The sequence below is a fragment of the Olivibacter ginsenosidimutans genome (assembly GCF_039542865.1).
In the GTDB taxonomy this organism is placed as follows: Bacteria; Bacteroidota; Bacteroidia; order Sphingobacteriales; family Sphingobacteriaceae; genus Olivibacter; species Olivibacter ginsenosidimutans.
The window spans coordinates 57,672-288,357 of record NZ_BAABIQ010000043.1; the positions used below are offsets into that span (position 1 = coordinate 57,672).

Annotated in this window: 167 protein-coding genes, 1 tRNA gene and 1 pseudogene (2 of these 169 only partly in view); 71 read left to right on the forward strand and 98 right to left on the reverse strand. The window is 40.8% G+C overall.

The window, feature by feature from the left end; all coding sequences use genetic code 11:
- Window positions 1-543, forward strand: partial view of a DUF4832 domain-containing protein gene (locus tag ABD930_RS17840; RefSeq protein WP_345233757.1) — the 3' portion only. The gene continues 1,026 nt to the left of window position 1, outside the view; only the last 543 of its 1,569 coding nucleotides appear in the window; its start codon lies off the left edge, out of view; the stop codon is at window positions 541-543.
- A gap of 346 nt (window positions 544-889) precedes the next feature.
- Window positions 890-2,989 (forward strand): S9 family peptidase, encoded by a 2,100-nt coding sequence (locus ABD930_RS17845; RefSeq protein WP_345233759.1) that lies wholly within the window; start codon window positions 890-892, stop codon window positions 2,987-2,989.
- Here the strand turns inward: ABD930_RS17845 and ABD930_RS17850 are convergent.
- From ABD930_RS17850 to ABD930_RS17865, 4 genes are all read right to left on the reverse strand, one after another.
- The gene (locus ABD930_RS17850; RefSeq protein ID WP_345233762.1) at window positions 2,986-4,002 is read right to left on the reverse strand and encodes an asparaginase; all 1,017 of its coding nucleotides are present in this window, start codon (window positions 4,000-4,002) and stop codon (window positions 2,986-2,988) included. The genes ABD930_RS17845 and ABD930_RS17850 overlap by 4 nt on opposite strands.
- Window positions 4,003-4,043: 41 nt before the next feature.
- A complete protein-coding gene (locus tag ABD930_RS17855; RefSeq protein ID WP_345233764.1) occupies window positions 4,044-4,808 on the reverse strand; it encodes a TatD family hydrolase in 765 nt (254 codons plus the stop codon).
- Between the two features lie 108 nt (window positions 4,809-4,916).
- The gene (locus tag ABD930_RS17860; RefSeq protein ID WP_345233766.1) at window positions 4,917-5,879 is read right to left on the reverse strand and encodes an FKBP-type peptidyl-prolyl cis-trans isomerase; all 963 of its coding nucleotides are present in this window, start codon (window positions 5,877-5,879) and stop codon (window positions 4,917-4,919) included.
- A gap of 48 nt (window positions 5,880-5,927) precedes the next feature.
- The gene (locus ABD930_RS17865) at window positions 5,928-6,938 is read right to left on the reverse strand and encodes a DHH family phosphoesterase (RefSeq protein WP_345233768.1); all 1,011 of its coding nucleotides are present in this window, start codon (window positions 6,936-6,938) and stop codon (window positions 5,928-5,930) included.
- A gap of 120 nt (window positions 6,939-7,058) precedes the next feature.
- On the opposite strand from ABD930_RS17865, the gene ABD930_RS17870 reads away from it, so the two are divergent.
- On the forward strand, window positions 7,059-7,478 hold the full coding sequence (locus tag ABD930_RS17870) for a nucleoside-diphosphate kinase (RefSeq protein ID WP_345233770.1): 420 nt from the start codon (window positions 7,059-7,061) through the stop codon (window positions 7,476-7,478).
- Window positions 7,479-7,695: 217 nt separating this feature from the next.
- Here the strand turns inward: ABD930_RS17870 and ABD930_RS17875 are convergent, their stop codons facing one another.
- On the reverse strand, window positions 7,696-8,421 hold the full coding sequence (locus tag ABD930_RS17875) for a pyridoxine 5'-phosphate synthase (protein ID WP_345233772.1): 726 nt from the start codon (window positions 8,419-8,421) through the stop codon (window positions 7,696-7,698).
- A gap of 236 nt (window positions 8,422-8,657) precedes the next feature.
- Between ABD930_RS17875 and ABD930_RS17880 the strand changes: the two genes are divergently transcribed.
- Complete coding sequence (locus ABD930_RS17880; protein ID WP_345233774.1) at window positions 8,658-8,984, forward strand: DUF6686 family protein; 327 nt, start codon at window positions 8,658-8,660, stop codon at window positions 8,982-8,984.
- A gap of 61 nt (window positions 8,985-9,045) precedes the next feature.
- Here ABD930_RS17880 and ahcY read toward each other — a convergent pair whose 3' ends face one another.
- On the reverse strand, window positions 9,046-10,362 hold the full coding sequence (gene ahcY, locus ABD930_RS17885) for an adenosylhomocysteinase (RefSeq protein WP_345233776.1): 1,317 nt from the start codon (window positions 10,360-10,362) through the stop codon (window positions 9,046-9,048).
- 143 nt (window positions 10,363-10,505) lie between these two features.
- Here ahcY and ABD930_RS17890 point away from each other — a divergent pair.
- Window positions 10,506-10,579 (forward strand) — tRNA-Pro (locus tag ABD930_RS17890).
- Between the two features lie 78 nt (window positions 10,580-10,657).
- Here ABD930_RS17890 and ABD930_RS17895 read toward each other — a convergent pair.
- A complete protein-coding gene (locus ABD930_RS17895) occupies window positions 10,658-13,036 on the reverse strand; it encodes an ABC transporter permease (RefSeq protein WP_345233778.1) in 2,379 nt (792 codons plus the stop codon).
- Between the two features lie 389 nt (window positions 13,037-13,425).
- Here ABD930_RS17895 and ABD930_RS17900 point away from each other — a divergent pair, with 389 nt between their 5' ends.
- From ABD930_RS17900 to ABD930_RS17910, 3 genes are all read left to right on the forward strand, one after another.
- Window positions 13,426-13,803: a BlaI/MecI/CopY family transcriptional regulator gene (locus tag ABD930_RS17900; RefSeq protein WP_345233780.1), complete on the forward strand. Its 378-nt coding sequence runs from the start codon at window positions 13,426-13,428 to the stop codon at window positions 13,801-13,803.
- A 6-nt stretch (window positions 13,804-13,809) separates the two neighbouring features.
- A complete protein-coding gene (locus ABD930_RS17905; RefSeq protein WP_345233783.1) occupies window positions 13,810-15,624 on the forward strand; it encodes a M56 family metallopeptidase in 1,815 nt (604 codons plus the stop codon).
- Window positions 15,625-15,724: 100 nt separating this feature from the next.
- Window positions 15,725-16,135, forward strand: a complete 411-nt coding sequence (locus tag ABD930_RS17910; protein ID WP_345233785.1) for a BrxA/BrxB family bacilliredoxin — start codon at window positions 15,725-15,727, stop codon at window positions 16,133-16,135.
- A gap of 65 nt (window positions 16,136-16,200) precedes the next feature.
- On the opposite strand, the gene cdaA is transcribed toward ABD930_RS17910, so the two are convergent.
- From cdaA to ABD930_RS17935, 5 genes are all read right to left on the reverse strand, one after another.
- Window positions 16,201-16,992, reverse strand: a complete 792-nt coding sequence (gene cdaA / locus ABD930_RS17915) for a diadenylate cyclase CdaA (protein ID WP_345233787.1) — start codon at window positions 16,990-16,992, stop codon at window positions 16,201-16,203.
- 73 nt (window positions 16,993-17,065) lie between these two features.
- Window positions 17,066-18,391 (reverse strand): TolC family protein, encoded by a 1,326-nt coding sequence (locus ABD930_RS17920; RefSeq protein ID WP_345233789.1) that lies wholly within the window; start codon window positions 18,389-18,391, stop codon window positions 17,066-17,068.
- A 214-nt stretch (window positions 18,392-18,605) separates the two neighbouring features.
- Window positions 18,606-19,859 carry a dicarboxylate/amino acid:cation symporter gene (locus ABD930_RS17925; protein ID WP_345233791.1) on the reverse strand — a complete coding sequence of 418 codons (1,254 nt, stop codon included), beginning with the start codon at window positions 19,857-19,859 and terminating at the stop codon, window positions 18,606-18,608.
- An 87-nt stretch (window positions 19,860-19,946) separates the two neighbouring features.
- Window positions 19,947-20,612 carry an ABC transporter ATP-binding protein gene (locus ABD930_RS17930; RefSeq protein WP_345233793.1) on the reverse strand — a complete coding sequence of 222 codons (666 nt, stop codon included), beginning with the start codon at window positions 20,610-20,612 and terminating at the stop codon, window positions 19,947-19,949.
- Between the two features lie 176 nt (window positions 20,613-20,788).
- Window positions 20,789-23,176 carry an ABC transporter permease gene (locus ABD930_RS17935; RefSeq protein WP_345233795.1) on the reverse strand — a complete coding sequence of 796 codons (2,388 nt, stop codon included), beginning with the start codon at window positions 23,174-23,176 and terminating at the stop codon, window positions 20,789-20,791.
- Between the two features lie 404 nt (window positions 23,177-23,580).
- Between ABD930_RS17935 and ABD930_RS17940 the strand changes: the two genes are divergently transcribed.
- The 3 genes and pseudogenes from ABD930_RS17940 (at window position 23,581) to ABD930_RS17950 (ending at window position 26,364) form a co-directional block, all read left to right on the forward strand.
- Entirely contained in the window at window positions 23,581-25,677 is a 2,097-nt protein-coding gene (locus tag ABD930_RS17940) for a sulfatase-like hydrolase/transferase (RefSeq protein WP_345233797.1), read from the forward strand.
- 22 nt (window positions 25,678-25,699) lie between these two features.
- Window positions 25,700-26,107, forward strand: coding sequence for a GtrA family protein (locus ABD930_RS17945; RefSeq protein ID WP_345233800.1), 408 nt, complete (start codon window positions 25,700-25,702; stop codon window positions 26,105-26,107).
- Between the two features lie 135 nt (window positions 26,108-26,242).
- Window positions 26,243-26,364, forward strand: a pseudogene (locus tag ABD930_RS17950) (ORF6N domain-containing protein).
- 479 nt (window positions 26,365-26,843) lie between these two features.
- Here the strand turns inward: ABD930_RS17950 and ABD930_RS17955 are convergent.
- The 3 genes from ABD930_RS17955 to ABD930_RS17965 form a co-directional block, all read right to left on the reverse strand.
- Entirely contained in the window at window positions 26,844-29,276 is a 2,433-nt protein-coding gene (locus ABD930_RS17955; RefSeq protein WP_345233802.1) for an ABC transporter permease, read from the reverse strand.
- A 105-nt stretch (window positions 29,277-29,381) separates the two neighbouring features.
- A complete protein-coding gene (locus tag ABD930_RS17960; protein WP_345233804.1) occupies window positions 29,382-31,772 on the reverse strand; it encodes an ABC transporter permease in 2,391 nt (796 codons plus the stop codon).
- A 110-nt stretch (window positions 31,773-31,882) separates the two neighbouring features.
- The gene (locus tag ABD930_RS17965; protein WP_345233806.1) at window positions 31,883-34,243 is read right to left on the reverse strand and encodes an ABC transporter permease; all 2,361 of its coding nucleotides are present in this window, start codon (window positions 34,241-34,243) and stop codon (window positions 31,883-31,885) included.
- 366 nt (window positions 34,244-34,609) lie between these two features.
- Between ABD930_RS17965 and ABD930_RS17970 the strand changes: the two genes are divergently transcribed.
- Together ABD930_RS17970 and ABD930_RS17975 are read left to right on the forward strand one after the other, a co-directional pair.
- A complete protein-coding gene (locus ABD930_RS17970) occupies window positions 34,610-35,548 on the forward strand; it encodes an NAD(P)-dependent alcohol dehydrogenase (RefSeq protein ID WP_345233808.1) in 939 nt (312 codons plus the stop codon).
- A gap of 55 nt (window positions 35,549-35,603) precedes the next feature.
- A complete protein-coding gene (locus ABD930_RS17975) occupies window positions 35,604-36,383 on the forward strand; it encodes an outer membrane beta-barrel protein (protein WP_345233810.1) in 780 nt (259 codons plus the stop codon).
- 72 nt (window positions 36,384-36,455) lie between these two features.
- Here the strand turns inward: ABD930_RS17975 and ABD930_RS17980 are convergent, their stop codons facing one another.
- From ABD930_RS17980 to ABD930_RS18000, 5 genes are all read right to left on the reverse strand, one after another.
- Window positions 36,456-36,710, reverse strand: coding sequence for a hypothetical protein (locus tag ABD930_RS17980; RefSeq protein WP_345233812.1), 255 nt, complete (start codon window positions 36,708-36,710; stop codon window positions 36,456-36,458).
- 28 nt (window positions 36,711-36,738) lie between these two features.
- Window positions 36,739-37,383 (reverse strand): hypothetical protein, encoded by a 645-nt coding sequence (locus ABD930_RS17985; protein ID WP_345233814.1) that lies wholly within the window; start codon window positions 37,381-37,383, stop codon window positions 36,739-36,741.
- An 11-nt stretch (window positions 37,384-37,394) separates the two neighbouring features.
- A complete protein-coding gene (locus ABD930_RS17990) occupies window positions 37,395-39,632 on the reverse strand; it encodes a TonB-dependent receptor (protein ID WP_345233816.1) in 2,238 nt (745 codons plus the stop codon).
- Window positions 39,633-39,755: 123 nt separating this feature from the next.
- On the reverse strand, window positions 39,756-40,463 hold the full coding sequence (locus ABD930_RS17995; protein ID WP_345233818.1) for a LytR/AlgR family response regulator transcription factor: 708 nt from the start codon (window positions 40,461-40,463) through the stop codon (window positions 39,756-39,758).
- Entirely contained in the window at window positions 40,460-41,503 is a 1,044-nt protein-coding gene (locus tag ABD930_RS18000) for a sensor histidine kinase (protein ID WP_345233821.1), read from the reverse strand. The genes ABD930_RS17995 and ABD930_RS18000 overlap by 4 nt, the downstream gene beginning before the upstream one ends.
- A gap of 1,045 nt (window positions 41,504-42,548) precedes the next feature.
- On the opposite strand from ABD930_RS18000, the gene ABD930_RS18005 reads away from it, so the two are divergent.
- The 3 genes from ABD930_RS18005 (at window position 42,549) to ABD930_RS18015 (ending at window position 44,772) form a co-directional block, all read left to right on the forward strand.
- A complete protein-coding gene (locus ABD930_RS18005) occupies window positions 42,549-43,181 on the forward strand; it encodes a fibronectin type III domain-containing protein (protein ID WP_345233823.1) in 633 nt (210 codons plus the stop codon).
- A 171-nt stretch (window positions 43,182-43,352) separates the two neighbouring features.
- The gene (locus tag ABD930_RS18010) at window positions 43,353-43,517 is read left to right on the forward strand and encodes a hypothetical protein (RefSeq protein WP_345233826.1); all 165 of its coding nucleotides are present in this window, start codon (window positions 43,353-43,355) and stop codon (window positions 43,515-43,517) included.
- 67 nt (window positions 43,518-43,584) lie between these two features.
- On the forward strand, window positions 43,585-44,772 hold the full coding sequence (locus tag ABD930_RS18015; protein WP_345233829.1) for an ATP-binding protein: 1,188 nt from the start codon (window positions 43,585-43,587) through the stop codon (window positions 44,770-44,772).
- A gap of 289 nt (window positions 44,773-45,061) precedes the next feature.
- Here ABD930_RS18015 and ABD930_RS18020 read toward each other — a convergent pair whose 3' ends face one another.
- The 3 genes from ABD930_RS18020 to ABD930_RS18030 all read right to left on the reverse strand — a co-directional run bounded on the left by ABD930_RS18020 (window position 45,062) and on the right by ABD930_RS18030 (window position 49,878).
- Window positions 45,062-47,434: an ABC transporter permease gene (locus ABD930_RS18020; protein ID WP_345233831.1), complete on the reverse strand. Its 2,373-nt coding sequence runs from the start codon at window positions 47,432-47,434 to the stop codon at window positions 45,062-45,064.
- An 81-nt stretch (window positions 47,435-47,515) separates the two neighbouring features.
- On the reverse strand, window positions 47,516-48,220 hold the full coding sequence (locus ABD930_RS18025) for an ABC transporter permease (protein ID WP_345233833.1): 705 nt from the start codon (window positions 48,218-48,220) through the stop codon (window positions 47,516-47,518).
- A gap of 38 nt (window positions 48,221-48,258) precedes the next feature.
- Complete coding sequence (locus ABD930_RS18030; protein WP_345233836.1) at window positions 48,259-49,878, reverse strand: ABC transporter permease; 1,620 nt, start codon at window positions 49,876-49,878, stop codon at window positions 48,259-48,261.
- A 462-nt stretch (window positions 49,879-50,340) separates the two neighbouring features.
- Between ABD930_RS18030 and ABD930_RS18035 the strand changes: the two genes are divergently transcribed.
- The gene (locus ABD930_RS18035; RefSeq protein WP_345233838.1) at window positions 50,341-50,997 is read left to right on the forward strand and encodes a hypothetical protein; all 657 of its coding nucleotides are present in this window, start codon (window positions 50,341-50,343) and stop codon (window positions 50,995-50,997) included.
- 183 nt (window positions 50,998-51,180) lie between these two features.
- On the opposite strand, the gene ABD930_RS18040 is transcribed toward ABD930_RS18035, so the two are convergent.
- The 4 genes from ABD930_RS18040 to ABD930_RS18055 all read right to left on the reverse strand — a co-directional run bounded on the left by ABD930_RS18040 (window position 51,181) and on the right by ABD930_RS18055 (window position 60,379).
- Window positions 51,181-54,438, reverse strand: a complete 3,258-nt coding sequence (locus tag ABD930_RS18040) for a S41 family peptidase (protein ID WP_345233840.1) — start codon at window positions 54,436-54,438, stop codon at window positions 51,181-51,183.
- A gap of 169 nt (window positions 54,439-54,607) precedes the next feature.
- The gene (locus ABD930_RS18045) at window positions 54,608-57,028 is read right to left on the reverse strand and encodes an ABC transporter permease (protein WP_345233842.1); all 2,421 of its coding nucleotides are present in this window, start codon (window positions 57,026-57,028) and stop codon (window positions 54,608-54,610) included.
- A 118-nt stretch (window positions 57,029-57,146) separates the two neighbouring features.
- Window positions 57,147-59,561 carry an ABC transporter permease gene (locus ABD930_RS18050; protein ID WP_345233844.1) on the reverse strand — a complete coding sequence of 805 codons (2,415 nt, stop codon included), beginning with the start codon at window positions 59,559-59,561 and terminating at the stop codon, window positions 57,147-57,149.
- Window positions 59,562-59,869: 308 nt separating this feature from the next.
- Entirely contained in the window at window positions 59,870-60,379 is a 510-nt protein-coding gene (locus ABD930_RS18055; RefSeq protein WP_345233846.1) for a hypothetical protein, read from the reverse strand.
- Window positions 60,380-61,758: 1,379 nt separating this feature from the next.
- Here ABD930_RS18055 and ABD930_RS18060 point away from each other — a divergent pair.
- Window positions 61,759-62,328: a PhnA domain-containing protein gene (locus tag ABD930_RS18060; RefSeq protein WP_345233848.1), complete on the forward strand. Its 570-nt coding sequence runs from the start codon at window positions 61,759-61,761 to the stop codon at window positions 62,326-62,328.
- A 77-nt stretch (window positions 62,329-62,405) separates the two neighbouring features.
- Here ABD930_RS18060 and ABD930_RS18065 read toward each other — a convergent pair whose 3' ends face one another.
- On the reverse strand, window positions 62,406-64,190 hold the full coding sequence (locus ABD930_RS18065) for a HEPN domain-containing protein (RefSeq protein ID WP_345233850.1): 1,785 nt from the start codon (window positions 64,188-64,190) through the stop codon (window positions 62,406-62,408).
- Between the two features lie 172 nt (window positions 64,191-64,362).
- Here ABD930_RS18065 and ABD930_RS18070 point away from each other — a divergent pair, with 172 nt between their 5' ends.
- Together ABD930_RS18070 and ABD930_RS18075 are read left to right on the forward strand one after the other, a co-directional pair.
- Entirely contained in the window at window positions 64,363-64,581 is a 219-nt protein-coding gene (locus ABD930_RS18070; RefSeq protein WP_345233852.1) for a helix-turn-helix domain-containing protein, read from the forward strand.
- Window positions 64,582-64,619: 38 nt separating this feature from the next.
- Window positions 64,620-65,237 carry a GNAT family N-acetyltransferase gene (locus ABD930_RS18075; RefSeq protein WP_345233854.1) on the forward strand — a complete coding sequence of 206 codons (618 nt, stop codon included), beginning with the start codon at window positions 64,620-64,622 and terminating at the stop codon, window positions 65,235-65,237.
- Here the strand turns inward: ABD930_RS18075 and ABD930_RS18080 are convergent.
- From ABD930_RS18080 to ABD930_RS18100, 5 genes are all read right to left on the reverse strand, one after another.
- Entirely contained in the window at window positions 65,206-67,206 is a 2,001-nt protein-coding gene (locus ABD930_RS18080; protein ID WP_345233856.1) for an FtsX-like permease family protein, read from the reverse strand. The two genes, ABD930_RS18075 and ABD930_RS18080, sit on opposite strands and share 32 nt — an antisense overlap.
- Window positions 67,098-67,790 (reverse strand): ABC transporter permease, encoded by a 693-nt coding sequence (locus ABD930_RS18085; RefSeq protein WP_345233858.1) that lies wholly within the window; start codon window positions 67,788-67,790, stop codon window positions 67,098-67,100. Before ABD930_RS18085 ends, ABD930_RS18080 begins: the two co-directional genes overlap by 109 nt.
- A gap of 223 nt (window positions 67,791-68,013) precedes the next feature.
- Complete coding sequence (locus tag ABD930_RS18090) at window positions 68,014-68,667, reverse strand: hypothetical protein (protein WP_345233860.1); 654 nt, start codon at window positions 68,665-68,667, stop codon at window positions 68,014-68,016.
- An 83-nt stretch (window positions 68,668-68,750) separates the two neighbouring features.
- Window positions 68,751-68,960 (reverse strand): helix-turn-helix transcriptional regulator, encoded by a 210-nt coding sequence (locus tag ABD930_RS18095; RefSeq protein WP_345233862.1) that lies wholly within the window; start codon window positions 68,958-68,960, stop codon window positions 68,751-68,753.
- A 60-nt stretch (window positions 68,961-69,020) separates the two neighbouring features.
- A complete protein-coding gene (locus ABD930_RS18100; RefSeq protein WP_345233864.1) occupies window positions 69,021-70,304 on the reverse strand; it encodes a BamA/TamA family outer membrane protein in 1,284 nt (427 codons plus the stop codon).
- A 523-nt stretch (window positions 70,305-70,827) separates the two neighbouring features.
- Here ABD930_RS18100 and ABD930_RS18105 point away from each other — a divergent pair.
- Window positions 70,828-72,132 (forward strand): WG repeat-containing protein, encoded by a 1,305-nt coding sequence (locus ABD930_RS18105; RefSeq protein WP_345233866.1) that lies wholly within the window; start codon window positions 70,828-70,830, stop codon window positions 72,130-72,132.
- 32 nt (window positions 72,133-72,164) lie between these two features.
- Here ABD930_RS18105 and ABD930_RS18110 read toward each other — a convergent pair whose 3' ends face one another.
- Window positions 72,165-73,247 carry an aminotransferase class V-fold PLP-dependent enzyme gene (locus ABD930_RS18110; RefSeq protein WP_345233868.1) on the reverse strand — a complete coding sequence of 361 codons (1,083 nt, stop codon included), beginning with the start codon at window positions 73,245-73,247 and terminating at the stop codon, window positions 72,165-72,167.
- Between the two features lie 81 nt (window positions 73,248-73,328).
- Window positions 73,329-75,494, reverse strand: coding sequence for a S9 family peptidase (locus ABD930_RS18115; RefSeq protein ID WP_345233870.1), 2,166 nt, complete (start codon window positions 75,492-75,494; stop codon window positions 73,329-73,331).
- A gap of 130 nt (window positions 75,495-75,624) precedes the next feature.
- Between ABD930_RS18115 and ABD930_RS18120 the strand changes: the two genes are divergently transcribed.
- The 6 genes from ABD930_RS18120 (at window position 75,625) to ABD930_RS18145 (ending at window position 82,510) form a co-directional block, all read left to right on the forward strand.
- Window positions 75,625-76,845, forward strand: a complete 1,221-nt coding sequence (locus ABD930_RS18120; protein WP_345233872.1) for an MFS transporter — start codon at window positions 75,625-75,627, stop codon at window positions 76,843-76,845.
- 271 nt (window positions 76,846-77,116) lie between these two features.
- Complete coding sequence (locus tag ABD930_RS18125; protein WP_345233874.1) at window positions 77,117-77,998, forward strand: NAD(P)-dependent oxidoreductase; 882 nt, start codon at window positions 77,117-77,119, stop codon at window positions 77,996-77,998.
- On the forward strand, window positions 77,979-78,197 hold the full coding sequence (locus ABD930_RS18130) for a VF530 family protein (RefSeq protein ID WP_345233876.1): 219 nt from the start codon (window positions 77,979-77,981) through the stop codon (window positions 78,195-78,197). The genes ABD930_RS18125 and ABD930_RS18130 overlap by 20 nt, the downstream gene beginning before the upstream one ends.
- Window positions 78,198-78,334: 137 nt before the next feature.
- Window positions 78,335-79,378 (forward strand): Gfo/Idh/MocA family oxidoreductase, encoded by a 1,044-nt coding sequence (locus ABD930_RS18135; protein ID WP_345233878.1) that lies wholly within the window; start codon window positions 78,335-78,337, stop codon window positions 79,376-79,378.
- A gap of 279 nt (window positions 79,379-79,657) precedes the next feature.
- On the forward strand, window positions 79,658-80,755 hold the full coding sequence (locus ABD930_RS18140; protein ID WP_345233880.1) for a vWA domain-containing protein: 1,098 nt from the start codon (window positions 79,658-79,660) through the stop codon (window positions 80,753-80,755).
- A gap of 255 nt (window positions 80,756-81,010) precedes the next feature.
- Window positions 81,011-82,510, forward strand: a complete 1,500-nt coding sequence (locus tag ABD930_RS18145; protein WP_345233882.1) for a sigma 54-interacting transcriptional regulator — start codon at window positions 81,011-81,013, stop codon at window positions 82,508-82,510.
- Between the two features lie 161 nt (window positions 82,511-82,671).
- Here the strand turns inward: ABD930_RS18145 and ABD930_RS18150 are convergent, their stop codons facing one another.
- The 12 genes from ABD930_RS18150 to ABD930_RS18205 all read right to left on the reverse strand — a co-directional run bounded on the left by ABD930_RS18150 (window position 82,672) and on the right by ABD930_RS18205 (window position 106,307).
- Entirely contained in the window at window positions 82,672-83,688 is a 1,017-nt protein-coding gene (locus ABD930_RS18150; protein WP_345233884.1) for a cytochrome d ubiquinol oxidase subunit II, read from the reverse strand.
- Between the two features lie 79 nt (window positions 83,689-83,767).
- Window positions 83,768-85,090 (reverse strand): cytochrome ubiquinol oxidase subunit I, encoded by a 1,323-nt coding sequence (locus ABD930_RS18155; RefSeq protein WP_345233886.1) that lies wholly within the window; start codon window positions 85,088-85,090, stop codon window positions 83,768-83,770.
- Between the two features lie 130 nt (window positions 85,091-85,220).
- The gene (locus ABD930_RS18160; protein ID WP_345233888.1) at window positions 85,221-86,207 is read right to left on the reverse strand and encodes a DUF4097 family beta strand repeat-containing protein; all 987 of its coding nucleotides are present in this window, start codon (window positions 86,205-86,207) and stop codon (window positions 85,221-85,223) included.
- A gap of 162 nt (window positions 86,208-86,369) precedes the next feature.
- Window positions 86,370-88,796 carry an ABC transporter permease gene (locus ABD930_RS18165; protein WP_345233890.1) on the reverse strand — a complete coding sequence of 809 codons (2,427 nt, stop codon included), beginning with the start codon at window positions 88,794-88,796 and terminating at the stop codon, window positions 86,370-86,372.
- A gap of 225 nt (window positions 88,797-89,021) precedes the next feature.
- A complete protein-coding gene (locus ABD930_RS18170; RefSeq protein WP_345233893.1) occupies window positions 89,022-91,472 on the reverse strand; it encodes an ABC transporter permease in 2,451 nt (816 codons plus the stop codon).
- Window positions 91,473-91,617: 145 nt separating this feature from the next.
- On the reverse strand, window positions 91,618-93,996 hold the full coding sequence (locus ABD930_RS18175) for an ABC transporter permease (protein WP_345233895.1): 2,379 nt from the start codon (window positions 93,994-93,996) through the stop codon (window positions 91,618-91,620).
- A gap of 111 nt (window positions 93,997-94,107) precedes the next feature.
- Entirely contained in the window at window positions 94,108-96,474 is a 2,367-nt protein-coding gene (locus ABD930_RS18180) for an ABC transporter permease (protein ID WP_345233897.1), read from the reverse strand.
- A 110-nt stretch (window positions 96,475-96,584) separates the two neighbouring features.
- A complete protein-coding gene (locus ABD930_RS18185; RefSeq protein WP_345233899.1) occupies window positions 96,585-98,951 on the reverse strand; it encodes an ABC transporter permease in 2,367 nt (788 codons plus the stop codon).
- A gap of 190 nt (window positions 98,952-99,141) precedes the next feature.
- Window positions 99,142-101,511 (reverse strand): ABC transporter permease, encoded by a 2,370-nt coding sequence (locus tag ABD930_RS18190; protein ID WP_345233902.1) that lies wholly within the window; start codon window positions 101,509-101,511, stop codon window positions 99,142-99,144.
- 316 nt (window positions 101,512-101,827) lie between these two features.
- Window positions 101,828-104,200 (reverse strand): ABC transporter permease, encoded by a 2,373-nt coding sequence (locus ABD930_RS18195; RefSeq protein WP_345233904.1) that lies wholly within the window; start codon window positions 104,198-104,200, stop codon window positions 101,828-101,830.
- Between the two features lie 104 nt (window positions 104,201-104,304).
- Window positions 104,305-104,979 carry an ABC transporter ATP-binding protein gene (locus tag ABD930_RS18200; protein ID WP_345233907.1) on the reverse strand — a complete coding sequence of 225 codons (675 nt, stop codon included), beginning with the start codon at window positions 104,977-104,979 and terminating at the stop codon, window positions 104,305-104,307.
- Window positions 104,980-105,056: 77 nt separating this feature from the next.
- A complete protein-coding gene (locus tag ABD930_RS18205) occupies window positions 105,057-106,307 on the reverse strand; it encodes an efflux RND transporter periplasmic adaptor subunit (protein WP_345233909.1) in 1,251 nt (416 codons plus the stop codon).
- A 351-nt stretch (window positions 106,308-106,658) separates the two neighbouring features.
- Here ABD930_RS18205 and ABD930_RS18210 point away from each other — a divergent pair, with 351 nt between their 5' ends.
- The 3 genes from ABD930_RS18210 to ABD930_RS18220 all read left to right on the forward strand — a co-directional run bounded on the left by ABD930_RS18210 (window position 106,659) and on the right by ABD930_RS18220 (window position 110,140).
- A complete protein-coding gene (locus tag ABD930_RS18210) occupies window positions 106,659-108,005 on the forward strand; it encodes a sigma-54-dependent transcriptional regulator (protein ID WP_345233911.1) in 1,347 nt (448 codons plus the stop codon).
- 215 nt (window positions 108,006-108,220) lie between these two features.
- A complete protein-coding gene (locus tag ABD930_RS18215) occupies window positions 108,221-109,540 on the forward strand; it encodes a sensor histidine kinase (RefSeq protein WP_345233913.1) in 1,320 nt (439 codons plus the stop codon).
- Window positions 109,541-109,702: 162 nt separating this feature from the next.
- Window positions 109,703-110,140, forward strand: a complete 438-nt coding sequence (locus ABD930_RS18220; RefSeq protein ID WP_345233916.1) for a low molecular weight protein-tyrosine-phosphatase — start codon at window positions 109,703-109,705, stop codon at window positions 110,138-110,140.
- Window positions 110,141-110,239: 99 nt separating this feature from the next.
- On the opposite strand, the gene ABD930_RS18225 is transcribed toward ABD930_RS18220, so the two are convergent.
- The 3 genes from ABD930_RS18225 to ABD930_RS18235 form a co-directional block, all read right to left on the reverse strand.
- Window positions 110,240-110,947, reverse strand: a complete 708-nt coding sequence (locus tag ABD930_RS18225; protein ID WP_345233918.1) for a 2-phosphosulfolactate phosphatase — start codon at window positions 110,945-110,947, stop codon at window positions 110,240-110,242.
- 4 nt (window positions 110,948-110,951) lie between these two features.
- Complete coding sequence (gcvT, locus tag ABD930_RS18230) at window positions 110,952-112,031, reverse strand: glycine cleavage system aminomethyltransferase GcvT (RefSeq protein WP_345233921.1); 1,080 nt, start codon at window positions 112,029-112,031, stop codon at window positions 110,952-110,954.
- 96 nt (window positions 112,032-112,127) lie between these two features.
- Window positions 112,128-112,730, reverse strand: a complete 603-nt coding sequence (locus ABD930_RS18235; RefSeq protein WP_345233923.1) for a ribonuclease HII — start codon at window positions 112,728-112,730, stop codon at window positions 112,128-112,130.
- 308 nt (window positions 112,731-113,038) lie between these two features.
- Here ABD930_RS18235 and ABD930_RS18240 point away from each other — a divergent pair, with 308 nt between their 5' ends.
- The 4 genes from ABD930_RS18240 to def all read left to right on the forward strand — a co-directional run bounded on the left by ABD930_RS18240 (window position 113,039) and on the right by def (window position 118,763).
- The gene (locus tag ABD930_RS18240; RefSeq protein ID WP_345233925.1) at window positions 113,039-113,890 is read left to right on the forward strand and encodes a hypothetical protein; all 852 of its coding nucleotides are present in this window, start codon (window positions 113,039-113,041) and stop codon (window positions 113,888-113,890) included.
- A 72-nt stretch (window positions 113,891-113,962) separates the two neighbouring features.
- A complete protein-coding gene (locus tag ABD930_RS18245) occupies window positions 113,963-116,872 on the forward strand; it encodes an outer membrane beta-barrel protein (RefSeq protein WP_345233927.1) in 2,910 nt (969 codons plus the stop codon).
- A gap of 35 nt (window positions 116,873-116,907) precedes the next feature.
- Window positions 116,908-118,140, forward strand: coding sequence for a M16 family metallopeptidase (locus ABD930_RS18250; RefSeq protein ID WP_345233930.1), 1,233 nt, complete (start codon window positions 116,908-116,910; stop codon window positions 118,138-118,140).
- A gap of 53 nt (window positions 118,141-118,193) precedes the next feature.
- Window positions 118,194-118,763, forward strand: a complete 570-nt coding sequence (def, locus tag ABD930_RS18255; RefSeq protein WP_345233932.1) for a peptide deformylase — start codon at window positions 118,194-118,196, stop codon at window positions 118,761-118,763.
- Between the two features lie 4 nt (window positions 118,764-118,767).
- Here def and ABD930_RS18260 read toward each other — a convergent pair whose 3' ends face one another.
- From ABD930_RS18260 to pdhA, 13 genes are all read right to left on the reverse strand, one after another.
- Complete coding sequence (locus ABD930_RS18260; protein WP_345233935.1) at window positions 118,768-119,370, reverse strand: trimeric intracellular cation channel family protein; 603 nt, start codon at window positions 119,368-119,370, stop codon at window positions 118,768-118,770.
- Window positions 119,371-119,412: 42 nt separating this feature from the next.
- Window positions 119,413-120,054, reverse strand: coding sequence for a leucyl/phenylalanyl-tRNA--protein transferase (gene aat, locus ABD930_RS18265; protein WP_345233937.1), 642 nt, complete (start codon window positions 120,052-120,054; stop codon window positions 119,413-119,415).
- Window positions 120,055-120,062: 8 nt separating this feature from the next.
- Window positions 120,063-120,437: a 30S ribosome-binding factor RbfA gene (gene rbfA / locus ABD930_RS18270; RefSeq protein ID WP_345233939.1), complete on the reverse strand. Its 375-nt coding sequence runs from the start codon at window positions 120,435-120,437 to the stop codon at window positions 120,063-120,065.
- Between the two features lie 115 nt (window positions 120,438-120,552).
- Window positions 120,553-121,758 (reverse strand): GTPase HflX, encoded by a 1,206-nt coding sequence (gene hflX / locus ABD930_RS18275; RefSeq protein ID WP_345233941.1) that lies wholly within the window; start codon window positions 121,756-121,758, stop codon window positions 120,553-120,555.
- A 304-nt stretch (window positions 121,759-122,062) separates the two neighbouring features.
- Complete coding sequence (gene recG, locus ABD930_RS18280; RefSeq protein ID WP_345233943.1) at window positions 122,063-124,168, reverse strand: ATP-dependent DNA helicase RecG; 2,106 nt, start codon at window positions 124,166-124,168, stop codon at window positions 122,063-122,065.
- Window positions 124,169-124,195: 27 nt separating this feature from the next.
- Window positions 124,196-124,576: a RidA family protein gene (locus ABD930_RS18285; RefSeq protein WP_345233945.1), complete on the reverse strand. Its 381-nt coding sequence runs from the start codon at window positions 124,574-124,576 to the stop codon at window positions 124,196-124,198.
- Window positions 124,577-124,714: 138 nt separating this feature from the next.
- A complete protein-coding gene (locus ABD930_RS18290; protein ID WP_345233947.1) occupies window positions 124,715-124,861 on the reverse strand; it encodes a DUF6728 family protein in 147 nt (48 codons plus the stop codon).
- A gap of 100 nt (window positions 124,862-124,961) precedes the next feature.
- Window positions 124,962-126,317 (reverse strand): OmpA family protein, encoded by a 1,356-nt coding sequence (locus tag ABD930_RS18295; RefSeq protein WP_345233949.1) that lies wholly within the window; start codon window positions 126,315-126,317, stop codon window positions 124,962-124,964.
- Between the two features lie 327 nt (window positions 126,318-126,644).
- Window positions 126,645-126,839 (reverse strand): DUF6358 family protein, encoded by a 195-nt coding sequence (locus tag ABD930_RS21920; RefSeq protein WP_425571142.1) that lies wholly within the window; start codon window positions 126,837-126,839, stop codon window positions 126,645-126,647.
- Window positions 126,840-126,846: 7 nt separating this feature from the next.
- On the reverse strand, window positions 126,847-127,161 hold the full coding sequence (locus ABD930_RS18300) for a rhodanese-like domain-containing protein (protein ID WP_345233951.1): 315 nt from the start codon (window positions 127,159-127,161) through the stop codon (window positions 126,847-126,849).
- Window positions 127,162-127,366: 205 nt separating this feature from the next.
- Window positions 127,367-129,037: an alkaline phosphatase PafA gene (pafA, locus tag ABD930_RS18305; RefSeq protein WP_345233954.1), complete on the reverse strand. Its 1,671-nt coding sequence runs from the start codon at window positions 129,035-129,037 to the stop codon at window positions 127,367-127,369.
- Window positions 129,038-129,154: 117 nt separating this feature from the next.
- On the reverse strand, window positions 129,155-130,828 hold the full coding sequence (locus ABD930_RS18310) for a pyruvate dehydrogenase complex dihydrolipoamide acetyltransferase (protein ID WP_345233955.1): 1,674 nt from the start codon (window positions 130,826-130,828) through the stop codon (window positions 129,155-129,157).
- A 53-nt stretch (window positions 130,829-130,881) separates the two neighbouring features.
- Window positions 130,882-131,877 (reverse strand): pyruvate dehydrogenase (acetyl-transferring) E1 component subunit alpha, encoded by a 996-nt coding sequence (pdhA, locus tag ABD930_RS18315; RefSeq protein WP_345233957.1) that lies wholly within the window; start codon window positions 131,875-131,877, stop codon window positions 130,882-130,884.
- A 359-nt stretch (window positions 131,878-132,236) separates the two neighbouring features.
- Between pdhA and ABD930_RS18320 the strand changes: the two genes are divergently transcribed.
- Complete coding sequence (locus ABD930_RS18320) at window positions 132,237-132,812, forward strand: C40 family peptidase (RefSeq protein ID WP_345233959.1); 576 nt, start codon at window positions 132,237-132,239, stop codon at window positions 132,810-132,812.
- Window positions 132,813-133,098: 286 nt separating this feature from the next.
- Complete coding sequence (locus ABD930_RS18325; protein WP_345233961.1) at window positions 133,099-133,614, forward strand: phosphoribosyltransferase family protein; 516 nt, start codon at window positions 133,099-133,101, stop codon at window positions 133,612-133,614.
- 190 nt (window positions 133,615-133,804) lie between these two features.
- Here ABD930_RS18325 and ABD930_RS18330 read toward each other — a convergent pair whose 3' ends face one another.
- The 8 genes from ABD930_RS18330 to ABD930_RS18365 form a co-directional block, all read right to left on the reverse strand.
- Window positions 133,805-135,211, reverse strand: coding sequence for a lytic transglycosylase domain-containing protein (locus ABD930_RS18330; RefSeq protein ID WP_345233963.1), 1,407 nt, complete (start codon window positions 135,209-135,211; stop codon window positions 133,805-133,807).
- Between the two features lie 229 nt (window positions 135,212-135,440).
- Window positions 135,441-135,629, reverse strand: coding sequence for a twin-arginine translocase TatA/TatE family subunit (gene tatA / locus ABD930_RS18335; RefSeq protein WP_345233965.1), 189 nt, complete (start codon window positions 135,627-135,629; stop codon window positions 135,441-135,443).
- A 217-nt stretch (window positions 135,630-135,846) separates the two neighbouring features.
- Complete coding sequence (locus tag ABD930_RS18340; RefSeq protein WP_345233968.1) at window positions 135,847-137,139, reverse strand: murein hydrolase activator EnvC family protein; 1,293 nt, start codon at window positions 137,137-137,139, stop codon at window positions 135,847-135,849.
- 160 nt (window positions 137,140-137,299) lie between these two features.
- Complete coding sequence (gene lolB1 / locus ABD930_RS18345; protein ID WP_345233970.1) at window positions 137,300-138,130, reverse strand: lipoprotein insertase outer membrane protein LolB1; 831 nt, start codon at window positions 138,128-138,130, stop codon at window positions 137,300-137,302.
- Entirely contained in the window at window positions 138,130-139,851 is a 1,722-nt protein-coding gene (locus tag ABD930_RS18350) for a tetratricopeptide repeat protein (protein WP_345233972.1), read from the reverse strand. The genes lolB1 and ABD930_RS18350 overlap by 1 nt, the downstream gene beginning before the upstream one ends.
- A gap of 108 nt (window positions 139,852-139,959) precedes the next feature.
- Window positions 139,960-141,456 (reverse strand): lipopolysaccharide biosynthesis protein, encoded by a 1,497-nt coding sequence (locus tag ABD930_RS18355; protein WP_345233974.1) that lies wholly within the window; start codon window positions 141,454-141,456, stop codon window positions 139,960-139,962.
- 192 nt (window positions 141,457-141,648) lie between these two features.
- On the reverse strand, window positions 141,649-141,921 hold the full coding sequence (locus tag ABD930_RS18360) for an acylphosphatase (RefSeq protein ID WP_345233977.1): 273 nt from the start codon (window positions 141,919-141,921) through the stop codon (window positions 141,649-141,651).
- A gap of 28 nt (window positions 141,922-141,949) precedes the next feature.
- Entirely contained in the window at window positions 141,950-143,128 is a 1,179-nt protein-coding gene (locus ABD930_RS18365; RefSeq protein ID WP_345233979.1) for an amidohydrolase family protein, read from the reverse strand.
- A gap of 275 nt (window positions 143,129-143,403) precedes the next feature.
- Here ABD930_RS18365 and rlmN point away from each other — a divergent pair, with 275 nt between their 5' ends.
- Both rlmN and ABD930_RS18375 read left to right on the forward strand, forming a co-directional pair.
- Complete coding sequence (gene rlmN / locus ABD930_RS18370; protein ID WP_486348636.1) at window positions 143,404-144,444, forward strand: dual-specificity RNA methyltransferase RlmN; 1,041 nt, start codon at window positions 143,404-143,406, stop codon at window positions 144,442-144,444.
- Entirely contained in the window at window positions 144,414-145,142 is a 729-nt protein-coding gene (locus ABD930_RS18375; protein ID WP_345233985.1) for a ComF family protein, read from the forward strand. The genes rlmN and ABD930_RS18375 overlap by 31 nt, the downstream gene beginning before the upstream one ends.
- A 284-nt stretch (window positions 145,143-145,426) precedes the next feature.
- On the opposite strand, the gene ABD930_RS18380 is transcribed toward ABD930_RS18375, so the two are convergent.
- Both ABD930_RS18380 and ABD930_RS18385 read right to left on the reverse strand, forming a co-directional pair.
- Window positions 145,427-146,698 (reverse strand): serine hydroxymethyltransferase, encoded by a 1,272-nt coding sequence (locus tag ABD930_RS18380; protein WP_345233987.1) that lies wholly within the window; start codon window positions 146,696-146,698, stop codon window positions 145,427-145,429.
- A 53-nt stretch (window positions 146,699-146,751) separates the two neighbouring features.
- Window positions 146,752-147,498, reverse strand: coding sequence for a segregation and condensation protein A (locus ABD930_RS18385; protein WP_345233989.1), 747 nt, complete (start codon window positions 147,496-147,498; stop codon window positions 146,752-146,754).
- A 432-nt stretch (window positions 147,499-147,930) separates the two neighbouring features.
- Here ABD930_RS18385 and ABD930_RS18390 point away from each other — a divergent pair, with 432 nt between their 5' ends.
- From ABD930_RS18390 to aspS, 8 genes are all read left to right on the forward strand, one after another.
- A complete protein-coding gene (locus tag ABD930_RS18390; RefSeq protein WP_345233991.1) occupies window positions 147,931-148,539 on the forward strand; it encodes an RNA polymerase sigma-70 factor in 609 nt (202 codons plus the stop codon).
- Window positions 148,540-148,618: 79 nt separating this feature from the next.
- Entirely contained in the window at window positions 148,619-149,782 is a 1,164-nt protein-coding gene (locus ABD930_RS18395; RefSeq protein WP_345233993.1) for a FecR family protein, read from the forward strand.
- A gap of 202 nt (window positions 149,783-149,984) precedes the next feature.
- The gene (locus ABD930_RS18400) at window positions 149,985-153,368 is read left to right on the forward strand and encodes a SusC/RagA family TonB-linked outer membrane protein (RefSeq protein WP_345233997.1); all 3,384 of its coding nucleotides are present in this window, start codon (window positions 149,985-149,987) and stop codon (window positions 153,366-153,368) included.
- A gap of 84 nt (window positions 153,369-153,452) precedes the next feature.
- Window positions 153,453-154,922: a RagB/SusD family nutrient uptake outer membrane protein gene (locus ABD930_RS18405; RefSeq protein WP_345234001.1), complete on the forward strand. Its 1,470-nt coding sequence runs from the start codon at window positions 153,453-153,455 to the stop codon at window positions 154,920-154,922.
- Window positions 154,912-156,216, forward strand: a complete 1,305-nt coding sequence (locus tag ABD930_RS18410; RefSeq protein ID WP_345234003.1) for a TolB-like translocation protein — start codon at window positions 154,912-154,914, stop codon at window positions 156,214-156,216. Before ABD930_RS18405 ends, ABD930_RS18410 begins: the two co-directional genes overlap by 11 nt.
- Window positions 156,217-156,352: 136 nt before the next feature.
- On the forward strand, window positions 156,353-157,618 hold the full coding sequence (locus ABD930_RS18415) for a polysaccharide pyruvyl transferase family protein (protein WP_345234005.1): 1,266 nt from the start codon (window positions 156,353-156,355) through the stop codon (window positions 157,616-157,618).
- Between the two features lie 188 nt (window positions 157,619-157,806).
- The gene (dxs, locus tag ABD930_RS18420; RefSeq protein ID WP_345234007.1) at window positions 157,807-159,735 is read left to right on the forward strand and encodes a 1-deoxy-D-xylulose-5-phosphate synthase; all 1,929 of its coding nucleotides are present in this window, start codon (window positions 157,807-157,809) and stop codon (window positions 159,733-159,735) included.
- Window positions 159,736-159,888: 153 nt separating this feature from the next.
- Complete coding sequence (gene aspS, locus ABD930_RS18425; protein ID WP_345234010.1) at window positions 159,889-161,634, forward strand: aspartate--tRNA ligase; 1,746 nt, start codon at window positions 159,889-159,891, stop codon at window positions 161,632-161,634.
- Window positions 161,635-161,713: 79 nt separating this feature from the next.
- On the opposite strand, the gene ABD930_RS18430 is transcribed toward aspS, so the two are convergent.
- Entirely contained in the window at window positions 161,714-162,160 is a 447-nt protein-coding gene (locus ABD930_RS18430) for a single-stranded DNA-binding protein (protein WP_345234012.1), read from the reverse strand.
- 12 nt (window positions 162,161-162,172) lie between these two features.
- The gene (gene mutY, locus ABD930_RS18435; RefSeq protein WP_345234014.1) at window positions 162,173-163,225 is read right to left on the reverse strand and encodes an A/G-specific adenine glycosylase; all 1,053 of its coding nucleotides are present in this window, start codon (window positions 163,223-163,225) and stop codon (window positions 162,173-162,175) included.
- Window positions 163,226-163,503: 278 nt separating this feature from the next.
- On the opposite strand from mutY, the gene ABD930_RS18440 reads away from it, so the two are divergent.
- The 7 genes from ABD930_RS18440 (at window position 163,504) to ABD930_RS18475 (ending at window position 174,617) form a co-directional block, all read left to right on the forward strand.
- Complete coding sequence (locus ABD930_RS18440) at window positions 163,504-163,788, forward strand: HU family DNA-binding protein (protein ID WP_013664426.1); 285 nt, start codon at window positions 163,504-163,506, stop codon at window positions 163,786-163,788.
- 77 nt (window positions 163,789-163,865) lie between these two features.
- Complete coding sequence (locus ABD930_RS18445) at window positions 163,866-164,678, forward strand: tetratricopeptide repeat protein (protein WP_345234020.1); 813 nt, start codon at window positions 163,866-163,868, stop codon at window positions 164,676-164,678.
- Between the two features lie 551 nt (window positions 164,679-165,229).
- On the forward strand, window positions 165,230-166,783 hold the full coding sequence (locus tag ABD930_RS18455) for an Rne/Rng family ribonuclease (protein WP_345234023.1): 1,554 nt from the start codon (window positions 165,230-165,232) through the stop codon (window positions 166,781-166,783).
- A gap of 70 nt (window positions 166,784-166,853) precedes the next feature.
- A complete protein-coding gene (radA, locus tag ABD930_RS18460; RefSeq protein WP_345234025.1) occupies window positions 166,854-168,233 on the forward strand; it encodes a DNA repair protein RadA in 1,380 nt (459 codons plus the stop codon).
- Window positions 168,234-168,331: 98 nt separating this feature from the next.
- On the forward strand, window positions 168,332-168,730 hold the full coding sequence (locus ABD930_RS18465) for a hypothetical protein (RefSeq protein ID WP_345234028.1): 399 nt from the start codon (window positions 168,332-168,334) through the stop codon (window positions 168,728-168,730).
- Between the two features lie 150 nt (window positions 168,731-168,880).
- Window positions 168,881-170,026, forward strand: coding sequence for an efflux RND transporter periplasmic adaptor subunit (locus tag ABD930_RS18470; protein WP_345234030.1), 1,146 nt, complete (start codon window positions 168,881-168,883; stop codon window positions 170,024-170,026).
- Between the two features lie 28 nt (window positions 170,027-170,054).
- On the forward strand, window positions 170,055-174,617 hold the full coding sequence (locus ABD930_RS18475) for an efflux RND transporter permease subunit (protein ID WP_345234032.1): 4,563 nt from the start codon (window positions 170,055-170,057) through the stop codon (window positions 174,615-174,617).
- A gap of 115 nt (window positions 174,618-174,732) precedes the next feature.
- Here ABD930_RS18475 and carB read toward each other — a convergent pair whose 3' ends face one another.
- Window positions 174,733-177,549 (reverse strand): carbamoyl-phosphate synthase large subunit, encoded by a 2,817-nt coding sequence (carB, locus tag ABD930_RS18480; RefSeq protein ID WP_345234034.1) that lies wholly within the window; start codon window positions 177,547-177,549, stop codon window positions 174,733-174,735.
- A 255-nt stretch (window positions 177,550-177,804) separates the two neighbouring features.
- Here carB and ABD930_RS18485 point away from each other — a divergent pair, with 255 nt between their 5' ends.
- The 3 genes from ABD930_RS18485 (at window position 177,805) to ABD930_RS18495 (ending at window position 180,253) form a co-directional block, all read left to right on the forward strand.
- Window positions 177,805-178,980: a purple acid phosphatase family protein gene (locus ABD930_RS18485; protein ID WP_345234037.1), complete on the forward strand. Its 1,176-nt coding sequence runs from the start codon at window positions 177,805-177,807 to the stop codon at window positions 178,978-178,980.
- Between the two features lie 155 nt (window positions 178,981-179,135).
- On the forward strand, window positions 179,136-179,738 hold the full coding sequence (gene pnuC, locus ABD930_RS18490) for a nicotinamide riboside transporter PnuC (protein WP_345234040.1): 603 nt from the start codon (window positions 179,136-179,138) through the stop codon (window positions 179,736-179,738).
- Window positions 179,717-180,253, forward strand: a complete 537-nt coding sequence (locus ABD930_RS18495; RefSeq protein WP_345234042.1) for an AAA family ATPase — start codon at window positions 179,717-179,719, stop codon at window positions 180,251-180,253. Before pnuC ends, ABD930_RS18495 begins: the two co-directional genes overlap by 22 nt.
- Window positions 180,254-180,483: 230 nt before the next feature.
- Here ABD930_RS18495 and ABD930_RS18500 read toward each other — a convergent pair whose 3' ends face one another.
- The 11 genes from ABD930_RS18500 to ABD930_RS18550 all read right to left on the reverse strand — a co-directional run bounded on the left by ABD930_RS18500 (window position 180,484) and on the right by ABD930_RS18550 (window position 195,972).
- Window positions 180,484-181,527 carry a TerC family protein gene (locus ABD930_RS18500; RefSeq protein ID WP_345234044.1) on the reverse strand — a complete coding sequence of 348 codons (1,044 nt, stop codon included), beginning with the start codon at window positions 181,525-181,527 and terminating at the stop codon, window positions 180,484-180,486.
- A 4-nt stretch (window positions 181,528-181,531) separates the two neighbouring features.
- Complete coding sequence (locus ABD930_RS18505) at window positions 181,532-182,503, reverse strand: polyprenyl synthetase family protein (RefSeq protein WP_345234046.1); 972 nt, start codon at window positions 182,501-182,503, stop codon at window positions 181,532-181,534.
- 160 nt (window positions 182,504-182,663) lie between these two features.
- Entirely contained in the window at window positions 182,664-183,518 is an 855-nt protein-coding gene (locus ABD930_RS18510; protein WP_345234048.1) for a CheR family methyltransferase, read from the reverse strand.
- A gap of 3 nt (window positions 183,519-183,521) precedes the next feature.
- Window positions 183,522-183,914, reverse strand: coding sequence for a response regulator (locus tag ABD930_RS18515; protein ID WP_345234050.1), 393 nt, complete (start codon window positions 183,912-183,914; stop codon window positions 183,522-183,524).
- Window positions 183,899-187,990 carry a response regulator gene (locus tag ABD930_RS18520; RefSeq protein WP_345234052.1) on the reverse strand — a complete coding sequence of 1,364 codons (4,092 nt, stop codon included), beginning with the start codon at window positions 187,988-187,990 and terminating at the stop codon, window positions 183,899-183,901. Before ABD930_RS18520 ends, ABD930_RS18515 begins: the two co-directional genes overlap by 16 nt.
- A gap of 251 nt (window positions 187,991-188,241) precedes the next feature.
- Window positions 188,242-189,354: a hybrid sensor histidine kinase/response regulator gene (locus ABD930_RS18525; RefSeq protein WP_345234054.1), complete on the reverse strand. Its 1,113-nt coding sequence runs from the start codon at window positions 189,352-189,354 to the stop codon at window positions 188,242-188,244.
- 410 nt (window positions 189,355-189,764) lie between these two features.
- Window positions 189,765-190,091, reverse strand: coding sequence for a hypothetical protein (locus tag ABD930_RS18530; RefSeq protein ID WP_345234056.1), 327 nt, complete (start codon window positions 190,089-190,091; stop codon window positions 189,765-189,767).
- An 82-nt stretch (window positions 190,092-190,173) separates the two neighbouring features.
- Complete coding sequence (pdeM, locus tag ABD930_RS18535; RefSeq protein WP_345234058.1) at window positions 190,174-190,824, reverse strand: ligase-associated DNA damage response endonuclease PdeM; 651 nt, start codon at window positions 190,822-190,824, stop codon at window positions 190,174-190,176.
- Window positions 190,821-193,244: a ligase-associated DNA damage response DEXH box helicase gene (locus ABD930_RS18540; protein WP_345234060.1), complete on the reverse strand. Its 2,424-nt coding sequence runs from the start codon at window positions 193,242-193,244 to the stop codon at window positions 190,821-190,823. Before ABD930_RS18540 ends, pdeM begins: the two co-directional genes overlap by 4 nt.
- A 144-nt stretch (window positions 193,245-193,388) precedes the next feature.
- Window positions 193,389-194,972 (reverse strand): ATP-dependent DNA ligase, encoded by a 1,584-nt coding sequence (locus tag ABD930_RS18545; protein ID WP_345234062.1) that lies wholly within the window; start codon window positions 194,970-194,972, stop codon window positions 193,389-193,391.
- The gene (locus ABD930_RS18550) at window positions 194,956-195,972 is read right to left on the reverse strand and encodes a ligase-associated DNA damage response exonuclease (RefSeq protein WP_345234063.1); all 1,017 of its coding nucleotides are present in this window, start codon (window positions 195,970-195,972) and stop codon (window positions 194,956-194,958) included. The genes ABD930_RS18545 and ABD930_RS18550 overlap by 17 nt, the downstream gene beginning before the upstream one ends.
- 151 nt (window positions 195,973-196,123) lie before the next feature.
- On the opposite strand from ABD930_RS18550, the gene dapF reads away from it, so the two are divergent.
- The 5 genes from dapF (at window position 196,124) to ABD930_RS18570 (ending at window position 203,594) form a co-directional block, all read left to right on the forward strand.
- Window positions 196,124-196,909 carry a diaminopimelate epimerase gene (gene dapF / locus ABD930_RS18555; RefSeq protein WP_345234064.1) on the forward strand — a complete coding sequence of 262 codons (786 nt, stop codon included), beginning with the start codon at window positions 196,124-196,126 and terminating at the stop codon, window positions 196,907-196,909.
- Window positions 196,910-197,415: 506 nt separating this feature from the next.
- A complete protein-coding gene (locus tag ABD930_RS18560) occupies window positions 197,416-200,568 on the forward strand; it encodes a SusC/RagA family TonB-linked outer membrane protein (RefSeq protein ID WP_345234066.1) in 3,153 nt (1,050 codons plus the stop codon).
- Window positions 200,569-200,624: 56 nt separating this feature from the next.
- Window positions 200,625-202,028, forward strand: a complete 1,404-nt coding sequence (locus ABD930_RS18565) for a SusD/RagB family nutrient-binding outer membrane lipoprotein (protein ID WP_345234068.1) — start codon at window positions 200,625-200,627, stop codon at window positions 202,026-202,028.
- A gap of 203 nt (window positions 202,029-202,231) precedes the next feature.
- Window positions 202,232-202,696 carry a hypothetical protein gene (locus tag ABD930_RS21925; RefSeq protein ID WP_425571143.1) on the forward strand — a complete coding sequence of 155 codons (465 nt, stop codon included), beginning with the start codon at window positions 202,232-202,234 and terminating at the stop codon, window positions 202,694-202,696.
- 160 nt (window positions 202,697-202,856) lie between these two features.
- Window positions 202,857-203,594: a LytR/AlgR family response regulator transcription factor gene (locus ABD930_RS18570; protein WP_345234070.1), complete on the forward strand. Its 738-nt coding sequence runs from the start codon at window positions 202,857-202,859 to the stop codon at window positions 203,592-203,594.
- Window positions 203,595-203,623: 29 nt separating this feature from the next.
- Here ABD930_RS18570 and ABD930_RS18575 read toward each other — a convergent pair whose 3' ends face one another.
- Entirely contained in the window at window positions 203,624-203,773 is a 150-nt protein-coding gene (locus tag ABD930_RS18575) for a hypothetical protein (RefSeq protein ID WP_345234072.1), read from the reverse strand.
- 79 nt (window positions 203,774-203,852) lie between these two features.
- On the opposite strand from ABD930_RS18575, the gene ABD930_RS18580 reads away from it, so the two are divergent.
- A complete protein-coding gene (locus tag ABD930_RS18580; protein WP_345234074.1) occupies window positions 203,853-204,983 on the forward strand; it encodes a sensor histidine kinase in 1,131 nt (376 codons plus the stop codon).
- Here ABD930_RS18580 and ABD930_RS18585 read toward each other — a convergent pair.
- From ABD930_RS18585 to ABD930_RS18600, 4 genes are all read right to left on the reverse strand, one after another.
- Entirely contained in the window at window positions 204,919-207,729 is a 2,811-nt protein-coding gene (locus ABD930_RS18585; RefSeq protein WP_345234077.1) for a lantibiotic dehydratase, read from the reverse strand. The genes ABD930_RS18580 and ABD930_RS18585 overlap by 65 nt on opposite strands.
- A gap of 173 nt (window positions 207,730-207,902) precedes the next feature.
- Complete coding sequence (locus tag ABD930_RS18590; protein ID WP_345234079.1) at window positions 207,903-209,129, reverse strand: DUF4097 family beta strand repeat-containing protein; 1,227 nt, start codon at window positions 209,127-209,129, stop codon at window positions 207,903-207,905.
- Window positions 209,116-209,661 carry a hypothetical protein gene (locus ABD930_RS18595; protein WP_345234081.1) on the reverse strand — a complete coding sequence of 182 codons (546 nt, stop codon included), beginning with the start codon at window positions 209,659-209,661 and terminating at the stop codon, window positions 209,116-209,118. Before ABD930_RS18595 ends, ABD930_RS18590 begins: the two co-directional genes overlap by 14 nt.
- Window positions 209,662-209,700: 39 nt before the next feature.
- Window positions 209,701-210,249 (reverse strand): RNA polymerase sigma factor, encoded by a 549-nt coding sequence (locus tag ABD930_RS18600; protein WP_345234084.1) that lies wholly within the window; start codon window positions 210,247-210,249, stop codon window positions 209,701-209,703.
- A gap of 91 nt (window positions 210,250-210,340) precedes the next feature.
- Between ABD930_RS18600 and ABD930_RS18605 the strand changes: the two genes are divergently transcribed.
- Window positions 210,341-211,528: a class I SAM-dependent rRNA methyltransferase gene (locus ABD930_RS18605; protein WP_345234086.1), complete on the forward strand. Its 1,188-nt coding sequence runs from the start codon at window positions 210,341-210,343 to the stop codon at window positions 211,526-211,528.
- A 119-nt stretch (window positions 211,529-211,647) separates the two neighbouring features.
- On the opposite strand, the gene fcl is transcribed toward ABD930_RS18605, so the two are convergent.
- Window positions 211,648-212,577, reverse strand: coding sequence for a GDP-L-fucose synthase (fcl, locus tag ABD930_RS18610; protein ID WP_345234089.1), 930 nt, complete (start codon window positions 212,575-212,577; stop codon window positions 211,648-211,650).
- A 99-nt stretch (window positions 212,578-212,676) separates the two neighbouring features.
- Here fcl and trmB point away from each other — a divergent pair, with 99 nt between their 5' ends.
- Together trmB and ABD930_RS18620 are read left to right on the forward strand one after the other, a co-directional pair.
- A complete protein-coding gene (gene trmB / locus ABD930_RS18615; RefSeq protein ID WP_345234091.1) occupies window positions 212,677-213,327 on the forward strand; it encodes a tRNA (guanosine(46)-N7)-methyltransferase TrmB in 651 nt (216 codons plus the stop codon).
- Between the two features lie 126 nt (window positions 213,328-213,453).
- Complete coding sequence (locus ABD930_RS18620) at window positions 213,454-215,718, forward strand: glycoside hydrolase family 20 protein (RefSeq protein ID WP_345234093.1); 2,265 nt, start codon at window positions 213,454-213,456, stop codon at window positions 215,716-215,718.
- An 84-nt stretch (window positions 215,719-215,802) separates the two neighbouring features.
- Here ABD930_RS18620 and ABD930_RS18625 read toward each other — a convergent pair whose 3' ends face one another.
- The gene (locus ABD930_RS18625) at window positions 215,803-218,712 is read right to left on the reverse strand and encodes a DEAD/DEAH box helicase (protein ID WP_345234095.1); all 2,910 of its coding nucleotides are present in this window, start codon (window positions 218,710-218,712) and stop codon (window positions 215,803-215,805) included.
- A 249-nt stretch (window positions 218,713-218,961) separates the two neighbouring features.
- On the opposite strand from ABD930_RS18625, the gene ABD930_RS18630 reads away from it, so the two are divergent.
- Window positions 218,962-220,113, forward strand: coding sequence for a dipeptidase (locus ABD930_RS18630; protein WP_345234097.1), 1,152 nt, complete (start codon window positions 218,962-218,964; stop codon window positions 220,111-220,113).
- A 115-nt stretch (window positions 220,114-220,228) separates the two neighbouring features.
- Here the strand turns inward: ABD930_RS18630 and ABD930_RS18635 are convergent, their stop codons facing one another.
- The 4 genes from ABD930_RS18635 to ABD930_RS18650 all read right to left on the reverse strand — a co-directional run bounded on the left by ABD930_RS18635 (window position 220,229) and on the right by ABD930_RS18650 (window position 224,228).
- Entirely contained in the window at window positions 220,229-221,350 is a 1,122-nt protein-coding gene (locus ABD930_RS18635; RefSeq protein ID WP_345234099.1) for a hypothetical protein, read from the reverse strand.
- A 196-nt stretch (window positions 221,351-221,546) separates the two neighbouring features.
- Window positions 221,547-222,272, reverse strand: a complete 726-nt coding sequence (locus ABD930_RS18640; RefSeq protein WP_345234101.1) for a YebC/PmpR family DNA-binding transcriptional regulator — start codon at window positions 222,270-222,272, stop codon at window positions 221,547-221,549.
- A gap of 37 nt (window positions 222,273-222,309) precedes the next feature.
- Window positions 222,310-223,248, reverse strand: coding sequence for an NAD-dependent epimerase/dehydratase family protein (locus ABD930_RS18645; protein WP_345234103.1), 939 nt, complete (start codon window positions 223,246-223,248; stop codon window positions 222,310-222,312).
- A 53-nt stretch (window positions 223,249-223,301) separates the two neighbouring features.
- Window positions 223,302-224,228 carry a lamin tail domain-containing protein gene (locus ABD930_RS18650; RefSeq protein WP_345234105.1) on the reverse strand — a complete coding sequence of 309 codons (927 nt, stop codon included), beginning with the start codon at window positions 224,226-224,228 and terminating at the stop codon, window positions 223,302-223,304.
- Window positions 224,229-224,442: 214 nt separating this feature from the next.
- Here ABD930_RS18650 and ABD930_RS18655 point away from each other — a divergent pair, with 214 nt between their 5' ends.
- The 5 genes from ABD930_RS18655 to ABD930_RS18675 all read left to right on the forward strand — a co-directional run.
- Window positions 224,443-225,432, forward strand: a complete 990-nt coding sequence (locus ABD930_RS18655) for an aspartate-semialdehyde dehydrogenase (protein WP_345234108.1) — start codon at window positions 224,443-224,445, stop codon at window positions 225,430-225,432.
- 325 nt (window positions 225,433-225,757) lie between these two features.
- Entirely contained in the window at window positions 225,758-227,176 is a 1,419-nt protein-coding gene (dacB, locus tag ABD930_RS18660) for a D-alanyl-D-alanine carboxypeptidase/D-alanyl-D-alanine endopeptidase (protein WP_345234110.1), read from the forward strand.
- A 353-nt stretch (window positions 227,177-227,529) separates the two neighbouring features.
- A complete protein-coding gene (locus ABD930_RS18665) occupies window positions 227,530-228,378 on the forward strand; it encodes a 4-hydroxy-3-methylbut-2-enyl diphosphate reductase (RefSeq protein ID WP_345234112.1) in 849 nt (282 codons plus the stop codon).
- 218 nt (window positions 228,379-228,596) lie between these two features.
- Entirely contained in the window at window positions 228,597-229,670 is a 1,074-nt protein-coding gene (gene hemH / locus ABD930_RS18670; RefSeq protein WP_345234114.1) for a ferrochelatase, read from the forward strand.
- Between the two features lie 35 nt (window positions 229,671-229,705).
- Window positions 229,706-230,686, forward strand: the 5' portion of a protein-coding gene (locus tag ABD930_RS18675) for a metallophosphoesterase (protein ID WP_345234116.1). It continues 291 nt past the right edge of the window; only the first 981 of its 1,272 coding nucleotides appear in the window; the start codon lies at window positions 229,706-229,708; its stop codon lies off the right edge, out of view.

The following is a 230,686-nucleotide window of genomic DNA, read 5'->3' on the forward strand; positions in this document are numbered from 1 at the left end:
CATCCAGAGGATGTACGACAAGGAGAATTTGATGCATCTGCCGAGGCACACGTGAATATGATGGACTTCCGTGCAGGATCAGAGACGCTCTCCTGGTTTGAAAATAGCTTTCCACTGGTTCAACGTTTTGTTTCTGAAGGGGGCTATCGCTTATATCCTGATCAAATTTATTTACCCGAGGAGATAAAAAGGGGCACCGAAGTTACCTTATCCAGTCGTTGGCGTAATATGGGCTGGGGATACCTTCCAAATAATATTCCGCAATGGAATTATAAATATAAAGTTGCTTTTGCCTTGCTCGATGCCGCAGGCGAGGTAAAAAAAGTTTTGGTGGATAAAGATAGCGAACCGTCTAATTGGTTGAAAGATAAACCGGTTACCTATGATTTCAAAACAACAGTAGACGTACCCGCAGGAACCTATTCCTGGGCGATAGCTATCGTTGATACTTCAAAGGACAACCAACCGGGGATTACGCTCGCGGTAAATGAGACGATTACTAACGATGGGTGGATGAAGCTTTTGGATGTGCACGTGCAATAAAAAGATGATAGTTCACGTATGCTGATAAAGATGGGTCCAGGGTCAAATGAATTAATATAGTCAAATAAGCATCATTTGATGGCTATTGTCTACCGATCAGTAGACAATAGCCTATTTAAACAGCAGTCGCGGGCGTAAAATTCTTAACATCCCATAATGATGAAAATGAATGTATGTATTCCGACAATGTTAATCCTCTTAAGTGCTTTTTATCCCGCGTTGTTGCACAATCTACTATGGCAAACGTTTACGGGCGTCGGGTACAATCGTTGAACGGAAAAAGGGGTGCTACTGTTTCTTTCCGTTGAATTCATTATATTGGTCAAACCAAAGCGGATGTACAGATATGAAACAAAAACAATCTCAGCTACCTTACCAATGGCCTGCTATCGAAGCTCCTCTTGCTATTCGCAGGCCCCGAGAGCGCGTGCTTCATGAGGATCGCGTGGTAGATGATTATTATTGGTTGAACGACTATTTTAAAAATGGCCCAAATAGGGATGAGGTGATCGAATACTTAAAAGCAGAAAATGCCTATGTGGATGGCATGATGGCTGGAACGAAGGACTTTCAAGATCAATTGTTTCACGAGCTTAAGGCGCGAATTAAAGAACAAGATGAATCCGTTCCTTATCTTAAAAATGGATACTATTATTATATTAAAACCGAGGAAGGTAAACAGTATTTTAAATACTGTAGAAAAAAGGGAACGTTAGAAGCGCCAGAAGAGGTGCTATTGGATGTTGATCAAATGGCTGAAGGACATCCCTATTTTAGTGTGGTGGGATTTGATGTAAGTCCAGATACACATTTAATGGTCTTCGGTGTCGATACATTATCCCGAAGGGAGTATACTTTGTACATTAAAAATATCAGAACAGGCGAATTTTATCCAGAGTCCATTTCCGGAACAACAGGGGATGTTGCTTGGGCAAATGATAATGAAACGTTTTTCTATACCGCAAAAAATCCAGAAACCTTACTCACAGAGAAAATCTTAAAACACCGTTTGGGAAAAGATAGTAAAACCGATGAGGTTGTGTATGAAGAACAGGATAAAAGCAATTATATTGGTGTAGAGCGGGCGAAATCGGGTAGGTTCATTTATATTAATTCTAGTGCAACGACAAGTTCGGAAACCTATTTTATATTAGCGGACCAACCAGAAAGTGCCTTTAAATGCTTCCAGAAGCGAATGAAGGATGTATTATATGAAGTAACTGCCTTAGAAGATCGCTTTTTGATCTTGACTAATAAAGATGCACTGAATTTTAAATTAATGGAATGTCCCTTAGATAGGACGAATATAGCGCATTGGAAAGAAGTAATCGGTCACAGGGAAGACGTACTTTTGGAGGGCGTGGATGAGTTTAAGGATTTCTTGGTTGTTACTGAACGGAGGAATGGACTTGCCCAATTCCAAATTCGCCATTTAGGCAGTGGAGAAAATTATTACCTTGACTTTGGGGAGGCTGCATATACGGCAACTACGGGAGCAAATATGGAATATCACACAGACGTATTGCGCTATAACTATACTTCCTTGACAACACCTTCTTCGGTTTATGATTACCGTATGTCGACAAGGGAAAAGGTATTAAAGAAACAACAAGAAGTTTTAGGAGGATATGATCCGACAGCCTATATATCCGAACGGATATATGCAACGGCGGATGATGGTGTTAAAATTCCGATTTCTTTAGTTTACCAAAAGGCCGTGCCGAGGGATAGTAATGCTCCTTTATTGCTTTATGGTTATGGTTCGTACGGGGCTTCCATGGATCCTAGCTTTAGCAGTACACGACTAAGTTTGCTTGAGAGGGGTTTCATCTTCGCTATTGCCCATATCCGAGGTGGCCAGGAAATGGGTAGGCAATGGTATGAAGATGGGAAGTTAATGAAGAAGAAAAATACGTTTTTAGATTTTATTGCCTGTGCGCGGCACCTCATCGCGCAGGGATATACATCCCGTGAACATTTATATGCACAAGGTGGTAGCGCCGGTGGCTTATTAATCGGTGTGGTTATGAATGAGGCTCCAGAGCTATGGAATGGCCTGATTGCACAGGTACCTTTCGTTGATGTGGTCAATACCATGTTAGATGAAAATATTCCGCTTACAACCAATGAATATGACGAATGGGGTAACCCAAATGAACCGGAAGCGTATTGGTATATGAAAAGTTATGCCCCTTACGAGAATATTGAGGCGAAAGATTATCCCCATTTATTAGTAACCACAGGCTTGCACGACAGTCAGGTGCAGTATTTTGAACCCGCAAAATGGGTAGCCAAGCTCCGCGCTATAAAAACAGGCCCTCAGGTTTTATTATTAAAAACAGAAATGGATTACGGGCATGGCGGTGCATCCGGCCGATTTGATTATTTAAAAGATGTTGCGCTTAATTATGCTTTTTTGCTCACTTTGGAGGGGATTTTCAACTAATCCGTGAGTTCCCCTCTAATATTAACTTCTACCCATCGAGCCACTTCGCTTTGGCTTTCAAATTCGCCTTGAAGGTACATAAGCTTCGTTACTGCGGCTTCAAAGGTCATGTCAAAGCCACTGAGGACTCCCATGTCTTTTAACCAATGGCTGGTTTCATAACGGCCGAGTTCTACGGACCCAACCTTGCATTGCGAAATATTGACTATATTTTTGCCATTTTTAATCGCTTGACGTAGCATATCGAGAAACCAGGATGCGGTAGTTGTATTCCCTGAGCCGAACGTCTCCATGATAACAGAACGGGCATTAGATTCCAGTACCGCTTTTACGACTTCTTTGCTTATCCCGGGATATAATTTGAGGACGGAAATAGAATTATCGATCTTTGTATGCAATACAAACTCTTTTCCGCTATTGTTCATTAAAGCGGGACGGTTGTATTTGAGGTGTACGCCCGCTTCGGCAAGGACCGGATAATTTGGAGAACGGAAAGCCTCAAATTTGGCGGAGTTATACTTAAAAGAGCGATTGCCCCTGAACAATTTGCTATCGAAATAGATGCATACTTCTTGCACGCGAGCGCGGCCATTCTTTTTAGCAGAGGCAATTTCAAGTGCTGTAATTAAATTTTCGCGTGCGTCAGTACGTATTGCGCCAATAGGGAGTTGAGAGCCAGAGAAAATAACCGGTTTTTGCAAACCTTCAAGCATAAAGCTTAAAGCTGAAGCCGAAAAGGCCATTGTATCCGACCCATGTAAGATAACGAAGCCGTCATATTGCTCATAATTATCTTTAATTAATTCGGCCATTTGAATCCAGATTGCCGGTTGCATGTTGGATGAATCGATAATCGGATCAAATGAGTGAATCGATAGATGGTAATTCAAACGGCTAAGTTCCGGTACGTTTTTACGGATAAGATCAAAATCAAATGGAACAAAACTTCCCGATGTCTCATCGGTAACCATTCCAATAGTACCCCCCGTATATAAAATAAGTACATTATTCATGTATAATACAGCAATAAAAGGTCAAGGCAAACATAAAGGTATTAAATTCCGAAGACAATTTCAGCATTACGCGTTGTAATGTTCGCAACTTCTTCTATAGATTTTTGGTGAAGGTCAGCAACTTTTTGTGCGATATGGATCAAATAACTACTCTCATTGGGCTTTCCCCGGAAAGGTGCCGGAGCTAAATAGGGAGCGTCAGTTTCTAACACGATATGGGATAAATCGATCTGTTTGACCACGGTATCCAATCCTGCATTTTTGAACGTAACGACACCGCCAATGCCAAGGAAAAAACCAAGATTTATAGCCCTTTTAGCTTGTTCCAAAGTACCGGTAAAGCAATGGAAAATACCAAAGAGCTTATCGTCGGCTAATGCTTCCAATAAAGCAAAGAGTTCGTCAAAGGCTTCCCTACAATGAATAACGATAGGAAGATTGCGTGCCTTAGCCCAGGCCACTTGGATGCGAAAAGCCTCTTGTTGTTCTTTTAAAGTCGTTTTATCCCAATAAAGGTCTAAACCGATTTCTCCTATAGCGTATATTTTTTGTTGATCTAATGCGGCTTCTATAGCGGCCAGTTCTTCCTTAAAATTAGCCTTTACACTGCAAGGGTGTAAGCCGAGCATAGGAAAGCAGTGTTGGGGATAGGATTTTACGGTATTAAATACCTTCTCTACAGAATCGCGATCTACATTAGGAAGAAATAAACGGGAAATCTGATTGGCAAGGCAACGTTGGATCTGTTCTGCTAAAGCTGCACCATCATGATAATAAATATGGGTATGCGTATCGGTAAGTAGCATGTAAACAAACCTATAGAAAATATACCAGAATATCGTTACGTAAATGTAAATAAGTACGCGCGAAAGATCTTACCGACCTTCGCGCGCGCACGCTTTTTACTTTTTCTTTTACTTTTTCGCCGTAGCGTTAGTATCCGCTGCTGCTGGAGCAGCCTTTGGAGCTACAATATCAATTAGTTCTATATCGAATGCGAGTGGGGTATAGGGCTGAATACCCATGCTTCCTTGTTCGCCATAGCCGAGTTTAGAAGGTAAGATGAAGGTTGCTTTTGAACCTTTTGATAAGAGTTGGATTCCTTCATCCCAGCCAGGAACAACGGCCCCAACACCGATAGGGATACGGATTGGATCATAAGGTTCGCGCATTTGATTATAAACGTTTCCTTTTTTCGCATCTTCCTTTACACTACTATCAAATATTTTCCCGCCTAAGAAACGACCGGTGTAGTGCACAACAACCGTATCTCCAGCATGCGGCTTTTGTCCGCTTCCTTCTTTTTCAATTTTATATTTTAAGCCAGAGCTAGTTGTTTGTACATCTAGGTTGTTCTTTTTAATGTAATTTTCAATTTTTCCCCCTTCCGCATTTTTAGCTTTTTCGCGATCCTGGGTAATGTATTTTTCCACTTCGGCATTGAATACACTATCGGTAAGTGTTCCTTTAGGGATAACCTTATTGATTTTAAACGTATGGTTAATGTAATGTCCACCAAATGGAGGTTTGGGTTGGCCTGATTTTGCGACCATAGTATCGATATTCAATTGAAATATAGCGCTATCGCCTTCGCCAAGCATGGATAAGGCACTAAAAATATCGCCTTTATACATCGATTTTTGTGCGGCCAAATAAAATGGTTGTTCCATTTCATAACTACTATTTAAAACCGAATCATTTTCTGTTGTAATAACGGCACCTAAAGAGACGAAATCCCCTTCTTTGATCTTGGGTTTTCCTTCGTCTTTTACAATTTTGTATTTCATGCCTCCTTCGCCGTCTTTGAAATTTTGGCATGACGTTGCTCCTAATCCTGTTAAAGCCGCCAAGCCTAAAATAAGGGATGTTTTTTTCATTTTTCTCTTTACTTGTTAAATTTTTCTTTTATACGATTATACGTTCTTTTATAGTGTTAACTGTTCTTGATAACTGGGCAAAATGGATTTGAATTTATCAACCACTTGTGCTAAAGGTAAATCATCGTGTCCTCCAGCAGCATTTCGGTGCCCTCCGCCATTAAAATAAGTAGCGCAAACCTCATTTACCGGAAATGTTCCGGTTGAGCGCAAAGAAAGTTTGATTTGATTTGTTCTATCGATAATCAGTGCTGCTAGCCGGATTCCGCTGATTGATAAGGCATAATTTACTAAACCTTCCGTATCGCCTGTAGTAATATTAAAACGGAGTAAATCTTCTTTTGTTATGGCAAAGTAGGCCGTGTTAAATTGGGGAAGCACCTGTAGACGGTTTAATAAGCAGAAACCCAGAAACCGTAATCGATTTTCAGAAGAGCTGTTATAAACAAGATCGTGAATTTCTGCATTCTTTGCTCCAAGTAAGATAAGATCCGCTACGGTTAAATGTACTGCTGCCGTTGTGGATTGGAATCGAAAGGATCCGGTGTCGGTCATAATGCCTGTGTAGATGCAGGAAGCGATTTCTGGTGTGATAGAAGCGCGATCGTCCATGAGGTTAACGATAAAGTCGTATACCAATAGGGCAGTCGCCGCCGCGTCTGTATCCCAGAGCCTAAAATCATCGAAATCTTCAGGAACCAAGTGATGGTCGAGCATCACTTTGATCGCTTGGCTTTCTCGCAAAATGCCTTGCATATCGTGCGTGCGGCCTAGACCGTTAAAATCTAAGCAGAAAATCAGATCAGCTTGCTTAATCAATTGGTCGGCTTGTGCTTGATGATCGGTATAGATGAGCGCTTCCTCCTGATGTGGCATCCAATGCAAAAAAGAGGGATAATCGGATGGAACAATCAATTGCACCTGATGACCGCGTGCTTTTAACCATAAAAGCATTGCTAAAGAAGAACCTAAGGCATCGCCATCTGGCTTATAGTGCGTGGTAATAACGATCGTTTTTGGTTCGGCTAATATTTCCTTCAGCGTGGTTATTGTTAACATGCAGCGATTTAAAGATTGCAAAGCTATTAAAATTTTTATGCACTTGCATATATAGGTACAATATTTTAAAATGAGAAATATTATCCCATAAAACTGTATTTTTGCAACAAAATATAAGAAATGACTACAAATAGAACGTTTACGATGATTAAACCTGATGCGGTTGGCAATGGACACATTGGGTCGATTTTAAATGACATCCTTGCCGCAGGTTTTCGCATAGTTGCTCTGAAATATACCCGTTTGACAAAAGAAACAGCTGGTGCGTTTTATGCCGTACATAAAGAACGACCATTTTATAAAGATTTAGTAGATTTCATGAGTTCTGGACCAATTGTGGCCGCTATTCTAGAAAAGGAAAACGCAGTGGAGGACTTTCGGAAGTTAATTGGCGCTACAGATCCTGCTAAAGCAGAACCAGGTACTATTCGGAATAAGTATGCCCAATCTATAGAAGCAAATGCCGTTCATGGATCGGATTCCAATGAGAATGCAGCCATCGAAGGGAGCTTTTTCTTCTCCGCTTTAGAACAGCATTAAGAAGGGTTTAAGATGCAAAGAAGGTTTAAGGTGTGAGGAGGAAGGCGTATGGGTGGGTGGTTCGATCAATTCCGTCCGTGGTCGGACAGGCCCAATAACAAATAACGATTAACTATTAGGGCTATTTTCTTCGTGTAATTAAAGCTTATCCCTATCACGCTATACCGTATAGCCTTAAACCCTTATCCCTTACACTATACGCCTTTTACCTTTTTCCTCATCCCTTTCCCCTTAATTGGGCCCGATACCGTTTGATTGTTTCTTCTAGACCTAAGTATAGTGCATCTGAAATCAATGCATGACCAATACTAACTTCCAATAAATCGGGTATGTGTTGGTAAAAGTAATGCAGGTTGTGCAGATCGAGATCGTGCCCAGCATTTAAACCTAAGCCCAAGGATTTAGCTATTGTTGCGGCTTCAACATAAGGCTTGATCGCGTTTGCAGGGTCGCGGTGAAAATGGGCTGCGTAACCTTCTGTGTACAATTCGATACGATCGGTTCCTGTTTGTGCGGCAGCCTCCACCATTTTCGGATTAGGATCAACAAAAATAGAAACTCGAATTCCTTCCGCTTTAAACAATGCGGTCATATCCTGTAAATAAACCTGGTGCTTAATCGTGTCCCAACCATGGTTAGAAGTAATTTGGCCAAGTTCGTCAGGCACTAGGGTTACCTGTGCGGGTTTATTGGCTAAAACAAGGTCTACAAATTTCTTTTCTCTACAATTACCTTCAATATTGAATTCAGTATGTATCGCCGTTTGGAGATCAAAAACATCTTGGTAGCGGATGTGACGTTCATCAGGGCGAGGATGTACCGTTATTCCCTGAGCTCCAAATTTTTCGCAATCCAAAGCCACTTGTAATAGGTCGGGATTATTTCCCCCGCGGCTATTTCTTAGTGTAGCCACTTTGTTAATATTTACAGAAAGTTTAGTCATCTCAGTTGACAAACATAGCCAATGTTAGGGGGATATACAATTTTGATAATAGGAATAAGGGAACAATTGTAACAAAAATGTAAATAGCAATCCGTTATTTAGAATGATTAAAAATAATATTATATTTGCAGTGTTCAATTCGGAAAAGAAACGTTTGAATTGGTTGTTTAAAAAAGACCTGTTTACCCACACGATAAAGGTGAGCGTGTGGGTAAGACAGGCGCAAACGCATCTTTATGTGCAATACGAGAATTTTGTGCCAGACGGCCAAGGTAACTGTAAGTCAGTGTACATCGTGCGGAATGTATTTTATTTGGCATAATAATATACTATTACATTTTCTAAACCAAGAGTTTTATCTTTTTTTAACCCACATTAAAACCTATGTTTTTGAACAGCGGGCATTTTGTTTTCCAGATGGTGAAAAACGGTTAGTCATGCACTCTTCGGCGAATGAAATCAGTTTAGCTTTTACGGAAGAAGAATGGGAAGATTTGAAGGAAGTGCTTACAGAGGCCGCTTATTTGGGTAATGTTTATGATATTTTAAAAGGGTGTAAATAAAAGATATTTAAATGTCGAACGCTTGTTTCAAAAAGCTCGACATTTAAATATCCTTCCGAAATTAATATCGGTAATGATCAGGCTTATAGGGTCCATCCACGGTTACACCGATATACGCCGCTTGCTCAGAAGACAGTTCATCCAATTCTACGCCAATTTTGGCTAAATGTAAGCGGGCCACTTTTTCATCCAAATGTTTCGGTAGGGTATAAACCTTGTTTTCATAGTTTCCCGAATTCGTCCACAGCTCAATCTGCGCCAAGGTTTGGTTGGTAAACGAGTTACTCATGACGAAGGAAGGATGGCCCGTTGCACAACCTAAATTAACCAAGCGGCCTTCTGCCAATAGAATAATATCTTTTCCGTCGATCGTATATTTATCAACCTGCGGTTTGATCTCTATTTTGGTATGGCCATAATTTTTATTGAGCCAAGCGACATCTATTTCGTTATCAAAGTGGCCGATATTACAAACGACCGCTTTATCTTTCATTGTTTTAAAGTGTTCTGCTCGAACAATGTCTTTATTCCCCGTCGTGGTAACCACAATATCTGCCTCTTTTACGGCATTGGCAAACTTCTTCACTTCATATCCTTCCATAGCTGCTTGTAAAGCACATATGGGGTCAATTTCGGTAACGATAACCCGTACACCTGCGCTGCTTAATGATTCGGCTGATCCTTTACCTACATCACCGTAACCGGCAACAACGGCGACTTTACCCGCAAGCATTAAGTCGGTAGCGCGGCGGATGGCATCTACTAGGGATTCGCGACAACCGTATTTGTTGTCGAATTTCGATTTGGTAACCGAATCGTTGACATTGATGGCTGGTAAATGCAATGTACCATTTTTCATCCGCTCATAAAGGCGGTGTACACCTGTTGTTGTTTCCTCGGATAGTCCATTAATACCCTTGATGAGCTCTGGATATTTATCGAATACCATGTTTGTTAAGTCTCCGCCATCATCCAAAATCATATTTAGCGGTTTTCTATCTTCTCCAAAAAACAAGGTTTGTTCGATACACCAATCAAACTCTTCGGCAGTGAGGCCTTTCCATGCATATACGGAAATACCTGCGGCTGCAATGGCGGCGGCGGCGTGATCCTGTGTGGAGAAAATATTGCAGGAAGACCAACTCACCTCAGCACCTAAGGCAATGAGGGTTTCTATTAAAACGGCAGTTTGTATGGTCATATGCAAACAACCGGCAATGCGTGCTCCAGCTAGCGGTTTTGAAGCCCCATATTCTTCACGAAGTGCCATAAGACCGGGCATTTCGGCTTCTGCTAATTCAATTTCTTTACGGCCCCATTCGGCTAAATTAATGTCCTTTACTTTATAAGGTACATATTTCGTCTCTACTGATGACATCGTTTATTGCTATAAATTGTTAATAATCAAGATGAGCGAACAAAGTTACTAACTATTTAGCAGGAATTATGTTTTAAAGAGGTAATAATTAACGGGTCTTTTCTTTTTGTTTTGTAATTTCACACCATGTATTTTTGGTTTTTCGGGATGTAGCGCAGGCCGGTAGCGCGCTTCGTTCGGGACGAAGAGGTCGCAGGTTCGAATCCTGTCATCCCGACTAAAATGTAAAAGTCAAGACGCAATACACCCCATCTATTGAAGCAATAGGAAATACCAAGCAGGTAGTTTTGTTTAACTATTCTTCTTGCAGCGACTTTACCGGATTAACTACTGCCGCTCGTGCAGCCTGCCAACCAACGGTGAGCATCGCGACGGATATAGCCGATAGGCCAGCCAAAGCAAAGATCCACCACTGAATGGTAATGCGGTAGGCAAAATCATCCAGCCATTTATTCATGATCCACCAGGCAATAGGAGACGCAATGAAGATCGCTATCATAACTAATTTTATATAGTCCTTAGAAAGCATTAATACAATACCTGTTACCGAAGCACCCAGCACTTTGCGAATGCCAATTTCTTTGATGCGCTGCTGGGCAAATAACATCGATAATCCTAACAAACCCATACAAGCAATCAGTAGAATTAGTAAAGCAACATAGTTAGTCACTTTCAATATCCCATCCAATAACGCATATTGATTTTCGACCCGTTCGTCTATCATTTGGTAACGAAATGATTTTTTAGAAGGGATTTGCTTGAAAGAAGTTTCCAATTTCGCCACGATTTGTTTTTGATGATGTGGATCGATTCGGATACTGATGTGGGTGTTGAGGCCAAGATTGGACTCACCAGCGTACCAGTGTATTAGCGGTGCTATTGGACGGTCTAGGCTTTTATAGTGAAAGTCCTTCATGACACCAATAACCGTTACAAGTTGATCTGATCCCTTTTGCCGGAGTCTTTTCCCGACAGGGTCAGACCAACCAAATGCTTTTACAGCAGCTTCATTGATGAGCACCTTATCGCTTTCTGTCGCTTTGAGCTGGTCATCAAAATTGCGGCCGGCTATGATAGGGATCTGGTACGTGTCGACAAAACCGGCGTCAACTTCTACATACTGTATGTGCACTTCCTTCTCGCTTTCTACGTCGACAAAACCATTAGAATTATTCCCGTAAGCAGTAGGGATATCCTGTGAGGTTGAAACCGCCTTAACATAAGGATCTGCTTTCAATGACTGAAGGATAACCTTAAAATGGCTATCTGCTTTTTGGATGTCGTTAAAACCAAGGTCGAGCGAACCGACCACCACCTCTTCGGTATTGAAACCCAATGCTGCACTTTTCATGTAGCGAATTTGCATATGGAGAATAAATGCCATACACAAAAAGGTAATGCCCAATACAAATTGCGTCGTTATAAAGGTATTTCGGATACCTCCGTTTTCGGCTTTTTTGTTCACCTTTCCCTTAATGGCATCGGCCAATTTTTGGCTGTTAAGCCATATATTGGGTAAGCTAGCAGCAAGAAGCACGACGACGATCGCAATTCCCACAATCAGCATAACGACAGTATTTCCATGGCTCAGATCTAATTCTCCCAAACGTTCACCTGCGATGCCATTTACCATTGTTAACAAAATCAGTCGGAATACCACGAAACCCAGGGCTAGTGATATTGCCATAATCAAGCTATTTTCTACGCAAAACTGCGTGGTAATGTGTTGTTTTGAAGAGCCAATCACTCGTCGTACGGCCACCTCTTTAGTCCGGTTGAATGTGGTGGCCATATTGAGATTGACTAAATTAACCACTACAATCAACAGGACAAATACGGCCGCTGCCATTGCTCCAATAATAATCTTATGTACGGTTTCGCCTGTCTCTGTCTTTAATTGTGTGAAAGGAACCACTTTTACCACACTATGCTTATTTGGTGAAGCATAATGTTGCTGGACAATCGTAGCTATTTTTTTATTCAATAGGTCTAGGTTAGTTCCCGCGCGAAGCATAAGGTAACCTTGCGCAAAGACATTGTACCAGTTGGCAATTTCTTTGAAGCCATCGGTATAATAATCCCGTAAAAACTGTACCGGTAAAAGCACATCTGCGTGTAAAGATGTATTCGTAGGCATATCGACTACCGCTGTTACGACACGGGGGATGCTATCGGCTAACATTACCGTTTCACCTAATGCCGGTTGATCACCAAATAATTGGGTCTTCATCCGCTTGGAGATAACCAATGACTGCTTTTCTTGCAGAGCACTTGTTGGTTCCCCTTCCACCAATTTGAATGAAAACATTCGCAGAAAGTCTGGATCGACATAAATGGTATTTCCCTGAATCTCATTTTTACCAACTGATAGCCATAGGTTTTCCCAGCCTTGCCAATGGCTAATGGCCTCTACTTCAGGACAAGTGGCTTCAATTTCATATAATAAGGGAAAAGTTGTCTGCTGGTGGCTATTTCCATCTGAAGAGAACGTTTTTAGGTAATATAGCTGATCTTTATGCTCGTGAAACTCGTCACGGGTGATATATTGGTTAACCAGCAACGCTAAGGACAGCATGCTTGCCATCCCTAAAGATAAGCCGATAATGTTGATCAGACTGAAAGCCTTATTACGCCAAAGGTTTCGCCATGCAATTTTGAAATAGCTTTTAACCATGGTTGTTTACTTTTGCTATTTTACATTCGCAAGTAGTGCTCCTGTGAATCATCTTTAGATTTTCAAACTAGCTTTATAAAAAGGAGATATTTGCTCGGAAAATACCATCAAGAAAGTTGCCACAAAAATCAATCATTTTATAATCAATAGTTTATGATTATTGCTGTCTTCACGAGTGTTCGTTTTCGAACACCGATTTGTTCATACTTGGACAGCCGCTAACTGAAGGTGAAGATATTATATCAAACCATGAGTTGATTGATGCGCTATTTATCGCAAAATGGTGCCGTCTTCAGAAAAATGAAAATTTATTTTGCATTTACGAAAACCTTCGTATATTTGAATACGAAAACCTTCGTACATGTGTTCGAGTGGTTAATTAACTGTCAATGAAAGCGATAAAACCAACAGAAAGTGAATTGGAGATTCTAAAAATCTTATGGGAGCAGGGCGAGTGTACGGTGCGGCAAGTTCATGAGATTTTTGCAGAAAATAAAGAAGTCGGCTATACCACGACCTTAAAACTGATGCAAATTATGCATAGCAAAGGTCTAGTAGAACGGGATGAACAACAGAAGACGCATATTTATCGTGCTTTGGTAAGTCGGGATAAAACAGAAAAACAAGTATTAGGTAAGCTCATTAAAGACATGTTTGACGGATCGGCCGTTCGTATGGTGATGCAGGCGCTTGGTAGTCATCAAGCAAGTGACCAGGAGCTTGAAAAAATAAAACAATTGTTAGCGGAACTTGAAAATAAAAAATAAATAACCATGAATCTGGCACCGTTTATTTACGCATTGGGATGGAGTTTATTACACTCTTTATGGCAAGGAGCGTTGTTGTGTGGTATGGCCTATATCTTGCTATCGATTTTTTACTTATCTTCCAAAGAGAAAGTTAATCTATTATCTAGTTTACTTGGCTTGCTTTTAGTTGCTTTTGTAGGCACTTTCATTGCCTATTGGCCACAAAAAAATATAGAGCAGTCAATAAATGAATTCATTGTTTTAACAACGCCAAAGACGGATAGCAGTCCAGTGGGGCATTCATCGCTTCAATTTCAGGTAGAGCGTTATTTTCCGCAAATAGCGGTGATTTATAGCATAGGCTTTCTTGTTCAATTAATCTTATTGATCGGTGGATATATCCGTATCAGGCAACTCCAGAAATCACCTCGTATAGCTGTCCCAACGCATTGGCAGACCACCTTTGAGCATCTCTCTAGACTAATGCATGTTCACCAAAAGGTTGGCTTTTATCTTTCGTCTTCCGTACATGCACCAACGGTTATTGGTTATTTTAAACCCATTATTCTGTTTCCGATAGCGGTGGTTTCAGTATTGGAGATCAAACAGGTGGAAGCTATTCTTATACATGAATTAACCCATATTCGTAGATATGATTATCTCTGGAATATTGTAAAATGTATCGTGGAAACGATGCTCTTTTTTAATCCTTTTGCTTGGGTATTAGGGCGGATGTTAACACAGGAAAGGGAGCATGTTTGCGATGATGAGGTGCTGAAATTAACCGATAATGCGGTGGGTTATGCACAGGCGTTGCTTGTTTTGGAGAGCATGCGTTCAAAAAAGGCACCAGCATTGGCATTAGGAGCTTTTAGTAAACGCGAATATTTATTAGAACGAATCAAACGAATAACGATTATGAAAACAGGAACATTAAACGTAAAACATAAGTTGGCGGCGATGATCTTTATGCTGGCAGGGTTTATCGGTTTAGCATGGATTAATCCGTCGGCAGATACCCTGAAAGGAAAGGATCCAATTGCAAAAGCGATGGCGACAAAGATAAGGGTATCAACAGGATCCCAAGAGAAGGTGAATGTACCACCTTTACCACTACCAATGGCAAAGGCCGTTCCATCCGTTCCCCCGGCACCTCCAGCGCCAGTAAAAGAACCGGCGCCTATAAAGCCAATCCCTGCAAAATCAATAAAAAAGCAGGATACACTAAGGAATCAGCAGACATTTAATGCGATAGACGATAGCTTGGAAAAAGTTTTTTCGTCAAAGAAATGGAAGGATTACGAACGCGAACTACAGCAGAATAGTCAGAAGATTGCCAAAGAGGCACAAAAGATTCAAGATCATTTTAATTCGTCGGAATGGAAGTCTTTCCAGCAAGAGCTGGCACAGCAAGCCGAAGAAATGGCCGCCAATGGAAAGCGGATGAACGATTTTTTTGCTTCTCCGACATGGAAAAACCACATGAAAGCAGTGGAGGAGCAAGCAAAGCAAATGGGGCTTTTGGCTATAAGACATGATTCCACCTACTTTCATTCCGACGAATGGAAAGAAAAGGAGAAAGCTATAGCTGCCAATAGCAAGCAGTTGGCACAAATGGTTAAAAGCCTTGAGGCGCAGATGAACACATCGGAAATGAAGCAAAAGCGCGAGGAACTTTTAAGAAAGACGGATTCCTTTAAAGAGCAGGCGGAAACTTTTCGTAAACTGCTAACATCACCGGCATTTAAAGCAAAGCAACAAGAGCTTCAAGAGAAGATGAGAGAATTGAATAAGAAGGCGATAACAATTGATCAAAAAAAGAATCCGGAAGCGCAGTAATCACTTAAGAATCTGACACTGTGTTGAAATAGCTGGCTTGCCTATCCGAGTTGGATAATTTATCTTTGTATCCATTTAATTCATGTAAACAACAAACGATATGTATCCAGAATATTTAGTTGAGCCTATGCGTAAAGAATTGACTACCGTAGGTTTTGAGGAACTGAAAACACCGGAGGAAGTTGACCAAGCAATTAACAGTGAAGGAACTGTTTTCGTTGTGGTAAATTCGGTATGTGGCTGCGCTGCTGCCAATGCTCGTCCTGCGGCTAAAGCAGCTATTCAAAATGAGAAAAAGCCAGCTAAAATTGTTACCGTATTTGCTGGTATGGAAAAAGAGGCGGTAGATAAAGCTAGAAATTACATGTTACCCTACCCGCCATCATCTCCATCAATGGCTTTGTTTAAAGACGGTAAGTTAGTCCATATGATTGAGCGGCATCATATTGAGGGCAGACCGGCACAAATGATTGCCGATAACTTAATTGCCGCGTTTAATGAGTATTGCTAGTATTTTAGTTTTATATTTTATTTGTGTTGGCCGTCGGAAAAAATCTCCGTCGGCTTTTTTATGGCCTAGACATCTTCATTTAGTAGTCGTTCCAACTCTTCGTGAGAGATATTCATATTGACATTTCCCTGTTTAGCATATGATATTTCTCCCGTTTCTTCCGAAACGATGACCGCAACAGCATCGCTCATTTCCGTAACACCGATACCGGCGCGATGCCGTAGACCAAATTGTAAAGGCAAGTCTTCACTATCCGACAAGGGGAGGATGCAGCTAGCGGTTTTTATTCTAAAATCTACAATAACAAGGGCTCCGTCATGTAAGGGGCTGTTTTTCTGAAATATACTTTCTAAAAGCCGTTTCGAGATTTCAGCATCAATGAATTCACCACTATTTTGATAATATTCTTCATCGAAGAACTTAGAAAAGACAATCAAGGCTCCGGTGTGGGATTTAGCCATGCTTCGGCAGGCATCGATAATAGGCTTTAAGCGGGCAGTATTGTCTTTTTCGATTTCCTTCTTGCCTAGAAAAAGGGACCAAAGCTTTTTGTTTTTCCGAAAGGAGATATTCTTTCCGATGTGGATGAGAAAGCGCCTGATTTCTTGCTGGAATACTACAATTAAGGCGATAGAACCCACACTAATAAATCCACCAAAGATTTCGGTAAGCAGACGCATGTGCGACTGTTTAACGACCCAATAGGCCAAGTAAATGATAACCAAACCAATCAGGATGTTCACGGCAATAGTGCCCCTAATTAAGTTATAAATGTAATAGATGATAATAGCAACTAGAAAGATGTCAATCACATCCAGTAAGCGAACGCTCAAAAAACTAAAATCCATATTGCCCATAACCTACGCAAGTTAATAATTTTTGCGTGGTGTTAAAGGGTCGAATAGGATTTTATCTTTGATTTAATGTTCTTTAACGATCGCCATTATAATAATTGGCAATCCGTTGACGTAATTGCCATTCGTACTGGGTAACCGTTAGGCCAATATTTGCTTGATCGTATTTATTTTTTTGCTGGAGATACTCTACGGAATTGATTGCTCCAGCTTCAAATTGAACTTCGGCAATGCGAAAAGACTCTTTGTAAGCTTCAACCTGCTTTTGTTGTTCCTGGTATTTTTCTTTTGCTGTTTGTAAATTAAAAAGAACCTGTGCCGATTGTTGTTGTAAATTATTTTTCGCGTTCTCCAAATCAATTTCGGCGTTGTGCAGGTAAATTTTCGCTCTAGCAACATCCATTCGGCGTTGAAGCCCTCCTAAGATAGGAATGCTAAGTGTCAAGCTTGCCCCCTTACCCAAATTATCTTGTACCTGATCCCAATAGGTTCCTCGCCCAGTTGTGCTGTTGGAATAGCGGCTATCCAAACCAGCGCCTAAAGAAAGGGTAGGGAAATAGAGTGATCGCGTGGCTTTCAAGCCATAAATAGCACTTTTTTTAGATAATTCGGCGGCTTTTAAAATACCAAGGCTTGTTGCAGCGTGTTGATACAGCGTTTCACTATCCATCATGTCGGTCGACGCAGAGGGGATTTGATCAATGGCTTCAAAGGATAATTCATCAGCATAAGGAATGTTTAACAGTTGGGTCAAAATTACGATATTACTCTTCAGGGTGTTCGCTGCGGTTAGCACGGCAAGCTGATCACCAGAATATTGCCCCTGCATATCGTAAAATTCTCCGGGGTCGGCAGCGCCATCATTGTTCAAAGTGGTCAATCGTTCCACCTGTTTTTGGGTAACATCACGTTGTTGTTTTGTCTGTTCTAAGATATCGCGAGCGGTAATTACTTGTAAATAGGCCAGAATTACGTCCATCGTTAAGTTATCCTTTACCCGTTGCTCATCATTTTGATAAGCTTCATAAGCATAGGCCTGTTGACGGATGGTGCGTAAGCGATTTAAGCCATTAAAAAGGGTAAGCGATGCACTAAGTTGCTGGCTACCGGAGCTAATATTTTGTGAGATATTGGTGTTCGTAATGGGATCGGTTACCAAGCCAGTATTGATACCGTGACTTAAATAACCATCTATAGTAGGTAACAAACGCGCTTTTGCTTGGTTTAAGTCGACCTTAGCCAAACTTGTACTGGATGCACTTTTTTGCGCATCGGCATTATTTTTTAATGCCAAAGCGATACATTCTTCTAAGGTGTAATGTGTCTTGGTGGAATCTTGACCGTGAACGAATAACGGAATAATATAAATAAAAGTAAGAAAAAATTTCTTTAGCGTATCCATGTAATAAGTTGTTGTGCCAAAGAGATACATAGGCTAAGCCAAAAACTTATCTGTTTTATTTACAGGGTGTTATTGAAAAAATGGATCCATACTTCGTTCGGAAACGGGCAACAAGTGTACGAAAACGAACAGTATTAGGCTTAAAAGGTATTAAGGTGTAAGATATACGATAGAAAACCTTAAGCTTATACCTAAAACCTCATAGCTTAAGTACTTAAAACGTACAAAGTAGCGGGGCGGCGTGTTTTACATCCAATTCCTTTTCCCATTTGGCAATAACTACTGTTGCAGCAGTATTACCAATGATATTGGTTAGTGCGCGCGCTTCACTCATAAAGCGGTCAATACCAAAGATCAAAGCAACTGACTCGACCGGAACATGCCCCACCATCGGTAACGTAGCCGCTAGGATGATGAATCCGCTTCCCGTAACGCCGGCCGCTCCTTTAGATGTTAATAGCAAGACCAGTAGCAGGGTTAGTTGTTGGCTAAAATTCATATGCATATTCAACGCCTGTGCGATAAAGATAGCGGCCATGGTGAGGTAGATAGAGGTACCATCCAGGTTGAAGGAGTAGCCAGTAGGAATAACTAAACCAACCACAGATTTGGAACAGCCCGCATCTTCTAACTTTTGCATAATGCCCGGTAAGGCTGATTCGGAAGAGGATGTTCCCAGTACAATCAATAATTCTTCCTTAATATAACCCAAGAGTTTCCAAATGCTAAAACCATTGAAATAGAGTACTGCGCCGATAATTAAAAAAATAAATAACAGGCAAGTAATGTAGAAGCACAGCATTAATAAGCCAAGCTTAGTTAACGAGCCAAGCCCATATTTACCAATGGTAAAAGCCATTGCTCCTAATGCGCCGATGGGGGCTGCACGCATAATCATCTTGATAACAGCGAAAATGCCCTTGAGAAAAGACTGCGTAACCGACATAACGGGATCTGCCGCTTTTCCGATTTTAGAAAGGCCAAAACCCAATAGAATGGCAAAGAACAAGACTTGCAATAAATCACCTTGTGCCAACGCTCCGATAACATTGTCGGGAATGATGTGTAATAAAAAATCGGAAAGACTATCTTGTTGTTTACTTTGCGTGATATAGTTGGTTACACTGGAGGTATCGAGTGATTTTGGATCGATGTTCATGCCCGTACCGGGTTGCATTAGGTTTACAATGAGCATACCTAGTAATAGGGCAATGGTAGACATTACTTCAAAATAGATAATAGCCGTTAAACCGACCTTTCCCACTTTTTTGGTGTTTTGCATACCGGCGATACCTAATACTACGGTGCAAAAAATAAGCGGCGCAATGATCATTTTTACTAATTTGATAAATCCATCACCAAGGGGTTTGAGTGACTCGCCAAAAGAAGGATAAAAATGACCCAGTAGGATACCAATTATAATGGCAATGACTACTTGAAAATAAAGGCTTTTGATTAGTCTTGACATGTAACGAAGGTAAAAAAAATCAGACAATAAAAAAGGAATGCTCTTTTTTGAAGAGATTCCTTATTATAGTTGTAGGCTAAAAACGATTTATTTTACAATTTGCCCGTCAAGCAACTCGATAATTCTGCTGCCGTATTCTGCATTTTTTTCAGAGTGCGTTACCTGTATAATGGTTACGCCATCTTCTTCGTTCAGTTGTTTGAAAAGCTCCATAATTTCTTCGCCCTGCTTCGAATTGAGGTTGCCTGTCGGCTCATCGGCTAATAGCAATTTTGGTTTTGTCGCTAGCGCTCGAGCGATACCAACCAGCTGCTGCTGTCCGCCAGAAAGCTGATTGGGGAAAAGATCTTTTTTCCCTACAATGCCAAAGCGATCGATTAAATCGGCCACGATGGCTTTCCGTTCAGCTCCTTTTAGATTTTTGTAAATGAGCGGTGTCTCAATGTTTTCATATACAGTCAACTCATCGATCAGGTGGTAAGCTTGAAACACAAAGCCGATATGTTCTTTATATAAAGTTGAACGTTGTTTTTCTTTCAAATGGAGTACCTCTTGTCCTTGAAATAAGTAGCTTCCTTCTTCGGGTTCATCCAATAGGCCGAGAATGTGCAATAAAGTAGATTTACCAGAACCAGAGGGTCCCATAATAGAAACGAACTCCCCCTCGTTAATGGTGAGGTTAATATCCTTCAAAACAAAGTTTCGGACACCACCTACATTATACCATTTAAAAATATTGCTCAATTGAATCATGGTCTTTTTTATTATTTTACGAGTATAGTAAATTTTTTTGTATCAAGTATCAAGTTATTCCTAAATGCTCTTGGCTTTATGCTGTTCGGGTTTATTCTTTTTGAGCTAAAGTGCTGGATACATATGTCTTTCTCTTTACGTTTTTCTTTTTAAGCTTTAGAGCTTTCCGCATAAATTCATTCATTTCTCAATGTTTCTACTGGGTTTATGATCGAAGCCTTCAAGGCTTGGTAACTTACGGTTATAAACGCTAAAACCAATGTCGATATCGCACCAGCCATAAAAATCCACCAAGAAGGTTCAATGCGATAAGCAAATGTAGCTAACCACTTATTCGCTCCCCACCAAGCAATTGGCGAAGCAATAAGAATAGCTATGAACACCAGCTGTAGGAAAGGCTTGTTTAGTAACAATAGGATTTGATGGGCGCTGGCCCCTAATACTTTCCGTATGCCGACCTCCTTTTCGCGGAGGTTAATAGCATAGGCAGACATACTGAATAATCCTATTAGCGCTACCAGAATGATCAACGCGGTAAAGGATACAAAAGCTTTTTGCAATTGTTCTTGTTGTGCATATAGTGCTGCATATCGTTGGTCAAGAAAATCATACGTGAAGAATTTCCCGTCCAATTTATTAATACTTGGCCATTGTTTTTCCAAGGTACTCAATGTTGAGCGAATATGATTTCCGTTCAGCTTAACTAAAATATCCGCTTTAAAGGGATGATTGGGATAAGTGCATTTTGTTTGCAGGGTATACGCCGTAGGCTTTACCAATTGTTCAAAACCTTGCATTTTGCTGTCCTTCACGATGCCTACTATTTGATAGTTTTGATCGCAAATGCGTATGGTTTCGCCCAGCGGATGTGGGGCCCCTAAGCTTTTCGCTGCACGTTCATTAAGCACGATCGCTTGGGTACTATCCGCCTGAAATTCTTCTGAAAATAAGCGTCCTTCAACCAAATCCATACCTAAGGTCTCGAAATACTCAAAGTCTACGCCTAAATGATCTAGCGCATAGGATTTGTTCCTAAAAGAAAATTCTTCCTCATTTGGTGGTACGCTTCCAGGAAAGTTGGTGGCAACAGTTACAGATTGTACCCCGGGGATAGCTTTCATTTGATTTCTGATTGCCGTGAACTGAGAAGGTTTATTAAACGTTGCCATATTTTTGATATGGACAACGTGGTCAGCGTTGAAGCCGCGGTCACTTTCTTTGATAAACTGCATCTGTTGATTAATGATCAACATGGTACTGATAAAGATAAAAGCCAAAATAAATTGGAAGGCCAAAAGCGCATTTCGTAGACTTAGTGATTGCCGCCCGGTATGTAGACGGCCTTTGATAATGGCAATAGGATGATATCCCGATAGGATAATGGCCGGATATAAGCCCGATAGGATGGTTGTTGATAATACCGCAGCAAGCAGCTGGAAGATTACCGTTTGGTTGAAATCAAAAGAAGATAAATCATAGTTGAAAAACCGTGTCATCGTATTCCAACAAATGATAACCAAAAAACAGGCGATGAAAGCCGACAGCAAACATTGTGCTAAAACTTCAATTAAGAATTGATACGTAAGGCGTTTTCTACTAACACCAAAAACTTTTTTGATGCCGATCTCTTTCGATCGTTTTTGTGCCTGAACCAACATGAGGTTGGCAAAATTGATGCACGCTAATAAAAGAATGATGGAAGAAAGGATACCCAATGCAAGGGTTATTTTATATCCGGTATCGGAACCGTTTTTGGGACGTAAATGAAGATTTTTTAGGGGGTCTAGGTAAATTGAGGATACCGCTCGGGAAGAGTTGATCGTCTCTTTTTCCTTAGAAACATGTTGTTGATATAGCGCGTTGATTTTGCTGCACAATCTATTTATGTCGGTACCGGGCTTAACCACAATATAGGTTTGAAAAACATTCATGCCCCCGTCATTTGCCTTGCCGAGATCATCGACGAAACCAATATAATCAAAATCGAGATTGGAGAGCGGCCTGGTGCGACTGATGCCAGAAATATTTTCATATACACCGCTAGTTTCGTTGACCAAGGCCAGTTGCTTTGGTTCAGTGAAAGCCTGTTGTTCTTCCTTTGGGAAGAGCTTTTTACCAACTTCAGGAGAGAGGATACCTAGTTTCTCTTCTTTAGCGTTAGCAATCGATAAGCCATCTACCTTGATCGCAAAAATATCGGCAATACTGCGGTCGGCACCCAACCAATTTTTAACAAAGAACACGTTGCTGTCTGCTATAAAGGGAACCTCAAAAGGCGCTCTCCCAATACGGCCGACCGCTTCGACTTCGGGTATCGACGCGTTGATAGCAGGCGCAAGTGCCGTCGGTGTAAGATCGGTCATTTTTTCCTGCGTTTCCAGGCCTAAGAGATAAATACGATCATACTTTGGATTCCAAGCATCATAACTGTTTTCTCGGTTGATATACGCATAAGCAAGTATAAAACCGGCAAATCCAATTGCCAAGCCTAAAATATTAAGCAGGGTAAACAGCTTGGATTTCCAAGCTGCCCGCCACGCTATCTTTAGGTTATTGGTGTTCATTTTTTAGTATTTACTTCTCTGTACAACGTATTTACATGTATTTTTTAATATTAAGTATTCCGATTTTTAGTTATAAGTTATATTTCCCATTGAGACACTTTCACTATATATTTTCTGCTTATAAAAAAAGCAAAGAGCAGGTAGTACTCCCTACTCTAAGCTATCTATAACTAATCGTACCAAATAAGGCATAAATAAAACCAAAAAACATAAAGTGCTGTAAATAAAATAATTATATTTTTGTGTGATGGGTTAGCTGTACGATAGTGCACAGTAAGTGTTCGGAAACGGACAATGGATGCAACTTCACACGTTAGCATGTGCTGGTAAAAGAAAGTATGCTGTGACTTGCATATCAAGGACAGGTTAGCTAAGTTTGAGAGGTACATCCAATGATTAATTACATGATGAATAAAAAGAGCTTCTGGCTTATTGTCCTTTTCGCTTTATTGATGAGCAATAGACAATATGCCAACGCGCGGCAATCCAATACGCCAAAGAAACCTAATATTATTTTTATCCTGACCGATGATTTGGGTTATGGCGATCTAGGTGTCTTTTATCAGCAGCGACGGGCAAAAGCTAATAATAAAAGTGAACCTTGGATGTTCACTCCCAATCTTGATCGTTTAGCGGCAGAAGGAGCGCAATTTACCCATCAGTACAGCGCGGCCCCTGTCTGTGCACCTTCCAGAGCGTCGTTGATGTTAGGACAGAGTCAGGGACATGCTAATGTGCGCGACAACCAATTTGATAAAGCCTTGGAAGATAATTACACCATGGCATGCGTGTTGCGGCAGGCAGGCTACGCTACAGCCATTGTAGGTAAATGGGGCTTGCAAGGAGCGAAGAAGTGGGAAAAGGATGGAGACTCTTGGCCTGCACACCCACTCAACCGCGGTTTCGACTATTTTTTTGGTTATATGCGGCACAGCGATGGACATGAACATTATCCTAAAGAAGGGCTGTATCGGGAGTCAAAGGAAGTGTGGGATGGTCGAAAAAATATCACCGATCAATTGGATAAATGTTATACGGCTGATTTATGGACCGCGGCAGCTAAAAAGTGGATTATCGAACATGAGCGGCATGCAGGTGATCAACCGTTTTTTCTGTATTTGGCCTATGATACGCCGCATGCGGTATTGGAATTACCTACGCAAGCCTATCCAAAAGGAGGAGGGTTAAACGGCGGATTGCAATGGATTGGTGAACCCGGCCATATGATCAATACGGCCTCAGGTACACCCGATTCCTGGACTCATCCTGACTATGCACAGGCCGTTTACGATGATGATCATGATCCAGCAACACCGGGAGTGGCCTGGCCAAGGGTTTATCAACGTTATGCAACGGCTGTCCGACGAGTTGATAGCGGGGTAGGTGATATTATGACCCTGTTAAAAGATTTACAGCTAGATTCCAATACATTAATTGTGTTCACTTCGGATAATGGCCCTTCTATAGAATCCTACCTGCCGAAGAATTATGCGCCAAATCACCCCACATTCTTTAACAGCTTCGGCCCGTTTGATGGCATCAAGCGAGACAGTTGGGAAGGCGGTGTACGGATGCCTAGCATTATTCGCTGGCCGGAGCAGATTGCTCAAGGCAAGGTGGTTACTATGCCGAGTACACTTTATGATTGGCTTCCTACCTTTACTGAAGCAGCAGGTTTACCCGCCCCCGCGCGGGTGGATGGGGTTTCGTTATTACCGGTATTGACGGGAAAGGGAAAACAACAAGAAAGTCTTGTTTATTCAGAATATTACGAAGGAGGGACAACACCCAGTTTCAAGGAATTTGATCCGCAACACCGTAATCGAAGGCGGAATCAGATGCAATTGATCCGTATGGGCAATTATGTAGGGGTACGGTACGATATCCAATCTGCCGATGATGATTTTGAGCTATATGATGTCGTTAACGATCCGCAGCAAACCAAAAACTTGGCGGTTGGCGGGCATATGGCCGATTTACAAGGGCAAATGAAAGAAAAAGTATTACAGGTAAGGCGTCCGGATACTGCTGCGCGTAGACCATACGATGATGCGTTGGTCCCTGCGATCGATAAACAACAAGCTGCTCCTGGGCTTGCTTGGAAAGCCTACACCAATACTGCCCCTTGGATTTCTCAAGTATCCAACCTGTTCGTTACAGCAAAAGGAGAAGCAGCAAACCTCGACGCCGGTTTGACTGCTGGAAAAGAACTTATCGTGTTGGAAGGTTATTTGAAAATCCCAACGGATGGTACCTATCATTTTTATTTGGATAGTCCAGGTAAATCGATATTACGCTTGCATCAAGCATTATTAATTGACGAAGATTACGGCTATAAAAGTGGTGACGTGCGGCAGGCTTCTGTTAGGTTGAAGGCGGGCTTACATCCCTTCACCTATTATTATCAGCCAACGGCAGGAACAGGTACCGGTATACATTGGCAATGGGAGGGGCCGCATATCGCCAAACAAGATATTCCAGCAGAGGTGTTTTATCATTAATCAACATAGAAGAACGGATATCATGAGGGTTTTAAGGCAATTCCATTCCTTCATCCGTTCTTTTATTTTACAGGTGATCGATAGCGTGCACAGCCTATTTTTCCGTTTTATTCCAATCAAGCAATTCCGATATGCTGCATGTGGTCCACATATAGCTGCTTTTCTTATCGCCTTTGCCATCACCTTTCCTATAGGATTTTACTTGAATTTATATGTGGTTTTCGAAGGGTCTTACTTGAAAAGACGAATTCAGTTATTTCGGTATTTTACCGTGGCGATGCTTTGTATTTTGTTGAACTATCTCTTTCTTAAATTGTTTGTTGAACAGTTCGGCTGGTATCCAACACCTTCTGCCATGACCGCAACCGTTATAGTTACTTTATGTAGCTATTTATTACAGCAACATTATTCGTTTCGGCGAGGAAAGTAGCTTTTTAATATTCTAATATTTTTAGTATTTTTGTTATACAACAATTATTAACAGTCAATATACTGCTATTGCATTTTTGATAAACCCGATGAAGCGGTGATTAGTAAAATATATCTTATTAGAGAACAGAAAGTGATGCTGGATAGTGATTTAGCGGAGCTTTATGGCGTACCAACATTTAGGCTCAACGAACAATTAAGCGTAATAAGAATAGATTTCCTGAAGACTTTATGTTCCAATTAACGGATGAAGAATAGCAATCTTTGACATCGCAAATTGCGATATCAAAAAAGGGTCGAGGAGGTAGGTAGAAGGACTTTGCCAAATGTCTTTCTGAACATGGCGTTTTGATGCTTTCTAGTGGATTAAACAGTGAGCCAGCCATTCAGGTTAATATTCAGATCATGTGTATATATATACCAAAATCGAGAACTGTTAGTTGCCCATAAAGAGGTATTTTTGAGGGTAGAACGGGTTGAAAAGCAGATGATCAAACAAGACCAAAAGATTGAGGTACTTTTCAGTTATCTGAGTAAGTTTATTGAAAAAGAAGGAGGACCCAGAAAAAAAGTAGGATATGAGATCGGAAAGAATAATAAATAGCTTAATTGTATACGCATAGCAACTGCGCTGGAGACCAAGCTTAAATTATTTACCTATAACCAAAAAGATTTCAAATTTATCAAAGGACTGAAGTTATATTAGAAACGAAAGGCAACTCGCAACCCAAATCCATCTATTCATTTCGTAAACTATCTACCGGATTGGCCCTTGCAGCCCTTATTGCCTGAACACTCATCGTCAGTAGTGCAATGCCTACAGCAAGCATAGCGGCCAATGCAAAAACCCACCATTGTATTTCAATCTTATAAGCAAAATTATCTAACCATTTGTGCATAGCCCACCAGGCAAGGGGAGAGGCAATTAGTATGGCCAACAGCACTAATTTAATGAAATCCTTAGATAAGAGTTTTACGATTCCGGCAACAGAAGCTCCCAACACTTTTCGAATACCAATTTCTTTAGTGCGCTGAAAGGCGGTGAGCGTGACCAAGCCCAGTAAACCAAGGCAGCTGATCAGGATCGCTACCGTAGTAGAGAGATTGATAATTTTAGCCATCTGATGTTCTTGCTGATATAGACTTTCGATTTGCTGATCGTAAAATTTGTATTCAAAAGCCTCTTCCGGATAGAATTTCCTCCACAATCCTTCCACGTCCTTTAGCGTAGCTTGCCATTGTTGTCGCTGTCTGGAATTAAGTTTAATATTAAAGGTGGATAAATTTTGAGGCTTGCTGTATAATACTATCGGATCTATCGAGCTGTAGAAATTGGCATTATGAAAATCTTTCACCACGCCGACAATCGGGAGGCTTTGCTTGAAACCTTGCTCATCCTGTTCGCTAATAAATTTGCCTAGGGCTTCCTGTGGCGTTTTAAAGCCTAAGGCATATGCAGCCGTTTCATTAATAAGGTACTCGCGTACCGTATCCGCTGGTAATAAATTTCGCCCTGCTACCAAATCCATATGATAGAGCGGGAGATAATGCGTATCGATATTCTTGATGTTAAGCTGCAACTCTTTGTTCAATGTGGTATTCTGTGCGCGATAGTCGTAGTTCGTGCTATTAAAATTGCCACTTAATGGAGCGTCACCTAGGGCAATTTCCTGAACACCGCTTAACGATTTCAACTCATTAAATAAGGCAAACTTGCTTTCTTCATGTACTTTTTTCCAAGGGACGTTCAGAAGGAGTACCGCGTCTTTATCAAAACCTAAGTCTTTGGTTAACGTATAGTGCAGCTGCTGGCCGACGATAAGTGCACCGATAATAAAGAGTAAGGCAACTGTAAACTGGAAAACAATTAAGGTTTTTCGTAGAGATAGGCGGAAACTGTTGATAACCACCGCAGTTCGATTGCGGAGGGTTTGTATAGGATTTACACGTGTAATGAGCCATGCCGGATATAAGCCGGCGAATAAGGAGGTACTAAACAAAAAAAGCAGTAAGAGACCACCAAGTTTATAATAGTTAATATAGTGCAAGAGCTCTTCCGGAAGAATTTCTTTAAAGGAAAGGGTAAAAATGTACGTTAATATAATAGAAATTATTGCCGCAAGTGAACAGATAATAAACGTTTCTCCCAAAAATTGGAGTATTAGTTGTCTGCGAGAACTACCCATTGTTTTCCGTACACCGATTTCGTTGGCCCGTTGTGGAAGTTGTGCCGTACTGAGGTTGATAAAATTAATAATAGCGAGCAACAATAAGAAAATAGCTACGCCAATTAAACCTAACAAAACAGGCTTATTTGCTTTATGTACATTGTTTTCGCTGTAGCGTGCATCAAAATGCATATCCGCGATATTGATAAGCTTATGCTCTCGCGTAAAGCGCCAAGCCTTAAAAAGTTCAGCGGAGTTTTGAGCGGAGAGCTGACTAATATTTTTTTGTATTTGAGCAGCCGAGGTACCTTCGGCAACTTCGACATATAGCTTATCGTTCGAATTCGTCGCACCCCAATTCGTTTGCGTGGAATAATTGCTTTCGAGCGGGAAAAATTCTTTTGCAAAGAAAGACGTAGCAAAATCTAAATCATTGACAATACCACTAACCCGTGTCGTAATGGTATCGTTATAGATAAGCGTTTTACCGATGATATCTTTAAATGGGATATTTGGAAAATACTGCTCGGCTCGACTTCTAGCTAAAACCACTTTATCAGGGGCATCTAAGGCCCGCACGGGGCTTCCGGCTAACCATTTATATGGAAGCATAGCAAAATAGTTGCTTTGCGTTCTTACCTGTAATGCTGGGGCTTTAAAAATGGCCCCCTCTTCATCTCCTTTTGCGGCAGGAACGTTCACCTGATCTTTATAATCCAATACCACGGGCACCACGTGCTTAATACCCGTAACTTGTTCTTTAATCGCTTGGGCGAGTGGTTTGGGTACGCCTACATTTTGTCCTTCTTGTCCATCGAAATGCATAGTGCTTACGACACTATAAATATGATGATACTGAGGAATTGCTTTTTCATAAGCAAATTCATAGCTTACTAATTGATAAATGATAAAACAAGCACTGATACCAATACTCAAGCCGATGATATTTAGCGCCGTAAACAAGTGATTATGCCAAAGGTGGCGGAAGATTGTTTTTAACATGGTATTTAGTATTTATTTTGATATCAAGTATCAACCATTTAAGTAATCAGTGATCAGTACATGCAGAACTTATTTCACTCATAACTCGCAGCATACAACTGAAAATTACTCATTCCGTAAACTATCCACCGGATTGGTATAAACTGTTTTCAAACATTGCCAGATTACGGTAAATATAGCGATAACCAACGTCAATAATATCGATAGTAAAAAGGCCCACCAGGGAATAGCAATTTTATAAGCGAAATATTCTAGCCATTTTTGAATGAAAAACCAGGCCGTTGGCCATGCAAGGAGATTTCCGGCGATGACGAGTAAAATGGTGTCTTTGGAAAGTAAAGCGAGTAGTTGCTGTATACTGGCACCAATGATTTTACGAATGCCGATTTCCTTGGTACGCATCTCTGTAGAATATCCGATCAGGCCTAATAAACCTAAGCATGAAATAACGATACCGAGTACCGTAAATACGAGAACAATCGAGGACATATTATGCTCTTTTTTATAAAGAGTATTAATTTTTTCGTCTAAAAATGTATATGAAAACAACGTGTTAGGAGATACCTCTTGGACTTTCTTTTTCAGGAAGGAAAGCGTTTTTTCTATACTGCCGCCCCTTATTTTAATGAGTAGCGAACCGGTATTTTTGGGGGCATATTCCAGAACAAGTGGTTCAATCTTATGGTGCAGCGATTCGAAATTAAAATCTTTAATAACGCCAACAATGTTACCTTGACGTTCGATGGTATGATTTGTTAGTGACTGATGAATGGGATCTTTGAGTTCTAACCTAGCTACCGCCTGTTCGTTAAGGATGAAGGCATTTGAATCATTTCGTGCATTTGAGAAATTGCGCCCTTGTTTTAATGGAATATTTAATGCGTTAAGGAAATTTTCATCTACTCGGATTACTTTTAACGTTCCAAAATCTTTGTTCTCCGGATTGTTTGATGGCGCAATAAATTCGACACTTAGAGGGTCTCCTATAATATTTGATGTTCTGGCTACCGAAAGGACATTTGGATTAGAAAGAAATTCCTGTTGTAAAATAGTGGGATCTGTTTCTACGTTTTTCTTGAAATCACCGTATAATGTTGCCACAACAATTTGATTTTTATCGAACCCTAATTTTTTGTGCTGAAAATATTGCATCTGTTGATAAATCAGTAATGTCGAGGTGATTAATAATCCGGCGATCATAAATTGAAAAATGACGAGTGCTTTTCTAATATATACCGCGATCGTGTTCGGTGTTTTAATAGCTTTTAATGCTTTTACTGGTAAGAACGAAGAAGCAAATAAAGAAGGGAAGAGCCCTGAAACCAATGTTACGATAAAAATAATGGCGAATAGTACGATTAAATTTTCCTTATCGAAAATGGCCATGACACTATAATTGCCATCTGTTAGCCGATTATAGAAAGGGAGTAACAATTTATAAAATGCTAGTGCGAATAAACTGGCGATGAGGGTAAGTAGAAAAGCTTCCATCAGAAACTGGAAAATAAGTTGACTTCGTTTGGCTCCTATAATTTTTCGGACGCCAACTTCCTTCAGGCGTCGTAACGTTTGGGTGGTAAATAAGTTAATAAAATTGATACAGGCCATGATTAGTATAAGTGCTTCTACGGCCATAAATACATAAATGTAAGTCATACTTCCATTGGCGCTCATCTCTTGTATCAAATCCGATTTGAGATGGATGTCTGTTAGTGGTTGCGTGCGCGCTGTTGCTGCAAATTCCTTGATTTGTTCATCGCTGGCTTCGCCTTTTAAGTAAGTCGTATAAAATGGTATCAGTTCACGATTTATTCTATTGATAGACGCTTTTCGGTTTAGTTGGATATACGTCCAACCAAACATCCAGCCCTTGCTTTGGGTCCAACCGGAATACGCCTTTTCGACAATCGTATAAAAGGTTGGCATGGAAGCAAGGAAATCGAATTGTAGGTGTGTATTTTGGGGTAAATCGTCGATTACGGCTCTAACCCACATTGTCTCTTCATCTTGAAAAACAAGCTTTTCTCCCAGTGGGTTTTTGTTGCCAAAAAGCTTTTTGGCTGTAGATTTTGTTAGCACAACAGCAGATGGCTCTTTTAGCGCTTCAAAAGCGTTGCCAGCAATGCTTTTGAGATCAAACATTTTTGTGGTGGAACTATCGGTATAGAAACCGCTCATTTCCATTTGCGCATTATTTGTTGTACGCACCACATTGGTTCCCGCTTGAGCAAAACGGGTGGTGGCTTCTATCTCTGGAAAATAGTGCTGTAGTGCATCTGCTAACGGAGGAGCCGTTTTTGACCATTCTGTATAAACCATACGGTAAATACGGTCATGTTTAGAAAAGGATTTATCATAACTCAGCTCGTTTGTAATATACAACGTTAAAAATAGCGTACAGACGATGCCTAGAGATAGACCCAATACGTTGAATGCGGTGTTCGATTTATATCGAAGGATATTCCGCCAAGCGATTTTGATGTAATTCCGTATCATTTCGTTGTTCGTTAATCATTGTTTTTGTTAGATCCGATGCTTATTGCTGTTTCTCGATTCTTCGTTAGCCGGCATACGAACAACGAGCAACCAACAACGAATAACCAATATTACTCATTCCGTAAACTATCCACCGGATTGGCCAAAGCCGCACGGATAGCCTGTATACTTACGGTAATTAAAGCGATACTAATGGAAATAATCGTAGCCAGCACAAACAAGCCCCAGCTTAAATCTATTTTATATTCAAAACCATCTAACCATGTATTTACGACCATAAAGGCTAGCGGTAAGGCGATAACCAGTGCAACAATAACTAGTTTCAAAAAATCTCTTGAGAGCAGGCTAACGATATGGAGTACCGTGGCCCCGACAACTTTGCGAATGCTGATTTCTTTAGTTCGTTGTTCCGCAGCAAAAGAAACCAATGCGAATAGCCCCATACAGGAAATGACGATAGCCAGGATACCGAAGTAATGGGCGAGTAAATTTACTTGCTGCTCACTACGGTACATCTGCTCGTAAGTCTCGTCGACAAAATGATATTCAAAAGGGTAGTTTGGATTAATTTCCTTAACCAGTCCATCGAGCTCAGCAAGTGCTTTCTTTATCATTCCGGGCTTCGTACGAACCATCATGTAACTGCTGTTTTCCGGACTAAAACATAAAATAAGGGGTTTGATAGGTGCATGGAGTGACTCCATATGAAAATCTTTCATCACACCGATAATGGGTTGTTTACCATTCCAGAAACTTATTTCTTTACCTACCGGATCTTCCATTCCCATATACTTGGCTGCCGTTTCGTTGATCAGATAGCCAGCGCTGTCTGCTGGATGTTCAGGAGAAAAATCGCGACCTTTCAGTATATTAATATTCATCGTCTTAGTGAAGTTGTAGCCTACTTCAGAAACCGTTACTAGCGTCTCGAAATTCGGATCTTTTCCTTCCCAATCCAGATCACCTGATGCGCTCTGAATATCCATCGGCAACATCATAACGCTGGTAGCAGCCGTAACCGCAGGTAGCTTTTCCACTTCCTGTTGTACGGTTTCTATACGGCTATGGAGTTCACCGTCCAGCGGAATGTAGAGCATATTTTCTTTATCCAAACCCAAATTCTTTTGCTGAATATAGCTCATCTGTTGGCCAACAACCAGTAAGGCAACGATCAGTAAAATAGATAGGGTAAATTGGAAAATCACCAACGCTTTTCTAATGGAAAGCATACCTGAAAATATGGCGGATCGTTTAGCGAAAGAAATTCCTTTTAAAGCATTAATGGGTTTAAAGGAGGAAAGAAACAAGGCTGGGTAGCTACCCGCAAGAAAAGTTGTTGCGATGATTAGCAGTAGGATGGACAATAAAAAAAGCGGACTGTCGATGTTTAGAGAGAGCTCCTTTTCAAAAAGCGTATTAAAGGTGGGCAATGTCAAGCGCACCATGATCAATGAAAAGACGACGGCAATGGTTGTGGTAAGCAACGATTCTGCAAAGAATTGTGCAATCAAGATCTTTCGTGGGGCGCCAACCGTTTTTAGTACACCAACCTCTTTTGCCCGCTTGGCAGAACGGGCGGTGGCAAGGTTCGTAAAGTTTATACACGCAATGAATAAAATGAATACCGCAAGGATAGCGAAAATCCGTACATAGTCTATGCGGCCACCATCTGGGTGGCCGTTTTTAAAACGGTTGTATAGGTAAACATCTTTTATGGATTGCAAAACCGGCGTAAACTTGAGGTCGGGTGCATAACGAGGAAAGATGTCACGCATGGATGCCGCTGCTTGCACTTCAGAAATACCGGGTTTTAACTTGACGAAGGTTAAAAAAGAATTATTCCCCCACCGTTGCATCCAATCTTGTTCATTAATTTTGAAGTTCAGCAGCCAGTCGAATTGTACGGTGGAATTATGGGGAATGTTTTCCAATACTGCGCCGATGGTGTATACCTTCTTGTTATCCACTTCGATAGTTTTACCGATGATATCTACGCGGTTAAAATATTTAAGTGCGACGTTTTTGGTGATCACTAATTGATCGATAGTGGCAAGTGCACGGTTAGGGTCTCCACTTAAAACCTTGAAGCCAAAAACCTTGAAAAAATCGGATGACACATAGAAGCCATTTTCTTTAGTCGATTTATTTCTGGTACGAAATAGGAGGGAAGGAGAATAGCCTAGTTTGGTAACGGCTTCTATTTCAGCGATGTCAGAACGTATGGCACCTTCAAGAGGAGCAGAAGTCATGTCACCTGTGTGGATTTCACCGTTTCGCAACGCATTATTCTTAATCGTATAAATCCGATTTGCCTCTGGTAGGAACCGGTTGTAACTCCATTCATCCTTTATCCACAAACCAATCAATATGACGCAAGATAAGCCTAAAGCCAATCCGAAAATGTTGATAAACGAGTAACCTCTTCCTTTTATTAAACTCCGCCAGGCAATTTTGAGATAGTTTTTCAGCATAATTATTTGTCTTTCAATGGTTTTTCAGCTATTCGCCGCTTGGCTCATGGTTTCAGCATCTTCATTTAAGTAATCAGTACGTGCACGACTTATTTTCACTCATAATCCACAATACTTGACGCACAACTGGCAACGCGCAACCCATAACTGAACGGTGTCCAAAAACAAAACCAAGTTGTTAAATTGCTGTGCAGTAGTGTTTTGTGTGCCTATGGGATAAGGGTAGTGTTCGATATCGGACACCGTTTTGTTCGGAAGCGAACGCTTTTACACAGGGTAAACAAATCAGGAAGCAAAATGAGATATAGACTACAATCGCCAGCCTACAAATGATTATTTTGCTTGTTGTTAGCAAAAATAGAACATATGAAAGCTGCGGTACTAGAACGAGTGGGTCATAAGCCATGGTTTAAAGTAAAAGATATGCCGAGACCATCCCTGAGAAAGGGGCAGGTATTGGTTCAGAATTTTGCCTCTTCCACCAATCCTGTGGACGTTCTTATGCGTCAGGGGAAGGCGTGGCTAGCGACAGCAGGGGTTTCCAATCAGGTGATCGGTTGCGATTTTTGCGGGGTAGTTACCATTTCCAAAAGCCCGTTATTTAAAGTGGGTGATGATGTATTCGGTATGTGCTCTATTGTCAAAGGCGGGGCATATGCCGAAGAAGTTGTCGTTGATGCCAACCAAGTGGCGCTTAAACCGGCAAATTTAACATATATCGAGGCAGGAGTCATCCCATTAGTTGGGTTAACAGCCTATCAGGCGTTGTTTGGTATTGGTAAACTGCAAGAGCGGGAAAACGTGTTGATTACGGGGTGTACGGGAGGAGTAGGTTCTGCGGCGGTGCAGCTGGCCAGAAGCTTGAATTGCCATATTAGCGGCCTGTGTAGCGAAAAGCACAGAAGCGATGCGCATAACTTAGGTTGTGATGTGGTAATTGATTATAAAAACCAAAAAATCCCTTCAGGAGCGCGGTTTAACCTGATATTTGATGCTGCTGGAAAATATACCTACAGCGATTTGAAGCATCACCTTATAGAGAACGGCATATTTATTACCACCCGGGGAGAAACCCACACGATAAAAGGTATGGTACGTACGGCGGTGGATGTTGTGTTAGAGCCGCAGATGAAAATGGTCTTTGTCAAAGCCTCGGCAATTGACCTGAACAAAATAAAAGAAATTATTGAACAAAACGTATTTAAAATTCCTGTTGCTTCGGTGTTTTCCCTAGAACAAATAAAGGAAGCACACCAATTGATGGAAAAAGGGGGATTCGTAGGAAAAATCGGTATAAAAATTTAGACATAATAACGGTACTATAGGAGCAACATATATTCCATATTGCCGTTTAAATAATATGATAAAGCCGTTCCTTATTGTTTTAGCCGTGTTGTGTTTTTCAGGGTTGACTTACAGCCAAACGATTTCTTTAGGTCTTAAAGGGGGAATAACTATTCCACATCTGCCTGCTCCCGGAGCAAAAAACAATGTGTTTAATGGCGGGTATCGCTCGCGGTTAGAACCGGATGTCAGTATCTTCGTCGATGTGCGATTTTCAGACTGGTTATCCTTGCAACCTACTATGGAGTATGCTGTGCAGGGAGGCGACAAAAATGGTTTTCAAGCTATTCCTTTTCCAGAAGAGTTAATCCCAGAATTGCATGGCCAAACACCTCCGGAATATTTATATGCCGATATCCAAAGTACGGCGACGTTTAACTATTTGCTCTTTCCTGTTTTGGTAAAATTAGGATTGAATTTGGGAAGTAGCCCATTTAGAGTTTACGGAGGTATTGGCCCCTTTGTTGGTATCTTGTTAAATGCCAGGCAAAAGACCAGTGGCCATAGTACAGTATATTTAGACGAAGATAAGCAAACGCTCGTGCCCGATCCAGCGCATCCAAAATCACCGCTGGTTTACACATTTGATGCTAATATCGATAGCAAGGATGAGTTAAATACAACCAATGTTGGCCTCGAAGGCATACTGGGGATAGCCTATAAACTGAATCGAAGCAGCATATTTATTGAAGGGGGTGGTAATTATGGCTTCTTAGATATCCAAAAGGAGAAAACTAACGGACAGAATCATACAGGTGCTGTCGTAGTTTCACTGGGATATGCATACACCTTATAGGAGGGTGCCTCCTACATTTGCTTGGAACAAACATAGGAGACACTTCCTTCAATGTAAGCCGGTAGCGAAATCTTATTTGCTCTGCTCAACCTTGGTAGTGTCCGGATGGAACCAACAACGATCGTTTGCGCCATGGCCGTGCATACGACTAAACGCAAAACGCGTGAGAAAGATGTTGGTTGAAATAAACAATACGATAGCGAGTATAGCGGCTATTTTACTGATAACGCTTAATGTGGGGCTTTTAGCAAAACCACCAAAAATGTAACCAATAACGAATACCATACAAATGGCGAACAGTATTCTGAAAAAAATGAGGAGTCCCATAATAATTAAAATTTAATAGTGAAAAAATTTATTCGTTTAATAGTACTTCGTTTTCCTGCTTCCCCCAATGTGGCTGTATACCGCTGTTGGGTTCTTTCGCTAATAAAGCAAGGCTTTTATTCGCTAACTCGCGCGCTCTGCTTTTGTCGCCGCCCCAGGTTTTGGGTGTGTAGTACTTCAACCAGGCGGCCACGTAAACTGCCCGTGGATTATTAGGATCTAATGCAATCGCTTGTTGTAAACTTTTGTCTGAGAGCGGACCAAATTTAGGTCCATAAGTCATGGGGTTAATATATACATTGATGCGATACACTAAACTCTGCACTACCAAGGCTTCGGCATAATCCTTCTTACTGTTGATCGTATCAAGCAATGCAATGGCTTGATCGATCTGCTCTTTCCCCCGTTTACTGTAGGGTTCAATCCGATCTCCTTCATCCTGATAAAGAAAACCTATTTTTACATAGCAGAGGGCCGCATAGTAATGGGCGAGCCAATTTTCTTGTTTAGCAGTAAGTTGCTCAAAGGTACTCGCCAGGCTTTCGTAGACGGCTACCGACTGTGCCTGATCTAACTGGGATACAGTTTGTTCTAAAGATGCATCCTCTTGTGCTAGCACTAGCTGGGCACTGCACAGACTTGTCAATAGCGTCATGATGATGAACGTTTTCATACAATATGGTTTTATAAATTATCCAAAAAATTATCGGTACGGTTAATACCGAAACTCATAAATACACCTAAGTAAATCATTCGGGAAGCCGGAAGCGTAATAGGTACCTTTCGCTGTCCGTCAAAGCTGTAGTTGTAGCCAAATACCTGGGTTGTTCCCAGAACATTGTTCACGCCTAGCGCAATTCCGGAAAAATCTTTCCTTTTCCACTTTTTGAAGAAAGACGTGAGGTAAGCAATATGCATATTTAGTGTATTATAGGCTTTTGTTGTTCCCTGGTCGTAAATAGCAGTGTAATTCCCTGTTTCGACAGGTCGGATATGGTAATAAGGACGGCCAGCTGCCAGACTATAGGAAAGATTCACATTAGTAGATAACGCAGAAAAGAATTTTTTTACCGCAATCGTACCGGTATGGGGTGCGGCAAATGCAGACTGGATTAAGTAAGGGTAATCCATAAAATCCCTTTTGGTATTTAGGAAGGTATAGGTAATCCAGTAATCAAGTTCCTTGAACGTCCGCTTATCGCGAAAGAACAGTTCAATGCCACGGGCGTAGCCTCGTCCATCGCTGGTTAATTGTGGTCGTTGCTTAACCAGTGCCTGATACCGTTTATAATACGCCTCAATCCGTAATAGTCGATTGTTAGCCGATTTGGTGTAATTCAGGATATAGTGACTGGCCTTGGCAAAATCAAGAGATGCATCGGTATATAAAAACCCGGGTAAAGGTTCCTGATAGAAGATACCATAAGCAGCGTTAAGTTGTCCGCCATCTTTTAGGCGATAAGCTAGGCTAATCCTTGGGGCAGCAACCGTTTCATTTAAACGAGAAGAATGCTCCAGTCGGCCCCCCATTTTCATTGCCAGATTTTTGGTTAAGGCTACATCAAATTCAGCAAAAGCAGCTGTTAGATTGTTTTTCCAAACAACCGCAGTATCTTGGATATACCCTTCGTCATGGGTATAAAAATGTTCTGCGCCAAAGCTCAGTGTTATTGGGGCACGGAATTGATGTTTCAAGACCAACCTCGGTTGAAAGAAATTCGAGCGTATCCTTTGGTGATGTGTTTTATCGGAAAAGGGTTCCTGATCAATGTAAACAGGTTTTTCTGTCGCATCTACCAAGAGGTTTCCGCGATAGATATCGCTATAGTTGTAAGATGCACCTATAGCTAATTTCCAACCGCTGGAAAGGTAGCTTTGAAAGCTCAGGTTATTATACCAATTATATCCCCTAACCTCATTCCCCATACGTAGCGATACACTATCGATGTCCGGGCGATATAATCCTACATTGCTTTTATTCCGGTTGGTATAGAACTTAAGCATTCCTGTTTTTCCCGTTTTTATACGAAAATTGGCATCGCCGAGCATATATCGGGGGCCACTGAAGTAATCAGGATCTTGGGGAATAACTTGATTATACCACTTCAAATTGCTATAATCCAATGAAAAACCAAAGCTACTGCGCTTATTTTTAAGCAGCTGTTGGAGGCCTACGCCGATACTGGAAGGAAATACATGCAGGCTTGCCGACGACTCGTCCGGTAAATCTACACTCTCCAATATCAGGGCGCTACTCATCGCTTGTCCATATAGCGCGGAGTAGCCACCCGAACTGAACAATATTCCTTTAAATAAAAAAGGGTTAATACGGGCATACTGGGTAATTCCAGGTACCGAAGGGTAATTTGGATTGCTGTTTAGCGTACCGTCAATAAATTGCTTGGTTTCATCTCCCGTACCTCCACGAACAAACAGTCCCTCCTGCTCGCCAATCTGCTGGGCGCCAGGTAGCGAACGAAGCGCCTGACTGATGTCGCCGTAGCTACCTGCTACGGTAACCGCATCCATGGGCGATAGCGAGGCCCCTTTGGCATCGTCTGTAGCAGTAAATGTACCGGCACTGACGGTAACTTCATTTAATGTTTTTACATTTGGTTTGAGCATGAATTGAAGAAAATGCGTTGTATCGGTTAGCGTTACCGTTTGGGTTAATGTGGTATAGTTAATGGAGGAGACGACGAACGTAAGGTCGTTTTTAGCAACAGATGGTAAGACAAAATGACCAGCGCTATCGGTCTGTGCACGTACCTTAGCACCTTTGATACGCACGGTAGCGAAAGGAATGGGTGTACCGTTGGTGCTTTTTACTGATCCTTCCCATATCGTCTGAGCAAGGCTTGCTGAGCTAAGATAAAGCAAGAGAATCGCTGTGAACAGATGGTGTATTATCGTGCTTTTCATGATCTATCCGTTTTGTTTTAATTCAAAACTAATAGCTTCCTTGCCTTTATTTTTGGAGAGTAGACCAATCCGCGAAGTGTGCAGACGAAACGTAAAGTTGTGTCGATGGTCTCTTTTTGAAAATTACGAAGAGGGGTGAATGAGATGCATAACCTGTTCTTTATATAAGGGGCTTACCGGAATTTCTTTTTCACCGATACAAATGAAATCACGTTTTACGGCAGTAACTTTCTGCGCCGATATCAAAAAAGATTTATGGGTACGGATGAAGTTATTCGGTGGTAACTTTGCTTCCATTGCCTTTATCGACATTCGGGTAAGAACAGGTCGGTCTTGTGTAGCGAGGTAAATCTTGATATAATCCTTTAGACCTTCAATATATAGAATGTCGGTAATGCTGATCTTTACCAAGGTATATTCTACATTAACGAAAAAATCGGGATAAGCTGCCTCTGTTGATGATTGCTGTTGCTTTAGTTGAAACAATTCATTCGCTTTACTACAAGCTTTCATGAAGCGCTCCAGACTGAACGGTTTGAGCAGGTAATCGACTACCTGTAAATCAAAGGCTTCCAAAGCATATTCCCGATAAGCTGTTACGAGGATAACTAAGGGCGGATTGCTGAGCGATGAAAGAAATTGCAAGCCGCTCATGCGTGGCATTTGTACATCCAAAAAGATCAAATCTATCGATTCCTTTTGTAGGATATCCCAAGCCTCTAGCGCATTTTTGCAGCTCTTAACAAAGGTTAGAAAGGATAGCTGACGGATATTGTCTTCCAACAAGTCGCGGACCAATTGTTCATCATCTATAACTAAACAGCGCATCATGTTAATTTTAATACTAGATTTACGGTAAAAAGATTATCCTTTTCAATAATTTTGAGCTGGTATTGACTTTTATAGAGTAAATCTAAGCGGGTTTGAACATTGGTTAAACCGATACCCGAATGCTTGTCTTTATTGGTGTCTAACGATCGATCGTATTTATTGGAAACGTTGAAACGAAGCATTTCGTCTTGTACCGTTAAATGGATGCGTATCGTAGGTTCGTTAATCCAGCCAGTACCATGTTTGAAGGCATTCTCTACAAAGGGAACGAGGAGCATGGGGTCGATGCGTAGATTTTTTGTTTCGTTTACCTGTGGCAGCGCAATGTCCATTCGTACATCATCACCAAAACGTAATTGTTGTAAGGCAATATAGCTGTTTAGATAGTCGACTTCCTGGGTTAATAGCACTTTGTCCTGTTGCGATTCATACAACATATAGTGCATGAGGTCAGAAAGCCGTAAGATAGAGGGTTCCAGCTTGTTAGATTTCTTTCTGGCCAGAGCAATTAAATTGGTCAGCACATTGAATAAAAAATGCGGATTGATCTGCGAACGCAACAGTTTTAATTCAGAATCTAGTTGTATTGCACGTTGTTCTTTACGTATTTTTTCCCGATGTATTCGGTCAATTATTTTCCGATAAATCAAACTAGCTACAAAAATACCAATAGATGGCGGGTAGATAAATTTATTGGTTGTGAAATCCGGATTAACTTCCGGAAACCACTGTATGAGTAAAGCATGCTTTAATTGAAAAGAACCTACCAAAAGGAACAATACGCTGATAAGATATAATCCCCAGTAGCGGCGATTGAAGAGTTTCGGGTAAAGTAAATACGCATTGCCATAAAAAATAAGCGCATGAATGAGACCAGCAAGTGTGAAAAATAAGCCCGGCAAAGGACCGATCTTGTAATCGGGTGGACTACCAATGGCGTAGGGTAGTGTTAGTATAGCTGTCCACACCATCATGTGGACGGTTATGAAGACCAGATTCAAACTTAGCCACGGATATTTATATGTGCTTTGTGTTGCCATACGCATGGAAACTATAAAGCTATTAAATTCTAGGCGCTTATTTCTGGATGTGTAGACGAAAGCTTAAATTCTAGCGACGACCTAAGGAATAGTTAGCGGTTGAAGGTGCTGGATTTTGTTATTGTTTCACGTGAAATGGAATTATAAAGTGTTGTAAATGATATAACTTTTGTGGAATTTAAAGGCGTCTTATGAGAGTAACTGCCTTATTTCGCTAACGAAGTCTGTGATTTTGTTCGCAAGATGGCTCACTTCGCTAACAGTTTCGTGCATTTCGCTCTCGAAGTAGGTCACTTTACTATCGAAGTGATTCATCCTATTATCGAAGTCTGTCACTTCGATAACAAAGTCCATCACTTTGCTCACGAAGTCCATTACTTCCATATACAGGTGCTTTATTTCGTTCGCAAGATGGCTCACTTCACTAACAGTTCCATGCAGTTCGTTATCGAAGTAGGTCACTTTACTATCGAAATGATTCATCTTATTATCGAAGTCCGTCACTTCGCTAACGAAGTCGACTTTTCTCTTCGTAAAATAGAGCAATTTGATGATTCAAATCTTCAAAAATAGCGTAAAATTACCGATTTCATGTGTGTTTGGTTGACACTAAGTCGGACAAAAGCGCCATTTTCGGACAAAAGCGCCAAAAGCGCCAAAATCGGACACGCCCTATTTTTTTCTTTCGGAACTTTGTTTTGTACTTCAGGGGAAGGAGTATAGCTTTAGTTGCGCGTTATCAGTTGCGAGTTGCCGGTTTGTCCACCCGTAGTGGAGGAATCTCCCGGTGTTTTAACGGGATACGTTACGGACAGGCAACTGATTGCCGAAAGCTGAAAAAAATGATTATTGAAAAACAGATTGAAAAATGATGGTAAAAAATGATTATCAGGGCTTGCCGCCATAACGTATGGACGCAGCCGACCGACAAATGTTCGGAAAATAGCAGGGATTAATGATAGATTTTTTAATCTCCTCCCGCATAAAAGGGAAAAATAGCGAGAGGAGGAACAGTTTTTAACTGTCTAATTTTAATTAAGTAAAGATGAGAACTTTAAAAGTAAATACTGGTTTTAAAATAAAAAAAGATGCAGAAATTTTACAATATGCTTTAACTGTCATGGCGGCGATGACAGACAATGTGAATTTTCCAACGCCGGCACCGGCCTTAGGAGAAGTGCAAACGGCGGTAGACGACTATCAGGAAAAACTGGCCAAAGCTAGTCAGAAGGGAAGTCCTTTGGACATCAGTATAAAAAATGAAAGCAAGCAAGCCTTAGCCAAGATATTGAAGAACCTTGCTCTTTATGTCAACTCGGTTGGCGAGGATAACCTGTCCGTTCTGCTGAGTTCAGGCTTTCCGTTGTCAGCACAGCCGATAAAAGGGCTTGCTCCGGAAATTCCTACACAGCTACGGATGAAAGATGGCCCTTTAAGTGGGCAGATCCGTTTCGACTTTGGCAGCGTAGACCGGGCAATGCTGTACGAGTATTGCTATGCTTCCGAGCGGGATGCCAATGGCGATCTGGACTGGAGTGATCGTTTAACAACATCCTCATCAGTCAATAACATCTTAAGTCCGGTAAAGCCTAGCCTAACATATTATATAAAGGTACGGGCGGTGAATCGGAATGGTGTAGGCGATTGGTGTGAACCGGTATCGTTGATTGCACGATAAATAGTTTTGCATGATAACAATGTCCCCGCTGGCTTTGAGGCTGGCGGGGATTTTTATAACGCAAATCAAAGCATACTGATATATTTATAGATTGTTTTTGTTTATTTTTTATAATATTATTATGTTTATTAATGATATTATATATGTTTGTGTTATGAAAAATCTTAAATTATGGTACCTGAATCCGTACAGACCTATGGGGGTATGCTTACCCAGGAAGAGTTCACACAGCGATACCGTTATATCCACGCTCGGATTAAATTTGGCTACACAGCAGAAGAAGTTTCCTTTTTAATGGGCAGACGCTCAAATGTGAAACTATTTGATGGAAAATAAATCATAAAGTACAACTATTTGATTGGTTTTTTATCAAATAGTTGTATTAAAGCCTTATATTTGTCTTATGTATCAACGAGATATATATCCAAATTTGGCGCAACATCTGATGAAGAAACAGGTGACTGTGATTACAGGAATGAGACGTGTTGGTAAAAGCACTGCAGTAAAGTACTTATTAGCACAAGTTTCGCACAAGAACGTACTTTATCTGGATTGTGAGCGGATAGAAATAAGGGTGCTTTTTAGTCATCCCAATTATGAGGAGATTAAGATCGAACTGGAAATTATGGGCTTTGATTTTACCAAGCCAGGGCTTATCGCAATTGATGAAATTCAATTGTCAGAGAACTTACCGAGCATTATAAAATATTTTTACGATACCTATGAGGTGAAATTTGTAGTAACAGGCTCAAGTTCTTATTACATGAAGCATAGATTCTCGGAAAGTCTTGCTGGTCGAAAAAGGATTTTTGAAATGTATCCACTGAGCTTTAAAGAATTTCTGGTTTTTAAAAGAGTTTGGAAAAATTCCTTTCAAAAGTTTGCAATGAAGTCGTTTGAACGACCATGGTTCAATCGGATGAAAGATTTGTATCAGGAGTTTATATCGTTTGGAGGTTTTCCTGAGGTTGTCTTGGAGGAAAAAGAAGAAGACAAAAAGGAGCTTCTATTAGATATCGTCAATTCTTATATCGAGCTGGACGTCAAATTGCTTGAGGATTATTCTGTAAGCGAGGATTTATACAAACTGATAAAACTGCTGGCAGCTAGAACAGGCAATAAGGTGGACTATTCAAAGTTAAGCAGTGTGTTAGGAATGAACCGTCAAAAGATCGCTTCTTACATCCAATTATTGGAATCTACTTATCTTATTTATCAGATAACTCCTTTCACAAAAAATATAGACAGAGAAATTGCTAATCAAAAAAAACTATATTTTGCCGATACTGGAATATTAAATACGCTAGCAGGAAATGCGGTTTCATCTGGACAAGTCTTTGAGAATATCGTTGCCGTTCAGCTGCTAGGTCTAAGAGAAATACAGTTCTATCAACGCAGAAATGGACAGGAAATAGACTTTATTTTAGACGGAAGTACAGCAATCGAAGTTAAAGAAACACCCGTTCTACAAGATAAGAACACCTTGATTCAACGAGCATCAACCATCGATATCCAACAATATTGGGTTGCTGGACGTTACCCTCCTTCTAGTAATTTCGAGGATTTTATTTGGGGTGGAGCTATTTTTTGACTCATTTCCCCGATTAATGAATAATACGCCTTTAATAGATTAAGTCACCAAAGTATCAAAACCTTTTAGTGGCAGTGGGCAAGTAGCACTTCCTGTTTTTCGACTGCATCTGTCCGCGCAAATCATTAGCTTTTTGCTAAAACGGTCTTATAACTCACTACTTGTGTCTTATCCCATATTTAAGCTTTTTGCTTTTCACTAATAAAACGTATTACTTACAACCTATAACTCCACTCATTCATTCCTTAAACTATCCACGCCGAGCAATCGAGATCCCGTCTTTACGTCACTATTCGTTATGTAAAGACTTCACCGGATTGGCTAATGCGGCCCTAATAGATTCATAGCTCACGGTAAGTAACGCTATACTCAATAGGGTTAAAGCAGACCCGGCAAATACGAACCAGCCAACAGATATATGGTACGCAAAATTATTCAACCAACTATTTACGCCATACCAAGCAATGGGTAAAGCAATTAAAATAGCCAAGCAAATCAACCGGATGAAGCGTTTAGATAAGAGAGATACAATACCGGTAGTTGTAGCACCCAAAACTTTGCGTATGCCAATTTCCTTGAAGCGCTGTTCGGTCATAAAGGCAGAGAGGCCGTAGAGTCCGAGGCAGGAAATAAAGATAGCCAATATAGCAAAAAGGTTAAATAGGTTGCCCATGCGTTGTTCCGCCTGATAATGGTTATTCAAATCTTGATCTAAAAAACCAAAAGAGAAGGGGGAATTGGGATCTATGGTCTCATTTATCCTTTTCAGGGCTTTAATTGTGGCCTCGGTTTTCCCGGGCTGCGTACGGACAATCACGTTACCACCATAGTCATTTGGCTTGATGACTAGAGGTTCTATCGTTTGCTGAATAGGTTTAAAGTTGAAATCTTTCACCACACCTACAATTTGGCCTAGCCTGCTACCGAAGGTTAGCGACTTTCCAATTGCAGCGGATGGGTCATATCCCATAAGATGGGCCATTTTTTCATTGATGATGAAGTTACTGGAATCCGCTTGGGAGTTTGGTAAGAACGTTCTGCCTGCCACCATTTTCATCTGGAACACATCAAAAAAACGACTACTTACGCTCATGTCTGGAATGATGGGTTGTCTGTTTGGGTCTTTCCCTTCCCATTGTACATGTACTGAACCGGTCATTACATTGGTGGGTAGGATATTGGTAATTGCAAACTGGGCAGTTAGCGTATTTTGTGCAAGTTCGTGTTGATAGGCATCAAATTTATCATATAAACTACCGCGCATTGGCACATACAACAAATTGGAGCGGTTAAAGCCTAAATTCATTTTTTTGATGTAAGCAAGTTGTTGATAGATAGCTACGGTACCGGTAAGCAATAACATGGCGAGCACAAATTGGAGAACCACCAAGGTATTACGAAAAGTTAATGAATCGTTTTTACCAAACAGCGTTCGTCCTTTCAATACATTAACTGGCCGGAAACCCGATAAATACAGGGCTGGATAACTACCCGATACTAACCCGGTAATGAGTGCAATAGCTAATAACCGGGTAATGGTTTTTCCATGCAATAAGGCGAGGGTCAAGTCTTGTGCTGTTAATTCATTCAATAGCGGGAGTGTTAATTTAACAAGTCCGACAGCAAGTATTAAGGATAGCAAGCTCATGCATACGGATTCTGTTAGAAATTGGCTAACCAGCTGTTTCCTTAAAGAGCCCATTACTTTACGTAGGCCCACCTCTTTGGCGCGATTAATTGACCGCGCGGTAGTCAGGTTCATAAAATTGATACAAGCTAAGCCAAGGATAAAGAAAGCTACAAGCGATAATATTTGCACATATTGGAGGTTTCCATTATCGTCTAGCTCGATTTGTAAATGGGAGTGCAGATGAATATCCGTCAATGGTTGGAGATGGAAATTGACTTTCATCTGTTGCTCGTGCGCTTTATATAGGGCATTCATTTGCCGTTCAAAGGCCTCGATATGTGCCTTGCTGCCATCAAAATGTTTGTTGAACAGTAAGTAAGCATAAAAATTAAAATTACGCCACGTTCCAGTCACGATATCTTTATCGGTTTTAGCGATGGCCGAGATAGGCATGAGGTAATTAAACTGGAAATGGGAATTGCGGGGAAGGTCGGCCAATACACCTGTTACGGTGACCAACTGTTCATTATTCATTTTTAACGTTTGACCTAAGGGAGAGCGATTTCCAAAAAACTTTTTTGCCAGACTTTTGGTTAACAGAATCGCATCAGGACGTAAAAGGGCAGTAGTGGCGTTCCCTTCGAGCAGCGGAAAAGAAAAGAAATCAAAAAACGTTGAATCTACAAAAAATCCTCTTTCTTCTTCATAAATGGCATCACCATAGGTCAATATATTTTTAGAAGGGTGGCTGATCCGCAAGACTTTTTGAATAGCAGGTGCCGTTGCTTGTAAAGCGAGCGGCATGGTAGCATTGTTAATGGCAGCATGAAAATCTTCAGAAGCTTCAGCGGTGACTCGATAAATATGATCTGCGTGCTTATGGAAATGATCGTAGCTCTGTTCATGCTGTACCCATAATAAAATAAAAATACTGGCAGCCATACCAATAGTTAATCCGATAATATTAAGTGCAGAAAAGGATTTCTGACGAACGAGATTTCTATAAGCAATTTTGAAGTAGTTCTTTAACATTTTTTTTAGTTATGCGTTACGCGTTGTGAGTTGCGCGTACGACCAAAACTGACAACGGGCAACTCGCAACGGGCAACTGTATTATTCATTCCGCAAACGATCTACCGGATTGGCTAATGCGGCTTTGATGGATTGGAAACTGACGGTACATAAGGTGATCAGCGTCGCTAGTGCTCCGGTAAGAACAAAAACTTGCCATCCTATTTGAATGCGGTAGTTAAAATCCTCCAACCAACTATTCATCATATAGTATGCAATAGGGCAGGAAATGATAAAGGCAATGCCTATTAACTTTATAAAATCTTTAGAAAGCAATTGAACAATACTACTTACCGTTGCCCCTAATACTTTTCTGACTCCAATTTCCTTGCTACGCCGTTCTGCTGTGTAGGTAGCAAGTCCAAATAAACCTAAACAAGAGATAAAGAGGGTAAGACCCGCAAATAAAAATGATAATTTGGCCGTGCGCTGTTCATCTGCGAATTTATGTGCATATTCCTCATCAATGAAATGATATTCAAAAGGTGCACGCTTATCAAATTCACGAAGAGTTTTACCTAAGTTGGCTAGTGCATCGGAGGTAGATAATTTGTCTGCCAGTTTAATATGCATCGTATTCATTTGTGAGAATGGCCCCATTATGAATAGCGGCTGAATTTGCTGAAAGGGAGATTCCAGTACAAAGTCCTGAACCAATCCGACGATATGCCACTTTTTTCCATCGCGTTCAACCCACTTTCCAAGGGGATACGACATATTCATTGCTTTCGCTGCCGTTTCGTTCACTAATAGCGCACTTGAATCCGACGGGAATTGTGTAATATCTAGATCGCGGCCATCCAATAACTGTATTCCGGTGGTTTTAGTAAGTCGGCCTCCGTTGCAAACGTAACAAAAAGCGTACTAGAGGTGCCCGTTCCGGAAAATCCCTCCCAGGTATAGCCGTTTCCAATCGCATTTGGGTCTGTTACAGGAGCGAATGTCTTACTTATGGAAGAAGCGATCCCGTCAGTTAAAAGCTTTTGTTTTATAGCGGGATAATTTCTTTGTTGTATTGCACTAAGTGACGTATATATCAATCGAGAGCGATCATAACCCGACTTTCTGTTTTGCGCATGATCAATTTGCTGGTAAATAACGGAGGTGCCGATGATCAATATAATAGCCCCTGTAAACTGGATGATACAAAGGATTTTACGGATGGATAATCCTGATTTCAGCGATAAAAATGATCCTTTCAAGGTTTGTACAGGTCGGAAAGAAGATAGGAGAAAAGCAGGATAACTACCTGCTAATAGACCTGTAAAGAGTACGAAAGTTACGTACGATAACCAGAACCAATATTCTTTCAGCGGTAAATAAATCTGTTGCCCAGTTAAATCATTGAAAAAAGGGTGTAGCAAAAAAATCAGTAGCAAAGCGAGTGTGCCGCTACAGGATGTCAGTATAATGGCTTCACTCAAGAATTGACTAATTAAGGATATGCGACTGGCGCCGGTAACTTTACGTATGCCCACTTCTATCGCCCGTTTTTCGCTTTTTGCCGTGCTTAGGTTCATAAAATTAATACAGGCGATGCTCAATAATAAGATAGCTACCAGGATAAAGCTGTTAACTAATACGATTTTTCCTCCACTACGTTTTCCATTCTCAAAATTAGCTTGCAAATGCCTTTTGGCTAAAGGTAAAGGATAAAGATCGATGGCCACATCCGTTTTGTACGGATGCATAAAGGAGCTAATTTTTTGCGTCCATATAGCGGTATGTGCATGCTCACGTGTAAGGATAAATGTTTCGGCTTCAAAGCTATCCCATTGATCACTAACATGTCCTAAACGCTTTCCTAGATTCCAGGGGAGCAGTATCTTAAAATTAAATTCCGTATTGCTAGGTAGGTCTTTGAGAATGGCAGATACGTTCAAGAGTTGCCGATCCGTTAATTCAATCGTCTTGCCAATGATATCGGTCGTTCCAAAAATCATAATGGCTGCGCTTTCTGTTAGTATGGCAGTCGTAGGATTTTGAAAGAAAGAGGTTGGATCACCTTGGGCAAAATCGAAATCAAACACCTTAAAAAAAGAAGAATCGACGATAGCAGTGGCAAGATTGAGTTTCTTATCACGATATGCATACGAAACAGCGGGAATAGGGACGTAGCTGGTTGCTGTTTCTATTTCGGGTATATTTTTTTGTAGGGAAGAGGCAAGCACTTCAGGTGAATATTCGAAGCTAAAAATTTTATCATCTACAGGCAATTGCGACCATAACTGGTAAATACGATCCGAATTAGAAAAAAAACGGTCATAGCTCTTCTCATGAAGGGCCCAAAGCAAAATAAATGTAGCCCCAGCTATTCCCAGCGCAAGTCCGCTTATATTAATAAAAGAGTATCCCTTTTCTCTTACTAAGTTTCGCCAAGCAATTTTGAAGTAGTTCTTTAACATGTTAGCACAGTATTTAGTACTTATTACTCTTTACTCTGTATTTAGATATATTTTTTAAAAGTATCAAGTATCAAGTATCAAGTATCAAGTATCAAGTATCAAGTATCAAGTATCAAGATATTCTTAAATACCTTCTTCCTTAAGTCTTTTTTGTGCTTTACGTTTTATTATGCTTAACTAAAATGTGGTCTTGTGTCTTGATACTTATGTCTTATGTCCTTCCTCTTTTGCTTCCGCTTTCAACTACTCAAAAAAGCAACCAAAAATATAAGATGCTGATATGTAGTTGCTTATAATCTCCTACGTGGGTTTACCGTTCGTTTTCGGACACTTTTTGTGCGGAAGTGAACAAGAATTTTGTTATTGCTTTATTAACAAAACAGCCATTTCCAATTTTTTAGGATTTTAATATGCTTTTTAATGGTATTTTTATATCTTTGAATAATCTAACTGTATTAAGCCATGATAAAACCAAAACCCATAAAAACCTATGCAGGTATGCTGACCCAAGATGAGTTTGTACAATATTACGCTTATTTAAGTGCACGGCTAAAAGCTGGATATTCGCCGGAAGAAGTTTCCTTTATGATAGGGCGCGCTCCCTATTATTTTGTAGATTATGAACGGATGGAAAGAGGGGCACGTTTAAATCAGTATGATCGAAAAATACTTGACGAAATATTCAAAAACAAGCTATACGAACAGCTTTTGTTAGCGAAAGATGAGTTTCACGGGTATCAGGAAAAACGCTTCATACGGGTTAATCTGGATGAGTGCGGAAACGAGCGTCAGTATTGCATCCATCATCCTTGGCTAATAAAGGAAAAAACAAAAAAAAGTAATAAAGCGATTCAATTAGTGGAAACCATACGAGTTATAGCACCCAAAGATAACTGTAAAATAAGGAGTGAAATTGCTTATGTGTTGCAACGGTTAAAAAACAGGGCATTTTTTCAGATACCCCAATTGCCGTATGCTATTCATTTTGAAGTAACGAAATTAGTAAGCCGAAATATCTATCCTTTCCCAAGTGAATTAAAAGCTGTTTTATACCAATTATTGCATGAAGGTAAACTGCTGTTAAAAACGATAGAAGGGCGAATGCATTATTTTGGTTAAAGATCGCCTTCGTCTAAAAACATTACCCCTCATATGGAGTGAACCTATTCGTCATGTAGCATAGCCGAACCGACCGTAGGGAAACATCCTTAAAACGGATACTAGTGAATAGACATCTGTTAAGGATGAGATTCCTCCACTACGGTCGGATGACGATTTTCAATGCACGCTGTTCGTAATTTGTTACTTCGATTTATCCGGAAAAGCTGGAATGGGTGGTACACGGGTTTGTTTTGCGTCCTTTAATAGTTTTTGTACTTCTTCAATAGCCCGTTCTAGCTGAATGTCTTTGCCCGTATATTCAATATGCGGATCATTTACCACTTCGATGTCCGGATCTACACCATGGCCTTCGATGACAAAGGAAGATCCATCTGCGGCGAAGTGGGCAAACTCTGGTTTACGCATATCACCGCCATCGATAAAGGGTAGCGAACCACTAATCCCAACAACGCCTCCCCAGCTTCGCTGGCCGATAACAGGACCAATGTTGAAGTATTTAAATTGATAAGGGAAGAGGTCGCCATCAGATGCCGAATACTGATCGATGAGCAATACTTTCGGACCAATGTGCGCATCGGGCTTCACGGAAGACGATTTGTTGTTCCGGCGTAAAGTGCCTAGACTCGGCCGGCGTAATAAACGCTCGATGATCATGGGCGAGACATTGCCTCCGCCATTACCACGATCGTCGATAATTAAGGCTTTTTTATCCAGTTGCGGATAAAAATAGCGAGCAAACTGATTGAGCCCTTCTACACCCATATCCGGAATATGCACATAACCGATGGCTCCATCACTGGCATCACTAACCACCTTAATGTTATGCTGCACCCAATCGTGGTAATAAAGGCTGGCCTCGCTCGCTACCGGTTTGACAATATATTTTCGCACACCACTTTCAGAAGCTTTATCATTCACTTCTAACTCTACCAGTTGATCTGCCTGACCAATAAGACCCTGATACAGATTGTCCATATCTTTTACGGATTTTCCATTAATGGCAATAATGAACTCACCTTCTTTTACCTGTACGCCAGGCGCATATAAGGGAGCATAGAGGTCTTTGTCCCAGCCTTCTCCGGTCAGGATTTTGTCAATGCGATAATAGCCACTTTTATCCCTGGAAAAACGCGCCCCAAGCAATCCCATAGGAATGCGCTCTATGTCTGGGCGGTCTCCACTATTAACATAGGCATGACCGATATTCAATTCGCCGATCAGCTCACCAATGATATAGGTTAAATCATTGCGATGGTTTACATACGGTAATAATGCTGCATATTTATCGTGCATGGCTTTCCAGTTCACGCCATGCATATTAGGATCATAAAAATAATCACGCATTTGCCGCCAACTTTCGTCATAGACTTGCTTCCATTCGGCATGTAAATCAACGATGAGCTTCATACCGTCTAATGGAACCTTGTTACTCGGATTGAGCGGACCTTGACTAAGGGTCTCGATAAAAAAATCAGATCCACTGCGGATAAGGATTTTCTTTCTATCAGGACTTACTTGATAATTGCCAAAAGAACCAATGACGTTTTCCTTTTTATCCTTTAATGCATAAAATTTTAGTCCGCCGCCATGCATAGAATGGCTCATGTAATAAAGCCCTTCATTGCTGGCTACCAGATTGGCATAATTTCCCGGAATTACCGGTAAACTTTCAATACGATCAGCCAATCCTTCTTCATCGATGCGCACGACATGTTCTTCATCTTTCGGGGAGGCTTCTTTTTTCTTATCCATCTTTTTATCCGATACCGTATCCGTCTCTATTTTTACCTCATCGTTTTCTGCCTCAAAAGGCGAAACGACATCTTTAGCGAGCCGTACGAAATAGGGACGAGTCATGTTATTATATACATGGTTCCACTCCGTGCTGCTATATGTTGGGTTAAAATCGCGCGAGGACGTAAAGTAAAGGTATTTTCCATCGGGACTAAATGTGGGATCTCCACTTTCGTACCATTGATCGGTAACCGCTACCTGTTTTTTATCGGCTAAGCGATATAAATAAATTAGGGCAAATTCACGTGCTTTACCGGGGAGGGTAAAAGCGATCCATTTACTGTCGGGGCTAAAGGTATAATCATTTACCGTACCATTATCTGAATGCAAGATCAACGTTTTTTTGCCTGAAGCAATGTCGTAATAATATAAATCCTGATTACGGTCTGAAAGCAACACAAGCTTACTGTCGGGACTCCATACGGGATTGAATTTATAGGATCCTCCTCCAGAGCTGATTTGCTTGGGAGCTTGTCTCCCGTCTTGTGCCTGGATATAGAGTTCATCTTCTCCACTCCGGTCGGATATGTAGCACAGCCATTTACCATCTGGGCTCCATTCCACATTGCGATCGTGTGCGTTGCTGCTTTGGGTCAGGTTTCGGGTAACGCCGCTTTTTGCAGGAAGTGTAAAAATGTCTCCACGGGCGCCAAAGGCTACGCGCTTACCGTCCGGAGACAGCGAAGCACTGGTGATATATTTGGACGCATCTACCTGTTTGTTGCGGCCAGAAGATAAATCCTCCGCTAGTGTAACCGGTATTTTTTTCTGTTGATTAGTGGTAATGTTGTATTGGTAAAGATAACCCCCATTTTCAAAAACGATGATATGGCCATCTATGGAAGGAAATTTGCAATCAAATTCCGTAAAATGCGTGAGTTGTTGGGTTTGTTTGGTTTTAGTATCGACGACAAAAAGATTCATCGTGCGCTGACGGTCACTGAAAAAGAACACTTTGTCTTCATAATACATCGGGAAAATATCCTGTGCTGGATTATTGGTTAGGTTTTCAGTCGTTTCGTTTTTATTGTCGTAAAGCCAAATATCGTCAGCCTGTCCACCTCGGTAATACTTCCAAGTGCGAAACTCTCGAAACACACGGTTCATGGCTATTTTACTTCCATCGGGACTGTACGAAATCCAAGAGGCGGCGGCGAAGGGCAGCTCTTGACCCATATCGCCATTCAACGGCGCTAAGCGGATGTTTCCTTTAAAATCGTTAAAAGTAGTAGCACGTGTACGGTAAATGACATGCTGGTCATCGGATGTCCAGCCCATAACGACATTGTTCGGACCCATACGGTCGGCTACATCATCTCTACCCAATGTAGCCGTATACGTGATCCGTTTTGGAATGCCGCCATTCGAAGGCATGACAAAAACTTCAGTATTACCATCGTATTGCGCGGTAAAGGCGATTTGTTGACCATCATGACTAAATTTAGCAAACATTTCATAGCCGGGATGACTGGTAATGCGTCTAGCTAAGCCTCCATCCAAAGGGACGAGGTATAGATCGCCGGCATACGTAAACACCACTTGATTGCCGTGTACAGCTGGAAAACGTAGTAATCGGGCTTCTTGCCCTTTGGCCGTATGGAGAAAAAAGAAAGCAAGGAAAAGATAGGAAAAAAGTTTATTCATGTAGTGAAATTATTATGTGTAGCCAAATATAATGAAGTTAGGTTGCAATAACCGGTTTGGTTTTGTCAAATGATTGATATATTGATATGCTTTTTTAGACCTGCCTTCTATGCTTCCTGTATTTAAACTTTTTTGCGCACAACTGGTAACTGGCAACTCGCAACTAATTTTATTCATTCCTCAAACTCTCTACCGGGTTGGCTAATGCCGCTTTGATAGCTTGAAAACTGATGGTGAAAAAAGCGATGAGCAAGGCAAGAATAGCTGCCATAATAAATACCCACCACTCTAAATTCACGCGATAGGCAAAATCGTTTAACCAGCGGCTCATCACATACCACGTAATCGGAAATGAAACAAGAGCAGATATACCCACAAGGAACAAGAAATTGGTCGACAACAATTGGATAATACTCTTCGTGCTGGCTCCCAAGACTTTTCGTATACCAATTTCTTTTATGCGTTGTGTTATGGTAAAGGAGGATAGCCCAAATAATCCCAGACACGCAATGATAATAGCAATACAAGAAAAAACAGAGAATATAATTTGCTGTTGATGTTCTGCTTTATAGAGGTCGTCGAACCTATCGTCTAAAAAGGTATATTCAAAAGGTTTTTCAGGTAAATATTCTTCCCATGTTGTTTGAATATGCTGCAAGGCTTGCTGTATATTTCCTTTTATTTTGATGGATATCCGGCCGTAATCATTCTGCTCGAGAGCGTTAAATAAAACTAAGGGAATGATCCGTTGATGCAGCGATTCAAAATTGAAATCGTTCATCACTCCCGCAATTCGACCGGAACGGCCGCCATAGTTGAACGGCTTGCCTATTGCCTCTTCATTCGATTTCAAGCCTAATACGTTAACGGCGGTTTCATTGATGATGAACGATAAACTGTCTGTTCCATCGCTACGATTGAAGTTCCTACCCGCTTTAATAGGAATGGAATATGCGGGAATAAACCCTTCATCTGCTCGCACATATTTGATGTCAGCTTTGGTAGGGGCTAAGCCGTTGCCTATATCCATTTGAGCGGCTTGCGCATCGAGGAGTCTTCCTGAAGGAATGCGACTCGATCTACCAATTTCTTTGATTGTGGGATTAGTCAATAACGTCATTTTAAAAGAGGGAAAGCTGTTTTTCAATGCTTCATCATTTTCTAATATAACAATCTGTTCTTTATTAAACCCAAGACTTTTGTTTTGCATATAGTTTAACTGGCGAAATACGATAATCGTTCCGATAATAAGTGCGATAGATGTCGCAAATTGAAAGACTACCAATACTTTCCTTAAAGAGAGGGTTTTCTCTCCATTCTTTATAATTCCCTTAAGTACTTTAATAGGCTTAAATCCTGATAAAAATAATGCTGGGTATAAGCCCGACAATATCCCGGTAAGCACTGATAGTAAGGTTATTAGCGTTAGTACTTTTGGTTGGATCAATTGATAAAAGTCGATTTGTTTTCCTGATAGACTATTCAGTCCGGCTAAGGCTAATCCAGTTATTAGAAGGGAAATTAACGTGGCTAGTAAGCTGAGTAAAATACTTTCGCTTAAAAATTGATAAATAAGTTCGCGTTTTTCGGCGCCTACTACTTTGCGGATTCCAATCTCTTTCGCCCGGAGAGCAGACCGTGCTGTAGAGAGGTTCATATAGTTAATACAAGCAATCAGCAAGATAAAAGAACCAATGACCGTAAAGATATAGATACGCTTAATATCTCCATTTTCTTCCAGTTCCGAATCCTTATGGGAATGAAGATGAATATCATTTAAGTTTCGTAAAGAAAGAGCGCTCCACTGATGAGCTTTGATACTGTTTTCTTCAGCGATATGCCGGTCAAGGAAGGCAGGAAACTGTCTTTCCAGTTGTTTAGCGTCATAGTTCTTGGGTAATAAAATATAATCGTAAAAGGCATTGTTTCCCCAGTTGGTTCGTAGTGCTTCCTCTCCATAGATCGATTTATCCCTTAAGGTAGCGAAAGAAAGCATAACTTGAGGATGCCAATGGGATTGGTTAGGCAATGCCTTATATACACCGGTTACCGTGAAAACAAATTGATTATTCAGCTTGATAAGTTTATTTAGCGGATTTTCAGCACCAAAGTATTTACGGGCCATTTCTTCTGTTACTAACATCGAAAATGGCTCCGTTAAGGCATTGGCAGGGTTACCTTCGGTTAATTGAAAATCAAACACGTTAAATAGATTTTCATCGGCAAAATAGATTTCCGCTTCATTTAATCGCTTATCCTGGTATTGAAAAGTGGCGTTTCCTACTGGATATAGGCTGGTAATAACTTGTATTTCCTTAAAATCATTTTTCAATAAAGGAGCAATGGGCGGCGCTACTGAGCTCAGGGCTAAAGAGACGCTTTTGTCTTCTGGATTCAAAAACGTACGTTCAACCCTATAAATGCGTTCCGCATGCCTATTATAGCGGTCATAACTTAACTCATCAGAAACGTATAGCGCAATGAGCAGACAGCAGGTAATGCCTATACTTAAGCCGAATAAGTTGATAAAGGATATAAATTTATATCTTAACAAGTTGCGCCAGGCGATTTTGATATAATTCTTTAGCATTTTCGTTGTTTGTTAATCGTTATTAGTTGTTAGATCCGTTCGTTTGACACCATGCTTTTAACCAATTCTTGATAGGCAGGTCTACGAATAACCAGGAACTAATAACCAATAACTAAATTTATTCATTCCTTAAACTCTCTATTGGATTGGCTAATGCCGCCTTGATAGCTTGGAACCCTACGGTTAGTAAAGCAATAAACAATGCCATTGTTCCGGCAAGGGCAAACATCCACCATTGTATAGAAATCCGATATGCAAAATCTTCCAACCAGTGGCTCATACTCCACCAGGCGATAGGTGAGGCTACGAGGATGGAGATCGCTACCAAACGGATGAAATCGACCGAAATCATCTGGACAACTGAGGTTATTGAAGCGCCCAGCACCTTTCGAATTCCAATTTCTTTGGTTCGCTGTTGGCAACTGTAGCTGATTAAGCCGAATAATCCTAAACAGGCAATAAAGATGGCAAAAATAGCCGCTGCCATAAATAATTTGCCCGCCCGTTGCTCGGCCTGATATAGCTGGTTAAAATTATCATTTAAGAAAGAATAACTGAACGGCTGTCCGGCCATACCATCTATATCATGATATTGTTTTTCTATTTGATTTAGTAATGGAGTTAAATGGCTTGTTTTAACGCGGATGGCAAGATAGCTGGCTATATCGGTAAGCTTGAAAACCAGTGGGGGAATGGTGTTGTGTAAGGAACCCGTATTAAAATCTTTTACCACACCGATAATCTCGTATTTTCCCCCGCCTTCATAGAGCGACTTACGAATAGGGTTTCCAAAGGCCAGCAAGCGTGCCGCACTTTCGTTGATGAGCAGGGCTGCGGAATCGGCTACGTCGTTCGACAGGAAATTCCTGCCTTTTACAATTTCCATGCCCAATGTAGGGAGGTAATCGTGATCAATATCGAATTGGGCAATGCCCCTTACTCCTCCACTGCTTTTTGCTGCGTCCTTCGAAAAAATATGCGTATTTCGATTGAGATCAGTTGGTAGCGAAGAGGTGATACTAGCCGATTGCACGCCAGGAAGATTTTTTACCTGCTCTTTAAAAAGCGGAAGTTGCTTGTATAAAGAGCGGGCATTTTTGATGATTAAAACCTGATCTTTCTCATAGCCCAAACGCTTGTTTTGAATGTAATGCAACTGTGCTAAAATAACAGCGGTGCTAATCAGCAAAATGATAGCCGCCGCGAATTGAAAAACAACTAAAGCATTCCGAAGACCACTATTTTTTAGCCCTTGGGCTATCTTACCCTTTAACGTTTTCACCGGTTCAAAAGCAGAGAGAAAGAAAGCAGGGTAGATGCCAGACAAAAGGCCGATTAACAACGAAAAGCACAGCATCGTTGTTGGTAGCCACCAATTTTCAAGCGACAGGAAAATGATGTTTTTTCCGCTGATCTGGTTTAATGTCGGCAACAATAAACTCACCAGTATCGTAGCAATAATTGTCGCAATTAACGTCGTCAGAATCGATTCCGTTAAAAATTGGAGCATTAAATTTAGTCGGGATGAGCCAATCACTTTTCGTACTCCCACTTCTTTCGCCCTTCTGCTCGCACGGGCAGTGGCTAGATTTGTGAAATTAGCACAGGCAATTAAGATAATCAGAGTAGCAATGACTATAAATAAATTGACCGTCTGGCGATTTCCTGAGGGTTCTGCTTCATCCAATAGCGTCGAATTTAAATGGATATCCCGAATAGGCATGCTATTATAGCGGAAGTGTTCTTGTTTTGCCTCCAGTTCGGCAATACTGCTGCCGGTCATGGTTTTTAATGGGCCATCCATGTACTTCAGTGTTGCCTGCCTCAAATAAGTGTCTAGTTTTTTTTGAGATAAGCTCGGCTTTGTAAGGAGGTAGGTCACAAAGTTATCACTCATCCAGTTAGCATCGTGGCTTTCGGGATTTCCAGCCATCGCTTGTATGAAGTTAAAGCGTATATGTGATTGGGGAGGCATATCATCAATCACACCTACCACCTCATAATCGACTGTATTGTCCAAGTGAAGCACTTTGCCTACAACCTCAGTACTGTGAAAGTATTTGAGGGCCATCGATTTGGATAATACTACTGTATTGGGCTTTTGTAAACTGATCCGAGGATTTCCAGCTAATACCTTGAATGTAAAGATGTCAAAAAGTGCAGCATCTGCAAATACTTCATTTTCTTCAGTAAACGTGTCCAGAGTGCCCGGTTTCCTCACTAAAGCCTTTCTCGGCCCTTGCACACGAGCGTAATTTTCAATAGCTGGATACTCTTTTACTAATACCGAACCGAATTGTGCCGGTACTGTTCGCTCATGAAAGGTATTGCCGTTAACCATAAAATCGGCTTCGAGCCGGTAAATCCGGTCTGCTTTTTCATGATAACGGTCATAGCTCAGCTCGTCGATGATATATAGTGCAATGAGCATGCTCGCCGCTAAACCTAGTGCCAAGCCCACGGTATTGATAATCGTGTAAGTCCTATCTTTTAGCAAGTTGCGCCAGGCGATTTTGAGGTAATTCTTTAACATTTTTGTTGTTCGTTAATCGTTCTTGGATCCTTCGCTCTTCGCCGTAGCCAGATTTATAGTATCAAGTAGCAAGACATAAGTATCAAGACTTTCGTGTCATCCCAGTCGATGAATCTTAATCGGTTAGCCACACGCAATTACACGGCCAAATCAGAATTGAGCTTATTTGATGCAAAAATTGAGTCTTGCTTGGAATGTGCTGTACGGAAACGGACATATTTTTGTCCGTTTCCGTACAGCAGGAATAAACCAACAATGCGATTGTGGTGGGTTTGGGTTCTTAAAGTGTATGTTAAGGGTTATTGTCTTTAAACACGTAAGGCTTTATTCGAAGACTTTATAGCGGTAATGCCATAATTATCAACTTGTTTTTGAGGGGCAGGTAGCATCTTTCGTAGCCGGACTACGGGCAATACTTTTGGTTCTGTCCGGTTCTCTATCGCTTGGAGTTGTGTAATCCCGCAACCATATTTTACGAGATCTTTTAATTGATCAAAGGCATCTAAAAGAATGGATTTTTGCCGATAACCAGACAACAGCGTACCGCCTAGAAAATATTCAGGGTGATGTTGATGGTTACTGTAAACCATGCACGCTCCAATAATTTTGGATGGTTCTGCCTGAAGCCGGATGGTGTAGGCACATTTGGTAAGCCATAATAACCGTTGAGTAAAAAGCTGTGGACCTTCTCCGGCAACGAACATTTTTTTGAAATAGTCACCATACATCGTAGGATACGTGTGCAGCGAAAGGAGTTCATCGGCATCCTTTATGGTTAATTTTTTTAAAAAAGTACGCAGGGTGTTTGCCGTTTTCATGATTTTGAATTTTTATGTCCGATAATTTGCTCTAGAAGCCGAGGCCCTCTATTATACTCAGCAATTGGTGATTACCTATTTTTTGCTGATGATGTAAAGTTACGCTGGTTTTTTGTTGGAGATGGTGATAAGGGGCAGACCTAAAAGTGATATCGGGCACATTGAGGTATTTCTCTTAAATTATTTTACCTCATATGTCAGAAACGTGTCTGGAGAGCTTGTTAAAAAATTATAAATACTATTTATAAGCATTTTAATATGCTTTTTAGCAACGTATTTGTATGTTTGTAATATCGATTCAACTAAACCAAATAGATGATATATGAAAAGAAAAGTATTCCTAAAACTATCTGATGATGTTATTTTGACCAGTGAGCTGCTAAACATCTCGTTAAAAAAACACTGGAAACAATTATTAAAAGCGTCAAAATTTATGACTTCATAAGCCAAAATGTGAATGCTAAAAGATATCGGAGGAAAGAAATCTTCAAACGTTTTTTGTATACCAAAGGTGTTAATGGCGAACGTATAATACGGAAGATGAGTCATTACAATGATTATATACCTTGTATCCAGGCACTGGTTAGAATTGAGTCAGGAGTTAAGTGTTTAGAATATAAAGCAACGGTGAAGGCTTGGTTTCAGGAAGGTACACGGCAGATTTCAGAAGTTAGTAGAAGCTGTTCATTTAATTCATATTCGTGATGTTTAGTGTATCCTGATGGTAGTTTTGGTAAATTGCCCTCAACCAAATTTTAAAATTATGGCGAAGAATAAAAAGATTAATGTACAAGGAATGGAAATTTCTGTTTTATCTATTGGGAACAAGGAATATATATCACTAACGGACATGTTGATTTGGGTATTTGGGAATCAGCGAATAATGTCACTTTTAAATATGGAGAATTCTCCATATTTAAAAGTGCTGTCGGCCTGAATAATTATAAAATCAGTGTTAAGGAATGGGTTGAAAAAACAAATGCAATTGGACTTAAAGCTACCGCAGGCCGATGCGGAGGAACATATGCTCTTCCTGATATAGCATTTGAGTTGGTATGTGGATAGCCCCGCATTCAAAATCTATCCCATTAAAGAATTTCAACGCTACTCAAATTTTATAACTGTCAAAATACATCTTGATTACTTTCTTGGTTTTTTACAATCTCGGAATCGTATTCCGAGATTGTAAAAAATGGTTATATTATGGAAAGCATCAACGCTTTGTTGATACAACAAAGGACTATCTTCAAAAGAACGTTTATTGCAGTTAAATAAGGTTGCTATTACACAAATGAAATCATTGTTGGCTAATAATGTTCAACGGAAATTGTAGTTCGGTGTAAAACCTTATCTTTGCGTCATTTAAGAAAAAGATACGCATGAATGATAAACTAGCAGCTAGAAGTGGCGGTAAATGTGAATTAAGTGGTGATAACGGCGAACTGGTCGTTTATTCAGTAGGACCTGAAAACTATGGCGCTAAAGAAATCAACATCGCAAAAAAGCTGGCAGACCAGTTAAGTGGTGTAGAACCATTCGCAGCAGATGATTGGCGCTTTCTGCCAGAAGCCATGTGGAGTGAAGTACCGGCGGTACAAGTATTGTCTTGGCGCTTGCTCAATCATTTGAAAAATGAAAGCTGGGCAGCGGATGCTTTGGATATTATTTACCTTGATGATGAACGCTTAGCATGGGCAAAGGCTGCACCGTTGGAATTAGGAACTAACGAAACCTTAGAACAGCATAAAGATGCCAATGGTAATATCCTTCAACATGGCGATTCAGTAGTGCTCACGAAAACATTAGATGTGAAAGGGAGTTCCATTTCAGCTAAACTAGGAACGGTTGTTCGGAACATTCGTTTAGTAGAAGGTAACCCAGAGCAAATTGAAGGACGAGTGGAAGGCCAGCTTATTGTGATTCTTACGAAATACTTACGGAAGCAATAATAGAAAGGGATACGGCAGCGTAAAAACCGGCGCATATCCCTCAAAATAGGATGTGTGCATAATACGGTAGCCGTGGTCTATACTGCTACAGAATTGCTTGGAATAACCGCAGAGGTATCATCTGCTGTATAATCCGAATGTTCACTTGGTATAGGCTGACTTTGCAGTATCATGTTCTCGAGGGTTATCAAGTTGTTTTCACAGCACTCCTTGGCTATGGTCTGAAAGCGATCATAACAAGCCATGGCCGTCTTCAGTTCCGTATCACTCGGAGCAGCTTCTTTTTTATACCGAACCGCATGAAGGCTGTTGCTAATTGATTTTAGTATTGACGGCGAAACAGAAACACCATCTACTGTAAAGCAATCGGCCAATTTCGGAGATATAAGCTTGGTAACCTGAAGCAGGAAGGGAATGTTACACTGATCGGCATGATAGCCGAGGCATGCATAGATTAGGCCTATGCAAAGCTGTTCCATGCTTTGCGAAATTAAAAACAGCGTGATGTGCGTGTCCTTCCTTTGCTCTAGGGAAAGTTGGGCACAGTTAAGAAACGTTTCGGCTTTGTATTTTCTGTAGTTCCACGCTGCACGGGCCTTATCCAGGGTTTGTACCCAATCTGCCGAAGGAATTCCCAGCTTATCGGTTTTGGAGTCGCGGTATAAAGTCGAACCATTCGTTAAGGTCTGTATAAAAAAGCGATTTTTCTTTTCTAAAGCTCTGCTAGCATGGGTTACACTTGTTAAGATAACAGTAACCCGAAGCTGAGGATGATCAATGCTGTGGCTTTTTGCTACGCCATTCTGCATGCTGATGCCCAAAACAAAGCAGTGTACATTTTTTGTTTGCGGCGCGGATGTCTCCGGCAGGTAGGTGAGCAGCTTATTGGTATTATTCGCTTCTAGCCCAATTAATAACAGCTGCTGTAAAGACTCCCTTTTGATCAGGTTCGTGCAAATGGTAGTGAATGCCTGTGTCTGCTCCGCATGGAGATGGGAGAGTAACTTTTTCGGTAATGAAACTTGAATGGACTTAATTGCATTTGCAGGTGCGTAAACTTCAGTTAGGGCTTCATCCTCAGCATGCCGGATCATTTCATCCAGCTCGGCCATACAATCTTGCACATATTGCGTACACCAAGTCAAGATCGGTAGCAGCTTGGATGTCAGTTGTTCCAGTTCTTCTGGGTCGACTTCAAAATTTCGCTGATAGCGAACTGCTGTGTAGGATTGATCGATAAGTTTAAGAAGCCGGTAGAAGTAAGGTTCCTCCTTATCAAACAACTTGCTACATTCAGGAAGGTATTGACTAGTTAGCTTTAAATGGTCTTGCAAACTATGAGACGGGCGATCCCGTTTAAAAACAGCATTTTCCATACCTCGGAAAGTAAGTTCAGCGGCCTGATGTAACATGAAAAGCGCTTGTGAAAAATTACCTTTGCTCCGGTAAAACTCCATACCTTCCAAAAAATCCTCTTGTTTGGCTTTTGCCTTTTCATAATGCTCTTGCGCCTTAGTCCGAATGCTTTCCAGCTCTTTTCGTGTTGGGCTTGGTAATGGTTTCTTGCCTATAATGAGCTTTTGATGAGGTTGGCGGCAAGCTAATACATAATACAAGGCGCCATGCTGAATGGCGGTCTTCAGTTCTCCGTAAGGAATCAGGCGAAAACGATGCTTCGGCGTTTCAGCAAGACACAGTTCAGCCATAGGTTCTAGTGTTTTTGCAGATACTTGGCATTTCGAATCAATCACGACGAGTAATCGTGACTGTGCGATGCCCTGAAAGCGATAGGAAAATTCATATACACTGTCTAAGGGCATCTTTTCGGCCAGTTTTTCTAAAATAGATTGAAGTATTTCCATATAGATAAAAATTTAGTGCTCCTATTGAATAGAAAATCGTATTTTATTCCTTTCTTTTTGTAAAGAATATCTTTACAATTTTAAAGAATTATTTTCAATATTCAAAAACAATGTACAGAATTTCTGTATATTTTGAATATTTGCCTGAACGTATTCTTAAAGAAAAATTCCTATGACCCCTCTTGGTGAGTATTTAGCTAAAAAATCGGTTAACAAATCAATGGTAGCACGGCGGACCGGATTAAGTAAACCGCGAATTAGTGAATTATCCTTAAATCCTACAGCCAAACTACGGGCGGATGAATTAGTATTGATTGCTAAAGCTATTGATGTAGACCCTTGTGCAATGTTGCTAACCTTGTTCGGAGATTTGGAGTTAAAAGAGGATTAGTACATAGTTTTTCAATGTAAACGTTTAATTGGAGGCTTATGGTGATCCCTGCTACTACTGAAGATAAGGCCCTCGTGATAAAAATTTTGGCTGATGCTTTCCAAGAAAATAAAAGTGTTAATTATTTGGTAAAGCAAGATCGGAAGAGACAACAGCGACTGGAATACCTGATGGATTATTCTTTTGATCTCTGTTGGCGATTTGGGAAAGTTTTTTTAAACAAAGATAAAACAGCGGTGGCACTTCTTTTATATCCTGATCAAAAGCGTGTGGACTTGAAAACCCTATTGCTGGATTTAAAACTCGTCCTACGTACTATAGGATTACGGAAGGTGAAAAAGGCACTTCATAGAGAAGCACGAATTAAAGCTCAATATCCATCAAAAGAAATTTGTTACCTATGGTTTATAGGCGTTGAAAGTAAAGCGCGACAAAAAGGGAAAGGATCGGAAATGCTTCGTTTGGTCATAGAAGAAGCTAAAAAACAAGATAAATCCATATATTTAGAAACTTCCACACGTAAGAATATCCTTTGGTATGAACGGCATGGATTCCACATTTTTAAAACGCTCGATTTCGGATACTCCTTATACCTATTAAAACACGAATCGACAATACCGGGAACTATTCGTTCCTCAATGATTTCACCGGATTAGCCAATGCCGCCCGAATGGCATGAAAACTAACCGTGATACCGGCAATGCTGATAGCCGTTATACCCGCCGAAACGAAAATCCAGCTATTTAATTCCATGCGGTAAGCAAAATCAGTTAACCAATCATTACCCAGCCACCAAGCTAAGGGGCAGGCAATTAAGAAAGCAACAGCCACAAGGACTAAAAATTGCTTGGAAATAAGGACGACAATATCCGGTATATTGGCTCCTAAGACTTTTCGTATGCCAATCTCCTTGGTTCGCTGAATGGTGGTAAAAGCGGCTAATGCAAACAAACCTAGACAGGCTAAAGTAATGGCAATTCCTGAAAAAATGGAAAATAAGCCCGCAATGCGTTCTTCCGTTTTGTAGAGTGATTGGAAGTCGTCATCCATAAAATGATAATCAAATGTCCGGTGTCCAACGCGGGCCTTCCACGCTTTTTCCAAAGAGGCGAGTGTTGCAGCTAAGTTGTCGCTTTTTACTTTAACAAAAAGCTGTTTAACCATTGAAGTATCTGGAAAAATCAGGAGTGGACCGATGGGGGTATGCAGTGACGAAAAATGAAAGTCTTTAACTACGCCGACTACAGGACCTGGGGTGTTCTTTGCAATAATTTGTCCAAGAGCTTTTTCGGGTGTCCATCCCAAGTCGCTTACCGCTTTTTCATTTAATATATACGACATTTGATAGGAAGAACCCTGGGCAGCCGTATCTTCTGTCATGAAATCGGCGGATGTAAAATCTCTGCCTGCCACCAAAGTCATACCCATGGTTTTGAGGTAATCAACATCTACGGGAGTGGCATTTAGCGAAAGATTTTTAGGCCCGGTACCATCATCAGCTTGAATACCATCACCCCAACCGATATCGGTAGGGTCTTCGTAAGCACCGGTAACACTTAATACATGCGGATCCGCTTTAAATGCCTGTTTCAATTGCTCATATACCCCATGTGTCTTACGATCGATAGGCAACACGAGTATATGGGAACGATCGTAACCTAAATGCTTATTTTGGATATAATGAATTTGCTTTAATACAATCAGGGTTGTTGCTAATAGAAAAATAGCAATGGTAAATTGCAGAACGATTAAGCCCTTACGCATTAATCCTCCCGAATGCGTTAGCTGTAAGCCAGATTTGAGTTTGGTAACCAAACGCTTGCTGCTCAAAATAACAGCTGGATAAGCCCCGGCAAGTAAGCTAATAGCTAAACTGAGTAAGATCGTAGCCAGCAAAAACCATGGGCGGAACAACAGCCCATAAGAAAAGGTTTTCCCTGTTATGTTATTGAATAAAGGTAACAAAGCCGCACAGATCATAAAACCTAAAACTAAAGCAAGCGAGGTAACCAAAACAGATTCGCTCAAAAACTGCCTAAGCAATTGTTGTTTACCGGCGCCCATCACTTGACGAATGCCGATTTCGGTCCCTCGGTTGGCTGATTGGGCGACGCTTAAATTCGTGTAATTGACGCAAGCAATCAGTAGGATTAGGAAGGCAACGATGCTTAGTACATAGATATAGGTCATATTGCCATTAGACTCTAGTCCTGCCAAATTAGAATGCAAATGCACGGATTTAAGAGGCTCTAAGCGCATGGTCCAATAATCGTCTGCAGAAAGCCCCAACTCTTCACGGGTTACTGTTGGTATAACAGATGAGATGGAGCGGGATAGCGGAGCAATTTGATTGGCGTTTTGCAGGAGGAGGTAAGTAATGTAATTTGCTGTGTGCCATACCTCTGTTTTGGAGGCTTCCAAACTGCTAAACGAGATAATTAAGTCGTATTGAATCTGTGAATTGAGTGGTGCATCTTCGGCAACTCCCGTTACTTCATAGCGCTCCGTTCCACCGTTCAGCCTGAAGGGTTGGTGCCCTTTTTGAGTAATACGTAGGAGGTTAGAAATCGGTCTTCCCAACTTGTTGTCATCTGGCGAAAATAGGGCGTGTTTGCGTATAACCATTGCATGGGCATTAATGCGGTAAATTGTAGGGAAGATGCCCCCGGAAGGGGTTTCAATATACCCCCTACTTTTAAGCGTAAAGAGTCATTCCACGCAATTTCTTTTCCAACGGGATTGATATTTCCAAAAATACGTAAAGCTAATTCAGCAGAAAGTACGATGCTATTTTGGTCGGCTAAAGCGGTATTTATGTTTCCGTAACGCAAGGGAAAAGAGAACATGGACAGAAAGTCGGGATCGACAAAGTCAGGTGTAACAGACCATGTTCCTTGTCCGTAGCCCAAAAGGTAAGTATCCCAAGTTAAGGTACGGGTATAAGCTTCGATTTCCGGAAAATCGGCTTTGAGTCTCTCTACTACAGGATATACCGTACCTGGCGATAAGGGATTTTTATGATCACCTTGTTCCAGGCCAAATAAACGATCCCCTTTTTGATGAAAGTTGTCGAACGTTACCAGCTTATTAACCAATAATAGCATACCGATGACGCTCGTGAGGCACAGCGTGAGCGAAAGAATGTTGATAGTGGTGAAAAGCCTATGTTTCCATAAAGATCGGGCGAGCGTTTTAAATGGTCTTAACATGTCGTTCTTGGTGTTAAATCCGGTATTTTAGGTTTTATACGAGTATCATCACACGAATCACGCCAAAGCCAAGACGTTTGTTTGCTGACTGTTTTGGAGGGTGCTCAATCAATTAGTGTTCGATACCGAACAGTTTTTTGTTCGGAAATGAACAGTTTGTAGGAGTTGGAATCGAGATAAGGTAAGAACTTAAAACAGTTAATTTATCACTTGAAAATGAAGCTTACCTTTTTTGTGGTCGATGGCTGATAAAGTTCGCTTTCAGCTTTTCGATATCCAGTTGTTCTATTTCGTCTAAACGCAGGAGCCAAGCTCTTTCACCGAGTAAAGGAACATGTTTTTTGGGTTCTGCTAAATCAAAGGCTTTGATCTTTTTAGTTAGCGTTAAAGGAGCTTTGGCTACAGCTAGCTGTGGTGTATGGAACAGGAACTGAAAAGTAAACAAAGGCCAGTTCCCTACTTCGCCAATATGTTCATGGTGGATTGGCTGAGTACTGTTGGGGTGGATAATACCAGCATATAGACCACTCGTCTTTCCGGCTTTTTCGATGCCCATACTGGTTAGTAGACTAAAGGATGTTTCATTCACTAAGTGAAAGGTACCTCGAGGTTGCTTCTGATCGCCCGTAATGGCCAAAAAAATACCCTCGGTTATAAAAGGGCTGCTTGCTACCGCAAGTACTTTAACTTCTTCATCAAAATCAACATCCCGTCGATTTTGCTGGCCATACACCTTCGTTATTTTGGATAGTTGCACAGGGATTTCAAACCCGTCTTCTCCAGTTACACCGACTAATTCATCATTGATTATTTTTGTAATATGTCCTTCGAAGTCTTCTTCAACGAAACGGACAAAATCACCTAACCGATAAGCCATTTTTTATTTTACTGTTTTAATACCTATGAGATATACCTTATTTTTAATACTCCCCTGCGTTTGTCAACTAGGCTTAGCAAGAATTAGGGTTTCGTTGAAATCAACAAGCTGCGAACATCTACTTCTAATGCTTCTGCGATTTCAAATAACGATTCTACCGTGGGTTGCATTTTGTTGGTGCTCCATTTTGAAACCGTATTAATATTACGATCTAGTGTTTCGGCCAACCATTTATTGGTTTTCCCCTGTTCGGCTAAGACAGCCTTAATACGATTGTAAACTTTTTTATCCATATACGTTGTCAAAGCAGATTAATGGGACAATATAGGCAAAAGAAAGTGAAAAGCAAAAAGCTAAAAAACCTCATCTAGACCGATCTGGAATCCTGAAAAATCTTTGCTTCTACCGTAGTCGATGGCGATGTTCGTGCCAGAGCCCTTATTGAATTTGATACGTAAGCCGCCCCCATAAGCCTGATTCCAATCTTTGAACAACTGACTTTTAGGTCCAGATACGGTATTGGTATTGGTAAATAACACAAAACCCAATAAGCCATTTTGTGTAATATCGCGGCGATATTCGGCTTCCAGATAAAAAAGATGCCTGCCGCGAAAACGATTTTGGTCGAAACCCCGCCCAGATCGATTATAGACGTCCCAACCAATGCTAGGTAAGTCGAGATAAGGTATTTTTCGATTTAAGACAGACCAATAATAGCCCCATATGCCTAACATATTTTGCCGATTCGGATCTTTGGTGAAACGTAGGTATCGCCTTACATCTAGATATACCGAACTCCAGGAATGGTCATTTCCCATAAAATGGGGGTTTAAACGGTATTGAAAATACATATAATAACCGTCTATTGGGTTAATGGAATTGGAGCGAGTGTCAAACAGCACATTCATGCTTAATCCGGATGATAGGCTACGACCAAAATCATCAGTACCGTACGGATATTGGGTATAGTCGCGTAGTAAAATCCCATCTTTATCTGCGTCAATGTTTACCCGATAATCGAGGTTATAACCAATTCCCGCAAATAAGGCATCGTTTATCTTACGGAGTGCATGTTGATAAAAACGAAAATAAGTGTAATCGACTAGCAGTTTGTCGTCATCGTCGTGCTGCCGGCCTAGTCCCCAAGTGTACTGGGGATACTTCATTAAACGGGTATCGCCAATGATGACCCATTCATTGTTTTTTAACCATATATACGAACGGACAGGAAGACCGAAGCGACCTTTAAAGTTGGTGTAGGGGGTAAAAGTTACCCTAGACATGTGGGTTGTTTTCCGATTTCCAGTATAAAATCCAGCAGTGGTGGATGTAATAAGGGCTTGTCCACCTCCTGGTACGGTGGTTGAAAAAGGAAGAAAGGAAAAATAAATAGATTTACCGCTACTGTCTGGGCCCTTTGGAGGTTCAATATTTAAGATGTCCTTAGCAATGTCAATTAAATCCCGTTGCTTGGTTGTATCAGCCTTAGATCGCGAAGGTTCAAGCTCATAACCAGGGCGTTGAGCTCGTATAATACCGGTGCTGATGAGAAAAATAAATACGAATGAAATAAATTTAGCATAGGGTATTCTCTTGCCGAAGCATAAAAAGCGGTTTCTTGTGTGAGCCTTTCCCATCTATTAATCATTAAAAAGCGGTGGTTCTTTCTCAAACATAAATTATTTTATGTAGATAATAAAGTCATTTAACAGTTTTTGTACAAGCTATCTCGAAGTAGCTGCCGGTTCTAAATAAGTAAAAGCCAGCTGTTACAACAACAAGAAGAGGTATGTTTAGGTTTTAGTTGTAGTTGTCAAACCTGTTTTTTAGTACAATATATTGATTTATAATTAAATACGCCAAATAACAGGATGTAAATTTAAGATTTTATTTTGCATGTGATCTCACATCTTCTTCGGTATTGTTCTAGATGCTAACATAGCATTAACTTACTTGCTCCTAGTAAGATTGAAATTAGGTGAATGATCATCGGAAAGTACTGCGGTTGAGATGGCTGGTGTTTAAGTCCCTTTGGGTAATTTACCGATCGTCGTAAAAATCGTCGTAAAAATTTAAATGAAATTTTAGGAGAATCCCTGATTTCCGTTATGGTGAATATGGTTTGAACCGTGTATTTTTGGCCGCTAAAAGAACGCTATAATGAAGGTATATATACGAAAATCGATAATGATTATTACTTGTTCGTGGATAGTATTTGCTGGTTGCCTTGGGGCACAAGCTCAGCAGATCAACAAGGTTAAAGCGTGGAAGGTTCATTATGAAATGACCTTTGATTTACCTCAGAAAAATGTTAATGAACTATCAGAAGAAGACAAACGTATGATGGCCCTGATGGAGCTGGGCAAGGCCATGAGTGGAGCGGATGAAGAAAAACCCTTATTGGAAGCCTACATAAGCGATAAACATATACGTGTGGAGCAAGGCGGAATATTTAGCACCATACAGGTGAGCAATTTGAACGATAGTACCTCTTATCGCTTGGACACCGCGTCTAAAGTCGCTTATCGTATCCCTTTGGCAAGTCCGAAGATTAGCAGTGAAATGGTTGGTGATAGTTTAGTTGTAACGTCTACGGCAGATAGAAAAATCCATTTAACAGAGGATACCATGACCATTGCGGGTTATGTTTGCAAAAAAGCAATTATGGAAGTTGCAGTCGGAGAGGAGGCACCACAGATAACCATCTGGTATGCAGAAAACCTACCTAAACTATTTTGGGGCGAATATGATTATTTAGAGGATATTCCAGGATTGACCATGAAGGTCTCTACTAAAGCAAACGGTATGGATGTCGGAATTAAGGTGGGATCGGTAAAAGAAACGCTAGTAGACAACCAGATTTTTGAGATTCCCAGCGATTATACGGTAGAAGAGGATGCGTTTGCTATGGAGGATATGGTGGCCGATTCGGTTTCGACAACAGGAACGGCCGAAGAGGCAGATGAAGAAGACTTTGAGTTGGATACTGGGTTTCATTGGACAGACGATGGTGAGCTATGGGGAGTGGAAGATGATGCAGGAAATGTCTTGATAGAACCCCGTTACCACGATCGTTATACCTATCATTATGGTTTAGCAGCGGTATCACGTGATAGCTTGTATGGTATCATTGATAAAAAAGGGCGGGAGTTAATTCCTGTGCAATATGAACATCTTGCTGCGGCTTCAGAAGATCGGATTTGGGCAATGAAGGGGAATCTATATGGCCTAATCGATACCACGAACCGTATCTTGGCGCCACCAAGGTATCAATCGGCTTCTGTGTTTGCTGAAGGGCTTGCCGCCGTAGAGAAAGACGGTAAATATGGATTTGTTAATGAAGCAGGAGAGGAGGTCATCCCATGCGCATACGATACGGTAGGCGATTTTGTGTATGGAACAGCCTGGGTACAGCAAGGAGCCGATTCTTTCTATATTGATAAAAAAGGAAGTAAGGTTCAGTAAGTGTTCGTTTAGGCCCCTCTTCCGGGGTCTTTTTAATAATTGATTGCCGTATCAATCACCTGCAAAAGGGTTGCTAAGTCTGCTTCCGTATTAAAGAAATGAAAGCCTACACGTACCCCACTGCCTCTGCGAACACAGATGATCTGTTGTTCTTGTAGTTGTTGATAACACGTTTCACTAAGGTCAAGATTAAATATGGTTGCATGTTGTTTGCGTTTTACCACTGCTTCTGTGAGCAACCCCCGTTCGGTAAAAGCGATCTTCGCGGCTATTGATAAACGATGGTTGATGTCTGTTATCGTTTGTATACCAGTTTTTTGTAAGAGAAGAATAGCCTGTTTTAACGTACCAAATACCAAAGTATCCTGATGCCCTGGTTCGAAATATAAGGAAAACGGATCTTTTTCTCGTAGGAACGAAGCGGATGGAGTGTTAGTGGAATGGACATGATGCAGCCTTGCCTTTGCTTGCTCCTGCAGCAATAAAAATCCGCTTCCATAGCCCGCCATCATCCATTTGTAGCCGCTAGATGCTAAAAGATCTAAGCCAGAAGCTTTGAAGTCGAAGACTTCTGTTCCGCAATATTGTGTACCATCGGCAAGCAAGAGCATATCCGGATATTTTTCTTTAAGATGCTTAAGAAATTTAAAATCGATCTTGATACCACTGATATATTGCACTAAGCTGAAAGCAAAAACCGTCGGTTTAAAAGTTTCTATTTTCCGGAGGATGTCATCTTCCATAGATGCGCTTACAGATACATAAGCATAGGGAAACGCCAATCGTTCTATGGGATAGTTAACGGAAGGATAATCTTCCTGAAGTAATAAGATCCGCTCAGCAGAAGCTAAACCTTGTAAAAAGGTATTGAAGCCAAAAGAGAAATTAGGTAATAAAAAGGTGTTTTGGGCATCGGCATGAAAAAAATTGGCAACAGTACGTTTGACGTCTACTAGAAATTCCTCAAAATGACCCCTAAACGCGTATCCTTGCTGCAAAAACGCCTCATCATGTTGTCTACGCCAATGGAGAATATCTTTGGCCAGTAAACAGGATGTGGCGGTATTTAAGTAAGTGCTGTTTTTTAACGCGGGAAATTGATCTTGAATCTGCATAGGTTCAAAGCTATTTTTTTCTATGCAGATTCAAGATCATGCAAAAGTCATTAATTAAAGTCAGGCATCCTAAGACAATCATTAATCCTCCGGCTTTAAGTAGTGATCAAAATAATCACTGATTTTCTGCATGAGATGTACCCTATCGTAGCCGCGCACATTGTGTTCATAGCCGGGGTAAACAAAATAATCTACTTGTGTTTTTGTTTTGATGGCTTGTTTTAGGAATTTAATCGAATGTTGCCATACAACAGTACTATCAGAGGTGCCATGGATCAGCAAAAGGTTGCCTTTTAGGTTTCCCGTTTTGGTTAACAGATTGGCATCTTCGTATCCTATAGGATTTTCTTGAGGGGTGTCCATGTAACGTTCCGTATACATTACCTCGTACATTTTCCAGTCCATCACCGGCCCTCCAGCGACACCCACCTTAAATACAGCTGGTTTGCGGAGCATAAACGATGTAGTCATAAATCCGCCGAAACTCCAACCGTGTATACCCATACGGCTGGCATCCACAAAAGGTAGCGATTTAAGGTAATTTACGCCCTGCATTTGGTCGTTCATTTCAACGGTACCCAGTTGTCTGAAGGTTGCCTGTTCGAATTTTAAACCCCGGTTACTGCTTCCCCGACCATCCATTGTGAAGACGATATAACCCCTTTGGGCCATATATTCATACCATAGATTTCCACTGGATGGAAAACTGTTGGCTAGCAACTGCACATTCGGACCATTGTAGAGGTAAACAATGACGGGATATTTTTTGGACGCATCGAAAGCTGTAGGATAGATCAACTTTCCATAAAGCGGTGTCCCATCATCTGCATGCAAGGTGACATTTTCAATTTTTGGTCGCTGATATGTCGCTAATGGATTCTTAGAGGTTAGCAGGCGCTTTTTCCATGATTTTTTTGTGTTGAAGACATCTATAGAACGCGGTGTCGAGTCATTACTCCACGTGTCTAGCATAAAGTCGCCCGCTGTATTGACAGCAACCTGATGGGTGCCAGGATCCTGATCCAACCGTTCCAGTTTGCCTGTTTCCCATTGAACGGTATAAGAATGCTTTTCCATAGGCGATTCCTTGGAAGAGGTGATATAAAGTAATTTCTTCGATGCATTTTCTCCTACCAATTCGTTCACAAGCCAGTCGCCTTTGGTTACTTGATTCAGTAATTTACCCGCTGTATTGTAGCGGTATAGGTGCATAAAGCCATCCCGTTGGCTCCACCAAATAAACTCGTCATTTTTGCCGGGTAAAAAATGCAGTTCGTGTAAGGGCTGTACATATTTAGGGTCGGTTTCCTCAAAGAGCGTTTTTATAAAGCGACCGCTTGACGCATCATATTGGTTAAGCCAAAGGTGGTTTTGTTCCCGATTTAACAGGGCGATGTAGATAGACTTTTCATCCGGGCTCCACGTAACACAGGTGAGGTAATGATCCTTCGGTTCTCCTGTTTGTAAAAAGACCGTTTGTGTAGTTTTTGGATTATATACCCCAAGGCTTACCTCATGGGAGGCTCGGCCTGCGAAGGGATATTTGGTAAAATGTACGGTGGCTGGCGTCTCGTCCCAGTTGATCAGTGGATAATCTTCCACCATGCGTTGATCCATTCGGTAAAAAGCCAGGTAATTGCCTTTGGGCGAGAAAAATATACCCCGATCGATACCGAATTCCTGACGATGTACCGATTGCCCGTTTACGATAGCAGCATCGCTGTCATGGGTAATTTGTTGTTCCTTTCCCTCAGCGTTAATTAAAAAAAGATTGTTGCCTACAGTATAGGCGAACTGCCCTGTGCTTGGTTCTACGGTAGCATTTGTCGCTTGTTCGGGTAAGATCTGCCAAGGGGTGGCCTCCCAGTGATGATCGGCTTGTTTGGAAAGCTTGAAATAATGGTTTTCCAAGGCAAAATAGAGCTGATCGGCATTGATCCACTGGAGTTCGGGAAAGCTACGAAGGGCAGAGCGATTAAATAAAGATTGATTAATCGCCGATAGCTTAATCAGGGTATCGGTAGTTAAGGAAGGCATCGCTTGTGTGATAAGCGCTTCGTCGACTCCTGTTTTAACGGTGTAAAAAAGGGAACTTTGATTGGGTATCCAGTTTAGCTGGCTCAGCTGATCTTGTGCCAGATTAGTGGAAAGGCCTATAGTTGCCTCTTCTATCGTAAATTGTTGCTGTTGAGCATAAAGGGAGGAAGCGCCCAATGCCATAGCTAGCATCAGGAAGGTGGTTCTCATGTGTATTTACGTTTAATTGTTTGTTTTGTGTAAATAAGCAACAAACATAGGTATTTATTTTAAAAAGCTACAAAATTGATCGCCAGAATGCACTAACTTTGCATAGTGTATAATAAACACTAAGTTGCTCATGAACAAAAGTTTACTACCATTAACCTTAGGTGGTTTGGGAATTGGGATTACCGAATTTGTGATGATGGGCTTATTGCCTGACATCGCGAAGGATTTACACGTATCTATTCCGGAAGCGGGTCATCTTATTTCCGCTTATGCATTGGGTGTAGTGATTGGTGCTCCGGTTTTGGTGGCCATCGCCGGTAAATATCCACCAAAGCATATCTTGATTGCCTTAATGGCGATGTTTACCGTATTTAACGCTTGTTCTGCTTTTGCACCCAATTTTACTGTATTATTTATGACGAGGCTTTTGTCTGGTTTACCACATGGAGCGTTCTTTGGAGTGGGCTCAGTCGTTGCGAGCAAGATTGCAGTAAAAGGGAAAGAAGCACAAGCGGTTTCGCTCATGTTTTTAGGATTGACTATTGCTAATATTGCAGGTGTACCGCTGGGTACCTATATCGGGCACCATTTCTCGTGGCGCTTTTCTTTTGCTATTGTGGTGGCAGTTGGACTGATTACCCTGTTCAGTTTAAAGGCCTTTCTACCTGCATTGGCCGCTAATGCGGAACGAAATTTAAAAGGCGAGTTAAGCTTTTTCAAAAAAACGGAAGCTTGGTTAATCATCTTCATGATCTCGATCGGCACCGGTGGATTGTTCTGTTGGTATAGCTACATCGCGCCATTGATGACCAATGTAGCGGGATTTTCGGAAGATGCGGTGACTTATGTCTTAATCCTGGCGGGCGTTGGTATGATGGTGGGAAATTTATTGGGTGGATTTTTAGCCGATCGTTTTTCGGCAGGTAAAGCATCTGCAGCATTGTTAATAGCTATGGCGGCGACATTAGTTGTGGTCCATTTTCTTTCGTTTAATCCTATAACAGCCCTTGTCATGACTTTTATTACGGGCGCAGTAGCCTTTGCTTTGGCTGCGCCGATCCAAATGTTGATGATCAATACGGCTAAAGGAGCTGAAATGATCGCAGCATCCGTAAGTCAAGCGAGTTTTAACATTGGTAATGCCTTGGGTGCTTTCTTGGGTGGTTTACCCTTAGTCTATCATTTTGATTATACTTGGCCAGCTATCGTTGGCGCTGCTATGGCTTTTGCTGGGGCATTGTTCGCCTTTGCCTTCAATAGCAGGAAAAAAGATGTTATTGAAATAACTGAAATAAAGCAAAGCAAAGAGGCACCATTGCTTAACGAAAACGTAAGCTGCGATTGCATTTAGGTTTTTCTTTCTTTCACCGCGAAAGAAAGAAACAAAGAAAGCTCATCGCTTGGAACTTTGCTACAGTGGTAGTGCATCCTTCTGCAAACCGTAAATTTTCTAGGCGATGTGTTAAGTGGAATGGAGAGCTTGTGCAAGCAACCAGCCGGAAAAAACGGTTAGGGTAACACGCCCGGTTAAAAGCAAAATGTAAGCGGTGATTGTATTTAGCGCTCATTTTCTTTAAGTTTGCTTAGGGCGATACAATCGCTTCATTTAATGAGCAGTTAAGATGGCAGAAACAATTGGATGGGTTGGTTTGGGAAATATGGGCTTTCCCATGGCCCGAAATTTATTAAAAGGCGGATATACCGTTAATGTCTATAATCGAACAGCTTCCAAAGCAGATGTTTTAGTACAGGAAGGAGCTAACTTCATGGATACTATATCGAGCCTCTGCTTAGAAAGCGATATCGTGGTGACAATGCTTGCTGACGATCAGGCCGTAAAAAGTGTTTACCTCGGAGAAGGGGGGCTTCTAAATGCTTCGGTTTCAGGTAAGCTATTCATCAACATGAGTACCGTTTCGCCAAAAACTTCCCGTGAACTGGAAGAAATGAGCAAAGCAGTGGGAGCTAGGTTTTTGGAGGCACCTGTTTCGGGAAGTGTAAAACCGGCAGAAGATGGTACCTTACTGATCTTAGCTGGCGGGACGGCGGATAACTTCCGTGCTGCACAACCGTTGCTGGAGAAACTTGGGAAAGCAAGCCTGTGGCTTGGCTCGGTAGGAGCCGCATCCTACGCCAAATTAGCTATTAATTACTTTTTGGCATTAACGCTCCAAGGCTTAGCGGAAACAGTCCTTTTTGCAGAAAAAAACGGAGTATCGGCCAAGGATATGCTACATATTGTCAATGAAAGCGCTTGTGGTAGTGCGCTTACTAAAATTAAATCTCCTTTGATTCTTGAAGATACCTATCCACCTGCTTTTGCGTTGAAGCATATGGCGAAAGATTTGCGCTTGGCACGTGAACAGGAGATTGATTTCCCCTTGTCAACCCCACTTTCAGAGACCTATACCGCTGCGTTGCAAGACGGTTTTGGAGAAGCAGATGTGATGGCCATCATAAAATACTTAGCAAAAGGATTGTCGAATGCAGCAACAACCAAATAATCCATTACATGGGATAACATTGGAAATGATAGTTACCCAGTTATATGAATACTATGGATGGAAAGAGCTTGCACGGATTGTCCGGATTAACTGTTTTGCAACTAATCCAACGATCAAGTCGAGTTTAAATTTTCTTCGGCGTACCCCCTGGGCTCGTGAGAAGGTAGAAGCGTTGTATGTAGAAACGTTTTGTTCGTGACATTCATCGCATCATCTTTGTCAGAAACGGAGTGATGTAGCAATCTGTCAAACGATAAGGTGGTGCATCCTTTTTTAGGAAAATTAGGTACAGTAGAAAAAATAGGTTAGGTTTGAAGCGTAATCAAAACAAAATTCATGCGTACTATTAAAACAGCTTTATTATCTTATGGCATGTCGGGAAGCGTTTTCCATGCCCCTTTTATTGATTTACATGCAGGGTTTGAACTCGCAGGTTCTTGGGAAAGAAGTAAAAAGCTTATCCAGCAAGATTACCCAACTGTAACCAGTTATCCTTCACTAGAGGCTATTTTAGCGGATGATACCCTAGAATTGGTGATCGTTAATACGCCAACAGGAACGCATTATGATTTTACCAAGAAAGCATTGCTAGCGGGTAAACATGCAGTGGTAGAAAAGGCCTTTACTATTACCGCTGCCGAAGCGGAAGAACTAAGTCATCTTGCGAAGGAGAAAGGACTTAAATTAGCTGTCTTTCAAAATAGACGATGGGATAGCGATTTTAAAACGGTAAAAAAGGTGATTGAAACAGCATGTTTGGGTGAACTTGTTGAAATTACCTTTTCCTATGAGGCCTATTTACCGCAATTAAACACTAAGGCACATTTAGAAGAACCTTCTCCTGCCGCAGGGTTAATTCGAGATCGTGGTCCACATATGATCGATCAGGCGCTTTGCCTTTTTGGTTATCCTCAGGCCGTATTTGCTGACTTGGCCATTATGCGAACGGATTCCCGGGTAAACGACTATTTTGAGGTTATCCTTTATTATAACGATAAACGAGTACGTTTAAAAGGGGGCTTCCTTGCGCGGGAAATGGCTCCTTCATATATCGTTCATGGAAAGAAAGGGTCTTTTTTGAAAAGCCGCGCCGACCAGCAGGAAGATCGCTTACTGCGCGGTGAAAAACCAAATGCAAGTGATTGGTGTGCAGAACCCGAAAGCGAATGGGGGCTCTTAAAAACAGAGAAAGATGGAACGCTTATAAAAACGTTCATTCCTTCAGAAAAGGGCAATTATTTGGATTTTTATGAGGGTGTCTATCAAGCCATTGTACATGATCAACCGGAGCCTGTTACAGCGGATGAAGGCGCACAAACCATGAAAATTATTGAGGCTGCGATAGAGAGCGCAAAGGAAGGGAAGGTGATCACCTTATAACCAACCGTGTTGATTTTCCATTTGAATATGAATAGGAAGAACCCACTCCAATTATCGTCGTGTTAACCCAGTAATCACGACAAATACAGTACTGTTCGTTCATATCATCATTTCAATCATAAATTATAAGAGGCTTAAAAATTAGCCTCTTTGTTTCCTTTTATAGCAAAAATGCGGATAGCCGTTTTCAGGATATTATGACAAACGGCTTAGAAAAACTTTTCAAAGAAACTATTATCTTCGAAGAGACGTTAGGGTATATTAGTACGGAGGTAAAAGATGAGAGGTTTTCGTTTTACAGACTTTAAGGCTGACGAGCTACCCAAAGGTGGATTCGACAACCTGTTTAAAATTTTTCAACAGCTATTGAATTACACTGCCGGTGATGCCGAAGAGGCCCTAGCTTGGATGAACGAGCTGGACAAGCAATATAACCTCACAGATGATAATTATGGGATGGGCGACTTTATTGAGGATCTTAAAAATAAAGGTTATTTGCAGGAAAATCCTATTGATGGCTCTTTTAAGATTACTGCCAAAACAGAAAAAACCATCCGGCAATCGGCATTGGAGGAAATTTTTGGGAAACTCAAGAAATCGGGAAAAGGAAATCATAACAGCAATAAAAGCGGCATGGGCGAGGAGAAGAATGCAGATAGGAGGGAATATCAATATGGAGACAGCTTAGATCAGATTGATATGACAGCCTCCATTCATAATGCACAAGTGAACCATGGACTGCATAACTTTACGCTGACAGAGCGCGATTTGGAGGTAGAAGAACGCGATTATAAGACACTTACTTCTACGGTTTTGATGATTGATATCTCGCATAGCATGATTCTTTACGGAGAAGATCGCATCACGCCTGCAAAGAAAGTAGCCATGGCCCTTGCCGAATTGATTCGTACACGTTATCCTAAGGATACCTTGGATATCGTTGTTTTTGGTAATGATGCCTGGCCAATAACATTAAAAGACTTGCCTTATTTGCAAGTAGGGCCGTATCACACCAATACTTATGCCGGCTTAGAATTAGCAACAGACCTGCTTCGAAGAAGAAAGACGCATAATAAACAAATCTTTATGATAACTGACGGTAAACCTACCTGCTTAAAAGAAAATGGACGTTATTATAAAAATAGTATGGGTCTAGATAGAAAGGTAATTAATAAAACGCTGACGATGGCGGCACAATGCAAAAGGCTTAACATCCCAATAACGACCTTTATGATCGCTCGTGATCCGTACCTACAACAATTTGTACGGCAGTTTACGCAGGTCAATGGAGGGAAAGCATTTTATAGCTCCTTGAATGGTTTAGGTGAATACATTTTTGAAGATTATATTCGAAATAGACGAAGAACAGTAAGGTAGTTTTTGAGTTATACGTAGTAAGTAATAGGTTTTAAGGCATAAGGCCGAAGGTAAAAGGTGTAGGGTGGAAAGGACATAAGACACAAGAAGCGAGACATAAGACCTCTTTTTAGCGAAAAGTATTAAAGCGAAAAGCATAAAGCCAAGGGCGTCTAGGAATATCTTGCTACTTGATACTTATGTCTTGCTACTTGATACCAATAACGAATAACCAACAACTCAGCTTTTTACGTTTGAATTTTTACTTGAAATAATATGACAATAACAACATTAGGTGAGCTTAAGGCTTCTGGATATAAAAGTAAATCGGTTAAAGAAGAACTACGGGAGAATTTGATCAAACAGCTAAGAAATAAGGAAGAAGGTTTTGAAGGCGTGTTGGGATATAACGAAACCGTCATACCGGAATTGCAAACCGCTATCCTTTCTCGGCATAATGTGCTCTTATTAGGTTTACGTGGACAAGCAAAAACCCGTATCGCTCGCCTGATGGTTAACCTCTTAGATGAATATATCCCTTATGTAGCAGGAAGTGAAATATTCGATGATCCACTACATCCAATTTCCTGGTTTGCCCAAAACGAAATCAAATTAAAAGGAGACGATACACCAATTGCATGGTTACATCGGAATGAACGCTATACAGAAAAGCTGGCTACACCGGATGTTACTGTTGCCGATTTAGTTGGCGACGTTGATCCCATTAAGGCGGCCACACTTAAATTAACCTATAATGATGAGCGGGTGATTCATTTTGGATTAATCCCACGAGCACATCGAGGCATATTTGTGATTAATGAGCTTCCAGATTTACAAGCGAGGATTCAGGTGGCTCTTTTTAATATGCTGCAAGAAAAGGATATCCAGATCCGTGGCTTCAAATTACGTTTGCCATTGGATATCCAGTTTGTATTTACTGCAAATCCAGAAGATTATACTAACCGCGGCTCTATTGTCACCCCTCTGAAAGATCGGATTGAAAGTCAGATTCTAACGCACTATCCTAAAACAATTGATATTTCCCGAGCCATAACCTTTCAGGAAGCCAGATTGACAGAAGACCAAAAAAACGGTATTGAGGTAGACAGCTTATTGAAGAATTTGATTGAACAAGTCGCTTTTGAGGCGCGTAAAAGTGAATTCATCGATCAAAAATCAGGTGTATCAGCACGCCTGACCATTGCCGCTTATGAGAACTTGGTGAGTACTGCTGAACGGCGAATGTTGTTGAATCAGGAGGACCATACGTTTGCCCGAATTGCCGACTTCGTTGGTATTGTTCCTGCGATCACAGGGAAAATAGAACTGGTTTATGAAGGAGAGCTGGAAGGTCCGGTCCATGTGGCGCATAAATTGATGGAAAGTGCCATCAAGACCTTGTTTGCCCAATACTTCCCTGACCCCGAAAAGGCTAAAAAAGCAAAAACGGGTAACCCCTATCAGGAAATTATCGATTGGTTCACTACAGGCAACAAAATAGATATCACCGACAATCTTGATAATGCAAGCTATAAGAAAATCTTGAACCATGTGCCTGGGTTGAAAGATATCGTTAAGGCTTTTCATAAAGGGCTTTCCGAAAATCAATTGCTTTTACTAATGGAGTTCGTATTGCATGGTTTAGCAGCCTACTCACAGCTCAATAAAAATACCTTGGAAGGAGGCTTTGCTTTTTCGGATATGTTTGGAAGTTTGTTCAACGCTTCTTTTGATCAAGACGATGATGATGAATTGAATGACAACGACTTTAGATAAACGATAAATTTTCCTTTTATAGGATAATAAAATAAATAACCCTTATTTAATAAGTCTAAAAACGATTGGTATATTTTAAACATATTGTACGTTTGTGCCCGTTTGTTAAATGGACTACCAAAAGGTAGATGGTGGGATCTTTTAAGTGTATCCTATACCTTTTAATGGTCAACATTCGCTTTCCTTTTTTCAAAACTGTAAAGCAAATAAAATAAGGCTGGCAAAATAAATAAACTACCAATCAATAAGGCCAAAGCAAGCGATTCCATCGTTTTTTCTGTACCAGCGTCGCTTAGTAAAGAAAGTGCTGATCCGCCTTTCAACAGTACAATTTTTGGAAAGTGGATATAAGTGGCAGCAAACAAAATCATACTGACCTGGAAACCAGCTAATAAACGAATCCGAATAGTATGACCCCGGCCTAAGCTGCGCCATAAGACAATTAAAGAAATACTGGCGGCAACAATAGCCACACTTCCTATCCAATGACCAAAAATCCAATCTAATAAAGGGATGTGCTCATAATGTGCGGCAAGGAAAACTAATGCCCCACTAATAAAAGCCGCAATAACCATTCGCTTTGCCAATCGAATGAAACGTTGCTTTTCTGCTTCTTCACTAATCTCGCCAATGATATAGATCGCTGCCAGAAATCCACAGATACATACCGTGAAAAGGCCAACAGCAATGCCGAAGGCATTTAACCAGCTGTAAACGTACGCCGACATAAAATCATTGGCTGATGGGTCGATATTGCTGCTAACAGTACTAGCCGCTATAATGCCTAAAAAGAAAGGTGTTATGGCACTAGAGTAAATAAAAATTCGGTTATAAACCTCTTGCATATGATCTTCCACTGCGTCGTAATGACGGAAAACAAAAGCAGTCCCGCGCGCAATGATGCCTAATAACATTGCCACCAAAGGGATATGTACGAAAATGGACATTGTGGTATAGATACGGGGAAATCCTACAAATAAAATAACAATGGCAATAATAAGCCACATATGGTTAGCTTCCCATACTGGCCCAATAGTCCGATATAGGGTATGCCTAGCCGTATGCCGATCTTCCCGCTTACTAACCAATTCAAGAATACCTGCTCCAAAATCGGCTCCACCTAATAGCAAGTATAGCCAAATAGATGTCCATAAAAAGCCAATAACGATATACAACATTTTTTTATTAAGTATGTAGTACTAAGTACTTCGTATTTAGATATAATTTTATATAGCAGTGCATTGGCTAATCATCCCATTAGCTAATTTCACCGCTTTGGTCATACAATTTACCTACCATTTTAATCTGCCGATACAATAGGAAAATAACAATAACCGTCAGCGATAAATAAACAGCAGTAAACAAATAGAATGAATAAGCTATACCCGGCATGGGGGTCACCGCATCGGCTGTGCGCATCACTCCGTATATAATCCAAGGCTGTCTACCTATTTCGGTAACCATCCAACCGGCTTCTATGGCCAAAAAACCTAATGGAATAGCCCATACAAATAATCTATATAACCAGGTACGATTAAGCCACGTCCTTTTTTTCCACAGCGCGACAAAATAAACAAGTGCCAAAGCCAAAAGCATCATTCCCAAACCTACCATGACTTGAAATGCATAATGCGTTATGGCCACTGGTGGGTGATTCTCTTTTGGAATTTGATCAAGGCCAGTTACAGAGGCTTGAAAATCACCATGCGCCATCCAGCTCAATAAACCTGGAATTTTTAAAGCGTACTGGACGGTTTCTTTTTTTTCATGAACAAGACCTCCTACGATCAACGACGCTTGTTTTTCGGTATGAAAATGAGCCTCCATTGCCGCTAACTTGGCAGGTTGCCGTTTACCAACATCTTTTGCCGAAATATCGCCACTTAAAGGTTGAAGTACAGCGGCTATACACGCAAAAATGGCGGCTATACGAAAGGCCTTTTGATGGAAAAGCACATTTTTGCCTCTTAAAATCATAAAAGCATGTACACCAGCTACGGCGAAACCGGTTGCTACAAAGGCTGCCAGTGACATGTGTAAGGCTTGCGAGAACCAGGCATCATTGAACATAGCTTGAATAGGATCGATGTCTAGATATTTTCCATCGATGTATTGGAATCCAGTAGGACTATTCATCCAAGCATTGGCCGCAACGACCAAGATTCCTGATACCAAGCCGCTAATGCCTACGACTACGCCCGTAAACCAATGAAACCAAGGATTAAATTTACCCCAACCATATAAGAAAAAACCAAGCGCAATGGCTTCGATAAAAAAGGCAGTTCCCTCTAGTGAAAAGGGCATGCCAAAAATTGGGCCGGCATGTTCCATGAAAGTTGGCCAAAGCAAACCCAGCTCAAAGGATAATACCGTTCCCGAAACGGCTCCAGTAGCAAAGAAAATGGCGACACCCTTGCTCCAAGCTTTGGTTACATTTTTATAGACAGCTAAACCACTTTTTAACCATTTATAATGGGCTACGGCCATAAAAAAAGGCATAACCATGCCAATACACGCAAAAACGATATGAAAACCCAAAGAAAGGGCCATTTGGGAACGGGCGGCTAGGAAATCGTCCATAACGACAGCTGCTTTATATAAATACCAAAGGTGCCACGTTTATACGTGGCTACCCTTTCAAAGATAAAGTATCTGTCTTTAATAAAAGGATTTAAGCAAAAAGAAATGTAATCTTGAATGTTTCTAAATTTTAATTGGAATGTATAGTTAAGCTTCCTACACTAACCGCCACATTAACTGCTGCACCGCCGCCATTTAGTTTGCCTACTACACTGTCTTTATCCAACGCTCCGGAGAAGTTACTTAATGAGGGAATATTTACTTTACGTGCCTGTAAATTTAAATCTAACCCCTTTTGCAAGGGCAATTGTAAATCAACACTTCCGGCCGAAACATCAATGGTTAAGTACTTATCAATTTGTAGCATATTGACTGATGTACTACCCGCGCTGGTACCTAGGTCGGCACTGCCAGACATCCGGTCAACTTTAATGCTCCCACCAGAAGTCTTGGCAATCAACTCACCCGTTACGTCTGTTGCCTTGATACTACCACCACTGGTTTTGGCCTCAATATTTCCCTTTAAATTGGCTAGTTGAATGGAACCTCCCGAGGTAATTAAGGAAAGATTGCCAGCGACATTTTCTGCTTGTATACTACCGCCACTGGTTCTTAGATTTACTTGATTATTATGTACATTAGCAATTTTAATACTTCCTCCCGATGTTTTTCCTTCCACCATTCCGTTAATACCATCAATGGATAAACTTCCGCCACTTGTTTTTAATTGAGCAGAAGCAGCTTGGGGTACATAGGCTTTAAAGGAAATGGATAATGACTTTTTCCAATCCCGAATATTTCCTTTGTTCTTGGCGATCGCGATTAATTTGCCTTGATCACTGCTAATCTGCAAATCGTAATTTGCGTTAAGCCGCGCCTCAATTTCTGCTTTGCTGAGCTCCTGACCATTATTTCCCCGAACATATACCTCTAACCGGGCCTCCGATTCATTTGCCCCAATAACCGTAAGGCTCCCCCCGGATGTCTGTAAATCTACCGCCCGAATATTGGATTGGTTAAGCGGTTTATTCAGGTAGGGTGTGTTCTTGTCTTGTGCGCTAGTGGTCAAATAACTTCCAGCTACCACTATAAAAAAAAATAGAAATACCTTATTCATAATTGTACTTTTTTAATAGACGCGAGTAAAATACAAATGTTGCATCGTTCTATTTCGTTATTGAGATGGCGGACTTGCCACTGCTACCGCCACTGCTGTTCATTAGCCTTCCGTTTTTCGTCATAAAGCTCGCAATTGGCAACTCACAACTGGCAATTCTTGTTACTCATCCCGTAAACTATCTACCGGATTTGCCCGTGCTGCTTTGAAAGTTTGTATCGCTAGAACGGCCAAGGCTACACCCACCATACCGATTATACCAATTAAAAATAACCACCAGTTGATGGAAGTTTTGTAGGCGAAGTCTTTTAACCATTCATGGCCTGCCCACCAACCGATAGGTGCAGCGATGGAAAAAGCAATGATAATTAATCGAATAAAATCTTTAGATAGGAGTAAAACAAGATTACTTATAGAAGCCCCTAGGATTTTTCGAATACCCAATTCTTTCGTTCGGCTATTGGTAGTAAAGATAACAAGCCCTAGTAATCCCAAACAGCTGATAAATATGGATAAGCCGGTAGCCCAGTTCAATAATTGTGTTGTGGCCCTTTCTTTTTCGTAGAACTTGGCGATCTGTTGATTCACAAAAGTATAATCAAAAGAAGCCTCCGGATATATCTTTTTAAAGGATTTCCGGATGGCGGAAATCGTTTGCTGCCAATCTTCGGCGGCATTGGTTTGTTCTGCCAATCGTACATGAAAGGTTTGACCCGGTTCGACACCAAAAATAAGGGGAGATATCGGTGCGTGAAGATTTTGGGTATGAAAATCTTGCATGATGCCCACAATAGGAACAAGGGATTTATCTCTTCCATAGTGCACAAGTTTGCCTAACACATCCGTTGGATTTTTATAGCCTAGTTCGTGCATAAAAGCCTTGTTAATCATGAGCTCGCGAACAGAATCGCTGGCCGAAGCCTTTCTCCCCGCAATCAGCTGCAGCTGATAAACATCAAAATAATCCTCATCGCCTGTCCTAACCTGGGGAGTAAACTTAAGTGCCTCCTTACCATTATTAAAGATGATGTCTGAAAAAGCTGCTCCAATATAAGCGGGTGCAACAAAGCCCGTACTTACTTTAGCTACGCCGGGTAGTGCTCGTATGCTTTGTTTAAGCGCAGCGCGATGGCTTTTGTTTGGAATGCTGAAACTGATAATGGCTTCTTGCTGAAATCCCATATTGGTATGCAGTACGTAATATACTTGCTTGCTGATAATAAGAGTAAGGATAATGAAAAATTGGGCAATAGTAAATTGGGCAATGGTGAGACCCTTTCGAAGCACTAGCTGTCGCGATTGTCCGAGTAGTAATCGCGACTGATCCTTCAGTGCATGTACCGGGTTAAAGCCGGAAAGCACGATAGCGGGATAGCATCCAGCAAAAAAGGTGACGCTGATGACAAGCAAGGACAAATAACCTATCGTCTGTCCTTTCCAAAGAAAGTCTAAGGTTAATCCAGGAGGTAGAAAAGAGCTAAACAATTTGAGTAGGAAAGGACATAAGAGGAGAGAAAAGATCGTTGCAAGTAAGGTCACGATAAAAGTTTCTCCGAGAAATTGTATAATCAATTGCTGTCGACTGCTCCCATTTGTTTTACGTATACCGACTTCCTTCGCTCTTTTAGAGGCTTGAGCTGTGGTGAGATTAATGTAGTTGAGACTTCCAAGCAATAGAAGAAAAGAGGCAATGGCCAATAGGGCATAGAGCGAAGATTTATCGGCAATATGAATGCCGGGGGTTTCATAGCGGCTATCGAAATGTACCTCATGTAGTGGTTGAAGGTGAAGTGAAATTTTTCGGGGGTCGTTTGATGATTGGTGTTCCGTAAAAATGTTGTTCAGCAAATGTTCTATTTGCTGTGGAGCTGTACCAGGTGCAAGCTGAAGATATAAGGACAAAGACCAATCATCCCAGGAATTCAAGGTGGCCTGATCAGCTGCTCCAAGCTTATTTAAAGTCTGCAGGGAGATGAATTCTTTGGCTTCGAGATCACTAGGGTCTGTCAGGTCTGCAACAACGCCACTTACTGTGAGCATTAAACCATTGTAGGTGATATGTTGCCCAACTACGCTAGATAAAGGTTGCCGTGGAAAATATTTCTCCGCTGAACGTTGACTTAATACCACCTGAAAAGGATTTTTAAGCACTTGGCTAATGTTTCCTCCAAACAACCATTTGTATGGTATAAGTTGGAAGTAGTTGGCGTCTGTGAAAATAACCTGATCCGCCGATAATGTTTTGATTGCACCATTGGCTTGATCAATTTGTACAGACATCGTACCCATGTCCATACGGAGCATGGGTACAATCCGATCGATACCCGTAAGCTCTTGTGCCGCTTGCGACAAAGCGCCAGGAACAGTTGCATTATGCCCCTGCACCGAGCCCATCTGGATATCGGTCACCACCCGGAATATGCGTTCTGGATGAGCTTGAAAACGATCAAAACCAAATTCATAGCTTACCAGCATCGTAATCACTAATGCGGCACTAATACCCACAGCAAGTCCCATCGTGTTGATGAAGAAGAAGATTTTATGTCGCCATAAACTTCGAAAAGCCGTATTGAAGTAGTTCTTTAACATGTCAGTATCAAGATTTATAGTATCAAGTAGCAAGACATAAGTATCAAGATGGTTTAGTTGTAAGTATTAAGTTCTACGTTTTAAGTACACTCAAGTCCTTTACACGCTTAAACGTATCAGTCTTATGTCTCGCTTCTTGTGTCTTATGTCCTTTCCACCCTGCACCATTTACCTTCGGCCTTATGCCTTAAAACATATTACGTACAACTTATAACTTAACTCCACCTACTCATCTCGTAAACTATCTACTGGATTTGCCCGTGCTGCTTTGAAAGTCTGCACACTAAGTAAGGTTGCTGCTAAAATGAGCATCCCTATACCACTTAGCGCAAATATCCACCAACTGATACTTGTTTTATAGGCAAAATTATCCAACCATACATGCACTGCCCACCAAGCAATGGGAGACGCAATAAGAAAAGCCAGGATAATTAAACGAACAAAATCCTTTGATAGAAGGTGTATAATCTGAGAAACGCTTGCTCCAAGTACTTTGCGAATACCTACTTCTCTTATACGACTGTTCGTTGTATACAGTACTAAGCCTAGTAAACCAAGAAAGCTAATGAACATTGTTAAACCTGTGGCCCAACGTAAAAGTAATGCCGTACGTTGTTCTTCTGCATAAAATTTAGCAATACTGTCGTCTACAAAATGATATGCAAAATCTTCTTCCGGGAAATTATCCCTAAAAATCGTTTCAATCTGTGCAATAGTTTTTTGCCATAGGTTAGTGCCTGCTGGTTGCGGTAGAAGTTTTATATGAAAGGTGCTACCCGGTTGGTTAACAAAAACGATTGGACTGATTTCCGCGTGTAAATTTTGCGCATGGAAGTTTTTCATGACTCCTACAATGGGTATCATTTTACCATTATAAGTAATAAATTGTCCTATGGCTTCACGAGCATGTTTAAATCCCAATTCTTCGCAGAAACGTTCATTAGCCACCAATTCTGTAACTGAATCGCTGGTAGTAGCTATACGGCCGGTAATTAAAGGGATCTCATATAATTTAAAATAGTTTTGGTCGCCCCAACGAATTTGCGCTTGAGGTTTTATTTCTTCTTTTCCGTTATGGTAAGACAGATCGGCAAATGCGCCTCCCGACATGGCGGGAGAGGCAAAACCATTGCTAACAAGTGCGATGCCTGGGATTGCTTGAATACGTTGTACCAGTTGCGCTCGTAATGTCTGAACGGAATCCCTGGGAATATCGAAGGTGAATATGGCTTCTTTCTGAAAACCCATATCAGCATGTAGCACGAAATAGAGTTGTTTGCTGATCATGAGTGTAGATATAATAAAGAATTGAGCAATAATGAACTGAAATACGGTGAGTGTTTTCCGAACAATAGCCTGCCTGGATTGTCCGAAAGTAATCGACGTTTCGTTTTTGATTACTTGTGTTGGTTTATAGCGCGATAAAACGAAAGCTGGATAAAGACCTGCGGCGGTAGTTAATAATAGGCTTAACACCAACAGATATAAGCCCAACCTTGGTTGAAAAAGAAAGGAACTATGCAAACCTTCTGGGATAAAAGCCGAGAACAATTGCAGAAGCATCGGAATAAGAATGATGGATAATAATATGGATAAGAAAGTCAAAAAGAATGTCTCACCCAAAAACTGTAAAATAAGCTGTTTTTGAGAGCTGCCAATGGTTTTTCGGATTCCAACTTCTTTCGCCCGCTTCGAAGCTTGTGCAGTGGTGAGATTTATATAATTGATACAACCTAAGAGTAGGAGAAAAGTCGCAATAGCTATGAGGCCATATAACGTAGATTTATTAACTATTCTAGAATCAACGCTTTGGGTACGGAAGTCAAAATGCATATCTGCTAAGGGCACCAAAAAGAATTCTATCGACGAGAAATAGCCTTCGTTCTTGCGGTGTTTGCTGTATAAACGATTTATTTCCTTGCCAACCTGTTCTGGATTGGCATTTGCTGCCAACGTAACGAATAGCTTGGAATAGGCCATCCAGTCATTCCAATTATCCATCATTAATTCTTCTTTTAATGAAGCGGTATTGGCGGTTTGGATTGAAAGAAACGCTTTACCTTGAAAATCTGTAGGTTTATCGAGATCTTGAATGATGCCGGTTACGGTAACGTCCATATCGTCGTACCGAAGTTTACGGCCAATAATTTCCGCGGACTTTTGATGGGGAAAGTACATGGTTGCCATGCTTCGGGTTAGCACCACACGGAAGGGCTGTTCAAGGGCAGAGGTTGGATCTCCAGCTAGCCATTGGTAATCGAGTAAATGGGTATAGTTGCGATCGACAAAATAAACGTTCTCCTGTTTTTTGAATAAGATATCTTTTCTTCCCTTGGGATCGACAACGGATACATCTATCTGACCATTGCCGGGAAAGCTAAAGATTGAAATAGCTTGCTCCACGCCAGGTATTTCATCACGAATGGCGTTACCTAAAGGAGAAGGGACAGCTCCACTATAACCTTCAAATCCACCATTGCTTTTTGTCTTTATAACAATTCGATAGGTATTGTCTTTTTTGGGTTCAAACTGATCATAACTGAATTCGTAATAAACAATCATGAAGAGTATCAGTGATGCACTAACACCAACAGCTAGTCCGAGTATATTAACGAAGGAAAAAAATTTATGGCGCCATAAATTCCGGCAAGTGGCTACGAAAAAGTTTCTTATCATGTTCCTTAGTATTTAGTACATAGTACAAAGTATCTAGACAATTTTTATTAGAGGTATCAAGTATTAACCATTCCGTAATCAATAATCACTACTTATATTGTTTGTTTTTCACGCACAACACAGAACTGGCAGCTCGTAACTCTTGTCACTCGTCCCGCAGCGATTTGATCGGGTTAGCCAAGGCTGCTTTAACTGCTTGGAAACTGATGGTTAAAAGCGCAATGGCTATTGCCATAAGTGCTACCCATACAAACATCCACCACTTTATCTCGATGCGAAAGACAAAATCATCCAGCCAATTGTTCATAGCCCACCAAGCTATAGGTGAGGCGATTAGGATGGCGAGGATGATTAGTTTTACAAAATCTTGAGATAGCATTTGTAAGATATGCATAACCGTTGCCCCTAAAACTTTGCGTACACCAATCTCTTTTGTCCGGACCTGGGCTGTGTATGTCGCTAATCCGAATAGCCCTAGGCAAGAAATAAATAGAACGATAGCAGAGAATAAATTAAATAAAGTACCCGTACGCTGATCAGATGCATATAAAGCCTCAAACTGCTTGTCGACAAAATAATAACTATACGGCGTATTTCCGCCATATCTTTTGTGTTGTTCGGCTACCGCGGTAATGGCTTTTTGCGCGTCCTTTCCGGTAGTACGGACATGCAGTATATTGCGATTAGACCAGGTATAAAAGATAAGTGGAGTAATTGCTGTTTTTAAAGACTGAAAATTAAAATCTTTCACTACACCGATAATGGTTCCCTTTTGCTCATGAAGACTAATTTCTTGTCCTACATAGGGTGGTTTTAGACCCATTTCATGTACCGCTTTCTCATTTAAAATATAATAACCGCTATCTGCTGGTGTTCCCGAAAAATTTTGGCCTTCCAAAAACTGCATTTTCATGGTCGGAATAAAGTTTTCATCGATGGAGGCTCCTGTAATCATTAGGGTAGAATTTGCAGGTTTACCCATCCATTCCAGATCACTCGTCGTATTATTAATCGAAGAGATATTGTAAATATCACTAGATGCTACCTGTAATATTCCCTGTTGTTTGCTTAAATCAGCCTTAATGGCATCGAGGTGATCGGCTACTTCTTGTACTAGGGGTACGGAGAAAACATAGCTTTTATCATATCCTAAGTTTTTATTTCGTATAAAAGCCATTTGATTACTAATTACAAAGGTCGAGATCATCAAGATAACAGAGACCGTAAATTGGAAAACTACCAAGGTTTTTCTGAATATGGTGATGCCCATGTTACTGGTAACCTTTCCTTTTATTGCCGCAATTGGCTTAAAGGAGGTTAATAATAAGGCCGGGTAAATACTGGAAAGGAGTAATGTACCCACAGTTGCACCACCAATAACCTTCCAAACACTTGCACTAAATAAGGCAAAGCGGAGGGTTTTTCCAGAAAGTTCATTATAAAGAGGCATGAACAAATAGATCAATCCAAAGGCAATGATTGTTGCGATACAAAATAACAGGGTCGTTTCACTGATAAATTGAAAGAAGAGTTGCCCTTTATTTGCACCGATAATTTTCCGCACACTTACTTCTTTCGCACGGAATAAAGATCGCGCTGTAGAGAGGTTGATGTAATTGATACTCGCGATAAGTAATAATGCAATGGCCACGAGCATAAAAATTTGCACCATCTGTAATGCAGAAGCATTGCCATCTGCGCCAATTAAGTGAATATCTGCCAGATTTTGCAACTGAAATTGCGTTTTTGAATCTCCCTTACGGGCCGTCTTGTAGACCGAAGAAAACGCCTGCGCCACCTGTTGAGGATCTGCATTGGGGGCTAATAGCACAAAAGTATTAAATGCATAACTTCCTAAATCGCTATCAATGGTTTTCCAGGAATAATTACCGCCGCTTGCTGTAAACTGCTGGGCATAAAAATCCATTGGGAAGAGCGCATCAAATTGAAGTGTTGAGGTTTCGGGAAAATCGGCTAAAACACCGGTAACGGTAAAACGCATCGGGCCCTTGAAACCGATCACTTGGCCCACAGGATTTGATTTGCCGAAAAGTTTCTGGGCAGTTGTCTGTGTAATAAAAACCGAATTACTGTTCTGGAAAAGATCAGATGGACTTCCTGCCAGAAGTTGAAAATCAAATAAGGTGAAGAAACTGGTATCTACATAAGCGATATGATTACCATCCATTGCTTTACTGTGATCGTTGGTAGATAGATTCTGATCCCATTCTTCAGTAATCCGTGTAATGGATTTAACTGCCGGAATGGACTTAGCCATAATGGATAGGGGCCCGGGAACTTTGGTCCAGGTCATATCACTTCCGTTAGCCGTAAGATGTGCGCTGAATTGATAGATATTCGAATATTGCTGGTGCATCTTGTCATAACTTCTCTCGTGCTGCACCCATAATAAGAGCATAATGCCCGTTGCAAGTCCTACTGCTAGACCACTAATATTAACAAGGCTGTAAAATTTAGCCCCTTTTAAGTTTCTCCATGCAGTTTTAAAATAACTCTTTAACATTTCGTTGTTCGTTAATTGTTGTTCGTTGTTAGATCCGACGCTCATTGCTGTTTCCCGACTCTTCGTTAGCAGGCATACGAACAACGAGCAACCAGCAGCGAATAACCAATATTACTCACTCCGCAACGATTTTATCGGATTAACCTGCGCTGCCTTTAATGCTTTACTGCAAACGGTAATTGTGGCAATAATAAAGGCTGCGAGCCCTGCGACGACGAAAATCCACCAGGAAAGATCGGTTCGATAGACATAATTATCCAACCATTTGCTCATCATCCACCAAGCTAAAGGAAAAGCAACAATGAGAGCGATGATCACTAACATTAAAAAGTCTTTCGAAATCAATACTATAATATGTTGAACGCTTGCTCCTAGTGTTTTGCGGATGCCGATTTCCTTGACTTTGGTTTCGGCTGTATAAGTGACCAGGCCAAAAAGGCCGAGACAAGAAAGTAGGATGGCAACACCCGAAAAGAGGTTGAAAAGTTTTCCACTACGGATATCTGCCTTATAAAGTTTGTCAAAGGCATCGTCCAAAAATTCGTATTCAAAATTATAATCGGGATTATATTGTTTCCATAACCGTTGAACGGCAGCAAGGGCTTTGTCGGTATCCTTTCCGGTGGTTTTAACGTATAGACCTCCCCAGCCTGATGCGTCCATATATAATATACAGGGTGCTATTGCGGTCTTCATATCTTTGAAATAAAAGTCTTTAACAACCCCTGCAATAGTCATATTCGGTATATTGTGAAAGGTGATTTTCTGACCAATAGGGTGCGTTAAATGCATGGCTTTTACCGCCGTTTCGTTTAGGAAAACATAGCCACTGTCCGCTGGTGTCCCGGTAAATCCCTTTCCTTGTATGAGCTTTAATCCAAGTACATCAAGGAAATTTCGGTCGATCGACATTTGATTGATCATGAAATTGGCCATTGAAGCAGGCTTCCCTTCCCATTCGATGTCTCCTGTGCCACTACCTACGTTTGTGATATTTGAGCTTGAGGCCGTTACACCATGTATGCCCGCTTGTCGCTGTAGTTCATCGCGGATCATTTCATAGTGTGGCTTGAAATTACGTTGATTTAAAATAAAAACGTTTTCTTTGTCATAGCCGAGGTTTTTATGCCGGATATAGGTTAATTGTCTGCTAATAACTACTGTGCAGATAATTAGTACGACTGAACAGGTAAACTGGACGATAACCAATACTTGTCGAAATGTGCTTTTCTTTCCCAAGCCAGGCAATACACCCTTTAACGCCAGTGCAGGTTTAAAAGTGGATAAAACCAACGCAGGATAAATTCCCGCCATGAGTATGACCAGTAAAAAGGTACCTACAAACAGTTGCCAGACCTTCGCGTCCAGCAGGTTAAAGGCTAGTTCTTTTCCAGATAATTGGTTATATAAAGGAACGACTAAATAAATCAAACCAATGGCGGCGACTAAGGAAAGCACAAAAACTAACGTAGACTCGCTAATAAATTGCCAAAAAAGATGCATTCGATTGGCACCGACAATTTTACGTACGCTAACTTCTCTACTGCGTCTCGATGATCGTGCGGTAACTAGGTTGACATAATTGATACATGCAATGAGCAGGATAACAAAACCTACCAGGATAAAAATCTTAACCTGCTGCATACCTTGTTCATTGCCTTTGAAGTCATAAAGATGCACCTTGGGAAGCGGTTGAAGAATGTACTGTAAATGTTCAAAGATATCAGCGGGTTGGTTCTTGCGGTGAAGATTGGCAAGTTGTTCACCCGTTACTTTTGGGTCTGCTCCTTTTTTTAAAAAAAGCAGGGTAGTATAGGAAAAGGCTCCCCACTGGGTGTTCAAATCGTCACCTCCTTTGTTTTTAGGGTTTAACGCTTCGAATGGAAAGAAAAGCGCTCCCTCAAAGGAAGAATTTTTGGGAATATCATGGATAATACCTGATACGGTGTAGTTTTCCTTTTCTGGTCCTATTTGGATAATTTGACCTATGGCATTATCCTTGCCGAAATATTTTTTCGCTAAGGTTTCACCCAGTATGACGGAATGGTTATCCGGAAAGGGTTGTTTCGTATTTCCCGTAATTAACGGAAAATCCAACATGGAGAAAAAGCTTGGATCAACATAGGAAGGGGCCTCATTAAACTTTTTAGCATGGTATTCTACAAGCAGCGAGCCATCTACATTGTGATTTACGCGGCAAGCATCTGCTATAGTTGGTATTTCTGCTTTACCAAATAAGGCTATCGGCGGCGGAGCTACCGGCCATATGGTATTTAGGTCTGCATCGAAAGAGCTGCCGACCATATAAATTCGATCGCCATTACGGTGCATACGATCAAAACTTAGCTCATCCCATACCCAAAGCATAAGTAATAGCGCGGCAGCAAGGCTTACGGATAAACCAATTATATTAATGGCTGAATAGGACTTGTTCTTTAGCAAGCTGCGCAGGGCCGTTTTGAAATAATTTTTTAGCATAATTTGGAGCAATTTTTCAGCATAGTATTTAGACTTTTTTATTTATACGTTGCTCGTTATTTGTTGTAAGCGGGTTCTCGCAATGCACAACTGACAACGTATAATTCTTGTCATTCATCCCGCAGCGACTTGGTCGGATTCATCAAAGCGGTTTTAATGGCTTGGGAGCTTACGGTTAATAAAGCAATAACCAAAGCACATAATCCTGCAAGCATAAAAACCCACCAATGCATGCTTATTCGGTATTGATAATTTTTTAACCAATCAGCCATAAACCAATAGGCCAATGGAAAAGCAATAAGACATGATAGTAAAACCAAAGCAACAAACTCCTTATTGAGTAGATTCGCTAACGACATGACCGTTGCTCCCAACACTTTACGGATGCCGATTTCTTTCTTTCTGCGCTCGGCCATAAAAGCCGCCAAACCAAAAAGGCCAAGACAAGAGATACCAATAGACAACACCGCAAATACATTGGCCAGGTGTTGCGTCATCGTTGCCCCTTTAAATTTCTGTTTAAAATCTTCATCCAAAAAGTGATACTCAAAAGGATAGCCTGGATTACTAGCCTTCATTATAGCACTAATTTTTTCGATGGCCTTGGAAATCGGTATTTGGTTCTTTGTTTTGATGTACAAAACACCTTCTTGAGGGTTCGATGGGATAAAAATGAGTGGATCGGCAGCGCTATACATATTGTTGTAAATATAATCACCAAGTACGCCAACTATAGTGGCAGGCTCATCGTTGCCGGAAAAAATTCTTTCGCCAACGACAGAGCCCTTTTTCTTGATCAATCGAGCAAAAGCTTGGTTTACAATTACACTGGCGCTGTCACCTGTTAATTGCGGGTGAAAATTCCGTCCTTCCACCATATGCATACCCAAGGTCGGAATCAGATCGGCATCGACCGTATTAAACCCGATAAGGGTGTTGTTATTAGGATCTTTTCCTTCCCATTGGATACCTCCGGTATTGGAATGGATGTTAAGCACATGCAGTTGGCTGCCTCCTACACGTTCAACCACGCCGGATGATTGAAGCTGTTCTTTAAAGGTGGATAGATGCGTTCTGATTTTGCCTTGAATGGCAGTTGAAATGACCTGACTACGATCAAATCCCAAATCCCGGTTTTTGGCGTGCTGAATTTGCTGGAAAATAAGCGTTGTACAGATGATGAGCGTAATGGATGCCGCAAATTGTACGACGACTAGGCCACGACGAATCGCATGAGCATTTCCTGATGGGAGTTTAGTGCCTTTTAATACCTGAACGGCATTGAAAGAAGAAAGATAGAAGGCTGGGTAACTGCCAGAAAATAGTCCGCATACCAAGGCGGTGACCACCAGAAACAGCAAATGGGTGGGTTGAAAAAGATGTATAGCAAGTTCCTTTTCTACTAAGGTATTAAAAGGGTTGATGAACAAATAGGTCAATAGCACAGACAGTAAAGTAGCCAAGATAGCCAAAAGGAGGGATTCTCCTAAAAATTGGGAAATTAACGACGTTCTTTCAGCACCTACAACTTTTCGCACACCGACTTCACGTGTTCTTTTTTCCGATCTAGCCGTTGCTAAATTCATGAAATTGATACAGGCAATGATCAGGATAACCCAAGCAATGATACTGAACAGGCGAACGTTTTTTATAGCACCTTCTTGTTCAAAGCCATCTTTGAAGGAATTGTATAAATGGAGCCGATTTAATGGATAAAGGAAATTACTTGAATTAGCATTTTCCGCACCAGTTTTATGAGCTATAAAATCGCGTAACTTATCATTGGCTGCATTTAAGCTAGCGTTCGGTTTTAACAATACATAAGTAGCGGTTGAATTATTGCCCCAAACTTGCAGACTTTCGTTTGTCTGCTCGTAGTTTTTAAAGGGAATGAGCCAATCAAATTGAACGGAACTGTTGCTGGGCAGGTCCTCTATGACACCCGCTATAGTGTATGGATCTCCGTTATCTACTTTAACGAGTTTGCCTAAAGCGCTTTCCTTTCCAAATAAACGTTTAGCCATGGACGAACTAATGACCAAAGAATTGATATCCTGTAAAGCTGTTCGGCTATCACCTGCCAAAAAGTGTAGCGAGAAAATAGAAAGAAAAGAGGGGTCTGCATAGGCTCCCGTCTGATAAATGGCTTGCTGGCCATCACCGAATAATTTAGAGACACCATAGAAAAAACGCGTAGCATCGGCTATTTCAGGAATCTCCTCTTTAATGGCCGCAGCTAGTTTGCCGGGAGTTGCGCTAAAGACAAAGGTGTTTTCTCCGTAGGTCTGTTTAGACTTGACGTCATAGATATTGTCCTTGTGCGCAAAATAACTGTCATAGGTAAGTTCATGCTCTACCCAAAGGAAAATGAGGGAGGCACACGTAATGCCTATCGCTAGTCCTACAATGTTCAGAAAACTGTATGTTTTGGTTTTCCATAAGTTTCTGAACGCAATTTTAAAGTAGTTTCTTAACATGGTATTCAGTATTTAGTACTTAGTACAAAGTATTTGACAATTTTTATTAGGAGTATCAAGTGTCAAGGCTTTATTAGTAGCAGTAGCACCTCCTGTTTTTCGACTGCAAAGCCCGTGCAACTCTACTCACACCTTTTACCTTATGCCTCATGCCTTAAACGTATACGTAGAACTTATAACTTAACCCCACCTACTCACTCCGCAACGATTTTACCGGATTAACCTGCGCTGCTTTTAATGCCTTACTGCAGACGGTAAGGAAGGCAATGGTAAAGGCAACGAATCCGGCTAAGGCAAATATCCACCAAGCTATTGTTGTGCGGTACACATAATTATCTAACCATTTGCTCATCATCCACCAAGCTACAGGAAAGGCCACGATAAAGGACATGCCTACTAAACCTAAAAAATCTTTGGATAGCAAGAGTATAATATGGCTAATGTTGGCGCCCAATGTTTTACGGATGCCAATTTCTCTCACTTTGGTTTCAGCAGTATACGTAACCAGGCCAAACAAACCTAAACAGGAGAGGAGGATGGCCATGCCGGCAAAGATATTGAACAATTTCCCCGACCGAATTTCGGTCTTATATAAATTATCAAAAGACTGGTCAATAAATTGGTAATCGAAGGCATAATCCGGATTATATTGTTTCCATAACCTTTCTACGGCCGCTAATGCCTGATGGGCTTGGTGGCCAGTGGTTTTGATATACATATTCCACCACTTGCTTGGTTCCACCGATTGAATGACCAAAGGCTCGATAGCCGTTTTCATGCTTTTAAAATGAAAATCTTTTACTACCCCAATAATTATCCCTGAAGTTCCATTTAACGTGAATGTCTTGCCTATAGGATTCACGATTTGCATTTGCTTAATTGCCGTTTCATTTAAAATGTAATGAGAGCTGTCGGCTGCCGTACCAGAGAAAGCTTTACCCGCTTGCAGTTTAATATTCATCACGTTGAAGAAATCCGGATCGGCATACAGTATTTTAACCCCAAAATTTGATAAATTGGCAGGTTGGCCTTCCCATTTTGCCGGACTGATCGTGTAGCTGATGTTATTAATATCGCTATTGCAGGCGGTTACGCCTTGTATACCGGTTTGCGATTGCAGCGCTTGTTTTATGGCTTCATATCGTTTGTTAAAATTACGTTGATTGATGGAAAAGACATTTTCTTTATCGTAACCAAGGTTTTTATGGCGTACGTAACTTAGTTGTTTGCTGATAATCAGTGTAGCGATAATTAATATAACAGCACATACAAATTGTACAACGACCAGTAGCTTGCGAAAATTTCCGCTATTTCCCAGCACCGCATAAATCCCTTTGAGTGCTAAGGCGGGTTTGAACGAAGATAAGGTGATAGCAGGATAGATCCCTGCTAATATCATCGTAGCCGCTAATGTTGATCCGAAGAGCACCCAAACATGAGTGTCGGAGAGACTAAAAACCATTTCTTTACCAGAAAGTTGATTATAAAAGGGCATGGCAAGTGCAACGAAGGCGATAGCGAGTAAGGCAGCGATAGCAAATACCAAAAATGATTCATGGAGGAATTGCCAGAAGAGCTGTTGTTTGCTGGCGCCTACAATTTTGCGCATACTAACTTCTTTTCCCCGTCGAGATGCGCGTGCGGTAACCAGATTGGTGTAGTTAATGCATGAAATAAGTAAGATGATAAAGGCGACTAGCATAAAAATTTTGACTTCCTTCATACCGTTTTCACTACCACCGGGGTGATAGAGGTGCACGTGTCGTAATGGCTGCAAAAGAAAGGAAGCGTTCTTTGCCCAATCGTCTTTGATATATTTTTTGAGCGTTGCTGTTAATTTTTGCTCGGTATCAGCGATGTTTGTCTTGGCGTTTAGCAGAAAATAGGTGACATAACTAGCATTACCCCAATCGGTATTGAGACTGCCCCAGCCACCTGTATTCTTATAATTCTTTACCAAGATATCGAAAGGCAAGAGCAAAGTATATTGCATGGACGAGTTTTTGGGCATGTCGGCCATCACCCCCGAAACCTTATAGGTTTTTTGATCTTTGTCAATGAGCGTTTTTCCTATCGGATCAGCTGTGCCAAAATACTTCTTTGCCAGGCTTTGGGATAAAATAATGGATTGGTTATCCGGAAAAGGGCTTGCCGGATTGCCCTGAATGAGCTTGAAATCAAACATGTTGAAATAGCTGGCGTCCACATAGGTAGCGGTTTCATTAAATTTCTTATCCCCATATTGCAGAAGCATATCGCCACCCCATTCGTTAATACGGCAGGCCTCTTCTATAGTTGGAATTTCGGCTTTACCGAATACTGCGACGGGAGCAGAGGTTGCAGACCAAGCGTCTTCTTTATTATCACCGAATAATGTGGCGGTCTTATAAATTCGGTTTCCCTTACTATGCATCTGGTCGAAACTCAATTCATCCCACACCCATAAGGAAATAAGCATGGTCGTACTAAGACTAATGGATAGCCCAACAATGGCAATTACGGAATAAGATTTATTCTTTTTCAGCGTCCGGAATGCGGTTTTAAAATAGTTCTTTAACATAGTATTTAGTACTTAGTACAATGTATTTAGACATTTTTAGTATCAGGTATCAAGAAACAAGTATCAAGATTGTTTTGTTGTAAGTATTAAGTTCTACGTTTTAAGTACATTCAAGCCTATACCATTAGTTTTTTGGTTTCACCTAGTATTTCACCATTTAACTATTCAACTACTATCACGACTTAACAATTTAACAACTCATCTACTTCACAACTATCACTACTTTATGATGTATTGACCATTCCGTAATCAGTAATAACTACTTATATTGTTTATTTTTCACGCACAACACACAACTGGCAACGCGTAACTCATATCATTCATCCCTAAGCGAATCAATCGGATTGGCCACTGCCGCTCGTATGGCCTGCCAACTTACGGTCACTAAAGCAATCACTACTGCAACCAACCCAGCCGTGACAAACATCCACCACTGCATTTCAATGCGGTAGGCAAAATCGTTGAGCCACTTGTTCATTGCCCACCATGCGATGGGAGTGCCTATTATGATCGAGAAAAGTACTGGCCAAAGTGATCCGCTCGACAATAACCCTACGATGCTGCCAACGCTCGCGCCCAATACTTTGCGGATACCAATTTCTTTTACACGCTGGCGCACGGTATGGGTGGATAAGCCTAACAGACCAAGGCAGGAAATAAAGATGGCAATACCTGCAAAAACATTAAAAAGAAGGCCCGCGTGCTGATCCGAGCGATATTTGGCCTCAAACTGCTTGTCGACAAAGTTATACCTGAACGGAGCGGGGGTATCACCCGCGTATTTTTTATATTGTTCTTCAACAGCCTTGATAGCATTTGAAGCCTCCGCTGCCGTGGTACGTACATATAGCATATTGCCATCCCACCAATGGTAAAAGAGCAAGGGACCAATTTTTTCCTTGAGCGACTTGAAATTGAAGTCCTTGACCACACCGGCAATGGTTCCCGGCCGATCGTGGAAGCTGATGGGTGTCCCAACATAGGGAGGCTTGAGCCCCATTTCCCTTACGGTGGTTTCATTAACCACATATAAGTTACTGTCGGCTGCTGTGCCTGTTAAATTTCGCCCTTCTAACAATTGGATGTCCATAGTAGGGATAAAATCCTTGTCGATTGACGATTGGCTAATGATGAGGCTGCTGTTGGCGGGTTTGCCGGGCCACTCTAGGTCGCCAGTTGCATTGCTAATAGCAGTAACATCATATATGTCTGAGAGGGCCACATTGACGATACCCAGATGGTTTCGGAGTTCATTTTTCACGGCATCAATGTGCTTCACTGCATTATCAGGTAGCGACACACTGAATACGTAATCTTTATCATAGCCAAGATCGAGTTTCCGCATGTAGACCATCTGACGGCTGATGACGAATGTAGCGAGGATCAGTACTATGGAGATGGAGAATTGGAAAACCACGAGAATCTTGCGCAGTAAAACAGCGCCTGTGCCAGAGGTCATTTTTCCTTTCATGACCTGTAGTGGTTGGAAGCCCGATAGCAGGAGTGCAGGATAAACGGATGCTGCCAGTAACGTGCCCAAAGCCGAATATCCGATAACTTTCCAAAGTTCTCCGTTGGATAGCGAAAAATGAAGTTCTTTGCCAGAGATAGTGTTATACAAGGGCAGGAGTAAAAAGATCAGCCCCAGGGCCAATAGTAGCGCGATGCAGAAGAGCAAGGCCGTTTCTATAATAAATTGTAAGAATAACTGCACTTTGTTGGCACCAATAACTTTCCGGATGCCGACCTCACGGGCTCTCACCAAAGCACGGGCGGTGGATAGGTTGATATAGTTAATTGCTGCAATGGCCAGTACCATGATGGCGATGAGCAAAAAAATCTGTACCATTCTAGCAGATGCATTGTTGCCATCTGCGCTAATTAAGTGCATATCGGCAAGTGGTTGTAACCCAAACTGAATGGTGCTGCTCTTGTTTTGGGCATCGGTATATAACTGGGTAAATTTTTTGCCGACTACCTCTGGGTTTGTATCGTCACGTAATTTGACAAAGGTGCTAAATGCGTAACTTCCCATGTCAACATCGATAGTTTTCCAATCACCGTTCCCTCCGTTTGCAGTAAATCGCTGTGCATATAGCGTCATGGGCAATAAAGCGTCGAAAGTCATGGACGAATTGTCCGGAAAGTCGCGCATCAGTCCAGTAACGGTAACGTTATCTCCCCTGAATTGAAGTACCTTACCGATGGGATTGTCATTTCCGAAGAATTGTTTTGCTGTTGATTCGGTCAGAACGATGCTATGCGGATCGCGGAATAGCTGTATAGGCTTTCCTTCGAGTAGCTCAAAGTTGAACAGCGAGAGGAAAGAGCTGTCTACATAGGCGGTAGTGAAACCATCAAGTACCGTGCTTCGGTCTTCAGTCGCTAATACCTGGCCATTATTTTCGTTGATGCGGACAACGGCTTCAATTTCGGGTAATGATTTGGAAAATATAGCCAATGGGCCGGGGACCTCTTCCCAAACGGTGTTGGCATCTAAACAAGCAAAGAAGCGATAAATGCGTGAATAATCCTTGTGAAAGCGATCGTAGCTTCGCTCGTGTTGCACCCAAAGGAGCAACAAAATGGCCGTAGTCAAGCCAAGTGCCAACCCGCTAATGTTAACAAAGGTATGGAACTTATGTTCTTTTAGATTGCGCCAGGCCGTTTTAACGTAGTTCTTCAGCATATTCGTTGTTCGTTAATCGTTGTTTGTTGTTGGTTGGAATCGTAACTCAGATACGTGTTTTGATCAGACCACGGATAACTAACAACCAAGAACTAACAACTACTTTACCCCACCGTGCTCATCACAACTTGTCCATCCAACATGCGGATAATCCGATCACTATAGCGCGCATCGTGTTCACTGTGGGTAACCATCACAATGGTAGTACCCTGTTCATTCAGTTCGGTAAGCAATTGCATGACTTCATTACCGTTATTGGAGTCCAGATTACCCGTAGGCTCATCGGCCAAAATAAGTTTTGGGTGATTGACTACGGCGCGCGCTACGGCTACCCGTTGTTGCTGACCTCCCGATAACTGTTGCGGGAAGTGATTCCTACGATGCATAATCTGTACCTTTTCGAGAACTTCTTCTACACGTTTTTTTCGTTCGGCCGCGGGAACTTTAGTATAAATGAGCGGTAATTCAACATTTTCAAATACCGTAAGCTCATCGATCAAATTAAAACTTTGAAAGACGAAACCAATATTATGCTTACGCAAATCCGAACGTTTCCGCTCATTGAAATGGGCTACTTCGATGTCATTAAATTTATAACTGCCTTCGTCTAGATCATCCAATAAACCAATAATATTCAGCAAAGTGGATTTTCCACATCCTGAAGGCCCCATAACGGCGACAAACTCGCCTTTCTGCACCTCGATACTTAAGTTGTTGAGGGCTACCGTTTCGACTTCTTCTGTACGGTAAAATTTTTGAAGATCAGCTATCTTAATCATTTGCTATTATTTTAACTTGGCCTTATCTATGTGTGTGTAAGCTTATGTATCGCTCCATTCTTGCATTGACCTGAATTTTACTTGATATTTAATTCTTGTACCTTATCATAGGTTTCGTAGCTTGACGTAACGACCTTTTCACCTGGTTTTAAACCTTGGATTACTTCATAATAATCGGGGTTTTGCCTGCCCAACTGTACATCAACACGATAAGCTACCTTGCCATCCGGAGCTAATTTAAACACCCAATTCCCTCCGGTTTGTTGATAAAAGCCTCCTTTAGGTAATAATACGGCTTTTGTTTCATCACTCAATGCCAAGCGGATATTTAAGGTTTGCCCACGACGGATTCCTTTTGGTACATCACCGTTAAACTCCATATCTACCTGAAACTTTCCGTTAGAAACCTGGGTATAAACTTTTTTGACACGTAATTTGTAGGGTTTATCTGATAAAGAAAATTCTCCTTCCAAATCTGGATATATCCTAGAGATATAATGTTCGTCAATATCTGCTTTAACTTTGAATCCGCTGAGTACGTCTAGCTGACCGAAGCGATCCCCGGGGCTTTTCTTTTGTCCAATTTCAGCATCGAATGCTGTTAATTGTCCATCCACTGGTGCTCTTACAATGAGATCGCCTACCTTGCGCCGCATAAGTTCCAACGCGCTACGTGTCCGCTCATACGTTTCCCGACTTTCTTTAAGCGACTGCTGCGATCGTAGGGAATCGGTACGCAGGTTTTCCCGACTTAACTTGGCCCGTTCCACTTGGTAATTGTATTCGTTTACCGACTGCTCATATTCTTGTCGGCCAATAGCCTTTTTCTCGTATAAATGTTTATTTAATTCGTATACCCGTTTAGCTTCCTTTAAGCCATTTTCTACTTCGGCCATTTGGTTACGGGTAGCGATAGATGCCTGTTGGGCATTGGTTTGTGAAATCTGCGATTGCGTTAGTAAGTTAAGTACCTGTGTTTCCTGGTTAACTAAGCTCAATTCCAGATCCGTATTTGATAGGCGCATAATAGGATCGCCTTTTTTCATCATGGCTCCATCTTCTACGTACTTCTCTTCTACACGTCCACCTTCTGATGCATCAAGATAAATCGTCGTTAAGGGCATTACGGTACCATTTACAGGAATGAATTCTCTAAAGGGCCCTTCGGTAACAGCGGATATGGTGATTCTTTCGGCATCTACGTTTAGCTTAGCGTTGCCTGAGGTAAAATAATAACTCGAAAAAATTAATGCGCCTATAGCTACAATTCCTACGACGGTAGCGATTCGTTTACTGTTCCACTTTTTCTTTGGTAATGCTCTATCCATGTTCTTATACTTACAGGTTTCAGTTCTAGGTTTCAGCTTGTTTCACTCGTCATGATGCTCGTCTGTTTTCCTTTGCCTGTGCTTTATTTACTATACAAGCGTATGCCATAAAAATAGCTAATTAATAATCAATGCTTTAGCGCTTTTATAAAATAGGCTACTGTCCGATATCGAACACTTAATGTGCGCTTACGTACAGGGAAATTAATCGTCTATTTTGTAGCTTTTCTGAGTATCAGCCTTTTAATAATTCGGGCATAGTTATATCTTTACAAGATAGAATGAGAATGATATTCGCTTTTTCAACAGGATTAAGCAAATAACAAAGCACTGTCAATTAATAAAACAAGCATGAAACACTCCCGAATACTTATAATCGATGATGATCCCGACGTGCTAACAGCTGTTAAGTTGTTATTAAAAAGGGAGGTTAGTGAGGTAGTTGCCGATAAAAACCCAGAAAATATTCCGTCCATTCTTTCCAGACAGCCGATAGATCTCGTATTGCTGGATATGAATTTTAAGAGTGCCATCAATACCGGGAATGAGGGGATTTATTGGTTAAACCGTATTCGGGCGATGAAGCCAGATATTCCGGTCATCATGATTACTGCCTACGGTGCAATCGACTTAGCCGTGACATCTTTGAAGCAAGGAGCAACTGATTTTATTGTTAAACCGTGGCAAAATGAACACCTGTTAAAGGTCGTCCGCGATATACTAGATAAAAAACAGGGAAAGAAAAGTAGCATTGCTTCGGGGCCAAAAGTTAATCCCGATATTATTGGCGAATCGGAAGTGATGAAAACACTGATGCACAAAATCAGCAAGATTGCTCCAACAGATGCCAATATCTTAATTTTAGGTGAAAATGGTACGGGAAAAGATGTCATTGCCGATATGATTCACCATGAATCTAGAAGGGCATTAATGCCTTATATTAAAGTAGATGTCGGAGCATTAACAGATACGTTGTTTGAAAGTGAGTTGTTCGGTCATAAAAAGGGTGCTTTTACCGATGCGAGGGAAGATCGTGTCGGGCGGTTTGAAGCTGCCGATAAGGGAACAATATTTTTAGATGAAATAGGGAACATTTCTTTGCAGCAACAGGCAAAACTGCTGAGTGTACTCCAAAACAGAAAAGTTGTTCCGCTGGGAAGTAACACGCCAATACCGATAGACATCCGCTTATTATGCGCAACCAATGTTCCATTGACCGCATTAGCTAATGAAGATCGTTTTAGAAAGGATTTAATCTATCGTATTAACACGGTGGAAGTGCAGGTTCCTCCGCTTCGGGAAAGAGGGCATGATATTTTGTTATTGGCGAAACATTTTATGCAAAAATATGCAGCGAAATATGCAAAACAAGTACCTGAGCTGGATCGGCGAACGGAGGAAAAATTGCTGCTCTATCATTACCCCGGCAATGTAAGAGAATTGCAGTATAGCATTGAGCGTGCAATTATTATGTCGGAAGGAAATACTCTTGCTCCTGAGGATGTCATTTTTTCACCCATAGAACAAGCCAATATGCGTGTAAATCCTAAACAAGAGGCCTATAACCTAAGTGAACTGGAAAAAAATGCTATTATGAAGGTTATTGAGAAACATAATGGTAACATCAGCAAGGCCGCTCAGGAATTGGGGTTAACCCGTACGGCACTTTATAGACGATTAAGCAAGTATAATATCTGAGAGACGGTTGCGCATCTACTTAATCATTTTTTATGTTTTTTTTTGGCTGTACCTTCGCTACATTTTTCAGAATAGGTTTCCCTGCAAAACCAATCCGCCAGCCGGCGGAGAGCTCATGAACACCGATGAAAGTAAATGTTATGTGAATCCTGTGCCTTGGTCTGCTCAAAAACTATCTGTAAAAAATTTATTCACACAAATTTAAACAGTCTCTAATGAATCGTTTGCGGTTGCTTATAACATTCAGGGCATTCTTACTGTTTTTGGTTATTGCTCTCTTTTGCTGGCTTCTTCTTAAGGCCTATTACTTGTATGCTTTACTCCTTTTCCCCATTACCTTGTGGGTTCTTGGATTAAATTTTCGATCCCAATTAAGGGCGTATAGAGAGCTGGAGGAATTTGCAGAAGCGGCGCGCTATCGTGATTTTACCCGTTTTTTCCCTTTGCAGCACGCTGGTCCGGAAATTAGGCCATTGCGTGGAGCTTTTAACGAAATCAATGGTGTTTTTAAACGAATAAGTAGTGAACGTGAAACGCAATATCAGTACTTGCAGAAAATATTGGAGGTCGTCAATACGGCGATCCTTTCCTATGACGAACAAACAGGCAAAATCGTTTGGATAAATGAAGCATTTAAGGAGTTATTTAATATACCTTATATCTCTTACCTCGAAGGCCTACACAAACGAAATCCCGATCTCTACCAACAAGTGAAAGATATCCCTTCTGGAAAAGGGGATGTCCTCTCCATTATTACGCCTAAGGGAACCTTAAAATTGCAGTTTTCTTCCAGCAGTTTTCAAACACCTGATGGGCACTATCGGTTATTGGCTTTTCAGAACATCAATGAAGCCTTGGATGCAACAGAATCAAAAGCTTGGCAAAAGTTACTAAGTGTTTTAACCCATGAAATTATGAATTCTATCGCGCCGATATCTTCATTGGCCGATACGCTCAAAAATCGATTAGATGGTTTACCCAATAGTGACGAATTGGATGATATCCGTTTAGGGACAGAGACGATTAAGCGTAGAAGTGAGGGCTTGCTAAAATTTGCGGGAACCTATCGAAGCCTCAATAAAATTACACAACCCGAACTAACGACCGTATTAGCGGCAGAACTTTTTGAAAACCTATATCAATTAATGGAGCCCTCATTGCTTCAAAAACAGATTGAATTGGATATTATTTTGAAAGATCCTTATTTGCAGATCATGTTAGACATTAATTTAATTGAACAAGTACTAATTAATTTGCTGTTAAATGCCATAGAAGCTGTAAAGGATCTCGAAAAACCCTATATCAGTTTATCCGCATTGGCAAATAATGGTAATCCGCAAATCAAGGTTGCCGATAATGGTAAAGGAATCCCTAAGGATTTGCTCGAAAACATTTTTATTCCGTTCTTTACGACTCGGAAAAACGGTAGTGGGGTTGGTTTAACCTTGAGTAAACAAATTATGCTAATGCATAAAGGGAATATTTCCGTACACTCGGAGGAAGGGAAAGGCAGCGTATTTACGTTGCAGTTTTAAGCAGCTAGGTGGCGCTCGGTATGATGAGTAAGTACTGCTTTTAGGTAAAAAATTTGATCCTTACATTAATTTAAAAGAATGAAACCTGCATAAATTACCATAAACAAAAGGATATGAATAATTTTGCAAGCTTCATTGCCTTTAAAAAAACAATTTATTCGAATGAAAATCTTAATGGTTTGTTTAGGTAATATTTGTAGATCGCCATTAGCCCATGGCATATTAGAACATTTAGCAGAAGCACATCATTTAGATTGGGAAATCGATTCGGCAGGTACAGGCGATTGGCATGTTGGACAACGTCCGGATTCCAGATCGATTGCTATCGCTCGGAAATATGGTGTAGATATTAGCAAACAACGGGCGCGGCAATTTTCAAAAGACGATCTCGACTATTATGATCATATTTTAGTGATGGATCGCACTAATCTTTCCGATGTGTTGGCATTGGCTAGCTCTTCAGAACAGCGGGCTAAGGTAAGCCTGTTTTTAGTAAATGATGTTGTACCTGATCCCTACTTTGACGAACACCTATTCGATCCCGTATATCAAATGATTGCCGAACGCTGTGAAGCATTAATTACCGGATTGAAGGATTAATCCTGCATTACGCTTTAAGCAATAAGCATTTGCCGATTTTATAGTCTTGTAGGTTCTGCAAATCGCTTAAAGCATATGGCCTGTTGCCTATTGCTAGATTTAATACTCCAGCGCTACAAGTCTGTCTCCTTTTAAAATAGGAATACTTTGAAGGATATCGATTTGTAGACAGAAATCGATATCTTTTTGGACACCTAAATGTTTTAAACGAGCGCTATGTGCACTTTGTTCCAAGTATTGATGCAGGTTGTCTGCCGCCGTCAAATATAAGCTCTCCGCAGCAATAGCAGCATCATCCTTTGTGTGTTGTGCTTCTAAACGATGAATCACCGCCCCAGCAAAAACGGTATCTTCTAAATTAAAATTGTCTTTCCAACCGGCACAAACTAAAATAATGTCATCCTGCTGCCGGTTTAACCAAGAACATAGGGCGGTTAAATTTAAGAACGAGCCTACAACAACACATTTAGCTTCTTTTGATAAATGAATGGCCTTAGTTCCATTGGTTGTGGTTAATACAATGGTTTTTCCTTTCACTTTTTCTTCTACATAGGAAAAGGGGGAATTGCCAAAATCGAAACCATCTACCACTTCTCCGTTTCTTTCGGCGGCCAGTAGGTAGCCGTGGTCTTTATAAATAGCGCAGGTAGAAACCTCTGCTACCGGAATAATGCCCACTGCTCCATTGGCTATGCCATAGCACATGGATGTACTGGCTCTAAAAATATCAATTACAACTACAATACTGTTTTTAATGTCATGTAAATGAATGAGTGCCGGACTCAGGCAAACACTTATTTTTCCCATTGCATTATTTTATAAATGGTGGCTTGCTAACCACCGCTTTTACCTTTTTATCCCTTATTTTAACCCATATTTCGCTGCCTTCTTTACTATATGCTGTTTTTACATAGCCCAAACCAAGTGATTTTTGTAGACTAGGCGACTGTGTGCCCGAGGTTACTACGCCAATGACGTCATCCGTTTCATTAATCAATTCATAGCCGTGGCGGGGAATTCCACGTTCTAGCATCTCAAAACCCACCAGCTTTTGGTTAACCCCTTCTTCTTTTTGCTTTTTTAGATAATCGGCATTTACAAAATCTTTGGTAAATTTAGTTACCCAACCTAATCCCGCTTCTAGTGGAGAAGTCGTATCATCAATATCATTGCCATATAAACAAAAGCCCATTTCCAGCCGCAGGGTATCCCGTGCTCCTAAACCTATCGGTTTAATGCCAAAAGGTGCGCCGGCTTCAAAGATTGCATCCCATATTTGCTTGGCATGTGCATTATCTACATAAATTTCAAATCCTCCAGCGCCAGTATAGCCCGTGGCAGAAACTAATACGTTTTCTACACCCGCAAACGTACCCTTTTTAAAGGTATAATATTCCATCTCACCTAAATTTATTGCAGTAAGGGCTTGAAGTGCATCTGTTGCTTTAGGCCCCTGAACGGCAAAGAGTGAGGTTTTGTCGGAAATATTTTTCATCTCCACACCATAGGTATTATACTGCACAATCCAGTCCCAATCTTTTTGAATATTAGCGGCATTAACAACCAAAAAATACGTTTGAGCATCTATCCGGTAAACCAAAAAGTCGTCCACAATGCCTCCTGTTTCATTAGGAATACACGCGTACTGTATCTTACCATCATAGAGCTTTGAAGCATCGTTTGAACTGATTTTCTGAACGAGGTCCAGTGCTTTTTCTCCTTTAAGGATAAACTCGCCCATGTGGCTCACGTCAAATACGCCGACGTTTTTACGGACAGTTTCATGTTCATCATTGATGCCGGTATATTGTACGGGCATTTGATAACCCGCAAAGGGTACCATTTTGGCTCCTAATGCGATATGCACTTCGGTTAGAGCAGTTGTTTTCATATAATATTGGTCATGTGTGAATGCAAAATAAATAAAGGAACGCTAACGAGTTACCGCCGGCTATATTTGCCGCCGCAAACTTAGATAAAATAACCGTTAGATAAAAGAAAGACTTAACTGAGGATCAGTAATCCGGAATGTTTTTCGATGATGTGGTGATAAGCCATGTTTCAATACCGCCTCACGGTGTTTTTTGGTAGGATATCCTTTGTTTTGTAACCAGTCATATTCGGGGTGCTGGTGCGCGAGGGAGTCCATGTAGTCATCCCGATACGTTTTTGCTAAAATAGAGGCAGCAGCAATGGAAAGGTATTTACTGTCTCCCTTAACAATACACTGATGCGGTATACTTTTGTATTTTTTGAATCGATTACCGTCAACTAAAATATATTCAGCTAAAATTTTTAACGAATCGAGGGCACGGTGCATAGCTAAAAAGGAAGCATTTAATATATTGATCTGGTCAATCTCTTCAGCACTGGCGCTGGCAACCGCAAAAGCGAGCGCCTCTGTTTCAATAATCTCCCGTAAATTGTAGCGCTGGGCAGCGGAAAGCATTTTTGAATCATTCAGGATTTCATGTTGAAAGGTACACGGAAAGATTACGGCTGCAGCAAAAACAGGTCCGGCTAAGCAACCCCTTCCTGCTTCGTCACATCCCGCCTCCAAATATTCATGCTGAAAAGTTGATAATAACATGCTTCATTATTGACTTTACACAAACAAAATTAAAAATAGTGTTTAAAGAAATGGTTCTTTTGACACCAACAATCAACCGCATATTAAATGCGGTTGCCCTAGATTGCTTCGGGTTAACAAAGTTTAACAAAGTTAAAAATTATTGTGGACTCTTTGCTGTCGGAAAGCAACCGTATCTTTACACCATGAAATTTACGACGTAAAATGACATGTCGTAAAATTACCTGTAAATGAGAACAAAAGTGAATACTGGAAGTATAACCTCAGGTTCGGACCAAAGCGTAATACGGGAAAATTAACTAACTTTTATGTTACAATTAAACCCCTTAATAGTTATGAAGTCAAATGGCTGTTTGTATTGGAAACAAATGAGACAGGGTATTCAACGTATGGTGATGTATTGGCTGATTTTTAGTGCGTTAACCGCCCATGCACAACATATAGATAAGCGGAAATCGGTCGAACCTACAAAAATCGATTTTAAATCAACCATTCAAATCGATGGTAAATTGTCGGATTGGGGAGACAGTCTGCCGTACTATTTTGATAAACAGGAATTGAAATATGCCTTAGCTAACGACGAAGGACACATTTACGTAGCGATGCAGGTGCCTGATGGCGCATGGCAAATGCAGGCTTTGCATCAAGGATTCAGTTTTACTGTAAATACTGATGGTAAGAAGAAAGAAGGAGCGAGTGTGTATTTCCCGCTGCCTGATAGGGAATCTTTAAGGGCTTTGGCTACAAAAGATAAAGAGGAGAAACCCGCTGATATTCGCAAAAGTATCCTAGGTGCGGTTAGGGGTATATATGTGAAAGGCTTGACAGATGTGGTGGATGGTTTTATTTCTTTGGAAAATAACTATGGAATAAGAGCAATCGCGGCTATAGATAGTAACAATACGTTATGTTATGAGGCCGTGATTCCTTTTGAAAGGCTGGGAATATATACGATAGAAGCAAAAGACATGGCCTTTAATATAAAAATAAATGGGATTGTTATGCGAACAGTGGGAGGGGGAAGAGCAATGAATAGATACGGATATGGGGGTTATGGGTATGGCTATCCATATGGCGCTTATGGGATGCAACCCACAAGAAAAGAAGCTCAGCAGGAACCAGGAGTATGGCTTGTACTACCGCTTGCTAAACCAAAATGATAAATAAGTCAGCTGCTCACAATGGATGTCAGAACAAATTTGTTGTGCATGATACTAAAACAAACAAACTAAATGATTTTAACTAAAACCAAAACCAGTGTTTTTCTTGCAGCATTAGTTGCTTTGATACTTTTTATAGGAGGTACCACTACGGCGATCGCCCAAACCGGTAAAACAGTTAGTGGTATATTACAAGACAGTACGGGTTTAAGTGTAATTGCCGCATCGGTAAAGTTGACCTCTCCCTTAGATACGCTTCAAGCAAGTAGTGATACCGAAGGACATTTCTATTTTAAAAATGTTAAAGCGAATGAGTTTAAGTTATTGATTACTAGTCTGGGTTTTCAGCCACTGAGCAAAAATTTATCTTTTGAGGGCAAAGACCAATTGGAAATACCACCTTTAACGATGCGTTTTGAATCACAGGTATTAGATGTGGTTAATGTGACTGGGGGTACGTTAATTACGATGAAGGAAGACACTGTTGAGTATAATGCAAAGGATTACAAAGTCAGGCCCAATGCCATGACAGAAGAATTGATTAAGAAACTGGACGGTGTAGAAGTAGATAAAGATGGGAACGTACAGGCACAAGGGGAAAGCGTAACACGGGTACGAATCAATGGTAAGGATTTTTTTGGTGGCGATGTTAAAACGGCAACTAAAAACCTTCCGGCGGATATCATCGAGAAAATCCAAATTGTAGACGACTACGGCGATCAGGCCAATTTAACCGGTAATAAGACAGGCGATCCGGAAAAAGTGTTAAACATTACTATTGATGAAAAAAATAATAATGGGAATTTTGGTCAGGTGGGTGCAGGAATGGGAACGAAACCTGAAGATGAAAATAATTACCGATACCAAATAGGTGGCATGTATAATTCATTCACCGGTTCAAGGCAGTTGTCCGTAATAGCCAATATGAATAACAATAATAACCAAGCCTTTGATTTTAATGCACGGGGGGGAGGGGCAAGAAGGATGCCAGGTGGAGGCACGCGCCGAATGGGTGGTGGCTTTGGCGGACCGGGAGGATTTGGTGGTGGAAGCAACGGACTAACGGATTCTTATTCGGCAGGGTTCAATTATCGGAAAGATTTCAATGATAAATGGACTATGTATGGCAACTATAGCTATAATCATAGTGATAATACCGTAGTTAGCAGTAGTCTTCAGCAGGATTTTTTTAGTGATAGTACAGCCCTAAGTAATATTAATTCATTGAGTAATGCGATCAGCAATAACCATCGGTTTGATTGGAATGTAGAATATAAACCGAATGATAAAATCTTTGTTAAGGTATCGCCAACATTAAGTATTGGAAATAATAATAGTTATTCAGATGAATTAACAGACCAGCGTCTCCAGTTTGAACAGACTGACAAACCGGAAATCGCAACAAACATCAGCAGTATCTATAAGAGTAAAACCAATACACCAAACTATGGGCTAAGTGGTCTCTTTAATTATAAATTGAACGATGAAGGACGGAACTTATTTGTTAACTTTTCCGCAAATTCCGGGAAAACAAAGCAAGATCAGGATCGGATAACCAATAGCTTTAATAACGAAGGAGGGAATGCCGACAGTACGTATTTGAGGCAATTAATAGATTTAGATAATAAGGGCGTAAATGGCGGAACTTCTGTATCCTATATCGAACCCTTGACGGATAAAAGTAATTTGGAGTTTAGCTATGATTTTAACTTTGCCAACTACGATAATGACCGCCTGACGTATAATGTGGACCAACTGGGTAACCAAAGCTACGATCCCCTGTCGAGTAATCAATACGATTATACCTTTACCACACATAAGGCTGGTGTAACCTATCGCTATCGGACAGATAAGATTGTCTATCAGCTGGGAGCCACCGTACTTCCAACACGTTTAAGCGGAAATACAGTATTGTCTGGAGAAAGCCTGTCTTTTAGTCGGAATGGTTTTTATTTCGTGCCCGTAGCACGGTTCGAATATAAGGCTTCACGTACTCGATCATTTAGTGCAGAGTATCGCGGCAATGCCAACGAACCGTCGTTTTCTCAGCTACAACCTATAACTGATATTTCGAATCCCAGATTTCCGGTTACTGGAAACCCAGATTTAGCGGCCGAATTTAATCACACCTTACGTATGCGTTATCGCAACTTCGATTTTCAGAGTGGTAATATATTCTTCGCCATGTTAAATGCAAATGTTACGCAAGATAAAATTACAACGAATAGAATAACAAGAGTCGATAGTTTGGGACTTGTGCAGGAAACACACTATCTGAATACGGATGGTAATTATAATGTGAATGGTTTTTATAACTATGGTAAGCCTTTCAATAATAGGAAATATGTGGTCACCTTGAGAGGGCGTGCCAGCTTTAATAATAACGTGGCTTATGTCAATGATGCGGAAAATGTCGCTAAAAACTGGGAGTTGAACCAAGGACTTAATGTACAAATTAACCCGGCCGACTGGCTAGAAGTTAGACCTGGGGTAGATTTTACCTATAATACCACAAAAAATAGCTTGCAGGGAACGAATAATCAAAATGTTTCTACTTGGGCGACTTCTTTATGGGGTAATATTTTCATTACGCCTACTTTATTATGGAATTTTGATGTGGCAAAGACCAGCAACAGCGGATATTCAAATAATGTCGGCGCTAATCCTCTTATTATTAATACATTCTTAGAAAAACAATTTTTTAAGAATAAAAATGGTATGCTGCGTCTACAGGCATTTGATTTACTAAATGAGCAGGTAAGCATTTCCCGTTCAGTGACAGAGAATAGGATTTCAGATAGCCGTACCAATAGGTTAGCTAGGTACTTTATGCTTTCATTTACCTATAAATTCCAAAAATTTGCAGGAAGAGCTGGAGGAGCTATGCCTGACGAAGGTAGAGAACGATGGAGAGGAGGAGATCGCCCAATGGGTGGTCCTCCGATGGGAGGACCAGGTGAGGGAAGATCCCAAGGATTTTAATAAACCGGCAAATTTAGCTAAATTTGCCGATTGTCATGGACCATCAACTCTTTCATCTATCCAACGGAATTCGAGTCTTATTTAAGCCGACAGATACGGTGATTTCTCATGCATGTATGCTGATTAATGCTGGTGCACGCGATGAAATTCCCAACCACTATGGCATAGCTCATTTTATTGAACATCTGCTTTTTAAAAAAACAGAACGGAGAAATACAAATCAGATACTTAACCGGTTGGAGCTTGTTGGAGCGGATTTAAATGCCTATACTACCAAGGAATATACCTGTGTTCATGCTTCCTTTCTAAAAGAACATTTGTTGCGGGTAATGGATCTTTTTGAAGACATTGTCTTTCATTCTGTTTTTCCAGAAACGGAAATGGAAAAGGAAAAGAGTGTTATACTCGATGAGATTGCTTCTTACCAAGATAGTCCCGAAGATGCTATTATGGATGATTTTGAAGATTTAGTGTTTAAAAACCATAGCCTTGGGCATAATATATTGGGCATAACGACATCGTTAATGTCAATTAACCGATCAGATGTGCTTTCCTTCCTTAAACAATATTATTGTACCAATGAAATGGTTATTGCGATAACTGGTAAATATAACTTAGGAAGACTAAAGCTGCTACTAGAGGGCTTATTTGACAAGATTGGTCCGACACAATCCTCTTGTGCACGAAAGGCACACGTACATTATTTGCCACAACAAATGACCATAACAAAGCCAATTGTACAAAACCATTCGAGCATCGGGAATGTTGCTTATCATTTATATGACAATAGGAAGATTGGAATGATGGTTTTGAATAACCTGCTCGGCGGAATGGGAATGAGCTCCAGACTGAATTTAGAAATCCGGGAGAAATATGGTATAGCATATACAATAGAATCGAACTATACCCCTTATACCGATAGCGGCGTCTTCTCGATCTATTATGGAACAGATGAGGATAAAGCGGAAAAAGCAGACAAATTGGTGCACAAGGAACTCAGAAAACTTCGGGAAAATAAACTGGGCGTTTTACAGCTCCACCAAGCTAAGCAGAAATTCATAGGTCAAATTGCGTTAGCAGAAGAGAATAGAATGGGAGTATTGATTACTATGGCGAAGAATATATTGGACTATGGCCGTGTTAATACCTTGGAAGAAATCGTTGAACAAGTTAATGTGCTTACAGCAGAGGATTTACTAGCGATTTCCAATGAGGTATTCGATGCAGCAAAACTTAGTTCATTGAACTTTCATCCGGCAGAAGGTTGATCTATTTTAATTTTAGCTTTTTACTTTTTACTTTTGAATTATACTTATTATATATGAAATTACCGATAGTAGCATACGGAGATCCGATTTTAAAACGTAAAGCAGTAGATATTAGCCGCGACTATCCGGAGTTGGATGTATTGATCGCCAATATGTTCGAAACGATGTATGCCGCTCATGGGGTTGGTATTGCTGCTCCGCAAATAGGATTATCTATCAGGCTTTTTGTGATCGATGCTTCTCCCTTTGAGGATGATGCACCAGAGTTGAAAGATTTCAAAAAAGTGTTTATAAATGCACAAGTGCTTAACGAAGAGGGGGAGAAATGGGATTTTAATGAAGGTTGCTTAAGCATTCCCGAAATAAGAGAAGACATCAGCCGGCATAAAACCATACATATCCGCTATATTGATGAAAATTGGGTCGAACATGAGGAGACTTATGAAGGCTTAGCTGCAAGGGTTATTCAACATGAATACGACCATATTGAAGGGAAACTATTTACCGACCGATTAAGCGTATTGCGAAAAGCTATGCTAAAGTCAAAATTGGATGCGATTACAAAAGGGCAGGTCAAAGTTGATTATAAGATGAAATTCCCTGCTTTAAAGAGGAAAAGATAATTCTTTATCCACCAACGATAGGCAAAGATAGTTTATAACGTACGGAAAAGATTCGTATGAGAAATATCAAGGAAGCACTAACAAAGGCATTCCATTCTTCACTTAGTCCTAAGCTTGATAATACTACAAATGCTACTGCTCCTGATAAACAGGCGGTAGCATAAATTTCCCTTCTAAAGATAAGCGGTGTTTCATTCATTAGTGTGTCTCGTGTAACGCCTCCCATTACAGCAGAAAACATACCCAATACAATGGCTGCAATTTCACTGCTTCCTGCATCTAAAGATTTTTGCAAGCCCACAATAGTGAAAAAGCTTATACCAACAGCGTCAAACATAAATAATGTTCGCCGAAGCTTTCCAATCAATTGATGTGTACTAATGGCGAGGATGACCCCAATCAGAATGGCTAATAAATAGTTCCCATCATCTACCCACACGGGTCGTGTATTTAAGAAAATATCCCGTAAGCTTCCCCCGCCAATTGCCGTAACAAAGCCAGTAAAGGCCGCGCCAAATATATCGATTTCCCGGTCGGCAGCAGCCATAGCACCAGAAATGGCAAAGACTAAGGTACCGGTTAAATCAATAATATAAAGCAGATCCATGTCGTTGTTTGGCTAACGTATGGCGAAGCTAAAGGTTTGTCTTTAAGTATGCAAAAGTTTAAGATAATTTTCGCTACTGATCAATCGTGCCCCCATAGACTGCAGGTGTTCGCTGGCGATTTGGCAATCGATAAGTTTAAAAGAGTGTTTATGGCAGAGATGGATAAGGGCTAACTTGCTGGCATTTGGTGAGACAGAGAACATGCTTTCCCCGCAAAAAACATGTTTTTTGTTACCGCAAATAACACCATAAAGTCCACCACAAAGCTGGCCATCAGCCCATACTTCTATGGAAGAGGCTATTCCGCGCTTATGTAAAGCTAGGTAAGCCCCTTGCATATCCTGGGTAATCCACGTGCCACGTTGCCCTTTACGGGGTTGTATTGCACAATTGCGGATCACCTCCGCAAAAGCTTGGTTCTCCGTAATGGTAAAAGATGATGAACGCATGAATTTCCGCATGCTTCTACTGATATGCACTTCTGTTGGAAAGAGTACAAAACGTTCTTTTGGAGCAAACCAGAGGATAGGCGTATCGTCGCTATACCAGGGGAAAATTCCATTGGCATAGGCCAACTTGAGTCTTTCCGTGCGAAGATCGCCGCCAATGGCAAGCAGTCCATCGTCATCCGCTAGTGAAGGATCCGGAAACCAAAGATCATGTTTATCTAAAGAGAAAAGCATACGATAGTTTACTCTTCTTGTCTTGGCTCCTTGCTTATTTTGTCAAACAATTGATCCATGCGCGCAACATATTCGTTGGTGTCATCTATGAAGAATTCGAGCTGCGGCACAACCCGAACCTGATTTTTGATTTTTGCACCTAACTTATAACGAATTTCGCCAGCATGGCTTTTAATAGTAGCAATGGCTTGTTGTGGATCCTTAGCGTTTAAGAAACTTAAATATATCCGGGCAATAGCTAAATCTGGTGTTGCTCTAACCTTTGTTACGGTAACTAACGTGTCTGGAGCCCATTGGGCACCGTCCCGTTGAAATATATCGGCTAAGTCTTGTTGTAATACACTGGCGAAACGTTGCTGCCTTTTACTTTCTGTTGAAGCCATAATAATTTGATGTGTTTTTATAGAGGATGTCTAAAAAGTACTTTTATTGATCAAATGCGTCCTTCTTTCTTCGGTTGCCATGACGACGATGTGCACTTTTTAGACTCGCTCATGATTAATATAATAGATTATTATAAGGATAACGGGCTTGATGGATTTGTACAACCGTGCTATATAATAACTCTTTAAGTTCCTCGATATTGTCTCGCGCTGTGGCGGAAATGAAAACCGCTGGGCTATTATGTTTAGCCATCCAGCTTTTCTTAAAGTCTTCAATGGTGATGCTTTTCTCTACACCTTCATATTGCTCCTCGTTGTGTTCAATGATTGCTGTAGGTTGATAGGCATCAATTTTATTAAACACGGTAATGACAGGCTTATCAACAGCTCCTAAATCCTTTAATGTTTCATTGACCGTAAAAATATGGTCTTCGAAATTAGGATGGGAGATGTCTACTACATGCATTAATATATCAGCTTCCCTTACCTCATCCAAGGTGGATTTGAAGCATTCTACTAAGTGATGTGGTAACTTACGAATAAAGCCAACGGTATCGGATAGTAGGAAAGGAAGATTGCCTATAACTACTTTGCGTACCGTCGTATCTAGTGTTGCAAAAAGTTTGTTTTCCGCAAAGACCTCAGATTTGGAGAGCATATTCATGATGGTGGATTTTCCTACGTTGGTATAACCAACTAAGGCCACACGAACCAGTTCACCTCTATTTTTGCGTTGTGTCTCATTTTGTTTGTCAATCTGTTTTAATTTTTCTTTCAACAATGCGATCTTATTGAGGATCATCCGACGGTCACTTTCGATTTGGGTTTCGCCAGGGCCTCGCATGCCAATCCCACCCTTTTGTCGCTCTAAGTGCGTCCACATTCGTGTTAAACGGGGTAATAGGTATTGCAGTTGGGCCAGCTCTACCTGTGTCTTTGCTTGGGCTGTTTTTGCGCGGTTAGCAAAGATATCTAGAATAAGATTATTCCGATCAAGCACTTTTACCTGAAGTTCATTTTCGATATTTCTTAACTGCGATGGACTAAGTTCGTCATCAAAGACGGCCATGTCTGCTTCTTCAGCAGCGATATAGGATTTGATTTCGTCAAGCTTACCGCTACCGACAAATGTAGCGCGATCTGCTCGTTGCATACGCTGTGTAAAAGTCTGTATGGTTTGTCCTCCAGCTGTTTCAACTAAGAAAGCCAACTCATCAAGGTATTCCTTTTCTTGTGCTTCTGTTTCGTTAGGAGTGATGATACCTATTAAAACTGCTTTTTCAGGTTTTATTGAGGTATCGTATATTTTTTGTATAGCCATAGGTATTCTTATGGAATTAAAATTACTAATAATAGTTCTATAAACGTACGTTTATGCGCCCAGAAAATGAAGTCAATTACAGTTAGGGATGGTTTATTAGCATACATATGAAAGTCCATACCTATCAATATACCGCATCTATGACCAGCATCCTTGGGCAGCGATAATGTTGACAAATATGGTATTACATAAAGCTAATTTAATGTTTGTGAAAATGATTTATAAGGCAAAGATAAGCTTTTTATAGGTAAATCCCTAGACTAAGCGCTTGTTTAAAATTTAACCATACAAATTTAAACAGTGGCTAAGAAATTTTATCCCAACTGATACCTGTATTTTGACGGGATAAATGCTTACGAAGCAATTCGTTTTTAGGTTGATCTAGGGTGGAATCATCTTTAAAAATACCTAAAACAAGATTTCGTGCCTCTTGCAATAATAGTTGGTCAGTGCTCAAATCGGCCAGCTTCAAATCTAAAATACCACTTTGTTGAGTACCGGCGATATCTCCTGGCCCCCTTAACTGAAGGTCGGTTTCTGCAATTTCAAAACCGTCGTTGGTTTTTACCATGGTTTGTAATCGCAGCTTGCCATCGTTGCTTAACTTATGAGATGACATGAGGATACAGTACGATTGTTCCCCTCCGCGGCCTACTCGCCCTCTTAACTGGTGTAATTGCGAAAGTCCAAAACGTTCTGCATTTTCAATAATCATTACGGTTGCATTCGGAACATTTACACCAACCTCGATAACTGTTGTTGCCACCATAATTTGCGTTTCTCCTTTGACAAAACGTTGCATTTCAAATTCTTTATCCTTGGCAGCCATTTTTCCATGAACAATACTGATCCTATATTGAGGTAGGGGAAACTCACGGGTTAAGTTTTCTATACCCGCCTCCAAATGCATAAGGTCTAATTTTTCACTTTCTTTGATCAAAGGATAAACCACATAGACTTGTCGGCCTTTGGCTATTTCTTCACGCATAAATCCGAACATCCGCAAACGACTACTTTCAAAAAGATGTAGTGTTTTGATGGGCTTCCTGCCTGCGGGTAGTTCGTCGATAACCGATATATCCAGATCTCCATATAGCGTCATCGCTAAGGTTCTTGGAATGGGGGTGGCGGTCATGACAAGCATGTGAGGGGGAATACTGTTTTTGCGCCAAAGCTTAGCGCGTTGCTCTACACCGAATCGGTGCTGCTCATCAATAACCACTAAACCAAGATTTAGAAATTGCACGGTATCTTCAATAAGGGCGTGGGTACCTACTAGAATGTCCAATGAACCATTCATTAAAGCTTCGTGAAGTTCTTTTCGCTCTTTTTTTGGCGTAGATCCACTTAATAATTTAATGCTTACGGGAAGATCACCAATTAAATGCAGGAGACTATGATAATGCTGTTGTGCGAGGATTTCGGTTGGTGCCATCATACAAGCTTGACAGCCATTGTCTATGGCCAATAGCATCGTCATTAAGGCAACTACTGTTTTCCCACTTCCTACATCTCCTTGTAGCAAACGATTCATTTGAGCTCCTGTGTGAGTATCTTGCCGTATTTCTTTTAATACTCTTTTCTGCGCTTGAGTAAGTGGAAAGGGAAGGTGCTTGGTGTAAAAAGTATTAAAAGTGGTTCCTACCTGATCAAATAGATGTCCCTTAAACTTATTGGTTTGCAAAAGTTTATTTTTTAATAGTTTAAGTTGTATGAAAAACAATTCCTCGAATTTTAACCGCCTTTCTGCAGCTTGAAGTTCTGCCATATTGGAAGGGAAATGAATATGTAGTATAGCCAGACCTTTTGGTATCAAGTGCTGCGATTTTAATATATAAGTAGGAAGTGTTTCTTCAATTTCCTTAGCTATCCAAGGAATGAGGGTTTCTTGTAAACGCTGTATACCCTTAGTATCCAAAAAGAACTGCTTTAATTTTTCGGTGCTGCTATAAACGGGTTGCAAACTCAGGTTGCCGATATTCTTTTTAGCGGGGTTATAAAGTTCCATTTCAGGATGAGTCATAGAAAATTGTCCATTGTACAGCGTCGGTTTGCCAAAAATAAGATAGACACTGCCAACTTTTAAACTTTTTTCCATCCACCGAATGCCTTGAAACCAGACGAGTTCCATGATTCCGGTATCATCGACAAATTGGGCAACCAATCGTTTACTCCGCTTTTGGCCTATTTGCCCCAGCGAAATGAGCCTACCTAAGACTTGAACCGCAGGCAAATCGGCTTGTAATTGATTGATCTTATAATAGCGCGTTCTGTCGATATATCGGAAGGGATAGTGCGTCACTAAGTCGTTAAAAGTAAATATATGGAGTTCTTTTTTTAACACATCTGCCTTTTGTGGGCCTACGCCTTTCAAATATTCAATAGGTGTATGTAATCCATATCCAGTCACCGATAGCTATCATTTAAACTTTTAACATTAAGCCTTCCATGCAATAAGAGAAATTTCCACCCGTACGCCTTTAGGTAAGCCCTTTACGGCAACGGTTTCCCGTGCCGGTGCATTTTCAGTAAAATATTCAGCATAGACTTCATTTACTTCAGCAAAATCAGCCATGTCGCTTAGAAAAATGCTAGTTTTAACTACATCTGCAAAAGAATATCCGGCAGTGGTTAATATGGCGTGTAAATTCTCCAATACTTGTCTGGTTTCATCTGCAATTGATCCGTTAATTAGCGCATTGGTTTCTGGTGATAAGGGGATCTGTCCGGAGATATAGAGGGTATTTCCAGCCTTAATTGCCTGATTGTATGGCCCTATGGGGGCAGGTGCTTGATTTGTATTGATGATTTCTTTCATATGTTTGTTGTGTTTTATTCTATACCGATTTTTTACCTAAAATATCCTATCCAATGGCGAACAAAGAAGTTGAAATGACGAAGGGAAAATCAGCCTAACATGTGTTTGTCATTTGGGTAAGTTTATGCGATAGTCATTTTAATTTTTAAAAAAAATCCACAGAATAAGTTTATACAGGACGCCTAATATAAATAGCGTAATTGCTATTTTATTAATAGTGTGCATTACCCGTAGGTTAAAACTTTTTTTAGGAGCACTCGGATCTTTTTTCTTGGAGAAATACATGATACGAAGTTAAGGTGGTTCGTGGAGATTTCAAAGAAAAAGAAAAACCCTCGGAGTAATTACTCCGAGGGTTTTTTAATAACCTGCTTAATAGACAGGATTATTTTTTGAATTGTACGTTACGGTTCAATTGACGACCTTCTTCTGTAGCGTTAGAAGCAACTGGTTTAGTTTCGCCATTGCTCACTACATTGATTTGATCTGCAGCAACACCAGAGTTAACTAAGTAATTTTTTACAGAGTTAGCACGGTCTAAGCCTAATTGATAGTTGTAATCTTCGGTACCTTCTTCAGAAGCATTTCCTTCCAAAGTAATTGTAGCACCGCTAGCACGTAAGTCTGAAGATACTTGATCTAATACAGGGTAAGAGCTAGTTTTTAATACAGAGCTATCAAATTCGAATTGAATGTTTGAATAAGAACCTGTAGACAAGTTAGCAGTATCTGGCTCAGGGAACTTAATAGGACATCCGGAACCATCAACTTGAGTACCAGCAGGAGTATTAGGACATTTGTCGAATTTATCGGCAACACCGTCTCCATCAGAGTCAGTACTTAATGCTTGAACAGTAGATTCAAGAGCGCTTACACGTTGTTTCAAGGCATCTACTTCATTTCTCAATTCAGGATCTTTTAACTCATCATAAAGTGTAGCAACAGGGTTATCCCAAGTTAAGTTTGGTTTATCTTTGCTACCCAATGAGAATTCTAAACCTGCGTAAGTGTAAGAATACTTGTCAGTCTTAGATGTTGGAACACCCGTACCGTAAAGGTTTTTACCACGGCTGTAGTTCATCGTGTGACCGATATCTAACGCTACGCGATCAGAAAGTTTAAACTTCACACCAGCGCCGATAGGTACATAGGTTTCATGGATATAATCCTTGTCACCATCTTCACCATAAGAACCTTTAACGTCCTTTTCGGTACCGTTTGCGCCAGTTTCAGTGTAGCTCTTAGGATTGTAAGCCTGTAAGCCGTAACCTAAGCTAGCGTAGAAGTTAACTGCATTTTCTCTTCTTAAGAAGTCAATAGTCCACAATTGGAAAACACCTGAAATGCTTGCTGCATATTGGATATCTGTTTCAACAGATTTGTAAACAGTACCATCAGCATTTAAAACGCCTGGTTGATCATCTGCTACAGTAGCTAAAACACGACCTCTGTTTACATTAGCTTGCAAGCTGAATAAGTGAGAAAATTGCTTTCTTAATGAAATACCGTAATATTCGCGAGGGGTGTAATCAAAAACATTTTTTTGCCCTGCGTTATAAGGAGTGCCACCTCCTGTAATAACCGCTGGCAAAGTAACACCGCCATTGATCCCTAAGGACCAAGTTCTGTATTGGCTTCTTCCGCCAAATACTTTAGCATCTTGTGCTTGAGCTGCCCCAGTAAACCCTAAGGCGGCAATCAAAGAGCAAGTAACTGCTTTTTTGATTGTAGAATAGTTCATACTTCGTTTTTTTTAAAGGTTAAACAGTTTTAATTGTATAATTTGTATACAAAAATAGTTATTAGTTTTATTCATGCAACATTAGCAAATACTATTCCAAAAAAAATATAGGCTTAAAAATAGCCCATACACCCTTTTTTTTGTCCGTATACCCTTCTTTAATACTTGTTAAATGCTTGTTTTTAAGAATGTTGTGTGTTGGTTTTGATAATGTAACAAACATAACTAACTGTTAAAAAGCTTTTAGAAATAATTAATTTCGGGTTAAAAAAACTGTCTATTATTGCTACAATATTGACTTAAATATAGTACAAAATGGTCAACAATCTATTTTTTTCTAATTTTTAGCATCTGCTTTACGTTCTTTGCTAGTCTAACTTTTAGATAGATTAAAGCCGCAACACCAATGCATGCGCCAGCTATAATGGCATATTGTTTTCCGTGATAAGCGGCTATAGCGCAATAAGCAAGTACGAGAATGCCGATATTTAACGCGATATTATATAGAAATTGTTTAACCATACCTAAATTAATAAACCGGCATTTCCGGATCAAAGGTATCTCTCCAAGCTAAAATGCCCCCTTGGAGGTTAGATAAGTTGGTATAACCTTCCCGCTCTAACAGTAAAATGGCTTGGGCACTTCTTTTACCGCTTCTGCAATGAATAACGACAGGTTTATCTTTGCTTATTTTGTCTTTTTCTAAAAGAACTTGGGCAAGTGGGATATTGAGGCCATTTAGGTTCGATGTTTCATATTCAAATTCTTCCCGAACATCGATGAGTTGAAAATCGTCTTTTTGATCGATCTTTTGCTTTAATTCTTCTACAGTTATTTCTTTCATTACGCTCATTTTAATATACACGTGTTGCCAAAGCTATGGATTTTATAGGCAAGTAACAACTTATAATAAAAGTATCAGGCAAAGCATTTAACATGTGCTTGATGGTTGTAGTTTATTTTTAAAAGCACTCATGAGAGCGCTCCGTTTAGTTCTTTGGTTACTTTCTTTTTCCCGAAAAAGAAAGTAACAGTTATAATACGAAAGTCTACGGTGCTACTTTGTTTAGAATTTCGGTAATGGGGCTGCCTATGCAACCATTAGGTTCTTGAATATGCAAGAGACCCGCAATGGTTGCTGCGATATCAGTCATATGGGTAACCCGATTAGTAGAGCCATGCGTAACGCCCCAACCCATCCAAACAAGTGGAATGTGAGCATCATAGGGATTCCAATTACCATGGGTTGTTCCCGTGCCATGCGGAGAGCCACCATACCATTGGGGTTCTAAGACTATTTGTATAACGCCACTATGTTTATAGTTATAACCGTTAATAATTCTTTCTTTTATTCTTTCCGGAATGGCTGCTTCTGATGTCTTGTCCATATCTGTCACAAAGGCTACCCCATCTAGCTTACGTAAATAGTTAACCGCTGCAGTGCGAATGGCTGCCTCATCCAGTTGCTGCGCTTTAATAAGTGCATTATTTAAATTAACCTGATAATTGGTTAAGCTAAGCACGAGGTTTTCTTGACCAAATTTATCCAATAATACATCATTCAATCCTTTTTTTGCTGCTCTAGCATTGAAGAAACCACCAGCTCCTTTTTGATCTATATAAAATTGGGGATTATGGGCAGCACCATGATCGGCTGTCAAAAATACCGTATATTCGCCTTTGCCAACGGTTTGATCTAAGTAATTAAAAAAGCTTTCCAGATCTTGATCTAGACGTAGGTAATTATCCTCCACTTCGATAGCATTTACGGAAAACTGATGACCTATTTTGTCTGGCGAAGAAATACTAATTGCTAAAAAGTCTGTACACCCTTCAGGATTGTTTCCTAATTTTTCATGATTTATAGCGGCCTTGGCAAGGTCAAGGGTATATGTGTTTCCGAAAGGTGTATTGGCAATGAATCCGGCACCTTGTGTTTTCATGAGTTCGGACGTCTTTACTGGAAAGACAGGCTTGTCAGTACCTTTGAATTTCCCTTCATATGGATTATCGTCTACTATGCTCTGTTTATAGGTGTCAATAGGATAGAGGGTATTCCAATCTGATTTTAGATATTTATCGGCTAGCTTTTGCTGGTTAAAGTCTTTCACCCATTGTGGAAGATCTTTCCTATAAAAAGAACTGCTAATCCAGTCGGCACTATGGTCAAAATCAAGCCAATAAGCTGCGTCTGCAAAATGTCCTGCAGGTAAAATAGCGCCTCTATCTTTAATGGCAATTCCAATTACTTTAGAGCGGAAATTGGTTGCTAATTTCAGCTCATCGGTAATGGTAGATGCAAGTAGATTTTTGGGGGACATTTTTCCGGCTTTATTATCCGCGGCGGTTCCTAAAGGCGTAACATCATCATCTTGGGCACAATACATGCTTTTCCCGGTCGCTTGTATAATGAAATCATTGCCTGCAATGCCATGGATAGCAGGTGTTGTTCCGGTATAAACAGAACTGTGTCCGACAGCGGTGTACGTGGGAATGTAATTAATATACGTGTTCTCGCAAGAAAAGCCTTCGTTCAATAAGCGTTTAAACCCGCCCTCGGTATATCGTTCATAGTAACGATATAGATAATCCCAACGCATTTGGTCTACCATGATGCCTATCACTAATTTAGGGCGGTCAACTGCGGCATGTTTAACTTGTGCATGAATGGCGATGCTGCTCATGCAGCACCATAAAATTAAAAGTCTTTTACGTATCATAAGGTAAAGCGGTTTGTTTTTGCTCCAAACTTAGCAAGTTAGTATTTAAATAAAAAATCCCCACCTCATTTAGATGGGGATATAGGCTTTGCGGTTTTTATATTATTAGGGATACATTTAGACTAAAAGTCTCACCGGTTCTTCCAATAGGGATTTAACGGTTTGTAAAAATGCAGCACCTGTTGCACCATCTACTACTCGGTGGTCGCAACTTAACGTAACTTTCATAATATTGCCTGGTACAACTGCGCCGTTTTTAACAACTGGTACTTGTTGTATACCTCCAATAGCCAATATACAAGAATCAGGAGGATTAATAATCGCTGTAAACTCGTCTACACCAAACATACCTAAATTAGATACAGTGAAGGTCGATCCCTCCCAATCTTTGGGTTGTAATTTTTTCGCCTTAGCGCGCTGTGCAAAATCCTTTACTTCCGCAGAAATGTGTGATAAGCTTTTACCGTCGGCAAAACGAACTACCGGAACAAGTAATCCTTCGTCAACCGCTATCGCTACACCAATATTTACGTGTTCATTATAGCGGATCTTGTCGCCCAACCAAGACGAATTAACGTTTGGATGTTGCTTTAAAGCCACCGCTACTGCTTTAATAACGAGGTCATTAAAGGAAACCTTTATCGGCGCAATATCGTTAATTTTCGCTCTTGCGGCGATGGCGGCATCCATATCGATTTTAACCGTTACATAAAAATGAGGTGCGGTAAATAAACTTTCGGAGAGGCGTTTTGCAATGGTCTTACGCATTTGCGTTACCGGTTTTTCCGTAAAGCTTTCTTCACCAACAAATTGCGGAATGGTTACCGTTTTCGTTTCGACAGCGCCTGCTGCTGAAGGTGCTGATGGTTGTGCTTTTGCTGTTGGTGTAAAAGACTCGACATCCTTTTTGATGATCCGTCCATTTTCTGCAGAGCCTTTTATCTCGTTAAGATCAATACCCTTTTCCTTAGCTATTTTTCTTGCCAAAGGAGAGGCCTTTACTCTTGATGAAGAATCATCGTCGGTATTTTCTTTGCTTACCGGAGTTGCAGGAGCGGCTTCGGTGCTTGATTTATCCTCTTCCTGTTTTGGAGCAGATGTTGGTTTTGAAGCAGGTTTGTTTTTCTGCTTAAGCAACGGAGTGACATCCGTCCCTTCTTTACCGACGATAGCAATAATATCGTTTACTTTGGCTGCTTGCCCTTTTTCTACACCGATATACAGTAAGGTTCCCTCTGCATAAGCGGTAACTTCCATGGTTGCCTTATCGGTTTCCACGTCGGCAATGACATCGTCACTTTTAATTTTGTCCCCTACTTTAAAATGCCAGTCGGCGATAACCCCTTCGGTCATGGTATCGCTTAATAAAGGCATGGTGATGACCGTAGCACCGAGAGATTCTGCTGTTACCTCTTCTCCATCGTTTTCGTCCTTTTCATCGCTTTCTTCGGTTTTGTTTTCTTCCGATTTTTCAGCCGATGAAGATGCTTCCTTTTGAGTCGTTTCTGGCGCTTTGTTTCCTTTATCTCCCAATAAAGATTTATAATCTTCTCCCTCTTCACCTAATACAGCAATCACTGCATCTACAGGAACCGCTTCGCCTTCTTTGGGGCCAATATATAATAGTGTACCTTCTTGGTAGGATTCGAAATCCATCGTGGCTTTATCGGTTTCCACTTCAGCAATTAAATCTCCTGAATTAACTTTATCGCCTACCTTTTTATGCCATTTTGCAATAACACCTTCGGTCATGGTGTCACTCATTTTAGGCATTCGAACTACTTCCGCCATAATATTATCTAGGGTTTTTTATCAATTTAAATTAAACGATGATGGTGTTTTGCTTAGTCTACCACATAGGGGTAGTCATTTTGCACATATACGTCTGTATACAGTTCTTCAGGATTTGGGTATTCAGATTCTTCGGCGAATTTTACCGCTTCATCTATCCTACGTTTCACTTCGGCATCTTCTTGGTCAAACCATTGATCGTCTGCATATTTATTGTCTAAAATTGCGTGCTTTACCGCTGCAATAGGATCCCGTTCTTTGTATTGTTCTAGTTCTTCTTTTGTACGGTATTTAGCTGGATCAGACATGGAGTGACCTTTGTAACGATAGGTGCGAATTTCCAGAAAAGTAGGTCCTTCACCGGTACGTGCACGCTGAACGGCTTCATCCATCGCATTATGTACAGCAACGACATCCATCCCGTCAACAGGAGCGCTAGGCATATCAAAACCTAAGCCCATTTTATAAATATCCACCATATTGGTGGTCCGCTTTACGGATGTTCCCATCGCATAACCGTTGTTTTCACAAACAAAGATTACAGGGAGTTTCCAAAGCATAGCCATGTTGAAGGTCTCATTTAAGGAACCTTGCCTAACGGCGCCATCTCCCATATAACAAACACAAACATTGTCTGTGCCATTATACTTTTCGGCAAAAGCTATACCGGCGCCCAAGGGAATTTGTCCGCCTACAATTCCGTGTCCACCTGCAAAATTATTTTCTTTATCAAAGAAGTGCATGGAACCACCTTTTCCTTTAGAACAGCCAGTTACTTTTCCAAATAATTCGGCCATCGCTGCATTTGGGCTCAAGCCCTTAGCAATCGCATGGGCATGATCGCGATAGGCAGTAATCATCGAGTCCTCTTTGCGTAAAACAGATAGGGCACCTGCAACTACAGCCTCTTGTCCGATATAAAGGTGACAAAACCCCCTTATTTTCTGTTGGCCATAAAGTTGTCCTGCTTTCTCTTCAAACTTACGCATAAGTAACATGGACTTATACCATTCTAAATATGTTTCTTTTGTTATTGGTGTTGAACTCATTGCTTTATGTGCGTGAATAAATTACTGGAAGGCAAATCTAATCAATTGTTACGATATTCACCGAATGTCTACCTCAGAAAGTGCATTATTATTTCTATTTTTTGTTCCCCAATGTACCTTATGTGTAGGGTTTACTATACAGATGTCAGAAAAATGTTAAAATAGTGTTTACTTTTTTTGACAAAATAAAACTTTTACTTTAGCTTTGCTGCTCAACCTTTTTAAACATCGGTGAATGAATAAACAGCTACGTTAAAAAATATTTTGTTAACCTTAATAGATTTAATCAACCTTCGCTTTAGGTATCGTAGATGCCGCAGATGCCAAGGTGTAATTGATCTAAAAATTAAAGAAAACGAATGAAAAAAACGCTTTTGGTAGTATGCATACTGCTAGGTGGTTTATCATTAAACCTACAAGGCCAAACAACAACGGAAAAAAATAATTCACCAGAAGATCCTGACAATCTAGCCAAAGAGTATTTTTCACAAATTATGGGAATTGCGGCCTCTGCAACGACCAATACCAAATTATATCAATTTGTTTACGACTGGATCGGGACACCCTATAGACTCGGCGGTAAAACCAAAAGAGGAATTGACTGCTCAAAATTTGCATATGAGTTATATGAAAAAGTCTTTAACACATCCATAGGCAATAATTCACGTAATATTTTCACCCAGGTTGATCCTATTAATAAAAGCGATTTGAAACCAGGCGATTTGGTGTTCTTTAAAATAAGAAGCAGAAGCATTACACATGTAGGTGTTTACTTGGGTGATCAAAAATTTGCCCACGCTTCTACCAGCCGGGGGGTCATGATCAGCGACTTAGACGAAGCTTATTGGAGACGTTATTACTATAAAGGTGGGCGAATGTTGAAAGCACAAAATGAGCATAAAGATGGTGAAGAAGATGTGCTGCATCTAAACTAAGTATTTTCTGTGAGGCTTCCCGATTAGGCCTCTATTTTTTTTAGCTTTTTCCTTTTAACCTTTCGAAATTACCTCAAACTTTATTGGGAGCCCAATAAATATTCTTATTTTTAGAGCCTGTTAGCCCGCATTACGCTTTTGGCTTTAAGCAATAAGCATTTGTCCATTGTAGGTCTTTACGGTGCAAATAGCTTAAAGCGTACGGCTTATTGCCTATTGCTAAATTTGGGTTAAATAAATGGGTATAGCGAATTTTAAACAGGCTCTTACAGGCAATCATTAACGTATGGCAGTAGAAAAAATATTGATTCTGGATAAAGATCAGATACAAAAAAAGATTACTAGAATAGCCTATCAGATTTTAGAAGATAATTTTGAAGAAAAGGAATTGGTATTAGCGGGAGTAGCAGAACGGGGCTATGTGCTCGCGGTACGATTGAAAGAAGAATTGGCAAAAATATCATCTGCTATAGCCGTCACCTTAATTAATATCTCATTGGATAAGGTTAGCTCTACGCTACAGGCCAAAACAGATATTTCGGTAGCGAATGCCGAAGATAAGGTAGTGATTCTTGTAGACGATGTCTTGAACAGTGGGCGCACATTAGCATATGGCCTAGGTGTTTTCTTAAATGTTCCGTTGAAAAAGATGCGTACGGCGGTGCTTATTGATAGGAGCCACCACAAATTTCCAGTCATAAGTGATTTTTCCGGATTAAAATTGTCTACAATACTCAATGAGCATGTCTCGGTTACCTTAAAAGGATTCGAAGCAGAAGAAGACGCGGCCTATTTGCATTAGCATATTTATTAGTTGTCGGTTGCTCGTTATTCGTTGTTAGATTTATAGGTATAAAAGATAAGACATAAGCATCACAAGACTTTTTTAGTTTTAAAGTAATCAAGTTCTACGTACGCGCTCACCCGTTATCCTTATTCCCTAACTCTTATAACTTTATACCTCTTAAAACATATAGCTGACAACTAGCTTATTATAGCCGATTTACTTTCAGGGTCATTCCGGGTTTAATGGTCTGCCCCTTTAAATTGTTCATCGCTTTTAGACTACTGACCGTAACGCCCTTATATTTTTGAGCTATTCTGGAAAGCGTGTCTCCTCGTTTAACCCGATACGTTGCATATTGTATGGTCGTCGTTTTCCGGCTGGCCTTGGTTGGCGCACTGGATACTTGTCCTTCTATCTTTAACCGCTGACCGGGAACAATCATATTACGTTTCAAGTTATTCCAAGCCTTCAAATCCTGTATTTCTACCCGATAACGACTAGCGACTGAACCCAAGCTTTCCCCTCTTTTAACCAAATGGTAGATCGGTTTTTCGCTTATTTTCGTAGAAGCTGTCATAACTTGTACCGGCGCTTCCGTATTGGTATTGAGCACCGCATATAAACTGGCATATGCCGTTTTATCGACTGCAGGCAAAATTAAACGCTTGGGAGATTCTGGGGTTCCATTGATAATATTTTTCTTATAAGCAGGATTTAAGGCACTTAACTGACTAATGTCTATATTTAATGCTTCTGCAACGCTAGCAAGGGACACAAATTTATCAATCAAGATAGCGTCTGTACCATTCTCACTAATAAATACGTGCTCAGCATTTGGCGTAAGACGTAGTGCTGCACTATTGCTTAGTACATAGGTCATAGCAATATAGGCAGGGACGTAGTTTCTGGTTTCTTGAGGGAGGTACTGGCGTACTGACCAAAAGTCGGGTTTAGCTAATCCCGAACGTTGAATGGCACGTTCTACATTTCCTTTTCCACAATTATAAGAAGCGATCGCCAATTGCCAGTCACCAAATTCATCATAAGCCTCCTTTAAATAAGCTGCTGCTGCGTAGGTTGCCGCATAGGGATCTTTCCGTTCGTCTACATAATTATCCATGTTTAAATTGAACGCCTTTGCTGTCGCAAACATAAATTGCCAAGGCCCTGTTGCGCCAACTCTTGACACTGCATGTGGATTTAATGCAGATTCGATAATAGATAGGTACTTAATTTCTTGAGGTAAGTTGGTCTCAGCAAAAACTTTTTCGTAAATAGGAAAATAATATTGCGCTAAGCCCAGCATTTTTGAAAGGTGATTCCTGTATCTAGGGGAAGCATAAGCTTCGATATAGGATTGAACATAGTTGTTGTAGGTGAGGGGAACAGCTTTCTGTAGTGTATCCAGTTGCTGTTTAATGTTGTGAGGAGCGAGGTACCAAGACAAATCTTTGATAGGTACTTCTTTTCTTATGCTGCTATCCTCCTTGGATAATGTGGCTTCCCCATCCTTTGCTAAAAGGTCATCAGTTCCTTCGTGTGTTACCGCTTGTGCTAATTGAGCACAAAACAATACACCAACGGCAAATGCCGAAAATCTTTTTAATCCCATATCCTATGTTATGTAGGTTGTTGATTTCAAATTAGTTTACTATTTATCCCTTTATTTTGGCTATAAAAAAGGAAAACATTTATTATTCTTATGCAATAAGCAACAGATTATCTAAACAACGTTAATTTTCAACATATTAGTATATGTGAAGGTAATTTTTTATTGCAACAAAGGCTACAGGGGTACTTACAACTAGCCCTGTAGCCTCTATTATGATATAAAGAGTGAATTATTTTTCCTCCTTAACGTCATCTTGCGCTGTTCCTGCCTGGCCTTCTTTAAACTCCCGCACGCCCTTACCTAATCCCCGCATAAGCTCAGGGATTTTCTTCCCTCCAAATAGTAATAGCAGCGCTAATACGATAACCGCTATTTCAGGCCCGCCAAGTCCAAACGCTAACAAAATGGTATTTAACATAACTCAATATTTAAAAAAATCTAAAAAATCTTACCCGTTTTCTTTTATTTGTATTGTTTGTTCTAGTTGCCAATACTGGCAATTTTACAAACTTATGGAAAATTGCTTAGATAAACAATTTATTTTCAGCTACACATTAAGTTGTCAGTTTCGAGTTGTCCGTCGCGTGTATGCTTTTCGCACAATCCACAACGTGTAACGCACAACTCAAATCAGGTTACTGTCCGGCTAACCAGCTAGTAGGATTAATCGGAGAAGTACCTTGCCAAAGCTCGAAATGTAAATCAGAGGTTCCCTCGGTTGCATCGACGGCTACAACTCCTATCGTTTGTTTAACCGTTACCTTTTGATTTCTGGAAACGCTCACACTCTTCAGGTTTTGATACACCGTAAAGTAATTTCCGTGCTTGATGATGATCGCGTATTGATTCTGCATCTGGATAACATTACTTACTATACCATCAAATACAGCACGTACCGCTGCACCAGCACTGGTGCGGATGGTTAAGCCATTACTGTTAACCTTTACTCCTTTGCCATAGGTATACTGTCCGTAGCCCTGTGTTACCGATCCGGAAGCTACAGGCCACGGGAGCCTTCCTCTGTTACCCGTGAAATCAGCGGCTAATTTTGCGGCCTCTGGTGTTGATAATAACGCTTCTTTATCCGTTTTCCGTGCGGGCGCGGCTGTTTCAGGCGCCTTTTCAGTAGGATTTTTCTTTGCAGCTTCTGCGGCGCGGCGCCTTTCTTCTTCCTCAGCCCTTCTTCGAGCCTCCTCTATTTCCCGTCTAATCGCTGTTTGAATAGCCCGGGCTAAACGTGCGTCCTCTTGCTGTTTTTTACTAAGTTCTTGCTTGTATTGCTTTTCTTTTTGTGTTAAATCATTAAGGGCCTTGGATTTTACCGATTTTTGGTTATCAAGTGTCTTCTTTTCTTTCTCCTGATCGGTTAATAAAGCCGCTTTTTCCTTTTTATTTGTAGCAAGCTCAGCAATTTTTTGTTCGATACTCTTTTGCGTTTCTTCAATTTCCTTTGCCTGCTTTTTTCGTGAATCACTAAACTGCTGCAAGTATTTTAAGCGTTTATAGGCCTGATTAAAATCATTAGAAGCAAAAATGAACATCAATTTATTATAGGCGCTATGGTTGCGAAAGGCAAATTGCACCATGGAAGCATACCCCTTTTTTAATTGCGCTAATTCTGCTTGGAGTGAGCGTATCGTCGTGGCATTTTTGCTAATTTGATTTTCAATTAGCTGCATTTCACTATTAATCGTGTTTATTTTCTTTACCCTAAGGTTAATCTGTGCGTTGAGCGCACTCACTTGCTTTAGTGATAAGGATTTATCTTTTGAAGTGGATTGGAGTGTCTTGTTCAATAACTCGATTTCGCGGGTTAACGCTTCTCGCTGTTTTTTCAATTGCGCACTTGATTGTGCGTGGCCTGATAAGGCAAGCAATACAAAAAATACAATGCAAATTATCGATTTTATCCGAATCATGCTCTTCATCAAATATAGTATGCGATGTCATACATACATCGCTATTTTAACAGATTTATTGTCAACGAAAGTAATAAAATATTATTTAACTCTTGAATCACTTCTTACTTTCGGGTGCACCACAAGGTTCCCGTTCCAACATTTGTCGTGATTGTCTTCCTCGTTTCGCTCATCGCAAACTTGTCCGACCGCTGGCGGATGACGTGTTACTTACTAATTCTTTATATTTTGTGGGAATCGTAAAAGGCATTTCCAATCCTTCGTTCAATGCGATGCGGTTATAGGTCAATTGTAAATCCAATGTTAAGGAAGTAGCCTTTGCCATCAACCGGATATCCCTTGCAATGGGGTGTTCGTTCACCTTTTCAAAATTCGTATATACGGTATTCACCTCCTGCTGTCGACTTAACGAACGGAGCTCACAGTTGGTAATCTTAAATTGTTCATTCGTTTGTACCGCGAAGTTTAAATCTTCGTGCGCCCCATTTAATCGATAACCTTGTGTATTTTTCTCCGCTGTTTGGGCATAGGCTAACGCTTGTTGAACCATGTTTCCAACCATCATTGCCTGTAAATTATCATAGGAAATTTCCGAAGAAGCAAATTGATGCAAAAAATGAAAAGGTTGATCTATATAAGTGCCATTTAGGCGGTTCATCAGTTTAAACCGACTAGGGGTAATCAATACTCTTGCCGCTTCAATGCCAAATAAGGTGGTGATGGAAATCCAAATAGCTTCTTTATCTTTTATTTTTATATTTAAGGTTGCGTCATAGACATCTTTATTGATAGCCACAGCAGATTTAGCCTTTGCGCTAAAGGTTTTGAACGTAAGTTCATGATCAAGGATGCCACTTAACAAAACCTTATCGTTGATAGCACTGATGGTCTCCGTTTTTTTATTCAAAATGGCCTTTTTGCTTTTACAGGAAAAAGCAGTTAATAGCAGCAGCGTGATGACCAAGGCATTGAAAAAGGTCTTGATTTTTGGTAAATACATTATTCTAAATACTTCTTAGCATCAATCTTTTTCGATAGAAGTTCTACATTCTCCCCAGTTGTTTGCGCGGAAGCTTTGGCTTCTTTCCATTTGCTTATTGCCTTTTCCGTATCGCCTAACTTGAATAGAATATCCCCATAATGTTCTAGCAACGCGAATGAAGCCTTTTCTGAGCTGGAAATAGCCTTTTCAATCCATACCAAAGCTTCTTTGTAATTGCCTTGTTGAAACAATACCCAAGCATAGGTGTCCTGAAAGGTAGGGTTATCAGGATCAAGTTCGTTCGATTTCTTTGACATTTTTGCAGCCTCATTTAAATTTGTCTTTCTTAAGGAGAGGTAATACGCATAATTATTTAGCGTGCCTACATTATTGCTATCTAATGTCAGCGCTTCTTCATAAGCTTGATCAGACTCAGCAAACATGTCCAATGCATGATAGGTATCACCCAAGCTACTGTATACTTGCGTCAACAAGAGGTTATTTTTTTCATCGGTATAATTAAGTGCTGCTTCGAAACAGCTTCTGGCATCCGTATACTTTTTCTCCATGAAAAACGCATGTCCACAAAAAAACTGAGTCAGTGGTTGCTCGGGAAATAAAGCAGATGCTTTATAAGCATGCGCTAATGCTTCTTTCTGCATGCCTAACGTCAGTTCTATTTGGAGCAATTGTTCCCAAATCGTGTTGACTCGGCTATTCAGATCAATAGCTTTGAGGTATTGCTCACGGGCCTCTTTCAGCTGTTTTTGTTGTGCGAGGATATCACCATACAAGGCAAAGGCACGTGCATCTGTGGGGTAATTGACGGTTAACGTATTGGCCAAGTCATTAATAATGGGTGTTATTTCTTTTGATTTGGGATCTGACATGAGGCTGATCAATAAACGCATCTTTCCTTCAAAGCCCATTTTATCGCTAGTAAAAGCTTGTTTTAGCTCTTTTTTTGATTTTTCTTCATCTTTTAAACTATGGTAAGCATCTGCTTTACTCAACGATATATACGGATCACCAGGGATATGTCTATGGCCCTCGTCTAACACCTTTAATGCATCTTTCGGCTTATCCAGCTTCAGGTAAAGATTAGCAAGCAAGATATATCCTTTGGTACTGTCTGGTTGTGCATCCTTAATAGCAGAAATTTCGGTAATAGCTTTTTTGGGATCATTCTGCTTAAGGTAAATTTCCTGTCTGGCAATGCTAATATTGTCGTCTTTACCAAATTTTTGTTCAATAGCGTTATATGCCGCAAGTGATTCGTTGAACTTATTGTTTAAAAAGAGGGCATATGCACGGTCGTAATAGTATTCTTTCTTTTCTGGTTTAAGCCGTACAAGTTCATCAAAAATAGCAGGCAATGATTTAAAATCTTCCATCTGCTTGTACACATCCGCCAGTAAGATCCAGTACCATTCATTATCGGGCTTTAATGTTGTTGCCTTTTTGGCGTGTATAGCTGCATCTCCTAAATTTTGTTGGGCTAATTCTATTCTTGCTAATTCAAATAAGGCAGCATCATTGTGCTCATCTAACTTCAATAGATTTTGCAAGGTTGTTTTAGCTTGATCAGGATTGCCCTTGGCTTTCTCATTGAGTGCTTGATAGTATAGATTTTTTATTTGGGTACTATCCTGTTTCTGCTGTGCCATCAGCTTGCTTCCACTGAATAACATCAATAGAAGAAAACAATAAAGATAGCAGTTGTTTATTCTGTTTATCATTTTATAATGCTTTAACGTGTCCTGTTCATCAGTAAATTTGTCATTTAAATTCTACCCATCAAAAGTGGGTATATGGACGCTATTTCCTCATACGGCAAAAGTCGGGCCTTATTGTTTCGCCCGAATCAACGCTCTAAGGGATTTCCATTCCACTATCCCCGCAACTCCCATAAAAAGTACAAATAATCCATTTCCTATAATAAGATTTCTTTTAAAAACGACGAAAGATAACCAAGAAATTACAATAGCACATCCAATATATAGTAAATTTTTCAAGGTATGGTAAGGTATCGCGTAATTTTTTTGTCCTAATATATAAGAAAGAACCATCATGCTAGCGTAGGTAATCATGGTAATCCAGGCAGAAGCGACGTAGCTGTACTGGGGAATGAAGATATAATTTAATACGATGGTAACTAGGGCTCCAATGCCGGAGATATACAATCCGTAACGTGTTTGATCCGACAATTTATACCAAATAGACAGGTTCATATAAACGCCCAGGAAAAGGTAGGCCATTAAAAGAACAGGAACGATTTTTAAACCCGACCAATATTGCAGTTGTTCCTTTAGATTTTCTCCCTTAATGAAATACTTTAATATTTCTATATTGCATACCAATCCGACAAAAATCAGGACCATCGTGATAATGAAATAATCCATAATGAGGGCATAAGTCTCTCTTGCATTTGGAGATTTGGAATGGCTAAAGAAAAAAGGTTCCGCTCCAAGCCGAAATGCATTAATAAAAATACTTAGAAATATGGCAATTTTGCTTACTGCGCCATAAATGCCAATGTCTGGCGTTTCCGGAGGAAGGAGCTTTTCAAGAAAAATCTTATCAAAATTTTCATTGATAATAAAAGAAAAGTTTGCAATGAGCACTGGAAAGCTATACGCAAGCATATTTAACAACAACCGCCCATCTATTTTAAGGCTAATTTTAAGTAATTCAGGAAGCAGCATAAGAAAGGTAAGTATGCTAGCAATAAGGTTAGCTAGAAATACATAGCCTATCCAACCTTGGCGGTACCAGGAAGCAAACCAATCTGAAAAAAGAAGATGGTGCTTCATGAGGAATGGGATGCCTAGAATGAAAAAGAGATTGAACGCGATCGCAATAAAGATATTGGCTAATTTGATAAGTCCGAATTTTAGTGGTTTTCCAGCTGCCCTGAGGCTGGCGAAAGGAATGACACACAAGGCATCTGCCACTAGGATAAAGGCGAAGTATTTGACATATAAGACCCGATCTGGATCATAAACCCCATTTTTCATCCATATGGCAATGTCTTTTGCGAATAATAATACGAATGTGATAAATACGGTTGAGGTTAATATAATGATAAATAGCGTATTACTGTAAACCTTGCTTTTCTCCTTTTCATGTTTCTGCAAATAGCGAAAGAAGGTTGTTTCCATACCAAAAGCCAGAAATGCATTGAACATCGCTGCCCAAGCATACATAGTCGTGAATATACCATAGGTCTTCGCCGGATATTGAGAAACATAGAGAGGAGTTAAAATAAAATAGAATAACCTCGCAATGATGGTGCTTAAACCATAAATCAGGGTCTGTCCTGCAAATTTTTTAAGTGTAGACAAGCTTTGTAAAGTAAAAATTCAAAACCCCGCCAGCTGGTGGGTTCATTGATGCCTTTAAAATAAATAATATATCAATAATTCAAAAGTAAAAAGTTCCCGGCTATAAGTAGCAATAGCAGTGACAAGTAGCACTTCTTGTTTTGTTTGCTAATAAACTGCAAAGTTCGTGCAACTCATAACTGGCTTTAGCCCTTACTTTTTAACGATTTCAAAATTACGATAGTTTTTAAATTCTCCTTCTATTTGCTCCACATTTTCTACAACGGCGTTTTCCGGCCCTTCTTGACACCAATCGATGAAATGGTCCAAGTCTACTGCTGTTCCTTCTGCTTCGATATACACAGTGCCGTCTGGTTGGTTTTTTACAAATCCTTTGATTTTTAACAGATTAGCTACTGATTGAGTAGCCATGCGGAAGGACACTCCTTGAACCTTTCCATGGATAATAAGGTTTAAATGTTTCATGTTAGCCTTGTCAATTGATATGCCTAAATTAGGATAACAAAGGTGTTACGGTAGCGGTTTTGGTTAACTTAAGATCTTGGGTATTTTGAATGAGGTTTAATCCTGGGCTTTTACCTTTTTCAATACTTCCAAACATTTGGTCGATGCCTAAATATTTTGCCCCATTATAAGTGGCCCATTTAATAGTATCTTCCAAGTTTAAATGGGAAAAATTTTCATGTAGCGTAATCAACTCGGAAAGGATACATAATTTATCATTAGACGCTAAACTATCCGTTCCTAGTACAAGGGGGTGATCTTGATGGAGGAATAAATCGATTTTAGGTAACCGATCTTCGATATATAAATTCGCATTGGGACATAAACACCATGTAACATCACCACCAAAACGATCGACAAAAAAGATATCTTTCATGTTGGTGTACGTGTTGTGCACAAACATCACCGGTTGTTTTTTAGGTAAAAGGGGAACAATAGATTGAATGGAGTCCCTCGCCTGTGCTTTGAAAAAATCAATGTTTCGGTTAAGCTTTTTATAAAAATCAACAAAACCACCACTCTTATAGCGGAAGAACTTATTCTCCTCCTCTGTTTCCTGATTATGAATACTCAAGAGGTTGTGCTCCGGATTGTGTATTTGTTTTAAAAACCGGAAAATCTCTTTGCATACGGAGTAAGGCGCATGCGGTGTAATAGAGGAAGGTAAGCCTTTAAACGTTTCACATAAGGCTAAGCCTTCTCTGAAGACGTCTTGTGCACGATCGGGCTCAAAACACAAAATTTCAATAAAAGTATGGTAATAAAGGGTGCTTTTAGCTTTAACGGCCCTTGATATGGATCGATTGGCAATATCGCCTACAGCGACAATACCGTTTTTTTTCATCGCTATATCTGCCTGAATCATCGCTTCGGTAATTTCTTCGTCGGTAGCTTGACGTCGACTAATAACGGATTCAATGAATGGTATTAGGCCTGTTTTCTTAGGAAACTTTCCTTTTAAGTGGGAAAGCTCTAAGTGGCAATGGGCGTTTATAAAGCCAGGAGTGATAATGCCTTGATATTTAGTGATGTTCTCTTGTTGGATTTCTTTAGAGCCGGGTGGATATATACCGGTTATTTTCCCATTTTCATCTACTCCGACTACACCTTCCTGAATGGGTTTATCAGAAACGGGAAGAATGTAATCTGCCGAGTAATAGTTAACCATAACGTTAAAAATTCGAAAATCTTTTAAAACGTATTAATGTCCTTTTTAATAATTAGGGGCAATGTTAGTAAAAAATATGTAACAAAAGAAATTTGCACAATGCTTTAACAGACTTGAGCACCAAAGGCTTAGCTATTTTGGGTTGGGTGGAAAACAATACGATACGTTGCAATCGGTCTTTTCGGGCTTAAATAGGGCAATACGCTAGACAGGAGAGCAGTTGGCATAAACTTGTATATAATCAAGGGTTTAGCTAATTTTGCAGCGTGGATTATATAGGAAAGAAAATCGACATCAGGTCGTTAAGCCTCGATCAGTTGAAAGAAAGATTACAGGCTTTGGGCGAACCAAATTTTCGAGCTAAACAGATTTACGAATGGTTATGGCAGAAGTCGTGTACCGATTTTGATGAGATGACCAATCTGGGTAAATCGCTACGTGATCAGTTGAAGGCTAACTATATCATTCACGCGGTAGTTGTTGATAAGTCTCAATACAGTTCGGATAAAACCATAAAAAGTACATTTAGACTTTACGATAAAAATATCATTGAAGGGGTGTTAATTCCTACACCTGATCGGATGACCGCTTGTGTCAGCTCGCAGGTAGGTTGTAGCTTGACCTGTAAATTTTGTGCTACGGGCTATATGGATCGTAAGCGAAATCTGAATGCTGACGAAATTTACGATCAGGTGGTACTGATCAATAAACAAGCCTTAGAAAATTATCAGTTACCTTTAAGTAATATTGTATATATGGGAATGGGCGAGCCGTTGCTGAATTATGCGCAAGTGCTTCGTTCGATAGACCGGATCACTTCTGTAGACGGTTTAAATATGGCGGCCAAACGTATAACGGTATCCACGGCAGGTATTGCTAAAATGATTAAAAAGCTGGGAGATGATGGGGTAAAGTTTAACTTGGCTTTATCATTACACGCTGCAAATGATAAGAAACGAAACGAAATCATGCCCATTAATGAGCAAAATTCGTTAAGGGCTTTGGCAGAAGCATTAAAGTATTACTTTGCTAAAACCAAAAATCCGGTCACATATGAGTATATTGTTTTTAACGGCTTTAACGATGAACTAACAGATGCGGCTGAGCTTGCCCTATTTTGCAAACACCTACCTTGCAAAGTAAATATTATTGAATATAATCCGATAACTTTTGCAGACTTTGAGCAGGCAGCAGAAGATAAGATAGACCGTTTTGCCGCTTTTTTAAGAAAGAAGGGGATTACTACTCATGTTAGGCGCAGTCGCGGAAAAGATATTGATGCCGCATGTGGACAGCTAGCGGTGAAAGAGGGGTGAAGTCTAAACCTATGCTGCGTTACCTCAAACATTTTTTCTCACTGCTCTATCCTGATCTTTGTTTGGGTTGTAAAAGACCCTTATATGAACATGAAGTGTTGATCTGTACCCATTGTTGGTATCATTTACCACTTACGAATTTTCATCTGGATAAAGCTAATGCTGCCGCTCGGCAGTTGTGGGGTCGTGTGCCATTGGAGCAAGTAACAGCATGTTTTTATTTTATCAAAGGTACCCAGGTTCAACAGATCCTCCATCACTTAAAATATCTTGGCAAGTCAGAAGTTGGAATCGTTTTGGGAAAGAAGTATGGTCTGTTACTAAAAGATACCGTTTTCCATACGGCAGATGTGATATTACCTGTCCCGCTCCATCCAAAAAAATTAAAGCGAAGAACGTATAATCAAAGTGAATATTTCGCAAAAGGGTTAAGTTATTCGTTAGATATTCCTATTGAACTTGGAAATTTAATCCGACATAGTCAGGATGCATCGCAAACCACCAAGAATCGTTTTGAACGTTATGAAAACATGCGTTCTGCTTTTCACATTCAAGACCCCGAAAAACTTGAAGGTAAGCACGTATTATTGGTGGATGATGTGTTCACCACGGGGGCTACCATTGAAGCTTGCGCAAACGTGCTTTTAGAAATACCCGAGGTAAAAGTTAGTGTTATTGCATTGGCCTATACCCATTAGTAATTTCTTTTAATCCTTTTATTATTCCATGCTATATTCAGGTTACCCGCTATTTAATGTCCATCTCTCTTTATTCTTAACGAAGGATTAACAGTGGGTTGACAGATACTTAACAGAGGGTTGACAGAGGTATTACCTCTGTCAACCTTCTGTCTAGCCATAGTATATTCTATATTAACATTCTCTTAATCAAAGAAAAGGGTAGGGAGAAACAGGTAAGATAAGGCAATAAAAAACGGGTAATCCATACGAATTACCCGTTTTGTTATGATGTACTTATCAAATTAGCTATATAAAGGAAATTTGGCCATCAGCTGAAGCACTTCTTCGTGTATGGCATCAAGCACCTGTTCATTTTCAGGATCGTTAATAACGCGGTCTATCAGTTCAACAATCTGCACCATTTCATCTTCTTTTAAGCCTCTTGTAGTAATAGCAGCCGTTCCCATACGGATACCTGAGGTAACAAAAGGTGATTTATCATCAAAAGGTACCATATTTTTATTGGTGGTAATCCCGGCTTCACCGAGCGCTGCCTCGGCCGCTTTCCCACTAATACCCTTATTGCGTAAATCGATCAACATCGAATGGTTGTCTGTACCGCCAGAAATGATTTGATATCCTTTGCCAACAAAGGCTTTGGCCATCGCTGCGGCATTTTGCTTAACCTGTAAAATATAGGTCATATAGTCATCACTTAGTGCTTCTCCGAAGGCGATGGCTTTTGCTGCGATAATGTGCTCCAATGGTCCCCCTTGTGTACCGGGAAAAACCGCCATATCCAATAGGGACGACATCATGCGGATTTCTCCTTTAGGCGTTTTTAGGCCCCAGGGATTTTCGAAGTCTTTACCCATCATAATCATACCACCACGTGGCCCTCTTAGGGTTTTATGGGTAGTTGTGGTGACAATGTGGCAATGAGGGAGTGGGTCGGTTAGTAGTCCGCGTGCAATGAGTCCGGCGGGATGGGAAATATCGGCTACGACCAACGCGCCGATTTTATCGGCAACTTGGCGGATAAAAGCATAATCCCAATCACGTGAATAAGCGGAAGCACCTATGATAATCGCTTTTGGCTTTTCCCGTAGTGCCGTTTCTTCCAACGCCTTATAATCAATTAAACCGGTTTCTTTATCAACACCATAGAAGTGGGGTTCATATAATTTTCCTGAAAAGTTTACTGGTGAGCCGTGGGTAAGGTGCCCACCATGGGAAAGGTCGAAACCAAGGATTTTATCACCGGGTTTTAAAATCGCTAGAAATACGGCAGCATTTGCTTGCGCTCCTGAGTGTGGTTGTACATTTACCCAAGCGGCATTAAAAAGTTGCTTTGCCCGATCAATAGCTATTTGTTCCACCTCATCGACTACTTCACAACCGCCATAATAACGTTTACCAGGTAAGCCTTCGGCATATTTATTGGTTAGTACTGAACCGGCTGCTTCCATAACCTGTTTGCTCACAAAATTTTCAGAAGCAATAAGCTCGATGCCTTCTTCCTGTCGTTGTAACTCCTCTTGAATGAGGTCAAATATGATGTTATCTCTTTCCATTAATTGTTGATAATAAGTGCCTGTTTTAGCTATTGCGCAAAGATAGGAATTTTTCAAGCCCTTTTCTCCTTTACCCAAAAGTTATTATAACCTATACCTAATTGAAGTTCCAGCAATTGTTGCTGTAGCAGTTCTAAAATAGCTAAGAAGTTATAGACAAAATGGACTTTGTTTTCGGAGAATTGCTGAATGGCTTTAAAGTCTAATTTTTTGTTAATGGTTAATAAAGAAGTGATAGCTTTTTTTTGTTGTTCAATGGTATATGGATATTGAACAACGGTATGTTTGACCTCCTGTGACTGATTAAGGTAATGATTCATTAATCGGTCATACACCTTCATCAATTTATAAAGATCAAAAGAGCTTAATTCTTCGCCCGGTTCAGCATCGTTGGCAATCAATTGTAAATTGAAAGCGATGTTTCCCCTTTTTTCGATCATAAAGCGCTGGTCTTCCAAAAGCTTCAAATCCGCGCATACGGTTTTGAATTTCTTATATTCGATGAGTTTTTGTACTAAATCTTTCTTTAAGTCGATTTCATTTCCTTCTTCATCGAATTCTGGTCTGGGAAGCAACATTTTAGCTTTGATGCGCATCAAGGTAGCCGCAACGAAAATAAACTCGCTGGCCAACTCCATGTTTAAAGCATTCATGTGATGGATATAATCCAGGAAATCATCCGTGATTTTGGAAATCTGGATATCATGTATATTGAGCTCATCTCGCTCGATAAAAAAAAGCAATAGATCAAAAGGACCTTCAAATTGGGGTAATTTTATTTCAAAACCTTCTGTTTGCATGGGAGCAAAGGTACTTTTTCTTTGGAAAATTAACAGATTAATATGACTGCTGTTCGGGGAACCTTCGAGGGTCGTTCGTGACAGCTTCGAGACATGTTCGAGACTGCTTCGACAATCCTTCGGATGACCTTCGATGGCGCTTCGGTTGGTGTTCGAATGTGCTCTTTGTATTGTTCGGCTCCTATTCGAGAATCGTTCGAGCTTCTTCGACATTCCTTCGATGGGCTTCGAACATCTTTGAATACATATCGAAGCTGGTCAAAGGAAATCCCGAGTTTGGGGATAATCAGGATGCTGCATGAGTAAAACGATAGGCAAACCTTGTTTAGCCCAGTATATGGTTTTAATTTAATACAGGGGTTGATTTGGAAATATCCTGTTTGCGCCTTGCATTTTTCAAAAAAAATGTATTTTTGAAATGGAAATCCAATTATGACCTCTTCTTCACCAAACATCAGTGTTAATTTACTGTGCAAATTGCGCGATGGGGACACCTTGGCATTTGAAGAGATCTACAGGGCGCTCGCACCCAAACTTTATCAACGTTTGCTGCGTCTATTTAAAGATACCGCCACGGTGGAGGAAATTGTGCAGGATACGTTTTTGAAACTTTGGGAAAAACGCCAACAGATTGATCCTGAGCAGGGATTTAAAACCTATCTATACCGTATTGCCGATCATTTAGCGATTGATCTGTTTCGTAAAATAAGCCGTGACAAAGCCTTGCAAGAAGAATTATGGGCCAGTGCGGTGAGCTTTTACCTTCAAACGGAGGAAACCACGATCGGAAAAGAACAATACCAGCTTGTTGTCCAAGCTATTCAACAGCTTTCCCCTAAGCGTCGGCAGGTCGTACTGATGTGTAAACTGGAAGGACGTAGTTATCAAGAAGTCGCGGATGCCATGGGCATTTCGGTGTCAACGGTGAGCAACCAACTGGTCAAAGCTATTAAAGAAATTAAGCGTTATGTACTGCGTTCCGCTCATGGTGAACAAATTGTATTGTTATACCTCCTCGGTTGGATGATCATTTTCCAATAAAAAATTATTTTTTCAGTAGTGTGTTTTTCTTGTTCAAGCGTATAGGGGGACAAACGGATTATAAACAGATTACTGATCATTGGAAAATCAAGCGTATATCAAGCAATTGTTGGCGGATTATCTGAATAAACAAATCAGCCGCGAAGAATTTAATCAACTCTTTTCCCAACTGGGAGATTTGGAGGACGAAGCATTCAAAGCTACCGTACTACAGGTACTGGAGAGCCAACCAGCGTTTGTTGATGCTAGGTTTATTGACGAGCGGGTGGCTGCACTGTATCCACAACTTCAGGCAAAGATAGAACGTCCCGTCAAGTGGCAAAGACGCTGGCACCTTGTTCGGCCGTATATTTCGGTGGCGGCAGTCGTTTTGGTGATCCTATTTACAGGTTGGTTCTTGCTTAGCGAACGTCAATACCCGAAAAAAAAAGATATAGTCACTACAGAGCAGGTCTTACCTGGAACCAATCGCGCCAAATTGACCTTGGCAGACGGCCTAACGGTGGATCTGAGTGAATATCAAAACGGGGTTATCATGGGCGATGAAATTAAGTATTCGGATGGATCCCGCGTTTTAGGTTCAACGGGCAAAGGAGCATCGCTTATGACGATTAGCACTCCAAAGGGAGGTACCTATCAAATCACCCTGTCCGATGGTACTCAGGTATGGCTGAATGCAGGAAGCTCACTCAGTTATCCAGCTCATTTCCCCGAGGGCGAACGGATGGTCGAGGTATCCGGTGAGGCTTATTTTGAGGTGGCAAAAGATGAAAAGAGGCCCTTTAAGGTGAGCAGCAGTGGACAGCAAATCGAGGTCTTGGGAACGGCTTTTAATATTGCGGCATATCCAGATGAAGCCGATACGAAAACAACCTTAGTACAGGGCAAAGTAAAAGTCTTTAATCTTATTGCGCATCACTCCAATCTGTTACGTCCTGGACAACAGGCTACCGTACATGGTGCACACATCGAAGTGGGCCAGGCTAACGTAGAGGCCTCCATTGCTTGGAAAGATGGCTTGTTCAACTTTCATGAGCTAACCATTGATCAAGCGATGAAGCAAATTGAACGTTGGTACGATGTGAACGTACGGTACGAAGGCAAAAAACCTAGCGGCTACCTTGGTGGAAAAATGAGTCGAGGAGTTAAACTGTCCACTTTTCTGAATTTTTTGGAACAAGATTTCCAAATTAAAGCTGAATGGAAATCAGACAGAACCCTGATATTAAAGCCAGCATCATAAATGCTAGTACAAATACCATAACGGTTAAAACGAAATGAATAGGATGGAAATAAAACAAGCGCCTACATAAGCGGCGGAACGGTAATTGGTCAAAAAAGCAGGGAAGTGTTGACTCCACTACCCCGCTGGATACTAAGATTACCTTCAACCACAATAAGATGAGATTATTTAACCAAAGTATAACCTTAGCAATGACAAAATTATGAATAAAAAGCGAGGCGAGAAAGGCTTTGCGATTTTACGGAAAGTCCTTATGGTCACTAAACTAACCGTAGCGTTGATGTGTATGGTGTGCATACAGCTACAGGCACGTAGTTATGCGCAATACATTACCCTAAAAACTACGAATAAACCCCTCGAACAGATCTTTCAGGCCATTGAACAGCAGACGGGTTTTGTGGTCTTGTATAATTATGAAGAGTTACAACGCGCCAAACCCGTTAGCCTTTCGGTACATAAAATGGAAATGACCAAATTGCTTGATAAAGTGTTTCTAGAACAGCCCTTCAGCTATACAATAGAAGATAAAACGATTCTGATCATTAAGAAGAAAAATGCTCAAGGGCTACACCAAGATAATGCTGTTATTCGTGTTGCCGAAGCACAGCAACGCGAATTGAATGGTACTGTAACTGATGAGCAAGGGCAACCCTTGGCGGGTGTAACGGTGACCATCAAGGGAACGTCTGTGGTGACAACAACCAACGCATCGGGTCGTTATCAGACGGCGATGCCTGCAAATGCCAAATCAGTGGTTTTCTCGATGATGGGCTATGGTGCCGTAGAACGGGAAATTGGAAGTAGCCAAACCATGGATGTTATCCTAAAAACCTCGATAAGTGATTTGGATGAAGTAGTTGTCGTGGGCTATGGAGCTGTAAAACGTGGAGATCTTACCGGATCTGTTGCTTCTGTGGGCTCGTCGGAGGTTCAATCCACACCCATTGTGGCGTTGGATCGAGCAATGCAAGGCCGAGTTTCGGGGGTTAATGTAATTACCAATTCTGCTCGGCCGGGTGGAAGCACCACGGTTCGTATTCGTGGTACCGGGTCGGTTAATGCTGGGAACGAACCACTGTACGTAATCGATGGGTTTCCTACTGGCAACCTCAACTCCATCAATACCAATGATATTGAATCCATAGAAGTGTTAAAGGATGCTTCGGCAACAGCCATTTATGGTTCCCGGGGTTCAAACGGAGTTATCTTGGTGACAACCAAACGGGGTAAAGCGGGAAAATCCATCGTGAGTTATGATGGTTACTATGGTCAGCAGTCGGTCAGGCATCAAATCCCCTTATTGAACGCAAAACAATTTGCTGAATTTGTGAACGAGGCCAATGTCAATAGTGGCGGAGCTCCTTATTTTGACGGTAGCGCTGCTGATCGCCCTCTCCCTGAAACATTGGGTGAAGGAACCGATTGGCAGGATGCGATCATGCGAGATGCGCCTATACAAGACCATCAATTGACGGCATTGGGTGGATCAGAAAAAAACCGATATGCGCTATCGCTCGGTTATTATGGCCAAAAGGGTATTATCTTGAGGAGCGATTTCAATCGTTACTCGTTTAGGGCTAACGTAGACAGCGATGTTTCCAGTCGACTAAAAGTGGGCCTTTCAACCCAGGCGGCATATACCAATGGCAACAGTGCAGAAACCGAAACAGCCGGGAATACCTCCTATGGCAATTTAATTCCCGCTGCGCTGAATTATTCGCCTACACTACCGATCCTCAATGAGGATGGATCTTACAATATCTACACCGGTCCGCTAAATGGTCTCGGCGCAGACAATCCGTATGCGATGGCCAAAGAGTATACCAACAAGAGCTCCATCATCCGGGTGCTCAGTAATGCCTATGCAGAATTGGAGATTATTGACGGACTGAAACTAAGGAGTACGATCGGGGCTGATCTTTTGTCCAATAAAGCCAGTTCCTATACGTCTAAGTTGGTCCTTGCCGGAGCTTCTTTGGGCGGTAAAGCATCCGTTGCTTCTGCACAAACTATCAATTGGCTTAATGAAAATACCCTTACGTATGATAAGCAGCTCGGCGAACAACACCATCTCAATGCCATGATCGGGTACACCTATCAGCAATCAAATTATGAAACGGCCACGGCAAATGCCAATAACTTCAATGACGATTTTGCACTGTACCATAACCTGGGCAGCGGGTCTACCTTAGTTGCCCCATCTTCCGGGGCAACAGATTGGCGTTTGATATCCTACATTGCCCGTGTAAACTATGGCTTCGACGACCGGTTTCTGTTCACCCTTACCGGACGGCGAGATGGATCTTCACGCTTTGGGCCCAATAACAAATTCGGCTTCTTTCCATCTGGGGCGGTGGCGTGGAAGTTGAAGAATGAATCGTGGTTGCGTGATATCCAAAAAATCAGCGATGCAAAGCTTCGGGTGAGCTACGGGTTATCAGGTAATCAGGAAATTGATAACTACCGTTATGTCGCGGGTATGTCTTCCTTGAATTATGTGTTGGGGGGTACGCTCTTTACCGGTAATGCACCGAATATCATTCCCAATCCCGACCTCCGGTGGGAGAAAAATGCGCAGTTGGATCTTGGTGTGGACCTCGGTTTCTTTGATAATCGTTTATCCTTCACCGGCGATTATTACCATAAAACCACCTCAAATCTGTTATTTGACGTAGGTGTGCCCACCAACTCCGGCTTTAGCACCATGTTGCAGAACATTGGCAAGGTAGAAAACCATGGTGTGGAATTGGCTATTAACGCAGCTATTATTGATAAGGCGGATCTAAAATGGACAACGGCATTCAACATCACCTTCAATAAAAATAAGGTGCTGGCGCTGGATAAGCGAAAGGAATTTCGGACAGGTGGGGATGCTGTTATCTCCAATACAGGGCTCAATCCTATTCTGCTCCGTGTTGGTGAACCGCTTAGCAATTTCTACGGCTATGAGATGGACGGTATTTTTCAAAGCGCTGAGGAAGTTGCTACATCAGCCCAGCCTACCGCCAAGCCGGGAGATATTCGTTACGTCGACCAGAATGGAGATCATGTGATTAACGATGACGATCGTGCCATTATTGGCAATGCCAACCCGAGTAGCTTCGGTGGATGGAACAACACATTCAGTTATAAGGGTTTTGATCTCAATGTATTCATACAAGGTGTATTTGGCAATGAAATCCTGAATTATGGCACTTTTGACCAGCTGAACATGACTGGTGGTAATAACCTTTCGAAACGTGCACTCGACCGATGGACTCCGGAAAATCCCAGCAATACCATTCCCCGGGCAAATGCCAGTGGAGGTTCCCGGATCCTCTCTTCTTTTCAGGTGGAAGACGGATCGTATATCCGATTCAAAACCATCACCTTGGGTTATACCTTGCCAGGCAACCTGTTGCGCGGATGGTCTGTTAGCCAATTGCGCATTTATGTGTCCGGACAAAATTTATTTACCCTGACAGACTATACAGGATATGATCCTGAAGTAAACCGTTTTGGCAATTCATCCATTAGCCAAGGTATTGACTATGGCGTCTATCCGTCGGCAAAGACGTTTTTGTTTGGGTTGAACCTTAAATTCTGATCATTATTAAATACTCATGTTTCCAAAACATACAAACACACGTGAGTATTCCATATGGCAATTAAAAAAACAAACCATATACATATGAAACGCTTAAACATAATATATTATTTCTTGTCAATAATGGTTGCGGGGCTCATCTCCTTATCCGCTTGTGAAAGTCGACTGGATATTGCGCCGGTTACGAACTTGACGGATGCAACGTTCTATCGTACAGAGGAAGATGCTAAATCGGCATTGGGCGCTTGCTATGCATCTATCTATAATCCGGATATTTTCCATGATCTGGTCACAACAGATGATGCCATCCCATTTTTAACCGGCGATGCTGCCCGCCCATTGGTTTGGCGGTACGATATTACGCCAGAAACGAATTATCTCCGCTTTTTTCCGGGGGCTTACCAAAGCATTAACCGCTCCAACATTGTCATCAAACGGCTGCCCGATATTCCGATGGATGAACAGCTTCGAAACCGTTACATTGCGGAAGCAAAATTTCTGCGTGCATTGGCTTACCTAACCTTGGTGAGGTTCTATGGAGGTGTACCGTTGGTAACCGAGCCAACCGAAGGTGCAGAAAACTTGGAGTTGGCGCGTGCTGCAGTAGCGGATGTCTATGCGTTGATTGAAGCCGACCTACAGGAAGCAGAGCAGGTATTGCCACCTAAATATACGGGGGCAGACGTGGGAAGGGCAACTAGCAATGCGGCTAAAGCACTAATGGCTCGTATGTACCTTTTCCGGGCAGGTACAGATGCCAATTCACCCTTCTGGCAGCAGGCAGCCCAAAAAACCAAAGAGGTCATCGATGAGGGGTCATTTGGTTTATATGATACCTTTGCTGATGCCTTCGCGCTGAGTGCAAGGGGCGGAAAGGAAAATATTTTTGAAATCCAATACCTTACTGATGTTTCGGGGCATGGTCTTGGCCGTGGTTATGGCGTAAGGGGTGCACCCATTTATCCCGGTGGAGGAGCAGGCATCGCCCGCCCGACAGCAAGTCTGTACCAGCTGTATACTGAGGCAGATCAACGGCGCGACGTAACCTTTATCACCTCCTATACCTATAATGGAAAAACTACCAACCTATCGATTACCGATCCCAATCCGGCTAATGCCATTTCATTTCAGAAATTATGGGATAAAACGGCCCAGACGAACGGGGGGGAAGGTACCAGTGTGCCGCTCATCCGTTTTTCTGATGTGTTATTAATGTATGCCGAAGCACAAAATGAGGTTAATCATGGTCCCGATGCCTTGGCCTATGAAGCGTTGAATAGGGTTAGAACCCGTGCCGGACTTAATTCGTATGCTGGGCTCGATTACCAAGCGTTTAAAGAAGCGGTCTGGCAGGAACGACGTCTTGAATTTGCGTTCGAGAATATGCGCTGGTTTGACCTTGTCCGTACCGGTAGACTTATCGATGCTGTTAAGGCAGAGAATAGTTTTGATCGCAACGCGCTGATCAAACCTTTCCATACCTTGTTGCCCATTCCGCAACAGGATATCGATAATAATCCCCTGCTGGAACAAAATCCGGGATATGAACAATAGTATGAGCAGATGGAATTTGATTATGATAGGTTGGACAATGGTATTGACTGTCTACCTACAAGAGCTTGCGGCACAGAGCCGGCATCCTCAGAAAATTACGGTACCTATCGAACGGGTAGCTACCGGCCGGATTATTCATCGCTTTCATGATACCTCACCCCTTAGTCCGTCGGGAAAGTATTTCGCGCTGTTCAGGATGCCGTTTGAAGATCATTATCCTGAGCCAGGAGATTGGGGTGAAGTTCTGCTCGTCGATCGTAAAACAGGAGATGCCACGATTGTAGGACGCTCTTTTGGCTGGGAAATGCAGGTAGGGGCCAATGTACAATGGGGTAAGGATGACAGTCAATTGTTCTATAACGATGTGGATACGAGCACCTGGGAAGCGGTTACAGTACTGTACAACCCGTTGACGAAGGAGTCGCGTAAGCTACATGGCACTATGTTTATGTGCGCTTCCGATGGTAGCCAGCTGGTGGGGCACAACCTTCGCAATTCGTTTTATGCCCAATCGGGTTACGGGGTTATCGTACCAGATGCTTACAGACAACACCATATTGGCCCTGTAGCAACCGACGGAATTTTCGTAACCGATGTGACTACGAATGAAACGCGTTGCGTTGCCACCATAGCAGACATTTACCAGAAAGCCACCCCTAGCGTAAAGATACCCAATCCGCAGGATTACGAATACTACTGCTTCAAAGCCATGTGGAACCCACAACATACCCGTATCATGACCTGCTTAGTGCTATGGCCACGTGATGGTGGCAAACGTCGTGTGGCCATTATTACACTGAAGCCGGATGGGACGGATATCCATACCGCCATTACGACGCAGCAATACGCCAAAGGCGGTCATCATATGGCTTGGATGCCCGATGGGGAGCATATTTCCATGAACCTCAATATCAATGACCAGAAACCTGCCTTGGAACTCGTTACTTTTAAGTATGATGGCACCGAATTGAAGGAAGTATTCTGGCCTGGATCAGGCCACCCTTCTTTTCATCCAAAAGGCCTTCCGTGGGTAGTTACCGATGCCTACCCCAGCGAAACCAGCGTGACCAGGGGAGATGGCGTTGTTCCTATCCGTTTGTTGAATGTTAAAACAGGAGCGGAATTGATCATCGACGAAGTGGAGACCGCTAAGGTGAAAGATAATGCTTTCCGGTTGGATGCCCACCCTACCTGGGACCGATCGGGTAGGTATATTATTTATAACAGTTTTGATGGTGGCGTCCGCGGCGTAAAGATGGCGGATGTACAACAGATCATTTATCCAATAAATTAATCTTATGAAATACCCATGATTACACAACACAAATAAAAATAATCTGGGTATTCCATATGGCCATTAAAAGAAAAATCGAGTGAAATGAGCTCATTTATGCCGCTGAAAATATATACTCATAAATAATTATTTACATATGAATCGTAGAACATCACTCAAACAATTAGCCCTTCTTGCTGGCGCATCAGCCATACCCACGCTTCGCCTATTGGCAGAAGAAAAACCAACAACTATCCTCTTAGTATCGGGATGGCAGTACTACAACATTGGAGATATTGCCCACACTCCCGGCCTTTTGGCCTTATTGAATATCTTTCTTCCCGACACAAAGGTCATCCTTTGGCCGAATCACGATGTACGGGCAATCGACCACATGTTACTTCGTAAGTTTCCAGATCTTCAGATCGTCAAAGGTACCGTAAAAGAAGGCAATGTAACGGAAGAGGCGGTTATTCGCGCTGCAGAAAGTGCTGATTTTATGTTACATGGATCGGGACCATCGGTGGTCGCACAGCCCAAATTGCAATGGTGGCGGAAACGCTTCAAAAAGCCCTATGGTATTTACGGGGTGACGGTAGAAGAGATTAATCCAGAACGTAAGGATTTGTTGGATCATGCCGCTTTCGTGTATCTACGGGATACCTTGTCGGTAAAAAACTTACGGGATAATGGTATAAAAGCGGGAGCAATTGGTTTTGCACCGGATGCTACCTTTGCGATGGATCTTCGCAATGATCATGATGCGGTGAATTTTATGAACGAACACCAGTTGCGCTATAAGAAGTTCCTCTGTGTGGTTACCCGCCTCCGCCGTACACCTTACTACCAATTAGATAGAAGTTGGACACCAGAGCAGATTCGCGAAGTAGATACCCTAAACGATCGTTACAAAGAAGAAGACAATGCAAAATTACGGGAGGCCATTGTTACCTGGGTAAGACAAACAGGCTTTCCAGTCGTAGTTTGTCCGGAGATGACTTACCAATTAGCCATCATGGACGAGTTGGTGGTTCAACCCCTGCCTCCAGACGTACGTAGCCACGTCATCAAAATGGACCGTTATTGGTTCTGCGACGAGGCGGCTTCCCTTTACGCCAGTGCAGTAGCAGTAGTCAGTATGGAATGCCATTCGCCCATTATTGCTTGTTTTAACAATACGCCCGCATTTTATTTAAGACAGCCCCAAGATACCATCAAAGGTCAAATGTGGTATGATATCGGATTGCAGGATTGGGTCTTCGAAATAGAAAAGTCTGCCGGTAGCGAAATCGCTGCACGGCTTATGGAAGTATATGATGATTACGAGGCGGCCCAACAGAAATTAGAGACGGCGATGGACAAGGTACGTAACATCTATCGCGAAACCATGCTCAATGTGCGGAGCCGTATTTTGAATGGCTAAGCGATAGATAGGCTTTATTTCATATACTTTCTTTTCCGTATCACCAAAATAAAAAATATTGTGTAAAACAAACCTTCTTGTTTTAATTCGGGTGTCCTGTTTGGCGTGAAACTTGTTAGGTAATCTTATGCATTTTATCTAAGTTTGTACCAATTTATTACAGCTAAGGTTAAATAACCCTTCACGATATGGATTTTGAACCAGGACCTTTGTTAAAAGGGATCAATAACCCTGACGATCTTAAGCGGTTGAAAGAAGCGGATCTGGAAGCGCTTTGTAAAGAACTGCGGCAATATATTATCGATGTGGTATCGGTTTATGGTGGGCATTTTGCCGCAAGTTTAGGGGTTATCGAGCTAACAGTAGCCTTACACTATGTGTTAAATACCCCATATGATCAATTGGTATGGGATGTAGGCCATCAAGCCTATGGCCATAAAATCTTAACCGGAAGAAAAGCCGTTTTTCATACCAATAGGGTTTATCAGGGAATTAGTGGCTTCCCGAAGCGGGCGGAGAGTATTTACGATACTTTTGGTGTGGGGCATTCCTCTACCTCCATATCCGCAGCGCTAGGAATGGCTGTTGCTTCTCATTATAAAGGAGAAAAAGACCGGCAGCATGTGGCCGTTATTGGTGATGGCGCTATGACTGCGGGGATGGCTTTTGAAGCATTGAATCATGCTGGAATCGAGAAATCCAACCTATTGGTTATCCTAAATGATAACTGTATGGCCATAGACCCTAATGTAGGGGCTTTAAAAGAGTATCTTACGGATATTACGGTTTCCAAGCCTTACAATCGCTTTAGGGATGATATTGCCAATGTACTAAGCAAAATATCACAAATTGGACCAGATGCATTGGGCCTGGTTAAAAAGATAGAAAAAAGTATCAAAGGGACGTTGCTGAAAAACAGCAATCTATTTGAGTCTTTAAAATTTAGGTATTTTGGGCCGGTAGATGGGCATGACGTGAAACGTTTGGTTAAGATTATCGATGAACTTCGGAATATTCCCGGCCCTAAACTGTTACATTGTATCACTGTAAAAGGAAAAGGCTTTGCTTTAGCAGAAAAAGATCAAACCAAATGGCATGCTCCCGGACTATTTGATAAAATTACGGGAGAGATAAAAAAATCGGCAAGCGATAAGCCTGTTGCACCGAAATATCAAGATGTTTTCGGGCATACCCTGGTAGAACTTGCTGAACAGAATGATAAAATTATGGGGATTACTCCGGCGATGCCTTCCGGTTCTTCCATGAATATCATGATGAAAGCAATGCCTAACCGTGCTTTCGATGTCGGTATTGCCGAACAACATGCGGTAACCTTTTCGGCAGGCTTAGCAACGCAAGGGATGATACCTTTTTGCAACATTTACTCGACTTTTATGCAACGAGCTTACGATCAGGTTATTCATGATGTAGCCTTGCAAAAATTAAATGTGGTTATGTGCTTAGACCGCGCAGGTATAGCCGGAGCAGATGGGCCTACACATCATGGTGCATTTGACCTTGCCTATATGCGTTGCATTCCAAATTTAACGGTGGCAGCACCTATGAATGAGGAAGAATTGCGCAACTTGATGTATACCGCACAGTTGGAGGATAAAGGGCCTTTTGTTATTCGCTACCCGAGAGGACAAGGTGTAATGCCCGATTGGCGTAGGCCTTTTAAGGAACTTGCAATCGGCCAAGGGCGAAAAATTTGTGAGGGAGAGGAGTTGGCTATCCTGAGTATTGGCCATGTCGGAAATGAAGTGGTTAAAGCTTGTATTTCCTTAAATTCGGATGGAATTTTCCCCGCACATTATGACTTGCGTTTTGTCAAGCCATTGGATGAGGAACTTTTACATGAAGTTTTTCGGAAATTTGACAAAGTAATTACGGTTGAAGATGGCTGTCTACAGGGAGGAATGGGAAGTGCTGTATTGGAATTTATGGCTGATCATGACTATCATGCAAAAGTAATTCGATTAGGCATTCCAGATCATTTCATTGAACATGGTGAACCGAACCAACTGTGGGCTGAATGTGGTTATGATGGGGCGCACATCGTGGCAACAGTGAAACAGATTACAGCAAGCAGAAAGACAAATACCATGGCTGGCTAGTTTTTCGAGTTTTAAGTTTATACGTTATAAGCGGGGAAAGCCTGTTTAGGGTTGAAGGTATGAGATTGAAGGTATAAGGCGTATGGGCGGCACGAACAACGAATAACAAACAAACAACAAAAAGATTTTTTGAATTTTGACTTATAGGAATACATGTATAGAACACATACTTGTGGAGAACTCACGCTAAATGATCTAGGGAAAGAGATTATGTTGTGCGGTTGGGTACAGAAATCACGTGATTTGGGAGGAATGACTTTTATTGACGTGCGCGACCGTTATGGATTAACACAATTAACGTTTAATGCGGAGGATGATGACGATTTACGGGGTAGGGCTAGGGATTTAGGAAGGGAATATGTTATTCGTGTAAAAGGTACCGTTATCGAACGCTCGAACAAAAACCTTAAAATTCCAACTGGAGAGATTGAAATAAAAGTTGCCGCCTTAGACGTTTTAAACCCCGCTAAACTCCCTCCTTTTTTAATAGAAGATGAAACAGATGGCGGTGAAGATTTGCGAATGAAATACCGGTACCTAGATTTACGGCGTAATCCTATTCGTAATAACTTGGTTTTACGACATCAAATGGCTCAGGCAACGCGCGCCTATTTAGACGAACAACAGTTTATCGAGGTGGAAACACCGGTATTGATTAAATCTACCCCAGAAGGGGCTAGAGACTTTGTTGTACCTAGCCGGATGAATCCCGGTGAGTTTTATGCTTTACCACAATCGCCACAAACCTTTAAGCAATTGCTCATGGTTTCCGGTTTTGACCGTTACTTTCAGATTGTAAAATGTTTTCGCGACGAAGACCTAAGAGCCGACCGACAACCCGAATTTACACAAATAGATTGTGAAATGGCTTTTGTCGAGCAAGAGGATATCTTACATATCTTTGAAGGACTCATCCATTATTTATTCAAAAAGGTAAAGAACATTGAGATCGGTAAACTGCCACGGATGACTTATTCGGAGGCGATGCGGTTATATGGATCAGATAAACCGGATACACGGTTTGGAATGCAGTTTGTCGAGTTAAACACCCTTTTAAAGGGAGCCGGTTTTCCGGTGTTTGACCAAGCAGAATTAATTGTTGGCATTAATGCCTCGGGTTGTGCTGCTTATACCCGAAAACAATTGGATGCATTAACCGATTTTGTGAAGCGTCCGCAAATCGGTGCGTCTGGTTTGGTTTACCTGCGGGTGAATGAGGATGGTTCACTAAAATCATCGGTAGATAAATTTTTCAATCAAGATCAATTGGCTGCTTGGGCGCAAGCTTTTGATGCGAAACCAGGCGACCTCATCTTGGTCATGGCCGGCCCGGCAGATAAAACAAGAAAGCAATTGAATGAATTGCGTCTGGAAATGGGGAACCAACTGGGATTGCGCGATAAGAACAAATTTTCAGCCCTTTGGGTGGTAGACTTTCCGTTATTGGAATGGGATGAAGAGACTGGCCGTTATCATGCCATGCACCATCCGTTTACATCCCCTAAAGTAGAGGATATATTACTGTTAGATACCGATCCGGGAAAAGTGAGAGCCAATGCTTACGATATGGTGATCAATGGAACGGAAGTTGGCGGTGGTTCCATCCGGATTCATGATAAGCAATTGCAGCAATTGATGTTAAGACACTTAGGTTTCAGCGAGGCGGAAGCACAAAAACAATTTGGATTTTTGATTGATGCATTTACCTATGGCGCACCTCCACACGGGGGGATAGCTTTTGGTTTTGATCGCTTGGTGTCTATATTCGCCGGTTTGGATTCTATTCGGGATGTTATTGCCTTCCCTAAAAATAATGCAGGGAGAGATGTGATGATTGATTCGCCTAGCACGATCTCGCAAGAACAATTGGATGAATTGAAAATAGGTGTAAAGGTTTAAGGTTGAAGGTAGCGAGGAGCGTAAAGCTGAGAGCATAAAGCTTTATGCTCTCAGCTTTACACTTTCCGCTCTTTTTACCTTAAAAAGGTAAATCATCATCCTTATTTTCGTTAAAATCTACAGCAGTAGAATTTGGATCAGCCGTGTTTTCTGCACCACTAGGCTTTGTGTCGCCATTGGCTGGCCCTTCGAAATCGCTTTTCCTGCCGAGCATCGTGAAATTCTCTGCCACAATTTCTGTCGTATATCTTTTTACGCCTTCACGATCTTCATAAGAACGCGTACGCAATTTTCCTTCAATATAAACCAGTTTCCCTTTTTGGAGATATTTAGCGGCAACGTCCGCAAGTCCTCTCCACATGACAATGTTATGCCATTCAGTCTGTTCAACTTTTCTTCCATCTTTATTGAAGGTTTCCGATGTGGCTAGGGGGAAACTCGCGACCGATACATTGCCTTCTAAGTGGCGAACCTCAGGATCCTTGCCTAAGTGTCCAACCAGGATAACTTTGTTAATTCCTGACATAGCTTATAAATGTTAGTTGTTGCAAATATGATACTCTCTTAAAAACGTGAAAATTAATTTAGGTTTAGCTAATGTATCTAAATCTTTTAATAAAACATAATTCCAGGTATTTTTTTTGTTACAACTTTTCATGCTTACTTCAATAAACGTAGCATAGATATGCTGATGGCTCAATATATGCTTTTTAGGTTTACTTACTAATCTAAGTTCAATGTCCTTTTCAAAGAGTTCCTTAAAGGATGGACTTTCCGTGAGCGCATCTAACGATACAGCCTCAGGCATTTCCAGCATGGGAAATTCATACATATTCGCCCAAATATCCTTTGATCCCCTTTTTTGCATCGCTATCCGTTCCCTATCGCGAATAATAAAATAGTAAAAATAACGCGCTTTGGACACCTTTGCTTTCATTTTAACAGGTAAAAAATCGACTTTGTTTTCTTTCCGCGCATAACAGCCTAAATGTATCGGACAGCGGCCACAATCGGGGCTTTTAGGTTTGCATTGTAAGGCTCCAAATTCCATGATGGCTTGGTTGTAAGTTGCCGGGTCTTGTTGATCAAGAAGCTCATCGGCAAGTTGGCCAAACAACTTCTTTCCTGAAGGACTATTAATGGGTTCAGCAATACCGAAGTAGCGCGCAAGTACCCGAAATACATTGCCGTCTACCACCGCTTTTGCTTCGTTTGCCGAAAAAGAGGCTATAGCTGCCGCTGTGTATGCACCTATTCCCTTTAGTTGTATTAGCGTGTCATATGCCGTGGGAAAAATACCTTGATGTTTTTCTACGATCATCCTAGCGGCCTTATGCATATTCCGTGCCCTGGAATAATAACCAAGTCCCTGCCATAAGCGTAATAGCTCATCTTCGTTGGCCTGCGCAAAGTCTTTAATCGTAGGATATTTGGCTAGAAAACGATTAAAATAGGGAAGCCCTTGTTCCACACGCGTTTGTTGTAGAATAATTTCAGAAAGCCAAATGACATAAGGATTAGTTGTGCTCCGCCAAGGTAGCTCCCGTTTATGTTGATGATACCAGTTGATGATGTCCTGTGCAAAAGCCATGAGGCAAAGGTAGGGAATAGTTGCTAGTTATGAGTTGTTCGTTATGAGTTGCGAGCATTTAGTAAACTGTACAGGTACACACAATGCACAACTAAAAAAGGCAACTTCCTAAAAATTAACGCAGTAGTTTAATTTTTTGCCTTAAAGTCTTGGATTGGAGATATTTTACATAAAAATTGATGTTTTATTTTTGTAAATCATTTAAAAGCAATACTTTTGCATCCCCAAATCAGATGATTAGTCGGGAAACAACGAACAAACAATTAGAAGAATATAACATGACTAAAGCAGAAATTATCGCAGAGATTTCTAACAAGACAGGTTTAGAAAAAGTAGATGTACAGGAAACTGTTGAAGCATTTTTCAAGGTAGTTAAAGGCGCCATGGTTGGTGGAGAAAATGTATATGTTAGAGGATTTGGTAGTTTTGTAGTAAAAAAACGAGCTAAAAAGACCGCACGTAACATTTCAAAAAATACGGCTATCATTATTCCGGAACATTTTGTACCAAGCTTTAAACCTGCAAAAGTTTTTGTAGAGAAAGTAAAAAACGGTAATAAATAAGCTGCTTTCGATTCCCAGAGAACTTTATGATGTATAAGACCAAACAAATAATCGTTGTTACACTAGTAATAGTGCTAATGGGGATATTGTTTGTGCAACCTATTAAGGGGTTGATTAAGCGTGATAAAGAAGAGGCTGGCCATACCGCTAATAGCAACACTACCGAATCACCTAATAGCACTACCGAGCAAGTAAATCTGGCAACCGTATCCGCGTTAGCAAAACAGGGGCTAAATCCTGATTTAGTTGGGCAGATTACGGATATTGAACAACGTTTGCCAAAAAGCGAGGGTAAAGACCGATTAGATCTTTTAAAGCAATTGGCTAAGCACTGGGATGATCTCGCTAAGCCCGCCCCCTTAGGATTTACGTATGAAGAACTAGCCTCCTTAGAGCCAAGCTACGATCATTGGTTAAAGGCCGGAGACGCCTTTACGTTGGCTTATGAAAATATGCAGGATACGCTTATGGCCCCTACATTTGTAAGTCATGCACAGCATGCGTATCAGCAAGCACTTGACCTCGATGCAAAAAGTTTGGATGCTAAGACCGGTTTAGGAGCAGCGATTGTTAATGGTGGTGGTGCTCCGATGCAGGGGATCGCGTTGTTGCTGGAAGTCGTTAAAGAAGATCCAAAAAATTTGAAAGCAAACATGAACCTGGGATTATTTTCCATGCGTTCCCGTCAATTTGACAAAGCTGTTGATCGGTTTAAGACCGTTATTGAAATTCAACCGAGTACAGAGGCTTGGTTTTACCTGGCCACAAGTTATGAAAATATTGGCTTGAAAGCTGACGCTATAAAAGCCTTTCAGCAAAGTAAGGTTATGGCGGCAGATCCGAGTTTGTCGCAATTCATCGATCGTAAAATTGATGAATTGAGTAAGTAATTAACATATTCATTCAAAACATTTAAAAATTTAAGCTATGCCAAGCGGAAAAAAAAGAAAGAGACATAAAATGGCTACTCATAAACGTAAGAAACGTTTAAGAAAAAATAGACATAAGAAAAAATAAACGCTGAAGAATATCGGCGCGCCAAAAAAGGTAGCCTGCATCTTGGTAAAGAGGTGCAGGCTATTGTGGTTGTTGGTGAGTTATTTTAAATACTACGTAGCATTATAGAAGCAATTTAACGGCAATCTATAAGGGATTTACGTAAGTGTCTATATATTTAAACAAAATAACTATCAGGAAGCTTACCTCAAACAAGAGCATACCGATCGGCATATGGAATGGTGCACCACATTCGTCCTGTCGAGATTTCTTACAGAGTCCTCAGGAAGGAAATAAGGCTCCGCTACAATCCAGATGGCGTAGAAAACGGTTGAGATAAGGTGTCTACCCCTTTGGTAATTTGACTGATAGTCATTTAAACAATCTTATGGTTTAACTGAAAGTTTCATCTTTGTAAGATGTTCTTTCTTAAAGAAAGTAGCTGTTGGTAAAGGAGTTAATAGTAGATTATTCCCCCGAAGCGGGCACAACTATTGCTTTACTACAGGATAAACAGCTTGTTGAGTTAAATAAAGAACAGGTAAATAATAATTACGCTGTAGGCGATATTTACTTGGGCCGGATTAAAAAGATAATGCCCGGTCTTAATGCTGCATTTGTAGACGTTGGTTATGCTAAAGATGCTTTTCTGCATTATTTAGATCTGGGTCCGCAGGTACAATCACTTATCAAGCTTACCAAACTGGTAAAGAATGGCAGTTACAAGGATAAACTGCTCAATAGTTTAAAATTAGAAAAAGATATAAATAAAGCTGGCAAGATTTCAGAAATCCTCAATCGTAACTTATTGCTTCCCGTACAGATTGCTAAAGAGCCGATCTCTACGAAAGGACCCCGTTTAAGTTCCGATTTATCGATTGCCGGAAGATTTGTGGTATTGGTACCTTTCTCTGATACGGTTTCTATTTCGAAGAAAATTAAAAGCAATACAGAACGAAACCGGTTAAAAAAAATTGTAGAAGGGATAAAACCCCAAAATTTTGGAGTTATTATCCGCACTGTTTCCGAGGGGAAGGGGGTTGCCGAGCTAGAGAAAGATCTTCGGGATTTAATTACGAAATGGGAATCTTTCACAAAGCGTTTAGCGATAACTGAACCTGGGAAGAAAATATTGGGCGAAATGGATAGAACATCTACCATTTTGCGCGACATCTTAACAGATGAATTTTCCCATATTTATGTGAACGATCAGGTCATTTATGAAGAAACCCGATCGTATATTCAGGACATCTCGCCAGACCTCGAAAAAATCGTTAAGCTGTATAAGCATAAGGATCCTATCTTTGAACATTTTGGTGTTGAGAAGCAGATTAAAGCTGCTTTCGGAAAAATTGTGAATCTACAGGGCGGGGCTTATCTGGTTATCGAACATACCGAAGCATTGCACGTCATTGATGTCAATAGCGGTAATCGAACGGCAAATAAAGAAAATCAGGAAGATAATGCACTCATGGTGAATAAAGAGGCGGCTAAAGAAATAGCCCGTCAGTTGAGGTTGCGGGATATGGGAGGGATTGTGGTGATTGATTTTATCGACATGCATAAACCGGCTAACCGCAAAGAGCTGCATGACTACCTGAAAGAGTGCATGAGTAATGACCGGGCAAAACATACCATTTTACCGCCGAGTAAATTTGGTCTGGTACAAATTACCCGTCAACGGGTACGTCCAGAAATGACGGTCGTTACCAATGAGAAATGTCCAGCATGTGGTGGTACTGGCGAAATAAGAGCCAGCATTGTGTTGATGGATGATATCGAAAGTAATTTAAGCTATGTACTGAATGAACAGAACGAGAAACATATCACCTTGTGTGTGCATCCCTATATTGAAGCTTTCATTAAACGAGGATTGATATCCCGACGACTGAAATGGTTTTTTCATTATGGTAAATGGATTAAAGTTAAAGCAATTTCATCCTATTACATGAATGAATTCCATTTCCTCAATGCTAAAGATGAAGAAATAAAACTATAGTTGCGAGTTACGAGTTGTGTGTTGCGCGTAGAGCATGCTCGCAACCCGTAACTGGCAATTAAGAAAAACGATGGCTAAATCAAAAATAAGCTACTTCTGCCAAAACTGCGGTTACGAGTCGGCTAAATGGCTAGGCAAATGTCCGTCGTGTAACCAATGGAATACCTTCGTTGAGGAATTGGTGGTAAAGGAACCTAATAAGCTTCCTGATTGGCGTAGCGGAACGGATGCATTGAAAAAGGCGAATAAGGCTGCTGTTATCCATGAGATTGCATATCGGGAAGAACTTCGTATAAAGAGTCCCGATAAAGAGTTGAATCGCGTGCTGGGTGGTGGTATCGTGGCCGGATCATTGGTTTTAATTGGAGGGGAACCCGGTATTGGAAAATCTACCTTAATGCTTCAGTTAGCATTGAATATGCCTGGCGTTAAAACCCTCTATATATCTGGAGAGGAAAGTGAGCAGCAGTTGAAAATGCGCGCCGAGCGATTGTCGCAGTTCTCGCAGGCCAATTGCTATATCCTTACAGAGACGTCCACTACGCACATTTTTAAGCAGCTTGAGTTGGTTGAGCCGAATTTAGTGATTATTGATTCGATACAGACACTCCATTCTGCACACATCGATTCTACTCCTGGGAGCGTGTCTCAGGTAAGGGAATGTACCGCCGAATTATTAAGATACGCCAAGGAAACCGATACACCTGTATTCATCATTGGGCATATTACCAAAGACGGCGCTATTGCCGGACCAAAAGTGCTTGAGCATATGGTCGATACGGTATTGCAGTTCGAAGGAGACAGGCACCACATGTATCGTATTTTGCGTGCCATAAAAAACCGATTTGGATCTTCTTCTGAGCTAGGCATCTATGAAATGCATCAAACAGGTTTACGCGAGGTTTCCAATCCATCTGAGATCTTACTTTCGCAACGGGAATCTCCACTTAGTGGGATTACCATTGCAGCCATGTTGGAAGGAATACGCCCCATGTTGATTGAGGTGCAGGCATTGGTTAGCAACTCCGCATATGGCACACCACAACGATCTTCTACCGGCTTCGATACGAAGCGAATGAATATGTTATTGGCCGTTTTGGAGAAGCGTTTTGGCTTTCGATTGAGTACGCAAGATGTATTTTTGAATATAGCCGGTGGACTTCGGGTAGAGGATCCGGCAATTGATCTCGCTGTCATTGTGGCCATCATATCTTCCCAGCAAGATATTGCTGTTCCAACCCATATTGCTTTTGCAGGAGAAGTTGGTTTATCGGGAGAAATACGTGCGATCAATCGGGTTGAGCAACGTATCGCTGAAGCTGAAAAGCTTGGCTTTGAACAAATATACTTGTCTAAGTATAATCGTAAAGGAATAACGACAACCCAGTATACGATCGAAATAAAATGGATTACAAAAGTAGAAGAGGTATTTGAAGCCCTATTTGGTTAGCGTATAAACTCCTTTCTTTCTCCACTAAAAGTAACATAATTGCTAAAATTTACCGTGTAACTTTAACACCTTGCCTAAAAATAGTAACTTTGCGGTTAATGAGGCTTTTTAAGATTTTAAATGTTATTATTCTCATAGGGTTTATCAATACGATTACGTATTTTCCCTGTTATTTGAATATTAATTTATCCGATCAGGAGTATCTCTTTAACGAAGCCAAAGAAAAAGATTTTGATGGCGATACGCTTTTGGAGTGTTTATTCGACGATGTTTTAGATTTACCCATGACGGGTAAAGATGAAAGCCCAATCATCTTTTATGATAATTTCAGTTTCCTAACCCATATTATTTCTATTGTAGTAAAAGTTCTGGATAGTTTTATTTTATCCATAAAACCCATTACCCACTCTCTCCTGAGCCAGGAAAGCTATTTTGTTTCCAAAATTACACCTCTTTTAGGGTACTATATTTTCCTTTTCAGATTTAAACCTTTTTAATCGCCCTTTCTCTCGCAACCGCTGTTGCGGTATAGTCTTCCGTAAATCACGGCTTTCTTTTTTAAAATAAATGATGGCGATAACATCTTTTTGCGTATTGCAATAATTTGGTTGATTAACCTACACACGATACATATTTGAATTTTTTTGATGAACACAACTTTTTATAAAGGGTTTTGCGGCATTGCTTTATGCACAATCCTTGCCTGTAATTCTGGCAATAACAATCATGCTCAGGACGAAGAAAGTCGATCCGTTCCCTATGTGACGCTTGAGCACGTCGATACCACGCTTTATACAGATTATGTTGCAGACATACAAGCTGTAAGGAATGTCGAAGTTCGATCCAAAGTAAACGGATTTTTAGATAAGATTTTTGTTGATGAAGGAGCCTTGGTACAACGGGGCCAGGTTTTGTTCAAAATTAATGACGATGAGCAACGAGCCGATGTTTCTAAGGCGCAAGCAATGCTCAGCAATGCCATAGCGGATACCCGTACCGTAAAATTAGAGTTGGAACGGGTTAAGCGATTGGTAGAAAAGAATATAATTACGAAGACAGACCTAGATGTGGCCGAGGCACAGTTGCATGCGGCAGAAGCCCGGGTACAAGAAGCCAAATCCGACTTACAACGGACGCAAACACAGTTAAGTTATACCGTTATTAGAGCACCTTTTACAGGAAGAATAGACCGTATCCCACTAAAAGTAGGTAGCCTCCTTAACGAAGGAGCCTTGCTTACCAGCGTTTCTGATGTAAATGAAATTTATGCCTATTTTACCCTGTCGGAGACCGAATACCTACAAAATATAGCCAGAAAATCATCAGAAAACAACATCTTGTCCAAAGAAGTTAGCTTGGTATTAGCAGATGGTCAGCATTATGCACATCCCGGAAAAATTGAACTTGCAGAATCCGAATTTCAGGAAGAGACCGGGACTATTTCTCTGCGCGCCCGATTCCCTAATCCAGATCGCATTTTAAAACACGGTGCTACAGGAAAGATTCAATTACCTACAAAAATCACCGAAGCCATTATTATCCCCCAAAAATCGGTTTTTGAAATTCAGGATAAGGCTTACATCTATCTCTTGGATAGCACAGATCATGTAAAAATGACTAATATCGAACTAGGTACGCGTTTCGGGCATTTTTACCTGATCCGTTCTGGGCTAAAAGAGGGGCAGCGCATTGTATACGAAGGAACGCAGAGCCTGAACGATGGAGCGGCTATTACGCCCAGAAAGGTTTCTTTAGATAGTTTGTTGAAAAGTGCTAGTCAGGGACTAAAATAATTTTCCTGGTTGCTTTAAGCGATTCATTATGTTTGAGATTTTCATAAAAAGACCAGTGCTTTCGCTGGTAATTTCCTTATTTATTACACTTTTAGGTCTTCTTTCCCTATTTACGCTGCCGGTTACACAGTTTCCGGATATTGTGCCGCCTTCTGTAGTGGTTAATGCTAACTATACTGGCGCTAATGCTGAAGTAAGTACTAACGCCGTAGCAATCCCCTTAGAACGGGCTATTAATGGAGTAGCTGGGATGACCTATATGTCTTCTGTATCCACCAATAATGGAAACACCATGATTCAGGTATTCTTCGAGGTAGGGACTGATCCGGATGTAGCGGCCGTTAATGTACAGAACCGGGTAACCACTGTATTGGATGAACTACCTGAGGAAGTGATCAAGGCCGGTGTGACAACAGAAAAGGAGGTCAACAGTATGCTCATGTACCTCAATATTTACAGTGATGACGAAACGGCTGATGAGCGTTTTATTTACAATTTCACGGATATTAATATCTTGAAAGAACTTAAACGCATACAGGGTGTAGGACGGGCAGAGATTATGGGCTTTAAAGATTATGCCATGCGGGTTTGGTTAAAACCTGACCGCCTAACAGCCTATCGGGTATCAAGTGATGAGGTGATACAAGCCATACGAGCGCAGAACGTAGAAGCGGCTCCAGGGCAAACGGGGATTGGCTCAGATAAGAGTGTCAATATGCAGCAGTATGTGTTACGCTATCCCGGTAAATTCGATCAGCCTGAGCAATATGAACACATTCCGTTGCGTGCTAATCCTGATGGTTCGATTTTACGGTTAAAAGATGTGGCAGATGTTGAATTTGGCTCTTTGGAATATGAGATGGCCTCGAAAGCCGATGGTAAACCTTCGGCTTCCATTATGATCAAGCAGTTACCTGGTTCGAATGCAAGTGAGGTTATTGACCTGATTAAGGCTAAAATGGAAGAATTAAAGGGAACTTCTTTTCCACCTGGGATGAAGTATACGATGGGTTATGACGTTTCCCGCTTCCTGGATGCCTCGATCAATGAAGTGTTGCATACATTGGTAGAGGCGTTCTTTTTGGTATTTATTGTGGTTTTTATTTTTTTACAAGATTTTCGATCCACGCTAGTACCGGCACTTGCCGTTCCGGTGTGTCTTATTGGGGCGCTTTTTTGTATGCAGGTACTGGGTTTTTCTATCAACCTATTAACGCTGTTTGCATTGGTATTGGCCATCGGAATTGTCGTCGATAATGCCATTGTGGTAGTAGAAGCCGTCTACGTCAAGATGGAAGAAGAGCATATGGAGCCTATGGAAGCGACCTTAGCTGCAATGCGCGAAATTAGCGGCGCTATTATTGCTATAACCCTTGTAATGTCGGCGGTATTTGTGCCAGTAGCCTTTTTATCCGGTCCGGTTGGTATATTTTACCGTCAATTTTCACTAACCTTGGCTGGATCAATCCTAATATCCGGAATCAACGCGCTAACCTTAACACCAGCTTTGTGTGCCATTATCTTAAAGTCGCCACACGATCGCCCACCGGCAAGAGGATTTTTTGCACGTTTTTTTAAGGGTTTTAATAGCGTATACAATCGCATATCGGGTAAATATACCGGTTTAATTAGTCGAATTGCCGGACGCCGCATCATTACATTGGTATTGCTTATTGGATTTTTCATAGCCACTTGGGGTATGTCGGCCATTTTGCCATCAGGTTTTATACCCACAGAAGACCAAGGAATGATTTATGTGAACGTCACTACACCTCCTGGTGCAACGGTTCAACGTACCGAGGCGGTATTAGATGAGATTGATGCCATTAGTCGCCAACAAGAAGCCGTAGAAAGTTCGTCTACCTTAGCCGGTTATAGCTTAGTCAACGAAGTAACCGGAGCTTCATATGGGATGGGAATGATTAACCTGAAAAGCTGGGATGAGCGAAAGGAATCGGTAAATGACATGGTCGAAAAACTTAAAAAGGAGACAGCCGGAATTACGGATGCTGAAATAGAATTTTTCCCTCCGCCCACAGTGCCGGGTTTCGGTAATTCGAGCGGATTTGAGCTGCGTGTATTGGATAGAAGTGGAAGCGATGATCTTGGCCAACTTTCATCGGTACTTAATGAGTTTATGGATGCCTTACAGAAAAGTCCGGAGATCGGTAGCGTATTCACCTCATTTGATCCGAATTTTCCGCAGTACATGATTCATGTAGATTATGATGTTGCTGCCAAAAAGGGTGTAAGCGTAGAAAATGCGATGTCAACCTTGCAAACGCTCATGGGTAGCTTTTATGCAACGAACTTCATCAAGTTTGGCCAGATGTATAAATTAATGGTACAAGCAGGCCCTGGTTACCGGGAAAAGCCAGAGGATGTCCTTCGTCTTTTTGTTAAAAATGATGCAGGAGAGATGGTACCCTTTTCCAGTTTCATACGCATGGAACGTATTTATGGACCAGAGCAGTTAACACGGTATAATATGTTTACCTCGGCCATGATTAATGGCGATGCGGCTGCTGGTTATAGTAGTGGTGATGTGATTAATGCCGTTGAACGTGTCGCAGCAGAAAAATTACCCAAAGGATTTGAAATTGAATGGTCTGGGATGACAAGAGAGCAGATTTTATCGGGTAATCAGGCTCTTTATATTTTCGCGCTTTGTTTACTCTTTGTTTATTTATTGCTCTGTGCACAGTATGAGAGTTTTTTGTTACCCTTACCGGTTATTTTAAGTTTACCCGCCGGTGTTTTTGGCGCTTTCTTGTTTTTAAAGTTAACCGGATTGGAAAATAATATTTATGCCCAGGTTGCTTTGATCATGCTGATCGGCTTATTAGGTAAGAACGCTATCCTGATTATTGAATATGCCATATTAAAACGTAAACAGGGTGCTTCTATTCTAAATGCGGCGATTGAAGGCGCCGTGGCTAGGTTGCGACCGATATTGATGACATCTTTTGCTTTTGTTGCCGGACTGATTCCCTTGGCGATGGCTTCTGGTGCAGGTGCCTTGGGTAACCGTTCTATCGGTACAACAGCTATTGGAGGGATGATTGTTGGTACTTTGGTGGGGGTAATTGTCATTCCAGGCTTATATGTGTTATTTGCTTCACTGAAAAAAGAAAAGAAAGGGGGAAAGGCAGCCAAAGTAATGGCGGTTGTGGGTTTGTTGTGCTGCCTGAGTTCCTGTGGAATCCATCCAAAGGAATCTGATACGGCTACTTTAAAGCTACCTGAAAAGTATGCCGATACCCTGTCGTCTGATACCCTATCCATGGCCCGTATTTCCTGGCGCGAGTTTTTTAAGGATGAACATCTGATTCGCCTGATTGACACGGCTTTAAAAAATAATCCCGATATGCAGGAAGCGTTATATCGGGTGGAGTTTGCACGAGCCAATATGCGGCTACGGAAAAATGCGCTGTTCCCTTCGGTAGACGCAGTTGCAGAAGCTGGCCTTCGGAAGTTTGGCTTTTATACCATGGATGGTATCGGTAATTACGACACTAATTTCTCTGATAATTTAAAGGAAGATGAAAAATTACCTGATCCATTACCAGACTATTTTCTGGGTTTACGAGCATCATGGGAAATTGATATCTGGGGAAAGATAAAACAAAAAAAGAAAGCCGCCCTAGCCCGTTTTCTAGCTTCTTATGAAGGGAAAAAACTTGTACAGACACAGTTGGTTGCAGAAATTGCAATGACCTATTTTGAGTTGCTGGCTTTGGATAATGAGTTAGCGATCCTAAAACGTAACATTGCCTTACAACGTGATTCTTATGAGTTGGTACAAATACAGAAAGAAGGCGGTCGGGCTACTGAGTTAGGGGTGCAGCAGATGAAGGCAATATTGATGAACTCTAATGGTAAAAGGGAAGCTGTATTACAGCAGATGAAGGCAAAGGAGCAATACCTCAATTTTTTGACGGGGCAGTTTTCACCGTCAATTGTCAGGCAAAACGATAGCTTGGCAAATTATTCGCTTACAGAAAATCGTAAAATTGGTTTGCCAGCGCAGTTATTGGCTTCACGACCAGACATTAGGGCTGCCGAATTGGAATTAATTGCTACGAAAGGAGATGTTAATGCTGCCAGAGCGGCGTTCATGCCTTCATTGCAACTTTCTCCTTATATTGGTTTTCAGGCATTCAATTTATCCAAGTTATTTGTTACAGACCCAAGTTCCTTGGCGTATGGCATATTAGGGGGGTTAACAGCGCCTGTTTTTAATCAGCGAGCCATCCGATCAAATTACGAACAGGAGCTGGCCAATAAAGGCATCGCCTATCAACAATATGCCAAAACGGTTTTAAAGGCCTGGCAAGAAGTGGAAACCGAGTTAAATGCCCAGAAACATATTAGCGCCCGTAAGGAATATAGTCAAGAAGAAGTGAATGCGTTACGCTTGGCTGTTGATGCATCGACCGAACTTTTCAAGGCAGGTAGGGCAAGTTATTTAGATATCATTACGTCGCAACGTAATGTTTTAGATGCAGAGATTATGCTTAATCAGACCTATATGGAATACTTGCAATCAACCGTGCACCTTTATCAAGCACTAGGAGGGGGGTGGCAGTAGTCTTCGTGGTTGCTGGTTATTCGTTCCTTCTTATTCGGGGTGTTAACTAAGAGCTAATAACGAAGAACTGATAACCAAATAAAAACCCCGGCGATTGATGTCCGGGGTTTTTATTTTATTTACTTAAGTACATCGATTTTTCCGCATATAGATGGCGGAAATAAGGATCATCCAAATCTTTGATAAAGCGGATAGCCTCACCTGTCGATCGCATTTCAGGCCCCAGCTGTTTGTCTACATCCGGGAACTTATCAAAAGAAAATACCGGTTCTTTAATAGCGTAACCCTCTAGTTTGCGTGTAATCGTGAAATCTTTAAGTTTATTTTTGCCCAGCATAATTTTAGTAGCAATATTGATATAAGGCACATCATACGCCTTCGCAATAAACGGTACCGTACGTGAGGCCCTGGGATTGGCTTCAATCACATATACCTTCTCGTCTTTTATGGCAAACTGTATATTTAGCAGTCCAAGTACATTTAAGGCCTTAGCAATTTTCTTAGAATATGCTTCCATCTGTTCTTGTACGGCCTTGGATAAGCTGAATGGAGGTAGTACTGCACTGGAATCGCCGGAGTGAATACCTGCTGGTTCTATGTGTTCCATCATGCCAATGATATGTACCTCTTCGCCGTCACAGATGGAATCAGACTCCGCTTCTTCGGCACGATCAAGGAAATGGTCGATCAGAACTCGATTACCTGGCATGTTCTTCATGATTTTAATCACGGCTTTCTCAAGCTCTTCGTCATTGATCACAATACTCATGCCCTGTCCACCCAACACATAGCTGGGACGCACTAAGACGGGATAACCTACTTCATTAGCTACTTTAAGCGCTTCTTCTGCGTTTTCTGCCACGCCATATTTTGGATACGGAATATCCAGCTCTTTTAATAAGTCGGAGAAGCGGCCGCGATCTTCAGCTAAGTCCATGTCTTCGAAAGACGTTCCAATAATCCTGATACCTTCCTCTTTAAGTTTTTCAGCCATTTTAAGGGCTGTCTGGCCACCTAATTGCACAATAACACCTTCCGGCTTTTCGAGGCCAATAATCTCGCGTACATGTTCCCAGAAAACCGGCTCAAAATAAAGCTTATCAGCCATATTGAAGTCGGTCGAAACGGTTTCCGGATTACAATTCACCATAATCGCCTCATAACCTGCTTCTTTGGAAGCCAAGAGACCATGTACACAAGAGTAGTCGAATTCAATGCCCTGTCCGATACGGTTAGGTCCTGAACCCAAGACGATAATTTTCCTTTTATCACTGGGTATAGATTCATTTTCCTCCTCAAAGGTGGAGTAATAATAAGGGGTTAGGGCTTGGAATTCTGCCGCGCAGGTATCCACCATTTTATATACCCGTTTAATGCCTAGTTCCCTTCTGCGGTGGTAAACATCGTCTTCACTGACGTTCCCTAATATCCAAGCAATCTGTCCGTCGGAAAACCCTTTTTGCTTTAAGGTTAAAAAGAAGTCTTTTGGAATGTTTGTGAGTGAATAACGCCTTAACTCTGTTTCCAGTTCTACTAATTCTTGAATCTGTATCAGGAACCACTTATCAATTAAGGTTGCTTTTCTGATGGATTCTAATGGTACTCCCATTTCGAAGGCATCTTTGATAAGAAATAGTCGGTCGCTACTTGGGTGCTCCAATCCTTGCATAATCGCTTCCAGATTGCGTACCTGACGTCCATCGGCACCAAGGCCCAAGCGGTTTGTTTCCAAGCTTTGACAAGCCTTCTGCAATGCTTCGATAAAGGTACGGCCGATAGCCATCACTTCACCTACAGATTTCATTTGTAAGCCCAGCTCGCGGTTAGCCCCTTTAAATTTGGCGAAATTCCAACGTGGCGACTTAACAATAACGTAATCTAAGGTAGGCTCAAAGTAAGCAGATGTAGTTTTCGTAATTTGGTTTTCCAATTCATCCAAATTGTATCCGATAGCTAATTTGGCGGCAATCTTTGCAATCGGATAGCCCGTGGCTTTAGAAGCGAGGGCAGAAGAGCGAGACACCCGTGGATTGATTTCTATGGCGATAATTTCTTCGTTTTCAGGATTTACCGAAAACTGTACGTTACATCCTCCGGCAAAATTACCAATAGCACGCATCATATGAATAGCTTGATTACGCATTTCTTGATAGCAGGTGTCGCTCAATGTCATTGCCGGCGCAACGGTTATGGAGTCTCCGGTATGAATGCCCATAGGATCGAAATTCTCTATGGAACATATAATAATCACATTGTCTTTATTATCCCGTAAGAGTTCGAGCTCGTATTCTTTCCAACCCAAGACGGCTTGTTCGACGAGCACCTCATGTGTTGGCGAAGCTTGTAGACCGCGACTTAATGCGGCTTCAAAATCTTCTTTTTTATGGACGAAACCACCGCCGGTTCCTCCCAAGGTGTAACTCGGGCGTATAACTAGTGGAAAACCGATCTGCTGTGCTGCTTCTTTACCCTCTAAAAAAGAGTTGGCGATCTTTGATTTGGCTACACCGATACCAATATCAATCATGAGCTGCCTGAACGCTTCCCGATTTTCGGTTTTTTCAATGGCTGCAACATCAACACCAATGACCTTAACCCCGTATTTTTCCCAAATACCGCGATTAGAAGCCTCTATACAAAGATTAAGTGCGGTTTGGCCGCCCATGGTGGGAAGTACAGCATCAATTTGGCGTTCCTTTAATATTTGTTCTATACTGTCGGTATTGAGGGGTAGCAGGTAAACATGATCGGCAATGACCTTATCGGTCATGATGGTTGCCGGGTTTGAGTTAATAATGGAAACTTCAATACCTTCCTCTTTTAAAGAAAGAGCTGCTTGAGAACCCGAATAGTCAAACTCACAGGCCTGTCCGATAATAATTGGGCCCGAACCGATAATCAGCACCGAGCGGATGGAGGTGTTTTTTGGCATTTTATATGTTCAAAAGTATGTTTTACGAAGAACGATTGAAAAACAGCGCGAGAAGCCTTATCTTAGATGAGATGATTCCGACTGCTTTGTCGGAGTGCAAAGATAGGACTTTTTTAGTTTATCCTGCGGAAAAAAGATAAAAAAGTAAATAAGATAAAGGTAATCCCCTCTCTTTTTGTTGCTTCGATAATAGAATAGAAAGGGTAGGTGTATTAACAACTCATGAACGTTTCGCTGTAAAATAACAACTGAATTATGCTAATGAAAAAAAATGTCCTATTTTTTTTGGTGCTTGGATTAGCGCCCGTTTTAACCTTTAGTCAGGAAACCTTTAAGATGACCCATGGTCCTTATTTACAGGCAATGGGTGAAACGGGTGTCAATATTGTTTGGACAACCAATAGAAAAGCCATTAGTTGGGTAGAATTGGCACCAGATGATAGCAGTCATTTTTATGCACAGGAACGTCAAAAATATTTTGGTGCTGCCAACGGTATAAAAACGGAATCTACCGTACATAATGTGCGTATTAGTGGCTTGAGGCCTGCAACGCGCTATCGCTATCGTGTATATGCGCAGGAAGTTTCAAGCCACGAAGCTTATGTGGTTAAATACGGTGATATTGTTGCAGCAAAAGCTTTTCAGGCAAAATTGCCTGCATTTACAACAAATGATAAGCAAGCTAGAGAGGTCCATTTTGCGGTAATCAATGATATGCATCAACGGAATGAGGTGATCAAAGGCTTACTCAATCAGGTTAATTGGAAGCATAACAACTTGGTTTTTTTTAATGGTGATATGCAGAATAACTCGCTGAATGAGGAACAGATTTTCAGTGCTTTTATGGATACCGCCGACAGCATTTTTGCCGACCATATTCCGATGTATTATGCTCGAGGAAATCACGAGACACGGGGGCAATTTGCCAGCGAATTTCCCCGTTATTTTCCGACAGAAACAGGGCAGTTGTATTATTTATTACGTGTTGGGCCTGTCTGCTTTGTTGTATTGGATACTGGAGAGGATAAACCGGATTCAGACGTTGAGTATATGGGAATAGCTGATTTTGATGAATATCGAACGCAACAAGCCGCTTGGTTAAAGGAAGCACTAAAAAGTCCGGATTATGTAAATGCACCGTATAAAGTAGTTATCGGACATATTCCTCCTTTTGGGGGCTGGCATGGAGATAAAGACGTTGCCGATAAATTTGTGCCCTTATTGAATGAAGCTGGAGCTCAAATTATGTTATCTGGTCATTTGCACCGGCATGTTAAAAAAGAAGCGGATGCCAATACCCATTTCCCGGTACTGGTTAACTCCAATGCTGCTATCTTGAAGGCAAAAGCTGACGCTTCTCAATTGCAAATCGATATGTTTGATCTGAATGGTAAGAAAATCGATTCGGTTACGCTTAAACCGAGTAGATAATACGTAATACAGACCAAAAAACGTCATATCGAGTGAAATGCAGTTAGTCGAGATATCTCAATGCCGCTACTTTGTTCTAATGTGTTGATTTGGTCTTCTAAAGGTTAATTTGTAGTACAGCGTAAATTTTTTTATGTTTGAATGTTTAAGAAACATTGAATATCTTTCAACAACTCCTTTCGCAGATTATCCAAACCTCCGTTTTGGAGTGGTTTGCTGTTGTGACTGCATTTGCGTGCATTTATCTCGCTACGAAGCAGCATATCCTGAATTGGCCGATCAGTATTTTCAGCGTATTGGCTTATGCAGTTCTTTTTTATGAGGGTAAACTTTATGGTGAAATGAGCTTACAAGGGTATTATCTTTTTACGGCTATATACGGTTGGTACTATTGGCTGAAGCGAAAGCAGACTCATCAAAAACCGGTAGTTCGTTTTCGCGCTAGGGAAATGGGACTGGCGATAGGATTGGTGATCGTTTTTTCCATACTTTTGGGATTATTTCTACACCATTTTACAGATACCGATGTCGCTTATATCGATGGCACGCTAGCCTCTATTAGTTTTGTTGCCCAATTTTTAATGACTAGAAAGGTGTTGCAAAACTGGTTAATGTGGGTTGTTGTTGACCTGCTGTATATTCCCCTTTTTGTCTACAAAGGATTTATGCTTACGGCCGTATTATATGTTTTTTTAGCATTTATTGCCTGGCGTGGTTATCTTGACTGGAAAAAATCATGGATCACAAATCACTACTAAAGATTGCGGTTGTAGGACCTGAGTCAACAGGTAAATCATGGGTGTCTGAACGATTGGCGCGCGCCTATGGTACGATTTGCGTGCCCGAATATTCCCGTGAATACTGCCGTAATCTCCATCGGGATTATACCGTACAAGACGAGTTAAATATCTATTACGGACAATTGGCACTTGAACGGAGCTTAGAACCCTTAGCACAACATGGACTCCTGTTTTGTGATACTACTTTTATGACGGTAAAGGTATGGTGTGACTATTTATTCGGTGATACACCAACCGAGGTAAACGAGCGCTTACAGGTGCATCATTATGATTTTTATTTATTGATGGACATTGATTTGCCTTGGGAAGATGACCCTCTGCGCGATTTCCCTGCACCTGAGCAACGGCGGCACTTTCTTCAGGTCTGGGAAAATGAGTTAATTGCGCTTCATGCCGACTACCAATTGATCAGTGGTTTGGGCGAAGAGCGCTTCCTAAATGCGAAGAAAGCAGTAGATGAATGGCTTTTTTGAGTTTTAAGTTATAAGGTATTTTGAGTTTTAAGTTATAAGGTATTTTGAGTTTTAAGTTATAAGGTATTTTGAGTTTTAAGTTATAAGGTATGAGTTTTAAGTTTTAAGAGGTATAAGGTGTGAGGAGGTATAGTAGGCTATAAGGTGTAAGGTCTGATAAGGACTAAAAATTCACCAGTGGTCGGATGGGCTCAACACCGAATAACAAACAACCGTAAATCAACAACGAATTAATCCGCTTTCTTCGGAAATAACAAAGAAGCGATGATACTTACCGCTAAAATACCAACAATAATATATAGCGAATGAGCTGTTGTAAAGCCTATAGCTGCTAACCAATGATGAGCTAACATTTTGATGCCGATAAACAGTAATAAAAACGATAAGCCAATTTTGAGGTAATGGAACTTATGAATGATGTTAACCAATAAAAAGAACATCGAACGCAAACCCAGAATGGCAAAAATGTTGGAAAAGAATACCAAATAGGGATCTTTCGTTACCGCAAAGATGGCAGGAATGGAGTCGACCGCAAAAATCAGATCAGTAAATTCGATAACCAATAATACCAACAGTAGAGGGGTGATGAATTTTTTTCCATTTTCCTTATAAAAGAAGCTGTGGCCTACAAATGTGGGATGTACCGCAAAATATTTGGAAGCAAATCGGACAATTTTATGGTTTTCTGGATCAATGGCTTCCTCTTTATTACGGTTAATGAACATACTTATTCCGGTATATATCAGGAAAATACCAAATAAATAAAGTATCCATTCAAATCGACTGATAAGGGACGCTCCTAGGAAAATAAAAAGAAAACGCATGATCACAGCTCCTATAATACCCCATACCAATACCCTATGGTAAAATTTGGCTGGTACACCAAAGGAGCTGAAGATAAGGACCATGACAAATATATTATCTACAGAAAGGGCATACTCGATGACATAGCCGGTAATATACTCTAAGGCTAAATTCTTTTTATAGATTTCCAGACTGGCTGCAAAATCGTTGGGTATCAGTTTGATTTGGTGTAGATGTTCTCTGGTAATTTCCTGTAGCTCGGCAAAATTGGTAATGTCATGAAGTTTATCTCCCCACAAACGGAGGATAACATAGAAGGCTAAGGCAAAGGCGACCCAAATACCACTCATGATAGCAGCTTCCTTAAAGGAAACTTCATGGTCTTTTTTGTTGAAGAGACCAAGGTCAATAGCTAACATGAGCACAATAAAAGCTAAAAAACCAAAGAAAAATAGCCATTCATTTGCCATGGTATCACTTATTACGTTCTGTTGTAAAACGGACCAGTTGTTCTAAACCTGTTTTGTATTGACTTTCCGGAAAAGCTTGCAGGATACGGAAGGCGTCTTCCTGATAAGCTAACATTTGTTTCTGGGCATAGGTTAAACCACCACTGGCACGCACAAAATCGATAACTTCCATGACTTTCTTTTGGTCTTCATTGTGATTTTTTACCAGGTTGATGATGTAACGTTTGGTTTTCCGATCGGTATTGTTCAATGCATAAATCAGCGGTAGGGTTAATTTTTTCTCTTTAATATCGATCCCTAAAGGCTTACCTACATCATCAAACCCAAAATCAAAGAGGTCGTCCTTAATCTGGAAAGCAATGCCTACTTTTTCTCCAAAAGCATGCATCTGGTTAACAATTTCATCGGAAGCATGGGTTGATGCGGCACCGCAAGCACAGCAGGAAGCAATTAAGGAAGCTGTTTTTTGCCGAATGACTTCAAAGTAAACGCCTTCATCGATATCCAATCTACGGGCTTTTTCCATTTGTAGTAATTCTCCTTCACTCATTTCGGTAACCGCTTCATTTAAAATACGAAGAAATTCAAAGTCTTGGTTTTTTACGGATAGGGAAAGGCCTTTACTTAATAGAAAATCACCCACCAATACGGCGATCTTATTCTTCCATAAGGCATTTACGGAAAAAAAACCCCGTCGTTGATAAGAATTATCTACGACATCATCGTGTACTAAAGTAGCGGTATGGACTAACTCTACCAAAGCTGCACCTCTATGGGTTGATTCATTGATTTCACCACAAGTGCCGGCAGCGAAAAAAACAAACATCGGACGCATTTGCTTGCCTTTCCTTTTCACAATATAGTGCGTGATTCTATCAAGCAGAGGAACGGAACTACGCATGGACTCCTTGAACTTTAATTCAAAAGTATCCAGTTCTTGATCGATTGGTTTTTTAATTTCCTCTAGTTTTAGCATGTAAATACCGTTGATAAAAAGCCCTAAAACACCGAATAGCATTATGCGGAGTGTCCGACGAATTTTTCTCCGTTCGTTTGTGATGCACTCGGCCACTATGCTGCAAAGAGAGCGCCACAAACATAATAAAAATTCCTAATACGTAGCTTGATCTATCTTTTTACAAGTCATCTCTCCGGTCAAGATTATCCACTTGTTTCCGCCAAATTTTAGTATCAGGTCTGACTTGTTTATAGCGATTAGCCATTGACGAAAAGAGCATGGTTTCTTTAGTTCCTAAGGCTAGATAACCTAAACGGCCCAAACTACTATCAAAGAGGTTGAACACTTTGTTCTGCAGCGAAGTATTGAAATAGATCAGTACATTGCGGCAGCTAATTAGCTGGAATTCATTGAAGGATCCATCAGAAACTAAGTTATGTTGACTGAAGATGATGCGTTGGGTGAATTCGCTGTTTAATTTGGCATGATGATAATTCGCTGTATAATAAGATGAAAATTCCTCGGTACCTCCCGCCTGTATGTAGTTCTCCGAATAAAGCTTCATGCGCTTTAGGTTAAAAATGCCTTGCCGGCCATGTTCTAAAACAGCAGGATTTAAGTCGGTTGCGTAGATTAATGTCTTTTGCAATAAATTGGCTTCCTTCATCAAAATGGCGATGGAATAGGCTTCCTCTCCAGTTGAACAACCTGCTACCCAAATTCTAATAAACGGATAGGTACCCAACGTAGGGATAATATGATCGCGGAGATAGCGGAAAAAGTCTGCATCGCGAAACATCTCGGTTACATTGACAGTGATATTTTCGATGAACCGTTTCAGATAGGTCTTGTCAGCCTTAAGTCGATAACGCATCTCCGCAAAACTTGGAAATTTATCGGTAGTGAATAATCGGTTGACCTGCCGTTTTAAAGAAGCTTTGCTATAATCTCTGAAATCATAACCGTATATCTCTTGCAAATCATTAATGAGTAAATCCAATTCAGCGTCTTCAATTGCAGGAATTTGCCACATATACTATTGCAGATGTTTATTGATGAGTTTCATAAGGATATCAATGTCAATAGGCTTGGATATATAATCGTTTGCTCCGGCGGCTAGGCACTTTTCTTTATCGTGCGCCATAGCTTGGGCAGTAACAGCGATGATCGGAAGATCACGGGTACGTACGTTATTCTTAATTAAGTTGGTGGCCTCGTAACCATCGATATCGGGCATCATCATATCCATAAGCACTAATTTAATGGTATTATCATTCGAGATTTTCGCTATACCTTCTTTCGCGCTGTTTGCCGTTACGGTCAGGTAACCTCTTGATTTTAAAACAGCGCAAAGGGCCAAAATGTTTAACGGTTCATCGTCAATAATCAGTACTTTGTACAGATGATTGTTATTTACTGGTAAAGCCATACACGTAATAAAGAAATTAATTGGTCAATATCGACGGGTTTTGAAATGTAGTCGGAAGCTCCTGCAGCAATACATTTTTCCCGATCACCCATCATGGCTTTCGCTGTTACTGCAAGTATGGGTAAGTTTTTAAACCGTTTATCTTGCCGGATACGCGATGTGGTTTCATAACCATCCATTTCTGGCATCATCATGTCCATTAGTACGATGTCTACTTTAGTGGCATTGTTTTGTAAGAGGGAGAGGGCTTCTCGCCCATTGTCTGCTGCCATTACATTAATTTTATAGCGTTCCAGCGCTTTCGTTAAAGAGAATATATTTCGAATATCATCATCCGCAATCAATACGGTCTTTCCATTTAGTATTTCATTTAAACTACTATTAAGCTGTAGCTTTTCTTTTTTTGCCAATGGCTCTTTGGCCTCTTCTACGATATGTAAGAATAGGGCAACTTCATCTAATATACGCTCATACGAATGGGCTGTTTTTACAACAATGGAATCGGCATATTGCTTAATTTTTATTTCCTCGGCAGGTGAGAGATGTTTACCTGTAAAGATGATTACCGGAAGATTTTCCATACCCGCATCGGATTTAATGGTTTCCAATGTTTTATACGCTTTGGCATCAGGGATACCCATGTCCAAGATTACACAGTCGGCTTCATGACTTTTTAATAGGTTTATGCCCGATTGAATGTCTTTACTGATATCAGTCTTTACAGCAAAGCTTTCCAGATAATGTGCCAGTGCTTGGGCGTGCTTCAGGTTGTCTTCGATAATCAATACTTTCCGGGGGCCATCGGATAAAGCGACCTCTACACGACTAAAAATCTGTGCCATTTGCTCTAAGGCCATTGGCTTTCGGATAAAATCGATAGCTCCCTTGGTTATACTCTCACGTTTGACTTCATGTGACGACATGATATGCACGGGAATATGGCGTGTAGTGGGATTACTTTTGATTTCATCCATGACCTGCCAACCATTTTTTACCGGAAGTTCGATATCTAATAAAATGGCATGTGGTATATATTTTTCTGCCAATTCAATACCAAGGTCGCCTCTTACCGTTGTAATGACTTTGTAGCCATTTTTATGGGAGAAATCCATTAGGGCACGAGCAAATTTGGTGTCATCTTCTATAATGAGCAGCAATTTATCACCGTCGGTAATGGTATCGCGATCATCATCCAGTTCATTTGGGATGGTGTCACTGATGAATGGGATGGGGCGCAGTATTTGTTGTTGCACCTTTCCCACTACCGGCAGAATGTTTGTGCTTGAACCTGTCAGACTACTGGCAGATTGTTGGCTGTTCGTTGTTGTCGCCTGCTCATCTTCTTTTTTCTCGGGTTGAGCAATAGGTATGGTTGCAATGAATTCGGCTCCTTTGCTTACCTCGCTATTAATCTGTAGAGATCCGCCTAATAGCTTGGCTAATTCTTTGCTGATTGATAAACCAAGTCCGGTACCACCAAATTTTCGACGCGTAGAACCGTCAGCTTGTTGGAATGCTTCGAATACCAATTGATGCTTTTCTTTGGGAATTCCGATGCCTGTATCCTTCACGGAAAAATCTAAAAACCCATCTTTTTCTTTCGTAGGCCGGACACTCAGCGTTACGGAACCTTTCGCGGTAAATTTAAGGGCATTGGAAATTAAATTTCTTAGAATTTGTTGAAGTCGGAGGTTGTCTGTTTGAATCTTTTTAGGAGCGGCTTGATCTATTTCGATATTTAATTGTAAGCCTTTTTCTTTAGCCATAGGGCCAAATAGATTCGTCAAATCGTTGGTGATATTTTCTATTGCAATGTCGTCATACGTTAATGACATCTTACCGGCTTCAATTTTTGATAAATCGAGAATTTCGTCAATCAAGGTTAATAAGCCGTTGCCGGAGGCCTGTATGACGTTGGCATATTCGATTTGATCTTCCAGTAAATTCCCTTCATTGTTCTCACTTAAAAGCCTGGAAAGTAATAAAATGGAGTTTAGTGGTGTACGGAGTTCATGCGACATGTTAGCGAGAAATTCCGATTTATACTTCGTGCTGATCGCGAGGTCTTCCGCTTTTTTCTGAATTTCCAAGTTCCGTTCTAAAATGACTTGATTTTTCTCTTCCAGTGCCTGTGATTTTATTTCGAGCTCTTGGTTGGCTTCTAATAATTCTTCTTGCTGTACCCGCAGCTCTTCTTCAGATGCCTGCAATTTATTTGCCTGTGCTTCTAATTCAACGTTTAAATTTTCTAATTCACTTTGTTGCGCTTGAAGTTCTTCTGTTTGTGCTTGGGTTTCTTCCAGTAATTCCTTCAGGCGAATCCGACTTTTTATGGCGTGTATAGCGGTACCAACGTTAATCGAAATACTATTGGCAAAAATGAGTGCGGCCTCATGCATCGGTTTTATCGAAGCAATTTCGATTACGCCTTCAACATCATTTTCATAAAGTAATGGAATGATTAACACCCATTGAGGCCTACTGATGCCTAAGCTTGTCTTTACCGTTAAATAATCTTCCGGAAGATCGGTCAATAAGATGCTCTTTTTTTCTGAAGCGGCTTTCCCAACTAGTGTCTCTCCCGTTGTTATACGTTGCGGTAATTGCGAGCGGTCGGCCACCCCCACGTTGCTGAATAACTCAAATGTTTTTCCTCCATCGTGCATATAATAAGTGCCTAGTGCTCCCTCCAGGTATTCAACAAGAGCGGTGAGCACATCTAAGCTGAATTCTTTTAGGTTACTTCGGCCGATTAGCAGATTATTGATTACGTTTTCACCGCTTTGGATCCACAATTGTTTTTTATCTTGGAGTGAATGCGATTCTAGTGAATTCTTCATATTCAACAGCGCATGACGCAAAACATCGTGATCCCCCTTGGGATTAATCGGAAATTCATAGTTTTCTTTTCCGATTTCATTCGCTGCAGTGGCAAGCTCTTGATAACTTTTGTCGATTTTATAGATGGCAATGGCTACCTTGCCTAAATCATCCTTAGCAAAAGTGGGTAGGGCAATGTTGGTGTGTCCCATTGCTAGCTTAGTAGCAACTTCTTGCAACTCAAATAGGTGTGTGGCAATATTTTTAAGCACCATATAGAGTAAACCGATAATGAGCAAGATGCAGACGAGTAATACACCTCTGCTAAAATTCCGATCGTATATTTCGCTTCCGTAAACATCGGAAGCATTTGCACTAATTTCTTGGATGGTAATTGCTAACTGTGATTTTAGAAAGTCTGCTGCCGTACCGGAAATGTTCCACCATTCTTCCGCGCTGAATTTCTCAGGTAATGTTTTGCTGTCGTATACCGTTTTATAGAAGGTTAAGGTTTGGTTAAATGCAGGATTATCTTTTAAGCGTTTGAGGTGTTGTTCATGATTTCTTCTATCTAAACTCTCCAACTCTTTAACATAGGACTGTAAAAGTTCGTAGTTTAGGTTGAAGTTTGGAAGATCTAATTTATTTCGTGAACTATCGGCATAAACGAAATAAATATTCAACCGTAAAACGGCGAAATAATTGACCATATTGGAAAGGATTTCGCGAAGGGTAATACGCGTACCTAATGTTTTTGTAATATTGGTATAATCGGTTGATACCTCCGAAAAAGCAGCTAATCGTTCCGTTATTTTCTGATAATTATTAAAAATCTCTTCATAACCCATCTTGCCATTATTCAGGTTGCTGCGCCAGATGGGTAACTCATTAATAAAGGTGTATTCGGCATAATCGGCATTGAGCCCACTATCGGTATAAAAATTCAGTTGCTGTATGGCTTCATCTGTTTTGGATTGTTGTACACCTAAGGCCCCATTATCGTTTTTGTTAAAGATCTTGCTTAAGCTCAATCGCCGTTCTTGCTGTAATTGTTCAATCAAGTTGTCGGTGGTTAAGGCTAAACTAATACGGTTAATGAAGTTATTTGCTCCTTCAATTCGCTGACCTTTTTCCTTTTCCAATAAATAAAAGAAAAATAGCAGAGTCATTAAAGGCACAAAGCCTAGAAGGGCCAGTTTATAATTGAGCGGAATAAGATTAAACCGGTTTTTCATTTGCATAATTTGTTTATTCATTACTTAATTGTTTTTTATAGGCATTCATGCTGCCTTTGGCGGTTTTAATGGTAATGAAGTTTGCATAACTTATTTATAGCCTTTTGTTTATGGTGATTTATGCAGGTTTCAATTGCATAATTGTTTATGTATAACCTTTCAAAGATATAAATGAACGCGTTACACTCGTTTTTTTTAATGGTGAATGAAGCTTGTATCATTTATAAATGTTGATGAAATGTGCATAAAGGCCTATAGGCTCCCTAATAGGATTACTTGTTTATGGGTAATTCAAAATAAAAGAACGAACCGTTGTTTACTTCGCTTTCTACGCCATACACTCCCTTATGGCGTTCGATGATCTCCCTACAGATATATAGTCCCATACCTAAGCCTTGAAATTTATAAGACGATTCTTCGACCCGATAAAACTTATTAAATAGTTGATCCAACTTGTCTTTCGGAATCCCAATGCCAAAATCCCGTACACCAATTTTTACTTTATTGTCTGAAAGCACTTCACTAACGACGTGGATTTCTTCAGAGTTCGGGGCATATTTTATGGCATTCGTCAGATAGTTGATCAATACTTGCTCCAAACGCATTTCGTCACCATAAATTAATGTATCTTGATTTCCTATTCGTTTAAACACATGCCTTGGATGCATTTGACTAATGTTTTCAATAGTATTGTTGATGAGCTTTTCGACGGAGATATACTGAAAGTTGAATTTCATTTTACCGCTTTCAATTTTGGAAATATCTAAAAGATCATCGATCAGATCACGTAGTTTGTCTAATTGTGCGCTTGTTTTAGCCAAATAGTTGGTGAGTTTCTCATTGTTCTTCGTTTCAGGTAAGCGTTCCAACAATTGTAAATAACCCCTAACGCTTGTAAGAGGTGTTTTTAATTCATGGCTGGCGATACTGATAAATTCATCTTTCTTATTTTCCAATTGTTTGCGATGTTCTATTTCCTGTTTAAGCTTTTCTTGCATCTCATGCATCGCTTTGGCCTGCTCCGATAAACGATAAAAGGTCTTTACTTTGAGTAGTAATATATCTGGATCAAAGGGTTTAGTAAGATAGTCAATTCCCCCGGTCTCATATCCTTTGGTAATAAAGCGTTTTTCTGTATTTACAGCTGAAAGGAAAATAATGGGTGTATCTACCGCTTTACTATAGCCGGAAATAAGTTCAGCAACTTCAAAACCATCCATTCCTGGCATTTGCACATCCAGTATAATCAGTGCGTAGGTGGTTTTAAAAACCTTTTTTAATGCTTCTTCGCCAGAAGATGCGGTGTCTACCTTGAAATGATTAGCTTCTAAGAACTTCTGTAAAGAAATCAGGTTCTCTTGCTTGTCATCAACAATTAGTATCATGTTGGGATGTGCTCGTTTAATATTTTGTTGACTGATTCGTTTAATTATCTGTCACGCCCTATTTTGAACATAAGTGCAAAAGCAAGGTCGTCTAGTTTAATAGCTTGTTATAACACAAGTTTAGCGAATTTTTTAAGATAAGCAAAGGTTGGCATAAGTTTTAAGAGGCATGGGGCATAGGGTGTACGTTTTAGGTTATTTGTTAGCAGTATCAAGACACCTTTTGAGTTGTGCGTTACCCGTTATGCGTTACGAGTTTTGCATCAAGATTTTTTTAGTAGTAGCAGCCCTTTTAGTTGCAATAGCAGTAGCAAGCGGCACTTCTTGTTTTGTTCGCTATTAGACTGCTACTGCCTTTGCACGTGCTGCTTATAGCCTATAGCTTACAGCCTGCTGCTTTTTACTTTGAATTATAAAATCAAAATCAACACTAAAATAATGATAATAATAGCACCAACGGATAGATAAACCCCTCCACTACCAAGAGCGCGAGCACGCTTATTCATTTCTCTTAGTTCTTTCTTTAAGGCCTTTCGCTCAACCTTGGTTAACTTAGACTTATCCATCGCCTTAATTTCCTCTACCCTGTTTTTCATCTCACTGATCTGTCGGGCAGCTTCTTCTTCAGAAACTTCTATTTTCTTTGGGTGTTTCTTAGAAGCTGCATGTGCAGGGGGAGCGCTGAATGTAAACGCAAGCATTAGTACAGTTAATAAGGCATAAATTTTTGCTTTCATAAGTTTTAATTTAATGTTACGTAAATGTTTGGTATATAATTTATACGTTTTTACAAACCAATGAGGGGATGCTTTTGTTTTCTTAAATTTCTTTTACCACTTTTCCTGTTACCACGAATTGTTGTCCGTCGCCTTTAGGTAATAGAAAGGTACCTGTCAGACTGCCAAACGCAGGCAACAAAAAATAAGGGTATTGAAAGTGAAAACAAGGAAGTTTAAGCGACTGTTTTCCTAAACCCTTCAGACTGGCCGCTGGATGGATATGTCCGGCCATATTGAGCATTCCATAGGGAATATTGTCCAGTGGCGCATGAGAAAAGATCATCTTGTCTTCTATTAAGCTTTCTTTATACGTTAACAAATTTGCCTGATCATAGTGTGTAGGAGAAAGGATGTCGTGATTGCCCAGAATGAGTATAAGGTTAAGCCATGGGTAGCAGTTCACGAATTCCAGAAAGTATTGCCATGATGCATTAGCAATGCTGTGAAACAGATCACCCAAAAAAATAATTCGGTTAGGATTGTATTTTACGATGAGGTGATGTAATGTTTTATAATCACGTTGGGTACCTGCCGATGAAGGGATAATGATGCCTGATTTCCTAAAGTGCGCCGCTTTTCCGAGGTGAACATCTGCAATGACTAAGGTATGGGTATGAGGCAAAAAGACACATTTTTCTACCAATAAATAAACAGTTATACCATTCAGCTGAATAGGAAGGTAATCCATCATTCTAATTGTGCAATAATTTTAGTTAAGCGATCTTCCAGCGCTTCATTGCTAAAGCGTTCGCGGAAAGACTCTGCAAATATAGGAAAAGCAAAAGGGGTAAGTCGTGTTGTATGTTTGATGACAATTTCTTGTGTGGATATGCGCTTAAATGCAGCTTGTAACCGTGCATAGTCCAATTGAAAATCGAACACTTCGTCATAAGCTTCCTTCAGTAGTAGATTATCTGGTTCGTATTCTTCAAATACCTTGAAGAAAAGTCCTGAATTAGCCTGCAAATGCTTGGTTTTGATTTTTCGTCCAGGATAACCTTGAAAGACCAGTCCAGCAATACCGGCAATATCGCGAAATCTTTTTCTAGCCATTTCGGTCATATTGACGCTTTGTTGGACATCTTGGCTAAGCTGGTATGTAGTCAGTAAGCCTTGCTCGATCGCTTCCTCAATAAAAACTTCCTGATCGCTTAATAATTCAAAGCCATAATCATTTAACGCTACTGAAAAGGTATAGGCCTTTGTTTTTCCTAAGCGATGGGCAATTAATGCAGCCATTCCTTCGTGTACAAACTTTCCTTCAAAAGGATAAAAAAAGAGGTGAAAGCCCTCTTTAGTTTGCGTTTTTTCGATAACGAGCCTATTGCCATTAGGTAGTGCACTTCGTTTTTCTTGCTCTTGAAACAGTGGGGCTAAGAATAACATCTCCGGTTCCTGAGGAAGGGATTGATCCTGCCATTGATTCAGCATATGGCGGATAGCAATTGACAAATGGGTGGATAGGGGAAGGCGTCCGCCCATCCAGGAGGGAACCAAGCCCTTCTTTTTAGTCGATATTTTAACAATGGCCCGTAAATCTTTTACTCGCAATAATTCTAGGTTTTTGCCTGCAAACCAAAACGTATCGCCTGTTTTCAAACGAGAAATAAACCACTCTTCAATGCTGCCGATGTATTTTCCACTTAAATAATGCACACTCATCATGGTGTCGCTTACAATGGCGCCGATGCTTAGCCGATGCTGCATGGCTATTTTTCGGCTTACGACCTTATAAAGCCCGTCTTCCACCATAACTTTATGGAATTCATCATAAGCATCCAGCGTTTTCCCCCCTTGGGTAATTAACAATAGACATTGACGGAATTCAGCCGGTGTGATGGAAGCAAAGCAGTGTGTTTGCAGGATTTCAGGATAAATTTCCTGCGGTTTAAAGCCATCGCCAACAGCAAGTGTTACCAGATATTGAATGAGCACATCAAAGGAACGAATGTAGGGAATTCTGTTTTCCATGAGTTTATGCTGTTCTGCATAGCGTAAGGCAGCTCCCTCCATAATTTCTAAGGAATGGGTTGGGACAAACCAAATGTTGCTGGTTGCTCCCGGCTGATGTCCGCTGCGCCCTGCGCGTTGTAGAAAACGGGCAATACCCTTAGCCGAACCCACTTGAATAACGGTATCTACCGGGCGAAAGTCGACGCCTAGGTCGAGGCTGCTGGTACAGACTACCGCTTTTAACGTACCCTTATGCAGACCTTCTTCTACCCATTGCCGGATTTCTTCACTCAAAGAGCCGTGGTGTAAAGCGAGGATACCTGCCAAATCAGGTTGCAGTTTTAGTAGCTCTTGGTACCATATTTCCGCTTGTGAACGTGTATTGGTAAAAATTAAGGTTGTGCCACTTTGATTAATGATATCCAATACTTTGGTGGCCAGATGAATCCCAAGATGGCCGCCCCAAGGGAATTTTTCTAATACATCCGGTAATACCGTTGTAATTTGTGTTTTTTTAGGTAGGTTGGCTCGAATAACAAGGCCATTATGCTGGCCCCCCAGTAAGATTTGCTTCGCTTCCTCTAGATTACCGATAGTAGCAGAAATTCCCCAGATTTGGAGTTTTGGATTAAGATGCTTTAATCGGGATAAAGCCAATTCGGTAAGTACACCGCGTTTACTTCCCAATAGTTCGTGCCATTCGTCTACAACGATAAATTGGATTTGTTTTAATCGGTTGGATGCACCCTTTTGTGCCAGCATCAGGTGAATACTTTCGGGTGTAGTAATGAGTACATCAGGATGCTCCAGCAGTTGCCTTTTCCGCTCTTTAAGCGAGGTATCCCCTGTGCGTAAAGCAATGTCCAATTGTAAATCGAGGTCTTCATTTACCCGGTTTAGGGCCAATACAATTTCTTGGGATAAGGAGCGTAAAGGAGTTATCCATAGGCAGAAAACGCCATGGCTTGCCTTTTTAGGATGTTTTTGACGATAAGCTACCAACTGTTCTACTATCCCAAACCAGAGGGCATAGGTTTTTCCATATCCCGTTGGTGCATTTAACAGGCCCGATTCACCGTCAATAACGGCTGCCCAGGTTTCCCGCTGGAATTGATGGGGTTTCCAATGCTTTTGTTTAAACCATTTTTCCGCTAGCATGTTTTTAGAGTTGTGTGTTGCCAGTTGCGCGTTGCCCCTCCATACACCTTATCCCTCATACCTTATTTAGTTAATCGTTGTTCGTACGTCCATAGCCCTACACCCTACACCCTACACCTCATACCTTAAACGTATTACTTAAAACTAAAGCAACGCTAATAAATCTGCCTTCGTATTGGCTTCCTTTGCTGCTTTATCACGCCTCCAGCGAACAATTCTGGGAAAACGCAAGGCAATACCAGATTTATGCCTTGGCGATGCACTAATGCCTTCAAATGCCAATTCAAATACTAAAGTAGGGGTAACGCTACGTACAGGCCCAAATTTATCTAAGGTATGCCGTTTAATCCAGGCATCGACTTCCAACAGTTCCTTATCTGTCAATCCAGAATAAGCTTTGGCAAAAGGTACCAGTTCATCTCCATCCCAAACAGCAAACGTATAATCCGTATATAAATTAGCCCTTCTGCCATGCCCTCGTTGACCATAAATGAGTACACCATCAATGGTGTAAGGATCTATTTTCCATTTCCACCAATTCCCCCGTCTTCGTCCGGCTTCATAGATGCTATTTTTTCGTTTAAGCATAACCCCTTCACAGCGGTAATCATGTGCTTTATTTTTTTCTTCTTCTACATCATTCCATGTTTGGCAGGCAACGCGTGGTGAAATCATCAATGGTACATGGGCCAAGGATCTTTCCGTCAACAACGTTTCCAGTAAATGCCTCCTTTCAATTAGCGGTACGTTTCGGATATCTTTCCCCTCGTATTCCAGCAAATCATAGCAGATCATTGCTAATGGTGCGGTCTCTAGAATTTTTTTGTTCAATTGTTTTCGTCCTATTCGGGTTTGCATGATGACGAAGGACAATACCTGTCCATCTTTATAAGGAAGGATCTCTCCATCGATAACTGTTCCATCCGGCAGTAATTGTTTTAAGGGATGGAATTCAGGAAATTTATCGGTTAATAGATCTTCTCCGCGGCTCCAAATATAAAGATGGCCGTTTCGAACAATCAATTGGCCTCGAATGCCATCAAATTTACGTTCAATGAGCCAATCCGCTATATCCCCTAAACTTTCAGGAGCTTTCTCTAACGGATACGCTAGAAAAAAGGGATAAGGTTCAAAACTTTTTTCTTGCAAGAGATCATCGATCAGCAATTGTTGTATGGGAATGGTTGTAGGATGCCAATTACCCATTAGCCGATGCGCTAGTTCATTTTCACTTTTATCATACGTTTGTGCGAGTGCTTTAATGACGAGTTGTTTAGATACCCCCATTCTAAAATTTCCGGTGATCAGTTTATTAAATATAAATCGTTCTTCGGTAGGGGTTTCCATCCAACGTTCTTTGATTGCGTGTAGCACCTCTTCATCTGTCAAGGCGCTGAAGCTGGCTAGAAAAGCCATTGTTTGACTTAAAGAATAGGCTTTTTCTGTCCTAGGTTGCGGTAAACAAAGCGCAATCGTTTCGGCCAGATCGCCTACCACATGATAGGATTCCTCAAATAACCAAGTGGGGAGCTGTGCCAGTTCAATAGCCGCCTGACGAAGCAAAGCGGTTTTAATAAAGCGGCCTGTCGACTTTCCGATGAGCAAATAAATGCACCACAGTGCATCTGCTGGTGCTGTCTGGTTAAAATAAACAACTAAGGCATTAACCTTAGCGTTGGTAGAGGTGGTGCGATCGACTTGCTGGAAAAGTTCATTCAAGGCCTTCATCCTTTTCCTCCTCTAATAATAGGTCATCTTCATATAACGTATCTACTTCCATTGCGTTGAGTGCATAATTTTCACGTAACCATTTCGCGTAGGTAGCTTTGTATCCATGTGTAACGTAAATATTCTCTGCTCCAGTTGCGGTAATCGCTTCGTTAAGCTGGTTCCAATCGGCATGATCGGATAATACAAATCCTCGGTTAACATTTCTGCGTCGTCTTGCACCGCGGAGTTGCATCCAGCCACTGCAATAGGCTAACGCATAAGGAGCGAACTTTTTGATCCAGGATGATCCCAGTGCACTGGGAGGCATAATAACGATATACGACGCCTTTTGTTCCCGGATAGCTTCGGCCGATGCGTAAGTAACTGGATGTAGATTATGCCCAGCTTGAATAAGCTTGGCCTGGATATTAGCAATAGCACCATGGGCATAAAGGGGTAAGCCTGCTTCGGAAGCGATCTCGATTAAGCGTTGTGCCTTACCTAAGGAATAACCGATGAGCAGCGAATTGAGCTGCCGTTGGCGGTTTTCGTCGATCCATTGCAAAATGTCTTGCTTAGCTAAGGATGCCGATGGGAATCGATATATCGGCAGACCAAACGTAGATTCCGTAACAAAATGCTGGCAACGTATAGGCTCGAAAGGGATAGCAATCCCATCATTTTCCAATTTATAATCCCCAGAAACAACCCATGTTTCTCCTTTATACGTTAATTTGACTTGGGCGGATCCTATAATATGCCCAGCGGGATGAAGGGAAATGGTCACCCCATTGATTGTTAACGGTTCTGCGTAAGAGAGGCCTTGAACAGAGGTGTTCTCGCCCAATCGTAATTTTAAAAGGGGAACACTGTCGGTATGGCAAAGGTACTGCTTACTGCCAAAACGCGCGTGATCTGCATGCGCATGGGTAATGATGGCTTTATCAACCGGTTTCCAGGGGTCGATATAAAGATCGGCCCTTGCACAATAAATCCCTATGTCGTTAAAGGTTAACATTTGTTGTGAAGCAATTTTAGAGGGTATTTTCTAAAAACCCTCATACATCCAATATGAATGGTAGTGGACTTTTTAGATATATACAACAGTAAGAAAGGAAAGATGTTTGGTGCTAAAAAGCTATCTTTGCAAAGAGAACAATCTTAACATCATGCATTTTTTCAAATATCAGGGCGCAGGAAATGATTTCATTTTAATTGATAACCGTACGCATTTTTTTGATTCCCAGAACACAGCTTTAGTTGCCGAATTATGCGATAGACGCTTTGGTATCGGAGCGGATGGCTTGATGTTACTGCAAACACATGCCGATTATGATTTTGAAATGGTCTATTACAATGCAGATGGTCGTATCGGCAGTATGTGTGGTAATGGAGGAAGATGTATTGTCGCATTTGCCAAGCACCTAGGTTTGGTAGAACAGAAAACAAATTTCCTTGCCGTAGATGGAGTGCATGAAGCCACGTTAAATGCCCAGGGTGATTGGGTAAGCCTGAAGATGATCGATGTAAACAGTATCAGCCGGGATGGAGATGCCTTTGTCCTTAATACGGGTTCTCCCCATTATGTTAAGGTCGCTCATGATTTGGATCAGCTAGAAGTATATCAAGAAGGGAAGTCCATTCGTTATGCGCCAGCGTATGCTCAAGAAGGCATCAATGTCAATTTTGTAGAACCTTTAGCCGAAGGTTATGCTGTGCGTACTTATGAGCGTGGGGTGGAGGATGAGACCTTGGCCTGTGGAACGGGCGTTACAGCAGTAGCTTTGGCCATGGCTTTCGACAAAAAAATGATGGGAGATATCATGACGCCTATTAAGGCTAAAGGAGGAGATTTAACCATCCGCTTTTCCCAATCATCAGCGGGTGTTTTCAACGATATTTATTTGGAAGGGCCGGCAAATTTGGTTTTTGAAGGAACTATAAACCGGAATTGACACTAGTTATCGTTGATTTTATTTGATTTGTTATCAATTCTTTTTATGGGAAGCCCTATTGAATTGGATTTTTGTAACAAGTCCAAACTATTTTAACATATTTTAACAAAAAACTTGCAAAATATTTTCAAATGCGTAGCTTTGCCTTTGAATAATAAATAGTTAAGATAAACCATACATCTAGAAATATTTGAAGGAAGTTTATACCACACACTGCTATCACAAAAAAATAAAAAATAGTGTAGTCTGCCTTGCCGCTAATGTGGAACTTTTCTCCCTAGTTTCTTTACGTAAAAGTATGGGTAAATGGGTTGTATGTTGAACTATTGTTTGCTTGCTTATCATTCTTTTACTAGTCGTACACACCATCAATTGGGAGGGTACACATTGGTTATTAAACCGGGCGAGTAGCTCTTACTTGCCTTATCTTTACAAGTTACATTTAATATAAGTGTTGTCAATTTATATTTTAATCAATTTAATTTTTAACCACTAAACACAAACACATGAAACAAAAACTACTAAGTCTTTTTCTGATGTGTACTTTGCTCTTCGGAGCTGCGTATGCACAGGAGAGAAGGATTAGCGGTAAAGTGACCGATGAAAAGGGAGAGGCTTTACCCGGTGTATCTGTCACTGTCGTAGGAACAACAGTTGGCACACAGACAGATAGTAATGGTACTTATGCTTTAAATGTTCCAAATGGGGCAACTTCAATTAGCATTTCTTATATCGGATTTATTACCAAGGTAGAGGAAATCCAATCGAGAGATAATATAAACGTTGTACTGGCAGAGAACACAGCCCAACTTGATGAAGTTGTTGTTACTGCATTGGGAATTTCTAGGGAAGCAAAATCTATTGGATATGCGTCGTCAACAATAAAATCAGAAGAATTGACCAAGGCCCGAGAAAGCAATGTGTTGAACTCTTTAGCTGGTAAAGCTCCAGGAGTTAGAATTAATTCTCAATCGGGTACACTGGGAGGATCCTCCAAAATTGTTATCCGAGGTATCAATTCACTCGACGCTTCAGGAAACAATGTATTATTTGTGATCGATGGGATGACTATATCAAATTCAACTTCAGCTGGTGGTACTACATCGAACAATGTGGATTATGGTAATAGGTTAGGGGATTTAAGTGCCGATGACATAGAAAGTATGACAGTTCTGAAAGGTGCTGCGGCAACTGCATTATATGGATCTAGAGCGAGAGATGGTGCTGTAATTATAACGACTAAACGTGGTGTAAGAGGCTCTAAAACTTCTGTCTCTGTTAACTCTTCGGTAAGGTTTGAAAATCCGCTTATTCTTCCGGACTTTCAAAATGACTATGCTCAAGGTACTTATAATGAGGATACTAAAAAATATGAGTATAGTTTGAAATATTTGAATGGATGGGGACCAAAAATTTCAGATGTAGCCGATCAGAAATTCACGGATTTTACCGGTGACGAAGTAACATTACAAGCGTATCCAAATAACGTAAAAGATTTTTTTGATACAGGAGTTTCTTATTTTAATAATATTGCTTTTTCAGGTGGAGATGACAAGTCAGACTATCGGCTTGGACTTAGTGCCGTTAATGAAAAAGGTATTATACCAGAATCTAACTTGAAGAAATATAATTTTACTGTTAATGCTGGTAGGAATTTTAGCGACAAGTTATCTTCAAGGTTTTCGGCAGGTTACACAAGGATTGATGCAGAAGGTCGCCCTGCACAGAGTTCTAATAATACAAATATTATAACTTCTGCTGTATATGGGCTTCCACGGGTATTAGACATTAATAAAGTGAAAAATAATTTTGAAGATCCAGAAACAGGTTCGCAAATATTTATAGGGACAGACAAAACTGCAAATAATCCCTACTGGATTTTAAATTATAATAAAAATAACAATGTGGTTGATCGTTTTATTGGTTCTTATAACCTCACCTATAAACCGTTGGAATGGTTGACGATAGCGGATAATTTAGGAGGAGATATATATACAGATAAACGTACTTCTTTTACAAGAAAAGGTACGGCAGGTGTGACTAATGGAAGATTTACGAACACAAACCTCTGGTCCCGTGAAATCAACAATGATTTTATGGTGACTATCGATCAAGATCATTTGGTTGAGGACTTTAAATTTAAATTAATTTTAGGACACAATATTAATGATCGGCAAACGAGTAGCGACAACGTTGATGCTGCAGATCTCACGATTGATCAACTCTATAACTATACCAACGCTGCCAGCAAAACTCCGACATTAGGGTTCTCAAAAAGAAGGCTAGTTGGTGTATATGGAGATTTGGGAATGAGTTACAAGGAAATATTATTTCTTAATGTAACAGGACGTAACGATTGGTTTTCAACATTGCCAAAAGCAAGTAATTCATACTTTTACCCTTCCGTTAGCGGTAGTTTCATTTTTTCTGAGCTATTAAAAGATAATGGCTTTGATTGGTTAAGCTACGGTAAGGTTCGTGCGAGCTGGGCATCTGTAGGGAGTGATTTAACTGCCTATAATCTGGATTATCAATATTCACCTGTTTCAACGGTATTTTTACAATATGTGAGCTCTTCTGCAAATATATTTCCTATTGGCAATATAACGACAGCTTTTACGGGTCCTCGGATTTTACCAAATGACCAACTAAAACCTCAAAGGCAATTTTCTCATGAATTTGGTGCTGATTTGAAATTTTTAGATAATCGGATTGGATTAGATTTTACATATTATAATACAATAACAAAAGATAATTTAATTCCAATTGATGTTGCTATCTCAACGGGATATTTTTCTAAATATGTCAATGCTGGCTCCATAAGAAATACAGGTTTCGAAGTGGCACTGAACTTAGTGCCTGTAAGAACAACTGATTTCTCATGGTCAATTACTGGAAATTTCTCCCGAAATAAGCAAAGAGTAGTTGAGCTGATAGAGGGGGTGAACCTATATAGCGTTGCTAGCGGATGGAGTGGATTACAAATCCAAGCAGAAGTCGGTGAATCCCTAGGATTATATGGTACAGCCTTTTTACGGGACGAAGCGACAGGGCAGTATTTAATCGATGGCGAAAGTGGACTTAAAATAGCTGGTGATGTAAAACGTTTTGGAAGTATTTATCCGGATTGGATGTTAGGGATTAATAATGAGTTTAGGTATAAAGGGTTTACACTAAGCGGATTAATTGATATCCGTCATGGTGGAGTCTTTTATTCAGGGACAGTATCTGATTTAAGGGCGTCTGGTATGGCATTCGAAACAGGTGGAGATAGAACACCAATCGTTGATAAAGGGTTAGTTGAGCAAGGTGATGGAAGTTTAGTAGAAAATACAACGCCTGTTAAGAGCATGCAAGATTATTGGGGAAATCAAGCGAAAAGTGATAATACAGAAGGTAATGTTTTCGATGCGTCATACGTTAAATTAAGAGAAGTAATGTTATCTTATTCACTTCCTGCGAAGTTATTCAAGCGTAATATTATAAAAGGCGCTCAGATTGGCTTAGAAGCAAGAAACGTTTGGCTGATTAAAAGTCATGTACCTCACGTTGATCCAGAGTTAAATTTCTTTGGAGCAGGTAGTGTTGGAGAAGGTGTTGAATTTAATAGTATGCCTTCAACGCGATCAATTGGATTTAACGTTCGTTTGTCGTTTTAAATTTTGAAATAATGAAAAGTAAAAATAAAATTATAGTAGGAGTCTTTATAGCCCTTATGGGATTGGCATCTTGTAGTAAATATCTAGATATTAATAAGAGCCCGCTGACTGCAACAGAAGTTGAACCGAAACTATTATTTGGATATGCAATTACTGCTTGGGACGCAAATAAAAATAGTGGAGACAGCTGGTTGCCTATTTCATTATTTACACAAAACATAGCTAGTGGTGGGGACTATGGCTGGGGTAAGGAAAACGTTTATAGTTTGGGTCCTTACATGCTTGGAAATACCTGGAAGGTGTATTATAGTACAGCTGGAAATAATTTAAAACAAGCAATAGCAATAGCGGAAACTTCTGAGCCAGTGAACAACAATGCCGCTGCACAATGTAAGATCGTCTTAGCACAGCTGATGTACGAAGCGACAACACTATATGGGGACGTTCCATTTTCGGAAGCATGGGATGCGGTGAATTTCCCTTATCCAAAATACGATCCACAAAAGGATGTTTTCGAAGGAGTTTTAGGCTTATTGGATGAGGCTAAAGGACAAATAGATCCGAATAATGACTTAAAAATTAGTGACTACGATGTATATTATCATGGGGATATGGACGCATGGACTGCTTTGGCTAATTCGATTAAATTGAAGGTCTTAATGACGATGGTTGACAAGGATCCGACAAAAGCAGAAGATATTGGAGAACTAGTTTCCAATCCATCTACGTTAATCTCTTCAGCGGAAGAGGCATGGGTTCATCCTTATTTTGATAAAACAGACAACGAGAATCCTAAATATAGACTTTTGAAGGAGTACACTAATGGAGAAAATCAATGGTTCTTTGCAAACACGAATGTGTTTAAGTTTATGGAACCACACAATGATCCCCGCATTCCCCAATTTTTTGATAAAGGGCCGAAAGCTACTGGCTATAAAGCCGTAGAATCAGAGGTCTTAGCGGATGAAACAACCTCGTTAATCAGCGCATATCTGTATCGAAAAGATGCACCTTCTCCCATTTTAACTTATCAAGAGACTTTGTTCTTTGAAGCTGAAGCGTATGCTCGGGGATTAGGAGTTGCAAAGAATCTTTCGACTGCACAAGACTTGTTTAAAAGAGGTGTAGAAGCTGCAATGAATTTTTATGAAGCAGATCCTTCGGGAATTCAAACTTATTTGGCAAATGAACTTCCCGATCTAGCTACTAGTGCAGATCCGGTTAAAGAAATACATATTCAGCAGTGGATTGATTTAATGGATCGCCCTACTGAAGCATTTACGCAATGGAGACGCTCTGGTCCTGAAGGTAGTGAAATACCTGAGTTAAAAAGACCTTCAGGTGCAACCTCAGGTCCGTTAATTAGGCGTTTAACACTTTCTCCGGATGAGATAAGTGCTAATCCGAGTATTCCTAGTCCACTTCCTAGGTACACTGATAAAGTTTGGTTTGACGAATAAAATTGTTCTCAAAAGAGGATAGTATTATAAATTAGTTGGGCTCTTTTCTGTTAATTGTAAAGCCTTAAAAATACAACCAATTATAGCTGTATTTTTAAGGCTTTTTTATATGATTGCTTTGCAAATCAAAGAAATGGGACAGTTAAGAGAATTAATATAACACGTAACGCGCCATCTTTGAATATCGAGGGTAGTAATAGTTTTTGTGCTCAGCAAGTTATGCTGTTAATAATTTACCCAGCGGAGCGACGATAGCTTGGAACATAACATGTCATAGGGCTATATCAGGTTCATCCAATCAAAATACTGTTAATGTTATTGGCACTGGGAATGCTGCCGTATTAAAAGCTATTATCACCGGTCCCTGTATAGGAAATATAACTCTGACAAAAACCATATATTCTGGGGCACCAACTGCCGGCGTATTAACTGCTGAAACAGGTGCTAGTTGGGGTGTTAATAGGATCCATGCGTCTATTGATAATGTACAAAATGCTACATCATATAATTGGTATCTAGACGGGGAACTTCGTTCTGTGCATGGTAAAACAATTAATTTTCTCGTAGAAGACTGTAATGTGGAGCACACGGTAGAAGTAGAAGCTGTAAATTCGTGTGGGACATCAGCACGTTTTTTTAGAAAGGTAGTATCTTGGTGTGGCTATTAGGAAAATCATAGTGATCTTTTATCATTTGTCTCCTTTACGATGACAATTTCCAAATGTTCCTATAGCCCCCGCATAAATAACTTAATCTCGTTGTTAGCGTGAAGCATAATTTGCGTTTCGTCCATAAAAATGTTAAATTAGCTTTCAACTACGTATGCATATGCCCTATTCATGTATTATAATCGACGATGAACCTGATGCTGTTGAGATATTGACGGATTATATTCAGCAGATGCCGGAATTAAAACTGACTAATAGTTATGTAGATCCAGTTGTAGCGATGGCCGAAATTAATCAAAGTTCCGGTGTGGATTTTATTTTTATGGATATTGATATGCCCCGCATTTCAGGTATTGATCTGTCGAAATCTATCCGGGATAAATGTAACCGCTTGGTTTTTACCACGGCACATACCAAATATGCGTTTGAAGCCTTTGAAGTCGAAGCCGATGCTTATTTATTAAAACCCTTTACATTTGCTAAATTTGCTTTAACAGTAAATAAATTAATTAAAGTAGTGATAGCACCAACGGCAAAACAGGCCGCACAGAAACATTTCTATGTAAAGACAACAGAAGAGCGAAATCGATTTGTTCGGGTATATATCCCAGATATCATCGCTGTGGAGAGTGTCAAGAATTATATTAAGATTTATACAACTACTGATGAAATTGTGACTTACCTTACTTTGAAGGAAATCAAGGAAAAACTTAATGAAACGGCTAACTTTATTCAAGTTCATCGGTCATTTATTATATCAACCGATCATATTGAGAAAATTGAGGGAAGTTTAGTGAAATTACCTAAAGAAATGTTGATTCCCATAGGAACATTTTTTAAAGATGCTTTTTTTGAGTATTTGAATAAACATACCATAAAGACTGGCCGTATGAATTGACCAGCCTTTAAACCAACCAACTAAAACTATTATTTTAAACCGCCGCCGATAGTTAAAGTAACTGTCCACCATGTAGGATCTCCCTGACCTTCCGTCGTTGGACGCACGCCTTGTGGGCTGCCATTTTTTTTGTTCCCGAACAAAAAAACAGTCTTTTTTTTAATCGCTATTTTTTTCATAGTTTTCTTTTAAAATTCCTAGTTCTTAACTTAGTAAGCAAAATATTTACACAGAAGGCCTTCTAGCTTACACGAAAAGATGAAAATTGACCATATCAATCTCAAAATCCTCAGAACACACGCCATTGTATGGTCGTCATTCATACTATATGAAACCTTAATTACTTGGGTTGCTAGACAGGGATTGCCTCCATTGAAGGATTTTTTAACCTTTTATACCCTTAATATTTGTTTATTTTATGCACACGCGCATCTTCTACTAACGAACATTCTTGTTAGAAGAAAATTATGGGCATGGTTATTACTACCTATTGGTATCGTCGTGGAAATCTTAATATATTTGGTCCTCATGATGTTTGTGATTCATGTCTTGTATGGATGGCTGGGCATTAGCATCGAACCAATTGATTGGCAGAATCGGATGAATATCATTAAACCGATTTGGCGCACACTCTATTTTATAGGATTCTCTACTGGCTATTATTTTCTCATCACGTATTTAAAAGAAAAAGAACGTACTACAGCATTAGAACGGCAGCGTCTGCACCAGATTATTGGGCAGCAAAAGATGGAACAAGAATTGGGGAAGGCACAAAATGCTTATTTGCGAGCGCAAATTAATCCCCATTTTCTTTTTAATACCTTGAACTTTATCTATAACAAGACGCGTAAATCTTCTCCTATCGCCGCTGATGCCATCTTAACCTTATCAGCGATGATGCGTTATGCCGTGGAAAGTAGTGAAGAAAAGGGGTATATTCTCATTGAAGAAGAGATCGATCAAGTGCATCACTTAATCCATTTACATAAACTTCGCCAAAACCATCAGCTCTACCTCACTGTAGAGGTGCAAGATAATGTACGTAAACTGCGGATTATGCCACTTATGCTCATCACATTGACGGAAAATATATTTAAACATGGAAATCTGTCATTAGTGCACCATCCGGCACAATTAAAGATTTATACACAAAATCATACACTGTTTATCGAAACGGATAATCTTATTAATGCCATCCATAATAGCGAAGGACTGCATAAAGGATTGGAGAATATCGCTAAACGACTAAAACACAATTACGGTGACGAGGCTCATTTTAGCTACGAAACGGATGCTAGAAAACATTTTAAAACACAGGTGCAGATTAAATTGGATGTTTTGACCCCTTTTGCTCCGCAAGTAACCACTTTAAATAATATTGATAAATAATCGCTTCATGCATACGTTGATCCACAACAAATAATCGATTAACGTGCATGTGTATGAAATCCCCTATGTATTGAAATTGCTTTGCTTGCTCAAATCCGTTTAATAAATTGACGATGGATTGCAATGTTCGCTGATAGTGGTTTTCCATTATTGTTGAAAGGGGCTGATCGGACTGTTGAATAAAGACTAAAAAGGCTCGATTAATACTTTTGAAAGATGGTATACCAAAGCGATGCTCCTGGGCAAAGTGATCGGCTGTTTGTTTAATGAAGGCCAACCAGAATGATCTTTCAAATATCAATTGTGTCGACAAATCTGTTAATAAACGAATAACGAGGCGATAGACGTTGTTGCTATCCAATGCCTGTTGAATAATCGATAAACTGTAGCGACTTTCAACAGCGAAACATTTTTCTACCGTTTCTATTTCCGTTATACCATACCGTTCAGTTTCCCGATAATAGGGCTTTAGTTGGATGGCTGCTATTAGGCCGGATCTTAACTCGTCTTCGATAAACTGATTGAAGGTGCTGATCAATAAATCCAACGATGCTTGCTGCCTCAATTGGATACGTAAACGAATATGGTAATCGGGAATTGGATAACGGATAAAAAACCATTGTTTGATAGACTTACTCATCTGCTTAAGGTAAGGTCTAATCAACTGCGTTAAAATATGATTGCTCCGGGACGGATCACAATAGATTTCATAGTATAACCAATCTTGGCCAGGAAGTACAATAGACTTATTGCTTTGCTCAAATGGTATAGGTTTCGTGTTTATGGGTTGATATATGGACTCCGAGTGGTATAGACTGATTAGCTGTTGCGCTAAATAGGGTTTGCCGTATTCATCGTTAATAGGTGGCACTTTGGGTATAAAGGCTTCTGTCAGATATAAGTCTTTCTTGCCTTTGCAGTACAACAAAAAGGATTCAAGGTCTTCATCACTAAAGCGATTAAACCATAATACTTGATCGTGATAGCCGCATTTAAAATATGCAGAAACGTTTTGTGCGTCAAGCCAGTCTTTTAGTTGCCTTAGGGAGTCCGTTAAATCTTGCTGCTCCAGATGAGTAGGCACTTTCCACATTTGCGGGGAACAAATTAAGTTTTTATAGGTTAGCCTGGGATAATAGTCTAGACCTGGTAATAGGGCTTTTAAATGGAGGTTTAAACTGGTTTGGATACCCTGGTGCTGTAGATCACATAAAAAGCGATATAATGATAAATCGGATCGACTGTAATTGTAGGCGGTTGTTAGACGGGGTATAAGCCGCTTGCCATACCGTTTGGAGCGCAACAGGATTTGATCGTTCCTTACGCTAACGAGTATTTCTTGCAAACTAAGGGTTTCCTTACTGCCTGGCCAAGAGAGTATCGGTAATTCGTAGGTATAGATTGCTTTCCTACGGTTAATGTTATCGATTTTTTTCTCTGCCTGATAGGCAATATCGAAGAACAGACAACCGGGATTAGCGGTTTGTTCTAGGTTGGCGATCGACCGGCATTGTTCTAATATCGCTTGGTCAGCATGGGTAAACCGACCCAATAAACCCGTTGCTGTGCATCCACCTGCATGTTCTAGTATGACAAACTCATCGCTTAATTGAATCAATGCATGGAAGGTATTGGGTAAGGGTGGGGAAGGATGCTGCGTTTTGGGATGCTGTTTTAATCTTTCTAGGTTGATTTCTTCCCGTGTAATTGCGCTGTTTAGAAGAAGTTGAAGTAGGGGAGTATAGGGGAGGTGTGGAGTTATTTCGTCGGGGATTTGGGCATTTTTCAATGTTTCAATTAAACCATCGGTCTGAGGCGATGAAGCAAGGTTGTTGTACCCTACACCCAATTCCGGATCTAGTGCGATAAGCAAAGGCACTTCTTTATACTCAAATTTTTGCTGAAATTTTTGTTTAAAGAGTTGTAACGCTGCTTGTTGATGCTGCGGCAAATAATCCTTTATCAATTGTATAGCTTCTGGAATTACTTTTAAAGTGTTTATCGGTAGATGGCCTCTTAGGTGCTGCCGTGTAGACAAGGCATAAAAAGCATGTTCCTTCGGCATACCCTGTATTCGCTGAAAATAATCGGTACCAATGATATTGGGATGAAGGTCAGTTAGCAATAACTGGATAGCAATAAGTTGGATGAGGATATCTTCGATAACGGTGTGATCCAATTGATAATGGTGAATCAAGCGATCGATCACCTGTTGCTTAGCCAGTGCTCGATGGCAAAGATGAAGGGTGAATTCAATAATTTCTTGTTTTTCAATGGCGGATATTTCAAATTGATTGTCTGCTGTCAGACTAATATAGCGTAGTTGCCTACCGCAGGTATAGAAAGAGGTATTTGCTAGGAAAAAACGTGCTTTATGATAGATTTCAGTGGTGTTTTTCAAAAATATATCTTTTTGTTGCCAATCTACAAAATTCTTAAGCGAGGGCTTGCCTGTTAAAATCAGCGTGTCTTCTTGGTTATTTAGTGGTACTAAACTAACCGATCCGAAAGCACCAAATGGCGTAGAACGGAATCTCGCGCGATTGAAATATTTCCAACAAGCATATTTTATTTTTGGTGGTAAATGTTCTAGCTCGTCAGATTTAACGTCTTTAATAAGCGCGTAAAAATCCTCTGAAGAGATTTGGACCGCTTTCTTGAGCGCCTCCCATTGATCTTGTAATGTATCCTGATACGAAAAAAGAGGAGTTCTGCAAAGCGCAGTTGACAGCAATTTCAGGTTCATGAGGACAGCGTTTTTTATTAGACGCTATGTTTCCCCAATGGTTACAAAAATGCATCTTAAGTTTAGTCAACTGCTATAACCTTTAAAGCAACGACATCCTTAGTTAACTAAGACAATAGCGTTTTATGGTTTTATACCGCGGGTGTCTCCTGAGACACCCGCTACTATATAGCTTAATCAAACGTTATGGAACCATAGTCAGAATTGATCGTGACGCGATTGGCAGATGTCTTATCTCCATAATAGCCTGTATAGCTTTTGTGTAGTTTGGGGCCGCGACTGGCGGGATCTGGCTCTTCCTTGGTCACCGTAGATTTTCCGGGATTAAAATCACAATAACTTACCTCAACCTGATACATAAAACGAGCCACGGGATCGATATGGATATTACTGCTCGAATAAGCGGTGTTTAGTGTAAAATTGCGGATACTTTTTCCCAGCCCTACCTTAAAGCCACCTGAATATTCCATTTTGATTTTACCACTACCTGTGATGGTTCCAATGTTGCTATTTCCGCAATAGGCAATTGACAAGTCTAGGTTGTTTACTTCATCCAGTGCTAATTTTCCATACTCAAAACGAAGCGCGGCATTCTTTATAGCGCTAATTTTTGCTTGTAAATATCCGGCCTTAATTGTCGTTTCGTTACCGCTTAGTCTTCCGGCAGTTAAATTTCCATATGAAACAGTTAAATCGACATTTCCGGTTAAATCTGGCAAAAGAACATCTCCGTATGCATTCTCAATAGAAAGTTGGTTGCCTGATGGGAGATAAATGCTATAATTTACCTGTACGCCACGATTCTTTCCACTAACAATAGCACTCCACCAATTGGATTTTCCTTGACCAATTTGTGTGGTTAAGGAAATATTATTTGCAGATTTAGTTTCATCAATAACAACACTATTTAGAAGATCTTGAGCCTTTGAACCATCCGCATCTACGGCACGAACAGTAATGTCTACCCGAATTTCATTTTTTGTCCACGTTTTTACTTCAACCTTACCGTAGCGATTATTGATGGCTAAGGGTGTATTCTTGGAGATAATATAGACTTTTTGGATCGTTCTGGATTGATCCATGGTATTGGTTTCGATATCTGTTTGAAAGGAACTGTCGGTCTGTTCTACATCACAATTAGTCCATTGATTTACTAATTTTTCTGCGTCAACTTTAGAAGCGAGTGCAATTGCTTTTGCGTTGCTTACAATGGCGCGTGTATCGATGGCTTTTAACTCATTTGTTAGCTGGTTACTTAGTTTTGACAGTCCGCCAGTCAGCTGCTTTACCTCTTTTTTTAAGGGTTTTAAGTTGCCCTTATCTTGTGCTAAAGCGAGATGAGTAAGGCCTAGCAAAATAATAGTTATTGCGCTTAATTTAAATCTTTTATAGCTGTTCATAACGGACTCTCTTTTCTTCTTGGTGGACGCTATTCAAAATAGCCAACTGCTGGTTTAATACTTCAATCTGCATTTTTAGGTTGTTAATCATCGCCTCTAATGTACGTTCTTGGTTCGGGCTTTGAATCAATTCTATCTTTAACTGCTTATAATTGGCTTGCATTTTGTCAATCACGGTGGAGAATTCTTGATAAAGCTTAGGATTATTTGCAGACATTGCAGATAAGGTGTCTAACTTCTCATGTATCAAAGAAGCATAAGCAACCTGCTGTTTGGCTAAATCTGGATTAATGCGGCTATAGTTATTCCGGCTGCTTACCTGACTTTGATAGACTAAAATGCCTGCTGTACAGACTAATAGAAGCATTGCGGCAATAGAGGCGATACTTCTTATGAAGAGGCTTTTTTTCTTCCGCTTAATTAAAGCCTCTCCATCGAACGTGCGTGCAATGTTCTCCCAAACTTCTTGGGGAGGGGTGGCTTGATCAAATGCCTTTCGATTGGCTGAGATAAATTTTTCTATGGACTCCATCTTTTTCTCTTTTCTTTTCCTACGATTGGTTGTTCTTGTCTAGTTTTGGATCAATTCGAGTAATTTGCGCTTCGCTCTTAGGAATTGTGTACGGGAAGTATTTTCACTAATTTTTAAAATATGCGCTATTTCCTCATGGTCATACACCTCCAACAGATAGAGGCTTAAAACAATTCGATAACCGTCAGGTAATTGGTCGATTGCCCTTTTAATTTGTTCTACTTTGAATAGTAGCGAGTTCTCTTCCTCTGGGTCTTGACTCATATCTGCATAACGATCATTTTGGTCATCAATAGATTCGAAAATAACTTTTCTTTTTCTTAACGCTGATAAGGATTTATTCACTACAATTTGTTTCATCCATAACCCAAAAGTGCTTTCTTCCCTGAAACTTTCCAGCCGCTTAAAAGCATCAACAAAGGCTTCCTGCAAGACATCAGCGGCTTCATCGGCATCGCTAACAATGCGCAAAGCCGTATTATACATGGCTTTAGCATAAAGCTTGTATAACTTAAATTGCGCTTGTCTATCGCCTCTTTTACAATCGGCAATCAGTTGCTCTTGCGAATGACTGTACCTTAATTCCAACGGATCCGTACGTTTTTTGATTAATAGACGCAATAGTTTTGGGTATGTTGCACCAATCCCTCACATTTTAACTAAGTTTGCAGCAATATCTATGAATAAAATCATACTTAATAAAGGAAAAGATAAAGCAGCTTGGCAATTGCATCCTTGGGTTTTCTCCGGAGCAATTGATCGTATCGAAGGAAGTCCTGAAAATGGTGCATTGGTAAGTGTTTATAATCAAGCCAGGGAGTTTATTGCCTATGGTTATTATAATGGCGAATCCCGAGTGGCTATACGGTTGCTGGAATGGAATCCTAGCCAAGTAGTGGATGAACATTGGTGGAGAAACCGAATACGTCGTGCAATACAAGCAAGGACTGTTATTACCTCCGATGGTTATACCAATACAGTACGCCTTATTTTCAGTGAGGCAGATTTTTTACCCGGCCTCATAGCGGATCGATTTGGCGAGTTTATTTCCCTACAGATACTTACTGCTGGAATAGAAAAGGTGAAGCCGATTATTGTTGATGAACTACAGCAGTTACTTCGGCCAAAAGGAATCTATCAACGGTTGGATACACTTGCAAGGGCACATGATGGACTAACAGGCGGAGGAGAAGTACTTTTTGGGGAAGAACCACCGACTTTTGTGGATGTTTTAGAAAATGGAATTCACTATAAAGTCAACATTACAGAAGGACAGAAATCGGGGTTCTACTGTGACCAACGGGAGAATCGTTTACTCGTTGCGCAATATGCGCGTCATAAACGAGTATTAGACTGTTTCTGTTATTCTGGAGGGTTTAGTCTAAATGCTTTAAAAAATGACGCCCTCGAGGTTTTTAGCGTTGATAGTTCGGCTTTAGCCATAGAAACGTTAAAGCAGAATATTCAAGGCAATGCTTGGGAAAGCAGGCCACATACGTTGATTCAGCATGATGTCAATAAACAACTTAAGATCTTTCGAGAAAGCGGCGAAAAATTTGATCTTATTATTTTAGACCCGCCAAAATATGCTCCATCGCGGAGTAAACTGGAGAAAGCTTCACGTGCGTATAAAGAATTGAACCGGTTGGGGCTATCTTTACTGGAAAGTGGCGGGCTATTGGCAACTTTTTCTTGCTCTGGTGCAATGGACATGGATACCTTTAAACAGGTGCTTGCTTGGGCCGCTTTAGATGCAGGAAAGGAAATTCAGTTTATTCGGCAATTTACACAACCGGAAGATCACCCCATGAGAGCTTCTTTTCCTGAAGGGGAGTATTTAAAGGGTTTGCTTTGTCGGGTGCTGTGATTTGCGTTATGAGTTGCGAGTTACGAGTTGTGAGTGTCAAGATTTTTAGTAGCAGTAGCAGTGCCACTTTATAGCTTTAAGCTTTCTGCTCTTAAAACGTATTACTTATTACGTAAAACTCATACATACTTTTCCTTAAAATCCTGATAAGCTAAAGCTATTCCTTCACGCAATTCTACAGCATGCTTCCAACCTAAAAGATGGATTTTGCTTACATCCAAGAGCTTTCGCGGTGTTCCATCAGGTTTTGTGGTATCGAATATTAATTCTCCGGTATAACCTACAATATCTTTAATCAATAAAGCCAGCGCTTTAATACTCAAATCCTTTCCCGTTCCAATATTGATTAAATGGGACTCATTATAGTGCTCCATTAAAAACACACAGGCATCTGCAAGGTCATCAGCAAATAAAAACTCCCTTAATGGTGTTCCTGTCCCCCAAATGGTGACAGTGGGAGTCCCTTTTATTTTAGCTTCATGAAAGCGACGGATCAAAGCGGGTAGTACATGCGAATTATCTGGATGGTAATTGTCATTATAACCGTATAGGTTAGTAGGCATCACCGAGATAAAATTACAGCCATATTGTGCCCGATAAGCATCGCATAGCTTAATACCGGCAATTTTGGCAATAGCATAGGGTTCGTTAGTAGATTCCAAGGGCCCAGTTAACAGGTAATCTTCTTTCAACGGTTGCGGTGCCATTTTGGGGTAAATGCAACTTGACCCTAAAAAAAGTAGCTTTTTGACCTGTTGTTTAAACGCATGGTGAATGACATTATTCTGAATGGCCAAATTTTCATAGAGAAAATCTGCCCGATAGGTGTTATTTGCCACAATGCCTCCTACTTTAGCCGCGGCAAGAAAAACAAAATCGGGTTTTTCTGCAGCGAAAAAATTGGCCACAGCATGCTGGTCTCGTAGGTCTAATTCCTGTGAGGTTCGGAGCACGAAATTCGTAAATCCCTCTTTTAGAAGTTGGCGGTGAATGGCCGAACCAACCATACCTCGATGCCCAGCGATATATATCTTGTCGTTTTTTTCCACTGCAATGCTATTGATCTTACAAAGATATAAATATGTTTCCTTTCTTTTTTTTACGATGTGTTTGTCGTTTTTTTACATAATAACTAAGTTTGCCGGCAAATGGGAAAAGATAAATTACGAAAATTTGCCGAGATTGCTACATTTTCCAATGTATTGCAGCTTGACGAGGGACAAGTGATGAAGGGACAATGGGCACGGGCACATTTTGGTAATACGCATCCAATTGTACTCGAATTGGCTTGTGGAAAAGGAGAATATGCGGTTAATTTGGCCAAACGCTTTCCAGAAAAGAATTTTATCGGTATAGATTATAAAGGTAATCGAATTTGGCGTGGCGCTAAGACGGCATTGGAAGAAGGAGTAAACAATGTCGCTTTTCTGCGTATACAAATTGAAAATCTATTGGATTATTTTGATCAAGAAGAAGTCGATGAAATTTGGATCACTTTTCCGGATCCGCAACCTCAGGTAAGCCGGGAGAAGAAACGCTTAACGTCGGATAAGTTTTTAGTTAGGTACCGGAATGTGCTGAGAAAAGGGGGCTGTATTAACCTAAAAACAGATAATGATGGTTTATATACCTATACATTGGAAAAAATAAAGGCATTAGGGTTGGTTTTACATGCCCATACAACTGATATATACCACTCCGATGTATGGAATGAAGAATTAGCGATCCAGACCTACTACGAAAAAAAGTATCTAGCGCATCAGAAAAATATTAATTATTTGAGATTCTCGTTTTCTTAAGTCTTTGTTGTTGCCATTAAAAAAGATTCTTTAATTACAATAGAGTGAAGGTTTTGCGGTATACAGTATTCGCGAATCTCAAGCATTTTTTTTACGTTTGTACCGTCAGATTACACAAACAAGCATATGGAAAAGTTGAAATACGCTGCCATACTATTACTATGGCCTTTTCTTTGCCTTTTACCAACAATCGTACATGCGCAGGATAGCTTAGCTATCATTCCCAAACCTACACTTTTAGAGGAAGGTGTCGGCTATTTTAAGTATCCAGATCTTATAGAAGTACATGCAAGTCAGGAGTTAGCTGAAGATGCTGCGCTATTACATGAGCATCCCCATATCCATTTCAACGAAGTCCACAAACTTAAATCACGTAAAAAGCTGCCAGAACAGGGAATCTTTTTGCTACAGGCTGATGAAACAGATCGATTACCCGAAAACGCATACCGTCTTACCATAGATACCAATAAGATCACCCTTTTAGTACATAATCATACGGCGTTTATTCATGCATTAAGTACCTTACTGCAGATAGCCTATACGCAACACGATAGCCGGATAGTGCCTGTAGCGGTTATAGAGGACGAACCGAAGTTTGCTTATCGTGGATTGATGTTGGACGTTTCCAGACATTTTTATCCCTTATCGTTTTTGAAACGAACGATCGACCTGATGGCCTTATATAAGCTCAACACGTTTCATTGGCATTTGGTAGACGGTGCAGGCTGGCGATTGGAAATAAAAAAGTATCCAGAGCTTACGCAAAAGGCTGCCTGGCGGAATCGAACACTTTGGAAAGACTGGCAGCATTCAGGGAAAAGGTATGTGGAAATGGGAGATCCGAATGCATCAGGAGGTTTTTATACACAAGAAGAAGCTAGGGAACTGGTGGCTTATGCGGCCAGTAGGGGGATAACCGTGATACCAGAAATAGAGTTCCCTGGACATAGTGAAGAGGTTTTGGCCGTGTATCCGCAGCTTTCCTGCTCAGGCATACCCTACAAAGACGGCGCATTTTGTGTAGGCAATGAGGAAACGTTTACTTTTTTTGCCAATGTACTGGATGAAGTGATGGATATATTTCCTTCGCCTTATATTCATATTGGGGGAGATGAAGTGGATAAGACCGCTTGGAAAAATTGTCCAAAGTGCCAGCAGCGAATAAAAGATAATAATCTGCAAAATGAAGATGGATTACAGAGCTATGCCATTAAACGCATCGCGCAATATGTAAAGGATAAGGGGAGGAAAATTATTGGATGGGACGAAATATTGGAAGGTGGTTTAGCCCCAGAAGCAACGGTGATGAGTTGGCGTGGTGAGCAAGGGGGGGTAGATGCGGCGAATGCAGATCATGATGTCGTTATGACGCCCGGAAGTTATCTATATTTTGATGCCCCCCAAACGAATCCTGTTGGACAATACGATATTGGCGGTGGATTATTGCCCTTAAACAAGGTTTATGCCTATAATCCGATTCCAAAAGAAATAGCAGCGGATAAGCAACACCATATATTGGGGGTACAAGCAAACGTGTGGACGGAATATATACCGACTCAAGAGCGGGTGGAGTACATGCTATTTCCTAGACTCTTGGCATTAGCGGAAGTAGCTTGGACACCACATGAAAAAAGAGATTGGGCCGACTTTTGGCATCGTACCCAAAAACATTACCTGTTGTTGCAACGATTGGGTGTAAATTACTATAGACCTTCTTACGAGGTGGAAATTTCGGGTAAATATGATCAGGTTGCGAAGCAGGACACGATTACCCTTAGCTCAGAGCAATACGATCCTGAAATACGGTACACAACCGATGGAAGTGATCCTAAGCCAACATCTACCTTATATGTCGAACCGTTCTCTTTGGTCAATACAACAACTGTTAAAGCAGCCATATTTAAAGATTCCATACGAATGGGCGGTGTTGGAGAATTTACTGCCGATATCCATAAAGGTATCGGTAAGAAAATCACTTATAATAATCCGTGGAATGATCGATATCCAGCTAAAGGTGATACCACGCTGTTAAACGGACAGTATGGTGGGGTGAGCTATGGGGATGGTGAATGGCAAGGGTTTTTAGGAAATTTTGACGTAACCTTGGACTTTGAACGCCGGGAAGAACTGAATCAGATCAAGTTACGTTTTATGCAACTTTCAGGCCCAGGTGTTTATATTCCGAGTAATGTCAAGATACTGGCTTCCGATGATGGAAAGCATTTTAGAGAATTGCAAAAGATCGTGAATGATGTACCTACTACAGATACTTCTTTACGGTTTAAAACCTTTAGTTTTGATTTACAAGGGCGATTAGCTCGTTATATCCGCATTATCGGTGAAAATGGGATGAAGGGTTTCCTTTTCACAGATGAAATTGTGGTGTATTGACATGATGAGTTATCAGTTCCCTGTGCGTTGCCAGTGCGAATTTCTTCCTTAATAAATACTCGTAACGCATAACGCGCGACTTCATTACGCTAGCAGCTCTTTAATATCATCGGCTGATAAGGATTTGACGAAACTTTCTTCAGTGGTAATAAGCTGATTAGCAATGGTTTTCTTTTTCTGCTGCAAAGCCAATATTTTTTCTTCCACACTATCCTTGGTGATAAATTTGTAGATGAATACGTTTTTGGTTTGCCCAATGCGGTGTGAACGGTCGATAGCTTGTTGCTCCACAGCAGGATTCCACCAAGGATCTAAAATAAATACGTAGTCGGCTTCAATCAAATTAAGCCCAACTCCTCCCGCTTTTATAGAGATTAAGAATAGCTTGACATCCTGATTTTTCCGGAACAGATTAACCATATCTTCACGATTTCGCGTTGCCCCGTCTAAATAGGCGTATTTAATTTTTTGTTGGTCAAAATATTTTCTAAAGATATCCAGTTGCTTAACAAACTGCGAGAAGATGAGTACTTTATGGCCCCTGGATAATACGTTTTCCAAGGTATGCACGACATTTTCAAATTTCCCGGAATCACCTTCGTAAGCCTCATCGATCATCAAGGGGTGATTCGCTAGCTGTCGGAGTTTCGTTAAGCCCTGTAGCAGCTGAATCTGGGACTTGGTCATCAATTCATCGATCGCCTGCTCTAATAAAACATTCCGGTATTCGGATTTGACTTTTTCATATAATGTAGCTTGTTCATCACTCATTTTGCAGAAAAAGATCTGCTCGGATTTAGGTGGAAGCTCTTTAGCCACTTGGTCCTTTGTTCTTCGAAGAATAAAGGGTTTGATGATGGCCTGTAGCTTCCGAGCCTTCTCTTCATCTTTCTTTTTTTCAATGGGTACCACATAGTCTGCCAGAAAATGGGCATGGCTTCCCAGTAAACCAGGATTTAAAAAAGACATTTGCGACCATAAGTCACTAACAGAATTTTCTACTGGGGTACCACTTAAAATCAATTTATGCTGACTCTTTAATGCCCGTACAGCCTTAAAGGACTTGGAACTCGGGTTTTTAATGTTTTGGCTTTCATCTAAAATGATGTAATGAAAATAATATTGTTGAAATAGTTCTTCATCAATGCGGATAATGCCATAGGTAGTGATAACAAGATCGTAATGTTCAAATAAGCGAGTGTCTTTGGATCTATTACTACCGGTATGGATCAGTATTTTTAAATGAGGAGCAAATTTTGCTGCTTCGCTTTGCCAGTTATAGATGAGCGACGTAGGCATAATGATTAAAGAAGTTGGTTTTTGGCCCCGTTCTTGAAAATCTTCTTGCTCTTTTTGTAATAGTGCAAGGGTCTGAACCGTTTTACCAAGGCCCATATCGTCGGCTAAACATCCACCAAAGCGATAATCCTTTAAAAAATGAAACCAGTTGTAACCTGCCTTTTGATAACTCCTCAATTCACCTTTGAAATGTATAGGAAGGACAGCCTCACGTATTTGTTCAAAAGTATGCAGACGTTGTAGTTTACGCTCAATAGTTAATCCTTGCATGTTACGTTCGCTGAGATCATCAATTAAACCAATATGATGTTTCTGCAGTTGAATCTGCGTTTTGCTAGGAGAAAAGTAAAACAGGTTATGAAACTGGGTGAACCAAGCTTCTGGAATTAAGGCAATCTCCCCAGATGGTAACGTAAACTCTCTTTTTTGATGCAGAATGTGATCTCTAAGCGCTATAAAAGGAATTTCATAGGCACCAAAACGTACTAGGGCATGAATATCAAACCAGTCGTTTCCTTCGTTGATCTGTAAATCAATCTTGGTATTGCCTAGCAGGTATCGCTTTTGATTTTCCGTTTGCTGTTCCAGGTGATATCCTTTATGCAGTAGTAAGTCGTGGTTAACATTGATCCAATTAATCAATAAATGGGCATTTAAAGGGGAAGATGTGTCAGCGCTTGTTTTTATGCTTAGGTTATTGAACAGTGGATCGGCTTTACATAAACCAAGTTCAAAGAGTTCTTGCAATAACTTTTCTTCCCATTGCAAAGAACGCTTCACGCGATGAAACGTATATAAATCTTCGGCCTCTGAATAATCCATACGCACGGTGACTTTATGTTCGGTTCCGGCGTCAAAAACATAAGGCCCATATTTAAATTGCAATTGCGCAAACGCGTCACCGTCGGCCGTGTGAACAAATTTCAGAATCGGAGATGCCTCATGCTGATAAGTTTTAATGGCAAAACCTTCTGCATAAACGTGGTGTTTAGCAATTAATGTGCGGACAAACCGATCAAAATAATTATATTCTGTGTTTCGCGGAATGCTAATGTATCGCTTATTTAAAAAGGGAGAAAGTTTCTTACCATCCAGATCTTGATCAAAATAATAGAGTACTCCTTCCAAGAGCATCCACGCTGGATCATTGCTAATAATCTGCGCGTTTTTATACATAAAATCAATACGCATGCCTTGAAACTTGATTGTAGGGAAATAGCGTGTTTCTTCATCATTTCTTCGGAAATGGAAAAGTACTGAAGCTGGCTCTTGGGCGATCGTTAGTCGTTCTTCCACTGGCCAGCCCTCCTTGCTCATAAGATAAAGTGGTTTTTGATGTATTAATTTTAATACGTGAACCAGCTTCCTGTCTATTTTAGGGCGGATGTAATCGTATAATTTTTTGTCGAAAATTTTACTGAAGAATTCCCTGGGACGGATAATTTTTTTATGCATTTTTTTGATGAGCTCATGCTGCTCCAACTCGTCCAACAATTTAATGATTTTTAAGTCGTCTTGATCTAATATAGAGGCATATTCCTGAGCGGTATGGCTAAAAATACGTTGATAGGTAAGGGAAAACTCGCCATTCGGGTTCAACTGTACGATATGGGGTTCGATTAAGTAACCCAAGAACTCATGCTGGCAAAGCGAATAAACTAATGTATGCGGCTTCTGTGGATCTATTCGTAGCATCGGATCTCATTAAAAAAGCTTTAAACTTAGATAAATTTGGTTTTATATGCAAAATAATTGCGTTATATATAAAACAAATTATTCATGAAGCGTTTACCCGTATCGGGATTCATGAGCTCCTTACATTCGGTTCATGAAGGCTAAAACCTTTATCGGTCTCCCTCTGCCATCAGAAGTTTTTAAATAGAGGGAATATACAAATTTTTGTGATACCTTGCACATACTAATGGGATGCTAATGTGCCCTTCGATGAAAGTTAAACTTTGGTATATCGCTTGTCCACTACTATTTCTTTGTGGTATGGTCTCTGCACAAGAGGCTTTGGAACTCCATAGGCAAGCTGTCGTTATTGATTTGCATAATGATGTTTTATCTGAATCGGTTATGCGTGGGAAGAATATCGCTAAATCGATTCGCGGAGGGCGGACAGATTTGCCTCGGTTAAAAAGTGGAGGTGTAGATGTACAGTTCTTTTCGGTATGGTGTGATGGTAAGAAAAAGCATCCATTTGCTTATGCCAATCAAGAAATTGATGCGTTGTACCAATTGATAAAGGAGAATTCGGATAAAATGCTATTGGCAACTACGGTGGAAGAGATAAAGCGTGGCATTGCTGAGCATAAGCTAGTAGCGATGATTGGTGTTGAAGGAGGACATATGTTAGCAGACAATTTGGCAAATATCGACAGTCTGTATAGACGAGGCGTACGATACGTAACGCTTACGTGGAACAATAGTACACATTGGGCTTCTTCTGCTGCTGATGAAAGTAGGCATAAAATAAAACAGAAGGGATTATCCGATTTTGGAAGGCAAGTCATTCAACGCATGAATCAGTTAGGGATGATAGTTGATTTATCTCATGTTGGCGAGCAGACATTCTACGACGTCTTGAAAATTTGTAAAAAACCTGTTTTGGTAAGCCATAGTGATGCTTATGGGCTCAACCCACACTACCGTAATTTAAAAGATCAACAGATTAAGGCAGTTGCCCAAAATGGGGGAGTAATAGGTGTTAATTTTTATTCAGATTTTCTGGATCCTAATTATCGGAAAAAGATAGCTAGCTTGTATGCGCAATATGTCAGTAAAGCAGATACCATTCCATTAAGTGTCGATAAAAAATTTGATAAACTGCCCGCACAGGCAAAGCAGGCATTAAGACCACCCCTCGCTTTAGTGATTGATCATATTGATTATTTGGTCAAAATGGCGGGTATAGATCACGTGGGTATAGGAGCTGATTTCGACGGTATGGAATCAACACCTATTGGATTGGATGATGTACAGGATTATCCTAAATTGACTGAAGCGTTGCTAAATCGTGGTTATGCACCGAAAGATATTCGTAAAATACTTGGTGAGAATGTGCTTCGGGTCATTCAGGCACAAGAAAATTAAGGAGGACGTCATCTAAAATTTGTCATTTCGACTGTTCTCCATATCGTTTCGATTTTCTTTCGCGTCATTACGGCTCTTCCTCACGTCATCTGGTTCTCTTAATCCCAATCTTAAGTTAAGCATTCCCTTCGCCTTCGTTGGATTTATTTTTTGGCTTAAATCGTGGTTTAAAGCCTAAAGGTTTCGGTGTATTGTCAGCACTAGCTCCCGGCTTATCGGGTTTTGACTCGTTGGGCTTTACGGATTCATCATCGGCCTTTTCAGAAAGGGGCTCTTCTTCTTTAATCTCCGTTTTATTCAAGGTATTGGCCGTGTTCGTCACTCCTGGTTTAAACCTAGGTTTGAAGCCGAGCGGTTTTGGTGTATTTGCAGGCGGCGAGGTGCTATCTTGTTCGTTAGATGTCTCCTGTGTTGTTTTTTCCTCCGAATTAATAGTCTTGTCCGTCACTCCTGGTTTAAACCTAGGTTTGAAGCCGAGCGGTTTTGATGTATTTGCAGGCGGCGAGGTGCTATCTTGTTCGTTAGATGTCTCCTGTGTTGTTTTTTCCTCCGAATTAATAGTCTTGTCCGTCACTCCTGGTTTAAACCTGGGTTTGAAGCCTATGGGTTTTGACGGCGATGGAGTAGCAGATACGGCATTGCTTTCTTCTTTGGTTATATCCGAAGCGCTTGCTTCACTGTCTGATGGGGATGTATTGTCCTGACCCTCTACGGCCGCTTTATTGGTCATACCTGCCTTGAACCGAGGTTTAAAACCAGTAGGTTTGATCGTCGGTTCTTGTTGCTCCTTGTCGTTCTTCGTTGCCTTTACTGAATCCGAATCCGCTTTTCCAGGTTTAAATCGCGGTTTGAATCCCATCGGTTTCTGCCCAGCCGCTTCTTCTGGTTTTGTCGTAGTTGGATTTTCTGCAGACGTTTTATCCGAAGCTTGTGGTGTAACCGCCTTAAACCTAGGCCTAAAGCCCGTTGGCTTATTTATGGTAGAAGGATCGCTTGACGGAATCTCTTGTTGCTGATTGGCTAAAGGTACAGCAGTGGCTGGTGTGGTTTGTGTTCCTTCTTCGGCTAAGTGGAAGTTCTTTCGTAAACGATTAAACCAATATTTTTTGGTATGATCGAAACTCTTTTCTCCCATCAATGCAAAATGACTTTTAAATTCTTTATATAGACTTGGTTCTGCCAGCTGTAGTTGGTGGAGATCAATCTTTTTTTTTATAAAAAATTCTTCGAAAGTCATTCTTTAAATTATTCAAGTATCAAGTATCAAGTATCAAGTATCAAGTATCAAGTATCAAGTATCAAGTATCAAGTATCAAGATATTGCTAGTAGCTTTTCACCCACATTTTTTGCTTTTGCTTTAAACTTTGCATTTATCACTTAGTACGTTTGTCTTGTTACTTGTGTCTTATGTCTTGCTACTAAGATAAATACCTTAAACCATATTATGATATACGGCCTGTACATCATCATCTTCTTCTAACTTATCAATAAGTTTGAGCACATCTGCTGACGCCTCTTCAGAAACTTCTGTCGTAGACAAATTGATGCGTTCCAGCTTAGCACTTTTGATATCAATTCCTTTTTCTTCCAGCAACTTTTGCATATTGCCAAAATCTTCAAAGGATGTTTGTACCACAACAATGTCATTACCTTCTTCATCAGCCTCTACATAGAGCTCTTCTAAACCGCCATCAATCAGTTCCAGCTCCAGTTCTTCCAGCTCCAAATCATCTGTTGCAGCAAAGCGGAAAATAGATTTACGTTGAAAAATAAAATCCAATGATCCGGTTTTCCCTAAAGAACCGCCAGCTTTTGTAAAATAACTTCTAATGTTAGCAACCGTTCTATTGGTATTGTCCGTAGCGGTTTCTATTAAAATAGGTACCCCATGTGGGCCGTAGCCTTCATATACATGCTCTTCATAACCCTTAGCATCTTTTTCTGAAGCACGTTTGATAGCCGCCTCTATACGGTCTTTAGGCATATTAACAGCCTTAGCGTTCTGTATCGCTGTACGAAGACGTGAATTAGATTCTGGATGTGGGCCACCCTCTTTAACAGCAATAGCAATTTCTTTCCCTAAACGGGTAAATTGCACGGCCATCTTTGCCCAACGTTTAAACTTCCTTTCTTTTCTAAACTCAAATGCTCTTCCCATAATAAATTATATCGTGTTGTTATTGGTTGCTTGTTACCTATTGTTTCAAGTTGGTTAACATGTCTTGCACCATATGCGCCAAATCATAGCTTGGTTTCCATCCCCAATCTTTCCGGGCATCCTGATCATCAATGGATGAAGGCCAACTATCAGCAATTGCCTGACGCGGATCGCCATCCAGGTAATCTAGGACAAAGGTAGGGATATGATTTTTAATTTCCGCAGCCAGTGTTGCAGGTGTAAAGCTAAAGCCCGTAAGGTTATAACTGCTTCTAATATGCAGATGATCCGCCGGCGCTTCCATTAACTGCAGTGTTCCTTGAATGGCATCTTCCATATACAGCATCGGAAGTTTCGTATCTGCCGATAAAAAACAGGTATAAGAGCCCTTGCTGAGGGCTTCGTGAAAAATATGAATGGCATAATCCGTTGTACCTCCTCCCGGAGCTGTCTTCCAGCTGATTAAACCTGGATAACGAATACTACGGACATCTAATCCATATTTGTTATGGTAGTATTCGCACCACCGTTCTCCTGCTTGTTTACTTAATCCGTAAACGGTATTCGGATCCATGATGCAGTATTGAGGTGTGTTTTCTTTGGGCGAATGTGGGCCAAATACGGCAATGGAACTTGGCCAGAAAACCTTGCTCACGTTAAACGCAACGGCTAGGTCAAGCACGTTCAATAGTCCGTTGATGTTTAAGTCCCAAGCCATCTTAGGGTGTTGTTCGCCAACGGCAGACAATACTGCTGCTAGCAGATAAACCTGTGTTGGTTGATATTTTTCAAACATCGCTTTTAATAGCGTTTTATCCAACACATTAATGATTTCAAAAGGGCCGGGAGAAGGAATAGCAGGTGGTTTAATATCAGATGTTACGACATGCTCCTGTCCATATTTTAATCGTAAAGCTGTGGCTAGCTCCGTACCGATTTGGCCATTAGATCCAATAATAATAATACGTTCTTTCATGTGCAGACAAACTTAGATAAAATAGCGTTTATATACCAACCTCAGTTTGATTATTATTTTCTGCTCAGAACGCAACTTTTGCGATATTTCTTTACGCCATCGATTGCGTTATATACTTCTGCATAAATCAAATAGATGCCAACAGGTAAACGTTGTTGTGCATCGTCAAGCCCATTCCAATCCAGTGTACCGCTAGTTCCTAATAGGTAGTTGTCGTATAGCCTTCGAATCCGTATGCCCTGGTCATTAAAAATGTGTAGGGTAATCATGTTACTTCCTTGTTTAAATTGATAATGTATCTGTAAAAAATCTGTAGAATTGTGGCTATCCGGAGAGAAAGTATTATTGGCTAGCCAAATTCCTTTATCATCGCTAATGATGTCTTGATATTGAGAATTCTGATAACCTGGCGTAGCATAACCTGAGGATGCCGCTGCGGAAGTGAAATTCCCAGGAGCATTGGTTTCTTCCGTCATATATCGCCGTTCTAAAGAGACACCTTTTGCATCTTTAATAAATGGACTATGCATACGTTCATCATAATCGAGGCGATCGACGAGGCTATCACCACGTAACAAGGCTATTGATCCACGTGTATTGGGTAATACAGGAAAAGCATCCATTGCAATAAAATCTTGTGGGTTTTTACTAGCGTATTGCGAAAGTATGGCCGAAGGGTCTTTTGTGATTACTTTGTATGTTCTTGGAAGAAACAAACTCGATTGTTTGGTAATGGGTTTTGGGGGCGATAGGGTATCGTCATGAATACGGGCTAATTGTAAGTCATGTAGATCAATGGTTTGCTCCGTTGGATTGTATAGTTCAATAAATTCTGCTCCTCCTGTTTTTGGATTAGGAAGAATTTCATTGATCAGTAGTCCGGTGGACAATACGTTTAGCTTACCTTTTAGATTTGGCTGCTCCTTCTTGGAACAAGCTAGCAAAAATAAAAAGGATAGGTAAAATAGAAAATGCTTCATATAATTAGTTTGTTGTGGTTAATTATTAGTTGTTCGTACCGGCCATACTCCTCACCTCCTGACACCTTATACTCTCCACCTCAAAATACCCTCCACCTCAAAAATGCATTTCTTTTTTATCCTTCATGCAAAATGAAAGAGAATGAATAAAATGAACAGAAAAAAAATTCGTAATTTCGCCAAAAAAATTAGACAGTAAATAAAAAATCAACAAATGAAAGTTGCAGTCGTTGGCGCTACCGGCCTTGTAGGTTCGGAGATGTTAAAAGTTTTAGCAGAGCGCAATTTCCCGGTTTCAGAATTAATTCCAGTAGCCTCAGAAAAAAGTAAGGGTAAGGAAATTGAATTCAAGGGAAAGAAGTATAAGGTGGTTACTCCCGACGAAGCAATTTTATTAAAACCTCAAGTGGCTTTATTTTCAGCAGGAGGAGGTACCTCTACCACCTATGCTCCGAAATTTGCTGAGGCGGGCATAACCGTTATTGATAATTCTTCGGCTTGGCGGATGGACCCAACGAAAAAATTAGTGGTGCCTGAAGTAAATGCGGAGGATTTAACGGTATCGGATAAGATTATTGCCAATCCCAATTGTTCCACGATTCAGATGGTTGTAGTATTGAAACCACTCCATGAAAAATATCGGATAAAAAGGGTGGTTGTTTCAACGTACCAGTCGGTTACCGGAACAGGCGTGAAAGCAGTGCAGCAGTTAAACGATGAACGCGCGGGGAGATCAGGTGAAAAAGCATATCCATATCCGATCGACCTCAATGTCATTCCGCAGATCGACGTTTTCCAGGAAAATGGCTATACGAAGGAAGAAATGAAGATGATCAAGGAAACGAATAAGATCATGGGAGACGACAGTATTAAAGTTACGGCTACGACAGTTCGGATTCCGGTAATCGGAGGCCATTCAGAAGCGGTGAATATAGCCTTCGAAAATGAATTTGATCTGCAAGAGGTAAGGGAATTGTTGGCCGCGCAGGAAGGAATAGTTATAGTAGATGATCCAGCTAATTTAAAATACCCCATGCCAAAGGATGCACATGGAAAGGATGAGGTTTTTGTGGGTCGGATTCGTAGGGATGAAAGCCAAGATAAAACGTTAAATTTATGGATTGTGGCAGATAATTTACGTAAAGGAGCAGCAACCAATGCCGTGCAGATTGCGGAATATCTTGTGGAAAAGAACTTGCTTTAATCCGGTAAACATTCTTGTAAAAAGGGAAGGCCACTGTAAAGCATGTACAGTGGCCTTCCCTTTTTACAGGCTGCCAGTGGAGGCTTGCCGATACTATTATCATTTTATTGACGCTCAGAAAAGCTTATCTAAAATACCAGAACATCATTTCGCAATCGAGATGAACGGTTCTGAGCGTTATGGTGCGGTTATTGCTTTCCTTGTTCTTGGAGAATCTCCCTGTTTCATTAAACCCTGATTCCATCTTAGGCGTTTAAACGAAGTGACATGATCCAAAACCTTCATGAAGGTATGCAAACAAATCATGAATAAACAATTTATTCTAATGAAAATATCACCTACGTTAATCTTCATTTTTTTAATTTTTCATTCGTCTTTTCTCGTTGCACAATCCCTTCAACAAAAAATAAGTGCAGCATATCAAAAATTTGAAAATAATCCAAACCTTCGGCACGCAGTAACTTCTTTAACAGTCCTGGACGCACGTACTGGAGCCGTAGTATTTAGTAAGGGAGGTAATATTGGTTTAGCCACCGCCTCTACTTTGAAAACCATTACTTCTGCTGCGGCTTATTATGTTTTGGGTGCGGATTACGTATACCAAACGGAATTATTTTACACAGGAGATATCCAAAATGGTGTATTGAATGGAAATATTGTCATTAAGGGATCTGGAGATCCATCATTAGGAAGTGATCGCTTTGATGCAACCAAAGAGTCTATATTGCTGAATCAGTGGAGTGATGCTATCGCTAAAGCGGGTATCCAAAAGATCAATGGCAGTATTATCGGAGACGATTTATTGTATAATGGCTATACTGCTGGTCCAAGGTGGATTTGGCAAGACTTAGGCAGTTACTATGGTGCTGGAACTTCTGGATTAAATTGGAGGGAAAATTTGGTCGACCTCCACCTAAAACCTGGTGCCCAAGTAGGCGCCGCCGCTGTTATACAAAATACAGCGCCCAATATTGCATACGTAAAATTGGTTAATGAAATAACAACTGGTCCAGCAGGTTCCGGTGATAAGGTTTACCCATATGCGGCACCTTATTCTTCACTTATTTACTTACGCGGAACGTATGGAATAGATTTTAGAAAGTCCGTGCAATTGGCCTTGCCCGACCCTGCTTACGATGCTGCGTTGCGGTTGCAACTGGCTTTGGAAGGAAAAGGAATTTCAGTGCAGCAACCAGCGACAACGGCAAAGTTATTACATTTATCAGAAAAACCGATGCCCAATAATACCAAGCTGATTTGGACACATACTTCTCCAAAACTTAGTGATTTAGTATATTGGTTTAATCAGAAAAGTATTAATTTATACGGAGAAGCTTTGCTTAAAAGCATTGCTTTGAAACAGCATAAGGATACGGAAACGATAGAGGCAGCTTCTTATTTAGGCGATTTTTGGACAAACAAGCTGGGGCTGGAAAAAGGTACACTCCGTATTTACGATGGAAGTGGTTTATCTCCTGAAAATAGAGTGACAACCATGGCGATGGCCCGTATCTTGTCGTCTATTAAAAAGGAACCTTGGTTTGCTAGTTATTATAAAAGTATTCCCACCTATAATGGAATGAAAATGAAGAGTGGTACCATTGGAGGAGTGCTGGGATATGCCGGCTATCAGAAAGCGGCTAACGGAACGGAATTGGTTTTTAGTTTATTAGTCAATAATTATGAAGGTAGCGCCAACGGTATGCGACAACAAATGTTCAGGTTATTGGATGTATTGAAGTAAAATAGAGGTCTTCTGTTCTTGCTCCATTCATGTCCTATTCTGGCATACCACGAGTCTACTTCGTACTAAGGAAAAGCTGGGAAACACGAGGGATAGTAAAAGGACAGGAGAAGGGAAGGTGGATCTAATGTGGATAAAAGGTGGACTTGATGTGGATTTCACATGGACTTGAACGCCGGATTTTGTAAAAAAATGAATGCAGCAGGTTTTTGTTGGAAGCAATAAGGAGGCATTGTTATTGCAAAGATACGAAAATAGTTGCAATGGGGTTGTAACCAGCGAAAATTTTTGAGTTATAAGTTTTAAGTAGTAAGTTTTAAGTGTGTTACAAGTAAAAAAGCTACCTTTGTATTATGAGTTATCGCTTAGGTGTAACAATTGATAAGGATTCTGGTTTTTGCTTTGGAGTGGTCTATGCCATCGATATGGCAGAAGAAATTTTGGAGCAGGAAGGTTACCTATATTGTTTGGGTGATATCGTGCACAACGATGAGGAAGTGGCGCGATTAAAAGCGAAAGGTTTGCGAATTATTGGGCATGCTGATTTGCCACAATTGCAAAATGAAAAAGTGTTGATCCGCGCACATGGAGAATCACCGGAAACGTATAAAATAGCCTTAGAGAATAATATTACCTTGATTGACGCTTCATGCCCTGTGGTGCTGAAACTACAAAATAGAATTAAAACATCTTATGATGATCAGGAAAAAATCTTGATCTTCGGTAAACATGGCCATGCAGAAGTCATCGGATTACAGGGGCAAACCAATAATGAAGCCTTAGTTTTCCAGGATTTGGAAGAATTGGACCATGTTGAATTGCCTGCAAAATTCACCCTATACAGTCAGACGACTAAAAGCACGGATAAATTTTATCATATAAAAGAAGAATTATTGAAACGGGGCTATGAAGTCAAGGCCAATGATACCATTTGTAGGCAGGTATCAAATCGTTATGAAGATTTGGCTACTTTCGCTCAGAAGTTTGATCGGATCGTTTTTGTATCCGGAAAAAAATCGTCGAACGGAAAGGTTTTATATGAAGTTTGTGCGAAACATAACCCCCAAAGTTACTTTATTTCTGATGTAGCTGAATTGTCTAAGGAAATGTTTCGGGAAGATGAAAGTGTTGGTGTATGTGGCGCTACTTCTACCCCTATGTGGCTTATGCAGCAAGTGAAGGAGAAACTGGAAAGTTTTTAAAGTATCGAGCATCAAGTATCATCTAAACTTCACATTCATTCATGACGAAAACTAAAACCCTCACAATTTTGTAATTTTGTGGTTGGCTGGGTTTCAATATTGATTTCATAGCTCCTTGAAGAGCAATTGTTTGAATGAAACCGAAATGTAAAAAATATGCATACAGGGCAATGGTTATTTACATGGAGTGCTCATCAGCCATAATATAAAATAAATAGATGAAAACAAAAAAAGGCGTATTGCTCATTAACTTGGGAACCCCTGATAGCCCAAAAGTAGCTGATGTTAGAAAATATCTTGATGAATTCTTAATGGATGGTCGCGTTATTGATATTGGAGCGTTTCAGCGGAACCTGCTCGTTAGGGGAATAATTGTGCCATTTAGAAGTCCGAAAACTGCAAAATTATATCAAGCCATTTGGGATCAAAAAACGGGATCGCCTTTATTACACATCAGCGAAGTACAAGTAGCACTTTTGCGAAAAGAACTTGGAGAATCCTACCAAGTGGAGTTAGCCATGCGCTATCAAAAACCCTCTATAGAAGAGGCTTTGCAACGACTTAAACGAGCCATGGTAGATAGTATTCAGGTAATACCGCTTTTTCCTCAATATGCCTCTGCAAGTACAGGATCGGTGATCGAAAAGGTCATGAAGCTAGTGGCCGGCTGGCATACTTTTCCCAGAATTTCTATCGTTAATCAATTCTACGATAATGAATTGATGATCGAAACATTTGCCGATAATGCACGGAAAAAACAGGTGGAGAATTACGATCACGTCTTGTTTAGTTTTCATGGGCTGCCCGTGCGGCAATTAAAGGATGTGGATAATACGGGTACCCACAATTGCGATACAGCATTTTGCCGTACGCAAATAACGGCTGAAAATAAATTTTGTTATTCGGCGCAATGCCATGAAACCGCACGGCTAATAGCGGCTAAGCTAGGGTTAAATACAGCTAAATATACTGTTTGTTTTCAATCACGTTTAGGTAAGGATCCTTGGGTTCAGCCTTATACCAGTGATACATTAATTGAATTGGCAGGAAAAGGTGTTAAGCGATTACTTGTTTTATGTCCAGCTTTTGTGGCCGATTGTTTGGAAACACTTTATGAGGTAACGGAAGAATATGGGCAGGAATTTAAAAAATTAGGGGGAGAACACGTAGAGTTGGTACCCAGCTTAAACGACCATCCGAAGTGGATCGAGGCGTTAAAGCAAATGGTTATCGCTGAAGAAGAAGTGGGCGCGGCTTTAACCAAGCGTTACACGAAGAAGGCGGAAGTATAAAAGGGGTAGTTGCTGGATAGCAAAATTATTTACGGATGAAATTGATTTTGATAAATGCTTTTGTGTTGTTGCCGATAGATTATTATATCTACTATGCATTACAAAAAAGCACAATTGGTTGGGCAAAAAAAAGCTTTTTTAAGATAGGTTGGTGGGTGTATAGCTTTTTGCTATTCATTGGTGTTGCGCTTAGCATTTACCTGAATATCCCGCTCATGTTACGTTCGATCATACTGGTAGCGTTCTTTCTGACCTTTACCAGTAAAGCTTTTTACTTGATTGTTTTGTTGATAGACGACCTTAGGCGTGGGGGTATATGGGTAAAAAGACTTCTTTTTAGAAGAAAATCGACACCTATTGAAGCAGCATCTACAGAAGACATAGAAAAAAAAGAAGGAATCAGCCGATCTCAATTTTTAACCCGAGCAGGGATCGTTGTTGCCGCAGCGCCGTTCGCTACATTGAGTTGGGGGATTGCATTTGGTGGCTATGAATATCGGGTACGACGGCAAAAACTTTATCTTCCTAACCTCCCGAAAGCATTTCATGGAATGACCATTGGACAAATCTCTGATATCCATTCTGGAAGTTTTTATAATAAGACAGCCGTTCAAGGCGGTGTAGAACTTCTCTTAGCCGAAAAACCAGACGTCATTTTCTTTACAGGAGATCTTGTGAATAACAAGGCCGATGAAATGCGGAACTACCAAGACTTGTTTACGAAAGTCAAGGCTCCTTTGGGTGTTTTTTCCACACTAGGTAATCATGACTATGGTGATTATTTTTATGGTAGAGAAGATAGCCCCGAGAAAAGACAAAATCTGCAGCATGTTAAAGAAACCCATAAAGTAATGGGCTGGGATTTGTTACTCAATGAGCATAGGCGATTAAAAGTGGACAATGAAGAGATCGGTATTTTGGGAATAGAAAACTGGGGTACGGGCCGTTTTCCTAAATATGGGCGATTGGATTTAGCAAAGCAACGTACGGATGATTTACCCGTGAAGCTTTTATTA

Excerpts from the sequence above, each read along its gene's own strand:
- ABD930_RS17845 (WP_345233759.1), top strand. The coding sequence starts at position 890 with ATGAAACAAAAACAATCTCAGCTACCTTACCAATGGCCTGCTATCGAA.
- ABD930_RS17850 (WP_345233762.1), bottom strand. The coding sequence starts at position 4,002 with ATGAATAATGTACTTATTTTATATACGGGGGGTACTATTGGAATGGTT.
- ABD930_RS17855 (WP_345233764.1), bottom strand. The coding sequence starts at position 4,808 with ATGCTACTTACCGATACGCATACCCATATTTATTATCATGATGGTGCA.
- ABD930_RS17860 (WP_345233766.1), bottom strand. The coding sequence starts at position 5,879 with ATGAAAAAAACATCCCTTATTTTAGGCTTGGCGGCTTTAACAGGATTA.
- ABD930_RS17865 (WP_345233768.1), bottom strand. The coding sequence starts at position 6,938 with ATGTTAACAATAACCACGCTGAAGGAAATATTAGCCGAACCAAAAACG.
- ABD930_RS17870 (WP_345233770.1), top strand. The coding sequence starts at position 7,059 with ATGACTACAAATAGAACGTTTACGATGATTAAACCTGATGCGGTTGGC.
- ABD930_RS17875 (WP_345233772.1), bottom strand. The coding sequence starts at position 8,421 with ATGACTAAACTTTCTGTAAATATTAACAAAGTGGCTACACTAAGAAAT.
- ABD930_RS17880 (WP_345233774.1), top strand. The coding sequence starts at position 8,658 with ATGTGCAATACGAGAATTTTGTGCCAGACGGCCAAGGTAACTGTAAGT.
- ahcY (WP_345233776.1), bottom strand. The coding sequence starts at position 10,362 with ATGTCATCAGTAGAGACGAAATATGTACCTTATAAAGTAAAGGACATT.
- ABD930_RS17895 (WP_345233778.1), bottom strand. The coding sequence starts at position 13,036 with ATGGTTAAAAGCTATTTCAAAATTGCATGGCGAAACCTTTGGCGTAAT.
- ABD930_RS17900 (WP_345233780.1), top strand. The coding sequence starts at position 13,426 with ATGAAAGCGATAAAACCAACAGAAAGTGAATTGGAGATTCTAAAAATC.
- ABD930_RS17905 (WP_345233783.1), top strand. The coding sequence starts at position 13,810 with ATGAATCTGGCACCGTTTATTTACGCATTGGGATGGAGTTTATTACAC.
- ABD930_RS17910 (WP_345233785.1), top strand. The coding sequence starts at position 15,725 with ATGTATCCAGAATATTTAGTTGAGCCTATGCGTAAAGAATTGACTACC.
- cdaA (WP_345233787.1), bottom strand. The coding sequence starts at position 16,992 with ATGGGCAATATGGATTTTAGTTTTTTGAGCGTTCGCTTACTGGATGTG.
- ABD930_RS17920 (WP_345233789.1), bottom strand. The coding sequence starts at position 18,391 with ATGGATACGCTAAAGAAATTTTTTCTTACTTTTATTTATATTATTCCG.
- ABD930_RS17925 (WP_345233791.1), bottom strand. The coding sequence starts at position 19,859 with ATGTCAAGACTAATCAAAAGCCTTTATTTTCAAGTAGTCATTGCCATT.
- ABD930_RS17930 (WP_345233793.1), bottom strand. The coding sequence starts at position 20,612 with ATGATTCAATTGAGCAATATTTTTAAATGGTATAATGTAGGTGGTGTC.
- ABD930_RS17935 (WP_345233795.1), bottom strand. The coding sequence starts at position 23,176 with ATGAACACCAATAACCTAAAGATAGCGTGGCGGGCAGCTTGGAAATCC.
- ABD930_RS17940 (WP_345233797.1), top strand. The coding sequence starts at position 23,581 with ATGATGAATAAAAAGAGCTTCTGGCTTATTGTCCTTTTCGCTTTATTG.
- ABD930_RS17945 (WP_345233800.1), top strand. The coding sequence starts at position 25,700 with ATGAGGGTTTTAAGGCAATTCCATTCCTTCATCCGTTCTTTTATTTTA.
- ABD930_RS17955 (WP_345233802.1), bottom strand. The coding sequence starts at position 29,276 with ATGTTAAAAACAATCTTCCGCCACCTTTGGCATAATCACTTGTTTACG.
- ABD930_RS17960 (WP_345233804.1), bottom strand. The coding sequence starts at position 31,772 with ATGATACGGAATTACATCAAAATCGCTTGGCGGAATATCCTTCGATAT.
- ABD930_RS17965 (WP_345233806.1), bottom strand. The coding sequence starts at position 34,243 with ATGCTGAAAAACTATCTCAAAATTGCCTGGCGGAGTTTAATAAAAGGA.
- ABD930_RS17970 (WP_345233808.1), top strand. The coding sequence starts at position 34,610 with ATGAAAGCTGCGGTACTAGAACGAGTGGGTCATAAGCCATGGTTTAAA.
- ABD930_RS17975 (WP_345233810.1), top strand. The coding sequence starts at position 35,604 with ATGATAAAGCCGTTCCTTATTGTTTTAGCCGTGTTGTGTTTTTCAGGG.
- ABD930_RS17980 (WP_345233812.1), bottom strand. The coding sequence starts at position 36,710 with ATGGGACTCCTCATTTTTTTCAGAATACTGTTCGCCATTTGTATGGTA.
- ABD930_RS17985 (WP_345233814.1), bottom strand. The coding sequence starts at position 37,383 with ATGAAAACGTTCATCATCATGACGCTATTGACAAGTCTGTGCAGTGCC.
- ABD930_RS17990 (WP_345233816.1), bottom strand. The coding sequence starts at position 39,632 with ATGAAAAGCACGATAATACACCATCTGTTCACAGCGATTCTCTTGCTT.
- ABD930_RS17995 (WP_345233818.1), bottom strand. The coding sequence starts at position 40,463 with ATGATGCGCTGTTTAGTTATAGATGATGAACAATTGGTCCGCGACTTG.
- ABD930_RS18000 (WP_345233821.1), bottom strand. The coding sequence starts at position 41,503 with ATGGCAACACAAAGCACATATAAATATCCGTGGCTAAGTTTGAATCTG.
- ABD930_RS18005 (WP_345233823.1), top strand. The coding sequence starts at position 42,549 with ATGAGAACTTTAAAAGTAAATACTGGTTTTAAAATAAAAAAAGATGCA.
- ABD930_RS18010 (WP_345233826.1), top strand. The coding sequence starts at position 43,353 with ATGGTACCTGAATCCGTACAGACCTATGGGGGTATGCTTACCCAGGAA.
- ABD930_RS18015 (WP_345233829.1), top strand. The coding sequence starts at position 43,585 with ATGTATCAACGAGATATATATCCAAATTTGGCGCAACATCTGATGAAG.
- ABD930_RS18020 (WP_345233831.1), bottom strand. The coding sequence starts at position 47,434 with ATGTTAAAGAACTACTTCAAAATTGCTTATAGAAATCTCGTTCGTCAG.
- ABD930_RS18030 (WP_345233836.1), bottom strand. The coding sequence starts at position 49,878 with ATGTTAAAGAACTACTTCAAAATTGCTTGGCGAAACTTAGTAAGAGAA.
- ABD930_RS18035 (WP_345233838.1), top strand. The coding sequence starts at position 50,341 with ATGATAAAACCAAAACCCATAAAAACCTATGCAGGTATGCTGACCCAA.
- ABD930_RS18040 (WP_345233840.1), bottom strand. The coding sequence starts at position 54,438 with ATGAATAAACTTTTTTCCTATCTTTTCCTTGCTTTCTTTTTTCTCCAT.
- ABD930_RS18045 (WP_345233842.1), bottom strand. The coding sequence starts at position 57,028 with ATGCTAAAGAATTATATCAAAATCGCCTGGCGCAACTTGTTAAGATAT.
- ABD930_RS18050 (WP_345233844.1), bottom strand. The coding sequence starts at position 59,561 with ATGTTAAAGAATTACCTCAAAATCGCCTGGCGCAACTTGCTAAAAGAT.
- ABD930_RS18055 (WP_345233846.1), bottom strand. The coding sequence starts at position 60,379 with ATGAAAACGGCAAACACCCTGCGTACTTTTTTAAAAAAATTAACCATA.
- ABD930_RS18060 (WP_345233848.1), top strand. The coding sequence starts at position 61,759 with ATGAATGATAAACTAGCAGCTAGAAGTGGCGGTAAATGTGAATTAAGT.
- ABD930_RS18065 (WP_345233850.1), bottom strand. The coding sequence starts at position 64,190 with ATGGAAATACTTCAATCTATTTTAGAAAAACTGGCCGAAAAGATGCCC.
- ABD930_RS18070 (WP_345233852.1), top strand. The coding sequence starts at position 64,363 with ATGACCCCTCTTGGTGAGTATTTAGCTAAAAAATCGGTTAACAAATCA.
- ABD930_RS18075 (WP_345233854.1), top strand. The coding sequence starts at position 64,620 with ATGGTGATCCCTGCTACTACTGAAGATAAGGCCCTCGTGATAAAAATT.
- ABD930_RS18080 (WP_345233856.1), bottom strand. The coding sequence starts at position 67,206 with ATGGTTATACGCAAACACGCCCTATTTTCGCCAGATGACAACAAGTTG.
- ABD930_RS18085 (WP_345233858.1), bottom strand. The coding sequence starts at position 67,790 with ATGTTAAGACCATTTAAAACGCTCGCCCGATCTTTATGGAAACATAGG.
- ABD930_RS18090 (WP_345233860.1), bottom strand. The coding sequence starts at position 68,667 with ATGGCTTATCGGTTAGGTGATTTTGTCCGTTTCGTTGAAGAAGACTTC.
- ABD930_RS18095 (WP_345233862.1), bottom strand. The coding sequence starts at position 68,960 with ATGGATAAAAAAGTTTACAATCGTATTAAGGCTGTCTTAGCCGAACAG.
- ABD930_RS18100 (WP_345233864.1), bottom strand. The coding sequence starts at position 70,304 with ATGGGAAAGGCTCACACAAGAAACCGCTTTTTATGCTTCGGCAAGAGA.
- ABD930_RS18105 (WP_345233866.1), top strand. The coding sequence starts at position 70,828 with ATGAAGGTATATATACGAAAATCGATAATGATTATTACTTGTTCGTGG.
- ABD930_RS18110 (WP_345233868.1), bottom strand. The coding sequence starts at position 73,247 with ATGCAGATTCAAGATCAATTTCCCGCGTTAAAAAACAGCACTTACTTA.
- ABD930_RS18115 (WP_345233870.1), bottom strand. The coding sequence starts at position 75,494 with ATGAGAACCACCTTCCTGATGCTAGCTATGGCATTGGGCGCTTCCTCC.
- ABD930_RS18120 (WP_345233872.1), top strand. The coding sequence starts at position 75,625 with ATGAACAAAAGTTTACTACCATTAACCTTAGGTGGTTTGGGAATTGGG.
- ABD930_RS18125 (WP_345233874.1), top strand. The coding sequence starts at position 77,117 with ATGGCAGAAACAATTGGATGGGTTGGTTTGGGAAATATGGGCTTTCCC.
- ABD930_RS18130 (WP_345233876.1), top strand. The coding sequence starts at position 77,979 with ATGCAGCAACAACCAAATAATCCATTACATGGGATAACATTGGAAATG.
- ABD930_RS18135 (WP_345233878.1), top strand. The coding sequence starts at position 78,335 with ATGCGTACTATTAAAACAGCTTTATTATCTTATGGCATGTCGGGAAGC.
- ABD930_RS18140 (WP_345233880.1), top strand. The coding sequence starts at position 79,658 with ATGAGAGGTTTTCGTTTTACAGACTTTAAGGCTGACGAGCTACCCAAA.
- ABD930_RS18145 (WP_345233882.1), top strand. The coding sequence starts at position 81,011 with ATGACAATAACAACATTAGGTGAGCTTAAGGCTTCTGGATATAAAAGT.
- ABD930_RS18150 (WP_345233884.1), bottom strand. The coding sequence starts at position 83,688 with ATGTTGTATATCGTTATTGGCTTTTTATGGACATCTATTTGGCTATAC.
- ABD930_RS18155 (WP_345233886.1), bottom strand. The coding sequence starts at position 85,090 with ATGGACGATTTCCTAGCCGCCCGTTCCCAAATGGCCCTTTCTTTGGGT.
- ABD930_RS18160 (WP_345233888.1), bottom strand. The coding sequence starts at position 86,207 with ATGAATAAGGTATTTCTATTTTTTTTTATAGTGGTAGCTGGAAGTTAT.
- ABD930_RS18165 (WP_345233890.1), bottom strand. The coding sequence starts at position 88,796 with ATGTTAAAGAACTACTTCAATACGGCTTTTCGAAGTTTATGGCGACAT.
- ABD930_RS18170 (WP_345233893.1), bottom strand. The coding sequence starts at position 91,472 with ATGATAAGAAACTTTTTCGTAGCCACTTGCCGGAATTTATGGCGCCAT.
- ABD930_RS18175 (WP_345233895.1), bottom strand. The coding sequence starts at position 93,996 with ATGTTAAAGAGTTATTTTAAAACTGCATGGAGAAACTTAAAAGGGGCT.
- ABD930_RS18180 (WP_345233897.1), bottom strand. The coding sequence starts at position 96,474 with ATGCTAAAAAATTATTTCAAAACGGCCCTGCGCAGCTTGCTAAAGAAC.
- ABD930_RS18185 (WP_345233899.1), bottom strand. The coding sequence starts at position 98,951 with ATGTTAAGAAACTACTTTAAAATTGCGTTCAGAAACTTATGGAAAACC.
- ABD930_RS18190 (WP_345233902.1), bottom strand. The coding sequence starts at position 101,511 with ATGTTAAAGAACTATTTTAAAACCGCATTCCGGACGCTGAAAAAGAAT.
- ABD930_RS18195 (WP_345233904.1), bottom strand. The coding sequence starts at position 104,200 with ATGCTGAAGAACTACGTTAAAACGGCCTGGCGCAATCTAAAAGAACAT.
- ABD930_RS18200 (WP_345233907.1), bottom strand. The coding sequence starts at position 104,979 with ATGATTAAGATAGCTGATCTTCAAAAATTTTACCGTACAGAAGAAGTC.
- ABD930_RS18205 (WP_345233909.1), bottom strand. The coding sequence starts at position 106,307 with ATGGATAGAGCATTACCAAAGAAAAAGTGGAACAGTAAACGAATCGCT.
- ABD930_RS18210 (WP_345233911.1), top strand. The coding sequence starts at position 106,659 with ATGAAACACTCCCGAATACTTATAATCGATGATGATCCCGACGTGCTA.
- ABD930_RS18215 (WP_345233913.1), top strand. The coding sequence starts at position 108,221 with ATGAATCGTTTGCGGTTGCTTATAACATTCAGGGCATTCTTACTGTTT.
- ABD930_RS18220 (WP_345233916.1), top strand. The coding sequence starts at position 109,703 with ATGAAAATCTTAATGGTTTGTTTAGGTAATATTTGTAGATCGCCATTA.
- ABD930_RS18225 (WP_345233918.1), bottom strand. The coding sequence starts at position 110,947 with ATGGGAAAAATAAGTGTTTGCCTGAGTCCGGCACTCATTCATTTACAT.
- gcvT (WP_345233921.1), bottom strand. The coding sequence starts at position 112,031 with ATGAAAACAACTGCTCTAACCGAAGTGCATATCGCATTAGGAGCCAAA.
- ABD930_RS18235 (WP_345233923.1), bottom strand. The coding sequence starts at position 112,730 with ATGTTATTATCAACTTTTCAGCATGAATATTTGGAGGCGGGATGTGAC.
- ABD930_RS18240 (WP_345233925.1), top strand. The coding sequence starts at position 113,039 with ATGTTACAATTAAACCCCTTAATAGTTATGAAGTCAAATGGCTGTTTG.
- ABD930_RS18245 (WP_345233927.1), top strand. The coding sequence starts at position 113,963 with ATGATTTTAACTAAAACCAAAACCAGTGTTTTTCTTGCAGCATTAGTT.
- ABD930_RS18250 (WP_345233930.1), top strand. The coding sequence starts at position 116,908 with ATGGACCATCAACTCTTTCATCTATCCAACGGAATTCGAGTCTTATTT.
- def (WP_345233932.1), top strand. The coding sequence starts at position 118,194 with ATGAAATTACCGATAGTAGCATACGGAGATCCGATTTTAAAACGTAAA.
- ABD930_RS18260 (WP_345233935.1), bottom strand. The coding sequence starts at position 119,370 with ATGGATCTGCTTTATATTATTGATTTAACCGGTACCTTAGTCTTTGCC.
- aat (WP_345233937.1), bottom strand. The coding sequence starts at position 120,054 with ATGCTTTTCTCTTTAGATAAACATGATCTTTGGTTTCCGGATCCTTCA.
- rbfA (WP_345233939.1), bottom strand. The coding sequence starts at position 120,437 with ATGGCTTCAACAGAAAGTAAAAGGCAGCAACGTTTCGCCAGTGTATTA.
- hflX (WP_345233941.1), bottom strand. The coding sequence starts at position 121,758 with ATGGCTATACAAAAAATATACGATACCTCAATAAAACCTGAAAAAGCA.
- ABD930_RS18285 (WP_345233945.1), bottom strand. The coding sequence starts at position 124,576 with ATGAAAGAAATCATCAATACAAATCAAGCACCTGCCCCCATAGGGCCA.
- ABD930_RS18290 (WP_345233947.1), bottom strand. The coding sequence starts at position 124,861 with ATGTATTTCTCCAAGAAAAAAGATCCGAGTGCTCCTAAAAAAAGTTTT.
- ABD930_RS18295 (WP_345233949.1), bottom strand. The coding sequence starts at position 126,317 with ATGAACTATTCTACAATCAAAAAAGCAGTTACTTGCTCTTTGATTGCC.
- ABD930_RS21920 (WP_425571142.1), bottom strand. The coding sequence starts at position 126,839 with ATGGTTAAACAATTTCTATATAATATCGCGTTAAATATCGGCATTCTC.
- ABD930_RS18300 (WP_345233951.1), bottom strand. The coding sequence starts at position 127,161 with ATGAAAGAAATAACTGTAGAAGAATTAAAGCAAAAGATCGATCAAAAA.
- pafA (WP_345233954.1), bottom strand. The coding sequence starts at position 129,037 with ATGATACGTAAAAGACTTTTAATTTTATGGTGCTGCATGAGCAGCATC.
- ABD930_RS18310 (WP_345233955.1), bottom strand. The coding sequence starts at position 130,828 with ATGGCGGAAGTAGTTCGAATGCCTAAAATGAGTGACACCATGACCGAA.
- pdhA (WP_345233957.1), bottom strand. The coding sequence starts at position 131,877 with ATGAGTTCAACACCAATAACAAAAGAAACATATTTAGAATGGTATAAG.
- ABD930_RS18320 (WP_345233959.1), top strand. The coding sequence starts at position 132,237 with ATGAAAAAAACGCTTTTGGTAGTATGCATACTGCTAGGTGGTTTATCA.
- ABD930_RS18325 (WP_345233961.1), top strand. The coding sequence starts at position 133,099 with ATGGCAGTAGAAAAAATATTGATTCTGGATAAAGATCAGATACAAAAA.
- ABD930_RS18330 (WP_345233963.1), bottom strand. The coding sequence starts at position 135,211 with ATGGGATTAAAAAGATTTTCGGCATTTGCCGTTGGTGTATTGTTTTGT.
- tatA (WP_345233965.1), bottom strand. The coding sequence starts at position 135,629 with ATGTTAAATACCATTTTGTTAGCGTTTGGACTTGGCGGGCCTGAAATA.
- ABD930_RS18340 (WP_345233968.1), bottom strand. The coding sequence starts at position 137,139 with ATGAAGAGCATGATTCGGATAAAATCGATAATTTGCATTGTATTTTTT.
- lolB1 (WP_345233970.1), bottom strand. The coding sequence starts at position 138,130 with ATGTATTTACCAAAAATCAAGACCTTTTTCAATGCCTTGGTCATCACG.
- ABD930_RS18350 (WP_345233972.1), bottom strand. The coding sequence starts at position 139,851 with ATGATAAACAGAATAAACAACTGCTATCTTTATTGTTTTCTTCTATTG.
- ABD930_RS18360 (WP_345233977.1), bottom strand. The coding sequence starts at position 141,921 with ATGAAACATTTAAACCTTATTATCCATGGAAAGGTTCAAGGAGTGTCC.
- ABD930_RS18365 (WP_345233979.1), bottom strand. The coding sequence starts at position 143,128 with ATGGTTAACTATTACTCGGCAGATTACATTCTTCCCGTTTCTGATAAA.
- ABD930_RS18375 (WP_345233985.1), top strand. The coding sequence starts at position 144,414 with ATGTGGACAGCTAGCGGTGAAAGAGGGGTGAAGTCTAAACCTATGCTG.
- ABD930_RS18380 (WP_345233987.1), bottom strand. The coding sequence starts at position 146,698 with ATGGAAAGAGATAACATCATATTTGACCTCATTCAAGAGGAGTTACAA.
- ABD930_RS18385 (WP_345233989.1), bottom strand. The coding sequence starts at position 147,498 with ATGCAAACAGAAGGTTTTGAAATAAAATTACCCCAATTTGAAGGTCCT.
- ABD930_RS18390 (WP_345233991.1), top strand. The coding sequence starts at position 147,931 with ATGACCTCTTCTTCACCAAACATCAGTGTTAATTTACTGTGCAAATTG.
- ABD930_RS18400 (WP_345233997.1), top strand. The coding sequence starts at position 149,985 with ATGAATAAAAAGCGAGGCGAGAAAGGCTTTGCGATTTTACGGAAAGTC.
- ABD930_RS18405 (WP_345234001.1), top strand. The coding sequence starts at position 153,453 with ATGAAACGCTTAAACATAATATATTATTTCTTGTCAATAATGGTTGCG.
- ABD930_RS18410 (WP_345234003.1), top strand. The coding sequence starts at position 154,912 with ATGAACAATAGTATGAGCAGATGGAATTTGATTATGATAGGTTGGACA.
- ABD930_RS18415 (WP_345234005.1), top strand. The coding sequence starts at position 156,353 with ATGAATCGTAGAACATCACTCAAACAATTAGCCCTTCTTGCTGGCGCA.
- dxs (WP_345234007.1), top strand. The coding sequence starts at position 157,807 with ATGGATTTTGAACCAGGACCTTTGTTAAAAGGGATCAATAACCCTGAC.
- aspS (WP_345234010.1), top strand. The coding sequence starts at position 159,889 with ATGTATAGAACACATACTTGTGGAGAACTCACGCTAAATGATCTAGGG.
- ABD930_RS18430 (WP_345234012.1), bottom strand. The coding sequence starts at position 162,160 with ATGTCAGGAATTAACAAAGTTATCCTGGTTGGACACTTAGGCAAGGAT.
- mutY (WP_345234014.1), bottom strand. The coding sequence starts at position 163,225 with ATGGCTTTTGCACAGGACATCATCAACTGGTATCATCAACATAAACGG.
- ABD930_RS18440 (WP_013664426.1), top strand. The coding sequence starts at position 163,504 with ATGACTAAAGCAGAAATTATCGCAGAGATTTCTAACAAGACAGGTTTA.
- ABD930_RS18445 (WP_345234020.1), top strand. The coding sequence starts at position 163,866 with ATGGGGATATTGTTTGTGCAACCTATTAAGGGGTTGATTAAGCGTGAT.
- radA (WP_345234025.1), top strand. The coding sequence starts at position 166,854 with ATGGCTAAATCAAAAATAAGCTACTTCTGCCAAAACTGCGGTTACGAG.
- ABD930_RS18465 (WP_345234028.1), top strand. The coding sequence starts at position 168,332 with ATGAGGCTTTTTAAGATTTTAAATGTTATTATTCTCATAGGGTTTATC.
- ABD930_RS18470 (WP_345234030.1), top strand. The coding sequence starts at position 168,881 with ATGAACACAACTTTTTATAAAGGGTTTTGCGGCATTGCTTTATGCACA.
- ABD930_RS18475 (WP_345234032.1), top strand. The coding sequence starts at position 170,055 with ATGTTTGAGATTTTCATAAAAAGACCAGTGCTTTCGCTGGTAATTTCC.
- carB (WP_345234034.1), bottom strand. The coding sequence starts at position 177,549 with ATGCCAAAAAACACCTCCATCCGCTCGGTGCTGATTATCGGTTCGGGC.
- ABD930_RS18485 (WP_345234037.1), top strand. The coding sequence starts at position 177,805 with ATGCTAATGAAAAAAAATGTCCTATTTTTTTTGGTGCTTGGATTAGCG.
- ABD930_RS18495 (WP_345234042.1), top strand. The coding sequence starts at position 179,717 with ATGGATCACAAATCACTACTAAAGATTGCGGTTGTAGGACCTGAGTCA.
- ABD930_RS18500 (WP_345234044.1), bottom strand. The coding sequence starts at position 181,527 with ATGGCAAATGAATGGCTATTTTTCTTTGGTTTTTTAGCTTTTATTGTG.
- ABD930_RS18505 (WP_345234046.1), bottom strand. The coding sequence starts at position 182,503 with ATGCTAAAACTAGAGGAAATTAAAAAACCAATCGATCAAGAACTGGAT.
- ABD930_RS18510 (WP_345234048.1), bottom strand. The coding sequence starts at position 183,518 with ATGTGGCAAATTCCTGCAATTGAAGACGCTGAATTGGATTTACTCATT.
- ABD930_RS18515 (WP_345234050.1), bottom strand. The coding sequence starts at position 183,914 with ATGGCTTTACCAGTAAATAACAATCATCTGTACAAAGTACTGATTATT.
- ABD930_RS18520 (WP_345234052.1), bottom strand. The coding sequence starts at position 187,990 with ATGAATAAACAAATTATGCAAATGAAAAACCGGTTTAATCTTATTCCG.
- ABD930_RS18525 (WP_345234054.1), bottom strand. The coding sequence starts at position 189,354 with ATGATACTAATTGTTGATGACAAGCAAGAGAACCTGATTTCTTTACAG.
- ABD930_RS18530 (WP_345234056.1), bottom strand. The coding sequence starts at position 190,091 with ATGAAAGCAAAAATTTATGCCTTATTAACTGTACTAATGCTTGCGTTT.
- pdeM (WP_345234058.1), bottom strand. The coding sequence starts at position 190,824 with ATGATGGATTACCTTCCTATTCAGCTGAATGGTATAACTGTTTATTTA.
- ABD930_RS18540 (WP_345234060.1), bottom strand. The coding sequence starts at position 193,244 with ATGCTAGCGGAAAAATGGTTTAAACAAAAGCATTGGAAACCCCATCAA.
- ABD930_RS18545 (WP_345234062.1), bottom strand. The coding sequence starts at position 194,972 with ATGAAGGCCTTGAATGAACTTTTCCAGCAAGTCGATCGCACCACCTCT.
- ABD930_RS18550 (WP_345234063.1), bottom strand. The coding sequence starts at position 195,972 with ATGTTAACCTTTAACGACATAGGGATTTATTGTGCAAGGGCCGATCTT.
- dapF (WP_345234064.1), top strand. The coding sequence starts at position 196,124 with ATGCATTTTTTCAAATATCAGGGCGCAGGAAATGATTTCATTTTAATT.
- ABD930_RS18560 (WP_345234066.1), top strand. The coding sequence starts at position 197,416 with ATGAAACAAAAACTACTAAGTCTTTTTCTGATGTGTACTTTGCTCTTC.
- ABD930_RS18565 (WP_345234068.1), top strand. The coding sequence starts at position 200,625 with ATGGGATTGGCATCTTGTAGTAAATATCTAGATATTAATAAGAGCCCG.
- ABD930_RS18570 (WP_345234070.1), top strand. The coding sequence starts at position 202,857 with ATGCCCTATTCATGTATTATAATCGACGATGAACCTGATGCTGTTGAG.
- ABD930_RS18575 (WP_345234072.1), bottom strand. The coding sequence starts at position 203,773 with ATGAAAAAAATAGCGATTAAAAAAAAGACTGTTTTTTTGTTCGGGAAC.
- ABD930_RS18580 (WP_345234074.1), top strand. The coding sequence starts at position 203,853 with ATGAAAATTGACCATATCAATCTCAAAATCCTCAGAACACACGCCATT.
- ABD930_RS18585 (WP_345234077.1), bottom strand. The coding sequence starts at position 207,729 with ATGAACCTGAAATTGCTGTCAACTGCGCTTTGCAGAACTCCTCTTTTT.
- ABD930_RS18590 (WP_345234079.1), bottom strand. The coding sequence starts at position 209,129 with ATGAACAGCTATAAAAGATTTAAATTAAGCGCAATAACTATTATTTTG.
- ABD930_RS18595 (WP_345234081.1), bottom strand. The coding sequence starts at position 209,661 with ATGGAGTCCATAGAAAAATTTATCTCAGCCAATCGAAAGGCATTTGAT.
- ABD930_RS18605 (WP_345234086.1), top strand. The coding sequence starts at position 210,341 with ATGAATAAAATCATACTTAATAAAGGAAAAGATAAAGCAGCTTGGCAA.
- trmB (WP_345234091.1), top strand. The coding sequence starts at position 212,677 with ATGGGAAAAGATAAATTACGAAAATTTGCCGAGATTGCTACATTTTCC.
- ABD930_RS18620 (WP_345234093.1), top strand. The coding sequence starts at position 213,454 with ATGGAAAAGTTGAAATACGCTGCCATACTATTACTATGGCCTTTTCTT.
- ABD930_RS18625 (WP_345234095.1), bottom strand. The coding sequence starts at position 218,712 with ATGCTACGAATAGATCCACAGAAGCCGCATACATTAGTTTATTCGCTT.
- ABD930_RS18630 (WP_345234097.1), top strand. The coding sequence starts at position 218,962 with ATGAAAGTTAAACTTTGGTATATCGCTTGTCCACTACTATTTCTTTGT.
- ABD930_RS18635 (WP_345234099.1), bottom strand. The coding sequence starts at position 221,350 with ATGACTTTCGAAGAATTTTTTATAAAAAAAAAGATTGATCTCCACCAA.
- ABD930_RS18640 (WP_345234101.1), bottom strand. The coding sequence starts at position 222,272 with ATGGGAAGAGCATTTGAGTTTAGAAAAGAAAGGAAGTTTAAACGTTGG.
- ABD930_RS18645 (WP_345234103.1), bottom strand. The coding sequence starts at position 223,248 with ATGAAAGAACGTATTATTATTATTGGATCTAATGGCCAAATCGGTACG.
- ABD930_RS18650 (WP_345234105.1), bottom strand. The coding sequence starts at position 224,228 with ATGAAGCATTTTCTATTTTACCTATCCTTTTTATTTTTGCTAGCTTGT.
- ABD930_RS18655 (WP_345234108.1), top strand. The coding sequence starts at position 224,443 with ATGAAAGTTGCAGTCGTTGGCGCTACCGGCCTTGTAGGTTCGGAGATG.
- dacB (WP_345234110.1), top strand. The coding sequence starts at position 225,758 with ATGAAAATATCACCTACGTTAATCTTCATTTTTTTAATTTTTCATTCG.
- ABD930_RS18665 (WP_345234112.1), top strand. The coding sequence starts at position 227,530 with ATGAGTTATCGCTTAGGTGTAACAATTGATAAGGATTCTGGTTTTTGC.
- hemH (WP_345234114.1), top strand. The coding sequence starts at position 228,597 with ATGAAAACAAAAAAAGGCGTATTGCTCATTAACTTGGGAACCCCTGAT.